The sequence below is a fragment of the Pseudomonas sp. 1152_12 genome (assembly GCF_052850675.1).
Genome location: NZ_VXCW01000002.1, coordinates 1 through 228,497, shown reverse-complemented (window position 1 = coordinate 228,497; position 228,497 = coordinate 1). Strand labels below are relative to the sequence as shown.

At 59.0% G+C, this 228,497-nt stretch carries 207 protein-coding genes, 5 tRNA genes, 1 other RNA gene, 6 pseudogenes and 1 riboswitch (1 of these 220 running past the window's edge); of the genes and pseudogenes, 80 read left to right on the top strand and 139 right to left on the bottom strand.

All coding sequences use genetic code 11. The features are described from left to right. The 6 genes from ccoG to hemN form a co-directional block, all read left to right on the top strand. Nucleotides 1-1,338, top strand: the 3' portion of a protein-coding gene (gene ccoG, locus FW764_RS03720) for a cytochrome c oxidase accessory protein CcoG (protein WP_446432805.1). It extends 78 nt beyond the left edge of the window; only the last 1,338 of its 1,416 coding nucleotides appear in the window; its start codon lies off the left edge, out of view; it ends in the stop codon at nt 1,336-1,338. A 16-nt stretch (nt 1,339-1,354) separates the two neighbouring features. Next, nucleotides 1,355-1,894, top strand: coding sequence for a FixH family protein (locus FW764_RS03715; RefSeq protein ID WP_446432804.1), 540 nt, complete (start codon nt 1,355-1,357; stop codon nt 1,892-1,894). 115 nt (nt 1,895-2,009) lie between these two features. Continuing rightward, a complete protein-coding gene (locus FW764_RS03710) occupies nt 2,010-4,460 on the top strand; it encodes a heavy metal translocating P-type ATPase (RefSeq protein WP_446432803.1) in 2,451 nt (816 codons plus the stop codon). A 22-nt stretch (nt 4,461-4,482) separates the two neighbouring features. Continuing rightward, complete coding sequence (gene ccoS, locus FW764_RS03705; protein ID WP_446432802.1) at nt 4,483-4,695, top strand: cbb3-type cytochrome oxidase assembly protein CcoS; 213 nt, start codon at nt 4,483-4,485, stop codon at nt 4,693-4,695. Next, nucleotides 4,688-5,371: a sulfite exporter TauE/SafE family protein gene (locus FW764_RS03700; protein WP_446432801.1), complete on the top strand. Its 684-nt coding sequence runs from the start codon at nt 4,688-4,690 to the stop codon at nt 5,369-5,371. The genes ccoS and FW764_RS03700 overlap by 8 nt, the downstream gene beginning before the upstream one ends. Nucleotides 5,372-5,478: 107 nt before the next feature. Next, entirely contained in the window at nt 5,479-6,861 is a 1,383-nt protein-coding gene (hemN, locus tag FW764_RS03695; protein ID WP_446432800.1) for an oxygen-independent coproporphyrinogen III oxidase, read from the top strand. A gap of 7 nt (nt 6,862-6,868) precedes the next feature. On the opposite strand, the gene FW764_RS03690 is transcribed toward hemN, so the two are convergent. Further along, nucleotides 6,869-7,363, bottom strand: coding sequence for a hypothetical protein (locus FW764_RS03690; protein ID WP_446432799.1), 495 nt, complete (start codon nt 7,361-7,363; stop codon nt 6,869-6,871). 156 nt (nt 7,364-7,519) lie between these two features. Here FW764_RS03690 and fnr point away from each other — a divergent pair, with 156 nt between their 5' ends. Then, nucleotides 7,520-8,254, top strand: coding sequence for a fumarate/nitrate reduction transcriptional regulator Fnr (fnr, locus tag FW764_RS03685; RefSeq protein ID WP_446432798.1), 735 nt, complete (start codon nt 7,520-7,522; stop codon nt 8,252-8,254). 81 nt (nt 8,255-8,335) lie between these two features. Then, nucleotides 8,336-8,884 carry an adenine phosphoribosyltransferase gene (locus tag FW764_RS03680; RefSeq protein WP_124363896.1) on the top strand — a complete coding sequence of 183 codons (549 nt, stop codon included), beginning with the start codon at nt 8,336-8,338 and terminating at the stop codon, nt 8,882-8,884. 21 nt (nt 8,885-8,905) lie between these two features. Here the strand turns inward: FW764_RS03680 and FW764_RS03675 are convergent, their stop codons facing one another. The 5 genes from FW764_RS03675 to dnaX all read right to left on the bottom strand — a co-directional run bounded on the left by FW764_RS03675 (nt 8,906) and on the right by dnaX (nt 14,511). Beyond that, nucleotides 8,906-10,054, bottom strand: coding sequence for an acyl-CoA dehydrogenase family protein (locus FW764_RS03675; RefSeq protein ID WP_446432797.1), 1,149 nt, complete (start codon nt 10,052-10,054; stop codon nt 8,906-8,908). Between the two features lie 132 nt (nt 10,055-10,186). Further along, nucleotides 10,187-10,789: a recombination mediator RecR gene (gene recR, locus FW764_RS03670; RefSeq protein WP_083357364.1), complete on the bottom strand. Its 603-nt coding sequence runs from the start codon at nt 10,787-10,789 to the stop codon at nt 10,187-10,189. Nucleotides 10,790-10,855: 66 nt separating this feature from the next. Next, entirely contained in the window at nt 10,856-11,890 is a 1,035-nt protein-coding gene (locus FW764_RS03665; RefSeq protein WP_446432796.1) for an NADP-dependent oxidoreductase, read from the bottom strand. A 181-nt stretch (nt 11,891-12,071) separates the two neighbouring features. Next, nucleotides 12,072-12,410, bottom strand: a complete 339-nt coding sequence (locus tag FW764_RS03660; protein ID WP_083357362.1) for a YbaB/EbfC family nucleoid-associated protein — start codon at nt 12,408-12,410, stop codon at nt 12,072-12,074. A gap of 46 nt (nt 12,411-12,456) precedes the next feature. Then, entirely contained in the window at nt 12,457-14,511 is a 2,055-nt protein-coding gene (gene dnaX / locus FW764_RS03655) for a DNA polymerase III subunit gamma/tau (protein ID WP_446432795.1), read from the bottom strand. 133 nt (nt 14,512-14,644) lie between these two features. On the opposite strand from dnaX, the gene FW764_RS03650 reads away from it, so the two are divergent. Then, entirely contained in the window at nt 14,645-15,412 is a 768-nt protein-coding gene (locus FW764_RS03650) for a substrate-binding periplasmic protein (protein ID WP_446432794.1), read from the top strand. 54 nt (nt 15,413-15,466) lie between these two features. After that, the gene (locus tag FW764_RS03645; protein WP_446432793.1) at nt 15,467-15,838 is read left to right on the top strand and encodes a VOC family protein; all 372 of its coding nucleotides are present in this window, start codon (nt 15,467-15,469) and stop codon (nt 15,836-15,838) included. Here the strand turns inward: FW764_RS03645 and FW764_RS03640 are convergent. Then, a pseudogene (locus tag FW764_RS03640) lies at nt 15,752-16,555 on the bottom strand (DMT family transporter); the annotation flags it as partial. The gene FW764_RS03645 and the pseudogene FW764_RS03640 sit on opposite strands and share 87 nt — an antisense overlap. 5 nt (nt 16,556-16,560) lie before the next feature. Here FW764_RS03640 and FW764_RS03635 point away from each other — a divergent pair. Together FW764_RS03635 and FW764_RS03630 are read left to right on the top strand one after the other, a co-directional pair. Beyond that, nucleotides 16,561-16,884: pseudogene (locus FW764_RS03635) on the top strand (LysR substrate-binding domain-containing protein); the annotation flags it as partial. Between the two features lie 60 nt (nt 16,885-16,944). Beyond that, a complete protein-coding gene (locus tag FW764_RS03630; RefSeq protein ID WP_446432792.1) occupies nt 16,945-17,847 on the top strand; it encodes a DUF2167 domain-containing protein in 903 nt (300 codons plus the stop codon). Nucleotides 17,848-17,932: 85 nt separating this feature from the next. Here the strand turns inward: FW764_RS03630 and FW764_RS03625 are convergent, their stop codons facing one another. From FW764_RS03625 to FW764_RS03610, 4 genes are all read right to left on the bottom strand, one after another. After that, on the bottom strand, nt 17,933-18,523 hold the full coding sequence (locus tag FW764_RS03625) for a hypothetical protein (protein ID WP_446432791.1): 591 nt from the start codon (nt 18,521-18,523) through the stop codon (nt 17,933-17,935). Between the two features lies 1 nt (nt 18,524). Then, nucleotides 18,525-19,571 carry an N-acetylmuramidase family protein gene (locus FW764_RS03620; RefSeq protein ID WP_446432790.1) on the bottom strand — a complete coding sequence of 349 codons (1,047 nt, stop codon included), beginning with the start codon at nt 19,569-19,571 and terminating at the stop codon, nt 18,525-18,527. A 146-nt stretch (nt 19,572-19,717) separates the two neighbouring features. Next, on the bottom strand, nt 19,718-20,725 hold the full coding sequence (locus FW764_RS03615) for an N-acetylmuramidase family protein (protein ID WP_446432789.1): 1,008 nt from the start codon (nt 20,723-20,725) through the stop codon (nt 19,718-19,720). Between the two features lie 168 nt (nt 20,726-20,893). Continuing rightward, the gene (locus tag FW764_RS03610; RefSeq protein ID WP_446432788.1) at nt 20,894-22,852 is read right to left on the bottom strand and encodes a hypothetical protein; all 1,959 of its coding nucleotides are present in this window, start codon (nt 22,850-22,852) and stop codon (nt 20,894-20,896) included. A 165-nt stretch (nt 22,853-23,017) separates the two neighbouring features. Here FW764_RS03610 and FW764_RS03605 point away from each other — a divergent pair, with 165 nt between their 5' ends. Then, on the top strand, nt 23,018-23,413 hold the full coding sequence (locus tag FW764_RS03605; protein WP_446432787.1) for a hypothetical protein: 396 nt from the start codon (nt 23,018-23,020) through the stop codon (nt 23,411-23,413). Between the two features lie 106 nt (nt 23,414-23,519). Here FW764_RS03605 and ffs read toward each other — a convergent pair. The 6 genes from ffs to FW764_RS03575 all read right to left on the bottom strand — a co-directional run bounded on the left by ffs (nt 23,520) and on the right by FW764_RS03575 (nt 32,756). Continuing rightward, nucleotides 23,520-23,616, bottom strand: an RNA gene (gene ffs, locus FW764_RS03600) — signal recognition particle sRNA small type. A gap of 115 nt (nt 23,617-23,731) precedes the next feature. Further along, the gene (locus FW764_RS03595) at nt 23,732-24,895 is read right to left on the bottom strand and encodes a zinc-binding metallopeptidase family protein (protein ID WP_446432786.1); all 1,164 of its coding nucleotides are present in this window, start codon (nt 24,893-24,895) and stop codon (nt 23,732-23,734) included. A 133-nt stretch (nt 24,896-25,028) separates the two neighbouring features. Then, nucleotides 25,029-27,395: an NAD-dependent DNA ligase LigA gene (ligA, locus tag FW764_RS03590; protein ID WP_446432785.1), complete on the bottom strand. Its 2,367-nt coding sequence runs from the start codon at nt 27,393-27,395 to the stop codon at nt 25,029-25,031. 87 nt (nt 27,396-27,482) lie between these two features. Beyond that, nucleotides 27,483-28,346, bottom strand: a complete 864-nt coding sequence (zipA, locus tag FW764_RS03585; protein ID WP_446432784.1) for a cell division protein ZipA — start codon at nt 28,344-28,346, stop codon at nt 27,483-27,485. Between the two features lie 259 nt (nt 28,347-28,605). Beyond that, a complete protein-coding gene (gene smc, locus FW764_RS03580; RefSeq protein WP_446432783.1) occupies nt 28,606-32,094 on the bottom strand; it encodes a chromosome segregation protein SMC in 3,489 nt (1,162 codons plus the stop codon). Between the two features lie 2 nt (nt 32,095-32,096). Next, nucleotides 32,097-32,756, bottom strand: a complete 660-nt coding sequence (locus FW764_RS03575) for a GntR family transcriptional regulator (RefSeq protein ID WP_446432782.1) — start codon at nt 32,754-32,756, stop codon at nt 32,097-32,099. A 280-nt stretch (nt 32,757-33,036) separates the two neighbouring features. On the opposite strand from FW764_RS03575, the gene xdhA reads away from it, so the two are divergent. The 4 genes from xdhA (at nt 33,037) to guaD (ending at nt 39,151) form a co-directional block, all read left to right on the top strand. Next, nucleotides 33,037-34,485, top strand: coding sequence for a xanthine dehydrogenase small subunit (xdhA, locus tag FW764_RS03570; protein WP_446432781.1), 1,449 nt, complete (start codon nt 33,037-33,039; stop codon nt 34,483-34,485). Beyond that, on the top strand, nt 34,478-36,877 hold the full coding sequence (gene xdhB, locus FW764_RS03565; RefSeq protein WP_446432780.1) for a xanthine dehydrogenase molybdopterin binding subunit: 2,400 nt from the start codon (nt 34,478-34,480) through the stop codon (nt 36,875-36,877). Before xdhA ends, xdhB begins: the two co-directional genes overlap by 8 nt. Before the next feature lie 115 nt (nt 36,878-36,992). Next, entirely contained in the window at nt 36,993-37,832 is an 840-nt protein-coding gene (gene xdhC, locus FW764_RS03560; RefSeq protein WP_446432779.1) for a xanthine dehydrogenase accessory protein XdhC, read from the top strand. 14 nt (nt 37,833-37,846) lie between these two features. Then, a complete protein-coding gene (guaD, locus tag FW764_RS03555) occupies nt 37,847-39,151 on the top strand; it encodes a guanine deaminase (RefSeq protein WP_446432778.1) in 1,305 nt (434 codons plus the stop codon). Nucleotides 39,152-39,277: 126 nt separating this feature from the next. Here the strand turns inward: guaD and FW764_RS03550 are convergent, their stop codons facing one another. After that, a complete protein-coding gene (locus FW764_RS03550; RefSeq protein ID WP_446432777.1) occupies nt 39,278-40,042 on the bottom strand; it encodes a GntR family transcriptional regulator in 765 nt (254 codons plus the stop codon). A 226-nt stretch (nt 40,043-40,268) separates the two neighbouring features. On the opposite strand from FW764_RS03550, the gene FW764_RS03545 reads away from it, so the two are divergent. Further along, entirely contained in the window at nt 40,269-41,459 is a 1,191-nt protein-coding gene (locus tag FW764_RS03545; protein WP_446432776.1) for a benzoate/H(+) symporter BenE family transporter, read from the top strand. 36 nt (nt 41,460-41,495) lie between these two features. On the opposite strand, the gene FW764_RS03540 is transcribed toward FW764_RS03545, so the two are convergent. Next, nucleotides 41,496-41,840, bottom strand: a complete 345-nt coding sequence (locus FW764_RS03540) for a YggL family protein (protein WP_122543826.1) — start codon at nt 41,838-41,840, stop codon at nt 41,496-41,498. A 236-nt stretch (nt 41,841-42,076) separates the two neighbouring features. Here FW764_RS03540 and dacB point away from each other — a divergent pair, with 236 nt between their 5' ends. Continuing rightward, nucleotides 42,077-43,537: a D-alanyl-D-alanine carboxypeptidase/D-alanyl-D-alanine endopeptidase gene (gene dacB, locus FW764_RS03535; RefSeq protein ID WP_446432775.1), complete on the top strand. Its 1,461-nt coding sequence runs from the start codon at nt 42,077-42,079 to the stop codon at nt 43,535-43,537. A 108-nt stretch (nt 43,538-43,645) separates the two neighbouring features. On the opposite strand, the gene FW764_RS03530 is transcribed toward dacB, so the two are convergent. Next, complete coding sequence (locus FW764_RS03530) at nt 43,646-46,039, bottom strand: sensor domain-containing diguanylate cyclase (RefSeq protein WP_446432774.1); 2,394 nt, start codon at nt 46,037-46,039, stop codon at nt 43,646-43,648. Nucleotides 46,040-46,188: 149 nt separating this feature from the next. Next, nucleotides 46,189-48,453 carry a bifunctional 23S rRNA (guanine(2069)-N(7))-methyltransferase RlmK/23S rRNA (guanine(2445)-N(2))-methyltransferase RlmL gene (rlmKL, locus tag FW764_RS03525; RefSeq protein ID WP_446432773.1) on the bottom strand — a complete coding sequence of 755 codons (2,265 nt, stop codon included), beginning with the start codon at nt 48,451-48,453 and terminating at the stop codon, nt 46,189-46,191. A 532-nt stretch (nt 48,454-48,985) separates the two neighbouring features. Here rlmKL and rmf point away from each other — a divergent pair. Beyond that, on the top strand, nt 48,986-49,201 hold the full coding sequence (gene rmf, locus FW764_RS03520) for a ribosome modulation factor (protein WP_002553055.1): 216 nt from the start codon (nt 48,986-48,988) through the stop codon (nt 49,199-49,201). Between the two features lie 119 nt (nt 49,202-49,320). Here rmf and FW764_RS03515 read toward each other — a convergent pair whose 3' ends face one another. From FW764_RS03515 to sctC, 4 genes are all read right to left on the bottom strand, one after another. After that, entirely contained in the window at nt 49,321-50,346 is a 1,026-nt protein-coding gene (locus tag FW764_RS03515; protein ID WP_446432772.1) for a quinone-dependent dihydroorotate dehydrogenase, read from the bottom strand. 86 nt (nt 50,347-50,432) lie between these two features. Then, entirely contained in the window at nt 50,433-50,888 is a 456-nt protein-coding gene (locus FW764_RS03510) for a transglycosylase SLT domain-containing protein (protein WP_446432771.1), read from the bottom strand. Continuing rightward, nucleotides 50,881-51,282, bottom strand: a complete 402-nt coding sequence (locus FW764_RS03505) for a winged helix-turn-helix domain-containing protein (RefSeq protein WP_446432770.1) — start codon at nt 51,280-51,282, stop codon at nt 50,881-50,883. Before FW764_RS03505 ends, FW764_RS03510 begins: the two co-directional genes overlap by 8 nt. Nucleotides 51,283-51,493: 211 nt before the next feature. Continuing rightward, on the bottom strand, nt 51,494-52,972 hold the full coding sequence (gene sctC / locus FW764_RS03500; RefSeq protein WP_446432769.1) for a type III secretion system outer membrane ring subunit SctC: 1,479 nt from the start codon (nt 52,970-52,972) through the stop codon (nt 51,494-51,496). A 307-nt stretch (nt 52,973-53,279) separates the two neighbouring features. On the opposite strand from sctC, the pseudogene FW764_RS03495 reads away from it, so the two are divergent. Next, nucleotides 53,280-53,605: pseudogene (locus FW764_RS03495) on the top strand (SAM-dependent methyltransferase); the annotation flags it as partial. Between the two features lie 60 nt (nt 53,606-53,665). Here FW764_RS03495 and FW764_RS03490 read toward each other — a convergent pair. The 8 genes from FW764_RS03490 to ppsA form a co-directional block, all read right to left on the bottom strand. Further along, the gene (locus tag FW764_RS03490) at nt 53,666-54,646 is read right to left on the bottom strand and encodes an OmpA family protein (protein ID WP_083357326.1); all 981 of its coding nucleotides are present in this window, start codon (nt 54,644-54,646) and stop codon (nt 53,666-53,668) included. Between the two features lie 107 nt (nt 54,647-54,753). Further along, on the bottom strand, nt 54,754-55,344 hold the full coding sequence (sigX, locus tag FW764_RS03485) for an RNA polymerase sigma factor SigX (protein ID WP_083357325.1): 591 nt from the start codon (nt 55,342-55,344) through the stop codon (nt 54,754-54,756). A gap of 87 nt (nt 55,345-55,431) precedes the next feature. Further along, nucleotides 55,432-56,256, bottom strand: a complete 825-nt coding sequence (locus FW764_RS03480; protein ID WP_003175519.1) for a mechanosensitive ion channel family protein — start codon at nt 56,254-56,256, stop codon at nt 55,432-55,434. A gap of 2 nt (nt 56,257-56,258) precedes the next feature. Further along, a complete protein-coding gene (locus tag FW764_RS03475) occupies nt 56,259-56,504 on the bottom strand; it encodes a CrfX protein (protein WP_411392141.1) in 246 nt (81 codons plus the stop codon). Between the two features lie 87 nt (nt 56,505-56,591). After that, nucleotides 56,592-57,587: a zinc transporter ZntB gene (locus tag FW764_RS03470; RefSeq protein WP_446432768.1), complete on the bottom strand. Its 996-nt coding sequence runs from the start codon at nt 57,585-57,587 to the stop codon at nt 56,592-56,594. Between the two features lie 25 nt (nt 57,588-57,612). Then, a complete protein-coding gene (gene rraA, locus FW764_RS03465) occupies nt 57,613-58,104 on the bottom strand; it encodes a ribonuclease E activity regulator RraA (RefSeq protein WP_446432767.1) in 492 nt (163 codons plus the stop codon). Between the two features lie 230 nt (nt 58,105-58,334). After that, nucleotides 58,335-59,324, bottom strand: coding sequence for an alpha/beta fold hydrolase (locus tag FW764_RS03460; RefSeq protein ID WP_446432766.1), 990 nt, complete (start codon nt 59,322-59,324; stop codon nt 58,335-58,337). 106 nt (nt 59,325-59,430) lie between these two features. Beyond that, the gene (gene ppsA / locus FW764_RS03455) at nt 59,431-61,806 is read right to left on the bottom strand and encodes a phosphoenolpyruvate synthase (RefSeq protein ID WP_446432765.1); all 2,376 of its coding nucleotides are present in this window, start codon (nt 61,804-61,806) and stop codon (nt 59,431-59,433) included. A 178-nt stretch (nt 61,807-61,984) separates the two neighbouring features. Between ppsA and ppsR the strand changes: the two genes are divergently transcribed. Next, the gene (gene ppsR / locus FW764_RS03450) at nt 61,985-62,803 is read left to right on the top strand and encodes a posphoenolpyruvate synthetase regulatory kinase/phosphorylase PpsR (protein WP_058412273.1); all 819 of its coding nucleotides are present in this window, start codon (nt 61,985-61,987) and stop codon (nt 62,801-62,803) included. Between the two features lie 58 nt (nt 62,804-62,861). Here ppsR and FW764_RS03445 read toward each other — a convergent pair whose 3' ends face one another. Then, complete coding sequence (locus FW764_RS03445; RefSeq protein WP_446432764.1) at nt 62,862-64,286, bottom strand: aminotransferase-like domain-containing protein; 1,425 nt, start codon at nt 64,284-64,286, stop codon at nt 62,862-62,864. Nucleotides 64,287-64,446: 160 nt separating this feature from the next. Between FW764_RS03445 and FW764_RS03440 the strand changes: the two genes are divergently transcribed. From FW764_RS03440 to FW764_RS03420, 5 genes are read left to right on the top strand one after another with little or no spacing between them, the layout of a single operon-like run. Next, on the top strand, nt 64,447-65,340 hold the full coding sequence (locus FW764_RS03440) for a DMT family transporter (protein WP_176462902.1): 894 nt from the start codon (nt 64,447-64,449) through the stop codon (nt 65,338-65,340). A gap of 35 nt (nt 65,341-65,375) precedes the next feature. Beyond that, nucleotides 65,376-67,256, top strand: coding sequence for a molybdopterin-synthase adenylyltransferase MoeB (moeB, locus tag FW764_RS03435; protein WP_446432763.1), 1,881 nt, complete (start codon nt 65,376-65,378; stop codon nt 67,254-67,256). 15 nt (nt 67,257-67,271) lie between these two features. Further along, nucleotides 67,272-68,186: a PLP-dependent cysteine synthase family protein gene (locus FW764_RS03430; RefSeq protein ID WP_446432762.1), complete on the top strand. Its 915-nt coding sequence runs from the start codon at nt 67,272-67,274 to the stop codon at nt 68,184-68,186. Between the two features lie 37 nt (nt 68,187-68,223). Beyond that, nucleotides 68,224-69,216 carry a serine O-acetyltransferase gene (locus FW764_RS03425; RefSeq protein ID WP_446432761.1) on the top strand — a complete coding sequence of 331 codons (993 nt, stop codon included), beginning with the start codon at nt 68,224-68,226 and terminating at the stop codon, nt 69,214-69,216. Between the two features lie 2 nt (nt 69,217-69,218). After that, the gene (locus FW764_RS03420) at nt 69,219-69,947 is read left to right on the top strand and encodes an alanyl-tRNA editing protein (protein WP_446432760.1); all 729 of its coding nucleotides are present in this window, start codon (nt 69,219-69,221) and stop codon (nt 69,945-69,947) included. Nucleotides 69,948-70,009: 62 nt separating this feature from the next. Here FW764_RS03420 and FW764_RS03415 read toward each other — a convergent pair whose 3' ends face one another. Next, complete coding sequence (locus FW764_RS03415) at nt 70,010-70,972, bottom strand: hypothetical protein (protein ID WP_446432759.1); 963 nt, start codon at nt 70,970-70,972, stop codon at nt 70,010-70,012. Nucleotides 70,973-71,389: 417 nt separating this feature from the next. Between FW764_RS03415 and FW764_RS03410 the strand changes: the two genes are divergently transcribed. Both FW764_RS03410 and FW764_RS03405 read left to right on the top strand, forming a co-directional pair. After that, a complete protein-coding gene (locus FW764_RS03410; RefSeq protein WP_446432758.1) occupies nt 71,390-73,135 on the top strand; it encodes an ABC transporter permease in 1,746 nt (581 codons plus the stop codon). A gap of 14 nt (nt 73,136-73,149) precedes the next feature. Next, nucleotides 73,150-74,469: an ABC transporter ATP-binding protein gene (locus tag FW764_RS03405; RefSeq protein WP_446432757.1), complete on the top strand. Its 1,320-nt coding sequence runs from the start codon at nt 73,150-73,152 to the stop codon at nt 74,467-74,469. Between the two features lie 149 nt (nt 74,470-74,618). Here FW764_RS03405 and prpD read toward each other — a convergent pair whose 3' ends face one another. The 6 genes from prpD to FW764_RS03375 form a co-directional block, all read right to left on the bottom strand. After that, nucleotides 74,619-76,103: a 2-methylcitrate dehydratase gene (gene prpD / locus FW764_RS03400; protein WP_446432756.1), complete on the bottom strand. Its 1,485-nt coding sequence runs from the start codon at nt 76,101-76,103 to the stop codon at nt 74,619-74,621. A 229-nt stretch (nt 76,104-76,332) separates the two neighbouring features. Continuing rightward, on the bottom strand, nt 76,333-77,523 hold the full coding sequence (gene prpF / locus FW764_RS03395) for a 2-methylaconitate cis-trans isomerase PrpF (RefSeq protein WP_446432755.1): 1,191 nt from the start codon (nt 77,521-77,523) through the stop codon (nt 76,333-76,335). A gap of 10 nt (nt 77,524-77,533) precedes the next feature. After that, complete coding sequence (gene acnD, locus FW764_RS03390) at nt 77,534-80,128, bottom strand: Fe/S-dependent 2-methylisocitrate dehydratase AcnD (RefSeq protein ID WP_446432754.1); 2,595 nt, start codon at nt 80,126-80,128, stop codon at nt 77,534-77,536. Nucleotides 80,129-80,330: 202 nt separating this feature from the next. Beyond that, a complete protein-coding gene (gene prpC / locus FW764_RS03385) occupies nt 80,331-81,458 on the bottom strand; it encodes a bifunctional 2-methylcitrate synthase/citrate synthase (RefSeq protein WP_446432753.1) in 1,128 nt (375 codons plus the stop codon). 42 nt (nt 81,459-81,500) lie between these two features. Then, nucleotides 81,501-82,394 carry a methylisocitrate lyase gene (gene prpB / locus FW764_RS03380; RefSeq protein ID WP_446432752.1) on the bottom strand — a complete coding sequence of 298 codons (894 nt, stop codon included), beginning with the start codon at nt 82,392-82,394 and terminating at the stop codon, nt 81,501-81,503. Next, nucleotides 82,391-83,113: a GntR family transcriptional regulator gene (locus tag FW764_RS03375; RefSeq protein WP_446432751.1), complete on the bottom strand. Its 723-nt coding sequence runs from the start codon at nt 83,111-83,113 to the stop codon at nt 82,391-82,393. The genes prpB and FW764_RS03375 overlap by 4 nt, the downstream gene beginning before the upstream one ends. A 272-nt stretch (nt 83,114-83,385) precedes the next feature. Here FW764_RS03375 and rloA point away from each other — a divergent pair, with 272 nt between their 5' ends. The 5 genes and pseudogenes from rloA to FW764_RS03350 all read left to right on the top strand — a co-directional run. Next, a complete protein-coding gene (gene rloA / locus FW764_RS03370; RefSeq protein WP_446432750.1) occupies nt 83,386-83,922 on the top strand; it encodes a retropepsin-like aspartic peptidase RloA in 537 nt (178 codons plus the stop codon). A gap of 5 nt (nt 83,923-83,927) precedes the next feature. After that, complete coding sequence (rloB, locus tag FW764_RS03365) at nt 83,928-85,460, top strand: osmotic stress tolerance membrane protein RloB (RefSeq protein ID WP_446432749.1); 1,533 nt, start codon at nt 83,928-83,930, stop codon at nt 85,458-85,460. Further along, nucleotides 85,460-86,446: an alpha-L-glutamate ligase-like protein gene (locus FW764_RS03360; RefSeq protein WP_446432748.1), complete on the top strand. Its 987-nt coding sequence runs from the start codon at nt 85,460-85,462 to the stop codon at nt 86,444-86,446. Before rloB ends, FW764_RS03360 begins: the two co-directional genes overlap by 1 nt. 109 nt (nt 86,447-86,555) lie before the next feature. After that, nucleotides 86,556-87,899: an aminodeoxychorismate synthase component I gene (gene pabB / locus FW764_RS03355; RefSeq protein WP_446432747.1), complete on the top strand. Its 1,344-nt coding sequence runs from the start codon at nt 86,556-86,558 to the stop codon at nt 87,897-87,899. Next, nucleotides 87,900-88,028, top strand: a pseudogene (locus tag FW764_RS03350) (type II toxin-antitoxin system HigB family toxin); the annotation flags it as partial. Between the two features lie 126 nt (nt 88,029-88,154). Here the strand turns inward: FW764_RS03350 and thrH are convergent. After that, nucleotides 88,155-88,772, bottom strand: coding sequence for a bifunctional phosphoserine phosphatase/homoserine phosphotransferase ThrH (gene thrH, locus FW764_RS03345; protein ID WP_446432746.1), 618 nt, complete (start codon nt 88,770-88,772; stop codon nt 88,155-88,157). Between the two features lie 151 nt (nt 88,773-88,923). Between thrH and FW764_RS03340 the strand changes: the two genes are divergently transcribed. After that, nucleotides 88,924-89,658 carry a phosphoadenylyl-sulfate reductase gene (locus FW764_RS03340; RefSeq protein ID WP_446432745.1) on the top strand — a complete coding sequence of 245 codons (735 nt, stop codon included), beginning with the start codon at nt 88,924-88,926 and terminating at the stop codon, nt 89,656-89,658. Between the two features lie 70 nt (nt 89,659-89,728). Here the strand turns inward: FW764_RS03340 and FW764_RS03335 are convergent, their stop codons facing one another. Further along, nucleotides 89,729-90,652, bottom strand: a complete 924-nt coding sequence (locus FW764_RS03335; RefSeq protein ID WP_446432744.1) for a LysR substrate-binding domain-containing protein — start codon at nt 90,650-90,652, stop codon at nt 89,729-89,731. A 106-nt stretch (nt 90,653-90,758) separates the two neighbouring features. Between FW764_RS03335 and FW764_RS03330 the strand changes: the two genes are divergently transcribed. Further along, nucleotides 90,759-91,505 (top strand): 3-oxoacyl-ACP reductase family protein, encoded by a 747-nt coding sequence (locus tag FW764_RS03330; RefSeq protein ID WP_446432743.1) that lies wholly within the window; start codon nt 90,759-90,761, stop codon nt 91,503-91,505. A gap of 126 nt (nt 91,506-91,631) precedes the next feature. Here FW764_RS03330 and FW764_RS03325 read toward each other — a convergent pair whose 3' ends face one another. Further along, nucleotides 91,632-92,324, bottom strand: a complete 693-nt coding sequence (locus tag FW764_RS03325; RefSeq protein ID WP_446432742.1) for an HAD-IA family hydrolase — start codon at nt 92,322-92,324, stop codon at nt 91,632-91,634. 325 nt (nt 92,325-92,649) lie between these two features. Between FW764_RS03325 and FW764_RS03320 the strand changes: the two genes are divergently transcribed. Then, nucleotides 92,650-92,976 carry a helix-turn-helix domain-containing protein gene (locus FW764_RS03320; RefSeq protein ID WP_446432741.1) on the top strand — a complete coding sequence of 109 codons (327 nt, stop codon included), beginning with the start codon at nt 92,650-92,652 and terminating at the stop codon, nt 92,974-92,976. Nucleotides 92,977-93,083: 107 nt separating this feature from the next. Next, a pseudogene (locus FW764_RS03315) lies at nt 93,084-93,200 on the top strand (DUF2784 domain-containing protein); the annotation flags it as partial. On the opposite strand, the gene FW764_RS03310 reads toward FW764_RS03315, so the two are convergent. Next, a complete protein-coding gene (locus tag FW764_RS03310) occupies nt 93,187-94,155 on the bottom strand; it encodes an NAD-dependent epimerase/dehydratase family protein (protein ID WP_446432740.1) in 969 nt (322 codons plus the stop codon). The pseudogene FW764_RS03315 and the gene FW764_RS03310 overlap by 14 nt on opposite strands. Before the next feature lie 92 nt (nt 94,156-94,247). On the opposite strand from FW764_RS03310, the gene FW764_RS03305 reads away from it, so the two are divergent. Both FW764_RS03305 and FW764_RS03300 read left to right on the top strand, forming a co-directional pair. Continuing rightward, on the top strand, nt 94,248-95,132 hold the full coding sequence (locus FW764_RS03305; RefSeq protein ID WP_446432739.1) for a LysR family transcriptional regulator: 885 nt from the start codon (nt 94,248-94,250) through the stop codon (nt 95,130-95,132). 54 nt (nt 95,133-95,186) lie between these two features. Then, nucleotides 95,187-95,765, top strand: coding sequence for a DUF4337 domain-containing protein (locus FW764_RS03300; protein ID WP_446432738.1), 579 nt, complete (start codon nt 95,187-95,189; stop codon nt 95,763-95,765). A 510-nt stretch (nt 95,766-96,275) separates the two neighbouring features. Here FW764_RS03300 and FW764_RS03295 read toward each other — a convergent pair. Then, a tRNA-Ser gene (locus tag FW764_RS03295) sits at nt 96,276-96,365 on the bottom strand. Nucleotides 96,366-96,701: 336 nt separating this feature from the next. Here FW764_RS03295 and FW764_RS03290 point away from each other — a divergent pair. From FW764_RS03290 to FW764_RS03280, 3 genes are all read left to right on the top strand, one after another. Further along, nucleotides 96,702-97,394: a crotonase/enoyl-CoA hydratase family protein gene (locus FW764_RS03290; RefSeq protein ID WP_446432737.1), complete on the top strand. Its 693-nt coding sequence runs from the start codon at nt 96,702-96,704 to the stop codon at nt 97,392-97,394. A gap of 213 nt (nt 97,395-97,607) precedes the next feature. Next, nucleotides 97,608-98,348 (top strand): lysophospholipid acyltransferase family protein, encoded by a 741-nt coding sequence (locus tag FW764_RS03285; RefSeq protein WP_446432736.1) that lies wholly within the window; start codon nt 97,608-97,610, stop codon nt 98,346-98,348. Between the two features lie 136 nt (nt 98,349-98,484). Beyond that, complete coding sequence (locus FW764_RS03280; protein ID WP_083357240.1) at nt 98,485-99,456, top strand: magnesium and cobalt transport protein CorA; 972 nt, start codon at nt 98,485-98,487, stop codon at nt 99,454-99,456. Here FW764_RS03280 and FW764_RS03275 read toward each other — a convergent pair. The 3 genes from FW764_RS03275 to FW764_RS03265 form a co-directional block, all read right to left on the bottom strand. Further along, a complete protein-coding gene (locus FW764_RS03275; RefSeq protein WP_446432735.1) occupies nt 99,453-100,178 on the bottom strand; it encodes an amidotransferase in 726 nt (241 codons plus the stop codon). The genes FW764_RS03280 and FW764_RS03275 overlap by 4 nt on opposite strands. A gap of 127 nt (nt 100,179-100,305) precedes the next feature. Further along, nucleotides 100,306-102,453 (bottom strand): 3-hydroxyacyl-CoA dehydrogenase NAD-binding domain-containing protein, encoded by a 2,148-nt coding sequence (locus FW764_RS03270; RefSeq protein WP_446432734.1) that lies wholly within the window; start codon nt 102,451-102,453, stop codon nt 100,306-100,308. Nucleotides 102,454-102,469: 16 nt separating this feature from the next. Then, nucleotides 102,470-103,675 carry an acetyl-CoA C-acetyltransferase gene (locus tag FW764_RS03265; RefSeq protein ID WP_446432733.1) on the bottom strand — a complete coding sequence of 402 codons (1,206 nt, stop codon included), beginning with the start codon at nt 103,673-103,675 and terminating at the stop codon, nt 102,470-102,472. A gap of 646 nt (nt 103,676-104,321) precedes the next feature. Here FW764_RS03265 and FW764_RS03260 point away from each other — a divergent pair. After that, nucleotides 104,322-105,128, top strand: coding sequence for a c-type cytochrome (locus tag FW764_RS03260; RefSeq protein WP_446432732.1), 807 nt, complete (start codon nt 104,322-104,324; stop codon nt 105,126-105,128). A gap of 89 nt (nt 105,129-105,217) precedes the next feature. Here the strand turns inward: FW764_RS03260 and FW764_RS03255 are convergent, their stop codons facing one another. From FW764_RS03255 to FW764_RS03190, 14 genes are all read right to left on the bottom strand, one after another. Beyond that, nucleotides 105,218-106,021, bottom strand: coding sequence for a transglutaminase family protein (locus FW764_RS03255; protein ID WP_446432731.1), 804 nt, complete (start codon nt 106,019-106,021; stop codon nt 105,218-105,220). Further along, nucleotides 106,018-106,968 (bottom strand): alpha-E domain-containing protein, encoded by a 951-nt coding sequence (locus FW764_RS03250; protein WP_446432730.1) that lies wholly within the window; start codon nt 106,966-106,968, stop codon nt 106,018-106,020. The genes FW764_RS03255 and FW764_RS03250 overlap by 4 nt, the downstream gene beginning before the upstream one ends. Before the next feature lie 4 nt (nt 106,969-106,972). Next, the gene (locus FW764_RS03245) at nt 106,973-108,382 is read right to left on the bottom strand and encodes a circularly permuted type 2 ATP-grasp protein (protein WP_446432729.1); all 1,410 of its coding nucleotides are present in this window, start codon (nt 108,380-108,382) and stop codon (nt 106,973-106,975) included. A 422-nt stretch (nt 108,383-108,804) separates the two neighbouring features. Beyond that, entirely contained in the window at nt 108,805-109,146 is a 342-nt protein-coding gene (locus tag FW764_RS03240) for a ribonuclease E inhibitor RraB (protein ID WP_003193463.1), read from the bottom strand. Nucleotides 109,147-109,359: 213 nt separating this feature from the next. Continuing rightward, entirely contained in the window at nt 109,360-109,596 is a 237-nt protein-coding gene (locus FW764_RS03235; protein ID WP_446432728.1) for a hypothetical protein, read from the bottom strand. A 103-nt stretch (nt 109,597-109,699) separates the two neighbouring features. After that, the gene (locus tag FW764_RS03230) at nt 109,700-110,305 is read right to left on the bottom strand and encodes an START domain-containing protein (protein ID WP_446432727.1); all 606 of its coding nucleotides are present in this window, start codon (nt 110,303-110,305) and stop codon (nt 109,700-109,702) included. Between the two features lie 54 nt (nt 110,306-110,359). Further along, nucleotides 110,360-110,614, bottom strand: coding sequence for a YkgJ family cysteine cluster protein (locus FW764_RS03225; RefSeq protein ID WP_446432726.1), 255 nt, complete (start codon nt 110,612-110,614; stop codon nt 110,360-110,362). Nucleotides 110,615-110,776: 162 nt separating this feature from the next. Continuing rightward, nucleotides 110,777-111,268: a translation initiation factor 2 gene (locus FW764_RS03220; RefSeq protein WP_446432725.1), complete on the bottom strand. Its 492-nt coding sequence runs from the start codon at nt 111,266-111,268 to the stop codon at nt 110,777-110,779. A 104-nt stretch (nt 111,269-111,372) separates the two neighbouring features. Then, entirely contained in the window at nt 111,373-112,812 is a 1,440-nt protein-coding gene (locus tag FW764_RS03215) for an aminotransferase-like domain-containing protein (protein ID WP_110622745.1), read from the bottom strand. 271 nt (nt 112,813-113,083) lie between these two features. Next, nucleotides 113,084-113,899: an OmpA family protein gene (locus tag FW764_RS03210; RefSeq protein ID WP_446432724.1), complete on the bottom strand. Its 816-nt coding sequence runs from the start codon at nt 113,897-113,899 to the stop codon at nt 113,084-113,086. Beyond that, a complete protein-coding gene (locus tag FW764_RS03205; protein WP_446432723.1) occupies nt 113,896-114,258 on the bottom strand; it encodes a DUF4398 domain-containing protein in 363 nt (120 codons plus the stop codon). The genes FW764_RS03210 and FW764_RS03205 overlap by 4 nt, the downstream gene beginning before the upstream one ends. A 9-nt stretch (nt 114,259-114,267) precedes the next feature. Beyond that, complete coding sequence (locus FW764_RS03200) at nt 114,268-115,077, bottom strand: substrate-binding periplasmic protein (protein ID WP_446432722.1); 810 nt, start codon at nt 115,075-115,077, stop codon at nt 114,268-114,270. A gap of 81 nt (nt 115,078-115,158) precedes the next feature. Then, on the bottom strand, nt 115,159-116,088 hold the full coding sequence (locus FW764_RS03195; RefSeq protein WP_446432721.1) for an electron transfer flavoprotein subunit alpha/FixB family protein: 930 nt from the start codon (nt 116,086-116,088) through the stop codon (nt 115,159-115,161). Between the two features lie 2 nt (nt 116,089-116,090). Beyond that, entirely contained in the window at nt 116,091-116,840 is a 750-nt protein-coding gene (locus FW764_RS03190; RefSeq protein ID WP_025857810.1) for an electron transfer flavoprotein subunit beta/FixA family protein, read from the bottom strand. A 521-nt stretch (nt 116,841-117,361) separates the two neighbouring features. Between FW764_RS03190 and FW764_RS03185 the strand changes: the two genes are divergently transcribed. Then, entirely contained in the window at nt 117,362-119,026 is a 1,665-nt protein-coding gene (locus tag FW764_RS03185; protein ID WP_446432720.1) for an electron transfer flavoprotein-ubiquinone oxidoreductase, read from the top strand. 206 nt (nt 119,027-119,232) lie between these two features. Here FW764_RS03185 and FW764_RS03180 read toward each other — a convergent pair whose 3' ends face one another. Continuing rightward, a complete protein-coding gene (locus FW764_RS03180; protein WP_446432719.1) occupies nt 119,233-120,123 on the bottom strand; it encodes an AraC family transcriptional regulator N-terminal domain-containing protein in 891 nt (296 codons plus the stop codon). Between the two features lie 182 nt (nt 120,124-120,305). Between FW764_RS03180 and FW764_RS03175 the strand changes: the two genes are divergently transcribed. Continuing rightward, nucleotides 120,306-121,358 (top strand): NAD(P)-dependent alcohol dehydrogenase, encoded by a 1,053-nt coding sequence (locus tag FW764_RS03175; RefSeq protein ID WP_307417785.1) that lies wholly within the window; start codon nt 120,306-120,308, stop codon nt 121,356-121,358. Here the strand turns inward: FW764_RS03175 and FW764_RS03170 are convergent, their stop codons facing one another. The 6 genes from FW764_RS03170 to FW764_RS03145 all read right to left on the bottom strand — a co-directional run bounded on the left by FW764_RS03170 (nt 121,359) and on the right by FW764_RS03145 (nt 127,326). Beyond that, a complete protein-coding gene (locus FW764_RS03170; protein WP_446432718.1) occupies nt 121,359-122,162 on the bottom strand; it encodes an IclR family transcriptional regulator in 804 nt (267 codons plus the stop codon). Nucleotides 122,163-122,295: 133 nt separating this feature from the next. Further along, a complete protein-coding gene (gene araH / locus FW764_RS03165; protein ID WP_446432717.1) occupies nt 122,296-123,261 on the bottom strand; it encodes an L-arabinose ABC transporter permease AraH in 966 nt (321 codons plus the stop codon). 17 nt (nt 123,262-123,278) lie between these two features. Continuing rightward, a complete protein-coding gene (gene araG / locus FW764_RS03160) occupies nt 123,279-124,778 on the bottom strand; it encodes an L-arabinose ABC transporter ATP-binding protein AraG (RefSeq protein WP_446432716.1) in 1,500 nt (499 codons plus the stop codon). Next, nucleotides 124,775-125,755 (bottom strand): substrate-binding domain-containing protein, encoded by a 981-nt coding sequence (locus tag FW764_RS03155; protein ID WP_446432715.1) that lies wholly within the window; start codon nt 125,753-125,755, stop codon nt 124,775-124,777. The genes araG and FW764_RS03155 overlap by 4 nt, the downstream gene beginning before the upstream one ends. Before the next feature lie 32 nt (nt 125,756-125,787). Then, nucleotides 125,788-126,609: an SDR family oxidoreductase gene (locus tag FW764_RS03150; RefSeq protein WP_446432714.1), complete on the bottom strand. Its 822-nt coding sequence runs from the start codon at nt 126,607-126,609 to the stop codon at nt 125,788-125,790. 237 nt (nt 126,610-126,846) lie between these two features. Next, complete coding sequence (locus FW764_RS03145; protein WP_446432713.1) at nt 126,847-127,326, bottom strand: N-acetyltransferase family protein; 480 nt, start codon at nt 127,324-127,326, stop codon at nt 126,847-126,849. Nucleotides 127,327-127,515: 189 nt separating this feature from the next. Between FW764_RS03145 and FW764_RS03140 the strand changes: the two genes are divergently transcribed. The 3 genes from FW764_RS03140 (at nt 127,516) to FW764_RS03130 (ending at nt 129,460) form a co-directional block, all read left to right on the top strand. Beyond that, complete coding sequence (locus FW764_RS03140) at nt 127,516-128,712, top strand: MFS transporter (RefSeq protein WP_446432712.1); 1,197 nt, start codon at nt 127,516-127,518, stop codon at nt 128,710-128,712. 85 nt (nt 128,713-128,797) lie between these two features. Then, nucleotides 128,798-129,142 (top strand): hypothetical protein, encoded by a 345-nt coding sequence (locus FW764_RS03135; protein ID WP_446432711.1) that lies wholly within the window; start codon nt 128,798-128,800, stop codon nt 129,140-129,142. A gap of 51 nt (nt 129,143-129,193) precedes the next feature. After that, complete coding sequence (locus FW764_RS03130; protein ID WP_446432710.1) at nt 129,194-129,460, top strand: hypothetical protein; 267 nt, start codon at nt 129,194-129,196, stop codon at nt 129,458-129,460. A gap of 136 nt (nt 129,461-129,596) precedes the next feature. Here FW764_RS03130 and FW764_RS03125 read toward each other — a convergent pair whose 3' ends face one another. The 21 genes from FW764_RS03125 to FW764_RS03025 all read right to left on the bottom strand — a co-directional run bounded on the left by FW764_RS03125 (nt 129,597) and on the right by FW764_RS03025 (nt 148,113). Then, nucleotides 129,597-130,325 carry a class I SAM-dependent methyltransferase gene (locus FW764_RS03125; RefSeq protein ID WP_446432709.1) on the bottom strand — a complete coding sequence of 243 codons (729 nt, stop codon included), beginning with the start codon at nt 130,323-130,325 and terminating at the stop codon, nt 129,597-129,599. Between the two features lie 25 nt (nt 130,326-130,350). Further along, the gene (locus FW764_RS03120) at nt 130,351-131,268 is read right to left on the bottom strand and encodes a PfkB family carbohydrate kinase (protein WP_446432708.1); all 918 of its coding nucleotides are present in this window, start codon (nt 131,266-131,268) and stop codon (nt 130,351-130,353) included. After that, on the bottom strand, nt 131,261-132,727 hold the full coding sequence (locus tag FW764_RS03115) for a purine-cytosine permease family protein (RefSeq protein WP_446432707.1): 1,467 nt from the start codon (nt 132,725-132,727) through the stop codon (nt 131,261-131,263). The genes FW764_RS03120 and FW764_RS03115 overlap by 8 nt, the downstream gene beginning before the upstream one ends. 132 nt (nt 132,728-132,859) lie before the next feature. Further along, a complete protein-coding gene (locus FW764_RS03110; protein WP_446432706.1) occupies nt 132,860-133,861 on the bottom strand; it encodes an ADP-ribosylglycohydrolase family protein in 1,002 nt (333 codons plus the stop codon). Further along, a complete protein-coding gene (locus FW764_RS03105; protein WP_446432705.1) occupies nt 133,858-134,571 on the bottom strand; it encodes a GntR family transcriptional regulator in 714 nt (237 codons plus the stop codon). The genes FW764_RS03110 and FW764_RS03105 overlap by 4 nt, the downstream gene beginning before the upstream one ends. Before the next feature lie 70 nt (nt 134,572-134,641). Further along, nucleotides 134,642-135,202, bottom strand: coding sequence for a DUF1285 domain-containing protein (locus FW764_RS03100; RefSeq protein ID WP_446432704.1), 561 nt, complete (start codon nt 135,200-135,202; stop codon nt 134,642-134,644). 17 nt (nt 135,203-135,219) lie between these two features. After that, nucleotides 135,220-135,825: a DUF4823 domain-containing protein gene (locus FW764_RS03095; RefSeq protein ID WP_446432703.1), complete on the bottom strand. Its 606-nt coding sequence runs from the start codon at nt 135,823-135,825 to the stop codon at nt 135,220-135,222. A gap of 205 nt (nt 135,826-136,030) precedes the next feature. Further along, nucleotides 136,031-136,999: a GTP 3',8-cyclase MoaA gene (locus tag FW764_RS03090; protein ID WP_083357206.1), complete on the bottom strand. Its 969-nt coding sequence runs from the start codon at nt 136,997-136,999 to the stop codon at nt 136,031-136,033. Between the two features lie 139 nt (nt 137,000-137,138). Beyond that, nucleotides 137,139-137,807: a TetR/AcrR family transcriptional regulator gene (locus tag FW764_RS03085; protein ID WP_446432702.1), complete on the bottom strand. Its 669-nt coding sequence runs from the start codon at nt 137,805-137,807 to the stop codon at nt 137,139-137,141. Between the two features lie 445 nt (nt 137,808-138,252). Next, complete coding sequence (locus FW764_RS03080) at nt 138,253-139,038, bottom strand: TatD family hydrolase (protein WP_446432701.1); 786 nt, start codon at nt 139,036-139,038, stop codon at nt 138,253-138,255. Between the two features lie 77 nt (nt 139,039-139,115). Continuing rightward, on the bottom strand, nt 139,116-140,105 hold the full coding sequence (locus FW764_RS03075; RefSeq protein ID WP_446432700.1) for a DNA polymerase III subunit delta': 990 nt from the start codon (nt 140,103-140,105) through the stop codon (nt 139,116-139,118). After that, complete coding sequence (tmk, locus tag FW764_RS03070) at nt 140,098-140,730, bottom strand: dTMP kinase (RefSeq protein WP_446432699.1); 633 nt, start codon at nt 140,728-140,730, stop codon at nt 140,098-140,100. Before tmk ends, FW764_RS03075 begins: the two co-directional genes overlap by 8 nt. 19 nt (nt 140,731-140,749) lie before the next feature. Next, the gene (gene mltG / locus FW764_RS03065) at nt 140,750-141,895 is read right to left on the bottom strand and encodes an endolytic transglycosylase MltG (protein ID WP_446432698.1); all 1,146 of its coding nucleotides are present in this window, start codon (nt 141,893-141,895) and stop codon (nt 140,750-140,752) included. 1 nt (nt 141,896) lies between these two features. Continuing rightward, nucleotides 141,897-142,712, bottom strand: a complete 816-nt coding sequence (pabC, locus tag FW764_RS03060; protein ID WP_446432697.1) for an aminodeoxychorismate lyase — start codon at nt 142,710-142,712, stop codon at nt 141,897-141,899. Further along, entirely contained in the window at nt 142,712-143,956 is a 1,245-nt protein-coding gene (gene fabF / locus FW764_RS03055) for a beta-ketoacyl-ACP synthase II (RefSeq protein WP_407019604.1), read from the bottom strand. Before fabF ends, pabC begins: the two co-directional genes overlap by 1 nt. 127 nt (nt 143,957-144,083) lie before the next feature. Next, on the bottom strand, nt 144,084-144,320 hold the full coding sequence (acpP, locus tag FW764_RS03050) for an acyl carrier protein (RefSeq protein WP_016973676.1): 237 nt from the start codon (nt 144,318-144,320) through the stop codon (nt 144,084-144,086). A 192-nt stretch (nt 144,321-144,512) separates the two neighbouring features. After that, nucleotides 144,513-145,256, bottom strand: coding sequence for a 3-oxoacyl-ACP reductase FabG (gene fabG, locus FW764_RS03045; RefSeq protein ID WP_010566560.1), 744 nt, complete (start codon nt 145,254-145,256; stop codon nt 144,513-144,515). Between the two features lie 32 nt (nt 145,257-145,288). After that, nucleotides 145,289-146,227: an ACP S-malonyltransferase gene (gene fabD / locus FW764_RS03040; protein WP_446432696.1), complete on the bottom strand. Its 939-nt coding sequence runs from the start codon at nt 146,225-146,227 to the stop codon at nt 145,289-145,291. A 144-nt stretch (nt 146,228-146,371) separates the two neighbouring features. Beyond that, on the bottom strand, nt 146,372-147,382 hold the full coding sequence (gene plsX / locus FW764_RS03035; protein ID WP_446432695.1) for a phosphate acyltransferase PlsX: 1,011 nt from the start codon (nt 147,380-147,382) through the stop codon (nt 146,372-146,374). 4 nt (nt 147,383-147,386) lie between these two features. Continuing rightward, on the bottom strand, nt 147,387-147,569 hold the full coding sequence (rpmF, locus tag FW764_RS03030; protein WP_008152339.1) for a 50S ribosomal protein L32: 183 nt from the start codon (nt 147,567-147,569) through the stop codon (nt 147,387-147,389). Nucleotides 147,570-147,582: 13 nt separating this feature from the next. Continuing rightward, nucleotides 147,583-148,113, bottom strand: a complete 531-nt coding sequence (locus FW764_RS03025) for a YceD family protein (protein WP_032886799.1) — start codon at nt 148,111-148,113, stop codon at nt 147,583-147,585. 105 nt (nt 148,114-148,218) lie between these two features. Here FW764_RS03025 and FW764_RS03020 point away from each other — a divergent pair, with 105 nt between their 5' ends. Beyond that, nucleotides 148,219-148,797, top strand: a complete 579-nt coding sequence (locus FW764_RS03020) for a Maf family protein (RefSeq protein ID WP_446432694.1) — start codon at nt 148,219-148,221, stop codon at nt 148,795-148,797. 131 nt (nt 148,798-148,928) lie between these two features. On the opposite strand, the gene FW764_RS03015 is transcribed toward FW764_RS03020, so the two are convergent. The 3 genes from FW764_RS03015 to rluC are packed head-to-tail and all read right to left on the bottom strand — an operon-like array spanning nt 148,929 to nt 151,542. Continuing rightward, nucleotides 148,929-149,912 carry a S49 family peptidase gene (locus FW764_RS03015; protein WP_446432693.1) on the bottom strand — a complete coding sequence of 328 codons (984 nt, stop codon included), beginning with the start codon at nt 149,910-149,912 and terminating at the stop codon, nt 148,929-148,931. 21 nt (nt 149,913-149,933) lie between these two features. Then, complete coding sequence (locus FW764_RS03010) at nt 149,934-150,596, bottom strand: HAD-IA family hydrolase (RefSeq protein ID WP_446432692.1); 663 nt, start codon at nt 150,594-150,596, stop codon at nt 149,934-149,936. Further along, nucleotides 150,583-151,542, bottom strand: coding sequence for a 23S rRNA pseudouridine(955/2504/2580) synthase RluC (rluC, locus tag FW764_RS03005; protein WP_446432691.1), 960 nt, complete (start codon nt 151,540-151,542; stop codon nt 150,583-150,585). Before rluC ends, FW764_RS03010 begins: the two co-directional genes overlap by 14 nt. Before the next feature lie 758 nt (nt 151,543-152,300). Here rluC and rne point away from each other — a divergent pair. Continuing rightward, complete coding sequence (rne, locus tag FW764_RS03000; RefSeq protein WP_446432690.1) at nt 152,301-155,516, top strand: ribonuclease E; 3,216 nt, start codon at nt 152,301-152,303, stop codon at nt 155,514-155,516. Between the two features lie 165 nt (nt 155,517-155,681). On the opposite strand, the gene FW764_RS02995 is transcribed toward rne, so the two are convergent. The 4 genes from FW764_RS02995 to FW764_RS02980 form a co-directional block, all read right to left on the bottom strand. After that, on the bottom strand, nt 155,682-156,122 hold the full coding sequence (locus FW764_RS02995; RefSeq protein ID WP_446432689.1) for a cupin domain-containing protein: 441 nt from the start codon (nt 156,120-156,122) through the stop codon (nt 155,682-155,684). A 204-nt stretch (nt 156,123-156,326) separates the two neighbouring features. Beyond that, nucleotides 156,327-156,914 carry a nucleotidyltransferase family protein gene (locus FW764_RS02990; protein WP_446432688.1) on the bottom strand — a complete coding sequence of 196 codons (588 nt, stop codon included), beginning with the start codon at nt 156,912-156,914 and terminating at the stop codon, nt 156,327-156,329. Further along, a complete protein-coding gene (locus FW764_RS02985) occupies nt 156,911-157,897 on the bottom strand; it encodes an XdhC family protein (protein ID WP_446432687.1) in 987 nt (328 codons plus the stop codon). The genes FW764_RS02990 and FW764_RS02985 overlap by 4 nt, the downstream gene beginning before the upstream one ends. 225 nt (nt 157,898-158,122) lie before the next feature. Continuing rightward, nucleotides 158,123-159,463 (bottom strand): dicarboxylate/amino acid:cation symporter, encoded by a 1,341-nt coding sequence (locus tag FW764_RS02980; RefSeq protein ID WP_446432686.1) that lies wholly within the window; start codon nt 159,461-159,463, stop codon nt 158,123-158,125. A gap of 339 nt (nt 159,464-159,802) precedes the next feature. Between FW764_RS02980 and FW764_RS02975 the strand changes: the two genes are divergently transcribed. After that, entirely contained in the window at nt 159,803-160,801 is a 999-nt protein-coding gene (locus tag FW764_RS02975) for an AraC family transcriptional regulator (protein WP_446432685.1), read from the top strand. Nucleotides 160,802-160,931: 130 nt separating this feature from the next. On the opposite strand, the gene FW764_RS02970 is transcribed toward FW764_RS02975, so the two are convergent. From FW764_RS02970 to FW764_RS02960, 3 genes are read right to left on the bottom strand one after another with little or no spacing between them, the layout of a single operon-like run. Beyond that, complete coding sequence (locus FW764_RS02970; RefSeq protein WP_446432684.1) at nt 160,932-162,278, bottom strand: ATP-binding protein; 1,347 nt, start codon at nt 162,276-162,278, stop codon at nt 160,932-160,934. Then, nucleotides 162,275-162,952, bottom strand: coding sequence for a response regulator (locus tag FW764_RS02965; RefSeq protein ID WP_017138377.1), 678 nt, complete (start codon nt 162,950-162,952; stop codon nt 162,275-162,277). Before FW764_RS02965 ends, FW764_RS02970 begins: the two co-directional genes overlap by 4 nt. 18 nt (nt 162,953-162,970) lie before the next feature. Beyond that, the gene (locus FW764_RS02960) at nt 162,971-163,279 is read right to left on the bottom strand and encodes a hypothetical protein (protein WP_446432683.1); all 309 of its coding nucleotides are present in this window, start codon (nt 163,277-163,279) and stop codon (nt 162,971-162,973) included. Nucleotides 163,280-163,416: 137 nt separating this feature from the next. Between FW764_RS02960 and FW764_RS02955 the strand changes: the two genes are divergently transcribed. Then, nucleotides 163,417-164,133: a 4'-phosphopantetheinyl transferase family protein gene (locus FW764_RS02955; protein WP_446432682.1), complete on the top strand. Its 717-nt coding sequence runs from the start codon at nt 163,417-163,419 to the stop codon at nt 164,131-164,133. A gap of 36 nt (nt 164,134-164,169) precedes the next feature. On the opposite strand, the gene FW764_RS02950 is transcribed toward FW764_RS02955, so the two are convergent. Both FW764_RS02950 and FW764_RS02945 read right to left on the bottom strand, forming a co-directional pair. Beyond that, nucleotides 164,170-165,780 (bottom strand): ATP-binding protein, encoded by a 1,611-nt coding sequence (locus tag FW764_RS02950; protein ID WP_446432681.1) that lies wholly within the window; start codon nt 165,778-165,780, stop codon nt 164,170-164,172. Next, entirely contained in the window at nt 165,777-166,502 is a 726-nt protein-coding gene (locus FW764_RS02945) for a response regulator (RefSeq protein ID WP_446432680.1), read from the bottom strand. The genes FW764_RS02950 and FW764_RS02945 overlap by 4 nt, the downstream gene beginning before the upstream one ends. Before the next feature lie 714 nt (nt 166,503-167,216). Between FW764_RS02945 and FW764_RS02940 the strand changes: the two genes are divergently transcribed. After that, nucleotides 167,217-170,111: a ribonucleoside-diphosphate reductase subunit alpha gene (locus FW764_RS02940; RefSeq protein WP_446432679.1), complete on the top strand. Its 2,895-nt coding sequence runs from the start codon at nt 167,217-167,219 to the stop codon at nt 170,109-170,111. An 88-nt stretch (nt 170,112-170,199) separates the two neighbouring features. Here the strand turns inward: FW764_RS02940 and FW764_RS02935 are convergent, their stop codons facing one another. The 5 genes from FW764_RS02935 to flgB all read right to left on the bottom strand — a co-directional run bounded on the left by FW764_RS02935 (nt 170,200) and on the right by flgB (nt 174,445). Continuing rightward, complete coding sequence (locus tag FW764_RS02935) at nt 170,200-171,285, bottom strand: hypothetical protein (protein WP_446432678.1); 1,086 nt, start codon at nt 171,283-171,285, stop codon at nt 170,200-170,202. Between the two features lie 212 nt (nt 171,286-171,497). Beyond that, nucleotides 171,498-172,808, bottom strand: coding sequence for a flagellar hook protein FlgE (gene flgE / locus FW764_RS02930; protein WP_446432677.1), 1,311 nt, complete (start codon nt 172,806-172,808; stop codon nt 171,498-171,500). A 31-nt stretch (nt 172,809-172,839) separates the two neighbouring features. After that, nucleotides 172,840-173,565: a flagellar hook assembly protein FlgD gene (gene flgD, locus FW764_RS02925; RefSeq protein ID WP_446432676.1), complete on the bottom strand. Its 726-nt coding sequence runs from the start codon at nt 173,563-173,565 to the stop codon at nt 172,840-172,842. 16 nt (nt 173,566-173,581) lie between these two features. Further along, nucleotides 173,582-174,034 carry a flagellar basal body rod protein FlgC gene (flgC, locus tag FW764_RS02920; protein ID WP_446432675.1) on the bottom strand — a complete coding sequence of 151 codons (453 nt, stop codon included), beginning with the start codon at nt 174,032-174,034 and terminating at the stop codon, nt 173,582-173,584. A 3-nt stretch (nt 174,035-174,037) separates the two neighbouring features. Further along, nucleotides 174,038-174,445 carry a flagellar basal body rod protein FlgB gene (gene flgB / locus FW764_RS02915; RefSeq protein ID WP_446432674.1) on the bottom strand — a complete coding sequence of 136 codons (408 nt, stop codon included), beginning with the start codon at nt 174,443-174,445 and terminating at the stop codon, nt 174,038-174,040. A gap of 328 nt (nt 174,446-174,773) precedes the next feature. Between flgB and FW764_RS02910 the strand changes: the two genes are divergently transcribed. Then, nucleotides 174,774-175,556 carry a hypothetical protein gene (locus FW764_RS02910; RefSeq protein WP_446432673.1) on the top strand — a complete coding sequence of 261 codons (783 nt, stop codon included), beginning with the start codon at nt 174,774-174,776 and terminating at the stop codon, nt 175,554-175,556. 90 nt (nt 175,557-175,646) lie between these two features. Here FW764_RS02910 and cheR read toward each other — a convergent pair whose 3' ends face one another. Both cheR and FW764_RS02900 read right to left on the bottom strand, forming a co-directional pair. Beyond that, entirely contained in the window at nt 175,647-176,474 is an 828-nt protein-coding gene (gene cheR, locus FW764_RS02905) for a protein-glutamate O-methyltransferase CheR (RefSeq protein WP_446432672.1), read from the bottom strand. 43 nt (nt 176,475-176,517) lie between these two features. Beyond that, nucleotides 176,518-177,450 carry a chemotaxis protein CheV gene (locus FW764_RS02900; RefSeq protein ID WP_446432671.1) on the bottom strand — a complete coding sequence of 311 codons (933 nt, stop codon included), beginning with the start codon at nt 177,448-177,450 and terminating at the stop codon, nt 176,518-176,520. 80 nt (nt 177,451-177,530) lie between these two features. Between FW764_RS02900 and flgA the strand changes: the two genes are divergently transcribed. The 4 genes from flgA (at nt 177,531) to FW764_RS02880 (ending at nt 180,123) form a co-directional block, all read left to right on the top strand. Then, nucleotides 177,531-178,289: a flagellar basal body P-ring formation chaperone FlgA gene (flgA, locus tag FW764_RS02895; protein ID WP_446432670.1), complete on the top strand. Its 759-nt coding sequence runs from the start codon at nt 177,531-177,533 to the stop codon at nt 178,287-178,289. 142 nt (nt 178,290-178,431) lie between these two features. Beyond that, nucleotides 178,432-178,758, top strand: coding sequence for a flagellar biosynthesis anti-sigma factor FlgM (gene flgM, locus FW764_RS02890; protein ID WP_446432669.1), 327 nt, complete (start codon nt 178,432-178,434; stop codon nt 178,756-178,758). Nucleotides 178,759-178,806: 48 nt separating this feature from the next. Then, nucleotides 178,807-179,277, top strand: coding sequence for a flagella synthesis protein FlgN (locus FW764_RS02885; protein ID WP_446432668.1), 471 nt, complete (start codon nt 178,807-178,809; stop codon nt 179,275-179,277). Between the two features lie 96 nt (nt 179,278-179,373). Continuing rightward, nucleotides 179,374-180,123, top strand: coding sequence for a flagellar brake protein (locus tag FW764_RS02880; RefSeq protein WP_446432667.1), 750 nt, complete (start codon nt 179,374-179,376; stop codon nt 180,121-180,123). 63 nt (nt 180,124-180,186) lie between these two features. Here the strand turns inward: FW764_RS02880 and FW764_RS02875 are convergent, their stop codons facing one another. Beyond that, nucleotides 180,187-181,566, bottom strand: coding sequence for an MFS transporter (locus tag FW764_RS02875; protein ID WP_446432666.1), 1,380 nt, complete (start codon nt 181,564-181,566; stop codon nt 180,187-180,189). A gap of 448 nt (nt 181,567-182,014) precedes the next feature. On the opposite strand from FW764_RS02875, the gene FW764_RS02870 reads away from it, so the two are divergent. Further along, entirely contained in the window at nt 182,015-183,226 is a 1,212-nt protein-coding gene (locus FW764_RS02870; RefSeq protein WP_446432665.1) for a phage integrase, read from the top strand. Here FW764_RS02870 and FW764_RS02865 read toward each other — a convergent pair. Further along, the gene (locus FW764_RS02865; RefSeq protein ID WP_446432664.1) at nt 183,223-183,795 is read right to left on the bottom strand and encodes a hypothetical protein; all 573 of its coding nucleotides are present in this window, start codon (nt 183,793-183,795) and stop codon (nt 183,223-183,225) included. The two genes, FW764_RS02870 and FW764_RS02865, sit on opposite strands and share 4 nt — an antisense overlap. Nucleotides 183,796-183,872: 77 nt before the next feature. Here FW764_RS02865 and FW764_RS02860 point away from each other — a divergent pair, with 77 nt between their 5' ends. From FW764_RS02860 to FW764_RS02835, 6 genes are all read left to right on the top strand, one after another. Beyond that, nucleotides 183,873-184,073 carry a helix-turn-helix domain-containing protein gene (locus FW764_RS02860; protein WP_446432663.1) on the top strand — a complete coding sequence of 67 codons (201 nt, stop codon included), beginning with the start codon at nt 183,873-183,875 and terminating at the stop codon, nt 184,071-184,073. Between the two features lie 252 nt (nt 184,074-184,325). After that, nucleotides 184,326-184,457: a hypothetical protein gene (locus FW764_RS02855; RefSeq protein ID WP_259741185.1), complete on the top strand. Its 132-nt coding sequence runs from the start codon at nt 184,326-184,328 to the stop codon at nt 184,455-184,457. Next, nucleotides 184,454-184,693, top strand: a complete 240-nt coding sequence (locus FW764_RS02850; RefSeq protein WP_446432662.1) for a hypothetical protein — start codon at nt 184,454-184,456, stop codon at nt 184,691-184,693. The genes FW764_RS02855 and FW764_RS02850 overlap by 4 nt, the downstream gene beginning before the upstream one ends. Nucleotides 184,694-185,082: 389 nt before the next feature. Beyond that, complete coding sequence (locus FW764_RS02845) at nt 185,083-185,367, top strand: hypothetical protein (RefSeq protein WP_446432661.1); 285 nt, start codon at nt 185,083-185,085, stop codon at nt 185,365-185,367. Nucleotides 185,368-185,389: 22 nt separating this feature from the next. Then, the gene (locus tag FW764_RS02840; protein ID WP_446432660.1) at nt 185,390-185,743 is read left to right on the top strand and encodes a virulence-associated protein E; all 354 of its coding nucleotides are present in this window, start codon (nt 185,390-185,392) and stop codon (nt 185,741-185,743) included. Beyond that, a complete protein-coding gene (locus tag FW764_RS02835) occupies nt 185,740-187,290 on the top strand; it encodes a DUF3631 domain-containing protein (RefSeq protein WP_446432659.1) in 1,551 nt (516 codons plus the stop codon). Before FW764_RS02840 ends, FW764_RS02835 begins: the two co-directional genes overlap by 4 nt. 157 nt (nt 187,291-187,447) lie before the next feature. On the opposite strand, the gene FW764_RS02830 is transcribed toward FW764_RS02835, so the two are convergent. Beyond that, entirely contained in the window at nt 187,448-187,702 is a 255-nt protein-coding gene (locus FW764_RS02830; RefSeq protein ID WP_446432658.1) for an ogr/Delta-like zinc finger family protein, read from the bottom strand. Between the two features lie 142 nt (nt 187,703-187,844). On the opposite strand from FW764_RS02830, the gene FW764_RS02825 reads away from it, so the two are divergent. The 4 genes from FW764_RS02825 (at nt 187,845) to FW764_RS02810 (ending at nt 190,184) form a co-directional block, all read left to right on the top strand. Beyond that, nucleotides 187,845-188,852: a phage major capsid protein, P2 family gene (locus FW764_RS02825; protein WP_446432657.1), complete on the top strand. Its 1,008-nt coding sequence runs from the start codon at nt 187,845-187,847 to the stop codon at nt 188,850-188,852. A gap of 55 nt (nt 188,853-188,907) precedes the next feature. Next, nucleotides 188,908-189,633 carry a hypothetical protein gene (locus FW764_RS02820; protein WP_446432656.1) on the top strand — a complete coding sequence of 242 codons (726 nt, stop codon included), beginning with the start codon at nt 188,908-188,910 and terminating at the stop codon, nt 189,631-189,633. Between the two features lie 80 nt (nt 189,634-189,713). Continuing rightward, nucleotides 189,714-189,896 (top strand): helix-turn-helix transcriptional regulator, encoded by a 183-nt coding sequence (locus tag FW764_RS02815; RefSeq protein WP_446433074.1) that lies wholly within the window; start codon nt 189,714-189,716, stop codon nt 189,894-189,896. Between the two features lie 75 nt (nt 189,897-189,971). Continuing rightward, entirely contained in the window at nt 189,972-190,184 is a 213-nt protein-coding gene (locus FW764_RS02810) for a DUF4224 domain-containing protein (RefSeq protein ID WP_057703305.1), read from the top strand. A gap of 69 nt (nt 190,185-190,253) precedes the next feature. On the opposite strand, the gene FW764_RS02805 is transcribed toward FW764_RS02810, so the two are convergent. Continuing rightward, on the bottom strand, nt 190,254-191,252 hold the full coding sequence (locus FW764_RS02805; RefSeq protein WP_446432655.1) for a DUF4238 domain-containing protein: 999 nt from the start codon (nt 191,250-191,252) through the stop codon (nt 190,254-190,256). Nucleotides 191,253-192,103: 851 nt separating this feature from the next. On the opposite strand from FW764_RS02805, the gene FW764_RS02800 reads away from it, so the two are divergent. Further along, on the top strand, nt 192,104-192,559 hold the full coding sequence (locus FW764_RS02800; protein ID WP_446432654.1) for a trypco2 family protein: 456 nt from the start codon (nt 192,104-192,106) through the stop codon (nt 192,557-192,559). A 141-nt stretch (nt 192,560-192,700) separates the two neighbouring features. After that, nucleotides 192,701-193,252, top strand: coding sequence for a hypothetical protein (locus tag FW764_RS02795; protein ID WP_446432653.1), 552 nt, complete (start codon nt 192,701-192,703; stop codon nt 193,250-193,252). Between the two features lie 208 nt (nt 193,253-193,460). Here FW764_RS02795 and FW764_RS02790 read toward each other — a convergent pair whose 3' ends face one another. Continuing rightward, the gene (locus tag FW764_RS02790) at nt 193,461-193,940 is read right to left on the bottom strand and encodes a hypothetical protein (RefSeq protein WP_446432652.1); all 480 of its coding nucleotides are present in this window, start codon (nt 193,938-193,940) and stop codon (nt 193,461-193,463) included. A gap of 238 nt (nt 193,941-194,178) precedes the next feature. Continuing rightward, a tRNA-Arg gene (locus FW764_RS02785) sits at nt 194,179-194,255 on the bottom strand. A gap of 322 nt (nt 194,256-194,577) precedes the next feature. Between FW764_RS02785 and FW764_RS02780 the strand changes: the two genes are divergently transcribed. The 3 genes from FW764_RS02780 to FW764_RS02770 all read left to right on the top strand — a co-directional run bounded on the left by FW764_RS02780 (nt 194,578) and on the right by FW764_RS02770 (nt 195,711). Then, entirely contained in the window at nt 194,578-194,802 is a 225-nt protein-coding gene (locus FW764_RS02780; RefSeq protein WP_446432651.1) for a hypothetical protein, read from the top strand. 10 nt (nt 194,803-194,812) lie between these two features. Then, nucleotides 194,813-194,992, top strand: a complete 180-nt coding sequence (locus FW764_RS02775) for a PA3371 family protein (RefSeq protein ID WP_446432650.1) — start codon at nt 194,813-194,815, stop codon at nt 194,990-194,992. A 392-nt stretch (nt 194,993-195,384) separates the two neighbouring features. Beyond that, nucleotides 195,385-195,711: an Arc family DNA-binding protein gene (locus FW764_RS02770; protein ID WP_446432649.1), complete on the top strand. Its 327-nt coding sequence runs from the start codon at nt 195,385-195,387 to the stop codon at nt 195,709-195,711. A 102-nt stretch (nt 195,712-195,813) separates the two neighbouring features. Here the strand turns inward: FW764_RS02770 and mgtE are convergent, their stop codons facing one another. The 8 genes from mgtE to ltaE all read right to left on the bottom strand — a co-directional run bounded on the left by mgtE (nt 195,814) and on the right by ltaE (nt 203,551). Beyond that, complete coding sequence (gene mgtE / locus FW764_RS02765) at nt 195,814-197,256, bottom strand: magnesium transporter (RefSeq protein ID WP_446432648.1); 1,443 nt, start codon at nt 197,254-197,256, stop codon at nt 195,814-195,816. Nucleotides 197,257-197,593: 337 nt separating this feature from the next. After that, a tRNA-Arg gene (locus FW764_RS02760) sits at nt 197,594-197,670 on the bottom strand. A gap of 72 nt (nt 197,671-197,742) precedes the next feature. Beyond that, nucleotides 197,743-197,819 (bottom strand) — tRNA-Arg (locus tag FW764_RS02755). Nucleotides 197,820-197,927: 108 nt separating this feature from the next. Continuing rightward, nucleotides 197,928-198,018 (bottom strand) — tRNA-Ser (locus FW764_RS02750). 62 nt (nt 198,019-198,080) lie between these two features. Next, on the bottom strand, nt 198,081-198,269 hold the full coding sequence (gene csrA / locus FW764_RS02745) for a carbon storage regulator CsrA (protein ID WP_003175645.1): 189 nt from the start codon (nt 198,267-198,269) through the stop codon (nt 198,081-198,083). Between the two features lie 173 nt (nt 198,270-198,442). Further along, a complete protein-coding gene (locus FW764_RS02740) occupies nt 198,443-199,684 on the bottom strand; it encodes an aspartate kinase (protein WP_083357158.1) in 1,242 nt (413 codons plus the stop codon). 97 nt (nt 199,685-199,781) lie between these two features. After that, nucleotides 199,782-202,400: an alanine--tRNA ligase gene (gene alaS / locus FW764_RS02735; RefSeq protein ID WP_446432647.1), complete on the bottom strand. Its 2,619-nt coding sequence runs from the start codon at nt 202,398-202,400 to the stop codon at nt 199,782-199,784. 146 nt (nt 202,401-202,546) lie between these two features. Next, a complete protein-coding gene (ltaE, locus tag FW764_RS02730) occupies nt 202,547-203,551 on the bottom strand; it encodes a low-specificity L-threonine aldolase (protein ID WP_446432646.1) in 1,005 nt (334 codons plus the stop codon). Nucleotides 203,552-203,741: 190 nt separating this feature from the next. Beyond that, nucleotides 203,742-203,911: riboswitch (FMN riboswitch) on the top strand. A 113-nt stretch (nt 203,912-204,024) separates the two neighbouring features. On the opposite strand from ltaE, the gene FW764_RS02725 reads away from it, so the two are divergent. The 3 genes from FW764_RS02725 to FW764_RS02715 all read left to right on the top strand — a co-directional run bounded on the left by FW764_RS02725 (nt 204,025) and on the right by FW764_RS02715 (nt 205,881). Further along, nucleotides 204,025-204,534 (top strand): 6,7-dimethyl-8-ribityllumazine synthase, encoded by a 510-nt coding sequence (locus FW764_RS02725; protein ID WP_446432645.1) that lies wholly within the window; start codon nt 204,025-204,027, stop codon nt 204,532-204,534. Nucleotides 204,535-204,685: 151 nt separating this feature from the next. Then, entirely contained in the window at nt 204,686-205,570 is an 885-nt protein-coding gene (locus FW764_RS02720) for a calcium-binding protein (protein ID WP_446432644.1), read from the top strand. A gap of 38 nt (nt 205,571-205,608) precedes the next feature. Continuing rightward, the gene (locus FW764_RS02715) at nt 205,609-205,881 is read left to right on the top strand and encodes a hypothetical protein (protein WP_446432643.1); all 273 of its coding nucleotides are present in this window, start codon (nt 205,609-205,611) and stop codon (nt 205,879-205,881) included. Here FW764_RS02715 and astE read toward each other — a convergent pair. The 8 genes and pseudogenes from astE to FW764_RS02675 all read right to left on the bottom strand — a co-directional run bounded on the left by astE (nt 205,878) and on the right by FW764_RS02675 (nt 213,719). Then, nucleotides 205,878-206,882 carry a succinylglutamate desuccinylase gene (gene astE, locus FW764_RS02710; RefSeq protein WP_446432642.1) on the bottom strand — a complete coding sequence of 335 codons (1,005 nt, stop codon included), beginning with the start codon at nt 206,880-206,882 and terminating at the stop codon, nt 205,878-205,880. The genes FW764_RS02715 and astE overlap by 4 nt on opposite strands. 11 nt (nt 206,883-206,893) lie before the next feature. Then, the gene (locus FW764_RS02705; RefSeq protein WP_003214319.1) at nt 206,894-207,184 is read right to left on the bottom strand and encodes a hypothetical protein; all 291 of its coding nucleotides are present in this window, start codon (nt 207,182-207,184) and stop codon (nt 206,894-206,896) included. A gap of 37 nt (nt 207,185-207,221) precedes the next feature. Then, nucleotides 207,222-208,568, bottom strand: a complete 1,347-nt coding sequence (gene astB, locus FW764_RS02700; RefSeq protein WP_446432641.1) for an N-succinylarginine dihydrolase — start codon at nt 208,566-208,568, stop codon at nt 207,222-207,224. A gap of 175 nt (nt 208,569-208,743) precedes the next feature. Continuing rightward, on the bottom strand, nt 208,744-210,213 hold the full coding sequence (gene astD / locus FW764_RS02695) for a succinylglutamate-semialdehyde dehydrogenase (protein ID WP_446433073.1): 1,470 nt from the start codon (nt 210,211-210,213) through the stop codon (nt 208,744-208,746). Further along, complete coding sequence (astA, locus tag FW764_RS02690; protein ID WP_446432640.1) at nt 210,210-211,235, bottom strand: arginine N-succinyltransferase; 1,026 nt, start codon at nt 211,233-211,235, stop codon at nt 210,210-210,212. Before astA ends, astD begins: the two co-directional genes overlap by 4 nt. 51 nt (nt 211,236-211,286) lie before the next feature. After that, nucleotides 211,287-212,306, bottom strand: coding sequence for an arginine/ornithine succinyltransferase subunit alpha (gene aruF, locus FW764_RS02685; protein ID WP_446432639.1), 1,020 nt, complete (start codon nt 212,304-212,306; stop codon nt 211,287-211,289). Between the two features lie 11 nt (nt 212,307-212,317). After that, nucleotides 212,318-212,491: pseudogene (locus FW764_RS02680) on the bottom strand (hypothetical protein); the annotation flags it as partial. A gap of 7 nt (nt 212,492-212,498) precedes the next feature. Continuing rightward, complete coding sequence (locus tag FW764_RS02675; RefSeq protein WP_446432638.1) at nt 212,499-213,719, bottom strand: aspartate aminotransferase family protein; 1,221 nt, start codon at nt 213,717-213,719, stop codon at nt 212,499-212,501. A gap of 425 nt (nt 213,720-214,144) precedes the next feature. Between FW764_RS02675 and FW764_RS02670 the strand changes: the two genes are divergently transcribed. After that, nucleotides 214,145-219,124, top strand: coding sequence for a dermonecrotic toxin domain-containing protein (locus FW764_RS02670; protein WP_446432637.1), 4,980 nt, complete (start codon nt 214,145-214,147; stop codon nt 219,122-219,124). Between the two features lie 6 nt (nt 219,125-219,130). Here FW764_RS02670 and FW764_RS02665 read toward each other — a convergent pair whose 3' ends face one another. From FW764_RS02665 to acs, 7 genes are all read right to left on the bottom strand, one after another. Further along, nucleotides 219,131-220,111, bottom strand: coding sequence for a GlxA family transcriptional regulator (locus FW764_RS02665; protein ID WP_057975155.1), 981 nt, complete (start codon nt 220,109-220,111; stop codon nt 219,131-219,133). 245 nt (nt 220,112-220,356) lie between these two features. Then, complete coding sequence (locus FW764_RS02660; RefSeq protein ID WP_005790637.1) at nt 220,357-221,121, bottom strand: ABC transporter ATP-binding protein; 765 nt, start codon at nt 221,119-221,121, stop codon at nt 220,357-220,359. Between the two features lie 27 nt (nt 221,122-221,148). Continuing rightward, nucleotides 221,149-222,261 carry a succinylglutamate desuccinylase/aspartoacylase family protein gene (locus FW764_RS02655; RefSeq protein WP_446432636.1) on the bottom strand — a complete coding sequence of 371 codons (1,113 nt, stop codon included), beginning with the start codon at nt 222,259-222,261 and terminating at the stop codon, nt 221,149-221,151. Nucleotide 222,262: 1 nt separating this feature from the next. Beyond that, a complete protein-coding gene (locus tag FW764_RS02650) occupies nt 222,263-222,961 on the bottom strand; it encodes an ABC transporter permease (protein ID WP_446432635.1) in 699 nt (232 codons plus the stop codon). Then, nucleotides 222,958-223,647, bottom strand: a complete 690-nt coding sequence (locus FW764_RS02645) for an ABC transporter permease (protein ID WP_053257623.1) — start codon at nt 223,645-223,647, stop codon at nt 222,958-222,960. The genes FW764_RS02650 and FW764_RS02645 overlap by 4 nt, the downstream gene beginning before the upstream one ends. Before the next feature lie 92 nt (nt 223,648-223,739). Further along, a complete protein-coding gene (locus tag FW764_RS02640) occupies nt 223,740-224,525 on the bottom strand; it encodes an ABC transporter substrate-binding protein (protein WP_446432634.1) in 786 nt (261 codons plus the stop codon). Nucleotides 224,526-225,219: 694 nt separating this feature from the next. Continuing rightward, nucleotides 225,220-227,175, bottom strand: coding sequence for an acetate--CoA ligase (gene acs, locus FW764_RS02635; RefSeq protein ID WP_446432633.1), 1,956 nt, complete (start codon nt 227,173-227,175; stop codon nt 225,220-225,222). Between the two features lie 399 nt (nt 227,176-227,574). Between acs and FW764_RS02630 the strand changes: the two genes are divergently transcribed. After that, nucleotides 227,575-227,844 (top strand): DUF2790 domain-containing protein, encoded by a 270-nt coding sequence (locus tag FW764_RS02630; RefSeq protein ID WP_446432632.1) that lies wholly within the window; start codon nt 227,575-227,577, stop codon nt 227,842-227,844. Nucleotides 227,845-228,497 lie beyond the last annotated feature (653 nt).

The window sequence follows — 228,497 nt, the reverse complement described above, 5'->3', positions numbered from 1 at the left end:
CGAGAGAAAATCTACACCCGCGCCTTCACCGGCCTGTTCCGCAATTTGCGTATGCTCGGTGGCGCCGGCTTGTTCCTGCTCTACTTCGGCACCGTGTGGCTGAACTGGGGTGGCCATCAGGCCGTGTGGTGGAACCTGCCAGAGCGTAAATTCTTCATTTTTGGCGCAACCTTCTGGCCTCAGGATTTCATCCTGCTCTCGGGCATTCTCATTGTGGCCGCCTTTGGCCTGTTCTTTATCACCGTGTACGCCGGGCGCATCTGGTGTGGCTATACCTGCCCGCAAAGCGTGTGGACATGGATCTTCATGTGGTGTGAGAAGGTCACCGAAGGCGACCGTAACCAGCGCATCAAGCTGGATAAAGCGCCAATGGGCGCCAACAAATTCCTGCGCAAATTCAGCAAGCACACGCTGTGGCTGTTGATCGGTTTTGTCACCGGCATGACCTTCGTCGGCTACTTCTCGCCGATCCGCGAACTGGTGTTCGATTTCTTTACCGGCCAGGCCGATGGCTGGTCGTATTTCTGGGTCGGATTCTTCACCCTTGCCACCTATGGCAATGCCGGCTGGCTGCGCGAACAGGTGTGCATCTACATGTGCCCGTACGCACGGTTCCAAAGCGTGATGTTCGACAAGGACACCTTGATCGTCTCCTACGACCCACGCCGTGGCGAAGTGCGTGGCCCGCGTAAAAAAGGTATCGACTATAAGGCCCAGGACCTGGGCGATTGCATCGATTGCACGATGTGTGTGCAGGTGTGCCCCACCGGTATCGACATCCGCGACGGCCTGCAAATCGAATGCATCGGCTGCGCCGCCTGTATCGACGCCTGCGACACCATCATGGACAAGATGGAATACCCGCGCGGTCTGATCAGCTACACCACCGAGCACAACCTTTCCGGGCAGAAAACCCATAAGCTGCGCCCTCGGCTGATCGGTTATGCATTAGTGTTGCTGGCGATGATCAGCCTATTGGCCGGTGCATTTTTCATGCGCTCGCTGGTCGGTTTTGACGTCAGCAAAGACCGCGTGCTGTTCCGCGAAAATGCCGAAGGCCGTATCGAAAACGTCTACAGCCTGAAGATCATGAACAAGGACCAGCGCGATCACACCTATGTGCTCGACGCCTCGGGCCTGCCGGACCTCAAGCTGCAGGGTCGGCGCGAGATCAAGGTGGCGGCGGGGGAAATCTTCAGCATGCCGGTGGAGCTGTCCAGCGCACCCGAGCAACTGCCGTCGAGCACCAACGAAGTGAAATTCATCCTCCGGGATGCCGATGACGACAGTGTCCACATTGAAGCCAAGAGCCGATTCATCGGCCCTCAAGTCCGTTAAAACAGAGAGCAAAACAATGCCCGTAGCCACTGCCGCAAGCCCTTGGTACAAGCACCTCTGGCCCTGGATCATCATTGGCATCCTGGCCTGTTCGGTGACCTTGACCTTGTCCATGGTGACCATTGCGGTGAAGAACCCGGACAACCTGGTCAACGACAACTATTACGAGGCTGGCAAAGGCATCAACCGCTCCCTTGACCGCGAACTGCTAGCCCAGACCCTGCAACTGCGTGCCAAGGTGCACCTCGATGAACTGACCGGTGAAGTCGAACTGCACCTCACCGGCAACAGCAACCCGACGACCCTGGAGCTGAACCTGATTTCCCCGACCCAGCCGGAGAAGGATCGCAAGATCAACCTGACTCGCAGCGACAGCGAACCCGGCCGCTACGTCGGCCAGGTCACCGACAAGGTCGAAGGCCGGCGCTTCGTGGAATTGCTCGGCGTAGAGGGCGACAGGACCTGGCGCCTGTTCGAGGAGGAACAGGTCAACCACGACAAGGACTTGCTGTTGGGTGATGAGCCGTTGCAGGGCGCTGAAGACCTGAAGAAGTAATAAGCCTGCGCTTCGTGCATCGCGGGCACGCCCGCTCCCACATTGGATCACGGTCCTCTGTGGGAGAAGGGCTTGCCCGCGATGAGGCCCTCCCAGCCGACTAAGATCTGACCCCATGAGCACCCCAACCCCCTGCTACCACTGCGCCCTGCCCGTTCCGCCCGGCAGCCGGTTTACCGCCGTGATCCTCGGCGAGCGCCGCGAGCTGTGCTGCCCCGGCTGCCAGGCGGTGGCCGAAGCCATTGTGGCCGGTGGGCTGGAAAGCTATTACCAGCACCGCAGCGAAGCCTCGGCCAACCCCGAGGCGCTGCCGGTGCAACTGGTCGACGAGCTGGCCCTGTACGACCGCGCCGACGTGCAAAAACCGTTTGTGCGCCACGACGGCGAACTCGCCGAAACCACCCTGATGATGGAAGGCATCAGTTGCGCCGCCTGTGGCTGGCTGATCGAAAAACACCTGCGCAGCCTGCCCGCCGTGGCCGAGGCGCGGCTGAACCTGTCGAACCACCGGCTGCACGTGCGCTGGTCCGACGGGCAATTGCCGTTGAGCCAACTGCTCAGCGAACTGCGCCACATCGGCTACGCCGCTCACCCTTATCAGGCGGATCGCGCCGCCGAACAACTGGCCGACGAGAACCGCCTGGCCCTGCGCCAATTAGGCGTGGCGGGCTTACTGTGGTTCCAGGCGATGATGGCGACAATGGCCACCTGGCCGGAATTCAACATGGACCTGAGTCCGGAGCTGCATGTGATCCTGCGCTGGGTGGCGATGTTTCTGACCACGCCCATCGTCTTTTACAGTTGCGCGCCGTTCTTCAAAGGCGCCTTGCGCGACCTGCGCACGCGGCACCTGACCATGGACGTGTCGGTTTCCCTGGCGATTGGCGGTGCGTATCTGGCGGGTATCTGGACCGCGATTACCGGCACAGGCGAACTTTACTTCGACGCGGTGGGCATGTTCGCGCTGTTCCTGCTGGCCGGTCGTTATCTGGAGCGCCGAGCCCGGGAACGCACAGCCGCCGCCACCGCACAGTTGGTCAACGTGTTGCCCGCCTCGTGCCTGCGCCTGAAAGCGGATGGCCAGAGTGAGCGTATCCTGCTCAGCGAGTTGGCCGTCGGTGAACGGGTACTGGTGCATCCCGGCGCGGTGCTGCCGGCGGACGGCGTGATCCTCGACGGTCAATCGAGCATTGATGAATCCCTGCTCACCGGCGAATACCTGCCGCAGCCTCGCAACGTGGGTGATGCGGTCACCGCCGGCACGCTCAATGTCGAAGGCGCGCTGACCGTCGAGGTGCGCGCCTTGGGCCACGACACGCGCCTGTCCGCCATCGTGCGCCTGCTGGAGCGCGCTCAGGCCGAGAAACCGCGCCTGGCGCAAATCGCCGACCGCGCCGCCCAATGGTTCCTATTGTGTTCACTGATCGCCGCCGCCTTGATCGGGCTGCTGTGGTGGGAGCTGGACCCGTCGCGGGCGTTCTGGATTGTGCTGGCGATGCTGGTGGCAACCTGCCCATGCGCACTGTCGCTCGCCACGCCGACCGCGCTCACTGCCGCCACCGGTACGCTGCATAAACTCGGCCTGTTGCTGACACGCGGGCATGTGCTGGAAGGTTTGAATCAGATCGACACAGTGATCTTCGACAAGACCGGTACACTGACCGAAGGCCGCCTGGCACTGCGTGCGATTCGCCCCTTGAGCACGCTGACCAGCGATGAATGCCTGAGCCTCGGCGCCGCCTTGGAAAACCGTTCCGAACACCCGATTGCACGGGCTTTTGGCCGTGCGCCGTTGGCCGCCGATGAAGTCCTCAGTTTTCCTGGCCTGGGCCTTGAAGGCCTCGTAGGCGAGCGCCAATTGCGCATCGGCCAGCCCGGTTTTGTTTGTGCACTGAGCGGCTGCCTGATCCCCGAATCTCCGAATGAGGCGGGTCAATGGCTGTTGCTCGGCGACCGTGACGGCGCCCTCGCTTGGTTCGTGCTGGATGACCGCCTGCGCAGCGACGCGCCGGGCTTGCTGGCCGCTTGCAGGGCGCGTGGTTGGCGCACGCTGTTGCTGTCGGGCGACAGCTCGCCGATGGTCGCCAGTGTCGCCTTTGAACTGGGGATCGACGAGGCCCACGGCGGCCTGCGCCCCGACGATAAACTGCAAGTGCTGCAACAACTGCACAAGGAAGGGCGCAAGGTGCTGATGCTCGGCGATGGCGTCAACGATGTGCCGGTGCTCGCCGCCGCCGATATCAGTGTGGCGATGGGCTCGGCCACGGACCTGGCGAAAACCAGTGCCGACGCGGTGCTGCTGTCCAACCGCCTCGACGCCTTGGTGCAGGCGTTTACCCTGGCACGGCGAACCCGTCGGGTAATCATCGAGAACCTACTATGGGCCGGGCTGTACAATAGCCTTATGCTGCCGTTTGCCGCCCTCGGCTGGATCACCCCAATCTGGGCAGCGATCGGCATGTCCCTCAGTTCGTTGACCGTGGTGCTCAATGCCTTACGCCTGACTCGCATGCCGAGCGCGCCAGCTAAAAGCGCCACCTCAGTAACCCGCCCGCTGCCGGCTTGAGCCGCGCGAGCATGGAGTGCAGATGCCAGCTCTATACGTGATGATTCCAGCGGCACTGCTGTTAGTCGGCGTCGCCATCTACATCTTCTTTTGGGCGGTGGACAGCGGCCAGTACGACGACCTCGACGGCCCCGCCCACAGCGTGCTGTTTGACGACCAGGACCCGAATCACTTGGCGGCTGTCGACGAAGCCAGCGGGCCAGAGCAACCGCCCAAAGACCCACCCCATGCTTGAACTCACGCCGCTGCTGGTCTCCGCGCTCATCCTCGGCCTGCTCGGTGGCGGCCATTGCCTGGGCATGTGCGGCGGGCTGATGGGCGCGCTGACCCTGGCGATCCCCAAGGAACAACGCAGCCGCCGCTTTCGTTTGCTGCTGGCGTACAACTTGGGGCGCATCCTCAGCTATGCCGCGGCCGGGTTATTGATCGGCCTGGCCGGCTGGGCGGTGGCCAACAGCCCGGCGGCGATGTTCATGCGCGTGCTCGCCGGCTTGCTGCTGATCAGCATGGGCCTGTACCTGGCGGGCTGGTGGAGCGGCCTCACCCGAATCGAAAGCCTCGGACGCGGTCTGTGGCGCTATATACAGCCCATCGCCAACCGTTTGCTGCCGGTGTCCAGCCTGCCCCGCGCGCTACTGCTGGGCGCGCTGTGGGGTTGGCTGCCATGCGGGCTGGTCTACAGCACCCTACTGTGGGCCGCGAGTCAGGGAAGCGCGGTCGACAGTGCGTTGCTGATGCTCGCGTTCGGGCTGGGTACCTGGCCGGTGTTGCTGGCTACCGGGCTGGCGGCTGAGCGAGTCACGGCTTTGCTGCGCAAACGCAGCGTGCGTGTAGCCGGTGGTTTGCTGGTGATTCTCTTTGGTCTATGGACGTTGCCCGGCCCGCACCGGCACTGGTTGATGGGCCATTAGCGCCTTACCTCTGTGGCATAGCGCCGCTCCCCGTTGATGCAAATCAAGATGCCATCCCAGCCCTGCCCCTAGACTCGGCCCACTAGCCAATCCCGGGGACCGCCCGCATGCTCGACGCCATTCGTTGGGACACCGATCTGATTCACCGCTACGACTTGGCGGGGCCGCGCTACACGTCCTACCCCACCGCCGTACAATTCGACAGCCAAGTCGGCACCTTCGACCTGCTCCACGCCCTGCGCGACAGCCGCAAAGCCGTACGGCCCTTGTCGCTGTATGTGCACGTGCCGTTCTGCGCGAACATTTGCTACTACTGCGCCTGCAACAAGGTCATCACCAAAGACCGTGGCCGCGCCCAGGCCTACCTGCAACGCCTGGAGCAGGAAATCCAACTGATGGCCTGCCACCTCGACCCCAAACAGCCGGTTGAGCAATTGCACTTCGGCGGCGGTACGCCGACCTTTCTCAGCCACGACGAACTGCGCCAGGTGATGGCATGCCTGCGTCAGCATTTCAATTTGCAGGGTGATGATTCCGGCGACTACGGTATCGAAATCGACCCGCGTGAAGCTGACTGGGCAACCATGGGCCTGCTGCGTGAATTGGGCTTCAACCGCGTGAGCATTGGCCTGCAAGACCTCGACCCCGAGGTGCAACGTGCGGTCAATCGCCTGCAAAGTCTTGAAGAAACCCGCGCAGTGATTGATGCGGCGCGCACCCTGCAGTTTCGCTCAATCAATATCGACCTGATCTACGGCTTGCCCAAGCAAACGCCGATCAACTTCGCGCGCACCGTGGAGGAAGTGATCAAGCTGCAACCCGATCGTTTGTCGGTGTTTAACTACGCGCACCTGCCGGAACGATTCATGCCGCAGCGGCGGATCAACACCGACGACCTGCCCTCCCCGGCGGAAAAACTGTTGATGCTGCAAACCACCATCGAGCAGTTAACCCGCGCAGGCTATCGTTACATCGGCATGGACCACTTTGCCCTGCCGGATGATGAGCTGGCGGTGGCCCAGGAAGAAGGCACGCTGCAACGCAACTTCCAGGGCTACACCACCCACGGGCATTGCGACTTGATTGGTTTGGGCGTGTCAGCGATCAGCCAGATCGGCGACCTGTATTGCCAGAATAGCAGCGACCTCAATCACTACCAGAACGCCTTGGCCGGTGCCCAGCTGGCTACCAGCCGTGGCTTGGTGTGCAGCACGGATGATCGGTTACGGCGTGAGGTCATTCAGCAGTTGATCTGCAATTTCAGCCTGAGATTCGAGCAGATCGAGCAGGCTTTCAACATCGATTTCCGCGGCTATTTCGACGAGCTATGGCCGCAGTTGGAGACGATGGCCGCCGACGGACTGATCGAGCTGGACGCGCAAGGCATTCGCGTACTGCCCGCCGGGCGCTTGTTGGTGCGCTCGGTATGCATGGTGTTCGATGCCTATCTGGAGCAACAGAACAGGCAACGATTCTCGCGGGTGATTTAAAGGCGAATCAAGCCATCGCCAGTGATGCCGCCTTAAGGGCGTCGTCGGAACTCAGGTTTTTCATAGCTTTAGCCAACGAGTTTTGCGCCGTTATCAAGCTCGCCTGCAAGGTGGCGATGGCGCCCTGCAAGTTGTTGGCCTTAACCCGAGCCTGTTCCGGAGTCAGGGACTTGTCCGCCATGACGGCAGCCAGCTCGGCCTGCTTTTCTGCAATTTGCTTCTTGATTTCTCGGATCATCTTGAGCGTCTGCTGGACGTCCTCCGGCAGGCCGCTCTCTTCGATATCGCTGTTGGATTTCTTGGTATTGCTGATAGCCAGCAATGCAGCGCCAGAAAAGGTCACTTTCACGCCTTCTTCCGGTTTGGTACTGAGCGGCGACGATGTAGCGTCTTTCAGATCCTTAGCGGCCGTGGCTGATTTGGCTTCAGCCACCAGGTCTTTCGGCTCTGGCAGGGAGCTCACGCCCGTACTGACTGCGGTGTTTGCACCGATGGAAATCATGATTCGAGCCTCCGAGCTCAAAGAATGGTGATCTTTGTATCGGCGCGGATACACAAAGCTTTATATCTTTGCTGCTTTTTTGTGCACGCTGGCCTCACAGCCCCCCGGTGCGTTACCCTTACGTCTTATGTGTGTTTCCCCACAAGGATTTAAGAAATGTCCGAGCCAGTCAAACTGCGCGCTCACAGCCAGGCCCATTGCAAGGATTGCAGCCTGGCCCCCCTCTGCCTGCCACTTTCGTTGAATTTGGAAGACATGGAAGCGCTGGACGAAATCGTTAAACGTGGTCGCCCCCTGAAAAAAGGCGAGTTTCTGTTTCGTCAGGGCGACAAATTCGATTCCGTTTATGCAGTGCGTTCGGGGGCGTTGAAGACGTTCAGCCTGAGCGACGGCGGCGAAGAGCAAATCACCGGTTTCCACCTGCCCAGCGAACTGGTCGGGTTGTCGGGCATGGACACTGAGATTCACCCGGTGTCGGCCCAGGCGCTGGAGACGACCTCGGTGTGCGAAATCCCCTTCGAGCGCCTGGATGAACTGGCCCTGCAATTGCCGCAATTGCGCCGCCAGTTGATGCGCGTGATGAGCCGCGAAATTCGCGACGACCAACAGATGATGCTGCTGTTATCGAAGAAAACTGCCGACGAGCGCATCGCCACGTTCCTGGTCAACCTGTCAGCACGTTTCCGTGCCCGTGGGTTCTCGGCCAACCAGTTCCGCCTGAGCATGTCACGCAATGAAATCGGTAATTACCTGGGCCTCGCGGTGGAAACCGTGTCCCGCGTGTTCACCCGCTTTCAGCAGAACGAGCTGATTGCCGCCGAAGGCAAAGAAGTGCATATCCTCGATCCGATCCAGCTGTGTGCATTAGCAGGCGGCTCCCTGGAAGGTTGATGCCAACACCTGCGGCCGCGCCAATCAGCGAGGCCGCAGGTATACTTCGAGTCCGTTTTCCGCTCCCAGGACTCTTCGACGATGACCTTCGATTCGTTCGACATCAAATCCCTGATCCGCCCCGTCATCGACTTCCCCAAGCCTGGGGTGATCTTTCGTGACATCACGCCCTTGTTCCAATCACCTCGGGCGCTGCGCCTGGTGGCCGACAGCTTTGCCCAACGTTATGTCGAAGCCGACTTCAGCCACATCGGCGCGATGGATGCGCGGGGCTTCCTGATCGGCTCGATCATCGCCTACCAACTGAACAAGCCGCTGATCCTGTTCCGCAAGCAGGGCAAGCTGCCGGCTGACGTGCTGGCCGAGGGCTACCAGACTGAATACGGCGAGGCCTTCCTGGAAGTGCACGCCGACAGCCTGTGCGAAGGCGACTCGGTGTTGATGTTCGATGACCTGATCGCCACCGGCGGTACCTTGATCGCTGCCGCCAACCTGGTGCGGCGTATGGGCGCGAAGATTTTTGAAGCGGCGGCAATCATTGATTTGCCGGAGCTGGGTGGCTCACAGCGCTTGGAAGACATGGGAATTCCGACGTTTTGTCTGACCCAGTTTGCGTTGACTGAACGTTAAAGGTCGTTTGGACTGACGCCATCAAAGCCCCATCTGCTTGCTGATGATTTCATTCATCACCTCGCGGGTGCCGCCACCGATGGACAGGATGCGGTTGTCACGGTATAGCCGCTCCACCAGGCTACCGCGCATGTAACCTTGGCCGCCGAGGATCTGCACCGCGTCGTAAGTAACGCGATCGGCGGTGTCGGTGGCCAGGTTCTTGGCCATGGAAATCTCCTTAATCACACTCATGCCCGCCGCCATTTTCGCCGCCTGGCGATAAGTGAATTCCCGAGACACTTCCACCGCAGTCGCCATCTCGGCAAGCCGATGCTTGAGCACCTGAAATTTGCCGATGGGCTTGCCAAAGGCTTCGCGTTGGGCAGCCCATTTGAGGCTTTCCTCCAGCGCCAGTTGCGCAGTCATATTGGCCATCAACGCCAGGGCCAGGCGCTCACGTTGGAAATTGCCCATGATGCAGGCAAAGCCCATGTTCTCGACGCCGATCAAGTTGCCCACAGGCACGTGGCAATCGTCAAAGAACAACTCAGCCGTGTCCGACGCCCACCAACCCATTTTCTTCAACGGCTGACCGACCGTGAAACCGGGGGTGTCTTTTTCGATGAGCACTAAGCTGATACCGCCAAAGCCCGGCCCGCCCGTACGGACGGCCACGGTGTAGAAGTCGGCGCGAATGCCACTGGTGATAAAGGTTTTGCTACCGCTCACGCGGTAATGCTCACCGTCACGGATGGCGCGGGTTTGCAGGTTGGCTACATCGGAGCCACCACCAGGCTCGGTGACGGCCAAGGCGATGATCTTCTCCCCGGCTAACACCAGGGGCGCGACGCGCTCACGCACCTCGGGCCGTGCCCATTTGACCACGGGCGGCAGGCCGATATCCAGCGAACCCAGGCCTGCCACGACCCCACCGGAACCACAGCGCATCAACTCTTCGCTGGCGGCAACCTTGGCGAACAGATCACCTTCGTGACTGCCGCCCAGGCTTTCGGGATAACCGATGCCCAGAATTCCCGCCGCGCCGGCCTTGAGGTACAGCTCACGAGGAAAGCTTTCGGCCTCCTCCCATTGCTCAATGCCCGGCAACATCTCACGCTCGACAAAACGGCGCACGCTGTCGCGGACCAATTGGTGGCTGGGGTCGAAGTAGTCCTGGAAGGCAGACATCGGCAAGCTCCACGGTGAGGTGAAGCGAAATTACCAAGCGCTTGCTTGGTTTTCAAGCCAAATGCATCTCCCGCCCAAAGCACACAACCAAACCGGGAGGGGCTTGCTCCCACATTTTGGGGGTATTGTTCTTTAAAGGGCGATCGGTTTGCGCCCTGCAAACGAATGCGCCAACGTCCCGCCGTCCACCAACTCCAGTTCACCACCCAACGGCACACCGTGGGCGATACGCGAGGTGATCAAGCCTTTATTGGTCAGCAGTTGGGCGATGTAATGCGCGGTTGCCTCACCTTCCACCGTCGGGTTGGTCGCCAGGATTACCTCGGTAAAGGTGCCCTGTTCTTCAATGCGCGCTACCAGTTGCGGAATGCCGATGGCTTCCGGCCCCAGCCCATCCAACGGCGAGAGGTGCCCTTTAAGCACAAAATAGCGGCCGCGATAACCGGTTTGCTCCACCGCGTATACATCCATCGGCCCTTCCACCACGCACAGCAGCGTGTCGTCTCGGCGTGGGTCGGCGCATTGTGGGCAGAGGTCTTCCTCGGTGAGGGTGCGGCACTGGCGGCAGTGGCCTACACCGGTCATGGCCTGGCTCAGGGCCTGGGCCAACCGGGTGCCGCCGCTGCGATCACGCTCCAGCAGTTGCAGCGCCATACGCTGGGCGGTTTTCTGACCTACACCCGGCAAGGTGCGCAGGGCGTCGATCAGTTGGCGAATCAGGGGGCTGAAGCTCATGAGCGAATGGTCCGACAAAACAACGAGACGCGGTTTATACCCGCGCCTCGGATTAGCGTCAAATGGTCAATCCTGCGCGACGCGCACCACCAACTTGCCGAAGTTGCGCCCCTCAAGCAAACCAATAAAGGCTTCGGGCGCCTGCTCCAGGCCCTCGACCACGTCTTCGCGGAACTTGATCTTGCCATCACGCACCCACGGCACCATGGCGCTGAGGAATTCAGGCTGGCGATCACCGTAGTCGTCGAACACGATAAAGCCCTGGATGCGCACGCGCTTGGTCAGCAAGGTGCGTTGCAGCGCCGGCAGACGATCGGGACCGGTTGGCGCTTCATGGGCGTTGTAGCCGGCGATCAAGCCGCACAAGGGAATCCGTGCTTTGGGGTTGAGCAACGGCAGCACCGCATCGAACACCTTGCCGCCGACGTTCTCAAAGTAGATGTCCACACCGTTGAAGCAGGCCTGGGCCAATTCACTGGCGAAATGGGCGCTCTTGTGGTCGATACAGGCGTCAAACCCCAACTCGTCCACCACGTAGCGGCACTTGTCCGCGCCACCGGCGATACCCACCACGCGCAAGCCCTTGAGCTTGGCCACCTGGCCCACCACCGAGCCGACCGCGCCGGACGCCGCCGCCACCACCAGGGTTTCCCCATCCTTGGGCTGACCGATATCCATCAGGCCCATGTACGCGGTCATGCCCGGCATGCCCAGCACACCCAGCGCCATCGACGGGCTCGCAAGCCCCTTGGGCACCGGGATCAGGTTACATCCGTCTGAAACGCTATGGCTTTGCCAGCCGGTGGAGCCGACTACCAGGTCACCCACTTCGAATTTCGGGTTACGCGATTGCTCAATACGGCTGACAGCGCCACCGGTCATAACCTCGTCGATTTCAACCGGAGCGGCGTAGGACGGTGCGTCACTCATGCGGCCACGCATATAGGGATCGAGGGATAGGTAGAGCGTTTTCAATAGCACCTCGCCCTCCGCCAACTCGGGCAAGTTCACGCGTTCCAGGCGGAAATTTTCCGGGGTCGGTGCGCCTTGAGGGCGCGAGACCAGCACGACGCGCTGGTTCAGAATCGTTTCTTCAGACATCAGGGAACTCCTTTATCGAATCCATCGGTATAGGGTGCAGACCCTGTCTGCCATGCCAGGGTTCATATTGAACGCAATGCGCCCGGGCGGCGTGAGGTTACTGCCCACCGGAACGATCACGGCACAAACAAAAATGCCAGGCTCGATGCCTGGCATTTTCATTCTAGCGAACGCTCACCGATCAGAACGGCATCTTCATGCCCGGCGGCAATTGCATGCCGGCCGTCACGCCGGACATTTTGTCCTGGCTGTTGGCTTCGATCTTGCGCACGGCGTCGTTGACGGCCGCAGCGAACAGCGCTTCAAGCATTTCCAGGTCATCTTCGCTGGTGCCTGGCAATACGCTTGGGTCGATGCTCACGCGCTTGATGTCGTGACGACCGGTCATCACTACGCTGACCATATCGCCACCGGCTTTACCGGTGACTTCGGCGTTGGCCAGTTCTTCCTGCATCTTGGCCATCTTTTCCTGCATCTGCTGCGCCTGTTTCATCAGGCCGGCCATGCCACCTTTCATCATGGGAATCACCTCAAAAGTACGTGGATCAATTAGTTAATGCCCAGTGTCATGACGCTTGGGGCACCGGGGCTTCGACAGGTTCAATAGTATCGTGACGCACGACCGCGCCGAACTGTTGCATCATTTGCTGGATAAGCGGATCGCCCTGGATCGACTCTTCGGCCTCGCGCTGACGGTTCATACGTCGACGGGTTGCAGCCTGGGCTGGCGTTTCCTGCTCGGGCTTAATCAACTCGATGGTAATGGTCAGCGTGCGCTCATGATACTGGTTCAGCGCATCGTTAAGCCGGCGCTGCTGGGTCGCGTTGAACAAGGCGCTGTGGGCCGGGTCCAGGTGCAACACCCAGTGGTCACCCTCGACGGCGATCAAGGTGCAGTTGGCGGCGATGCTGCCGGTCATGCCGGAGATCGGCAACTTCGGAAACAATTCCAGCCATTGCAACGCCAGGCCGGTGGCCGGGGCGGCAGCGGGTTCCGCTTCGGGCTCGGGAGCAGGCTCGGCGGTGTGTTCGCTGGCCAGGTCATCCAGGTAGCTGTAGGCCGAATCCATGTCCGGCTCGATGTAATCTTCGTCCAGTGGCGGCTCGTCGTCGAGGTCGATGCCCGGGGTGGCGGCCTCGACTTGCGCAACGGTCGGCTCTGGAACAGGGGCTGAAACCCACTCGGGCGCTGCCTGCACCACGCTGTCAGGCGTCGACGCAGGCATTGGCGTCAGTTCCGGCTGCTCGCCGCTGGTTTCCAGTACAGGCTCCACGGCAGGCTGCAGTTCAACTTCAGGCTCGACGTCTACCGGGTCGTTCCAGGGCAGATCGACCACTGGGACCGGCTCAGGCTCGATCACCGGCGTAGGCTCAACCACAGGCGCGGCGACCACAGGTTCAGGCGCCGGAGCAACCGGTGCAGGCGCAGCAACGACTGGCGCGACCCTTGCTGCGCCAGCCACTGGTTTGGCGGAATCAACTGTGGCCTGGCTGATCCCCACTGGCTTTAGCGGCTGTCTCGGTGCGTCTGCCGTATCAGCCGGCCGGAACGCCAGCATGCGCAGCAGGACCATTTCAAAGCCACCGCGCGGGTCCGGTGCCAGGGGCAAGTCGCGTCGACCAATCAGGCCCATCTGGTAATAGAACTGCACGTCTTCGGCCGGCAATGCCTGGGCCAGGGCTAATACGCGGTCGCGGTCCCCATGGCCATTGTCGACACCTTCAGGCAAGGCCTGGGCGATGGCGACGCGGTGTAATACGTTAAGGATTTCCGAGAGCACGCCGTTCCAGTCCGGGCCCTGCTCCGATAAATGGCGCACGGCCTCGAGCAACGCCTTGGCGTCACCTTCGATCAGGGCGTGCAGCACATCGAACACCTGACCGTGGTCGAGGGTGCCGAGCATGGCGCGCACGTCAGCGGCCATGACCTTGCCTTCACCGAAGGCAATAGCCTGGTCGGTGAGGCTCATGGCATCGCGCATCGAACCATCGGCAGCGCGCCCGAGCAGCCACAGAGCGTCGTCTTCGAACGGCACGTTCTCGACACCCAATACGTGGGTCAAATGCTCGACCACCCGCTCAGGGGTCATATTTTTCAGCGAGAACTGCAGGCACCGCGACAGAATAGTTGCAGGAAGCTTCTGCGGGTCGGTGGTAGCCAGAATAAATTTGACGTAGGGGGGCGGCTCTTCCAGGGTCTTCAACAAGGCGTTGAAGGAATGGCTGGACAGCATGTGCACTTCGTCGATCAGGTAGACCTTGAAGCGGCCACGGCTCGGTGCGTACTGCACGTTATCGAGCAGCTCGCGGGTGTCTTCAACCTTGGTGCGGCTCGCGGCGTCGATCTCGATCAAGTCGACGAAACGCCCTTCGTCGATCTCCCGGCATACCGAGCAGGTGCCGCAGGGGGTCGATGTGATACCTGTTTCACAGTTCAGGCATTTGGCGATGATCCGCGCAATGGTGGTCTTGCCCACCCCCCGCGTACCGGTGAACAGGTAGGCGTGGTGCAGCCGTTGGCTGTCCAAGGCATTGATCAGAGCCTTGAGCACATGGGTCTGGCCGACCATTTCGCGGAACGAGCGCGGGCGCCATTTACGTGCAAGAACCTGATAACTCATCGAAAACCGTCGCAACTGGGAAGCGGAAGCCGGTAATGCTAGCGGAGCAAGGGGGAAATTGCATCCGGCACGCTCGTCTAATCTGACTAAGCTCTCCTGAATGGCCCCGCAAAGGCCTGAACCTGGAGAGTGTATGCGCGTAGTCCTGGGCGCCTTATGGATGATTTCCGTTGCCAGCCTCGCGGCACCCACGCCCTTGCGCTTCTCGGTGTCCGACAGCTGGGCGATGCCCATGGTCCAGCTGGAAAACAACCGGCCGACCCAGGGCATTTTGTATGACTTGATGTTAAGCCTGGCCACCCAGGTCGGGCGCCCCGCCGAGTTCCACGTACTGGCCCGGGGGCGCATCGCCAATGCCATGAAGCACGGCCGCATTGATGTGCGCTGTTATGTCACCCAGGCCTGGGTGGACAACCTGTCCGGCGACTACGTTTGGAGCGTGCCGCTGATGGTGCAGCGCAATGTGATGGTCAGCAGCCACACTGCGCGGCCACCCGTGCAACTGGACAAACTGGCACCACAGCCGATCGGCACAGTACTCAACTACCGCTACGCGGCACTCGACCCGCTGTTTGCCAACGGCCAACTGACTCGTGACGATTCGCGCAGCGAAGAACTGGTGCTGCATAAACTGGTGGCCGGTCGTTTCGACTACGCGGTGATCAACGAATGGACTTTGGACCGCTTCAACCTGAATCTGCCGCCGAAGCAGCGCTTGCACAAGGTTGCGATCATTGATGAGCAACGCCTGGGCTGCATCGTGCGTAACGATCCGAACGTGCCGGTGCGACAGATTTTACGCGCGCTGCTGCAGATGAAGATGTCGGGAGAGATCGACGCCACCATCAAGCTTTACACCGGTGAGAATGCGCAGCCCCTGCACGCTCCTGACAAGATCTGACAGCACCGCCTTATAGACTGGGCTCACGTAACCGCCCGTTCTCAAGGAGCCAACATGACCCCCGTCGCCCATTATTTCCTGCTCTACGTCGACAGCCCGGCCACCAGCGCCAACTTCTATAGCCGCCTGCTGGACAAGCCCCCGGTGGAACTGAACCCGACCTTTGCCCTGTTCATTCTCGACAACGGCGTGAAGCTGGGGTTGTGGTCGCGACACACCGTGGAGCCGGCAGCGCACATTACCGGCGGTGGTGGCGAGGTCGGATTTTCGTTGCCCGACCAGGCTGCCGTGGAGGTCCTGCACGATCAATGGGTTGCGCGCGGCGCGACGATCATCCAGTCACCGACCACCGTGGATTTCGGCTACACCTTTGTCGCCGAGGACCTCGATGGTCACCGGCTGCGCGCGTTCAGCCTGAGCGACTGACCGAAAGCGGCCCTCCAGGCTGATGGCCGCCACACTGGCCAGCACCATCACACCGCCCAGCATCACCTGGCGGGCAATGTGCTCGCCCAGCAGGGTCGCGGCCATCACCATGGCCACGGGCGGAATCAGGTACATCGCCACCGACGCGCGGCTAACCTCGACGTGTTTCAACACGTAGGCCCAGGCGAGATACGCCAAGGCGCTGGGAAAAATGCCGAGTATCAGCACTGCCAGGTTTTCTGGCAGCGGTGCCTGCCCCACGGTATCGGCCAGGCCGGGCAGGTTCACGCACAGCATCAGGGTGCCCGTCCACACCATGTAGCACGCCATGGTCAGCGGGCTATAACGATGGGCGTAGTGTTTCTGAATGGCGAAGTACAGGCTCCACGAGACCGCCGCCAACAGGATCAGCAAACCACGCGGGTCAATGTCGCTCAAGCCCTGATCGCCCCAGATCACCACCAACACCCCGAGCAAACCCAGCAATACACAACTCCAACGCCAGGCACTGACCCGCTCCTTCAAACAGAAGAACGCAATCAACACACTGAACAGCGGCGCCGACTGCTGCCCGTAATTGAGACTGGTGTGGTGCAGGAACACCCCGAAAAAACCCAACACCAACAGCCAAGGCAGATCACGTAAACGCGGTCGCCCAATGCCGACCACCCACGCCACACCGCCCATGAATACCGATGCAATCAAAAACCGCAACAGGCCAGCTGGCCGGGCGCACGTTGCTGGTGTGGCCATCCGGCTGCCCGTATCGCGCGGCGCTGGAAAACTGGGTCAAGCCCCACGACTTCATGCCAAGCATCGCCAGCTATACCAGCTGGGGCACGATCATCGGCTGCGTCAGCGCCGGGATTGGCGTGGCGTTGGCGCCGGAAGGCATCCTGGCCCGCTATGAGCAGGCGAATCAGTTGGCGTCTTATCGATTTGAGGAACTGCAGGCCGTGGATAACCTGCTGTTCTGGCACAAGGACACCCAGCGGCACTTGGCACGGGATGCGTTTGCCGGGCTGCTGCGCGAGACGTTTGGCTAACCAAAACAGCAAATTTCAGATACTCTCCCGCGAAATTAATTCAAAATGTAAGGGACTACCATGAATTTCTTCCGCGCGTTGATCGCGGCGGCCGCCTTGAGCCTGTCTGCCATACCCGCCTTTGCTGCCCCAGCGCCTGCGCCCGACGAAGCCAGCACACCCACGGAAACGGCCGAACACTTCCTGGCCTCACTCAAGCAGAAGACCGGCACGGTCACCCTGCCCAGTGGCATTGCAACGCTCAAGCTCAACGATGAGTTCTACTACCTCGACCCCACCGACACCGAGCGTTTGCTGACCGATGGCTGGGGCAACCCACCCGGCTTCAAGACCTTGGGCATGATCGTGCCAAAAGCAGTCAGCCCGTTGTCGGAACGCGGCTGGGGTGTGATCGTCAGTTACAAGGCTGATGGGCATGTTTCCGACGAGGACGCGGCGAAAATCGACTACGCCGAACTGCTCAAGCAAATGCAGGAAGAAGACGAGGAAGACAACAAAGAGCGCCAGAAACAAGGCTACGCGGGCCTGCACCTGCTCGGCTGGGCCGAACCGCCGCACTACGACGACACCACTCACAAAATGTATTGGGCACGCGAGCTGAAGGCCGACGACGCCCAGCAGACCACCCTCAACTACAGCATCCGCGTGCTGGGCCGTGAAGGCGTGTTGGAACTCAACGCCGTCGCCGCCATGGCCGACCTGGCCACCATCAAACAGGAAATGCCCAAAATCCTGGCGTTTACCAACTTTACCGATGGCAACCTGTACACCGACTTCAACCCTAAGACCGACAAGCTGGCCACTTATGGCCTGGCTGCATTGGTTGCTGGCGGGATAGCGGCCAAGGCTGGGTTGTTCGCCAAGATCGGCATATTCCTGCTGGCGGCGAAGAAGTTTCTGGTGATCGGTGTAGTGGCGCTGCTCGCTGTGATCCGCAGGCTGTTCAACCGCAACAAGGCCTGAACCCCGGATATAAAAACGCCGCAACGGGCATGGCACGTTGCGGCGTAAAGCGTTGGCTCAGTTCTGCGCAGCTCTGGCTGCTGGCTCAGCTTTTGGGTGCAGACAGGCGACTGTATTGGTCCTGGCTGATCCAGCCGGTAAAGGTATGGTCCTTGGCATTGGTGAACTCCACCTGGGCCCAGCCGTCCTTGAACGCCAGCACGCCAACCACATCATTTTTGACAATGTACGGGTGCTTGCCGGCCGTGTCGCCAGGGGTTTTCAGCAGGGGCGCCTTGTCGGCAGTCACCGTCACCAGGCCTATCCATGGGTTGCTGGCGGTCTGGGTCAGGTCCAGCCCGGTGGCGATTTCCGGCATCAGCACGCTCATGCAGCCCGGATGCTGACGGCCCTGTTCCACGGTCAGCGTCACGCCGTCGGAGGAGGCCGCCACGCTGCCAGGGTAGGCCTCATCGAGCCAGGTGGTGAGCGCTTCGGGCTTGCCTTGCAAGTAGAACGCGCAGCTGCGTGTCACGCCTTCGCCCAATTCTTCCGCGTAGTAGCCTTCGACCTGATGCTCTGGCGTGACCGCCAGCATCAGCCCCTCGTACTTACCCGAGTGCAATTCGGCGGCCCCGGCCAATGCGGGCGTCACGGCACATAACGACAACACGCCCACTGCTAGAAATCGGATCATCTTATTTCTTCCCCTCAAGTGCTTCGTAGGCATGCTTGATACGGCGGTCATAATCGCCGTAATCCTTGCCGTTATAGTTACGCGCCATGGCGACGTAGTCTTTGTCTTTCATGGCTTTGATCAACGCCGGGCTTTTGCTGCAAAAACCGAGGAACGCCTTTAGTTGATGACCGGCATTAATCTTTAATGCCGCCGCGAATTCAAACACGGTCTTGTAACCGCAAGAGGTGTAGTTGAACCCCATGATCTGAAACATGCCCCACGACGCTGACATCAACGCGGCTTCCTGGTCCAGCGCAAACGCGGTGGCCATGGTTCCCCAAGCCTTGGTCTGGTCCTTGTTATTGGCCTGCCACTGCGGCCCGGCCTTTTTCACATAGGGGTACGACAGCAGCGGGTGTGCCTGGTCGTAGATGTGCTTGGTGTACTTGCGAAATAGGTGCCCTTCAAAAGCGATCACCGGTAACTTGGCTGGCCCAAAACCTGAGCGGCCGCCGGACTCGACGGTAGCGAAGGCCTTGATGATATTCACCGAGATACCGCTGCCCAAGTGCGTGGCGGCGCTCTGAAAGTCGGTCTCGGTGAGCGTCATGCCGCCATCGCACGTGGCCTGGAGCATCAATTGCCGGTTGCGCCGCTCGGCCTCGACCATCGCGCGCATGCGGTCCAGGTACACATTGACCGTGGCCTGCACGGCGTCGCCGTTGTTATTGCCGAACACATTGAGAAAGCTCGGAATACGCATCGTCGGGAAGGCTTTCACCGGCACCTTCACCGCTTCTTCGATCAGGCTATTAAAGGTTCGCCCGGTAGGGTCGATCACACCATCAGGGTGCGCGTACTTGAGATGGCGAAACTGATACTGGCTAATGCACTGCACCAGTTGGCCGTCGCACTTGCCGTTTTCGGCCAGCGGAAAGCCCATCTTGGGAATGATTAAATTGAATAAATACTGGACGCACTGAACATCGGCGGGCAAGTTGCGCGCTTTACCGGGCGCGCCTACCGAAGCGCTGATAAGACCGGGCAACCCTTGCAGGCTCTTCATCACAGACATCCTTGTTAGTTAAAGAAGCGATAGCACTTCAATATCAAGCCGACACACTCGTCACACTTTGAAACAAGTGGCCGGCGGAAACTAACAAGATGGTTTTGGGTTGTCCAGTAGGCGCTATGGACATTGTGAAATAGCCGTCATGCGCGGCTACTTTTCTTTTCCAGTGCCTCAAAAGCTTTTTGGATGCGCCTGTCGTAATCGCCATAGTCGCTGCCGTTGTAGTTGCGAGCCATGCCAGCATAATCCTTATTCTTCATGGCCTTGAACAGGGCCGGGTTCTTGCGGCAAAAAGCGACGAACGCCAGCAATTGCTGGCCGGCATTGAGCTTCATCGCGCTGACAAAATCGAACACGCTCTTGTAGCCACAGGCGGCGAAGTTGAAGCCCATGATTTGAAACATTCCGTAGGACGCCGACATCAGCGCCGCTTTCTGGTCCAAATTGAACGCATCGGACAAGGTCCGCCAGGCCGTCGCCTGATCCTTGTTATTGGCTCGCCATTGCTGGTCGGCTTTGGCCAGGTAAGGGGCAGACAAATAGGGATGGCTCTTGTCGTATTTTCTCTGGGTGTACTTGTGGAAGATGTGCCGCTCATAGGCAATTATCGGCATTTTTGCTGGCCCGAACCCGGAGAGCCCACCGGACTCAACAGCGGCGAAAGCCTTGATGATATTAATCGAGACAGCGCCACCTAAGTGAGTGGCAGCGTTCTGAAAGTCAGCCTCGGTCAGGGTTACGCCACCATCGCATGTGGCCGTCGTTACCAACTGGCGCTTGTCCGACAGAGGCTGGATCGGAGCCGGGGCGGGCACAGAGATCTGTTGAACCTTGGCAGTAACAACATTGGCCTGAGGGACGGTATTTGCAATGCGCGCATCCTCAACCAAGCTGTTGAACGTTCGACCGGCCGGGTCAATCACCCCGTCGGGCTTGGCAACATGGAGACGGTTCAACTGATAGTCGATGATGCGCTGGACCAACAGCGGTCCACAAATGCCGTCCACGCTCAACGGTTTATCAGATTTGAGCGCAATCAGATTGAACAGACGCTGAATAGTTTCAACATCAGCGCGCACATTTCTGGCACTGCCTGAGGTGCCTACAGAGGCACTGATAAGACGGGGTAACTCTTGAATGCTGGTCATGGCAATCATCCTTGCTAAGGAAATGAGTGCCATCACTTCTTCACTACTCCAGCACCACAGTCATGTTTTAAAAAACGCGTTTATGACGTTAGCACGCGGCGTAGAGTTGTCCAGCAGACTCCCGCAATTGCTTGGTAAAAACATAGTCAGTAAGACCTGTGCAGCGCCTCAAAAACCGGGGGTTTCACGGTATTGATGACCGTGATACTCGATCCACTCGACCACATCGTAAGGAAGATAAAGCTGCTGCTTGGCGCGCGAGATTGCGATATATACAGCACAGATCCGCTCGTCCAGCTCATACGCATTCCTGAATCTCACGTTGGTGAGCAGTTCGGTCGTCAGCAGAACCCGATCAAACTCCATGCCCCCGGCCTCCTCTGCCATCATCAGCAGGCAGCTTTTGCCGGGCAACCCGATCATCCGGTTCAATCGGGTCAAATCGGCGACTTTGAAGCCATTTTCCAACTCGGCCTCAACCCAAAGAAACGCTTCGTCAAATTGATTAGCCTCACGCACCTGTTTCCAGTCAGGCAGGTCGCTGAAATACGGGTGCACGCCCTTTGTGCTCTGACCGGGTGTGTAGAAGTCCGACTTGAACAATTCGATGGCAGTGGTCATGAAATAGACGAGATCGCGCTGCGCCTTGGCCTGGGCAAAACTGAATGCACAGTTGGCATCGTGCAGTTGCATGGCCCACTTCATCATGTCCCATTTGGACGCAGTCAACACCACACAGCCTTGCGGTGGCACAAAGCCCATCGGGTAAAACTCAATACCGACGTCAGCATCCCGGGCGCCCTCGAAAAGCACCTTGCTCTTGTTCGAGTGCCGGTAGATCAGCGGATTAACCAATTGCTCGACATTACGGCCTGATCGAACGGAATAGCTGATATGACTGTGTCGAACATCGCGCCCTCGTGTGACCATAACCCCACGGGTCTGCTGATACTCATCCCCAAGAGTAATCAGCACTTGACCGCCCCGCTCGATAATTTGCATCAACGATTCGGGAATATCCTGGCTCTCGTCAATGAACACGTGCGTGTAACGAGGCGGCACCACACAACCCGCCAAGCTTGCACGCTTGATCATCAACAACGCATCAAAGCCAGTCTGGCTGGCCCATAGCGGGTTCGTCTCAAGGTAGCGCCACACGCGGCTCGAATACTCCAGGAGCACCCTGATGTCCACGCTGGCCAGAGGCTGCTTGAAAAAAGGCAGGTGCCGCTCCGACAGGCTGTAATCCCGGGAGCGGCAATAGCATTCGAGCACCTTGAAGCACACCTCCAGGGCAGCGGGCGCATCGAGGTGACGAAAGCCGAGGATATTCAATTCCTGCGCCAGTGCTTCCCGGCTCGGCCCTCTCAGCGGCGTACGCACCGGCTGGGCCCTTGGGCCGTACAACAAGGTGCTCGCAAAGCCCTGGAAGGTCTGGCCTGCTCGTTTCTCTGACTGTGTCACCATGCGTCGACGCAGTGTTTCCAACTTGTCATCGGTGCGCGCCAGCAGCAGTGTTTTTCCCGGCTGCAGGTGTTCGATCAAGGCAACCAGCATGTGGCTCTTGCCTATCCCGGCATAGCCTTGCACATGCAGGTTCTCGTCCAAATTGGCACGAAAGGTTTTGATCAGTTTGTCTTGCTCGGCGCTCAACCAACGCTCCCGATGCCTGGGCGTGACCATCTGCTGACTGAACGGGTTGTTGCCTTGAAGGTGACGCTGCTTGTACCCCGCATCCCACTGGCCATCAGGTAACAGATACGCCTGCGCCAGGACTTCATCGGCCAGCAGAAAACGCAGCTTCAACTTTTTCACGACTTCCAGGCCGAAGTACAGCTTACGCGGGTCGAACAGACGCTGTGCTTCCGACTGTAACCCCCCAACCGCTTCATGCCTCGCGTCGACAGCCCAGCCAATCAGCTTGGCTAGAACTTTCTCGGCATTCTCAGCGGTGAGATCCTTTTCAGCCATTTGCGCCAGGTTCTGTATGACCAGCAACGCGGCCAATTCGGGGTTGGTCAGGGTGACAAGTGCCTTTACGTCAGCGGCTTCCAACACGCCCTTGGCGGTTTCAAAGGTGATCGGCAAGAAAACGGGGCTGGATAAATCAAAATGTTCGGGGTGCATACATCCTCAGAGCCAGTGAAGATTCGTCACGGCTATCATCATCTGACGCGCAGGTCGTTTCAGCGGGCAAACGCGAAGTATGCCACCCTTCAGCGCAGGTGATGGTTCTTCTGGGCTACTGTGACGGGCGCCAACGCCCACCGATTAAAACATTCAAGGATTGAAATGAAACCTACGCTGCTGATCATGTCGGTCTTTGCCCTTCTCTGCGCTTGCACCTCGCCCCCTGGGGCCGTAGCACCTGATCTGTCGCGCCCTTCAATTGCGCAAACCCATTCGGTGATATTCGACGGCAAAACGTTTGTACTGAAATTCCAGAAAAATGGCCTGCGGGAGTACTTCCCAGAGAAAGAAAGCGTCGATGCCTGGAATGAAATGGTGGACTTCACCGTGGTCCCTGCCGAGCTGAGCCGCTTCACCCCCCTCGAACTGGGCACACGCACCGTCCAGCTGCACCAGAAGGAAAACCCGCAGATGCCGGCCGAGCTTTCACAAAGCGTCACGACTATCGGGCAGGAAATAGTGCCGGTGATAAAGGCATTTCCCCTTTACCGCCCGTAATGCTGTCGAGCGCACAGCAAAAATCCGTTCGCAGGCAGTGAATGCCAGCAAAACACATAAAAGATTGGAATTTGAGGGTGATACAAGGAGAGCGTTATGGAGGCAACCCCACCAGCCACACCCCGGCACACAATGTTCCCGCTGTGGCTGCTGCCTTCCGGCTCTGACCAGGTTCACGGGTAATCGTTGCGGGGGGACCGATGGGGTCACCATAACGACGCTGGCCTCTCGGCAAGCGGGGCCATTGTACCGATCTGATCGGAACTTACAACCGTTGATGCCGGATTAAAATATGAAGCGACTCAAGCACTTGTGCCACTACCGAATCACGGACTCATCGGCCCTGCCACCCTCCTCCTGGATCACTAGGTGAATGAAGTGCAGCTTGGCGATCACCGCCGGTGGCAACACGAAGGGATAGAAATCCGGCTGCCCCATGCTGCGTGACAGCTCATTGAGCATGCCAGCCAGCTCGATCCACGCATTGACGAATGACAGGAACGCCGCACCACCGGGGTGTTCGGGGTCGTAGAGCGTGCTCAGAGGGAACGGCTGATAATCCAGGTCCATCTCGCGGGCGCTCATGCCAAAGCCCAGGGCCGTGTCGACGGCGTCCATCATATGCAGGTAGTGAGCCCAGGTTTCGGCCCAATCTTCCCAGGGGTGCATCGTGGCGTAGGCGCTGACGCAGGTGTGCGCCCAGTCCGGACGCGGACCGTGCTGGTAATGGCTGTCGAGGGCCTCGGCATAGCTGGCACGTTCGTCGCCGAACAGGGTGCGAAACGCTTCGAGCCAATGGCTGTGGGCGATCAATCGGTCCCAGTAGTAATGCCCGACTTCATGGCGAAAATGGCCGAGCAGCGTGCGATAGGGCTCGCGCATCTGTACGCGGAGCTTTTCGCGATGGGCGTCGTCGGCTTCCTTGATGTCCAGGGTGATCAAGCCGTTGGCATGGCCCGTGGTGGGCGCGTTGCCCTCCAGATCAATGCCAACGAAATCAAAGGCCAGGCCGGCGTCTTCATCGACGCTTTTAGGCACCACCTGCAAGCCCAGGCTGATCAATTGCGCGACCAGTCGGCGCTTGGCGGTTTCTACTTTGCCCCAGCGTTCGGGGTTTTCCGGCACGGACAAGTCGGGAATGGTGCGATTGAGGCTGCAGGCCACGCACAACGATGCGGTGCTATGGGCAGGAATCAGCCAGTTGCAAGCCGCCGGGGTGTCGAGGTTGGCACAGCGGCGGAAGGCGCCGGCCGCCAGGTTGTCGTCCGCCAGCCACGTGCCGGCGACCGGGCCCGCTTGCAGCGATGACAGACGGCTCTGCTGCGGCTGATAGCCCAGCAGCGCCTGGCAAGCCAGGCACTGGCTGTTGCGAAAGAACAGGGACTGGCCGCAACGGCATTGCCACACCTTGCTGTTGCGCGAGGTGTCGGCCATGAACGGTGCAGCAATGCGCGAACTGAGTTGCTCGAAGTAGCGGAACATGGCGATCTCTCCCTGGTGACCAAGACTAGATCATATTCCGCCTGCAATCGTTCAACGTGGGTTGGGGGCTGCTGCGCAGCCCAGCGCGGGGCAAGCCCGCTCGCCACAATAAGCTCACTGCCCACACACGCCGTCAGACGGTGATGTTGTGTTTGGCCAAGAAGGCCACAAACGCTTCTTCGTCGAGCACCTTGAGCCCCAGCTCGGTGGCCTTGGCCAGTTTCGAGCCGGCACCTGGCCCTGCGACCACGCAATGGGTTTTGGCCGATACCGAACCCGCGACCTTGGCGCCCAGGCTTTCGAGTTTGTCCTTGGCCACATCGCGACTCATCAACTCCAGGGAGCCGGTCAGCACCCAGGTATGCCCGGCTTCCGGCAAGCCTTCGACGACCTTCTTCTCGCTCTGCCAGTGCATGCCGAAGTCCTTGAGCTGCTGCTCAATGGCCAAGGCATGGTTGGCGTTGTCTGCGTTATCGAAGAAGTCGCGCACGGCTTTGGCCTGCTTCTCGGGCAGCGCCTGGCGCATATCCAGCCAGTCGGCCTTGATCACACCTTCCAGAGAGCCGAATTTATCCGCCAGTTTCTGCGCAGCGCCAGGCCCGACGCTGGGCACGTGCAGCTTGTCGAGCAAGCCGCCCAATGTAGTGCTGGCGGCGAACTCGGCGCTCAGGTCGCCCTGTTCCTGCAATTGCAGCGCGCATTCATCCGGCGACAACAGCGCGCCAATCACCTCTTGGTTATGGCCGTCTTCGAAGAAGCTGTGAATCTCGTGTGCCACTTCAAGACCCACATCCGGCAAGTACGTCAGCACTTGCGGCAAGGCTTTCTGCACGCGCTCCAGGGACGCCAGCGAGCGCGCCAGCACCTTGGCGGTCTCCTCGCCGACATCAGGAATGCCCAGGGCGTAGATAAAGCGCGCCAGGGTCGGCGTCTTGCTGTTTTCGATAGCGCTAATCAGCTTCTTGCTGGAAATATCGGCAAAGCCTTCCAGGTCGATGATCTGCTCATACTTCAATTTGTAGAGATCAGCTGGCGAACCGATGAGCTTCTCATCCACCAGTTGTTCGATGGTCTTGTCGCCCAGGCCGTCAATGTCCATGGCACGGCGTGAGACGAAATGGATAATCGCCTGCTTGAGCTGCGCGCCACAGGCCAGGCGCCCGACGCAGCGGTACACCGCGCCTTCGCTGACGGTTTCCTTGCCCTTGCTGCGCTTGACCAGTTGCGTGCGCTCCACGTGGGAGCCGCACACCGGGCAACGCTCGGGGATCTGCACCGCACGCGCGTTTTCCGGACGGCGCTCAGTGACCACCGACACGACCTGCGGAATCACATCCCCGGCGCGGCGGATGATCACGGTATCGCCGATCATCAGACCCAGACGCGCGACTTCATCCATGTTGTGCAAGGTGGCGTTGGACACGGTCACTCCCGCGACCTTGACCGGCTTGAGGCGCGCCACCGGCGTCACCGCACCAGTGCGGCCCACTTGGAATTCCACATCGAGCAGTTCGGTCAGCTCTTCCATGGCCGGGAATTTATGCGCAATGGCCCAACGCGGTTCACGGGCGCGAAAGCCCAGCTCACGTTGCGAAGCAATGCTGTTGACCTTGAACACCACGCCGTCGATTTCATACGGCAGGCTGTCACGCCGCTCGCCGATATCGCGATAGTAGTCCAGGCACTCCTGGATACCCTTGGCCAGCTTCAGCTCGTGGCTGATTGGCATGCCCCACTTCTGCAATTGCTGCAAGTTGCCGATGTGGGTGTCGCTGATATCCGCCGTCACTTGGCCGATGCCATAGCAGCAGAACTCCAGCGGGCGGCTGGCGGTAATCTTCGAGTCCAGCTGGCGCAAGCTACCGGCAGCGGCGTTACGGGGATTGGCAAAGGTCTTGCCGCCGACTTCCAGCTGCGAGGCGTTCAGCCGCTCGAAACCGGCCTTGGACATAAACACTTCGCCACGCACTTCAAGCGTCGCCGGCCAGCCGTTGCCGTGCAGCTTCAGCGGAATATTGCGCACAGTGCGCACATTCACGCTGATGTCTTCGCCGGTAGTACCGTCGCCACGGGTGGCACCGCGTACCAACTCGCCGTTTTGATACAAGAGGCTGACCGCCAGGCCGTCGAGCTTCGGCTCGCAACTGTATTGCACCGCTGCGCCACCGCCGAACAGATCGCCCACCGGCAAGTCCAGACCTTCGGTGACCCGGCGGTCAAACTCGAGCATGGTGGTTTCATCAAAGGCGTTACCGAGGCTGAGCATCGGGATTTCGTGCTTCACCTGCGTGAACGCCGACAACGCCGCACTGCCGACCCGCTGCGTCGGTGAATCACGCGTCACCCGCTCCGGATGCTCAGCTTCCAGGGCCTTGAGCTCGTTAAACAACCGATCGTACTCAGCGTCCGGAATGCTCGGCTCGTCGAGGACGTGATAGCGGTAGTTATGCTGATCCAGTTCAGCGCGCAGTTGGAGGATGCGGGTATGGGCGGCGGTCATGGGTGTTCTCTCAGAAAGCAAAAGAGCAGCCGAAGCTGCTCAATATGTTAGTGCGCTTATTCTACCGACAACGCTGAAGACCAATCCTCAGCGTTTCTGTGTCAGGGCGCGACGCTCGAACTCAACGATGCGCTGACGGTAGTGTTCGATGGTCTGGGCAGTCAGAACGCTGCGTTGGTCGTCCTTGAGCTCGCCATTGAGTTCCTGCGACAGCTTGCGTGCGGCGGCCACCATCACGTCAAATGCTTGTTTCGGGTGACGCGGGCCTGGCAGGCCGAGGAAAAAACTCACAGCCGGCGTGCTGAACAGGTCGATATCGTCCAGATCGAAGGTGCCCGGCTTGACCGCGTTGGCCATGGAGAACAGCACTTCGCCGTTACCCGCCATGCTTTCGTGGCGGTGGAAAATGTCCATCTCGCCAAACCGCAGGCCGCTTTCCAGGATGTTCTGCAACAGCGCCGGGCCTTTGAAACCAGCAGCGTCGCGGCAGATCACGCTGATCACCAAAACTTCTTCGGCGGCCGGCTGATCGTTGACCGATTGGCGCGACGCGCCCTTGGTTGGGGTCTCGTCCGGGAAGTCGTCATCGCGGCTGCTGAAGCTCGGGCCGTCATCGACATCCAGGTTCAGGTCGCCCTGATGCGGCTCGGCAACCGCTGCACTGCCGCGCTTGCCACGCTTGGAAGACGGTTCACGGCCTTCACGGACCGGCGCGCTCATCGACGGCAAGTCGTGTTCGTCCAATTGCGGCTCTTTATGCGTATCCAGCACACGCGGCGGCCCCAGCAACTCGGCGCTGCCGTCGTCGTCGGGCAGGTTGGACAGGTTGCGGTCCAGGCGAAATTTGAGCTTGCCCTTGCCGCCGCGCATGCGGCGCCAGCCATCAAAAAGAATACCGGCAATGACAATAATGCCGATGACGATCAGCCACTCGCGCAGACCGATTTCCATGTAATCCCGTGCCTCTAATAAAAAATGCTGAAAAATAAGGGGTTTAGCACCGTGCAAACCGCTTTAAAACGTGGCGCCAACTCTATGTTCTGACTGACGTTTTACCCACGCATACGAAAAATTGACATTAAACTAGCACGACCAAAGATAACTTTACACCGTCTGTCAAAATGGCTTGAAAAAATATGTCTATTTGCCACTTTCGTCAGACCGGTAAACCCTCTTACAGCCCGCTACAAAAATCCTTTCCCGACGCGGTTCAGGATTCCACCATCGCCATTGCTTCTTCGACATCCACCGCTACCAATCGCGAACAGCCCGGTTCGTGCATCGTCACACCCATCAACTGATCCGCCATTTCCATGGCGATCTTGTTGTGGGTGATATAGATGAACTGCACGGTCTGAGACATCTCTTTAACCAACCGAGCGTAGCGTCCAACGTTAGCGTCATCCAGCGGCGCGTCAACTTCATCGAGCATGCAAAACGGCGCCGGGTTCAACTTGAAGATCGCAAATACCAAGGCCAATGCAGTCAAGGCCTTCTCGCCACCGGACAACAAATGGATGGTGCTGTTCTTCTTGCCCGGAGGCCGCGCCATGATCGTCACCCCTGTATCGAGTAGATCTTCGCCCGTCAGTTCCAAGTAGGCACTGCCGCCACCGAAAACTTTCGGGAATAACGCCTGTAAACCGCCATTAATCTGATCAAAGGTATCTTTGAAGCGATTACGGGTTTCCTTGTCGATCTTGCGGATCACGTTTTCCAGGGTGTCGAGGGCTTCCACCAAGTCGGCGTCCTGGGCATCCAGATAACGTTTGCGCTCGGATTGCTGCTGGTACTCGTCGATGGCCGCGAGGTTGATCGCGCCGAGTCGCTGAATACGCGCAGCAATCCGTTCAAGTTCTTCTTCGGCCTCTTTCTCGTTGGCCTGGGCGGTCAACGTATTAAGCACGCCGTGCAAGTCGTAGCCGTCTTCCAGCAACTGGTCTTGCAGGGTTTTGCGGCGCACGGTCAGGGCTTGCCATTCCATGCGCTGCTGTTCGAGCTGGCCGCGAATCAGCTGTGATTGCTGCTCGGCCTGGGTCCGGCGTTTTTCTGCGTCGCGCAGTTCGCGGTCAGCGTCTTCCAGCGCGATCTGCGCGGTCTTGAGTTCTTCGTCGACGCTCATGCGTTTATCGAGCAGCTCTTCCAGCTTGAGCCGCAGCTCTTCCAGCGGTGCCTCGCCCTCTTCCAGGTTGAGGCTCAGTTGCTCGCGTTTTTCGGTGAGGCGTTCCGATTGCATCTCGAGGCGCTCAAGGGCCTGGCGCGTGGACGTGTGCTGAGCCTGCAGCGAGCCGAGGCGCACCGCCAACTGGTGGGCGTGATCCTTGTGCTGGCGCGCCTCCTGACGCACACGGTCGAGGCGTTCGCGCAGGCTGTCGCGTTGGGCCAGCAACAGTTCGCGCTGCTCGGTGTCCAGCGCCATGCTGTCGAGGGCTTCCTGCAATTGCAGGCGCGCTTCGCCGATTTGTTCGTGTTCCAGAACACGCTGCTCGCCCATCTCGGCCACTTCTTCGTCGAGGCGAGTGCGGCGCAAGGTCAGTTGTTCGGCCTTGGCTTTGCTCGCCGACAGTTGGGCTTTGAGTTCGCCTTGCTGGCGCGCCTCATCCTGCAACAGACGGCGCAGGTGCTCACGGCCGGTCTCTTGCTGGCGCTGAGTGGCGCGTAGGGTTTGCAGTTCGGTTTCCAGGCTTTCCAGGGTGGCTTCACGCTCTTCGCGTTCGGCGCTCAGGTTGACGATTTCCTGGCCGCGGGCCAATACGCCGCTTTCCGCTTCACTGGCACGGCGCACGCGCAGGAAGTGGCGGCCCACCCAGTAGCCATCGCGGCTGATCAGGCTTTCGCCAGCCGCCAGTTGACCGCGCTGGGCCAGGGCTTGCTCCAGCGAGTCCACGGGCTTGACCTGCCCCAGCCATGGCGACAGGTCAATCGCCGCTTCAACTTTGTCGAGCAGACTGCCTGGCACGCGGGCGCCATCGGCAGCCGGGCTGAGCAAACGCAGATCACCTTGGGAGAAACCGGCCAGGTCGAAGCCGCCAAAATCATCGACTAATACAGCCTGCAGGTCGGCACCGAGCACGGTTTCCACCGCGAGCTCCCAACCCGCCTCAACCTTTAAGCCTTCGGCCAGGCGCGGGCGTTCGGCCAGGTGTTGGTCGCGCAGCCACTCGGCCGTGCCGGTGCCTGGGTCCAGTGCGGCTTGCTGCAAGGCTTCGAGGGACGCCAAGCGCCCATTCAAACGCTGCAAATCACCCTGAGCCTGCTGCTGTGCTTGGGTCGCCTGTTGCAGTTGCTGACGCAATTGCTCCAGGCGCTCTACTTGCTGCTCTTCGCTGGCTTCAAGCTCCTCGAGGGTCATTTCGCTTTCGGCGAGCTGCTCGCTCAGCGCCATGATCGCCGCGTCTTCCGGGTCGGCGGCGAGCAACACGCGCTCTTCCTGCAGACGACGTTGACGCTCGGCCAGGCGCTCCATACTGGTTTCCAGTTGTTGAATACGCGACTGCTGCACCTCGGCCTGACGGCGCGGCTCGGCGGATTGCAGGTTGAAAGCGTCCCACTGCTCTTGCCAGCCGTGCATGGTGGTTTCGGACTCTTCCAACGCAGCGGCGGCCTCTTCGGCGGCAGCACTGGTGATTTCCTGCTCCGGGGTGAGCATGTCCAGCTCTTCGCCTAGGGTCAGCAGTAAGGTGCGGTCGTGGCCCAAGTGCGATTCGGTTTCGAGGCGCGCGCGCTCAGCTTCCTTCAAGTCGTCCTGCAACTGGCGCAGACGCTGCTGGCCATGCTGGATGCTCTGCTCGACCCGGGCAATATCGCCGCCTACCGAATAGAAGCGCCCCTGCACCAGGTTGAAGCGCTCGGACAGGTCATGGTGCCCGTCGCGCAGGCGCTCAATGCTGGCGTCGGCATTACGTTGCTCGGCCACCAGCGCTTCAAAGCTGATTTCCTGGGTGCCAATGATGGCTTCGCGCTGGCCGACCTGATCATTCAGCGCCTGCCAGCGCAATGCCGACAGTTGTGCCTTGAGCTGACGCTCTTCGCCCTTGTATTCCTGGTACTTCTCGGCGGCCTGGGCCTGACGGTGCAGGCGTTCCAACTGGCGCTCCAGTTCTTCGCGCAAGTCGGTCAGGCGAGCGAGGTTTTCATGGGTACGGCGGATGCGGTTTTCAGTCTCGCGACGGCGCTCTTTGTATTTGGAGATGCCGGCCGCTTCTTCGATAAAGTTACGCAGGTCTTCGGGCTTGGCTTCGATCAGCTTGGAGATCATGCCCTGTTCGATGATCGAGTAGCTGCGCGGGCCTAAACCAGTGCCGAGGAAGATATCGGTGATGTCGCGACGACGGCACTTGGTGCCGTTGAGGAAATAGCTGTTCTGGCTGTCGCGCGTCACTTTGCGGCGGATGGAGATTTCCGCGTAGGCCGCGTATTCGCCGACCAGCGTGCCGTCGGAGTTGTCGAACACCAGCTCGATACTGGCCTGGCTCACCGGTTTGCGGCTGGTGGAGCCGTTGAAGATGACGTCGGTCATCGACTCGCCGCGCAGGTTTTTTGCCGAGCTCTCGCCCATCACCCAGCGTACGGCGTCGATGATGTTCGACTTGCCGCAGCCATTGGGCCCGACCACTGCCGCCATGTTACTGGGGAAGTTCACCGTGGTCGGGTCGACGAAGGATTTGAACCCCGCCAATTTGATGCACTTGAGCCGCACGCTTAGGCGTCCGCCAATGCAGCGATCACCAGCGAGCAACTGCGCTGGCCGTAGGCCGACAGTACCTGGCGAATCTGCACCAGGTCACGCGCCAGTACGGCGGCGAGCAGTTGCTCGAACAGCGCCAGGTACTCGCTCATCGATGCCTTGCGCTGATCCAGCGCCAGGTAATAGGCGCGGTTCATTGCCGGCTGCAGGTTTTCGACGGTTTCCTGCAAATACGGGTTGTTGGCAAAAGGGTAAGCGGCGCGCATCACGTTGAAACTTTCTTCGACGAAGGCACGGATGTCCTGGCGCTCAAAACTGCCCACCAGACGCTGCTGGATTTGCAGGAACGGCGCCATGTCGGCCTGCACCTGCCAGCCCAGGGCCACCGCATTACCGAGCAGGGTGTACAACTCGCCCATCAGCGTGCACAGGCTCTGCACCTTATGCGCGGTGAGCTCGGTGACGTGGGCGCCACGGCGCGGCAGGATCGCGATCAGGTGGCGGCGTTCAAGGATCAATAAAGCTTCACGCACGGAACCACGGCTGACATTGAGCGCCAGCGTGACTTTCTGTTCCTGGATCCGCTCCCCAGGCTTGAGATCGCCGCGAATGATACGTTCGGCGAGGTGGTGAGCGATTTGCTCGGCGAGACTGTCCGGCGCCTTGAACGTCATGTTTTCCCTTCAGAATCTTCTATCTGTACAAGCGCGGCAGTGTAGCGCATTGGCCCGCTGATGGCGCTACGCCCACCTTGGCGAATTTGGCATGAAATAAGCAGCTTTGAAAACCCAAAAGCCGCCCAAAACGCCGGTTTCAGAAGACTGGACCATAATTGAACGTGTTGCGATCGCACTTTCTTGACCTTCCGGTCAGAAAATCGTTGACCGAAAAGTCAGACATGACTAGATTCGGGGCAAAGCGGTTAACAACAATAATGAATCTGCGAGGCCTTCCGTGATCCAGTTTTTACTTAACCAGGAACTCCGTAGTGAGCACGCCCTGGACCCCAACCTGACCGTGCTCAACTATTTGCGTGAGCACCTGGGCAAATCCGGCACCAAGGAAGGCTGCGCCAGCGGCGACTGCGGTGCATGCACCGTGGTGGTCGGCGAGTTGCACACTGACGCGCAAGGCGCGCAGCAGATTCGTTATCGCAGCCTCAATTCGTGCCTGACCTTTGTGTCGTCGTTGCACGGCAAACAATTGATCAGCGTCGAAGACCTCAAGCACCAAGGCCAACTGCACAGCGTGCAACAGGCCATGGTCGAGTGCCACGGCTCGCAATGCGGCTTTTGCACCCCCGGTTTTGTGATGTCGCTGTTTGCCCTGCAAAAGAACAGCGACGCGCCCGACAGCCAAAAAGCCCATGAAGCCCTGGCCGGCAACCTGTGCCGTTGCACCGGCTACCGCCCGATTCTTGCCGCCGCCGAACAAGCCTGCTGCGACAAACCAATCGACCAGTTCGACAGCCGCCAAGCCGAGACCATCGCCCGCCTCAAAGCCATTGCACCAACGCAAACCGGCGAGCTCAACAGTGGCGACAAACGCTGCCTGGTGCCGCTGACCGTCGCCGATCTGGCCGACCTCTATGACGCTTACCCACAAGCCCGGCTGCTGGCCGGCGGCACCGACCTGGCGCTGGAAGTCACGCAGTTCCACCGCACGCTGCCGGTGATGATCTACGTCGGCAATATCGACGAGATGAAGCGCATCGAAAACTTCGACGACCGTCTGGAAATCGGCGCCGCCACCGCCCTTTCCGACTGCTATGGTGCGTTGCATCACGAATACCCGGACTTCGGCGATTTGCTGCACCGCTTCGCCTCCCTGCAAATCCGCAACCAGGGCACTTTGGGCGGCAACATCGGCAACGCCTCGCCGATTGGTGACTCACCGCCGCTGCTGATCGCCCTCGGCGCGCAAATCGTACTGTGCAAGGGCAATGTGCGCCGCACCTTGGCGCTGGAAGACTACTTCATCGACTACCGCGTCACCGCGCGCCAGGACAGCGAGTTCATTGAGAAAATCATCGTGCCTAAAGGCCACTCGCTATTTCGCGCCTACAAGGTTTCCAAACGCCTGGACGATGACATTTCCGCTGTGTGCGCCGCCTTCAACCTGAAGATCGACAACGGTGTCATCAGCGAAGCACGGGTGGCCTTCGGTGGCATGGCCGCCACCCCAAAACGTGCAAAAAGCTGCGAAGCCGTGCTGGTCGGCGCCCCCTGGAGCGCCGCAAGCGTAGAGAAAGCCTGCGCCGCCCTCGCCGAGGATTTCACCCCGCTGTCGGACTTCCGCGCCAGCAAGGAATACCGCCTGCTCAGCGCGCAGAACTTGCTGCGTAAATACTTTATCGAACTGCAAACACCGCACATCGAGACTCGGGTGACTGCTTATGTCTAACCATCACGGCGTCGTTAAAACCCAGGCCGAACTTGCCGAGCTATTTACCCAAGACCTGACCTCCGGAGTCGGGCGCAGCGTCAAGCACGACAGCGCCGCCAAGCACGTCAGCGGCGAAGCGCAGTACATCGATGACCGCCTGGAATTCCCCAACCAATTGCACCTGTATGCGCGCATGTCCGACCGCGCCCACGCCCGCATCATCAGCATCGACACTGCGCCTTGCTACGCCTTTGACGGCGTGCGCATCGCTATCACCCACGAAGACGTGCCGGGCCTGAAAGACATCGGCCCGCTGATGCCCGGCGACCCGCTACTGGCCATCGACACCGTGCAGTTTGTCGGCCAAGTGGTGCTGGCCGTGGCCGCCCGCGACCTCGAAACCGCGCGCAAAGCCGCCATGGCTGCGGTGATCGAATACGAAGACCTGGAGCCGGTGCTGGACGTGGTCGAGGCCTTGCGTAACAAGCACTTTGTGCTCGACAGCCACACCCACCAGCGCGGTGATTCGGTGGGCGCGCTGGCGACGGCAAAAAACCGTCTGCAGGGCACCCTGCACATCGGCGGTCAGGAACACTTCTACCTGGAGACCCAGATCTCCTCGGTAATGCCCACCGAAGACGGCGGCATGATCATCTACTGCTCCACGCAAAACCCCACCGAAGTGCAGAAGCTGGTGGCCGAAGTACTCGACGTGTCGATGAACAAGATCGTGGTCGACATGCGCCGCATGGGTGGTGGTTTCGGCGGCAAGGAAACCCAGGCCGCAAGCCCCGCATGCCTGTGCGCGGTGGTCGCGCGCCTTACCGGCCAGCCGACCAAGATGCGCCTGCCGCGCGTCGAAGACATGCTGATGACCGGCAAGCGTCACCCCTTCTATATCGAATACGACGTGGGCTTTGACGACAGCGGCCGCCTGCACGGCATTAACCTGGAACTGGCGGGTAACTGCGGCTGCTCGCCCGACCTGTCCAACTCGATTGTCGACCGCGCGATGTTCCACGCCGACAACGCGTATTACCTGGGTGACGCCACGGTCAACGGCCATCGCTGCAAGACCAACACCGCCTCCAACACCGCCTATCGCGGCTTCGGCGGCCCCCAAGGCATGGTCGCCATCGAGGACGTCATGGACGCCATCGCCCGCCACTTGGCGCTGGATCCGCTGGCGGTGCGCAAGGCCAACTACTACGGCAAGACCGAGCGCAACGTCACCCACTACTACCAGACCGTTGAGCACAACATGCTCGAAGAAATGACCGCCGAGCTTGAGGCCAGCAGCCAATACGCCGAACGTCGCGAAGCCATTCGCCTGTACAACGCCCACAGCCCGATCCTGAAAAAAGGCCTGGCGCTGACGCCGGTGAAGTTCGGCATTTCCTTTACCGCCAGCTTCCTCAACCAGGCGGGTGCGCTGATCCACATCTACACCGATGGCAGCATCCACCTGAACCACGGCGGCACCGAGATGGGCCAGGGCTTGAACACCAAGGTTGCGCAGGTGGTGGCCGAAGTGTTCCAGGTTGAAATCGACCGCGTGCAGATCACCGCCACCAATACCGACAAGGTGCCCAACACCTCGCCGACGGCGGCTTCCAGCGGTGCGGACTTGAACGGTAAGGCGGCGCAGAATGCCGCCGAAACCATCAAGCAACGCTTGGTGGAATTTGCCGCGCGCAAGTACGACGTGAGCGAGGCGGACGTGGAATTCCACAACGGCCATGTGCGCGTGCGCGATCAGATCCTGACCTTTGAAAGTTTGATCCAGCAGGCGTATTTCGCCCAGGTCTCGCTGTCGAGCACCGGCTTCTACAAGACCCCGAAAATCTTCTACGACCGCAGCCAGGCGCGCGGTCGGCCGTTCTACTACTTCGCGTTCGGCGCGGCCTGCTGCGAGGTGATCGTCGACACCCTCACCGGCGAATACAAGATGCTGCGCACCGACATCCTTCACGACGTGGGCGCCTCGCTGAACCCGGCCATCGACATCGGCCAGGTGGAAGGCGGCTTTATCCAGGGCATGGGCTGGCTGACCATGGAAGAGCTGGTGTGGAACAACAAAGGCAAGCTGATGACCAACGGCCCGGCCAGCTACAAGATCCCGGCCGTGGCGGATATGCCGCTGGACCTGCGCGTGAAGCTGGTGGAAAACCGCAAGAACCCGGAAGACACGGTGTTCCATTCCAAGGCCGTGGGCGAGCCACCTTTCATGCTCGGGATTGCCTCATGGTGCGCGATCAAGGATGCCGTGGCGAGTTTGGGTGACTATCGCCATCAGCCCAAGATTGATGCGCCGGCGACGCCGGAAAGGGTGTTGTGGGGGTGTGAGCAGATGCGCCAACTGACCGCTGCCAAAGCCATTGAAACCGAGACCGAGTTGGCTTCGCTCTAGACCGAGGCGCTGCCTTCGGGGGCAAGCCCGCTCCCACATTTGAATGTGTTCACAAATCAAATGTGGGAGCGGGCTTGCCCCGATAGCGGCCTCACAGACACCACAAGAGGTGACTATGAACAACTGGATCAGCGCCCTCGCCGACCTGCAGAACCAGGGTGAACCCTGCGTGCTGGTGACTATCATCGAAGAGCTCGGCTCCACGCCGCGCAATGCCGGCTCAAAGATGGTGATCAGCGCCGCGCAGACCTTCGACACCATCGGTGGCGGGCACTTGGAATACAAGGCGATGCAGATCGCCCGCGACATGCTCGTGCGCGGCCAGCAAAACACCCACCTGGAGCGCTTCAGCCTCGGCGCCAGCCTGGGCCAGTGCTGCGGCGGCGTGACCGTGCTGCTGTTCGAACCCATGGGCCAGGTACAAGCGCAGATCGCCGTATTTGGCGCTGGCCATGTCGGCCGTGCCTTGGTGCCGTTATTGGCCAGCCTGCCGTGTCGGGTGCGCTGGATCGATTCCCGCGACCAGGAGTTTCCTCAGCATATCCCTCAGGGCGTGCGTAAAATCGTCAGCGAAGAGCCGGTCGATGAAATCGCCGACTTGCCCGTGGGCAGTTACTGCATCGTCATGACCCACAATCACGCGCTGGACCTGGAACTGACCGCCGCCCTGCTCAAGCGTAATGACTTCGCCTACTTCGGCCTGATCGGCTCGAAAACCAAACGGGTCAAGTTCGAACACCGCCTGCGTGATCGCGGCTTCGACACCGCGCACCTGCAACGCATGCGCTGCCCCATGGGCCTCACCGAGGTGAAGGGCAAATTACCGGTGGAGATCGCCATCTCCATCGCCGGTGAAATCATCGCCACCTATAACGCGAACTTCGGCCAGCACACCGCGAGCGCCGAACCCATTGCCAAACTGCTGCCGGCCTCGCGCCGCAGCCAAGCTATCTAACAATTGAGATCACCATGCCTTTGACTCGCAAAGCCTACCGTGCCGCCATCTTGCACAGCATCGCCGACCCTGCTGAAGTGGGGATTGAAGCGTCCTATGAATACTTCGAAGACGGCCTGCTGGTGGTCGACAACGGTCAGATCAGCGCCTTGGGCCAAGCCCGCGATTTGCTGCCAACGCTGCCCGCTGATATCGACGTCACTCATTATCAGGATGCACTGATCACGCCGGGCCTGATCGACACGCATATCCACCTGCCGCAAACCGGCATGGTCGGCGCCTATGGCGAGCAACTGCTGGATTGGCTCAACACTTACACGTTCCCGTGCGAAAGCCAGTTTGCCGACAAGGCCCACGCCGAGGAAGTCGCGGATATCTTCATCAAGGAACTGCTGCGCAACGGCACCACCACCGCATTGGTGTTCGGCAGCGTGCACCCGCAGTCAGTCAATTCGTTTTTTGAAGCGGCCGAGAAACTCGACCTGCGCATGATCGCCGGCAAGGTGATGATGGACCGCAACGCGCCGGACTACCTGACCGACACCGCCGAATCCGGCTACCAGGAAAGCAAGGCGCTGATCGAGCGCTGGCACGGCAAGGGCCGTTTGCACTATGCGGTCACGCCACGTTTCGCGCCGACCAGCACGCCTGAACAACTGACGCTGGCCGGGAAACTGCTTGGCGAATACCCAGACCTATACATGCAGACGCACATCAGTGAAAACCTGCAGGAAGTCGAGTGGGTGAAAGAGCTGTTCCCGGAGCGCAAAGGCTATCTGGATGTATACGACCACTACAAACTGCTCGGCGAGCGCTCGGTGTTTGCCCACGGCGTGCACCTGTGTGACGACGAGTGCGCGCGGCTGGCGCAGACCGGTTCGGCTGTGGCGTTCTGCCCGACCTCGAACTTCTTCCTCGGCAGCGGCCTGTTCAATTTGCCGATGGCCGAGAAGCACAAGTTGAATGTAGGCCTGGGCACCGACGTGGGTGGCGGCACCAGCTTCTCGCTGCTGCAAACCCTGAACGAAGCCTACAAGGTCATGCAGTTGCAAGGCGCGCGGCTGAGCCCGTTCAAGTCGCTGTACCTGGCGACCTTAGGCGGCGCGCGGGCACTGCGACTGGAAGACAAGATCGGCACGTTGCAGCCAGGCACTGATGCGGACTTTTTGGTGCTGGACTACAACGCCACGCCACTGCTCAGCTATCGCTTGAAGCAGGCCAATAACATTGCCGAGACGTTGTTTGTGTTGATGACGCTGGGGGATGATCGGGCAGTGCTGCAGACGTATGCGGCGGGCGCTCTGGTGCACCAACGCTGACCCCAACCACAGCACAGAATAAATGCCGGAGGGGGCTTGCTCCCGATAGCGGTGGAACAGTCAACTGATTCAGTGACTGACACCCTGCCATCGGGAGCAAGCCCCCTCCCACATCTTTAATTGGGTTTACAGCTTTATTGAGGAACGCCCCGGCTTCTTGGTCTGCAGCAAATGCGAAAACACCGCATGCAAATCATCCGACGCACTTTCCTCATCGAGGTTGAGCTTGCTGTCAATGTGATCCATGTGGTGCATCATCAAATTCACCGCCAGCGCCGTGTCGCGCGCTTCGATCGCGTCGATCAGTTGGGTGTGCTCATCGTAGGAGCAGTGCGAGCGGTTGCCGCTTTCGTACTGGGCGATGATCAACGAAGTCTGGGACACCAAACTGCGCTGGAAGCTGATCAGTGGCGCATTCTTCGCCGCTTCGGCCAGCTTAAGGTGGAACTCACCGGAGAGGCGGATACCGGCACCACGGTCGCCGCGCGAGAAGCTGTCGCGCTCGTCGTTGACCATCTGGCGCAACTCGGCCAGTTGTTCAGCCGTGGCGTGCTGCACCGCTAACTCAGTGATCGCCCGTTCAACCAGGCGCCGGGCCAGGAACACTTGGCGTGCTTCTTCGACACTTGGGCTCGCCACCACCGCACCACGATTGGGCCGCAGCAACACCACGCCTTCATGGGCCAGGCGCGACAGCGCGCGGCGAATGATGGTGCGGCTGACGCCGAAGATTTCGCCCAGTGCCTCTTCACTCAACTTGGTTCCGGGCGCCAGGCGTTGTTCAAGGATGGCCTCGAAGATATGCGCGTAGACGATATCGTCCTGGGTTCCGCTGCGACCGGCCTTGCCGGCTCGCGGTTGTTTCTTGAGAGGTTGCAACTGTTCGTTCATGGGCACTCGGGTTTGGAGAACGGCGGCGAATTAACGGTAATACGGCAAGCGCGTGTCGCTGGCAAGTATCACCTAAAAACACGGCACATTGTACACAACCCACTGCGCCAACACACTGTACGGCTGTTTGCGGCGTCGGCTGTATTGCAATGAGTGGTTACGTTTGAGTTTAGGCTTGAATACGCGCCTTCACCGGCAAACACCCAGGTAAAAGGAACACCTCTGCATGACCGACGCCACCCAAGCGCCCTTGCGCCCTCTGGCCGACACTTCTGCGTCGGCCGTAGTCGCCGGCTTCATCGCCATGATGACCGGTTACACCAGCTCACTGGTCCTGATGTTCCAGGCCGGCCAAGCGGCCGGTTTGACCACGGCGCAGATTTCCTCATGGATCTGGGCCATCTCCATCGGCATGGCGGTGTGCAGCATCGGTCTGTCCTTGCGTTACCGCACGCCGATTACCATTGCCTGGTCGACCCCGGGCGCGGCACTGTTGATCACCAGCCTGGGCGGCGTCAGTTACGGCGAGGCCATCGGCGCCTATATCACCTGCGCGGTGCTGGTGACGCTGTGCGGCCTGACTGGCAGTTTCGAAAAACTGGTCAAACGCATCCCGTCGTCACTGGCGGCGGCCCTGCTGGCGGGAATACTGTTCAAGATCGGCAGCGAAATTTTCGTCGCGGTGCAGCATCGCACTGGCCTCGTGCTCGGGATGTTTTTCACTTACCTGATCATCAAGCGCCTGTCGCCACGCTACGCGGTACTCGCTGCGCTGCTGCTGGGCACCGTGCTGTCGGGGCTGATGGGGCTGCTGGATTTCAGCGGGTTTCACCTGGAAGTGGCGACACCGGTATGGACCACGCCGCACTTCTCACTGGCGGCGACCATCAGCATAGGCATCCCGCTGTTCGTCGTGGCGATGACCTCGCAGAACATGCCCGGCGTCGCCGTGCTGCGCGCCGACGGCTACAACGTGCCCGCCTCACCTTTGATCACAGCAACGGGGTTGGCGTCTCTGGTGCTGGCACCGTTCGGCTCCCATGGCATCAACCTGGCGGCGATCAGTGCGGCGATTTGCACCGGGCCGCATGCCCATGAAGACCGCAACAAGCGCTACACCGCCGCCGTATGGTGCGGTGTGTTCTACGCAATTGCCGGGGTATTTGGCGCGACATTGGCAGCACTGTTCGCAGCGTTGCCAAAAGAACTGGTGCTGTCGATTGCGGCGTTGGCACTGTTTGGCTCGATCATCAATGGCTTGAGCATCGCCATGAATGAGCCGAAGGAGCGAGAAGCGGCACTGATCACCTTTATGGTCACCGCGTCAGGTTTGACGCTGTTTTCCATCGGTTCGGCGTTCTGGGGGATTGTGGCGGGGGTGTTGACACTGCTGATTCTGAACGGGCGCAAGGCATAAAAAAACGGCGACCCTCAGGTCGCCGTTTTTTCAGTATCACTTAGCCGCGTTGATCGGCTTTTCCGGATACCACACGTCCAGCAACGGGCTGACTTCAGCCTTGGTCAGCTCGGAACGGGTTTTCAGCCAGGCTTCAACAGCAGCGCGCTGCTCTTCGGAGACCGAGCCACGCTTCTGCAGGCAAACCAGACCGAAGTCATCGCCGCCGACATAGCCCAGACCGTTGGCTTCCATGGCTTCTTTGATGAATGCTTCGAGGAAAGCGTCGATAGCCTCTTCACTCAGGCCTTCTTTGAAGTCCAGGTTCAGTTCGAAACCCAGCTCTTGAAATTCATCAACGCACAGTTTTTTGCGCAGACGCTGGGAACGGTTAGTCGCCATTGGAACAATCCTCATAAGTAATAACGGGCGGCACTTTAGCAGTTTAAGACAGCAATTGCCCGACTCTCTGGGACAGCCGGCCATTTCTCTGCAAAAAAACGCGCAATACCCGCTAACGTTCAGCTACAACTGCATCTACCTTGGGGCATAATGCCGACACTTTCGTGACCAATGAGGGATTTTCTTCCGTACCCCTCGCCTTTTTCACCCTCCTCAGCAGTAGGGTTTTATTCTTTATGATCAAATCTTTTCGCTCAGCACTACTGGCCGGCTTTTTTCTACCTCTGGCCCTTTCCGTCTCTGCTGCCCCGATCAACAACACCCTGCCGCCCAGCGTTGCGCAGGCGCTGCAGAAAGCCAAACTGCAAAATACCGCGCTGTCTCTGGTGATGCTGCCCCTCACCGGCCCCGGCACGCCGACCGTATTCAACGCCGACGTGTCGGTGAACCCGGCCTCCACCATGAAGCTGGTCACCACCTACGCGGCCCTGGAAATGCTCGGCCCCAACCACCAGTGGAAAACCGAGTTCTACACCGACGGCACCCTCAGCGCTGGCGTGTTGCGCGGCAACCTCTACCTCAAGGGCGGCGGCGACCCCAAGCTGAACATGGAAAAACTCTGGCTGCTGATGCGTGATCTGCGTGCCAATGGCGTGCGGCAAGTCACCGGCGACCTGGTGCTCGACCGCAGCTTCTTCAACCCGCCGCAGTTGCCCGAATTCAATGACGACGGCAATGACGAAAACAAGCCGTTCCTGGTCAAGCCCGACGCCCTGCTGGTCAACCTCAAGGCGCTGCGCTTCGTGACCCGCAACGACTCGGGCCGAGTGATCGTGTCGGTCGAGCCGCCGATTGCCAGCGTCCGTATCGACAACCAGGTCAAAGTCACCAGCGCCAAGCAGTGCACTGGCGACGTGCGCTACAGCCCGGTCACCGCCGCCGATGGCAGTGTCACCGTGACGGTCAGCGGCCAGTTGGGCGATGGCTGCAGTTCGCAGACTTACCTGTCGCTGCTCGACCACGCCACCTACACCGCCGGCGCCGTGCGCGCGATCTGGCAGGAATTGGGCGGCACCATCCAGGGTCGAGATATCCAGGCGCCAGTGCCCAAGGACGCCAAGGTACTCGCCCGCGCCTTTTCGCCGGATCTGGCGGAAATCATCCGCGACATCAACAAATACAGTAACAACACCATGGCCCAGCAGTTGTTCCTGAGCCTGGGTGCGCAGTTTCGCAACGACGCCGACGGCGACGACGCCAAGGCGGCGCAACGCGTGATTCGACAGTGGCTGGCGAAAAAAGGCATCACCGCGCCGCACCTGGTGATGGAAAACGGCTCCGGCCTGTCCCGCGCCGAACGCGTCAGCGCTCGCGAGATGGCAGCCATGCTGCAAGCCGCCTGGAAAGGCCCTTACGCGGCGGAATACATCAGCTCGCTGCCGATCGCCGGCACCGACGGCACCATGCGCAAACGCCTGAAAACTACCGCCATGCGCGGCGAAGCCCACGTCAAAACCGGCACCCTGAACACCGTGCGCGCGATTGCCGGGTTCAGCCGCGACAACAACGGCAATACCTGGGTGGTGGTGGCGATCCTCAACGATTCGAAACCGTGGGGGGCGTCCTCGGTGCTGGACCAGGTGCTGCTGGACCTGTATCGCCAGCCGAAGCTGGCGACGGCGGCACCGGTACTCTAAGAAGCACCGCAGTAAAAATGTGGGAGGGGGCTTGCTCCCGATAGCGGTGGATCAGTCACAACACAGTGGACTGAGACTCCGTGATCGGGAGCAAGCCCCCTCCCATTTTTACTGCGTTCCGGCGCGCAACCACTGCGCCTCCACCCGGTCCCTGCCCGCCTGTTTGGCCACATACACCGCCGAATCCGCGCGCAGCAACAGCCCATCAATGCCTTCGTCGACTCGCCAGCTGGCCACACCGAAGCTGGCCGTCACGGTGCCCACTGCTCCCATCGGCGCACTGCGTAGCGTCTGCCACAACTCCATCGCCAGGCTGTACGCCTGATCGCCATCGGTGTGCGGGCAAAGCACCCCGAACTCTTCGCCGCCCAAGCGGCAGAACACATCCGTACGCCGCAGGCGCTGGCCGATGCGACTGCACACCTCTTGCAACACCCCATCCCCCACCGCGTGCCCGTGTTGGTCGTTGATGCGTTTAAAGTGGTCGATGTCGAGCATGATCAACGACAGCGCCCCAGAGGTGCGGTTAAGCCTGAGCATCTCGGCCTTTAGGCGGTCCTGGAAATAGCGCCGGTTATGGATGCCCGTCAGCGAATCCGTGATGGACAGCGCGCGCAACTCTTCCTCCACCCGTTTGAGATCGGAGATATCCGACACGTAGCCGTGCCACAGCGTACCGCCACCGGGTAACTCTTCCGGCGTAGCTTCACCACGAATCCAGCGCAGTCCGCGTTGCGGCAACAGCACGCGGTACTCTTCGCGCCAGTGGCTCAACTGCAGCGCCGACAAACGAATCGACAGTTGCACCCGCTCTACATCCTGAGGATGGATGCGCTCGAAGACCTTGCCCGCGTCTTGCTGGAGCAACCCGGGTTCGATTTCATAGATATCGCGCATGCCATCGCTGGCATAGATGAAACGCCCGTTGTTCTTGTGTTCCAGGACGAACTGGAAGATCCCGCCGGGCACATGGGCACTGAGTTTTTTCAGCAGCCGATCGCGCGCCGCCAGCGCCTCGAAGGCGCGTTTCTGCTCGGTGACATCCAGGTAAATCGCCAAGTGCCCGACCCACAAGCCATGGTCATCGAGCAATACAGTGCCGAGCATATTCACCGTCAACCGGCTGCCATTTTCGCGCAACAGCGTCCACTCCCTGGCCTCGTGCAGGTTGTCCGGGCTCTCCACCAGCATCGCCTGGCTCGGCGCAATACGTTTGCCCATGGTCACACTTAAACTAGCGGCGCGCGCATCAAGTTCAGCGCCCAGGTGCAGGCTTTCCAGGGTCATCCGCCCGAGTACCTGCTCGGCCTGATACCCCAGCATCTGCTCCGCGCCAGCATTAAAAGTGTTGATCACACCACGTAAGTCGGTGGCAATGATCGCGACCTGGGTGGCCGCATTCAACACGCTGCGCAATTGCCCATGGGCGCCGCGCAACTCCTGCTCACGCAGGCGCAATTGCTCGGTGCGCTGCTCTACTAATTTAAGTGCGCGTTGGCGTTGACTGACCAACACATACAGCAAGGCACTGAGCAGCAGGCTGAGTAACCCGCCCATGGTCAGGATCGTGCTCATCGAGGAGCGGTTGGCCTGGTCGAAAGCCCGGCTGGCTTGCACCGTCAGGGCATACACGTGGTCGCCGAGGGTTAGACGCCGTGCGGCGCTGAGGTCGCTGGCGCCGACCGCATTGCTCGACGCATACAGCACGCGCTGTTGGGTGTCGGAGGTATCGACGATCTGCATCACCAGGTTGTCGCGGTTCGGCTTGGGCAAACCATCGGCCACCAATTGGCGCATGCTGATCACCGCCATCACAAAGCCGCGGGGTTCAGCATCGGATAGCTTGCTCACGGGCGCCACCAGCAAGACGCCAGCCGCATAGGCCGGTTCCACACCCACCAGTTGCATGGGCTGGGACACCGCAGGCTTGCCGCTTTTTTGCGCGCGCTCAAGGGCCGAGCGCCGTAGCGGCTGAGCCAGCAGATCAAAGCCCAGCGGCGAGCCCAGCAGGCTTTGGGTCTGGCTGTACAGCACCGGCACGTATTCATCGCGCTCGGGGGCCGGCGCCAATTCACCTGACGCGTTCAATTCACGGATGGCGAACGAGGCACCGCGCTGGCGGGAAATCTCTTGTTCAAACGCACGACGTTGATCGCGCAATATCCGCGGCGCCCAGGCATAAGCGTGGGCGCGCAGCAGCAAGGGTTGGGCAAACCCATCAAACTCTGCACGGGACACGTCACTGGAGTTGACGAAGAAGCGCTGCAGACTGGCCAGGCGTTGTTCCTGGTCTTCGAAGCGTTCCTGAATACGGGTGTAGCGCTCGTTGACCAGCAACTGGAAGCGCTGACGAACCTGTTGCTGATAGAGGTCGGTGGCGGCCCAGCCAACGACGAGCGTCAGCGCGCCACCTGCCAGTAACACCACCAATGCCACCAGCCAAGCCGACGCCTGCTCACTGATAAAACCAAGGACTTTCGGGCGTACGGCATGCATCGGCATAGGCAACACTCACAACGCCAGCGTGCGGGGCTGTCACTTTGGCTAGGCCTTAAGTTATAGCCATGAGACCACTGTTTGACCAGTGCAAAAAAGCCGCGAGCCCGGAATACTCCGGGCTCGCGGCTTTTTGTTCCAACTTAGTGCAGCGATCAGCGTGCGGTGATCTTCCAGGCCCGGTGGATCTTCGCGTTACGCGCGAAATCCGGGTCCAGGGTCTTGTCGCTGATTTCCTCGACCGCATAGCGTTCGCTGAGGTTGTCCTCCAACACAAACTTGCGGAAGTTGTTCGAGAAGTACAGCACGCCGCCCGGAGCCAGGCGCGCCATGGCCAGGTCGAGCAACTGCACATGGTCACGCTGTACGTCGAAAATGCCTTCCATACGCTTGGAGTTGGAGAAGGTCGGCGGGTCGATAAAGATCAGGTCGAACTCATCGCGACTAGCCTCCAGCCACGCCATCACATCACCCTGCTCCAGGCGATTTTTGTCGGAGAAACCGTTAAGCGAGAAGTTGCGGCGCGCCCAATCCAGGTAGGTCTTGGACAAATCCACGCTGGTGGTGCTGCGCGCGCCACCCTTGGCGGCGTGCACACTGGCGGTGGCGGTGTAGCAATACAGGTTGAGGAAACGCTTGCCCGCCGCTTCTTTCTGGATGCGCATGCGCATCGGGCGGTGATCCAGGAACAGGCCGGTGTCCAGGTAGTCGGTGAGGTTGACCAGCAGCTTCACGCCGCCTTCGCTGACCTCGGTGAACTTACCTTGGGCGCTCTGGCGCTCGTACTGCTTGGTGCCGCTCTGACGCTCGCGACGCTTGACCACCACGCGACTCTTGTCGACATTAAGCGCCTGGGGAATGGCCGCCAGAGCATCGAACATACGTGCAGAGGCTTTTTCCGGGTCGATGGATTTCGGCGCGGCGTATTCCTGCACATGCACCCAATCGTGGTACAGGTCGATGGCCATGGAGTATTCCGGCATGTCGGCGTCATACACACGGTAGCAGTCCACGCCTTCGCGCTTGGCCCATTTGCCCAGCAGTTTGAGGTTCTTCTGCAAGCGGTTGGCAAACATCTGCCCGCCTTCGCTCAGGCGCGCTTGCTCGACCACTGGAGCCGGTGCTGGCTTGATCGGGTTACCGTTCTTGTTGTACTGGCGCTCTTGTGGCTCGGTCGGGGCTTGATCGTAAGCGGCTTGCTCGCGCTCAGCCTGACGCTGCTCCGGGGTACGACGCTCGCCAGTGACGAACTGGTCGGGGTTGACCTTGATCAGCAGCAATTTGCACGGCAACGCGCCGTTCCAGAACGAATACTGCTTATGGCTGCGAATGCCCATGCGCTTGCCCAGGTCCGGCGCGCCGGTAAACACCGCTGCTTCCCAGCCCATGCACGCCTGGCGCAGACGCTCGCCGAGGTTCTGGTAGAGATACAACAGGCTGGCCTCGTCACCCAGGCGCTCGCCGTAGGGCGGGTTGCAGATCACCAGGCCCTTCTGGTTCTGGTCCGGGCGCGGCTCGAAGGTGCCGACTTCGCCCTGATACACCTTGATCCAGTGGCTTAGGCCGGCGCGCTCAATGTTATTGCGCGCGGGTTGAATCAAGCGTGGGTCGGCTTCGTAGCCTCGAACCCACAACGGCGGCTTGTTCATGCCGATGGCAGCACGCTCGGTGGCTTCGGTGTGCAGCTTTTTCCACAGCGCCGGGACGTGGCCAAGCCAGGTGGTGAAGCCCCACAGTTCGCGGTTGAGGTTGGGGGCCATGTCGGCGGCGATCATCGCGCCTTCGACCAGGAAGGTACCAACACCGCACATCGGGTCTGTCAGCGCGCCGCCTTCGGCAGCAATACGCGGCCAGCCGGCGCGAATCAAAATCGCCGCCGCGAGGTTTTCCTTCAACGGTGCCGCGCCCTGCTGCAGGCGATAACCGCGCTGGTGCAAGCTGTGGCCGGACAGGTCGAGGGACAGGATCGCTTCGCCACGGTCCAGACGCAGATGGATGCGCAGGTCCGGGTTGATCTTGTCAATGGAGGGGCGTTCACCGGCTGGGGTGCGCAGCTTGTCGACAATCGCATCCTTGACCTTCAGCGCGCCGAAGTGAGTGTTGTCGATGCCCGAACCGTGGCCGCTGAATTCCACCGCCAGGGTGCCGTCCGCAACCATGTGGTCGGCCCATTCGATATCCAGCACGCCGTGATAGAGGTCTTCGGCGTCCTTCATCGGGAAGCGCTTGAGCACCAGCAGTACGCGATTCGCCAGGCGCGACCAGAGGCACAAGCGGTAGGCGGTTTCCATGTCGGCCATGCCGCGCACGGCCGAGGTGTGCTCGCGGGCTTCCTCAAGGCCTAGCCCGACGGCTTCCTCGATCAGCAGGCCTTCGAGGCCCTTGGGGCAGGTGAGGAAGAGTTCAAAACGGTCCGACATGGGGCATTCCAGGCTTTTCAGCAATAAATGAACGGGCGACGCATCGCCGGTTCGGTTTTCAATCAAGCACTTTTCTTGAAGAGTGCTCGCGTGGCACGAATGTGCCGTTCCACCCCGGCTGCCAGGCCTTTGCGCCAAAATTTCCAGGGCAGATAAACAAATGATTGCAACAAAAAGAAATATTCATACCCTTCGTCGAATAATAACCGACTGCAACAGACGGATATTCTCACTAAAGGATTAAACCCATCCTCTTTGCAAGGCACATCATAGCTGGGTTTGCCCAATAAAAGGGGCGAAAAGCCATCCCAGCTTATGGCTATAGCATCGTTATCGTTACGTGCTTATGACAAAACGATCATTGAATCCATGTGACCTATTGGTTAGAACTCAATACAGGTTGGCGCCGTAACGACGCCGACACATGGCTCGCCACGCCGGCAGCGAGCCCACCAACGGGCAGAAAAACCCTGCCCGGCCTCGGACGAGGCCGAAGGACATCTAGACAGTCAACAAGTGAGGGAAACACCCTATGAGAAGACTTAAGCGTGATCCGTTGGAAAGAGCATTTTTACGCGGATATCAATATGGCGTTCATGGCAAATCCCGTGAGCTTTGCCCATTTACTCTACCGTCGGTACGCCAAGCCTGGATCAACGGCTGGCGAGAAGGACGCGGCGACAACTGGGACGGTATGACTGGCACTGCGGGAATCCACAGACTCAACGAACTTCACGCCGTCGGCTAACACAGGGCACTTAATCCGACACACCACCATGAAGATTATGTAACGACTTAACCACGCACGCCCCATCAGGGCGGCGGGCTTCGGCCCAAGGGCTCCTTTAGGGAGCCCTTTTTATTGCCTCAGGCTTTAGGCAACGCCGCAATTGCATCCACCGACTCGCGGATCAACGCGGGCCCTTTATAGATGAAGCCGGAGTACAACTGCACCAGGCTCGCGCCGGCGGCAATTTTCTCGGCCGCGTGCTTGCCTTCGGTGATACCGCCCACAGCGATGATCGGCAAGCGCCCCGCCAACTCGGCTGCCAGCACCTTGACGATGTGAGTGCTCTTGTCGCGCACCGGTGCACCCGATAGGCCACCTGCTTCATCGCCATGCGCCAGCCCTTCAACGCCGACGCGGCTGAGGGTGGTGTTGGTGGCGATCACCGCATCCATACCCGAATCCACCAGGGCCTGGGCAACCAGCACGGTTTCTTCATCGCTCATGTCCGGGGCGATCTTGATCGCCAGCGGTACGCGCTTGCCATGGCGTACGGCGAGGTCTTCCTGGCGCAGGCGCAAGGCTTCGAGCAATTGCTTGAGGGAGTCGCCGAACTGCAGGCTGCGCAGGCCCGGGGTATTGGGGGAGCTGACGTTGACGGTGACGTAGCTGGCGTGGGCATAGACCTTGTCCAGGCAAATCAGGTAATCATCGACGGCACGCTCTACCGGTGTGTCGAAGTTCTTGCCGATGTTGATGCCGAGAATGCCCTTGTATTTCGCGGCTTGAACCCGCGACAGCAAGTGATCAACGCCCAGGTTGTTGAAGCCCATGCGGTTGATGATCGCCTCGGCTTCCGGCAAGCGAAAGATCCGTGGTTTCGGGTTGCCTGGCTGCGGCCGTGGCGTCACGGTGCCGATCTCGACAAAACCGAAACCCAGTTGCGCGAAGCCATCGATGGCCGCGCCGTTCTTGTCCAGGCCTGCAGCCAACCCGACCGGGTTAGGAAAGTCGAGCCCCATCACCGACACCGGCATCTTCGCGGGCGCTTTGCATACCAGGCCATTAAGCCCCAGGCGACCACCGGCACCGATCAGGTCCAGGGACAGATCGTGGGAAGTTTCCGGGGAGAGTTTGAATAACAGCTGGCGGGCCAGGGTATACATGGGCGGGCTAGACTCGGATGGCGACGAAAGGTGGCGCCGATTATAGCCGGGGTGACGCGCCTGGTGCGAGGTACGCCGTCCAATCGTCAGTGCCGCTGTGCAACCAACGCCTCATACTGCGCCCAGATTTTTTCCGCATAACGCAGGCGCAACGCCTCGCGCTCAGGCGCCCCACCGGCATTGTAGGAACCTACGGCAGTCCAGTTGTAACCAAAACGCTGGATGAACTCAGCCAGGATCGAGGCGCCCACTTCGACCGACAAACACGGTTCAGTCAGCAACCTTTCCTCGGTAATCCCCTGCTTGGCCAGACGAGGCAAGTGCATGCTGTTGATCTGCATCAGGCCAATGTCTCGAGAACCATCGCTATTGCCAGGGTTCAATGCCTGCGCACGGTAACCCGACTCCACCACAGCGATGGCCTGCAACAGCTCCGGCTCGATGTCGTAACGGCTGGCAACCTCCTCCCAACAACTGGCCCAGGCGTAATGGCTGCCCATCATTACGCTCAACAATACCCCTTTGCACAGTCGCTTAATCATGTGTCACCTGGCCACAGGCCGAACAGACGTACTGTGCACGCCCTCGCCCAGCGCGGCGCGACTCGTGATGCTCAACTGTCACGACGCAGGTAAAGCGATAGCCTCTGCCGTAGATCGTCTTGATAAACCCTTTGTCTTTCTTCAGGTGCTTGCGCAACGCGTAGATACAGCGAGTGAGCGACTCCTCTGCAACCTCGCCCCCGGGCCAGGCCAATTCAAGCAATTGATCCTTGGTCATCAGTGCGCCATCGGACGCCAACAGCAGCCGCAGCACATGCCACTCCTTGGGCGGCAACTGAATATCCACGCCGTCACCGGTCAGTTGGCCATCGCCATACAAGGTCCATCCGGCAAAAACCCGTGAGGCCGTCGGCCCATCATTCACGATGGTCATACACACCTCTGCATCCGACTACTGACATTGAATTCCTTGCTTCCAAGAACGGCCGATTCGGCAACATCACGACTATAAAAACCTGAGCCGTGAACGACGTTAGGAAAAGGCTCATGTAAGCCAGGCTTTCGGCACGTACCTCGTAGGACTTTTCGCCAGCACGCACAGCACACGTTCAGGCAATCGCTCAGACACGTGTCTAGTGGCCCGTTCATTCACGCGCGTCACGGTTTTCACGTACAAACGCGCGTTGCACCTGCTCATACTGGCTTTGCGTTAATGGCGGCGGCCCGACGGCACCGGCGAGCATCTTGATCTCATGGCCAACCGCTCGCGCCTGGATGACAAACATCCGGACCTCTGCTCGTCGACTGCGGCCTAGCCCTTGGCCCTCACGTCGAAAACCGCCCAACCAAAGACGCCTGCCCGGAGGCACACGCACCACCGTGCTGATGCCTACTCGCCCCACGGCCCCTGCCGAACCACGCTTGAGCGTGTTATCCATCTGACGATCGTCCTCAATGGTCAGTTGCATTTCGATCTGATTCGACTCGACAAAGCGCGGTAGCACACTGGCTTCGGTGCCATACCGCACGGGCTGCCACTCACGGCTGTCGCCACCGGAACCGGGCAGGTAGAACGTATGGTTATCCTGGAAAACTGCCGGAACATTCTCTTGGGTAAGGATCACTGGAAACGCAACGATCCTGGCTTTGCGCCGGCGCTCCAACACACCGAGCTGTGCCATCAGGCGGTTATCGTCCAAAGGCTCCAGCACGCGCGTCATGAAAGCCTCAGTGTGTGTTTCCTGAGCCCAGGCCGCGCCCATCTTCTCGAATTCGCTACGCTCCATGTCGACCTGCCATAGCGATACCTCAATCGGCCGCTTGGGCTTATCAAGCTCCGCCACCAGTTCCTCGATCACCTTCACCTGCGCCGGCTTGCCCTTGATCAGCAAGCTGTTGGAGTCCGGATAAGCAATCACCACCAGGCTCTTGTCGGCCAGCAAACTCACGGGGCGCTGCGTGCCGTTCTTCTGCTCGCTGGCCAACACGGCTTCGATCATCGAGGCCATGCCCGCCACGTTGACCTTGTCGCCGCCGATGACGTACTGACGATCGGCCACGTCGGTGTTGAACACCTGCACCACGCCGAAGGTCTGGGTGCCCACGCGCACCTCGGTGCGCTGCCTGTCCATCAGTTGGGCCAGGTGCAACACTTGGTCCACGTAGTTAGGCGGCCCGGACACATAGAATGTCCGCTCCCCGCTTTCCCTGAGCGGATAGCGTGATTCATCAAGTCCCGAACGGCGCATGAACCCACGCAGCCTGTCGACCGAAATATGCCGCAACGCCACCGCCGAGCTTTTTGCCTCACCAGCGGCATAGAGGTAAAGCACCTGCCCGTCGCTGTACCAGATCAGGCCATGCTGCTCGGCGACCACCTCCAGGGTTTGCTGCGCCGCCCCCAAGTCGAATGCCCCAGAAAGGGTCCTGCGCGCGACCTCGCGGCTGACCACGACGGGCACGCCCAACGGCACCGACAGTGCGGTAAAAAAGGTGTGCAAGCTTTCATCCCGCGCCTGGTAGCGCTCACCCAAGGCGGGAGCGATTGCCAGCAACAGTGCAAAGCACAGCAGCCAGCGATGCAGCCCTCGGCGGCTGATCATGGCTGGGGAATTGATAGTCACCGTAGGTGTTCCTGCCTATCTGGCGCGAAGAGGCGGCCATACTGAAAGGCTGGCGAGTTTCAATCTTGATGAAAAGCTGACGATGGCCGAGCCTGTTTGCCCGTGGCATGTGCTTTGTTAACGACTCTGCATGAGAGCCGCTCCAACGTCGGAGCAGGCTTACGGACAAAGGCGTCGTTACCCTCAATGGCTTGTATTGCCATGCGAGGGAGCGGCGCTTTTTTTTGAAAGAAAAGGTAGGTGTTGATGAACGATTCGGCCGGCAACAACCCGGTGAATAATGCGCTGGCCTGGACAAACGGCAGTGCGCGGTGGTTGCCGGTCAACACCCCAGGATTTCATCCACCATTTGATCCGGCGTTATGCACGACTAGGCAAGTGCGTGGTGCGGCTTAAAGGCGGCGACCCGTGTATTTTCTGCCGGGGCGGCGAAGAGGCGCTGTGGCAGCGGATATGCCGGTTGCGATGATCGAAAATGCATCGCTGCCCCAGCAGCGCGAATGCCGCAGCGCACTGGCACACACGCATACGGATGCGCAGGCGTTTGCGTTGAAGAGCCCGGCGATTCTGGTGATCGGCCGTGTTGCCGCCACTGATCAGGCGGCCCGGGTTGCGGTGTCAGCCAGCACTTGAGACAAATTGCAGACGAAAAAAAGCCCGGCCTAAGCCGGGCTTTTTTCTACCACTCAGTAATTACTGAGCTTGAGCTTCAACCGACGCTTCTACGCGACGGTTAACAGCGCGACCAGCTTCAGTTGCGTTATCAGCAACTGGGCGGGATTCGCCGTAACCTACCGCGGTGATGCGGCTAGGCTGAACGCCGTCTTTAACCAGGACTTGCTTAACAGCGTCAGCACGACGCTGGGACAGCTTCTGGTTGTAAGCGTCTGGACCGATGGAGTCAGTGTGACCAGCAACTTCTACGTTGGTAGCTGGGTACTGAGCCATGAAGTCGGCCAGGTTTTTCACGTCGCCGTAGCTGTTAGGCTTAACAACCGACTTGTCGAAGTCGAACTTAACGTCCAGCTCAACACGAACAACCTGAGCAACCGGAGCTTCTGGCTCTGGAACTGGCTCTGGAGCTGGTGCTGGGGTAGGAGCTGGAGCTACTGCGCCAGCGTTACCGCCGAAGTTTACGCCCAGGCCAACCAGTGCGGAGTAATCCCACTTGCCGTTGTCCAGGTTGTAGTCAGACTCAACACCGGCACGTGCGAACAGGTTGTTGGTGAAGTAGTACTTCACACCAGCGCCAGCGATAGCCAGAGTCGACTGGTCGCGACCGCTGTGGCCGTCGGCTTTAACGTTGGTACGGCTCTGGTGACCGAAACCACCTTCTACGTATGGACGCAGGGAGTCAACACCGGCCTGACCGAAGTGGTACTGAGCAGTCACGCTGCCAGTGTCACCTTTGATCTTCTGGTTACCAGTACCGTCGTTCGAACGGGTGTGGTTGGTGGTGTCGTAGTTCAGGTTAACCGACACGTCGTCGGTAATGAAGTAACCGATGCTGGCGCCAGGGTTGTAGCCGTCTTCGATGTGCTTGACGCTATCGTTGAACTGCTTTTTGTAGAACAGCTGGCCTTCAACTGCGCCTTGGCCTTGTGCCAGTGCGCCGAAAGAAGTAGCGGCAATAAGAGTACCAATGGCCAAGCCCAAGGTGTTTTTCAGTTTCATCCGTTAAATCCCCATCTGGTGATTGTAAAGCAGTCCCACAAACCGGGGGACAACTCGGCGGCAAGTCTAACAGAACTTGCCTACACGTAAGAGATATTTGCCACGCACTAAGTTTCAGTCTCGCCCGCAAATTTCTCACGTAATTTATCAAGAGCACGTTTGTAACGCATTTTTGTAGCACTCAAACCCATGTGCATGATGTCAGCAATTTCCTGAAACTCGAGCTCTGCGACAAATCGTAGCACCAGAATTTCACGGTCAATTGGATTCACATGCACCAACCAGCGATCGAGTCCGCCCTTCTCCTCGGGTGTCGGCGCCTTTTCTTCAGACGCTTCCTCAAGGGGGTCCAGACTCAAAGCGTCCATCAAGCGACGCTTGCGCCGTTCCTTCCGATACTGCGTGATGCACTCGTTGTACGTGATGCTGTATAGCCACGTTTTGAACTTCGATTTGCCCTCAAAGTTCTTCAGACCGTACAGCACCTTTAGCATCACTTCCTGACAGACATCATCCGCATCTCTATCGTTCCCTAAATACCTTGAACAAACGTTGAACAGAGTGCGTTGATATCTGCGCATCAACTCTTCGTACGCGCGTGTTACGTGAAACAGCTCCGTGTGCGCGCGCGCGACCAACTCCTCATCAGAGAGCTCACGGGGGTCATAGCGCGTGGACAGCGTTTGGGCTTTATTCAAAACAAGTCGTGCCGACAGTCAGGTCAATGTCCGCTACAACCCGGTCAGCCGGGTTTGCGGCGGCGTACATTAGCAGGGTTTGCCGGGTTAGCGGCTACTGACCTGCTGCTCGAGGAGAATCCGGTTGGACAGCGACACCAGGTCACCGTCATCGGTCAGCACCGTCGTTTTCACGGTTCCGATCTCCTCGATTTGCCCTTCGACCTCGCCCACACGCACCTGTTGCCCAACCTGATACAACTCACGCACATAGATTCCCGCAAGAATCTGACCGGCAATTTCCCGGCTTCCCAAGCCCATGGCCAGCGCAACGGCCAGACCAACGGTAATCAAAACAATCACGATCACGTGGTTGAGCAGGTCAGTTTTGACCTCCAACTGGCTGATCGCGACCGAAATACTGATGATAATTACCAGGCCCTGGGCGATTCGTCCCAGGCCCGCAGCATAATCCAGCCCCACACCTTCAGCGGCCCCGCGCACCAGCCCATTGGCCAGCTGCGCCAGTAAAACGCCTACCAGCAGCACCAACGCGCCGCCGAAAACTTTCGGCAAGTACAGTGCCAGCATGTCGAGCGTAGCTGAAACTCGCTCAAGTCCAAGGGATTGAGCTGCAGAAACAAGAAAAATAAGTAGAACGAACCAGTAGACGATCTTCCCGATCAAGGTCGAGATCGGCACTTGCAACCCGGCGCGGCCCAGTAGCTTGGTCAGGCCGGTGCCTGCCATCAAGCGGTCCAGGCCGAGTTTTGCGAGTAATTTGGACAGCAAGGTGTCGAGCAATTTTGCCACGACAAAACCCAGCAGCACCAAGACCAGGGCACCAAACAGGTTTGGAATGAAGTTCGCCACCTTGGTCCACAATGCGGTCATCGCAGTGACCAGGCTCTGGGTCCAGAGATCAAGTTCCATATTCAATCAGCCTTATCAGCAGTGCGAGCAAGAGATTTACGACGGGACACCGGCGATACGTGGGCCGAACCATTGTTCAGGGCCATCATCAACGCCGGCAACCAACGACCGAGCAGACCGAACAGGTCACCCGCTCCTACCTGACGGTTGGCGGTTTTCAACACGCGACCAAGGCAAGCATCGTCGTCACGGTTGGACGGCGAAGCATTGAGCATGTCACGTAAAGACTGTTCGAACGGATCGTGCATAAAAGACCTCTCGCTAGTGTTTTAAAAGACGAGGGTTAAATTCTTGGGGTCACATGAACCCCGTCGTACGTTCAGCTCATATTCAGGTCAAACCCAGCGCAATCGTCGAAACAGCCACCATTGCCCCAGTGCGACAGCGACCATCATCAGGCACGCAATCACGAACCCATAAGGGCTGGCGGAGAACGGAATTCCGCCCACATTTATACCCAGCAAACCGGTGAGAAAGCTCATCGGAAGGAAGATCCCGGTGATGATCCCGAAACGGTACATGGTGCGATTCATACGCACGCTCAAGCGTCGGTCTTCAGCCTCAAGCACAAGCCCCACGCGCTCCCTGGCCAGTTCGAGCTCTTCCAGATAGCGCGTCAGGCTGTTGTGTAATTCATTCCAATAGTCGGCGTCGTCGTCACAGAACCACGGCAGTTTGATCCGTGTGAGCTGGGCAAAAATATCCCGCTGGGGGGCCAGAAAACGTTTGAGCCCTGCCGCTCGCCGACGGATCTGCAAAACGCTGCCATGCTCCGGAGTATACCGTTCGTCGGTATCAAGTTTTTCTTCTTCAACGTCGACGATTTCGGACAGATCGGTGACCAGATCCTGCACTTTGTTGGTCAGGTACTGAGCCATATAGAGAATGAGTTCGGACGCGGATTTTGGCCCTTTGCCGTCTGCCAATTGCACCAGCAGCTCATCGGTCGCGCGCAGCGGTCGCAGGCGCAGGGAAATCACACGGCTGGCCGCAGCAAAGATGCGCACCGACACCATGTCTTCCGGCTCCGCGCCTGGGTTGAGGTTGACCCCCCGCAGGAATAGCAGCAATTCGCCATCCGTCAGCGGCAACAGCCGCGGACGGGTGTTTTCCTCCAGCAGCAAGTCACAGGCGAACTCGCTCAAGCCGCTGGACTTGCGCAACCAGGTCTGGGTTTGCGGATGGCTGCGATCCCAATGCAGCCACAGGCTTTCCTGGGGTTGTAGCTGCAAGTCGTCGAGCTCAGTCCGGGCAATCGAACGCGCGCCGCCTTTACCGTCCAGCACCAGGGCATGCACAAGCCCCCACTGCGCGTTTTCTTCCTCGAACATCCTCACCCCTATCGGTTACCGCGGTTTATTCAGGCATTTTTAGCGGGCTTGGCGAGACGATCACGCCATTATTGTCCGCATAGATGTATTCACCCGGGCGGAACGTCACGCCGGCGAAGGTCACTACCACATTCAGGTCGCCAATACCGCGCTTGTCGGTTTTCATCGGGTGCGAAGCGAGCGCCTGTACGCCGAGGTCCGTTTGGGCGATGACATCGACATCACGGATGCAGCCGTAAATCATCAGTCCCTCCCAACCATTTTTTGCGGCCTTCTCGGCGATCATGTCGCCCAGCAATGCGCGCCGCAGGGAACCACCGCCGTCGACCACTAACACCTTGCCGGCGCCTGGCTGGTCGGCCTGTTCCTTGACCAGGGAGTTGTCTTCAAAACATTTGATGGTGACGATTTCACCGCCAAAGGAGTCTCGGCCGCCGAAATTACTGAACATCGGCTCAACCACCTGCACCAGGTCCGGGTAGGCGTCGCACAGGTCGGGCGTCACGTAATGGTTCATCGAGAAACTCCTGTCGTTAAGAAAGAGGTCGAACATCCCACGGTGTACATCAGAAAAACGCATCGCAATAGGCATTCTTTAAGTGCTTGCCCATCGACGGCGGTCATGATCAGACCCATCTCATCGAAACGCAACAACCACTGCGCGACTGAATATGACCAGATGCGTTTAACGCGTCATATCTTAGCCGCAACCACACACGAGTGAAACGCCCTTGGTAGAGCGCTTAGTCAAACCGCCTCAAGGACCTGAGGCTGCGCCCCGGCTAGAGGTGTCAGCGGATCTTTCAACCAGCGCTCTACCAAAGGCCACACTTGCGCCTGGGCCGCTTTGCTGACCAGCATCTCGACATGCCCGAAATCTCCGCTAAAGCCCTGCTGGCGCCCCAGGCACAGGTACTGGCGATGCTCGGAGCCGACTTGCTCAAACAGCTTGCGGCACGCCCATGCGGGATCCTGCTGGTCTCCGGCCGCGCTCACCGCCAGCAACGGCACATCGACCTCTGCGAGACCTTTCCACCAGTCCTGCTTGCCATCGCCGAACCGACCGAACAGGCCGTTCCAACGCAGGGCTTCGATCATTACGCCTGCAGGCTCGTCCTCAGGACCACGTTTGAGCCGTACGCCCGACACCTCGCCGAAGCGTTTCAAGAGTAAACGGCCGGTCCACTCCACCGGTGGGATTTTCAACGGCCAGTGGGTACGGCTGACCTGACAGCCAAACAGCGCCACCGAGGCCACTGCCGGCGAACCAAGGTGCTGACCGCCCAATGCCGCGGCCAGCGCGGTGCCTCCCAGCGAATGACCAATCCAGTGTGGAATTTGTGCACTTTGCTCACGCACAAACGCGCCGATGGCCGGTAAGTCGTAACGCGCGTAGTCGGCGACGCGATTCCTCGCGTAGTCCTTATTGCGCTTGGACAAACCATGCCCGCGCATTTCCGGGATCCACACATCAAATCCTCGGCGCGCCAGGTAAGCCCCAAGGCCAATGCCTTTGGGCGAGTACCAGAAGCGCCGGTTGGAAAAACTACCGTGCAACAAAATAACCGGCGTGCCCCGGCTTTCCGGGACATCAGCCAGGCCCAAACGCGTCACGGCCAGCTCGACGGTGCCGTCAGGGCTGTTGCCGGGTTTGAGGCGGTACACATCTTCACTCAGATCGCCGCGACGTTCAGCACTGATCAGGGCGACGGGAAATAGGTTGCTGCTGCTTTGCATAATGCTCTTGCACAAAAAAGGGCGGCGTCCGGAAGGAGTTCCGCCCTGCACAGATAAGAATGCCGGTCACCCTTGACGAGTGACCGGCACTTTTGACGTATCGACCTTAGGCGGACGCCTGGCCTTCTGCCAGGAAGAACCAGGTTTCCAGCACGGAGTCAGGGTTCAGCGAGACGCTTTCGATGCCCTGTTCCATCAGCCATTTGGCCAGGTCCGGGTGGTCGGAAGGGCCTTGGCCGCAGATGCCGATGTACTTGCCGGCCTTGTTACAGGCTTGGATGGCGTTGGCCAGCAGCTTCTTCACCGCAGGATTACGCTCGTCGAACAGATGCGCGATGATCCCCGAGTCACGGTCCAGGCCCAGAGTCAGCTGGGTCAGGTCGTTGGAACCGATGGAGAAACCGTCGAAGAACTCCAGAAACTCGTCGGCCAGGATGGCGTTGGACGGCAATTCGCACATCATGATGACGCGCAAGCCGTTTTCACCGCGGCTCAGGCCATTTTCGGCCAGCAAGTCGACGACCTGACTCGCCTCACCCAAAGTGCGGACGAACGGCACCATGATTTCGACGTTAGTCAGACCCATTTCGTTGCGCACGCGCTTGAGGGCGCGGCACTCGAGTTCGAAGCAGTCACGGAACGCTTCGCTGATGTAACGCGAGGCGCCACGGAAACCCAGCATCGGGTTTTCTTCTTCTGGTTCGTAGAGTTTGCCGCCGATCAGGTTGGCGTATTCGTTGGACTTGAAGTCCGACAGGCGCACAATGACCTTTTTCGGGTAAAAGGCCGCCGCCAGGGTGCTGATACCTTCCACCAGCTTCTCGACGTAGAAACCCACCGGGTCGCTGTACCCGGCGATACGCTTGTCGACGCTTTCCTTGATCTCCGACGGCAGACCGTCGTAGTTCAGCAGGGCTTTGGGGTGCACGCCGATCATGCGGTTGATGATGAACTCCAGGCGGGCCAGACCCACACCGGCGTTAGGCAACTGTGCAAAATCGAAGGCGCGATCCGGGTTGCCGACGTTCATCATGATTTTGAACGGTAGGTCGGGCATGGCGTCGATGGAGTTTTGCTTGATGTCGAAGCCCAGTTCACCTTCAAAGATAAAACCGGTGTCGCCTTCAGCACAGGAAACCGTCACGCCTTGGCCGTCTTTCAACAGTTGGGTGGCGTTGCCGCAACCGACAACTGCAGGAATCCCCAGTTCACGGGCGATGATCGCCGCGTGACAGGTTCGCCCGCCACGGTTGGTGACGATGGCGCTGGCGCGTTTCATCACGGGTTCCCAGTCTGGGTCGGTCATGTCGGAGACCAGCACGTCGCCGGGCTGGACTTTGTCCATCTCGGACACGTCCTTGATGATCCGCACCTTACCCGCGCCGATGCGCTGGCCAATGGCGCGACCTTCCACCAGCACGGTGCCGGTTTCCTTGAGCAGGTAGCGTTCCATGACATTGGCCGAGGTGCGGCTCTTCACGGTTTCGGGGCGCGCCTGCACGATATACAGCTTGCCGTCGTCACCGTCCTTGGCCCATTCGATGTCCATCGGGCACTTGTAGTGCTTTTCGATGATCATCGCCTGTTTGGCCAGTTCGCTGACTTCAGCGTCGGTCAGGCAGAAACGCGCACGCTCGGCCTTGTCGACTTCAACGGTTTTTACCGAGCGACCGGCCTTGGCCTCGTCGCCGTAGATCATCTTGATCGCCTTGCTGCCCAGATTGCGGCGCAGGATCGCCGGGCGGCCAGCCTCAAGCGTGTGCTTGTGTACATAGAATTCGTCCGGGTTGACCGCGCCTTGTACGACGGTTTCACCCAGGCCGTAGGCGCCGGTGATAAACACCACGTCACGGAAACCCGATTCGGTGTCCAGGGTGAACATCACGCCGGCAGTGCCGGTTTCCGAACGCACCATACGCTGTACACCGGCAGACAAAGCCACCAGCTTATGGTCAAACCCCTGGTGTACACGGTAGGAAATAGCGCGATCGTTGAACAGCGAGGCGAACACTTCCTTGGCGGCGCGGATGACGTTTTCAACGCCGCGGATATTCAGGAAGGTTTCCTGCTGGCCGGCAAAGGAAGCGTCCGGCAAGTCTTCGGCGGTGGCCGAGGAGCGCACGGCGACGGCCATGTCGGGGTTACCCGTCGACAGCGTGGCGAAGGCGGTGCGGATTTCTTCGTTGAGCTTCTCGGGGAACTCGGCTTCCATGATCCACTTACGGATCTGGGCACCGGTCTTGGCCAGGGCATTCACGTCATCGACGTCCAAGGCGTCCAGCGCGGCGTGGATCTGAGCATTGAGGCCGCTCAGTTCGAGGAAATCGCGGTATGCCTGGGCCGTGGTGGCGAAACCACCAGGCACCGAGACACCAGCGCCTGCAAGATTACTGATCATCTCGCCGAGGGATGCGTTCTTGCCCCCCACATGCTCTACATCATGGACGCCGAGCTTATCGAGGGAAACTACGTACTCTACCAAGGTGATCTCTCCACTTTCTGTGTTGGAAAAGCTCAGGACGCTGGCAGCTCAGTAAGAGCAAACGCCAGCGCTTGTGGCCTGGACCTGGAAAATAAGTGAGAATGCGGCCCACTGCGGGACGGCAAAATCGCGCCTATCATATCCAAGATTCGCCATCAGCTTAAGGCCCAGGGCTCAAATGAAACGATCTGCTTTCTTTATCTCCGACGGCACCGGCATCACAGCCGAAACATTGGGCCAGAGCCTGCTCGCGCAGTTCGAAAACATTACCTTCGCCAAATTTACGCGGCCTTATATAGACAGCGTGGATAAAGCGCGGGCCATGGTACAACAAATCAATCTGGCGGCTGAAAAAGACGGTTTTCGGCCGATCATTTTCGACACCATCGTCAATCAAGACATCCGTGAGATCCTTGCAACCTCCAATGGTTTCATGATCGATATTTTCTCCACGTTCCTGGCACCACTGGAACAAGAGTTGAGTGAGCACTCCTCCTATTCCGTAGGAAAGTCCCATTCCATTGGGCACAACTCCAACTATATGGAGCGTATCGAGGCGGTGAACTTCGCACTCGACAACGATGATGGCGCCCGGACTCACTATTACGACAAAGCCGATTTGATCCTGGTGGGCGTATCCCGCTGTGGCAAGACGCCGACGTGCCTGTATATGGCCATGCAATTCGGCATCCGCGCGGCCAACTATCCGCTGACCGAGGACGACATGGAACACCTGACGCTGCCAGCCGCCCTGCGCGCGCACCAGCACAAGCTGTTCGGCCTGACCATCGACCCGGACCGCCTCACCGCCATCCGTAACGAGCGCAAGCCCAACAGCCGCTATTCGAGCTACGCCCAGTGCGAGTTCGAAGTGCGCGAGGTAGAAAATCTGTTCCGTCGCGAGAATATTGCGCATATCAATTCCACGCATTTTTCGGTGGAAGAGATTTCGGCGAAGATTCTGGTGGAGAAAGGCGTCGAGCGACGTTTTAAATAACCTCGAACTATGTGCTTTATTGGCGAGGACGCTTGCTCCCTCGCCAATAAAGACCGATCTACAGGTGAAACCTGCCCCCACCCTGCCCCAACGCCGTTGCCAGCGCATCAAATCCCTCACGCAACAACTGATCATCCCCCGACGTATTACAGATACTCGCCCGAATGAACTGCGGCACCGCCGTCTGCCCTACGGCAAACGCTTCGGCGGTGGCGATCAGGTAATTGTTCTGCTTGAGCTCGGCCTCGATTTCCGACGCGCGCCATGGCTCAGGGACTTCAATCCAGAAATGCGGGCTATTCAGGTGGGTGCGGTACTCAAGTCCAGCCAGCAGGTCGCGCACCAGGGCTTTGCGACGGCTGATCTCATTGATCTGCTGCCGTAGCAGATATTCCGCCGTGCCATTTTCGATCCATTGGGTCGCCAGTTCCAGGGTCACTGGCGTGGCCATCCAGCAGGTCGAGCGCAAGGCCGCTGAAATACGGCTGACCAGCGCCGGTGGCGCATGCACATAGCCCACGCGCAGCCCGGCGGACACCGCCTTGCTCAAGCTGCTGATCAAAATCGTACGCTCAGGCGCGAAATGGCTGAGGGGCGGCGGCCGATCTTCCACCAAGACGCCGTGGGCTTCGTCTTCAAGAATCAGCAGGTTGTGCTCGCGGCACACTTTAACCAGGGCTTCCCGGCGTGCGACCGACAATACTGCTGTTGTCGGATTCTGGATGGTCGGCGTGCAGTACAACGCCGACACCCGATGATTACGACAAACTTCATCCAGCGCGCCTGGCAGCACGCCCTCTTCATCCATCTCCAGGCCGATCAGGCGAACACCCAGCATGCGCGCAGCCGTGATCAGCCCAGGATAGGTAAGTTGTTCGGTGACCACCGTATCGCCCGCCCGCAATAGCGCCATCATCGCGCAGAGCAGGCCATGCTGGCCGCCATTCACGCAGATGACCTGCTCGGGAATGGGGTGAAAATCACGCTGCACCAGCCACTGCGCACCGGCTTCACGGTAGCGCGGCAAACCGGCATCCGGGGTGTAGGCGCTGATGTCCTGCAGGAACTTGGCGTTGGTCGACAAGGTTTGGAAGCTCTGGGCCAGAAACACGGTCTCTTGCCCAGGAATATGCATGTTGCGGCTCATGTCGAAGTGATGGCGTGGCTCCTCGCTGACATTGCGAAAGCCTTCATCACGCTGGCGCTCCATCCCACGCTTGCGCACGAACGTGCCGTCACCCACACGCGCCACAACTAACCCCAGGCGCTCCAACTCGCCGTAGGCTCGGCTGATGGTGCCGATGGTCACACCCAGATTGTCGGAAAGCACCCGATGGGGCGGCAGTTTTCGTCCGGGTTCAATCAAGCCTTCAAGGATGCCCCGCTCCATCACATCGGACAGGCGCTTGTACTTCACGCCCTGACCGCTGGACAACCCCTCACGCATAATTGACACCATGTCAATATTTGTTTTGACAGCCATCATTCGCCCTAATAGTGTGCTTTTACGGGTTCAATCACCGAATGAAACAACTTAATACACAGTCAATATAGAGTTCAATTCCGGCTCAGGGAAGCAATAAACGATGCCAATGTCCGCCGTTCTTGAAAACACAACAAAAACAAAAACTCAGAAACAGTGGTTGGCTGGCCTGGTCACCAGCATGATGTTTCTTATCGTGTGCCTGAGTTGGGGCACCACGTGGCTGGGGATCAAGATCGCCGTCGAAAGCGTGCCACCGCTGACATCGGCGGGCCTGCGCTTCTTGATCGCCTTCCCGCTGTTTCTGTGTTTTGCCCTGGTACGGCGCGAACCGATCCTGTTCCCGCGAGAAAGCCGCTGGTTCTTTGTATTCGTGACCCTGTCCTACTTCAGCGTTCCGTACTACCTGCTCAATTACGGCGAGATGCATGTATCCTCCGGCCTCACCGCACTGCTGTTCAGCTGCATGCCGGTGTTTATCCTGATCTTCTCCGCGCTGTTTCTGCGCGAACGCATCTATTTTTCCCAGGTGGTCGGCATCGGCATCGGTTTCGGCAGCCTCTACATGATCATCAAGAGCCAGGGCCTGCACCTGGACCACGCCGAGTTCTTCGGGGTACTGGCGATTCTGACCGCCGCAATCATGCATGCCTTGTGCTACGTCATTACCAAGCAAAAAGGCAGCGCCATCAGTGTGATCACCTACAACACGCTGCCCATTGGCATTGCCGGGCTGATGCTGTTTGTGGCCGGCCTATGGTTTGAAACACCCACCTTCGAAAACATCACCCTGCGTTCCTGGAGCGCGCTGTTTTACCTCGGGCTGGTGGCATCCGTGGGCGGGTTCATCGTGTACTTCATGCTGCTCAAGCGCTTGAGTCCGATCATCCTGTCATTCGTGTTCATCATCTTCCCGGTGTTCGCAGTGATCATCGGCGCCTGGTACGAAGGCGTGGAAATTTCCCGCGACTTGATGCTGTACTCAGCCATTCTGCTGGCCGGTTTTGCGATCACCAAGTTGCCGGTTGAAAAACTCCTGGCCAAGAAAAATTGACCCTCCCACCCCTCACCCAGCAACGCGAGAGAAACATGGACGTCCTCCGCCCGACCGCCCTGGAACAGATCTACGCCCACGCCACCCGCAGCTACCCCGAAGAGTGCTGTGGTTTTGTCTTCGCCGACGGCAGCGTGTACCTGGGCAGCAACATCCAGAATGAGTTGCACCGCAAGAACCCCGAGATGTACCCGCGCAGCGCGGCCAACGGCTACACCTTTTCCGTAGCCGACACCCTGCTGTTGAACAAGGCGCTTCGCAGCGATAACCCGGTGGTGGTGATCTATCACTCGCACCCGGATGTCGGTGCCTATTTCAGTGACGAAGACCAGGACAAGGCGCTGTTCCTGGGTGAGCCGATCTACCCCGTCAGCTACTTGGTGGTGGACGTTCGCCAGGGCCAGTCCCTCGGCTCAAAGCTGTTTGCCTGGGATGGCAAGCATTTCGCTCTTCAACCTTTCAACGACCTGCACACGGAGTTGTCCATGAACGCTGTCTCTTTCCCCGACATTCTGGTTCGCGTGGCCAAGCTGCCGGAATCGACCCTCAAGGGCACCGGATCGACATTGCGCGAAGTCATTGAAAACCTATGCAGCAGCCACCCACAGTTACGTGCCCATCTGTTTCACGAGAAGAACAACCAGCTCAAGGAACACTTCCTGTTCACTGCCGAGGAAGAACTGATCGGCGCCGACGAGCCCTTGCCGGAAAAGGCCAAAATCGAAGTGCTGCTCGCCACCTCCGGCGGCATGGACGTCGAGGGCTTAAGCAATGAAACCGCCCTGAGCAACGAAGAGGTACAACGCTACGTACGCCACATCACCCTGCCAGGTGTTGGCCGCGAAGGTCAGTTGAACCTGAAAAAAGCCAAGGTATTGATCATCGGCACCGGTGGCTTGGGCTCGCCCATCAGCCTGTACCTGGCGGCGGCCGGCATCGGCACCCTGGGCCTGGTGGATTTCGATGTGGTAGAAAGCAGCAACCTGCAACGCCAGGTTGTCCACGGCAACAGCACACTGGGCATGCCCAAGGTCGAGTCAGCCAAGCAACGCCTGCAGGACCTCAACCGATATATCCAGATCAACACGCACAACACCGCAATCAACGCCGACAACGCACTGGAGCTAGTGGGCGCCTACGACCTGGTGATCGACGGCACCGACAATTTCGATACGCGTTACCTGGTCAACGACGCCTGCGTGCAGCTCGGTAAACCGTTGGTGTATGGCGCCATCTACCGCTTCGACGGGCAGATCAGCGTGCTCAACTATAAAGGTGGCCCGTGCTACCGCTGCCTGTTTCCTTCAGCACCGCCTGCCGAATTGGCGCCCAACTGCAGCGCCGGTGGGGTGATCGGAGTGCTGCCGGGAGTGGTCGGGATGATTCAAGCCACTGAGGCCATCAAGTTGCTGATCGGCATTGGCGAGCCATTGTCCGGCCGGCTGATGCGCTTCGATGCACTGGCGATGAAATTCAGTGAAATCCGCTTCAAGCGCCGCGCCGACTGCCCATGCTGCTCGGAATTGCGCCACAGCGAAACCGTGGCTCCGGCGGTTTGCGCCGATGCAGTCCCAAGCCAACCTTCTCTCGCCGAGGAACGCTACATCAAGCCGCAAGTACTCAAGCAAGTGCTTGAACACCACCGCAGCGCCGATGTGCTGCTGGACGTGCGCGATGCCAGTGAGCTTGAAGTGTGCAAATTGCCGGGCGTAGTGCATATCCCCCTGGCCGAACTGGATGGGCAACTCGACAGCCTCAGCCGCGACAATACCCACTACCTGATCTGCTACGCAGGAACCCGCGCCGAGCAAGCGGCCAGCACCTTGCTGGCCGCCGGTTTCGCCAACACCAAAGTCCTGCAGGGCGGCATGAAACATTGGGTGCGTGACGTCGAACCCGATATGCCTTTGTACTGATTCGGGGACTGACCGATGTTGCACAACTCCATTCTCGACGTGATCGGCCGTACGCCGATTGTACGTCTGGCGCAGTTTTCCGAAGACCTCGGCATCGAGGTCTACGCCAAGCTCGAATCCCTCAACCCCGGCGGCAGCCACAAGGCGCGCATCGCCTTGGGCATGATCCTCGACGCAGAGCGCCGGGGCGTGCTGATGCGTGATTCCGGGCAGACCATCATTGAGCCCAGCGGCGGCAACACCGGCATCGGCCTGGTAATGGCCGGTAACGTACTGGGCTACAAAGTGGTGCTGGTGATTCCCGATAACTACAGCCCCGAAAAGCAGAAACTGCTGCGCCTGTACGGCGCCAAGGTGGTGCTGTCGGACAGCCGCCTGGGGAACAACTCCCACGGCGAAAAATGCATGGAACTGCAACTGGAAAACCCCAGTTACGTGATGCTCAACCAACAGCGTAACGGCGCCAACCCGCAAACTCACCGCGATACCACCGCGCCGGAAATCCTTTGCGCCTTCGGTGAGCGACGCGTGGACTACTTCGTCAGCGGCATCGGCACCGGCGGCCACATCACCGGCATCGGCGAAACCCTCAAGGCTGCCTGGCCGGCAATGCGCGTGATGGGTGTGGAGCCGGAAGAATGCGACCTGCTGAAAAACCAGCACGCGCCGCACCATATCCAGGGCCTGTCGATTGGCTTGATCCCAAGCATTCTCAACGTGAATGTGCTGGACGGAATGCTGAAAGTGTCTCGCCAGGCGTGCATCGACATGATGAAACGCATCATGCGTACCGACGCCATCAGCCTGGGCTTGTCCTCGGCCGCCAACATGGTTGCCATCGCGCAGCTCGCCCCCGAACTGCCGCCCGAAACGGTGGTGTTGACCATGGTCTACGACAATGCTGACAGCTATCTGCCCAGTTTCGAATAACCGGTTTCCCAACTATCCAGAATGCGGGGGTGCCTCCATGGGGGGCTTTATCGACATGCAACAGCTGCACGATGAGCTGCTCACGCACCTTATCCAGACCTTGACGCCTGCGCAGATGAAGCAGTTGGAGCCACACCTGGCGCCGTTGATCCAGAACGCCGCGCAAGCGGTAGCCGAAGACTTGATCGCCTACGCCTATCGCGACCCGGCGTCACGCGGGCGCGGCGAGTTGATCCTGGAGTCCTATGCTTCGTTCAAGGCCGTGTTGTTTTACCGCCTTGCGCACCTGGTGTGGAATTTTCCCGATCAAACCAACGGCTTGTTTTCGCGCATCGCCCTCAAGCTCAGCAACCAGGGCAAAATCCATTCCGGTGCCGAGATTCACCCCGCAGCGCGTATCGGTCGACGCTTTGTGCTGGACCACGGCTACGGCACGGTGATCGGCGAAACCTGCGAGATCGGCAACGATTGCTACATCCTTTGCGGCGTCACCCTGGGCGCCCGAGGTATCGCCAACAACCCGGATGGCAAGCGCCACCCACGCCTGGGCAATAATGTCGAGGTGGGTTCCGGTGCCCGCGTGCTGGGCTATGTAGTGATCGGCGACAACGTGTTTATCAGCCCCTCCTGCGTCATCACCCAGGACGTGCCGGCTGGCACCAAGGTCAAAGTGGTCAACCAGGTTCAATTGCAAAAAAATGCCGAGTCGGATCACAGCAATTATCTGGGCGCCTTCGCCATGGATGAGCGTTTGCACGTGGTTGGCGAAGTCAGCGCCAGCCACAAGGTCACGGTGCTGGATGCCGACTTTCACCCCTTGCAGGGGCTGATGCTGGAACCCACGGTGAAAGAACGCCATCACCTGCAATTTCGCCTGCGCCGCCTTGACGTCGGCGACCAGTTGCCGCGCCTGCCGCTGAACCTGAAAGTCAGCGGGCCGGAATTTGAAATTACCCTGCTTTCCCCCCCTGGCTTGAGTGCAATGGTGCGTCACCTGTTGCAAGCCAGCCCACTGATTGTCGGAGGTTGAACATGTCTGTGCACACCATGGAAACTCTCGCGCTGTTCGACAGCGCGCCCTACCAGAACGCCTTCAGCGCCCGGGTGATTGCCGTCAGCGAACACGGCGTCGCGCTGGAGCACACGCTGTTCTACCCCACCGGCGGCGGGCAACCGGGAGACACCGGCCACCTGACACTGGCCGATGGCACGCGGGTCGACGTGATCGGCACCGTACGCGACCCGGTGCTGCGTTCCATCATCTGGCATCAGGTGGAACATTGCCCCGAGCAGCTGGCCGCCGGGGTGCAGGTGGACGCTGGCCTGGACTGGGAACGGCGCTACCAGCACATGAAGATGCACACCTGCCTGCACTTGCTGTGCTCGATCATCGATGCACCCGTCACCGGTTGCAGCATCAGCGCCGATAAAGGCCGCCTGGATTTTGATCTGCCGGAAATGACCCTCGACAAAGACAGCATCACCCGCGACCTCAACGCACTGATCCAACAGGCACACGCGGTGAAAACCCTGTCGATGCCCGCTACGGAGTATTCAACCCTGCTGCAGATCACCCGCACCCAGGCGGTTGCACCGCCAGTGATTCAGGGATCAGTGCGGGTGATTGAAATCGCCGGGATCGATATCCAGCCATGCGGAGGCACCCATGTGATCAACACCGAGGAAATCGGTCGGGTGTTCTGCGAGAAGATCGAGAAGAAGAGCAAGCACAACCGTCGGGTGATCCTGCGGTTTGAATAGAAGATCGATGCTGACGCGGATGAGTGTGAGGTCGCCCCACACTCACCGAAGCGTATAGAGCCCTAGCGCTTTTGCGAAACTCTCTGAGTCAAGGATTCAACCTGTCGTTGGAGTCCTGCAATGGTCTCCTCGAACATGCTATCCATCTGTTCAAGCTGGGCTTCAAGCCTGGCGTTTTCCCACTTGAGTCCTTCCACATCGTCGTTCACCGGCGCGGTTTGCGCATCCATCGGGGCCGAGCGTTCGTTTAGTGAAGAGGCCGGAGTTTCAGGCTGTGCGATGTCTGGCGAAGCCGACTCGGCGCCGTCCGCCGGCTCAGAAAGCGCCTGATTTTGAGGGGGGGTCATAGTGTCGATTCGCGTCATCAAATTATTAATTGCCTGAGTCAAACCTTCGATGATCGTTTTGAACTTCTCGAGTACGTCGTCAAGTGTTTTGCTGAACGCAGCAGTCGCCTGGGTCAGTTCATCAAGCCCCGCAGGCTGGCGTGGCTGAGTGACTGGCGCATCCGGTGTAGTCGGAGCAGTTGCTGGCGGCTGTACGTCCTCAGATTGCCATGTGCTTACGGCATCCTGATCAGGGGAAGTTTCAGGCGGCGCAACGTTTTGACTATCACTACCACGGCCCTGAACCTGAGGATTTGAAATATCGTTAGTGGCTTCGCCTGAATCCGCAAGTTGTGAAGTCAGGTCCACTATTTTTTCGTAGAGCTGTTTGATAAGCGGTTCGAACTTCTCAGTCAACGCCTTGAGTTTGGCGTGAAGCGCGTTATTTTTTTCAGTCAGCTCTGCGAGCGGGTCCGGTGCACGCGCGCCCTGCGCCTGATTCGGATTAACTATGCCGCGATGACTCGAAAAGCCACCACGCTGTTCAGGCGTCATTTGCCTGTTGGGCGGCGCAGAATTGGCCTGATCAGCGTTTTCTTGAACAGCTTCCGCGCTGTCTTCGTAGTTGATCGGCGACGATTTCTGAGGCTGTTCATAGCCAACGGTGTAGGGCGCTGGCCGAGTGTTTACGCTAGTCATAGGTACCTTCCCAGATTCAGGTATTAAATTCGCAATTGCTGATTATCAGAGGGCTTGAATGTGCAACCCGTCCGGTTACCTGATTGGCATTTATCTGGAAGAGGGTTCCGACGTTGCAGGGCGTGTAAGTAGCTATTTGTATCAAAGGTAAAAACAGCCATGTCCTGCGGTGTGCGTTACGGGCCAGCGGCTGAGGGGCCCAACGCCTAGCCGCCGTTCGTACAGGAAACTGACAGCAAATTTATGCGCTTGTAACATTTAGAAACGTACAATCCCGCCAGCAACGTCCCGTTGCCCCTGACTCACGAAAACAGCGCCCGTCCCTCTCGGAGGGCCACTCTTGCAGCAGCTAAGCTCACGCCCATCACGCCCCTGAACCTGAACGCTGCAGAACTGACAGCCTATGAGCCACGGCCTATGAGAAAAGTATTCCGTCACTACATACCGGCATCCACGCTGCGCTTGCTGCCCAACCGCTGGGACTTAGTCGCCCTGCCGCTGGTGATCGGCTTTCTACTGTTTTTTTCCATCACCGCCCGCGAGACCTGGGCGCCTATCGCCACCTTGCAAAGTGAAGTCATTTCCCTCGACCCGGCCAACCTGCCGGAGTACGCGATGCGCACCACCCTGCGCATGCTCGCGGCGATGGTCGCAGCGCTGATTTTCACGCTGTTGTACGGCACCCTGGCGGCCAAAAGCCGACGCGCCGAGAAACTGCTGGTGCCAGTGCTCGATATCCTGCAATCGGTGCCAGTGCTGGGTTACATCTCTTTTACCGTGACGTTTTTCCTGCTGCTGCTTCCCGGCCGCGTACTGGGTGCCGAGTTTGCGGCAATTTTTGCGATCTTCACCAGCCAAGCCTGGAACATGACGTTCAGCTTTTACCAGTCACTGCGCATGCTGCCCCATGACTTGGTGGAGGTATCGACCAACCTGCGGCTCTCCGGCTGGCAGAAGTTCTGGAAGCTCGACGTACCCTTCGCCATGCCGGGGCTGGTGTGGAACATGATGATGAGCATGTCCGGCGGCTGGTTTTTCGTGGTTGCCTCCGAGGCCATCACCGTCGGCGACAAGACCATCACCCTGCCGGGCGTGGGCTCGTACCTGGCGCTGGCCATTGCCCAAAAAGACCTGCACGCCGTCGGCTATGTGATCCTAGCGATGGTCGCGGTGATCATGATCTACGACCAGTTTCTGTTTCGCCCACTGGTAGCCTGGGCCGACAAATTCCGCATGGAAAGCACCGCCTCCCAGAGCGCCGCGCCGCAATCCTGGGTGCTCAACCTGATCCAGCGTACCCGCGTGGTCCAGCGCATCCTGCGCCCGATCACCCGCGCCATCAGCCGTCTCGGCAACAAACGCTTCAGCCTGGCAGGCAGTGCGTTCAAAGCATTGCCGGTGGAAACACCTGGCACCTCAAAGATTATCGATTGGGCATGGGGCACGCTTATCTCCCTGATGGCGGCGTATGCGCTGTATCACATCGTGTTGTACGTCGGCACCGAGGTGACCGTCGCCGAGGTCGGCCATGTGTTTGTACTGGGCTTAATCACGCTGCTGCGGGTCACCGGCCTGATCCTGATCGCCTCGCTGATCTGGGTGCCTTTGGGGGTGATGATCGGCTTGCGCCCCAGCCTTGCGGAAAAAATCCAACCGCTGGCGCAGTTCCTTGCCGCGTTCCCGGCGAATCTGCTGTTCCCGGTGTTCGTGATCGTGATCGTGCATTACCACCTCAACCCGGACATCTGGTTGAGCCCGCTGATCGTACTGGGCACCCAGTGGTACATCCTGTTCAACGTGATCGCTGGCGCCAGTGCGTTTCCCAACGACTTCAAGGAAGCCGCCGCCAACTTCCGTATCCGCGGCTGGCTGTGGTGGCGCAAGGTGATGCTGCCGGGGATCTTCCCGTACTACGTCACCGGCGCCATCACTGCGTCGGGCGGCGCGTGGAACGCCAGTATCGTTTCCGAGTACGTGTCCTGGGGTCAGGACAAGGTGGTCGCGCACGGGCTGGGCGCCTACATCGCACAGACCACCGCCGCCGGCGACTTCCCAAAGATCGCGCTGGGCGTGGTGGTGATGTCGATCTTCGTCGTGGCCTTCAACCGCGCGGTCTGGCGGCCGATGTACGCCTTGGCTGAAAACAAACTTCGTCTGAATTGATGGAATTCGCTGTGATGAATACCTCTACCGAAAACGCAGCTGATACGCCGAAAATCTACTCGCTGAAAAACGTCAACCGCGTCTTCGGCAAAGGCAAAGACGAGTTGCAGGTGCTCTGCGGCGTGGACCTGAGCCTGCATGAAGGCGAGATTGTCGGCATGCTCGGCCGCTCCGGCTCAGGCAAGTCTACGCTGCTGCGTATCATCGCCGGGCTGATTCAGCCATCGTCGGGCGACGTCCTGTATAACGGCGCGCCGCTGAACGGCCCGGCTGAAGGGGTGGCGATGGTGTTCCAGACCTTTGCGCTATTCCCTTGGCTGACTGTGCTGGAAAACGTGGAAGCCGGCCTGCAAGCCTTGCAAGTCGAGCGCAAGGAAAGCCGCAAGCGCGCCCTGGCCGCTATCGACCTGATCGGCCTGGACGGCTTTGAAAACGCTTACCCGCGCGAATTGTCCGGCGGCATGCGCCAGCGTGTGGGCTTTGCTCGCGGCCTCGTCGTCAACCCGACCTTGCTGCTGATGGACGAACCCTTCTCGGCCCTGGACGTACTCACCGCCGAAACCCTGCGTACCGACCTGCTGGATTTGTGGAGCGGCAAACAGCTGCCGATCAAGTCGATCCTGATCGTGACCCACAACATCGAAGAAGCGGTGCTGATGTGCGACCGCATCCTGGTGTTGTCGTCCAACCCCGGCCGTGTGGTCGCCGAGATCAAAGTGCCGTTCGCGCACCCGCGCAACCGCCTGGACCCGACCTTCCGGCAAATGGTCGACGACATCTACGCGCTGATGACCGACCGGCGCAGCGCCGATATTAAAGGCATTCCCGAGCTAAAAATGGGCAGCCTGCTGCCGCAAGTGTCCACCAACCTGATGGCCGGCCTGATCGAAACCCTGGCCGCCGCGCCCTACAACGGCCACGCTGGCTTACCTACCGTGGCGGAACGGCGCCTGCTGGAAGTCGACGATTTGTTCCCGGTGGCCGAAATGCTTGAGCACTTGGGTTTCGCCGAACTCAAGGGCGCCGACATTACCCTCACCGACGCCGGCAAGCTGTTCGCCGACTACGGCACCCAAGAGCGTAAAACCCTGTTCGCCGAACATTTGATCCGGCACGTGCCGTTGGCCGCGCGCATTCATCAGGTATTGCTTGAACGCAGCGGGCATCGTGCGCCACGGGTGCGCTTCGAGCAGGAGCTGGAAGACTCGATGACCGAAGCCTTTGTAGAAAAAACCCTGGAAAGCGTGGTGGCGTGGGGACGGTATGCGGAGATTTTCTCGTATGACGACCATACCGAGACGTTCAGCCTGGATGATGTGGAAGGCAGCATGTAATTACCTGAGGCCGCCCCCCATCCAAATGAGGGAACAGGCTTGTGTGGGAGCGGGCTTGCTCGCGAATGCGGTGTGTCAGTGACAGATGAATTGCCTGACACTCCGCTTTCGCGAGCAAGCCCGCTCGCACATTAGTTTTGTAGTGTCGTCTAAATAACGAACAGGTCCACAAATCGGTTTACCGGCGTAGCCTCAAGCCGCGCCTGATCCTTGCACACTGCAAAAATCTCCCCACTGCGTTGCGCGGTAAACCGCGTGGCCAGGTTGGCTTTGAACTTGTCTTCCAGCAATGGAATGCCATCCACCCGACGCCGGCGGTGCCCAATCGGGTATTGCACCACCACCTGCTCGGTGCTCGAACCGTCCGTGAAAAATACCTGCACCGCGTTGGCGATGGAGCGCTTGTCCGCCTCCAGGTATTCGCGACTGTAGCGTGGCTCTTCGACGATCACCATCTTCTGGCGCAGTTCATCAATGATCGGATGGGCCGCGTGAAACTCATCCTCGTACTGCTCGGCCACCAAGTTGCCGAAGGCCAGCGGCACAGCGGTCATGTATTGCAGGCAGTGGTCGCGGTCGGCGGCGTTGGCCAGTGGGCCGACCTTGGAAATAATGCGAATCGCCGACTCGTGGGTGGTAATCACGATACGCTCGATTTCATGCAGCCGATCTTTGACCTGCGGGTGTAATGTCACTGCGGCTTCGCAGGCGGTTTGCGCATGGAATTCAGCCGGAAAGCTGATTTTGAACAGTACGTTTTCCATCACATAAGTGCCGTAGGGCTGCGAGAGGCTGAACGCGCGTTTATCCTCAGGCTTCAATGCCAAGTCTTTGTTGGTGTGGCTGAACAACACGTCATAGAACCCCCACTGCGGCGCACTCAACACACCGGGAATACCCATCTCGCCGCGCAGGGCGATATCGGCCAGGCGCACGCCACGGCTCGAGGCATCGCCCGCCGCCCAGGATTTGCGCGAACCGGCGTTCGGCGCATGCCGATAAGTACGCAGTGCCTGGCCATCGACAAACGCGTGGGACAGCGCAGCCAGCAACTGCTCGCGGTTGGCGCCCATCAGCTTGGCAGTGACCGCGGTGGAGGCGACTTTCACCAGCAGCACATGGTCGAGGCCGACGCGGTTGAAGGCGTTTTCCAGGGCAATCACACCTTGGATTTCGTGGGCCATGATCATCGCGTCCAGCACCGCGCGCACGGTCAGCGGTGCATCGCCATTGGCCACGCGCTTTTGCGAAAGATGGTCGGCCACGGCGAGGATACCGCCGAGGTTATCCGAAGGGTGACCCCATTCGGCGGCGAGCCAGGTGTCGTTGTAGTCAAGCCAGCGCACCATGCAACCGATGTCCCAGGCGGCTTTAACCGGGTCCAGCCGAAAGGACGTGCCCGGCACGCGCGCGCCGAACGGCACCACCGTGCCCTCCACGATCGGCCCCAGGTGCTTGGCGCACTCGGGGAAGCGCAAGGCCAAAAGGCCACAACCGAGGGTGTCCATCAGGCAGTTGCGGGCGGTGTCCAAGGCGTCCCGTGAATCGATCCGGTAATTGAGGACGTAATCGGCGATGTCCTGCAGGACCTGGTCGTAGTCGGGACGGTTGTTCTGGTCGACGTTGGCGCTCATGACAGTTCTCCAAAGTGGGTTAGGGTTGTTTCATCCTCAGGGTCAGGGTTGATCATGTGTGGCAGGTCTGATTGCCTGCTAATGGAGTGCGGATTGCGTTGAACCCCTGTGGGAGCGGGCTTGCTCGCGAAGGCGGCGTGTCAGCTACACATAAGTTGACGGGACCACCGCATTCGCGAGCAAGCCCGCTCCCACATAAGCCCGCCCCACCAGGTGACGGTGTAGGGTTTTAAAAAGCGTCGCCGGGAACGCGTACGAAGCCTTCCATCAGGACTCGCGCGCTGCGGCTCATGATGGCTTTTTTTACCACCCATTCACCGTTCACCTGGCGGGCTTCGGCGCCGACGCGCAAGGTGCCGGACGGATGCCCGAAGCGCACGGCGTTACGTTCAACACCACCGGCGGCGAGGTTAACCAACGTCCCGGAAATTGCCGCCGCCGTGCCGATCGCCACCGCCGCCGTGCCCATCATTGCGTGGTGCAGCTTACCCATGGACAGCGCACGCACCAGCAAGTCGACATCACCGGCCTTGATCGCCTTGCCACTGGACGCCACGTAGTCCGCAGGCTTGGCCACAAACGCGACCTTCGGCGTGTGCTGGCGCTGGGCGGCTTCGTCCAGATGCTTGATCAAGCCCATGCGCAACGCGCCATAGGCCCGCACGGTCTCGAACATCGCCAAGGCGTTGGGGTCGCTGTTGATCGCGCCTTGCAGCTCGGTACCGGTGTAGCCGAGGTCTTCAGCGTTGATGAAAATCGTCGGGATACCCGCGTTGATCAGCGTCGCCTTGAAGGTACCGACACCGGGCACCTCCAAGTCGTCAATGAGATTGCCGGTGGGAAACATCGAGCCACCGCCGCCCTCTTCCTCCGCTGCAGGGTCCATGAACTCCAACTGCACTTCGGCGGCCGGGAAGGTCACGCCGTCAAGCTCGAAATCGCCGGTTTCCTGCACCGCACCGTCGGTGATCGGCACATGGGCGATGATGGTCTTGCCGATATTCGACTGCCATACCCGCACCACCGCCACACCGTTTTGCGGCACGCGGGCAGGGTCAACCAGCCCGGCGCTGATGGCGAACGAGCCTACCGCTGCGGACAGGTTGCCGCAGTTGCCACTCCAGTCGACAAAAGGCTTGTCGATAGACACCTGGCCAAACAAGTAGTCCACGTCATGCTCGGCGCGGGTGCTTTTGGCGAGGATCACGGTTTTGCTGGTGCTCGAGGTGGCGCCGCCCATACCATCGATTTGCTTATCGTAGGGATCGGGGCTGCCGATCACCCGCAACAGCAAAGCGTCGCGCGCGGCACCCGGCACCTGCGCCGCTGCGGGCAGGTCCTTGAGGCTGAAAAACACGCCCTTGCTGGTGCCGCCGCGCATGTAGGTGGCGGGGATTTTGATTTGCGCTGCATGTGCCATGGTTAACCTCTCAGGCGGTCGCCGCCGATTCCAGGAAGTCCTGGGCAAAACGCTGCAACACGCCGCCCGCCTCGTAGATCGACACTTCCTCGGCGGTGTCCAAGCGGCACGTCACCGGCACCTCGACACGTTCGCCATTTTTGCGGGTGATCACCAGCGTGAGCTGCGCACGCGGCGTGCGTTGACCGACTACGTCATAGGTTTCACTGCCGTCGATCTGCAAGGTGTGACGGTCGGTGCCCGGCAGGAACTCCAGCGGCAACACGCCCATGCCCACCAGGTTGGTGCGGTGGATACGCTCGAAGCCTTCAGCGGCAATCGCCTCCACACCGGCCAGGCGCACGCCTTTGGCCGCCCAGTCGCGGGACGAACCCTGGCCGTAGTCGGCACCGGCAATGATGATCAGCGGTTGCTTGCGTTCCATGTAAGTTTCGATGGCTTCCCACATCCGCGTGACCTGGCCTTCCGGCTCGATCCGCGCCAGGGAGCCCTGCTTGACCTTGCCGTTCTCCTGCACCATTTCGTTGAACAGTTTCGGGTTGGCGAACGTCGCGCGCTGCGCGGTCAGGTGGTCGCCACGGTGAGTGGCGTAGGAGTTGAAGTCGACCTCCGGCAGGCCCATTTTCGCCAGGTATTCGCCGGCGGCGCTGTCAAGCATGATCGCGTTGGACGGCGACAGGTGATCGGTGGTGATGTTGTCCGGCAGCACCGCCAGCGGGCGCATGCCCTTGAGCGGCCGCGCACCGGCCAGCGCGCCTTCCCAGTACGGCGGGCGGCGGATGTAGGTGCTTTGCGGACGCCAGTCATACAGCGGCGCGACTTTGGGGCCGGTGTCTTCGTGGATCGCGAACATAGGAATGTAGACCGCACGGAACTGCTCCGGCTTGACCGCGGCCTTGACCACCGCGTCGATCTCTTCGTCGCTCGGCCAGATGTCTTGCAGGCGGATTTCCCTGCCGTTGGCGTCGAGGCCAAGCACGTCTTTTTCGATGTCGAAACGGATGGTGCCGGCAATCGCATAGGCCACCACCAATGGCGGCGAAGCCAGGAACGCTTGTTTAGCGTACGGGTGAATTCGCCCGTCGAAGTTGCGGTTACCCGACAACACGGCGGTGGCGTACAGATCGCGATCAATGATTTCCTGTTGGATCACCGGATCGAGTGCGCCGGACATGCCGTTGCAGGTGGTGCACGCGAACGCCACGACACCAAAACCCAGTTGCTCCAGCTCGTGGGTCAAGCCCGCTTCGTCGAGGTACATCGCCACGGTTTTCGAACCCGGCGCCAGCGAGGATTTAACCCACGGCTTGCGCGTCAGCCCAAGCTTGTTGGCGTTACGCGCCAGCAGGCCAGCGGCGATCACGTTGCGCGGGTTACTGGTGTTGGTGCAACTGGTGATGGCGGCGATAATCACCGCGCCGTCCGGCATTCGCCCCGGCACTTCGTCCCAGTGGCCGCTGATGCCCTTGGCCGCCAGGTCGCTGGTGGCGACACGCGCGTGCGGATTGCTCGGGCCAGCCATGTTACGCACGACGCTGGACAGGTCGAAGGTCAGGCCGCGCTCGTACTGGGCGGTCTTGAGGTCATCCGCCCACAGGCCGGTGTGGCGTGCGTATTGCTCCACCAAGGTGACTTGCTCGTCTTCACGGCCGGTGAGTTTAAGGTAGGCGATGGTCTGCGGGTCGATGTAGAACATTGCCGCCGTGGCGCCGTATTCCGGGGCCATGTTGGAGATGGTCGCGCGGTCGCCCAGGGTCAGTTTGGAGGCGCCTTCGCCGAAGAACTCCAGCCACGCGCCGACCACTTTCTGTTTACGCAGGAACTCGGTCAGCGCCAGCACCATATCGGTGGCGGTGATGCCAGGCAGCAGCTTGCCGGTGAGCTCCACGCCGATGATTTCCGGCAGGCGCATCCACGAGGCGCGACCGAGCATCACGCTCTCGGCTTCCAGGCCGCCGACGCCGATAGCGATCACGCCCAGGGCATCCACGTGCGGCGTGTGGCTGTCGGTGCCGACGCAGGTGTCGGGGAAAGCCACACCGTCACGCACTTGAATCACCGGGGACATTTTCTCCAGGTTGATCTGGTGCATGATGCCGTTGCCCGGGGGGATCACGTCGACATTCTTGAAGGCCTTTTTGGTCCACTCGATAAAGTGGAAACGGTCTTCGTTGCGACGGTCTTCGATGGCGCGGTTTTTCTCGAACGCGTCCGGGTCGAAACCACCGGCTTCAACGGCCAGGGAGTGGTCGACAATCAGTTGGGTCGGCACCACCGGGTTGACCTGGGCCGGGTCACCGCCTTGCAGGGCGATGGCATCGCGCAGGCCAGCGAGGTCGACCAGCGCGGTCTGCCCAAGAATATCGTGGCACACCACTCGCGCCGGGAACCATGGGAAATCGAGGTCGCGCTTGCGGTCGATCAGTTGGCTCAGGGACGCGTTGAGCGTGGCCGGGTCGCAACGGCGCACCAGGTTCTCGGCGAGCACGCGCGAGGTGTAAGGCAAAGTGGCGTAGGCGCCAGGCGTGATTGCCTCGACAGCCGCGCGGGCGTCGAAGAAATCCAAGCGGCTGCCGGGCAGCGATTTGCGAAATTCAGTGTTCATCGTCAGGACTCGGTCACGGTAGTTACAAAAGAAGAGCCGAGGCAGATCCCGAATTGGAATGAGGTCAAAATGTGGGAGCGGGCTTGCTCGCGAAGGCGGTGTAACAGTCGCCCTATGTGTTGAATGACACACCGTATTCGCGAGCAAGCCCGCTCCCACATTTTTGATTCGGTTACCACTTCAGGATCGCCGGTCACTTCACTCAGCGACGTTCGATTGGCACGAACTTGCGCTGCTCAACGCCGATGTATTCGGCGCTCGGACGGATAATGCGGTTGTTGGCGCGCTGCTCGAACACGTGCGCGGCCCAGCCGGTAAGGCGCGAGCACACAAAGATCGGTGTGAACAGCTTGGTCGGTATCCCCATGAAGTGGTACGCCGAGGCATGGTAGAAGTCGGCGTTGGGGAACAACTTCTTCTGCTCCCACATGGTCTTGTCGATGGCTTCCGAAACCGGGAACAACACTTTGTCGCCCACTTCGTCAGCGAGTTTTTTCGACCAGCCCTTGATCACTTCATTGCGCGGGTCGCTGTCTTTGTAGATCGCGTGGCCGAAGCCCATGATCTTGTCTTTGCGCGCCAGCATGCCGAGGGTGCCTTCGACGGCGTCTTCGGCCGAGCCGAAACGCTCGATCATTTCCATCGCCGCTTCGTTGGCACCGCCATGCAGCGGGCCGCGCAGGGAGCCGATGGCGGCGGTGACGCACGAATACAGGTCGGACAAGGTCGAGGCACACACGCGGGCGGTGAAGGTCGACGCGTTGAATTCGTGCTCGGCGTAGAGGATCAGCGACACGTTCATGACTTTCTCATGCAGCGCGCTCGGCTTCTTGCCGTGCAGCAGGTGCAGGAAGTGGCCGCCGATGCTCGGCTCGTCGGTCACGCAGTCGATGCGCTTGCCGTCGTGACTGAAGCGATACCAGTAGCACATGATCGCCGGGAAGGCGGCGAGCAGGCGGTCGGTGACATCGCGTTGCACGCTGAAGTCTTTTTCGGGCTCGATATTGCCCAGGAACGAGCAACCGGTGCGCATCACGTCCATCGGATGGGCGTCGGCGGGGATGCGTTCCAGCACTTCTTTCAGCGCCTGGGGCAGGTCGCGCAGCGTGCTCAGCTTGTTGCTGTAGGCGGCCAGTTCGGCTTTGGTCGGCAACTCGCCGTAGAGCAGCAGGTAGGCGACTTCTTCAAATTGCGCATCGGCCGCGAGTTCACGCACGTCGTAGCCGCGATAGGTCAGCCCAGCACCGGCCTGGCCTACGGTGGACAGTGCGGTCTGCCCGGCTACCTGGCCACGCAGGCCGGCGCCACTGAGTACTTTTGCTTCAGCCATGGTTCTTCTCCAATTTTGTAGTTATTCAGGGAGGCGCGTTCGTTACTTTTTCGCGGCGAACAGCGCGTCGAGCTTCTGCTCGAAGGTGTGGTAGTCGATGCGATCGTAAAGCTCCATGCGAGTTTGCATGGTGTCGATCACATTCTGTTGGGTGCCGTCGCGACGGATCGCGGTGTAGACGTTCTCGGCAGCCTTGTTCATGGCACGAAAGGCCGAGAGCGGGTACAGCACGATGGAAACATCGGCAGATTTCAACTGTTCGGTGGTGTACAGCGGGGTCGCGCCGAACTCGGTAATGTTAGCCAGGATCGGCGCTTTTACCCGGGAGGCGAACAGCTTGTACATCTCAAGCTCGGTGATGGCCTCCGGGAACACCATGTCGGCACCGGCTTCGATGCAGGCCGCGGCGCGCTCCAAGGCGGACTCCAACCCTTCGACGGCGAGCGCATCGGTGCGCGCCATGATCACAAAACTGTCATCGGTGCGCGCGTCCACGGCGGCCTTGATGCGGTCGACCATTTCCTGCTGGGACACGATCTCTTTGTTCGGGCGATGACCGCAGCGCTTGGCGCCGACCTGATCTTCGATATGGATAGCGGCGGCGCCGAACTTGATCATCGACTTCACCGTGCGTGCCACGTTAAAAGCCGAGGAGCCGAAGCCGGTGTCCACGTCCACCAGCAGCGGCAGGTCGCATACATCAGTGATGCGGCACACGTCGGTCAGCACGTCATCCAGGCCGGTGATGCCCAAATCCGGCACGCCGAGGGAACCGGCAGCGACACCGCCACCAGAGAGGTAGATGGCCTTGAAACCGGCGCGTTTAGCCAGCAGCGCGTGGTTGGCGTTGATTGCGCCCACCACTTGCAATGGATGTTCGCTGGCGACTGCATCACGGAACCGCTGGCCTGGAGTAGTTTTATTGTTGGAACTCATGACTCACCTCGCTGAGTGGCTGTCTGGGGGGCGCCGTCGGGGAAGTGACGGGCAATATTGCGTTTGGAAGCGCCGATATGGCGGCGCATCAACAATTCGGCCAGTTCACCGTCGCGATCGGCAATCGCGTCAAGAATGCGGTGATGCTCGGTAAAAGCCTGGCGTGGACGATTGGGGGTGGCGGAGAACTGGATACGGTACATGCGCACCAATTGGTACAGCTCGCCGCAGAGCATTTGGGTGAGGGTGCGGTTGCCAGCGCCTTGAATTATCCGGTAATGAAAATCGAAGTCGCCTTCCTGCTGGTAGTAGCCGACACCAGCCTGGAACGCTTCGTCGCGCTCATGGGTGTGCAGCACTTGGCGCAGCTCTTCGATTTCCACGTCGGTCATGCGCTCGGCGGCCAGGCGGCAGGCCATGCCTTCCAGGGATTCGCGAATTTCGTAGAGTTCGATCAGTTCGGCGTGGCTCAAGGACACCACTCGCGCGCCAACGTGAGGCACGCGTACCAGCAGGCGCTGGCCCTCCAGACGGTGGATTGCTTCGCGCAATGGGCCACGGCTGATGCCGTAGGTGCGCGCCAATTCCGGCTCGGAAATCTTGCTGCCGGGGGCGATCTCACCCTTGACGATGGCGGCCTGGATACGCCGGAAGACGTTCTCCGACATTGTCTGGGAATCGTCTGACAGCACCACGGAAATTTCCGTCTGATCGAGCATATTGTCGACACCTTCAAAAGCAATGCCGCAAAAACTAGCCAATCACCCTGTAATAGTCAAAGAATAAATCAATATTGTCGACAATCGTCTAATAGCCCCGTCAGCACTTTATCGGAGCATGGCCGCCTGCCAGCGCTGGCGCCAGAAAAGCATCATGTTAGAATGCCCACCGCTTTTGCCTGACATCATTTGATGAAACGGCGCACGAGGGAGCTTGCGCAGCAATGCCAGTCGCCTTGAATTAAACATCGCACTGCACCGCCTCAGGATCTATGAGACTCAAGCCCTTCCTTTTAGTGTTTTGCCTAGTGTGCATACCGAGCCTTGGCGTCGCCGCCGAGAAGACCGTGTATGGCCTCAATGAATACGCGAAACTTGCCGGCATTGACCTGGAAGTGGCGGCCAAACTCGACACCGGCGCCAAGACCGCCTCCTTGAGTGCCCGCGATATCAAGCGCTTCAAGCGTAACGGTGAGTCCTGGGTCCGCTTCTACCTGGCCATCGACACCGCCCATTCCCACCCCATCGAACGCCCCCTGGCCCGCGTCAGCAAGATCAAGCGCCGCGCCGGTGACTACGACCCCGATGAGGACAAGAACTACACCGCCCGACCAGTGATTGCGCTGGATATCTGCATGGGCACCGCTTTACGCAGCATCGAAGTGAACTTGACTGACCGCAGCGCTTTCCAATACCCGCTGCTGATCGGCTCCGAAGCGTTGAAACGCTTTGATGCGCTGGTCGACCCCAGTCTTAAATACGCAGCGGGCAAACCTGCCTGCGCCGCTGACGCTCATACCGCCGAGTAAACCGAATGCGCTCTCTGACCCTGCACCTGAAAATCCTGATCACCCTCCTGGTGGTGTTGGGCATTTCGGTCACCGCCTACCAGATTTTCGTGCAGGGAATTCCTGTCACCGAGGACGCCACCGACGACCTGTGGAACATCGACGCGAAAGTCGAGTTCGTCGCCAACCCCAAGGACCCCGTGAAGATCTCGATGTTTGTGCCGCCCCTGAGCCGCGACTTCGTCAGTCTCAACGAAAGTTTTATCTCGAATAACTACGGCGTGAGCGTCAACCGCACCGACGGCAACCGCAAGGTCACCTGGTCGGCACGCCGTGCCAAGGGCAACCAGACGCTGTATTACCGCCTGGTGCTGACCAAGCGTTACAGCGGCGAAAAGGTCAAGGTCAAAGGCCCGACTTTCCGCGACAGCATTGCCGTGGAAGGCCCGGAAAAAATCGCCGCCGAAGCGTTGCTGGCGCCGATCCGCCAGCACTCGGCCGACGTCGAAACCTTTATTACCGAAGCGATCAAACGCACCAACAACCTCAGCGACGACAATGTGAAGCTGCTGCTCGCCGGCGACGCGTCGACCCCGCATAAAGCCAAAATTGTCGAGTTGCTGCTGTCCATCGCCCACGTACCGGTGGAAAAAGTCCACACCATCCGCCTGGTGGCCAGCCAACCTCAAACCCCGGAACTATGGTTGCGCAGCTTCAACGGCAATGACTGGTTGTACTTCAACCCGGAAACCGGTGAACAGGGCCTGCCGGCTGACCGCCTGCAGTGGTGGACCGGCGATGAAAACCTGATCACCGTCGATGGCGGCAAGAAGGCCGTGGTGACGTTCAGCCTGAACAACAGCGAAATGAACGCGATTCGCCTGGCCAAGCTGACCGACGAAAACACTGACGCCAACTTCCTCGAATACTCGCTGTACGGCTTGCCGCTGCAAACCCAGCAGACCTTCATGATCATGGTGATGATCCCGATTGGCGTGCTGGTGATCCTGATCCTGCGCAACCTGATCGGCCTGCAGACCCTCGGCACCTTTACCCCGGTGCTGATCGCCCTGGCATTTCGCGAGACGCAGTTGGGCTTCGGCATTGTGCTGTTCACCATTATTACCGCGCTGGGCTTATCGCTCAGGTCGTACCTGGAACACTTGAAATTGCAGATGCTGCCGAGGCTGTCGGTGGTGCTGACCTTCGTGGTGGTGCTGATTGCGGCTATTAGCCTGTTCAGCCACAAGTTGGGCCTTGAGCGTGGGCTGTCGGTGGCGCTGTTCCCGATGGTGATTTTGACCATGACCATCGAACGCCTATCGATCACCTGGGAAGAGCGCGGTGCCAACCACGCGCTGAAAGTGGCGATTGGTACGCTGTTCGCCGCCTCGCTGGCGCACATCATCATGAGCGTGCCGGAACTGATCTACTTTGTATTCACCTTCCCGGCGATCCTGTTGATCCTGGTGGGCTTCATGCTGGCCATGGGCCGTTATCGCGGCTACCGCCTGACCGAGCTGGTGCGTTTCAAGGCCTTCCTCAAGGCTGACTCGTAATGTTCGGCCTCTGGAAGACCTGGAAGGCCCTCGAAGCGCGGGGGATCATGGGCATCAACCGGCGTAACGCCGACTATGTACTCAAGTACAACAAGCGCAGCCTGTACCCGATTGTGGATGACAAGATCATCACCAAGGAGCGGGCAATAGCGGCCGGTATTCACGTGCCGCAGATGTACGGAATCATTTCCACCGAGAAAGAAATCGACAAGCTCGATGAGATCATCGGTGGGCGCAGCGACTTCGTGATCAAGCCGGCCCAGGGCGCCGGCGGCGATGGCATCCTGGTGGTGGCCGACCGTTTTGAGGGGCGCTATCGCACGGTGTCCGGCAAAATCATCAGCCATGAAGAAATCGAGCACCAGATCTCCAGCATCCTCACCGGCCTATATTCCCTGGGCGGCCACCGCGACCGCGCGCTGATCGAATACCGCGTGGTACCCGACCAGATCTTCAAGAGCATCAGCTACGAGGGCGTGCCAGACATCCGCATTATTGTGTTGATGGGCTACCCGGTGATGGCTATGTTGCGCTTGCCAACACGCCAGTCGGGCGGCAAAGCCAACCTGCACCAAGGAGCAATCGGCGTGGGGGTCGACCTGGCCACGGGCCTGACGCTACGCGGCACCTGGCTGAACAACATCATCACCAAACACCCCGACACCACCAACGCCGTGGATGGCGTGCAGCTGCCCAATTGGGACGGTTTCATGACGCTTGCGGCCAGTTGTTATGAGCTGTGCGGGCTGGGTTACATCGGTGTGGACATGGTGCTGGACCAGGAAAAAGGCCCGCTGATCCTCGAGCTGAATGCGCGGCCGGGGCTGAATATCCAGATTGCCAACGACTGCGGGCTGACGTTGCGTACCCATGCGGTGGAAGCGCGGCTGGAAGCGTTGAAGGCTGCGGGGGTGACGGAAACGCCGGAAGAGCGCATGAAGTTCGTGCAGGCGATGTTTGGGCATATTCCTGCCGTGGAAGGCTGAAGGCCTCATCGCAGGCCCTCAATCTGCCTATCGTCGACATCCCCTCTAGGACCAAGGCCTACGGGAGACTACAATCGCCTCCTCCAAGCCAACGGCTGATCCACCCCGCATGTCGACCTGTTATGTACACCCGCTGCCCTACCGGGCCAACCCCGCCGAGTACTTTACGGCGATTCGCCACGCCCCCGGCGCGGTGCTGCTCGACAGCGGCCGCCCGACTGCCGAGCGTGGCCGTTATGACCTGCTCAGCGCCTGGCCAGTGGAAACGCTAACGGTTCGGCCTGATGAAAACGGCAGTGATTTCCTGCAACGCTTACGCGAAAACCTCACGCAGTTGGGTGAAGCGGGGTTGCCTGCTGGTTATGAGTTGCCGTTTGCCGGTGGCTTGATCGGCTACTTGAGCTACGACTTCGGCCGCCACCTGGAACAGATGCCGCACTTGGCAGTGGACGACTTGCACCTGCCGGATGCACGCTTCGGGTTATATGCGTGGGCGCTGATCAGCGACCACCAGGCGCAAACCAGCCAGTTGGTGTTTCACCCCTCGCTTGCTGACAGCGAGCGACAACGCCTGATTGCGCTGTTCAATGCTGAAGCTGCCAACATCCCGGCGAACTTCAAACTGCACGGCCCCATGGTTCCGGAACTGACCGCCGAAGCTTACCGGCAGGCCATCGTGCGCATCCAGGATTACATCCAGGCCGGCGACTGCTACCAGGTCAACTTTGCCCAGCGCTTTCGCGCGCCATGCGTCGGCGATCCGTGGGCGGCTTACTGCGCCTTGCGTGAGGCGTGCCCTACCCCGTTTTCCGGGTTCCAGAGCCTGCCGGACGACGGCGCAGTGCTGAGCCTGTCGCCGGAGCGCTTTGTACACATCAGCGAGCGCCGCGTCGAAACCCGCCCCATCAAAGGCACCCGCCCGCGCGGTTTGACGCCCGCAGAAGACGCGGCCAACGCCGCCGAACTGTTGGCCAGCCCCAAAGACCGCGCCGAAAACCTGATGATCGTCGACCTGCTGCGCAACGACCTTGGCCGAACCTGCCGCACTGGCTCGGTAAAAGTGCCGGAGTTGTTCAGCCTGGAAAGCTACCCCAACGTGCACCACTTGGTGAGCAGCGTCACCGGCACCCTGGCCGACGACAAAGACGCCCTCGACCTGATCGCCGGCAGCTTCCCCGGCGGCTCTATCACCGGCGCGCCTAAGATTCGCGCCATGCAGATCATCGACGAGCTGGAGCCGACCCGACGCGGTTTGTACTGCGGCTCGTTGGTGTACCTGGACGTGCGCGGCGAGATGGACAGCTCCATCGCGATTCGCAGCCTGCTGATCAAGGATGGGCAGGTGTGCTGCTGGGGCGGCGGCGGAATCGTGGCGGACTCGCAGTGGGAGGCGGAGTATCAGGAGTCGCTGACGAAGGTGCGGGTGTTGTTACAAACGTTGGAAGGCTTGTAGCACCCAGCTTATGGCGATGCCAAAACGCCGATGGTCGAGCTGTATCGTCATATGGAGAAAACCACTTACCAGACACCACAAGCCCTTAAGGCAGAGCTCAGAACCGCGAGTATTCTCAAAGGTGGCAGGGGTTTAGGCGGCGCCTGAGCTGGCACCATCGCAGGCAAGCCAGCGCCCACATTTTGAACTGCGTGAACACGATCATAAAGTGGGAGCTGGCTTGCCTGCGATAGGGCCATCAGTAGCACTGATGCTCTATAGGCTCAACGCCCGATTCGACGCCTTGATGAACTCTTTCTTCAAGTCCTCAAACGTATGCACCGCCGGGAACTGCGGGAACTCGCGAATCACATTCTCTGGCGCGTGGAACAGAATCCCACGGTCAGCTTCGCCCAGCATAGTGGTGTCGTTGTAGGAGTCGCCGGCGGCGATCACGCGGTAGTAGAGGGTTTTGAACGCCAGCACCGACTGGCGCTTGGGATCTTTCTGGCGCAACTGGTAACTCACCACCCGGTCGTTTTCATCGGTAATCAGGCGGTGACACAGCAAGGTTGGAAAGCCCAGCTGGCGCATCAGCGGTTGGGAGAATTCGTAGAAGGTATCGGACAGGATCACCACTTGGAAGCGCTCGCGCAGCCAGTTGACGAACTCGATGGCACCGTCCAGCGGCTTGAGGGTGGCGATCACTTCCTGGATGTCGGCGAGCTTGAGCCCATGTTCGTCGAGGATGCGCAGGCGTTGCTTCATCAGCACGTCGTAGTCGGGAATGTCGCGGGTGGTGGCCCGCAGGGATTCAATACCGGTTTTTTCGGCGAAGGCGATCCAGATTTCCGGAACCAGCACCCCTTCCAGGTCGAGACAGGCAATTTCCACAAGACACTCCCATTAGATGTTATTAGTTGAGCGAGCAAAAGGACTGCCGAACTCTAGCGATTCAAGCTGGCCACCGCAACGCAGGGCGGATTTTGATACCATCACTCCCCTATAGAGCGCTAAGCGCCACTGACCTGTAGGAACCGTCCTGATGAACCACGCCTTCGACGTCGCTGAACTCGCCGCGACTTATGCCAACAAATCCGCCCAAGACATTCTCAAGCTGGCGTTCAGTCAGTTCGGCGATGACCTGTGGATTTCCTTCAGCGGTGCCGAGGACGTGGTGCTGGTAGACATGGCTTGGAAGCTGAACAAGAACGTCAAGGTGTTCAGCCTCGACACGGGCCGCCTGCACCCGCAGACCTACCGGTTCATCGAGCAGGTGCGTGAGTTCTACAAGATCGACATCGAGCTGATTTCGCCGGACCAGAGCAAGCTGGAACCCTTCGTCAAGGAAAAGGGCCTGTTCAGTTTCTACAAGGACGGCCATGGCGAATGCTGTGGCGTGCGCAAGATCGAACCGCTGCGGCGCAAACTGTCTGGCGTGAGCGCCTGGGCCACCGGCCAACGCCGTGACCAGAGCCCCGGCACCCGCAGCCAGGTGGCAGCCTTGGAAATCGATACGGCGTTCTCCACACCCGAGCGCACCCTGTACAAATTCAACCCGCTGGCGCAAATGACCAGCGAGGAAGTCTGGGGTTACATCCGCATGCTCGAGCTGCCATACAACAGCCTGCATGAACGCGGGTTTATCAGCATCGGCTGCGAGCCGTGCACCCGTCCGGTATTGCCAAACCAGCATGAGCGCGAAGGCCGCTGGTGGTGGGAAGAAGCTACGCAGAAGGAATGCGGGCTGCATGCCGGGAATATCATCAGCAAGACCTGAGGGCTAGCGCAGTAAAAAATGTGGGCGCCGGGCCTGCCCGCGATGGCCGCGACTCGGCCGGCAGCCGTGATCAAATCGCGCTGAACCGTTGCCCCAGTTTCTGCTCGGCAAACTGCTCGATGATGAACTCCACAAACGCGCGGGTCTTGCCGGGCAGCAGTTTGTGTTCGGCGTAGTAGATCGAGATATTGCCGTCGTCGACGTACCAGTCGGGCAGCACCCGCACCACCGCGCCGCTGTCGAGGAACGGCACGGCCATCGGCATGCTCACCAGCGCGATGCCCAGGCCTTGGGCGCTGGCGCAGCAAGCGGCTTCGGAGTCGCTCATGGTCATGCGCGGCTTGAGCACCAGCGGGCGCTGTTCACGTTCCGGGCCGGTGAGCTGCCAGGTACGCACGCGGCCGGTTTGCGGAGAACGGATCAGGATGCCCAGGCAGCGCGACAGATCTTCGGGCGCGCGCACCGGCTGGCGTCGTGCCAGATAATCCGGGGAAGCCACCAGCACCCGGTGCGCAGGGGACAGCTTGCGCGCTACGACGCCCAGGGGCAGTTCAAAACCACCGCCGATGGCGGCATCGAAGCCTTGGCCGATCAGGTCGACCTGGCGGTTATCGAAGTGCCAGTCGGGGCTGATATCCGGAAAGCGCCGCATAAACTCCGTCAGCAACGGCACCACATAACGATTGCCGAACACAGTGCCCATACTGACCTTGAGCGTGCCCACCGGCCGCCCTTCGGCACTGGCCAGGTTAGCCATGGCATTCTGGATGGTAATGAGACTGCCGCTGACCTCTTCAAGGAACAGCTTGCCGGCTTCGGTCAAGGTCAGCCGGCGCGTGCTGCGCTGAAACAGCCGCACACCCAGGCGCACTTCCAGCTTAGCGACGCTTTTACCCACCGCCGCCGGGGTCAGGCTCAGGTGCCGGGCGGCTTCGGCAAAGCTGCCGCCTTCAGCACTGCGCACGAAACATTCGATACTCCCAAAGCTTTCCATATCGGCCCATTCTAAACTTTTGGTTTACACAGACTATAGCAATCATGGTCTACCGGGTGGGTTGGGTGAAGTCGATACTCGACCCATCAACTACTTGGAGATCGACATGACCACACACAACCTCACTGGCAAAGTCGCCTTGATTCAAGGCGGTTCCCGCGGCATCGGCGCGGCTATCGTCAAGCGTCTTGCCGCACAAGGTGCAGCCATCGCCTTTACTTATGTCAGCTCGGCGGCAAAAGCCGAAGAGCTGCAGAACAGCGTGATCAGCGCAGGCGGCAAAGCCTTGGCCATTCAGGCCGACAGCGCCGATGCCACGGCGATTCGCAATGCCGTGAACGCCACCGTCGAAGCCTTTGGACGCCTGGATATCCTGGTGAACAACGCCGGTGTACTGGCCATCGCACCGCTTGAGGATTTCAAGCTGGAAGACTTCGACCAGACCCTGGCGATCAACGTGCGCAGCGTGTTTATTGCCACTCAGGAAGCGGCCAAGCACATGGGTGAAGGCGGCCGCGTGATTAACATTGGCAGCACCAATGCCGAGCGCATGCCGTTTGGTGGTGGCGGGCCGTATGCGATGAGCAAGGCGGCGCTGGTGGGGTTGACCAAGGGCCTGGCACGGGACTTGGGGCCGCGTGGCATCACCATTAACAATGTGCAGCCTGGGCCGGTGGACACGGATATGAACCCGGCAAACGGGGAGTTTGCCGAGACGCTGATCGGGTTAATGGCGGTGGGGCGTTATGGGCAGGTAGAAGAGATTGCCAGTTTTGTGGCGTACCTGGCGGGGCCTGAGGCGGGGTATATCACTGGGGCCAGTTTGACCATTGATGGTGGTTTCAGCGCCTAAGTATTCTGGGGCGCTGTAAGCTCAATGTGGGCGCGAGTTTGCTCGCGAGGCAGAGTGTCAGCCGGGAATACATCGACGGATACACCGCTTTCGCAGGCAAGCCAGCCCCCACATTTTTTATCGTGTTTATTCAGGGAAAGGTGGGAGGCCGTAGGCGGCCAGGTCGAAGTCTGCGAGTTTGCGGATGATCTGGTCGGCGTGGTGGTATTTGCTGTCGGCCATGGCTTCATCCGGCACGGCGATGGCGGTCATGTTGGCGGCCTTGGCGGCGGTGACACCGAACGGCGAATCTTCGAACACCAGGCAGTCTTCTGGCGCAACGCCCAGGCGGCGTGCGGCGGTCAGGAAGATGTCCGGCGCAGGCTTTGCAGCACCGACTTGCGGGTCGTCAGCGGTGACGATGGTGCCGAACAGGCCAAACCATTCGCGGTGCAATGTGGTCTTGTGGCCAAACGAGTTGCGCGACGAACTGGTGCCCACCGCAATCGGAATGTTATGCGCCTTCAAGTGCCGCACCAACGCTTCGGCGCCGGGCATGCCCAAGGCCTTGGGGAAACGCTCGCTCATTAGCGGTTCGCGGATTTCCAGAAATTCAGCCGGCGTAATCGGCAAGTCCAGCGCCTTGACTACGTAGTCGGCCAAGTCTTGAGCTCCACGCCCAATGATGTGCTGCTTGATGCCCCAGTCATAGGTACGGCCGTAACGTTCGGCGATGATCTGCGTGACTTCGGTGTAAATGCCTTCGGTATCCAGCAACAACCCGTCCATATCAAAAATCACGGCCTTAATGGGACCGACTGCGGTACGCGGTGCATTCATCACAACAGAACCTTGGGGAGGGACTAAAAGGTTTCAGCACAATAACGGCCGAGGTTGCCTGCAAGCAACCTTTGCGGCTCGGCATTGATAACCACACTGATCAACTGCGCCAAAGCAGCGGTGGGCAAAGGCTAGCGCAAAAGGCGCGTGCCGAAGACATTCACGCAGTCAGGCTTACATGCAGCAACAGCTTCGATCAACTGGCCTCGGGAGACAGACTAACGTTGCAAGGCACCCGGGTTAGTGTATTTGCAAAAAAGGCCCTAAAAACGTGTTAAAGCCTTATCAAAAAATAAGTCTTTAATAAGGCTTAAGCAGGAAAAACATGATCAGTGCGTCCCCCCACATACAAGTCATCAACGATCTGGAAGGCAAGCCTGCGTTTGTGGTAATCCCTTATGGGCAATACCTCGCACAGCAGGGCCGAAACCACCTTATTCCCTATCAAGTCGTCAACCTGATTATCGACGGGTTTACCCCCATCCGCGCCTGGCGCGAACACCTCAACTTGACCCAGGAGGACGTCGCCACACTCCTGGGTATTTCTCAATCGGCTTTCGCCCAACAAGAGGCGGTGAACAAACCTCGCCGGGCAACGCGGGAAAAGATCGCCAAGGCGTTTGGCATCAACGCCACTCAACTGGAGCTATAGCGTTACTCAAGCACATCCGCGCCGTCATTATCGCTGCCCACGCGTTAAAATCAGCGGGAACTACTTGTTGGCGCCTGACGCCTGCCAACCTTAAAAGCGAACCCACACATGCTTTATCGCTGATCTACCCGGCCGGGCTGACCCCGAACAGCCAATTAGTGCTTGGGGCACTGGTGTTGCTGATCAACATCGCGGTGTATGTGCGCTTGATCAGGCGGTCGTAGGCAGGCAGCCCAGGTCGACCAATGTAGCTTCCACCGCCTGATCCAGCGGCGTGTGGGGCTCGCGGCCCAAGGTATCCACCAGGCTCTGGTTGTCCAGGCGCAGCGGGGTTTGCCACAGGTAGCGCATTTCCTGCATCTCGCGGACGGTGACGACAAAGGGCGCTATCAATTTCATCAACCACCACGGGAAGCGACCTACGCGGGGCTGACGGCCAGACCTACGCAACACCACCCGCTGGATCGCCTGAACCATCTGCGTGCCATCCACGTCCTCATGCCCCGCCATGTGAAAGCGCGCAAACGCCTCAAGGGTTGCCCGACGCGCAATCAACTCGACCATCGTGCGCGCTACGTCCGGCAGGTATGCCCATTGATGCAACACACCGGGCGTGCCCGGGTAGCTGATGGCGTGCACGGGTTTGCCGGGTTTGACCAAGCCTTGGGCAAACCAGTTGTTGGCCACCCTGGCGCCGAAAAAGTCCCCGGCCCGTACGATCAACACCCGCGCGCCCTGCCGGGAAGCCTGTTCTAAACGCTGCTCCAGTTGCACCCGGATCGCGCCCTTACTGGTCTGAGGGTGTTGCGGCGAGTGCTCGTGCAACACGGGAAATGCATCCGGCCCGAAGTTGTAGACCGTGCCGGGCAACACGATGGTTGCGCCTTCGGCGATGGCCGCCGCAATCGTGTTGTCGATCATCGGCATCACCAGTTCGGCCCAATTGCGATAGCCCGGCGGGTTGACGGCATGCACGATCACCGCACAGCCACGGGCGGCGGCGAGCACTTCCTGCCGATTGAGCGCATCGCCCTTGATCCAGGCAAACGCCGCGTTCTCACGGCGAACCTTGTCCACATCCCGGGTCAACGCACACACCTCCCAGCCCGCCGCACGCAACTGCCGGGCCACTTCACCGCCAATCCCGCCGGTTGCACCCAATACCAAAACCTTGCTCATGACCGTCTCCCACGTTGTTAGTGAGGCCATTTTGTGTGCGGCGCCGCTATAGATAAATTGCCGAAGAGCATCCAGCCGCTATACATTTATGCATGGCAACGAACATTGGTTGGGAGCTTTACCGGTCGTTCCTCGGCGTACTCAAGGAAGGATCGTTGTCGGGGGCCGCACGCCTGCTCGGCATCACACAGCCTACGGTCGGCCGGCACATCGCTGCGCTGGAAACGGCGCTGGGCGTGGTGCTGTTCACCCGTTCGCCGCAAGGCTTGCTGCCCACCGCCGTCGCCCACACTTTGCGCGCCCACGCCGAAACCATGGAGCGCACCGCCGCTGCCCTGGAGCGCGCCGCTTCCGCCCAAGGCGATGAAGTGCGCGGTGTAGTGCGGGTCTCCGCCAGTGAAGTGGTCGGTGTGGAAGTGCTGCCGCCGATCATCACCGCACTGCGCCGCCAACACCCGCACCTACGGGTTGAACTGATCCTGACCAACCGCCTGATCGACCTGCTGCAACTGGAAGCCGACATCGCCGTGCGCATGCTCCGACCCAGCCAGGAGCAACTGCTGGCGCGGCGTGTCGGCTTGATTGAAGTGGGCCTGCACGCCCGCGATGATTACCTGCAACAGCATGGCATGCCGCTTCAGATGCAGGACCTGGTGAACCACTCGGTGATCGGCTTCGACCAGGAAAGCGCCTTCATCCGCAGCCTGGCCATCAAGGGCTTCGAGCGCAGCGCCTTCGCCATCAGCAGTGACAGCGACCTGGCGCAACTGGCGCTGATCCGCGCCGGTGCCGGTATCGGTGGCTGCCAGGTGCAACTGGCCAAGCAGAACCCCCGCCTGCACCGGGTATTGCCGGACGGTTTTGCGTTCAAGATGGACACCTGGGTCACCATGCACGAAGACCTGCGCAACAGCCCCCGTTGCCGGGTGACCTTTGATGCATTAGTGGCGGGTTTGCAGCGTTACGTACAGGCTTGAGACAGCTTCGTTGGTGAAGAATCAGACTCCCTCAGCCCCTTCATAGACGCCCCCATGTCCGAAGCCTTCGAAGTCCCCAGCCCCCACGAAAAACACATCGAACATACCACCGAACATGCGCATGGGCGCGGCGACAATTTCGCCAGCCGTATCGCTGTAATGACTGCCCTGATGGCCACCCTCGGCGCCATGCTCAGCTACCAGGCCGGTTCTACCGAAAGCGAAGCGGCGATGGACAAGAACAACGCCGCCATCAGCAAGACCGAAGCCGCCAACCAGTGGAACTACTACCAAGCCAAATCCAGCCGCCAGAACCTGGCCGAACTGGCCACCCATATTCCCGGCGTGGATGCCGCGCATTACAAGGATGAAATCGAGCGTTACAAGGGCCAGAAGGAAGAAGTGCGCAAACAGGCCGAGAAACTTGAGGCCACCTCCAAGGAATGGGATCAGAAATCCGAGGAAGCCCTGCACCAGCACCACCGCTGGGCCCAGGCGATGACCGCGATTCAGATCGCGATTTCGTTGGCCGCGATTACGCTGCTCACGCGCAAGGAATGGCTCAAACGCATGTCCTACAGCGCAGGCACCGTCGCCGTGGTCCTGGGCAGCCTGGCCTGGCTGCACCTCTAACTGACCGAATGCGGTCAAAAAACGCGACATCGAAAAGCGGATACCGTGGAGATTGTTGAGCGGGACAACAAGACCGTGCGCCGGCACACGCTGACGATTTTGTCGTGCATGACCGTTTTTCAAAGCTCATCTACTCGCTGCCGGCGTTCGCTACCGTGGGCCAGGTCAATGCCGACACACATACGCCCGTCAGTTGCTGCCCCCTGGTATTGGCTCAATCGATTGGATTGCCGAGCAGATGGGGCACACCAACGGCAATATCATCCGCCAGCACTGTGGGACCTGGATCAATGAGAACGGGCCAGAGTTCCCTCGGTGGCAAGAAAGCCTGTAAGCCTGCGCAGTCACGGGATTTGTATCTGGCTACCGGCGTAAGACACTGAGGACATTCTTTTGCACCAAAACAGCGCGCCAGTCCCATGGTGGTCCCATGGGGCTATTTTTCAGACGCCAAAAACCACAAACCCCCGACTTTCTCTAGGAAAATCGGGGGTTTGTGTTTACTTAATTTGGCGGTGAAGGAGAGATTCGAACTCTCGATACAATTTCTTGTATACACACTTTCCAGGCGTGCTCCTTAAGCCACTCGGACACTTCACCGTATCTCGTCAAACCAGTTCAGTCTGTCGAGGCGCGCTAATGTAGTCGAAAGCCTTTCTGATGGCAAAGGTTTTTTTCAGAATTTTCATGCGCTTAGACGGCTGTGCCATTACCCGCCCGGCAAGGGGCGGTGAATCTGCCATTCTCGGGCATCGGCGGTAAGCGTTTGAGGCGGCAGTTGCGCCCTGCCTCAGGCTGTCTGCCCTTGGGGATGCGGCAAAAGCCTGACTGGGTAGTCAGTCACGGCGCTTTACCGGGGCGGGTGTGGTGGGTAACGTCTGCGCATGTGCTGCTATAAACAGCCTATCTATAACAAGTCCTACAAGGAACCGCGTCATGAGTGAGTTGATTGCCTACCACCTAGAAGACGGTATCGCGACCCTGACCTTGAGCAACGGCAAAGTGAATGCCATTTCTCCGGCGGTGGTCAGTGAGTTTAATGCGGCGCTGGATCAGGCCGAGAAGGATCGGGCGGTGGTGATCATCACCGGAACGCCGGGGATTCTGTCGGGTGGCTATGATTTGAAGGTGATGACGGCCGGCCCTAGAGAGGCGATCAGCCTGGTAACGTCGGGCTCGACGTTGGCGCGTCGCTTGTTGTCGCACCCGTTCCCGGTGATTGTGGCGTGCCCTGGGCATGCGGTGGCCAAGGGTGCGTTTATGCTGTTGTCGGCCGATTATCGGATTGGCGTGGAAGGCCCGTTCAGCATTGGCCTGAATGAAGTGGCAATCGGCATGACCATGCACCACGCCGGTATCGAGTTGGCGCGGGATCGTCTGCGTAAGTCGGCGTTTCATCGTTCGGTGATCAATGCCGAGATGTTTGACCCGCAGGGCGCGTTGCAAGCGGGATTCCTGGATAAGGTGGTCGCCCCGCAAGAGCTGCACGCTGCGGCCCTGGAAGCGGCGCGTCAGTTGAAGAAAATCAACATGAACGCCCACAAGCACACCAAGTTGAAGGTGCGTAAGGCACTGCTCGAAGCCTTGGATGATGCAATCATTCAGGATCAGGGCCACAACCTTAGCTGATGCCTCAATGCTGCTGTGCCGGAGCCCGACCTGGAGTCGGGCTTTTTCTTACCAAAAAAACGGAAACCTCTTTAACCGCTCTAGACGGGCTTTACCGGCACACGTTGAAACATGTGCTTAAACATCGTCTATCTCCTACGTCTGTAGGGGCAATTGCCGAATACAGTGCACATCCGTACACTGCGCCACCTTTTGTCCCGATGGGCCGTGTCGATGCTTTTTCTGTTACGTATGTTGTTGATGGGCCTGCACTTTATGGTCGCGGGAGTGCTGGGCGTATGGCTAGGTATCTGTCGGCCGTTCAACCCGGATAACAGTCGCCTGTGTGCTCGACTCTACGGGCTGCCTGCGATGTGGATATTGCGGCTGAACGTAAAGGCGGATGTCGACTCGCTGCGTAACAAGCCGGGCACCTGCGTGATCATTGCTAACCACCAGTCCAACTACGATCTGTTTGTGTTGGGTACTGTGGTGCCGCATCGCACCGTGTGTATCGCCAAGAAAAGCCTGAAATGGGTGCCGCTGTTCGGCCAGTTGTTCTGGCTGGCGGGTAATGTGCTTATCGACCGTGGCAATGCGCACAAGGCGCGCCGCGCGATGCTCACCACCACGCATACCTTGCAGCACGAAGACACTTCGATCTGGGTGTTCCCGGAGGGCACGCGCAACTTGGGCAAAGGGCTATTGCCGTTCAAGAAAGGCGCGTTTCATATGGCGATTGCGGCCGGTGTGCCGATCGTGCAGGTGTGTGTCAGCAATTACGTTACGCATATGCAGCTTAATCAGTGGAACAGTGGTGATGTACTCATACGTTCGTTACCGCCGATTCCTACCGTGGGGCTGACTCCGGATGATATCCCGGCGTTGATGCAGAGGTGTCAGGCGCAGATGGATGAATGCATTGCACAGATGGATCGGCAACTGCAAACCGCTTGGACACCCGCGCCGTTGTGATTTTTTGGGGCCTTTGTACCCCAGCGCCAGCAAGCTTGCTCGCCACATGAAGCGCGCACCTGCAAGAGCAACAATGGAACGTCATTCGAGCTAAGCTGCCCAACACCTGTCCTCCTAATAAGAAGTGATCAGCACCATGGGTAGAGTTGTTGCGGCGGCCGTTTACAGCGCCGGGAAGAAAGTCACTGATATCACCCTCGACGAAGGCGCCGCCTGGGCCGCCAAACCCGACCACTTTGTGTGGATCGGCCTGGAAGAGCCCAACGCCCAGGAGCTGGCCAACCTGCAACGCCAGTTCAACTTGCATGAACTGGCGATCGAAGACGCTCTGGAGAAACACAGCCGCCCCAAGCTTGAAACGTTCGGCGATGCGCTGTTTATCGTCACCTACTCACCCGTACGCGAGAACGGCAAGCTGGAGTTTATCGAAACCCATATCTTTGCCGGCAACGGCTACATCATCACCGCACGCAACGGTCACTCGGCGTCCTACGGCTTTGTGCGCCAGCGTTGTGAGGCTCGGCCGTTGTTGTTGGAGCATGGGGAAGATTTCGTACTCTATGCGCTGCTGGATTTCGTCACCGAGAACTACCAGCCGGTGAGCGAAGCCATCCACGCCGAGATTGATGAGCTGGAGCGCAACGTGCTGTGCAGTTCGCTGAGCGAACGCGATATTCAGAACCTTCACGGCCTGCGCCGCGACGTGTTGCGGCTCAAGCGTTACGTGGCACCGATGGTGGAGATCAGCCAGGAACTGCAGAAGCTGAGCTTCCCGTTTATCGACAAGAATATGCGCCCGTATTTCCGTGACGTGCAGATCCACGTGACGCGGCAAATGGAAGACCTCACCACCCTGCGCGATATCGCCAGCCAGACGATTGAGATCGGTGTGTTACTGGAGGCGTCGCGCCAGAGCGTGGTGCAGCGCAAGTTCGCCGCGTGGGCGGCGATCCTGGCGTTCCCCACGGCGGTGGCGGGGATTTACGGGATGAACTTCCAGAACATGCCCGAGCTGCAATGGCACTACGGCTATTTTGCGGTGCTGGGGTTTATCGCGGTGGGCTGCAGCAGTTTGTGGGCCAGCTTCAAGCGTTCGGGATGGCTTTAAGCCGCCGCTTCAGGCTTGTGCGCGACAAAGCGCATCATCCATTCCGCTACGGTGACACCGTGGTGGTCGCGCGCCAAGCTGGCGACGCCGTTGGTATAGACCTTTTCCCCGAGAGTTGTCTGAAGGATCTCCAGCAGCTCGCGGGAATAATCGTGGATAAATTCCGGGTGGCCCTGGAAGCACAACACTTGGTCGCCGATGTGGTACGCAGCGAACGGGCAAAACGCGCTTGAGGCGATAACCGTGGCGTTTTCCGGCAAGGTGGTCACCTGGTCCTGGTGGCTGATCAATAGCGTCAACTCTTCCACTTCCGGGCTCATCCACGGCGCCTTGGCGTCGAGTTTGTAGTCGTGAATGCCCATGCCCCAGCCTTGGCCAGCGCGCTCGGCCTTGCCGCCCAGCAGCAGTGCCAACAGTTGGTGGCCGAAACAGATACCAAGCAACTTGTCGCCGTGCGTATAACGCTCAAGCAGGTAGGTCTTGAGGGTCTGGATCCACGGGTCGGTGCCGAAGGAATCGGCCTTGCTGCCAGTGACCAGGTAGGCGTCAAACACTTCATCACCCAACGGATATTCGCCCTGCACCACGTTGTAGACGACGAATTCGGCGGCAATCGGTTGCTTGGAGAACAGGCGCTTGAACATCTGCCCGTACCCTTGATACTGATCGATCAAACCTGGACGCAGGATATCGGTTTCCAGGATACAGACGCGTAGTGACATAAAAAATACCTGACACGGTGATGGGAATAATGCACATCCCAGAGCCTGCCTTGAAATGTACCTGCAAAGCAAGTCCCACCGGATGCTCTCTAAAAGTGGGAGAGGGCTTGCCCCTCCCACTTTTAGATCACCGAAAGTCGTCACCCTGTGCCGCCTTCTCCAGCAACAACGACGGCGGCGAGAACCTGTCCCCATATTGCTCCGCCAGATAGCGTGCCCGAGCAATGAAGTCGTTCAAGCCATACTGGTTGATAAACTGCAGCGCGCCACCACTCCACGCGGCAAAGCCGATGCCGAAGATCGAACCCACATTAGCGTCAGCCGTGGACATCAACACGCCCTCCTCCACACAGCGCACGGTTTCGATGGCCTGGATAAACAGCAGGCGGTCGCGCACGTCCTGTGGCGAAATCTGTTTGCCGGGCTGTTCAAACCGCGTTTTCAACTCGGGCCACAGGTGTTTCTGCCCGTTTGCGGGGTAGTCATAAAAACCACCTCCCGCCGCCTTGCCCGTGCGTTTGTATTCATTCACCAACAGGTCGATCACCGCTGTGGCCGGATGCGTCGGCAGCGCCTTGCCTTCGGCCTGTAGATCCTTCGCCGTTTGCTTTCGGATGTGGCTCATTAAGCTGAGCGACACTTCATCCGACACCGCCAACGGTCCGACCGGCATGCCGGCCTTGCGCGCTTCGGTTTCGATCATCGGCGCGGCCACGCCTTCGCCAAGCATGGCGATACCTTCGTTGGTGAAGGTGCCGAACACCCGCGAGGTGAAGAAGCCGCGGCTGTCGTTGACCACGATCGGGGTTTTCTTGATTTGCAGTACGAAATCAAACCCTCGCGCTAAGGTTTCGTCGCGGGTGTGGGTGCCCTTGATGATTTCCACCAGGGGCATCTTGTCGACCGGGCTGAAGAAATGCAGGCCGATGAATGCGCCTGGATCAGGCACGGCGGTGGCCAGGCCGCTGATGGGCAATGTTGACGTATTGGAGGCAATCACCGCGTCTGCACCGACAACGCTTTGTGCGGCAGCTGTCACCCTGGCTTTGAGTTCGCGGTCTTCATACACGGCCTCGATGATCAGATCGCAACCTGCCAGATCGGCATCAGAGGCCGTAGTATGAATCCGCGTCAGGGTGGTTTCCCGCTGTTCGGCGGTCAATTGCCCACGGCTGACCTTCTTGTCCAGCAGCGCGGCTGAGTGTGCCTTGCCCTTCTCTGCCGCCGCCAGGTTGATGTCTTTGAGCACCACGTCAATGCCCGCACTGGCGCTGACATAAGCGATGCCCGCGCCCATCATGCCCGCCCCAAGCACACCGACTTTGCGGGTGACGTACGGCGCAAAACCTTGAGGCCGTGAGCTGCCGGCGTTGATTTCATTGAGCTGGAACCAGAAGGTGCCGATCATGTTTTTTGCCACTTGCCCGGTAACCAGCTCGGTGAAGTAGCGGGTTTCAATCAGATGCGCGGTGTCGAAATCCACTTGGGCACCTTCCACGGCGGCGCAGAGGATTTTCTCCGGGGCCGGGAAGCAACCATTGGTCTTGCTGCGCAAAATCGACGGTGCAATCGCCAGCATCTGCGCCACTTTTGGGTTTGAGGGCGTGCCTCCAGGGATCTGATAAGCCTTGTTGTCCCAGGGTTGCTTGGCGTCAGGATTGGCCAGAATCCAGGCGCGGGATTTGGCCAGCAGATCATCACGATCCGTCGCCAGCTCATGGATCAACCCGGCTTGTAACGCCTGCTGCGGCCGCACTTTTTTACCTTCCAGCAAATACGGCAAGGCCTTTTCCAGCCCCAGCATGCGCACCATCCGCACGACCCCGCCACCGCCCGGCAACAGCCCTAGGGTGACCTCCGGCAAGCCAAGCTGTGTCGACTTGTCGTCCAACGCGACGCGGTAATGGCAGGCCAGGCAAATTTCCCAGCCGCCACCCAGCGCCGCGCCATTGATCGCGGCCACCACCGGTTTTCCCAGGGTTTCCAGGCGGCGCAATTGCGCTTTCAGCACTAACACGCTGTCGTAGAAATGTTTTGCGTGGGCCTTGTCGACTTTGATCAATTCATTGAGATCGCCCCCAGCAAAAAAGGTCTTCTTCGCCGAGGTGATCACCACACCGGCGATGTCATCCTTTTCCGCCTCCAGGCGTGCCACAGTGGCAGCCATGGCCTCGCGGTACACACCGTTCATGGTGTTGGCGCTCTGGCCGGGCATGTCGAGGGTCAGCACCACGATCTGGTCCTGGCCTTTTTCGTAACGAATGGCTTCGGTCATGACAGGTTCCTTGGGCTCAGAGGCGTTCGATGATGGTGGCGATGCCCATGCCACCACCGACACACAGGGTGGCCAGGCCATAGCGCTGCTGGCGCACTTCCAGTTCGTCAAGCAGAGTGCCGAGGATCGCGCAGCCCGTGGCGCCGAGCGGATGGCCCATGGCAATGGAGCCGCCGTTGACGTTGACCCGTACGGCGTCGATGCCCATGTCCTTGATGAATTTGAGGACCACAGACGCAAACGCTTCGTTGACTTCAAACAGGTCGATGTCTTCCACACGCAAGCCGGCCTTGGCCAGGGCCTTGCGCGTGGCCGGCGCCGGGCCGGTGAGCATGATGGTCGGGTCGGTGCTGGTGACCGCTGTGGCGACGATGCGCGCGCGCGGCTGCAGGCCCAGCTCGCGGCCTTTGGCGTCGGAGCCGATCAGCATCAACGCAGCACCGTCGACGATGCCGGAGCTGTTGCCCGGCGTGTGCACGTGGTTGATACGTTCCACATGGCTGTAGACCCGCAACGCCGTAGCGTCGAACCCCATCAGCCCCATCATCTCGAAGCTTGGCTTGAGTTTGCCGAGGCCTTCGAGGGTGGAGTCGCCACGGATAAATTCGTCCTGGTCGAGCAGCAGGATGCCGTTCTGGTCCTGCACCGGGATCAGCGACTTGTTGAAGGAACCGTCTGCGCGAGCCCTGGCCGCTTTCTGCTGAGACTGCAGGGCGAAGGTATCGACGTCCTGGCGGCTGAAGCCTTCCAGGGTGGCGATCAAATCCGCACCTATGCCTTGGGGTGTGAAGTGGCTGTGCATATTGGTGTGCGGGTCGAGCACCCAGGCGCCGCCGTCGCTGCCCATGGGCACCCGCGACATGGATTCGACGCCGCCGACCACCACCAGGTCTTCAAAGCCGGAACGCACTTTCATCGCGCCGAGGTTCACCGCTTCCAAGCCTGAGGCGCAGAAACGGTTGACCTGCACGCCAGCGACGCTGACGTCCCAATCGGCCACCAGCGCGGCGGTCTTGGCAATGTTGGCGCCCTGGTCGCCCACCGGGGTGACGCAACCGAGGACGATGTCATCCACCTGGCGTGTATCAAGGTCGCTGCGCTGTGCCAGCGCGGTGAGCAAGCCTGCCACAAGGTTTACCGGTTTAACGCTGTGCAGGGCGCCGTCGGCCTTGCCTTTGCCCCGGGGCGTGCGTATCGCATCAAAGATCAAAGCTTGGGTCATGACATCCTCGAACGCTGTGCATGTGTGCCCCTACCTTAGGCCCGATTGACACGGGTTCAATGACGGATGCGCTCATTGCTTTTGACCCTCACGCTCGGACGAACGGTAGGCTGCTATGGGAAACCTCGGCTTAATCGTTTTAGCTGTCTAGCCAAGGCATTGGCGCCAAGATGGCGATATGCCTCATGCCTTTTTAAGTAGAAATGCTGATTAGCTGATATGAAATGGATCTAAGCCAAGCAGAACGAGGGCTCTAAGGTTCACTCAGTACAGAGGTTGCTGCCGGGTTTTGCTGGAGCATCTGTAGGAAAAGCGCCACGTCACATTGCGATACTAAAAATTACCACGCATTTGACGCTCAGGAATAACAACAAAAGGCAGTCAGCCATGTTCAAACATTCGAAAGTACGTCAGGCGGGACTTATTCTCTTCGCCACCACACTGATTCTGATCTTGCCCAATTTAACCAAGGTTATTGGGTGACGACTCAAGCCTCACATTCAGTGCACTCATTGCACCAGGACTGCAGCTTTTGGCAGCACCTGCTGGGACATTGCGTATAGCGGTCCTGTTGCAGGGGCTGTCTTTTTGCGTGCAGTTTTCCGGTATCGTGGGTCGCACCGCACCCCACCTCCAGGCTCTCTTTTTGAAATCAATCCTTGCCGTCCTCGCCCTGCTGTTCGCCTTGCCCGCCTCGGCTGCGCAATTGACTATCGAGTTGGATCACGCCAGCAAGACTTGGCAGACCGCTGATCTACTCAAGCACCCGGATGCACAGACAGTGCAGGTCGTTGATGACGTTTCCTACAAGCGCAACATGACGTATCGCGCGGTGCCGCTGGCGTCTCTCTTGCCCGGTCTCAAGCCTGAAAATCATCTGCAAGCCGTAGCCCTTGATGGATTCGCCGCTGAGCTGACGGCTGCGCCATTGCTGCACAAACACGGTGCCCGTGCCTGGCTGGCGGTGGAAGACCCGGCTCATCCGTGGCCCGCGTTGGCAGAGGGTAAGCCGAGTGCCGGGCCGTTTTATCTGGTGTGGACCGACCCGCAAGCGGGGAACATCAGCCCTGAGCAGTGGCCATTCCAAATGTCCGGGATCAAGCAGTTGAAGACGGTGGCCGAGCGTTTTCCAGCCTTGTTACCTGATCCGAAACTGGCCGCTAATGACCGGGTCAATCAGGGTTTTGCGTTGTTCCAGAAAAACTGCCTGGCCTGCCACCGCCTTAATGGCGCAGGCGATGCGCAGGTGGGGCCAGACCTGAATATTCCCTATAACCCGACTGAGTATTTCAGCGGGGATTTCCTCAAGCGTTATATCCGCGACCCGCAAAGCATGCGGCATTGGCCACAGGCGAAGATGCCGGCGTTTGCTGCCAGTGTGTTGCCGGATAGCGAGCTGGACCTGCTGGTGGGGTATTTGAAGCATATGGCGGGGCGTAAACAGCAGCCGTGAGCCTTGCAAACGTTCTGAAAACACCACCGCTCACTGTGGGAGCTGACTTGCCGGCTCCCACCCTTGATCTACTTCGCCGGTAAAGACGGTTATTGCTGCTGCACCGAAAGCACCGGCGTCGGCGCGACGGACACCTTGGCATGCATCTGCTCATGCCCGCCGCCACGGCGCATGCCGCGCACGGGGCAAGCGTCGAGGTAATCCAAGCCCACGGCCAATTTCAAATGCCGCTCTGGCCGGGCCAATGTGTTAGTCACATCAAAGCTGTACCACGCGTCATCCAGCCAGGCTTCGGCCCAGGCGTGGCTGGCGAGGTGGGTGCTGTCCTCAGTGTACAAATAGCCCGACACATACCGCGCGGGAATGCCCAGGCTGCGCGCGCAGGCCAGGAACGCGTGGGTGTGGTCCTGGCACACGCCCGCGCGCCCTGCGAAGGCCTGGGCCGCGCAGGTGTCGACTTCGGTGGCGCCGGGCGTGTAAACCATCGACTGGTTAAGCGCGTGCATCAGGTCGATCAACGCGGTGCGGTCGCGGCGTTGACGGCAATACTGGTCAGCAAACAGGCGCAAGGCCTCATCGGGCTCGGTCAGGCGCGTACTGCGCAGAAATGGGAACGCCGACTGGCGCTCGTGTTCGGCCTCGCGCAGCTCGTCGATGTCTACCTGGCCACGGGCGCCGATGATGATGGCGTCATGAGGTTCGTCCAAGGTCAATACGTGCAGGATATTGCCGAACGGGTCGACCTGCGCACGCACCGGGCGTGGCAAATCCAGTTGCCAACTGAGCACGTGCTGGCGTTCGCTGTCGTGGGGGGTGAGGCGCAGGTACTGGATGCTAGCGCGCACTTGGTCTTCGTAGCGGTAGGTGGTTTCGTGGCTGATGGAGAGTCTCATGCGGCCTCCAAGTAGGAACTGTAGATGGCGTCGCCCAGTTGGCGCACCAAGGGGATAAAGTCGGTCAGCCAGGCGTGCAGGCCTTCCTCGAGAATTTCATCGATCGCGGTAAAGCGCAGGCGTGCATCCATCTCGGCGGCCAGGCGCTGGGCCGGGCGACCGTTGAGGCCGGGCAGGCTGGCGAGGATCTGGTCGATCTCTTCACTGCATGCCCGTAGTGAGCGCGGCACGTCGGCGCGCAACAGCAGCAGCTCTGCCACTTGCCGGGCACCCGGCGCGTCGCGGTAGATCTCGGTGTAGGCCTCAAACGACGACAGCGCGCGCAGCAAGGCACTCCACTGATAGTAGGCGTGGGCCGTGCCGTCGCTGACGGCGGCGGCTTGGTCGCCGGCCATTTCGTAGCGCGCATCCAGCAGGCGCAGGGTGTTGTCGGCACGCTCGATGAAGGTGCCCAAGCGAATAAAACGAAAGGCGTCGTTACGCATGATGGTGCCGTAAGTGGCGCCACGGAACAGGTGCGAACGTTCCTTGACCCACTCACAGAACCGGCTCATGCCATAGCGGCTGAGCCCTTGCTGGGCGATATCGCGAATATCCAGCCACGTGGCGTTGATGTTTTCCCACATGTCGGCGGTAATTCGCCCACGCACCGCATGGGCGCTGGCCCGCGCGGCGCCGAGGCAACTGTAGATGCTCGCCGGGTTGGCCGCGTCCAGCGCAAAGAAGTGCAGCAGACGCTCGGCGTGCAGTTCGCCGTGACGCGCATGGTAATCCTCAAGGGTGCCGGTGATCAGCAACGGCATGGCCAACTCGTGCAGGCCATCACCGCGCCCATCCTGGGGCATCAGCGACAGCGAATAGCTGACATCAAGCATGCGCGCGAGGTTTTCCGCGCGTTCCAGGTAGCGCGACATCCAGTACAGATCCGAGGCAGTTCGACTCAACATGGCATCAATCCTCCACCACCCAAGTGTCTTTGGTGCCGCCCCCCTGGGACGAATTGACCACCAGCGAACCTTCGCGCAGGGCCACGCGGGTCAAACCGCCGGGGACTACGCGGGTTTCTTTGCCGGACAACACGAACGGCCGCAGGTCGATATGACGCGGTGCGATGCCGTTTTCGACGAACGTCGGGCAAGTGGATAAACACAGGGTCGGCTGGGCGATATAGGCATGGGGCTTGGCCTTGATACGGGCGCGAAAGGCTTCGATCTCCGCGTGGGTGGACGCTGGACCGACCAGCATGCCGTAGCCGCCGGAACCTTGGGTTTCCTTGACCACCAGGTCTGGCAGGTTGGCCAGCACATGGGACAGTTCATCGGGCTTGCGGCATTGGAACGTGGGCACGTTCTGCAGGATCGGCGCTTCATCCAAGTAAAAACGGATCATTTCGGTGACGAAGGGGTACACCGATTTGTCATCCGCCACCCCGGTGCCAATCGCGTTGGCCAGCACCACATTACCCGAGCGATACGCCGCCAGCAGGCCAGGCACGCCGAGCATGGAGTCCGGGTTGAAGGCCAGCGGGTCGAGGAACGCGTCGTCGAGGCGACGGTAGATCACATCGACCGCCTTGGGCCCGTCGGTGGTGCGCATGAACACGCGATCATCACGCACGAACAGGTCGGCGCCTTCCACCAGTTCCACGCCCATCTCCCTGGCCAGAAAGGCATGCTCGAAAAATGCGCTGTTAAAGCGCCCCGGCGTCAGCACCACCACGCTGGGGTTATCGAGCGGGCTTGCGCTTTTGAGAGTGTCGAGCAGCAGGTTGGGGTAGTGGTCGATTGGCGCTATGCGCTGGGCAGCGAACAGTTCGGGGAACATGCGCATCATCATCTTGCGGTCTTCGAGCATATAGCTGACGCCGCTGGGCGTGCGCAAGTTGTCTTCGAGCACGTAGTAGGTGCCGTCCCCATCGCGTACGAGGTCGACTCCGGAGATGTGGGAATACAGATCACGGTGCAGGTTCAGGCCCTGCATGGCCAGTTGGTATTGTTCGTTGGCCAGCACCTGTTCGGCGGGAATGATCCCGGCCTTGATGATGCGTTGCTCGTGGTACAGGTCGGCGAGAAACATGTTCAGCGCCTTGACCCGTTGGATGCAGCCGCGCTCCACAATCCGCCACTCGCTCGCCGGAATGCTGCGCGGGATGGTGTCGAACGGAATCAGGCGTTCGGTGCCCTGCTCGTCCCCGTAAAGGGTAAAAGTGATCCCGGCGCGGTGGAACAGCAAATCGGCTTCGCGCCGGCGCTGAGCCAGCAGTTCGGCCGGGGTTTCGGCCAACCAGCGGGCGAACTCGCGGTAATGGGGGCGGATCTGCCCTGCCCCGTCGTACATTTCATCGTAATAAGTGCGGGTCATGCCGTACTCCTTGTCACCCGGGCACTTGAACTGTCGCAAAGCCCGTGCCATCGGCATAAAAACTTAAAAATCAGTGAGTTGAATTACCATCCTGATCTATACGCACCGTCCTGGTGCGCATAATGCCCGCCGCCGTGTGCCGCGCTTCATCACAATGCGGGCTCTGACTATCAACAGCATAGTCAGAGTTGATTTCACTGCCTGGCCACGCCTGAGGATAATCACCCCCATCGGCTGAACAGGACACTTCCTACATCTTCAGCGAACCGCTCTTCCCTTTAGGCCACCCTCTTTGGGTGGCTTTTTTTGGGTGCGAGAAAACACGCTGCAAGCTCCGAGCGTTTTCCTGGCGCACAAACAAAATCGGCCGACCCAAAGGTCAGCCGATACGCTGCGTTTCTCATTCTGCTCTGTGCAGTGAATTACATCGGTAACCCACGCACCTCCTGCTTGACGCCCCATCCCTCGATGATCCCACCCAAAGGCTCGACCACCGCTTCAAAGTCTTGCTCGAAGTCTCCTATGCCGTCGTAGGTTGCGAACATGATTTTGCTCAGTTCCAGGTACCAGGCGCCGTCATCGCGCGCGCTGACCTGGGCATTCAGGGATTCCCCACGAAATCGACCCGCAGCCCTGCGCGCCCGTTCCTCATCCGGGAATATGGCGTAGAACTCAATGGGGTGAAAACGTGAAAAGTCAAAGCCGCCCTCTTTCATGCGGCGCAGTACGTTGGTGCTGATGTCTTCTTGATAGGCTGTGCTCATGAAACGTCCTCCTCAAACCGATGGATAGACTTTCCGTGCTTCCCGAAGACCGCGCCTTGCTGGCGCCGGTGCTACGGCATTAACGACACCGTGGGAAAACAAGCATGTAGCTGACAAGACCAGACCTTAGCGATTCATTCGCTGATCTCACTTGCAGAGTAGCGCGAAGCTATCACCTCCACCAGAGGCGCTTGAAGGGCATACCAGGAATGTTCAGGCGGCAGGCGATATGTCGAGGATTTGAATGCTGTTCTGGTCTTTCAGAATTTTGACCGTAGGCTCGGGTTTGCGGCCTTCCAGGTCATTGAGGTCAAGTTCGGCCGCCACGGGCACCAGCTTGTTGCGAATCATGTGCGCCGCATCTTCGAGGCTGGGCTTCTGGTCGCAGCTGAACTGCTCGGCGGACTTTACGCCGTGATCATCAACGAAGGTAATCTGCCACTTTTGCATCGGTGCCTCCTCGATAAAACCCGTGTGTGGGCTTACAACTATCTGGACCTTGAGGGCTCGGCAAACGTTCCACTCATGTCCGGAGGCACCGGATCAACTGCGCTTATTTTTCAGCGTGTTCTTTCAAGGCTTTCAAGGTGTTGAACGGCGCGTCCACCACAAACTTGTTGGCCAGCCACGATGGCACGCTGCCGCCTGGCTCGGTGTGCACCTGGTAGGTCACTTCGGTCTGGTTGTCGCCTTTGGGCACCAGTTTCCAATAACCGTCTACCTGGGCCACTCGCACGTAACCTTTGACTTCCGGCTGGTAGGTCGGCACTTCCAGCAGTTTGCGCGTCACGCTGCCATCGGCGGCCTTGGAGGTGGTGATTTCGAGGATCGAATCACGGTCGCTCACCGGGAACGGAGCCTTGAACTGGGTGTAGGTCCAGCTCTTGTCGCCTTCGGTCTTGAGCAATTTTTGCGATTTGCATTCGTGGATCCAGGAGCAGGCACCGGCCACGTCTTCCTGCAGAGCCAGGATCTTGGCAACCGGCGCCTTGATCAAGGTGACACCGCGATACGCCTTGTATTTGGAATTGGCAATTTCGCTCAGGGACACCTTGATACCGTCCTCGTCCTTGGCGACTTGCCAATCCTCAGCCTGGGCAGTGGCAGCAAACAACACCGTAAAACCGCACAGCACAGCCATTCGTTTCAGCGAACCCATTGTTGTATTCCTTGTTGTCGAAGTTCTGAAAGTAAGTTTCGATAATAAAGCCCATCAAGCCGCCGTCATCTGCTCCCACCAGCCGATCAACCGGATCGCGTCGGCCTGGTCGTTGCCACAGACATCCAGATCTGCCTTGAAATCACTGCACACCGCTGGGCGTTCCGGTTGACCAAACAGCTGGCATAGCTGTTCGACCGACAGGTGCAGGCAGCGTTCGCCCGCCGGTTTGCCATGGGGCATGCCCGGCAACGGCGAACTGATGGAGGGGGCAATGCAGCATGCGCCACAGCCTTCACGGCATTTCATGACCAGCAGGTCCTCGACGGCTCAATAGGGACGGCCGGGCTAGAGTACGCCCTTAAACAGCCGTTTTAAAATGGTCCAACAGGGGTTTTTCGCACAAAACGAAAGTGACTGACCAGTCTGCGACAGATGGTCGGCGGGCGACGTCACCTTTGCGGTGAAAAATTATTGCTTGAATTCGAAATCCAGCGCGGCGCCTTCGATATCGCGCCGCTCTTCGTTGCGCAGCTGCAGCTTCATCTCGTTGCTGAGCAAGCGCCCGTTGATCTGGAACGCGCTGTTGTCGGAGGGCTTTTCATCAAACATAGGCGGCAGCAGCGGCACACTCTTGGGTTGAGGCATAGTACCGATAGGCTGCAAGTGCCTGACCATGTCCGACGGTAGGGACAGATCCAACTTTGCCGGTGGCAGCTTGGTTTGTGCCACGTCATGAGCCGATTTGGACTTGCTCGCAATGGGGGCGCGTTTTTTAACCGCAGCGGCTTTCTTCTTGGCTGCCGGGGCTTTCTTAGCGGGTGTGTGTTTTTTTGCAGGTGTTTTCTGTTCGGCACTGGCAGCGGGCTTGGCTTGCGTCAGGGGCTGAGCCGCCAGCACGGTGCCGACGCTACACAGGCTTAACAGTCCAATCACTACAGCAGTACGAAAAGTAGAAGTCATATCGCCAACAGCTTTAACGGCAGAGGGCCATATGCTCGCTTGTTGTGCGCGGCAAGACAAGCCTGATGATCAGCCCGCTATCGTTACTGTCCCCTTTGCCCACTTCAAAATCCGGCGGCGGTTTCCTGGCACAACTGGCTCGCCAGCATCCCCAACGTCATCAGTGCCCGCTCTGCCTCGCGGTTCCACGGCGTGCCGCAGTTGAGGCGAATACAGTGGTTGAACTGTTCCGTGTTACTGAAGATTACCCCCGGTGCAATGCTGATGCCCTGCTGGAGTGCGCGCACGTGCAGTTCCTGGGTATTGACCCGCCCAGGCAAGCTGACCCACAAAATAAAGCCGCCGGTCGGGCGCGTCATCTGTGTGCCTTCCGGAAAGTACTGCTGCACGGCCAACTGGAACGCACTGAGGTTCTTGCGGTATTCCTGGCGGATGTAACGCAGGTGCCGGTCGTAACCACCGTTCTCCAAGTACGCCGCGACGCCCATCTGGGTGACGCTGCAGGCCGAGTGGGTGCTGAACATCTGTAGCCGCTGGATTTCCTGCTGATACTTGCCAGCGATCATCCAACCGATGCGCACGCCGGGGGATAACGTTTTGGAAAAACTTGAGCAGTAGATCACCCGGTCCAGTCGGTCATAGGCTTTCAACGCCTTGGTGCGGCCCAGTTCGAACATCAGCTCGCCGTAGATATCGTCTTCGACGATCTGGATATCGAAATCCGAGGCCAGGCGCAGCAACTGTTTCTGCCGCTCCTCGGGCATGGTCGCGCCCAGGGGATTGCTCAGGCGCGTGGTCAGTACCAACGCCTTGATCGACCATTGGTTGGCTGCCAGTTGCAGGGCCTCAAGGCTCATGCCGGTGGACGGGTCGCTGGGGATCTCGATAACTTTGAGACCGAGCAAGTCGGCCAACTGCAGCAAGCCGTAATAGGTGGGGGATTCGGCGGCGATCAAGTCGCCCGGGCGGGTCAGCACGCGCAACGACATCTGCAACGCATCGACACAGCCGTGAGTGATCACCACTTCAGACGGGTCCACCACAACGCCGGCATCGCGCATGCGAATCGCCACTTGGCGCCGCAGCGGCTCAAAACCGGGGCTGAACATGTAACTGAATGCCCGTGGGCTCTGGAAGCGCGTGACCTTGGCCAACTGCTGGTGCAGTGCGCGTACCGGCAAGTAATCGACACTCGGCACGGCTGCGCCTAACGGGAACACGCCTTCGCGGCGCGATTCGACCAAGACTTGCTGGATGATACTGCTGCGGGTGACCAACCCAGGGCGTTCGACCCGTGCGATGTCCGGCGTCGGCGCCGTCAACGCAGGCGTCTGGTGCACGTAATAGCCCGACTGCGGCCGCGCTCGGATCAGCCCCTGGTCTTCCAGGTTGGCGTAGGCCTGCAACACCGTGGCGTGGCTGACGTTGAGCTGAGAGCTCATTTTGCGCACCGAGGGTACGCGCTCACCGGGTTGATAGACACCCCGGCGGATGTCTTCAGCCAGTTGCTGGGCGATACGTTGGTAGAGCAACAGATTGGTCATGACGCAGCACTCGATTTCACGGGTATTTTATTTTTGTGTGAAACATACCGGCACAGTTTAGAAGTGTACGGGGACAGTTGCCACAATAGTCGAGCGCGGGCGGCAGTGATAGAAAAAACTGTAGGGGTTGCAGAACAGAATTGCGGGCGTACAGCGAATGAAATGCGGGAGGGGGCTTGCTCCCGATAGTGGCGAATCAGTCACCCACTCATTGACTGACACACTGCTGTCGGGAGCAAGCCCCCTCCCACAACTGGATCGGCAGCAGGCTTTAGCGCGCGGCGCCTAGCTGGCCCTTCTCATCGGAAAACACAATTTCCACCCGACGGTTCTGCGCGCGGCCACGTTCGGAGGCGTTGGCTTCGACCGGGTACTGGTCGCCATAGCCCTCGACCTGAATACGTTTTTCGTCGATGCCCAGGTCCATCAGTACGTCGGCCACCGATTGCGCGCGGTCGCGGGACAGTTTTAGGTTTTCCTGCTCGCCACCGGTGTTGTCGGCGTAGCCCTCGATACGCACCACGCGCTTGGGGTTCAACTGCAAGAACTGCACGATCTTCAGCACGGTGCGGTTGGCCGAGTTTTCCAGCTCTGCCTCACCGGTGTCGAACAGCACGTCGCCCAAGGTCATCACCAGGCCGCGATTGGTCTGGGTGGTGGTCAGGCTGGCGATTTGCTCTTCGAGCCATTTGCCCTGCTGCTGCACACTGGCGAGTTTGTTTTCACGCAGGGCCAGTTGCAGGCGTTGACGCTCCAGTTCGAGCTTGGCGGCGCGCTCGGCATTGAGCCCCTGCTCGGTATGTTCGCGGGCAATCGCACTGTAACGCTGGCTGAGGTAGGCATAGTGCACCACGTCGGCACCGCTGCCCCAGTAGCTGGACAAGCGATCGGCGCGGGCCAGGGATTCACCGGCGCGAATCACATCCTTGGGCGCGAAGCGCAACACGTTGGCGTCTTCCTTGACCGCCTGGAAGTCATTGCCGGCCTGTTGCAACGCCTGCTCACTATTGGCCTGGCTGGCGCAACCACCCAGTGCGGCGCTACTGAGCAGCAACACACAGCTCACACCACGGATCATCGGGCTCATTGGGCTTCTCCCAACTGCAATTGCTTGCGCAGGCGGGTGATACGGGTGTTGAGCACGTTCAGTTGCTCCTGGCTTTTTTGCGTCAGGACCTTGGCTTCAGCGAGGCGCGCGTCCAGCTCCGCCTGTTCGGCGCGCATGCGCGCATGCTTGTAGGACTCGTCGGCCATGTCGCCCTTGGCCCTGGCGAACGTGTCTTCGGCCAGTTTCAGTTCAGGCGAATCGTCGGTGCTGGCACCCACGGCGCGGGCTTGTTCCAGCGCTTGCTGGGTGAGGCGTATTTGTTCATTCGGCGCAGGATCGGCTGCACATCCCGCCAAAGCGACCACGGCGAGGGCCGCGAAAAGAGGTCGAATAGTCACTGTAGATCCTTACTTTGCTGGGGTGCCGACAGGTTGCTGCAATTGCGCTTTCCAGCGCTCGAGGTTGCGCTGCGTCGCTGCTTGCATCACGCCGGACGCGGGCAATTCTGTCATCTTTTTGGCTAGCTGTCCGCGCAGCCACGGATCATTGCAGGCGGAGTTGTGGGAAATCGCCAGGTACAGACCCGGCTGATCGACGGGGTCTTCGCGCGCGACCAGGTCATTGCTCATGCCCAAGGTCTGGGCCATGGCCATGCCGGAATAACGCCCGGCGAGCACATAGTCCACTTCCCCCAGCAACAGTTTCTGGAAGGCGGGTGTGAGGCTGGGCAGGCGTTGCAGGCTCAGTTGCTGGCCGGCGAACGCTGCGAAGTCGGCACTCAAGCGTGCACGTTCCGAGACCGCGCCCTTGTAGCCGTGCAGGTCGGCGGCCACGGTAAAGACCAGCGCCGAATCCTTGCGTGTCCAGACCAGATAGTCGAGTTGCACCAGCGCCGGGTGGATGTAGTCGAGGGTTTCCAGTTCGCCCAGGTTCAGCGGCGTATCGGCGAGGATGTCCATGCGCCCGCTGCGCACTTCATCCAGGGCCTGGGAGCGTTTGCCGCCGTAGAGCAGGTCGATTTTCAGCCCCAGGTCCTTGCCCACTTGTTGTAACACATCAGCAGTGGCGCCGATCAGGTGCGTCGGGTCTTGAGGGTCGCGCCATAGCAAGGGCGGTGCGTCCGGGCTGCCAGTGATCACCAGGCGCTCACATTTGCCAGCGGCCAGTACCAGGCTCGGCAGCAGCGATACAACCAACAATAGAGGACGCAGATCCATGGCGGTTTCTCCAGGTAAAAAAGCGCGCAAAAAAAAAGCCCGGTCATTAAGACCGGGCTCTTTATAAGTGAAGCCGCTGGATTAGACCAGCTTCTCCAGCTCAGGTACGGCTTCGAACAAGTCCGCAACCAGGCCGTAATCAGCCACCTGGAAGATCGGTGCTTCTTCGTCCTTGTTGATCGCAACGATCACTTTGGAGTCTTTCATACCAGCCAAGTGCTGGATGGCGCCGGAGATACCGACGGCGATGTACAGCTGTGGCGCAACGATTTTGCCGGTCTGGCCGACCTGCATGTCGTTGGGCACGAAACCTGCGTCGACGGCCGCGCGGGAAGCGCCGACCGCCGCGCCCAGCTTGTCGGCCAGGGCGTACAGGTGCTTGAAGTTGTCACCGTTCTGCATGCCACGACCGCCGGAAACGACGATCTTGGCAGCGGTCAGCTCAGGACGGTCCGACTTGGCCAGCTCTTCGCCAACAAAGCTGGAAGTGCCAGCGTCGTGGGCAGCGGAAACAGCCTCAACGGCAGCCGAACCACCTTCGGCGGCTACTGGGTCGAAACCGGTGGCGCGTACGGTGATGACTTTGACCGAAGCGTTCGACTGTACGGTGGCGATGGCGTTACCGGCGTAGATCGGGCGCTTGAAGGTGTCGGCGCTTTCAACCGAGATGATCTCGGAGATCTGGTCAACGTCCAGCTGCGCGGCAACGCGTGGCAGGATGTTTTTGCCGTTGGACGTGGCGGCAGCCAGGATGTGGCTGTAGCCAGCGCCCAGCTCTGCAACCAGAGGGGCAACGTTTTCCGGCAGTTGGTGAGCGTAAGCGGCGTTGTCGGCCAGCAGTACTTTGCTCACGCCCGCGATTTTCGCAGCGGCTTCAGCCACGGCGCCAGCGCCCTGGCCGGCTACCAGCAGGTGAATATCGCCACCGATTTTCGTAGCGGCAGCCACGGTGTTCAGGGTGGCCGGGGCCAGCACTTTGTTGTCGTGTTCTGCGATTACCAAGATAGTCATTTTTAGATTACCTTCGCTTCGTTTTTCAGTTTCTCGACCAGTTCAGCCACCGACTTGACCTTGATGCCCGCGCTACGTGCAGCCGGTGCTTCAACCTTGACGGTCTTGTTGGTAGAGGCGGTAGAAACGCCCAAAGCTTCTGGAGTAACCGACTCAAGCGGCTTCTTCTTGGCTTTCATGATGTTTGGCAGGGACGCGTAGCGCGGCTCGTTCAAACGCAGATCGGTGGTCACGATGGCCGGCAGTTTCAGCGAAACTGTTTGTGCGCCGCCGTCGATTTCACGGGTAACAGCTACGCTGTCGCCGCTCACTTCGACTTTGGAGGCGAAGGTGCCCTGGCCGTAACCGGTCAGCGCAGCCAGCATTTGGCCAGTTTGGTTGTTGTCGCTGTCGATCGCTTGTTTGCCGAGGATCACCAGTTGAGGCTGTTCCTTGTCGACAACGGCTTTAAGCAACTTGGCAACGGCCAGAGAGGTCAGCTCTTCAGCCGACTCAACCAGGATGGCGCGGTCGGCGCCCAGTGCCAGGGCAGTACGCAGCTGCTCTTGAGCAGTGGCAGGACCGATGGAAACCACGACGATTTCAGTCGCCACGCCTTTCTCTTTCAGGCGTACAGCTTCTTCCACAGCGATTTCGCAGAAAGGGTTCATCGACATCTTGACGTTAGCGAGGTCGACGCCGGAATTGTCCGCTTTGACGCGAACTTTCACGTTGTAATCGACAACGCGTTTGACAGCTACAAGAACCTTCATGGATTCCTCGTTACTCTCCGGTGAAAAGAAAGTCGCCTAGGCGAACCTGGCGGTTGATGCTCATCGGCACACAAGGGCACCTCCAAAAACCTCGGCGGATGACACAGCGATGGGAAAATGATGACCGTTCGTCAGGGGTGACTGAGAGGTCATTCTTTATCGCAGCGTGTAAACTGCGCGCCATCGCTTGGGTGCGCGTCACCTGTCTTGCTTTTGGACGTGCTCTTGAAACCTGCGGTATGCCTACGGTATGCGCAAAACCGACCGTATATTGACCGGAACGCCTATTCTGGTCAATACGCCAAAATAGCCAGTCATAAGCCGTGTCTCTTTGATTTACCTAGCCTGCGGGCAATTCAAACAAACGTTTGTATTGGACGCTGGCAGTGGTGTAGATATAATGCGCCACCTAGAGAGAAAGGTGGGTCACCTCTGCCGCGAATGCAGCGATGATTAACACGACACCGAACCTCCACCCATTAGAAAAAAAAGCCTGTTGAGCCTTGAGTAGGAGATAGCCTGTGGAACGCGAATACATGGAATTCGACGTGGTCATCGTCGGCGCTGGCCCGGCAGGCCTGTCTGCCGCCTGCCGACTGAAGCAGAAGGCCGCCGAAGCCGGTAAAGAAATCAGCGTCTGCGTGGTCGAGAAAGGCTCCGAAGTCGGTGCGCACATTCTCTCCGGTGCCGTGTTTGAACCACGCGCCCTGAACGAACTGTTCCCGGACTGGAAAGCACTCGGCGCCCCGCTCAACACCCCCGTGGTGCGCGATGACATCTATGTACTGCGCAGCGCCGACACCTCCACCAAGGTTCCCGACTTCTTTGTGCCCAAGACCATGCACAATGAAGGCAACTACATCATCTCCCTCGGCAACCTGTGCCGCTGGCTGGCCCAACAGGCCGAAAACCTGGGCGTGGAAGTCTACCCAGGCTTCGCCGCCCAGGAAGCGCTGTTCGACGAAAACGGCGTGGTCCGAGGGATCATCACCGGTGACCTCGGCGTCGACCGCGAAGGCAATCCGAAAGAAGGCGTCTACACCCCAGGCATGGAGCTGCGTGGCAAGTACACACTGTTCGCCGAAGGGTGCCGTGGCCACATCGGCAAGCAACTGATCCAGCGCTTCAACCTGGACAGCGACGCCGACGCCCAGCACTACGGCATCGGCCTGAAGGAAATCTGGGAAATCGACCCGGCCAAGCATCAGCCAGGTCTGGTGGTACACACCGCCGGTTGGCCGCTGGACATCATGAGCAACGAGAACACCGGCGGTTCTTTCCTGTATCACCTGGAAAACAACCAAGTGGTCGTAGGCCTGATCGTCGACCTGTCCTACAGCAACACCTTCCTGTCGCCGTTCGATGAATTCCAGCGCCTCAAGCATCACCCGGTTCTGGCTCAATACCTGGAAGGCGGCAAGCGCATCAGCTACGGCGCCCGTGCCCTGGCCAAAGGCGGCATCAACTCGTTGCCGAAGATGGTATTCAAGGGCGGTGCATTGATTGGCTGTGACCTGGGCACCATGAACGTGGCCAAGATCAAAGGCAGCCACACGGCCATGAAGTCCGGCATGCTCGCGGCAGATGCCGTGGCCGAGCGCCTGTTTGCCGAATCCGAAGGCGGCGACGAGTTGACCAACTACGTCGACGGTTTCAAAGCCAGCTGGCTCTACGAAGAGCTGTTCGCCAGCCGTAACTTCGGCCCGGCGATGCACAAGTTCGGCCCGATCATCGGCGCCGGCTTCAACTGGTTCGACCAGAACATCCTCGGCGGCAAAATGCCGTTCACCCTGCACGACACCAAGCCGGACTACGCGTGCCTGAAGCTCGCCAAGGACAGCACGAAGATCGACTACCCCAAGCCCGACGGCAAGCTGAGCTTCGACAAGCTGAGCTCGGTGTTCATCTCCGGTACCAACCATGAAGAAGAACAGCCGTGCCACTTGAAGTTGAAAGACCCAAGCATCCCGATCGGCACCAACCTGCCGCTCTACGACGAACCGGCGCAGCGCTACTGCCCGGCCGGCGTGTATGAAGTGATCACCAAGGAAGACGGCGAGAAGCGCTTCCAGATCAACGCCCAGAACTGCGTGCACTGCAAGACCTGCGACATCAAGGACCCTTCGCAGAACATCACCTGGGTAACGCCGGAAGGCGCGGGTGGGCCGACTTATCCGAATATGTAAGTCGATTGCTTGACCTGAAAGGCTCCCAGACGGGGGCCTTTTTTGTGGCCGGCATAAATCGAAGGTGGGACCTGCTTTCTGTGGGAGCCGGGCTTGCCCGCGCTGCAGGCGACTCGGTCTGTCAGTAAAACTCAGCTGATGCCATCGCAGCGGTGCGGCGATCCGACAAGCCAGCTCCCACATTGACCGAGTTGTATCAACAGAACCTAGGCCGCACGCTCCTCACCCGGATTACGCAGGAAGTAGCGCTTATATTCCCGACTGAACTGCGACGTACTCTGATACCCCACGCTGTGCGCCGCCTGCGCCACGCTCAGGCCGTCCACCAGCAGTAACTGCTGAGCCTTGAGCAAGCGCAGACGCTTCAGGTACTGCACCGGCGACAACAACGTGCAGCGCTTGAAGTGCTCATGAAAGGTCGAGGCACTCATGTGCGCATAACCCGCCAGCGTCTCGATGTTCAGCGGCTCGGCGTAATGGGCATGCAGGTGATTCAACGACGTGGCGATCCGTGAAAACTGCCCCTGCTGCTCCACCAATGCGCGCAGCACATCGGCCTGCGGCCCACGCAAGGCGGTGAACAATAACTCGCGCACCCGCGCCGGGCCCATGATCCGGCTTTCCAGCGGATCGTGCAGGCACTGCAACAGCCGCTCGACGCAACCGCGCATGGCGTCATCCAACACCACCGAACTCATCGACGCCAGGGTCTGCGCGGTAGGCGGCGGCCCTGCCTGAATGCCCATGGCCATGACCAATTCGCCCAGCACCACGCGGTCGATGCCTACCGTCACGCCATACAGCGGCGCATTCGGCAAGGCAAAGGTCTCACACTCGAACGGCACCGGCATCGCCTGGATCAAGTAATGCCCAGCGCCATACTCCAGCGTACGTGGGCCCAGGTACGCGACTTTGCTGCCCTGAGCGACGATCATCAGGCTCGGCTCATAGATCTGCGGCCCACGCGCCACGTCGCAACTGGCGCGCAAGACCTTCACACCCGGCAGGTGGGTCGGGGAAAAACCGTCGCGTGGCGTAAGCCCTTTTATCAAGGCCACCAGCGTGGCGTTGGCGTCGAGATGGCGGGTCAACAACATGGCAAAAAACTTCGCGAAAAAGGGATGAGAGCATCATCGCAGGTCTTGGGGCAGATGAATCCAATCCAGGGGCACCGCCGGACGAATAGGCATGAGGTTCGGAGCAATCGCCATGGCCGAGGCAGGGGGTGGCGCGGAGAATGGCCCGCCTTACCTGTCACTGCTTTTGCGAGGTTTTCACCATGTACACCGCCATCGGTTATGCCGCCCAGTCGGCGACCACTCCCCTCGCCCCCATGTCCTTCGAACGCCGCAGCCCGCGTGCCGATGACGTGGCCATCGAGATTCTCTACTGCGGCGTGTGCCACTCCGACATCCACCAGGCGCGCAACGAATGGGGCATTGCCGTGTACCCGTTGATGCCGGGCCACGAGATCGTCGGCAAAGTCACCGCCGTCGGCGCCAGCGTTACCGCCCACAAAGTCGGCGACCTGGTCGGCGTAGGCTGCATGGTTGATTCGTGCCGTCATTGCGACGCCTGCCATGCGGACCTGGAGCAATACTGCCTCGAAGGCCCGACCATGACCTATGCCACCCCGGACCGGGTCGATGGCAGCAACACCATGGGCGGCTACTCCGACAGCATCGTGGTCAGCGAACATTTCGTGGTGAAGATCCCAGCCAAACTCGACCTGGCCAGCGCCGCGCCGATCCTGTGTGCAGGCATCACCACCTACTCGCCGCTCAAGCACTACGGCGTGAAAGCGGGCGATAAGGTCGGCGTGCTGGGCATGGGCGGCCTGGGCCACATGGGCATCAAGTTCGCCAAGGCGATGGGCGCGCAAGTAACGTTGTTCACCCGCTCTGCGAGCAAAGCAGAAGAAGGCCGTCGCCAGGGTGCCGATCACGTAATCGTGTCCACCGACGCCGAGCAGATGAAAGCTGCCGCTGGCAGCTTCGACTTCCTGCTGGACACCATTCCGGTGCAGCACGATCTGAACCCCTACCTCGACGTGCTGCGCTTTGACGGCGTGCACATCCTGGTCGGCCTGATCGAGCCGGTCGATCCGCCGGTCAACGCCGCCAAGCTGGTATTGGGGCGTAAAGTGCTGGCCGGCTCGTTGATCGGCGGCATTGCCGAAACCCAGGAAGTCCTGGATTTCTGCGCCGAGCATGGCATCACCTGCGACATCGAAATGCTCGACATCCGCCAGATCAACGAGGCCTACACCCGTATGATCGCCGGTGATGTGAAGTACCGCTTTGTCATCGACATGGCGACCTTGAAGGCCTGATCAGGCTTTCGCGCCCAACTCCGCTGACAGCCGAGCCGCGACCTGTTTGACCACAGGAATCAGCTCGGCCATCTTCGTAAGCGGCATGTAGGGCACGGTACTGGCGATGCTGATGCCGGCGACGATTCGCTGGCTCGCATCGCGCACCGGTGCCGCTACACAACGGATCGACGGTTCATTGTCTTCCAGATCGAACGCATAACCGCCCACTACGTATTCGCGCATGCGCTGCTCGAACTGTGCCCAGGATTGCTCCGGGTGCTGCGGCCACTGCTGGCTCTTGCCACCGGCCGGCAGGCTGGCTTCATACAAGCGCTGCCACTCTTGCACCGAGTCATCCAGCAACATTGCCTTGCCCACACCCGTGCGCGCCAGCGGCATGCGATGGCCAACCCGAGAACGCATTTCCGGGCCGTTGCGGCCGGGGTTCTTGTGCAGATAAAGCACATCGTCGTATTCGCGAATCGCCAAATGGATGGTGTCACCGGTCAGCGCCGACAGCTCATCCAGATACGGCACCGCGAGGCTCACCAGGGGCAGTTCTTCGCGTGCCTGAAAGCCCAGTTCAATCAGCTTCGGCCCCAGCAGGTAACCGACTTGCGGCACCACGCGCAGATAACGCTCTTCCACCAGGCAACTGGCCAGGCGGTGGGTGGTGCTGCGGGTCGTGCCGATGCGCTTGGCGATCTCTTTCAAGTCGCGCGCACCGGCCGCCACTGCGTGCACCACGCCCAGACCACGCAGCAGGGTCTGGGTGCCGGTGGGCGCGGCGTCTTTGACGGGAGTGTGGGCGTTTTCCTGCATATCGGGCCTATTGGGAAGTACGAAAACGGCGCCATTATGGCAAATGCTGAACCTCAATACAGTGGAGATCCAAATGTGGGAGCGGGCTTGCTCGCTCCCACATTGGATTTTCAGTGTTGTTGAGACCGGGCTTCTAGCGTTGCTTCATACGGTCGATAATCACCGCCAGCAACAGGATCGAACCGCGGATCACGTACTGATAAAAGGTGTCGATGTTCTTCAGGTTCATCGCGTTCTCAATAATCGCCAAAATCAACACTCCGGCAATCACATGGCGGATCATGCCGATGCCGCCGCTCAGCGAGACACCGCCCAACACACAGGCAGAAATTACCGTCAGCTCGAAACCTTGCCCAATCATCGGCTGGCCGGAGGTCATGCGCGAGGCGAGGATCACCCCGGCCAACGCGCCGATCAAACCATGTACGGCAAAGATGATGATCTTGGTGCGATCAACATTCACCCCGGCCAGCAACGCCGCTTCCTGGTTACCGCCGATGGCCATGGTGTTGCGCCCGTAGGTGGTGTAGTTGAGCAGCCAGCCGAAGAACACGAAACACAGCACGGTGATGATGATCGGCACCGGCACGCCCAGCAGTTGGCCGTTACCGAACACGAAGAAGCGCTCGTCCATCACGCCGACGGCCTTGCCGTTGGAGAAGATATAGGCCAGGCCACGCACGATCTGCATGGTCGCCAAGGTGGCAATCAACGCATTGATGCGCAGTTTGGCGATGACAATACCGTTGATCAGCCCCACCACCAGCCCCATGGCCAAGGCCGCCGACACGCCGAGCACCACGCTGTCGGTGTCACGAATCACAATCCCCGCCACCACGCCGGCACAGGCAATCACCGAGCCCACCGACAAGTCGAAGTGCCCCGACGCCAGGCAGAACAACATGGTGCACGCGGCAATGCCGACCGTGGAAATCGCCAGGCCGAGGCCACGCATGTTCAGCGGCGAAAGGAAGTTGTCGATAAACAGCGCGCTGAGCACAAAGATGCTCAACGCGGCGAGCAGCATCACCCAATCATCCAGAAACTTGCGTTGGTTGAAACCCGGCCAGAAGCTTTTTGCAGTTTTTATTTGCGACATCATTCACCTCGAATTCTTCAAGCCCGCGTACGCGGAAGTGCCAGTTGCAATAGCTGTGCTTCATCCGCTTGATCGCGGTTCAACTCGCCGGTCAGCACGCCTTCGCTCATCACCATGATCCGGTCGGAGATGCCCATCACTTCCATCAGGTCGCTGGACACTACGATCACCGCAATGCCACTGGCCGCCAGGTTGTGGATGATCTGGTAGATCTCCGACTTGGCGCCGATGTCGATGCCACGGGTCGGTTCATCGAGCAGCAGCACCTTCATTGGCATCGACAGCCAGCGGCCGAGAATGGCTTTCTGTTGGTTGCCGCCGGACAGGTACATGATTTTCTGCTCGGCGTTCGGCGTTTTGACTTTCATTGCCTTGATTTGCTGGTCGGCGTTGCCCTTCTCCCAGCCTTCACGCAAGAGCCAGCCAAAGGTGGAATGGGCACCACGTGCACTGATATTAATGTTCTCAGCCACGCTGGACAGCGGGATGATGCCTTCCTTTTTGCGGTCTTCCGGGCACAGCAGCAGGCCCGCATCGATGGCGTCACGCGGCGAGCGCAGCTGCAGGCTTTCACCAAAAAGCTGCAACTGCCCGGCCGTGGAGCGGGTCAATCCGCTCAGCAGCCGAAACAACTCAGTACGACCTGCGCCAACCAACCCGAACACACCGAGAATCTCGCCCTTGTGCACCTCAAGGCTGACCGCTTCGCGCAAGCCCGGGCCAAGCAAGCCCTCGACTTTGAGCGCCACCTCGCCACGTTCACGCGGGCGATAGTCGTAGATGTCCTGAATGTCGCGGCCGACCATGCAGGTCACCAACTGGTCGTGAGTCAGCGTGGCCATGTCGTCAAAGGTGCGTACGAAGCGGCCATCCTTGAACACCGTCACTGCATCGCAAATACGGAACACCTCTTCCATGCGATGCGACACGTACAGCACCACTTTGCCCTCGTCACGCAGGCGCGTGATGATCGCCATCAAGCGGTCGATTTCCCGTGCCGACAAACTGCTGGTGGGCTCGTCGAAGGCAATCACATGGGCGCCACGGGACAGCGCCTTGGCGATTTCCACCAGTTGACGCTGGCCCAGCGACAGCCGGCCGAGTTTCTCCTGCGGGTCGATTTCATCCGCCAGACCTTTAAGACACGCCAGCGCCTGCTTGCGCAGCAGGCCGCCGTTCACCACGCCGAAACGCGACGGCAAATGCCCGAGGAACAGGTTCTCGGCCACGGTCATTTCCGGCACCAGGTGCAGCTCCTGGTGAATCACCGCGACGCCGTTGGCAATACTGTCGGCGGCAGACTTGAAGTCCATGGTCTGCTCACCGATCTGCACTGTGCCGCTGCTCGGAATGTAGGCGCCGCCGAGAATTTTCAGCAGGGTCGATTTGCCCGCGCCGTTCTCGCCCATCAGCGCATGTACCGAATGCGGCCGCGCTTCAAAGCTGATCTGAGCCAAGGCTTTGACCCCGGGAAATTCCTTGCCGATGCCGTTGAAACGCAAGGCCGCGCCGGTCATTTCCACAGACCGATTTTGCTCAACTCTTCCTTGAAGTTGGCGCGGGTGATCAGGGTTACGTTATCCAGGGCGGTGAACTTGGCCGGCTCAGTGCCTTTAGTTACCCACTCAAACATCGCCGTAGCGGTTTTGTAGCCGGAGGCATCCGGGCTGAGCAGCATCGAACCGTAGAAACCGGTGTCTGATCTCTTAAGCTCTTCGATAGCATCGGTGCCGTTGATGCCGACGCCGATCACGTTGGCCGCCTTGAACCCGGCGCTTTCGGTGGCGCGTACGCCGCCCAACACGGTGCTGTCGTTCATGCCGCCGATGATCAGGTTTTTCGCGGTGCCCGGCAGTTTTACCAGCGCCGAGTTGGTGGAGTCCATGCTGCCCGGCACGTCGAGGGTTTTCTGTGCGCTGAACAGGATGTGGTCGGCGGGCAAGCCCGCGGCCTTGAGGCCTTCTACCGAACCGTCGGTGCGCTTCTTGCCAGTTTCCAGCTCGTCAAAGGTGTTGATGACGGCGTAGGTTTCCTTCCAGTCCCAATTACGCTGCTTGGCTTCGGCGGCCATGGCTTCGCCTTGTTTCTGGCCGATCTTGTAGGCGTCCAGGCCGACATAAGGCACGTCCTCCATGGGCTTGCCCTTGGCATCGACAAAACGGTCATCGACTGCCAGCACTTTCAAACCATTGCGCTTGGCCTTGGCCATAATAGCCGGGCCAAGGGACACATCCGGCGGGCAGATCACAAAGCCTTTGGCGCCGCTGGCAGCGAGGGTGTCGATAGCGGTCAAGGTTTTCTCACCATCCGGCACGGCAATCTTGATCACGGTGAAGCCCTGGTCCTTGCCAGCTTTTTCGGCGAAGGCCCATTCGGTCTGGAACCACGGTTCTTCAGCCTGTTTGACCAGGAAGCCGATCTTCACTTCTTCGGCGCAGACGAACCCGCTGAAGGCCATCGTGAGCGCCAGGGCGCCGAGTGTTTTCTTGAACATGAACCACCTCCTTCTTGTTATTGGAAACGTTTTTAGTCGTGGTACATCACAGAACGCCCGCCATCGATCATCAGGCAGGTTGCATTGATAAAAGGCGCCTCGTCGGTCGCCAGGAACAGCGCTGACATCGCCACCTCGACCGGCTGGCCGATACGCTTGGGCGGGTGCAGGTCAAACGCACGCTGACGCTCGGCGTGAGGGTCAGGGAAACCGTTCCAGTAATCGACGTTGAGCTGAGTTTCGATATAGCCCGGCGCGATGGCATTCACACGGATACCCTTGGGCGCGTACTCGATGCCCAGGGCGCGGGTCAGGCCGAGCAGGCCGTGCTTGGCGACGGGATAGGGAAAGCAGCCGGGGATGATGTGGCTGGAATGGGTGGAAGCGATGTTGATGATGTTGCCGATGCCCTGTTCGATCATATGCGGCAGCACCGTACGGCAACCGAACCAGGCACCGTCGAGGTCGATGGCGAAGCAGCGGCGCCAGTCTTCGTCAGTCATTTCCAGCGGGTCACGGAACACATTGACCCCGGCGCAGTTGACCAATACATCCACGCGGCCAAAGCGCTCGATGGCGAGGTTGACCAGCGTCTTCCATTGCTCTTGGGAGGTTATATCGACGGCTTGCGCGATGATCTCGGCGCCGCGTTCACGCCAGTGGGCGGCGACTTTTTCGACCTTTTCACCCTGGATATCCGCGACCACCAGACGTGCCTGCTGGGCCTGGAAGCAGGCGACGATCGCCTCGCCTATGCCTTGGGCGGCGCCGGTGATGATCACCACTTTGTTCTTCAGCCGCTCGCCGTAGGTGGGCTCGGGCACGGCGGGTAATGACAACGGTTGGGGCTGCATCGCTTCACCTGTTTTATTTTTGGTAGTGAGTGCTGATGCTGGCGACTATAAACCCATCATTTGAAACATCTCAATATATAAATTTGCATCCCATATAGTGAAACAAAATCAAAAAAATGTGAGCGCGTGCTTGCCTGCGATGACGGTGGATCAGTCGGCACATGTGCTACTGACAGACCGCATTCGCGAGTAAGCCCGCTCTCACATTTGATCTTCGGTGTTCTTGGAAGGGTGGATTCAGCCCTGGGCAAAATCGCGCAGCGCATCACCTTCCATGCGGTAACGCACCCATTCTTCCTGCGGTTGCGCGCCAATGGACTTGTAGAAAGCAATCGCCGGTTCGTTCCAGTCCAGCACGCTCCACTCGAAACGCCCGCAGCCGTTGTCGCAGGCGATCTTCGCCAGGTGGCGCAGCAATTTCTTGCCCGCCCCGCCACCACGTTGCTCGGGGTGGATGTACAAGTCTTCGAGGTACAGGCAATTGCTGCCCAGCCACGTCGAGTAGCTGAAAAAGAACACCGCAAAGCCAATCGGCAAACCATCCCGCGAACAGATCAGGCCATGGGCGGTGGCGCCCTCGCTGAACAGGCTGCGCTCGATGTCCACCACACTGGCGATCACTTCATGCCGGGCCTTTTCGTACTCGGCAAGCTCAGTGATGAAGGTCAGGATCTGCACAGCATCGCTGGGCACGGCGGGGCGAATCTCGATGGTCATGGGCGAGCCTTGGGCAATTTCAAAGGCCACATACTAAGGCGCTTTGATGACTGCTTGCAGTGCAATTTCGTGGACAGCAGCGCGTTTTACTCCGTCGAACAGTAATCCGAGCACCACCAACCACAGAACAATTCGCTTGGCCTCGCGTGGTAAACAGAGGGCACAAATCCAACAATTCGAGACTTGCTCATGCACTCCCCGTCTACGGTGGGCGCGAAGACCTTCGCCCTGTTCTGCCTCGCCAGCTTCCTGCTATCACTGTCCTACGGCTCGACGTTCCTGCTGTCGCTGCTGATTCATTCGCGCGGCGGCAATGAGCACGACGCTGGCAGTGTGATTTCCATGGCGATGCTCAGCACCTTCGTGGCAGTGGTGTTCTCCGGGCATTTGGCCGATGCATTGGGCGCGGCGCGAGCCATTGCGGGGATGGGCGTGTTGCTGGTGGTGGCCTCCCTGGGTTTTGCAATTGTGCCGGGGTTTGGCCAAGGCTTAATGCTGTTCGGGCTGGCCCTGGGGTTGGGCTGGGGCGTGTTCTATACCTTGGGCCCAATCATCGTGAGCCTGTTGGTGGAGCCCCAGCAGCGTGCCAAGTACTTTGCCCTGCTGTCTGGCAGCATGTTGAGCGGGATCGGTTCCGGCCCGCTGCTGGGGCGTGCTGCCACTGCGCTGGACCTGCCCCTGACGACGGCGTTCTACCTCGCCGGGTTCGCCAGCCTGGCGGGTGTGGGGCTGTTCTGGCGCATGGGCGCTCAACTCAAGCAGGACGCGAATGTACCGGCCTCAAGGATTTCCTGGGCCGCCAGCCGTCAAGTGCTGTCCTCTAAGGCGGGGTTTGCAATCTTGATGGTCGGCCTGGGAGGGTGTGTGTTTGGCGGGCTTTCATCGTTTCAGACCAGTTACGCGGCCGCGCACGGGTTGGACTATTCGCTGTTCTTCGCGGGGTTCCTGAGTGCGGCGATCACCAGCCGCCTGTTGATCGCAGGCTTGGTCGTCAAGCGTGATGCCTACCGGGCTGCCTGTGTGTTGTCCGGGATCATGCTCGGGGCCATCGCACTGTTTGCGTTTGGCGTGAGCGGTAATCTCAGCTACTTGCTGGCCGCTGCCACGCTGGGGGTTGGATACGGCCTCACGTATTCGGTGATCAATGGGTTGGTAGCCAACGAAGCGCCAGCCGGAACCACGTCACAAGCGCTGCTGCTGTTCAGCCTGGCGTACTTTGTCGGCGTGTTCGGGTTTCCCTGGCTGGCGGGCAAGATCATCGTCGATTTCGGCATGCCCGTGCTAATGCTCAGCCTATTAGTCATCGCCGCGTTGAACTGGATGATCACCGTAGCCCGCCTAATCAGGCGCCACTTTTCAGCACATAAAACTTTACAGGCGACCTAATACCGTTCGTCGCCGTTCAGGCACAAACACGCAAGCCGGGCGGACCAATGCAGGGTAAGGACATTAATCATATGGAGACACCCTCATGAAGAATTCCACGTTTGCCGCCCTCGCCCTCACCGGCCTGTTGTCTGCCGCTTCGCTGAGCGCATTCGCGGCCACCTCGTCTACTGGCAAGACCGATCCGGTCGGCAGTCCGCCAAGCCCTGCGACTCAAGAATCGCAAGACTCCATGGGCACCGGCCTCGACACCAATGGTGGCGCGATCGTCCAACCCGGGGCTGACCCTCGCACCCAGGGCAATGACACCCAACGCCAGGCGCCCGCTGCGGTCGGCAACGGCAAAATGGGGCCGAGTGTCAACCAGCCAAAAATCAACACCGGTGACGACTCCAACCTCCCTGGCTCGCCAAAACAAACTACGCCTTGATCCAACGAATGCAAGACAAACACCCGATCATTTCCCAGTGAAGAGGTACGCATGAACGTCGATAGAAACCTTGAGAAAGAAGTCCTCACCCGCCTGCTGCACGCCCACCCTAACGGCCTGGGCAAGGAGGTGCTGGATAACTACCGCGGCGAGAAGGAGGTGGCCAGTGTCTTGGCGTTCCTGCAGGACCGTGGTTTTATCAAGGATGGGCATGTGACCACCGACGACGCCGGTGAATATTCGTTGAATCTACCGATCAAGCTAACCGCCTCGGGTGTTGACGAGGCGCGCAAGCTGGAAGGTGAACGCTCTCAGTGATCCGTTTTGTCTGGCCTGGCCCGTTGATTGAAGCGCTGCGCAAAGCGGGCTAACTCCGATCTTCCAGCCACTACAAAACTAATGTGGGAGCGGGCTTGCTCGCTCCCACAGTTTGATTTGTGCTGCACACCTTAAATCAACGCTGAGCCGACACCAGCAGCATCATGGGGCGCTCTTGCTCTTCCGCCAGCTCGGGCCGCGCAATCAGGTCCGCCTCGCTTGGCCCCCACTCTTGCACGTGGCTCAGCGTAAACCCCGTTTGAATCAACAGATTCAGCAACGTGCCCATCGTACGATGCTGCTTGATCACACCATCGGCCAGCCAGTTAGTCACCCGTGGCCCTTCCAACTGATAGCCATCCACCGGCCAACTTTTGCGGCCTTGATCATCCACCCGCCAACCTGGGTTGCGCGGCGCCATGAAGATCGGGTGTTCGATGGAAAACACCAGCCGCCCACCGGGCACCAGCGCCTGGTGTATGCGCTCGAACAGGCCTTTGAGGTCGACGATGTAATGGAAGGCCAGGGCGCTATAGGCCAGGTCGAATGCGCCGGCAGGCAGGTTGAGCTGTTCCAGGTCGGCGATTGCATAAGTGATGGTTGGCGCAGAGGTCATCTCTTTGGCCCGCGCCAGCATCTTGTGCGACACGTCCAGCCCGAGCACCTGCGCAACGCCCTGTTCCTCGGCCCAGCGGCTGAACCAGCCGTAGCCACAGCCGAGGTCCACTACCTTCAGGCCGCGCATCGGCGGCAGCAGTGCCTGCAAGGCAGGCCACTCCGGCGCACCGGCCAGGCCTTCGACCGAACGGCCCATCTTGCTGTAGCCCTCGAAGAAGGCCTGGGTGTCGTAGATATTCTGGGTCATGGGCTCATTCCGTGCTGAGAGGGCCCTATTCTGCCAATAACGCATCCACTTCGTCAGTACCCGGTGACGTCGCCGGCCCCCAGCGTGTCACCGCCAAGGCCGCGGCTGCATTCGCGCGACGCGCTGCTTGCGAAGGTTGCAACCCCTCGGCCAACCCCGCAAGAAACACACCGGCATGGGCATCGCCCGCACCGTTGCTGTCCACCGCTGTCATCTTGAAACCCGGCACATGCTCGGCCTTGCCCTGGCGGCTGACCCAGCACCCATTCGGCCCGTCGCGCACCACCAACAGTGCCTCAACTGGCAGGTGTCGATTAAGTTCGAGCAGCGCATCGGCCAACGTACTTGCCCCAGTAAACGCCAGGGCTTCGGGGCCATTGCTGGTCCAGATGTCGATGCGCGGCAGCAAGGCAATCATCAATGCCGAATCCGGAGCCTTGACCAGCGGCCCCGGGTCGAACACCACCGTGATTTCGCGCGGCAACGCTAGCAACCAATCGAGCAATGCCTGGGCCTTGCCCTCGAGCAACAGGCTGTAGCCGCTGACGTACACATAGTCGTCCGCGCGCGGCACCACGCGGGCCAAATCCTCGGCGCTCAAATCCCCTTCAGCGCCGATATGCGAAATGAACGTGCGCTCGGTGGTGGCTTCGGTCAGCGACACACACAAACCGGTGTCTTTGCCGTCGCTGGCTGCCTGCACCACTTCCACGCCTTCCGCCCGCATCGCTGCGCGCGCCAGGTCGCCAAAGCGGCCGTTGCCATGCCGGCCGAGGTAAACCACCGGTAGACCATTACGCCGGGCAGCGGCCATTACGTTGAAACCACCGCCAGCTTCGAAACTGGCGGATTGCGCCAGTACGTCGCCGCCCGTCGCAGGCAGTGTGTCGAGGGCCATGACCAGGTCGACGATGACCTGGCCGGTATGCAGCAATCTAGACATTAGGGCTCTCGACTGATGCTGTACGACGGTCAGCGGCGCCGCCCAGTACTGCATAAATCCCACCGGCCACCAGCAAGGTGACAATCCAGCCCAGGCCGTTATGGCCCAGCCACGAGTCGGACAACGGCCCGGCGAACCAGATGTTTTCGGCGGTGGTGCCGATGGTGGTGAAGCAAAAACCCAGCACAATCGCTATCGCCCAGGCGCCGAATGCACGCCATTCCACACCGCCGCGATACCAGTAGGCGCTGCTGGGGCTCACGTCCAGCAGGTCTTTGGCGCTGTAGTAGTGACGGTGAATCAAGTCGACCACGAAGATGCCGACCCACGCGGTGATCGGCACAGCCAGCAGCGAGATGAAGGTGATGAACGGACCGTAGAAGCTGTCGGCGATCAGCATGAAGTAAATCGAGCCAGCAAAGATCGCCACGATGTCGACGATCACCGCGTGCACACGCTTGACCTTCAAACCGAGGGTCAAGGTGGTGAGACCGGCCGAGTACACCGAGAGGTTGTTGGAAAGCAGCAGCCCGCCAAACGCGGTGATCAGATACGGCACGGCCATCCAGGTCGGCAGCATGTCGCGGATTGCGATGATCGGGTCAGTCGCCGAGGCCAGGTCGTTGTTACCCACCGACAGCAGGCCACCGAGAGTGATCAGCAGCACCAACGGAATGCCTGCACCAAACGCGGCGGAAGCCACCAGGCGCACGGCCTTCACGCTGCGGTGCTGATAGCGCGACATGTCAGCACCGGCGTTGGCCCAGCCGATGCCCGTGCCGGCGGCCATGGTACCGACGCCGATGATCATCGCGCTCAGCGGCGCCGGCGTCGCATTGAACACTGCGCTCCAGTCGATGGTGGCGCAGAGGAAGCCGCCCACCAAGATGTTAAGCGCGCCGAACACGTAGGTGGCCCATTTCTGGATGACCAACAGGGTGGCGTGGCCGAGACCGGAAACGGACAGGGTCAGCAGCACGAAAATGGCGATGAAGATCAGCGTCAGAACGGGTGCGCTTTTTGCCTCGACCGGCGAGCCGAACAGGATCGAACACAACGACAGCAGCACAAACGCGGCGGTGGTGGTGTTGACGGTTTCCCAGCCCAGGCGCGACATCAGCGACACAAGGGTCGGGCCGATATTGCCACGCACACCGAAGATCGCGCGCGACAGCGTCAGGCTCGGTGCACGCCCGCGACGGCCAGCAATCGAGATGATGCCCACCACGGCGAAAGAACCGGCGGCGCCGAGGATCGCGACGATAATGGCCTGCCAGATCGCCAGGCCACGAAAGGCCACGAGGGTCGCACCGAGCGGCAGACCGAGGATGCTGATATTGGCCGCGAACCACACCCAGAACAGCTGCAGCGGATGGCCGTTGCACTCGCCTTCAGGGACCGGTTCGATACCGCGTGTTTCCAATTGCCCGGCGCTTTGGCCGCTAGACGGCGTGCTCATGAAGGGGTGCTCCTGATGCCTGTATTGTTGTGGTTGTGGCAGATAGTCAAAGTGAATCAACGCTCGGTCTTCCTGACTCAGCGAGTTCAATGTGCGAGCAAGCCCGCTCTCACATTTTTTTGCCCTGCGGCGTTACCTCAATGCGAGCAGCCCCTGCACCAGTGGCTGCAAGTCCAGGCCATTCACTTGCTTGACCTGTTCAATCATCGCTTGCGGCCAGCACTGCAAGCCCAGGCACGCGCCCAACATCGCGCCGAGGATCGCGGCGATGGTGTCGGTGTCGCCGCCAAGGCTGGCGGCCAGGCACACGGCCTCAAAGGCATTCATCGCACCCACCGCCACTTGCTGCGCGAGGGCAAACGAGACCACCACCGATTCCTGGGAGGCGACGGAGGTGCCGATCAGTTCGTAGAGCAGGTCGGCAAACAGGGCTTTGTCACCACAGCCGACGCTCAAGGTCCGTGCCCAACTGATGCGCGTGGAAATGCGTCCACCGGCAACCCAATGGCCGTGGCGTTCGGCCTGCTGGGCAACCTGGGTGCCAATATTGAGTGCTTCGCCCAGGTCCACGCCATGGATGCCGGCCGAGACCACCGCGGCCACTGCCGCCGCACTGGAGATGCCCAGCGTGGTGTTATGGGTGACCTGGCAGGCCTGAATCACCGCCTGGATAAACTGGGCCGGGTCGCGCACGTCGGCGGCGATTCCCACGGGCGTGATGCGCATCGCGGCGCCATTGGTGGTGCCGTAGCGCCCGGATTCTTCAGGGGTGTGGCCAGCGAGGATCATGTCGATGGCGCGTTTGGTCGATGGCCCGAGCAAATCCTGGGAGCCTTTGGCGCGCATCACCGCTTCCCAGTCAATCAGGCGTTGGGCGAGGACGGTCGGTTCGATCCTGCCCTTGCCTTCCACCAGCAACTCGCCGACCAGGATCGCTTGTTCGGTGTCATCGGTGATGGCGCCGGCTGGCATGTTTGGCGCGATAGGCTGATCGGCATCGGCGGCTTCCAGGCCAGTGATCGCACCGAATCGCTTTTGCACCTGCTCGCGACTCAAAGACTGGGTGGGCATACCTAACGCATCGCCCAAGGCCAGGCCGTAGAAGGCACCAAGGGCGCGATTTTCCGCGGTCATTTGGACGCTCCAAACTGCAAGTGCAGGCGAAAGTGCAGAGGGTCGAGCAGGCTTTCGACGTACTCCATGAAACGCTCGCGACGGTCGTAGGTGGTGCGTGAGGCTTTGAGAAACACCGTGCCGGCCGGGCGGCCGAGCAACTCGGCGTCTTCATCGCTCAGGGGCTCGGCGCCGATCCACTGGTCACCTTCGGCGCCGACATAGCCGTAGGCGGCCAGGGTGATGGTCAGGGAGTCGTCGATCAGACCAACGCGGGGCAGGCTTTCCAGGCCACCGGTCGCCGGCATTAACGAGCGCTCGAGGGACACTGCTGTGCCATCCGTGGTGCGCCGACGGCGGTCGAGCGCGATGAATTGGTCGCTGCCGAAGCGGCTGAGCAGGTCTGGACGGGTCACAGCTTCGAGCCGCAGGATGTCGGTGGAGACCCGCGCGCCAGTATCGGCCAGGGCCTGGGCCCAGCCGCTACGTTGGTCGAGCACCATGCCGTCAAAGGTGACGATAGAGCCGACACCGCTCTGGGTGGCGATGTAGTTACGCCGTTTGAGCTCTGCCAACGCTTCGCGCAAGGTGCCACGGCTGACCGCGAATTCTTCAGCCAACTGATGCTCGCCCGGCAGCAGGAAACCGTCAGCCATCACCCCGCCCTCGATACGGCGGATGAGCTCGTCGACGACGCGTTTTTTCTTATCAAATCGGACATGTCTAATCATGTACAAATTGATAACCGAAAGCGTTCGATGACAGCAAGCGAATTATTTCATAACGATGAAAAAGACGGCCTCACGGCTCCAGGCCAATGCGGAAAAATTCCCCGCCACTCCAGACGCCCAACCAACTTTTACCGTTGATCGGACGGCTGACGGCCAGCTCGACCAATTGGTAGAACACGTTGCGATGCACAAGGGCTTCAAGGTTGGTGCGCACGCGCAGATACGGCGCGGGCTCCTCGGTGACGGGGTCGATTACGACGCGCAATGGATGTTCGAGGCCGGCTTCAATTGGCTCGTCGACGTTGGTGATGAAGCGCAGCACTTGATCTTCGCCCTGCCCTTCGACTTCAAGGGTTACCGCGACAAACGGCGCATCATCGACGGTGATGCCGACCTTTTCCACCGGAGTGACCAGGAAATAATCATCGCCATCGCGGCGAATGATGTTAGAGAACAATTTGACCATAGGCTGACGCCCGATCGGCGTACCTTGGTAAAACCAGGTGCCATCACGGGCGATGCGCATGTCGATATTGCCGCAGAAATCCGGGTTCCACAGGTGCACCGGTGCCGGCCCCTTGCCCTTGGGCAGTTGGGCCAATAGATCATTGGCCTTGGCGGAATCGGTCATGAAGCTCTCCTTGAGTTTTACTGATCTCCCATGCCTAGCAGGCGGCGGGCGTACTGTGCCAAGGGGCGGGCAATCAGATCTTCTGGCTTATTGTCGTGGAACGTCAGTAAACCGCCACGACTGCGAATACGTGCAGTATCAATCAAATACTGGGTGCTGGTCTCGATCAACATGATCTGGATGACGCCGCTGTCCAGGCCGACGCGGTCGAGGGCTTGTTGATCGGTCCACTCATCGGCATTGCCAATACGGTCATCGGCGGCCGCAAAGCGGCAATACAGCAAGTAATGAGCACCCGCCGCACGGGCTTCAGACATCGCTTGCTCGAGCCCCTCTGGCTTACGGGCGCGGCGTACCATGGGAAAGTACTCGACGAAGCCATTGAAGGCTTCTTCGGCAACCACGTTAGGTCGTGGGTAGGCGCTGCCCGGTGGCACAAAGGCGCCCTGGGCGATAAAGACAAAAGAGTCCGGCTGTATGCGAATCGACGCGGTGCGGCGCGTATCACTGTGGTCCAGCAACCCGGCGTCGCTCATCTGATAGCGGGTGCCTTCGGCCATATCGCTGACGGTCATGCAACCACTCAACGTCAATGACGCCAGCAACAAAACCAGACTTCGCATCCTAATCCTCCAGAAGCCGGTGACGGAAAACCGGCGAATGGGCACGTAATGCAGAATCCGCGCCATTTGGAGACGACACCGCTCAAATGTCACAGGGCCATGCTCCCGAAGACAGTCTGTCAGCCACTGCACCGGGTGACTGATGCAGCGCTATCGGGAGCAAGCCCCCTCGCACATTGATGGGTGTGAAGCTTCAGTAGCGACGTCAGCCGCCGATGATCTTCATAATAGTGGCACCGCCCGAGAAGGCTACTTCCTGTTTATCGCCGAGGGCCTTCATCAGCAGGCCTTGCAAGGCCGGTAGTGCCTGGTGGCGCGGCTGGTCGAGCAGGTCACCGACATAGTGACGGTTGCTCGACGATAAACAGCCATGCAGCCAGCCGGTCGATGACAAGCGCAGCCGCGAACACGTGCGGCAGAACGGCACGCTTTCGTTGGCAATTACGCCGAAGAAGCCCTTGCCCGGCACTTCGTAGCGCACCGCGGTGGCGTCCACAGGTGCGTTGGCTTGCAGGTATTCGTGATGCTCGCCGATCAGGCTGAGCAGTTGTTGCAGGCTGACGAATTGCTGCAGGAACGCGTTGGAATCCTTGGCCAAGTGGCCCATGCGCATCAGTTCAATGAAGCGCAGCTCGTAGCCACGTTCCAGACAGTAATCAAGCAGCGGCATCACCTGATCCAGGTTCTGACCCCGCAACGGCACCATGTTGACCTTGATCTTGATCCCGGCGGCCCGTGCCTGGTCCATGCCATCGAGCACGGTGGCCAGGTCGCCGCCACGGGCGATGGTGCGGAAGGCATCGGCGTCGAGGGTATCGAGGGACACGTTGATCCGGCGAATACCGGCATCCACCAGCAGCGGCAGTTTGCGCGCCAGCAATTGGCCGTTGGTGGTCAGGCTGATATCACTGAGGCCCATACCGCCCACTGCGCCCATGAAGGCTTCCAGCTTGGGGCTCACCAGCGGCTCGCCGCCCGTGATGCGCAGGCGCTCGATACCCGCCGCTTCAATCAGATAAGCCACGCCACGAGCCATGGCCTCGGCCGAGAGTTCGTCCTGGGCAGCCACCAACCGCTTACCGTTAGGCACGCAGTAGGTACACGCGTAATTGCAGGCTGAGGTCAGGCTGATTCGCAAATTGCGAAACCGCCTGCCTTGACGATCAACGATCATGGATCACTCCGGCAGAAGATGATTCGGGCGCGCTAAAAGCTGACTTATAAATCAGTTTTTAGCAAGGTCCTTGCCTGAGTATATTCCTGGGGTACTGCAACTGGCAGTAAATCATTGCGCCATCACTGTCGGGAATAGCTTAAGTCGCAGGGGTCTCGCCGCTCTTCGGCTCAGCACTCGGCAGTTCGCTGCTGTGCTTGCGCTTGTTGCCCATGCGCACGCCGATGTCCATCAGGAACTGGAAGAAACCTTCCTGATCTTCCAGCACATTGCTCCAGAACGGCGAGTGGTACAACGCCACGGCGCCGTGCACCAACGCCCAAGCGGCGCAGTAGTGAAAATAGGGCGGCACATCTTCAAGCTTGCCTTCACTGATACGGCCCTTGATCAGCAGGGTCAAGCGTTCGAAGTTCGAGGCGCGGATCTTGTGCAACTCCTCAACCATCTCCGGCACCTGATGGCCCTTGACCACCTTCTCTTCCAGGCGGTCGAACAAGCGGTAGCGCTGCGGGTCGCGCATGCGGAACTCGAAGTAGGCGCGGGACAAAGCTTCCTTGTCTTTGTCGACATCGGCCGAATGCAGCAGCTCGTTCAAGTCGCGCTCGTAGTCGAGCATCAGGCGCAGGTAGATCTCGGCCTTGGACTTGAAGTGCTTGTAGATCGTGCCTTTGCCGATACCCACGGCATCCGCAATCATCTCGACGGTGACGCTGTCTTCACCCTGTTCGAGGAACAGCTTGAGTGCGGTGTCGAGAATTTCCTGCTCACGGCGGCGAAACTCACGGACCTTACGGGGTTCTTTTTGCATGAGGGAGAGGTCTGCAGAGGTCAATGTGGGAGGGATTGCGCAGGGCCATTGATACGTGGCGATACGATTTACCCAGTGCGAGGGATTATCCCGACTGAACGGTCGTTGGGCAACGCCTATGTGAACCCGCCAAGCAGTTTACTCTCAGCACGCCAACGATTTACTGGGTCTCAGTCAGAAATAATACACAACAACTACGACCGAACACCTGCTCAATGAGAACTCAAGCGAAGCGCGCGTATTCCAAATCTGTTTAAAAAACGATCAGATGCGACTGGACTGAATGGGATAGTGATCAATACTTGAAGTGTCGACGTGGCATCTCCCCCAAGTGACGCGTCGACCTGGGTACCGACGGACTGCGTACCCTTGTTTTACTCCTAATGGTCTTAGCCCGGATTCACCCCCCAGAACCCGGGTTTTTTTTGCCTGCGATTTGTCCATGTCAGCCGGCAACATGCGCGAGCGGGAACAGGCGCTTGAAGTTCTCGGTGGTCTGTTCGGCAAAGCACTCGTACGACTCACCCCGCAACATCGCCAGGTAATCCGCCACATCGCGCACATATTCGGGCAGGTTTGGCTTGCCGCGATGAGGGATGGGCGCCAGGTACGGCGAATCGGTTTCCACCAGCAGGCGATCGGCCGGTACCTGGCGCGCCACGTCGCGAAGGGCATCGGCGTTGCGGAAGGTGACGATACCTGACAGGGAAATGTAGAAACCCAGGTCCAGGGCGGCCCTGGCCATGTCCCAGTCTTCGGTAAAGCAGTGCAGCACGCCGGCCTGGGGCAACGCAGCTTCACGCAACAGGGTCAGGGTGTCGGCACGCGCACCACGGGTGTGGACGATCACCGGCTTGCCGGTTTGCTGCGCGGCCTGCAGGTGCAGGCGGAAAGACGCTTGCTGCAATTGAGCGGCTTCGGGTTCGTAGTGGTAATCCAGGCCGGTTTCGCCAATTGCCACCACGCGCGGGTGATTGAGCTCGCCCAATAACCAGTCGAGGGCCGGCGCCTCACCGGGCTTGAGATCCAGCGGGTGGATGCCCACCGAACAATCGACATCGGCATAACGATCAGCCAGCGCTTTGACGTCGGCGGCGTTCTCGGCGCTGATGCCGATACACAGGAAATGCCCTACTCCGCGCTGACGCGCAGCTTCCAGGGCGGCGTCGAGGGAGCCACCGTGCTGGGTAAGGTCGAGGCGATCAAGGTGGCAATGGGAGTCTACGAGCATAAGGAATGACCACTTTGTCCGGTAAAGATGAGCTACGGAAAATGTCTGGCCAACACTACACCCGTCGGCCACGGAAATTAACGCCGGCCGAGCAAGCCGACCCATTGCACCAGTAAGGCTTCGAGTAACAGCACGCGGTTCAGGTTAGCTTTGCCGAGGACTTTCTGACGTTGGGCCAGAATCCAATCCTGAATATTCAGCACCTTGTCCTGCGCACTCTTCTGCGCGAGGTACTGCACAACTTTGCGCATATCCGGCAGACCGAGGCCATTTTCATCCTGTGTCAACTGGTAGCGCAGGATCAGGCTCGACCAATCACAGAACCAGTCGAACAGCAGCAGCAACGGAATGTCCTTCCAGGCGCTCTCGGCCAGCTGCGTGGCAGACTGCTCTTGCTTGAGCAGCTTCTTGACGCCATCGACCACCAAAGCACGTTGCTCGCGCACGCCTTGAGCCTGCAGCTTCACAGCCGCCAAGGGGGAACCGGCCGCCAGGGTCAGCAACTCAACCCGTTCGTCCGCGGAACACTCCGCCAGCGCCTGCTCCAGCCACTGCAAGCTCATGGCCTCGCTCGGTAACGGGCAGGCCTGCTGCACGCAGCGGCTGCGAATGGTCGGCAATAAGCGGCTGGACTGGTGGCTCACCAGCAGCAGCACCGTATCGCCCGAGGGTTCTTCCAGGCTTTTGAGCAAGGCGTTGGCAGCGTTGATATTCATCGCCTCCACTGGCTCAATCAAAACCACCTTGCGCCCGCCCATCTGCGCGGTCTGCACCACGAAGCTGACAAGGTCACGCACTTGGTCGACCTTGATCGCCTTGTCAGCTTCCTCGGGCTCCAGCAGGTAGTTGTCAGGGTGGCTGCCGGCCTTGAGCAGCAGGCAAGACTTGCACTCACCGCAAGCTTCAAGCTTGACCGGTCGCTGACACAGCAGGCTCGCCATGAGCCGTTCGGCCAACGCCCGCTTGCCGATACCCGACGGCCCATGCAGCAAATAGGCATGGGCATGCTGGGCACGTCCCGCCAATTGCTGCCAGAGACTCTCCTGCCACGGGTACGCTTCAGCCACGGGCGCGCTCCAGCAGATTGGGCAGCAGGGCATCAATGGCCTGCTGTACCTGTGCCAGCGGCTGGGCCGCGTCCAACAGGTGATAACGCGCAGGCTCGGCCTTGGCACGGGCGAGGAACGCACTGCGCACGGCGTCGAAGAAGGCCCGGCCTTCAAGTTCGAAACGATCAAGGCGGCCGCGAGCGCTCGCGCGAGCCATGCCCACTTCCACCGGCAGATCGAATAACAGCGTCAGGTCAGGGCGCACATCGCCTTGGACGAACGTTTCCAGAGTAGCAATGCGCTCGAGCGACAAGCCGCGACCACCGCCTTGGTAGGCGTAGGTCGAATCGGTAAAACGGTCGCAAATCACTACGGCGCCACGTGCCAGGGCCGGGCGAATCACTTCGGCCAGGTGCTGGGCGCGGGCAGCAAACACCAGCAGCAGCTCGGTGTCCGGGTTCATCTGTTCTTCGCCTGGGGCCAGCAGCACTTCACGGATTCGCTCGGCCAGCGGCGTGCCACCGGGCTCACGGGTCAACACCACCTCGATACCCTCAACACGCAAGCGCTCAGCCAGGTAATCGCGATTGGTACTTTTTCCAGCGCCTTCCGGGCCTTCCAGGGTAATAAACAAGCCAGTCACAGGCAGTCCTTAGTCAGAGTCATTGCGGGCTTTGCGGCGCGGCGCTATCCGGCGCACGCTCGGCGGGCGTTTCAACCGGCGCGTCAGTCGGGGCCACGGCAGGCGGAGCCGCGTCGTCCTGCGGTTTCACAGCCGGCGCCGGGCTAGAGCGGTAGTCAGCTCGACGCTTGAGCTGAAACTCGCGTACAGCGGCATTATGCGCATCGAGGTCATCGGAAAAAATATGGCTGCCATCGCCGCGGGCGACGAAATACAGGCTGCTGCCCGGCACCGGGTTCAACGCGGCATGGATCGCCTCGCGGCCGACCATGGCGATCGGCGTCGGCGGCAGGCCGGCAATCAGGTAGGTGTTGTACGGGTTGGCTTCCTTGAGATGCGCACGGGTCAACTTGCCGTTGTAACGTTCGCCTAACCCGTAGATCACCGTCGGGTCGGTCTGCAGCAGCATGCCGATCTTCATGCGCCGCACGAACACGCCGGCAATCTGCCCACGCTCCTGCGGTACGCCGGTCTCTTTCTCCACCAGCGAGGCCATGATCAGCGCCTGGTAAGGATCGGTGTAGGGCGCATCGGCGGCGCGTTTGCTCCACTCCTGGGCGAGCACGTCATCCAAACGGTTGTAGGCTTTTTTCAGGAATTCGACGTCGGTCATGCCGCGCACGAAGCGGTAAGTGTCAGGGAAAAACCGCCCTTCAGGGAACACGCCAGGGTGACCGAGCTTGTCCATCACTTCACTGTCGCTCAAACCCGACAAGGTCTGCGCAATCTTTTCATGCTTGGCCAGGGCCGAGCGCACTTGGCGGAAGTTCCAGCCTTCGACCAGGGTCAGACTGTACTGCACCACTTCGCCGCGCTGCCACAGGCCGATCAAACCTTCGGCGGTAAGGCCAGGCGTCATGCGGTATTCGCCGCTCTGCAACGGCTGGCCGTCGAGATTGAAACGCCAGTAAAGGCGCAGCCAGAAGGCATCATTGAGCACGCCTTCAGTTTCGAGGCGATTGAAGGTGCCCGTTGGGGTCGACCCGGCAGGCACATCGAGCAATTGTTCCTGGGTCAGATTCAGGGGCTGCTTCAAGGCAGAATCCAGCTTCCAGGCCGAGAACCCCAGCAGCAAGCCTGCCGAGACCAAGCCGATCTGCAGCAGTAAAATCAGTTTTCGTATCAACTCAAATATCCAATAGCGCGCGAACAATGGCCTGCAGTTTACGGGTGAGCGGCCCAACCGACCAGCTCATCGCAGCACAGCCACGCACCGGCCAAATGCCATAGACGCTGTTGCAGACAAAAACCTCGTCGGCCTGCTGCAACTGCTCAAGGCTGATGTCGGCCACGGCCTGCGGGATGCCCAGTGCTTGCGCCTGGGCCAGAATCTCCGCGCGCATGACCCCCGCAACCCCGCAACGATTCAGATCAGCGGTAAGTAACAAGCCGTTGCGCACCAAAAAAAGGTTGCTGAACACGCCCTCAATGACACGGCCGGACATATCCAGCATAAGCCCTTCGGCATGCTCGGCATCCTGCCACTCAGCACGGGCCATCACTTGTTCCAAGCGATTAAGGTGCTTGAGACCGGCAAGCAAAGGCTGCTCGGCCAAGCGGGTGGCGCACGGAAACAGGCGTATGCCGTCGGCTCCATGCGCGGGAGGATAAGTAGCGGGCGGATTGCCCTGCAAGATACGGCGCGCCGGGGCGCCGGGGTTGATGCCGTAACCGCGCAGGCTGTCGCCACGGGTGAGGATCAACTTGAGGACACCGTCGCCAAGGGCGCTGGCGTAAGCCAGCACTTCGTCGCGGATCAGTGTCTGGTCCGCAACCAAGGCAACGCGCCTGCAACCCTCATCAAGGCGTTGCAGGTGACGCTCGAGCAGCACAGGCTGCCCAGCCTTGACGGCGAGGGTTTCAAACAGCCCATCGCCATACGCCAGGCCGCGATCTTTCAGGGGCACGCTGCCCGCTGGCTGACCGTCGACCCAGCTGTGCATCACTGCGCAAACCGGCGGAACACCAGAGAACCGTTGGTGCCACCAAAACCGAACGAGTTGGAGATCACTACGTCGATCGGCATCGGCTGCGCTTCGTGAGGCACGAAGTTCAGGTCGCAGCCTTCGTCCGGCTCATCGAGGTTGATGGTCGGCGGAGCGACCTGATCCTTGATGGCCATCACACTGAAGATCGCCTCGACCGCGCCCGCCGCCCCCAACAAGTGGCCCGTCATGGACTTGGTGGAGCTGACCGCCAGCTTGTAGGCGTGCTCGCCGAACACCGACTTGATGGCTTCGGCTTCCGCCAAGTCGCCGGTCGGGGTCGAGGTGCCGTGGGCATTGATGTACTGCACTTGGTCGGCGTTGACCTTCGCATCACGCAAGGCGTTGGTGATGCAACGTGCAGCACCGGCGCCGTCGGACGGTGGCGAAGTCATGTGGTAGGCGTCACCACTCATGCCAAAGCCGATCAGCTCGGCGTAGATAGTGGCACCACGCGCTTTAGCGTGCTCCAACTCTTCCAACACCAGGGCGCCAGCACCGTCGGCCAGCACAAAACCGTCACGGCCTTTGTCCCACGGACGACTGGCACGGGTCGGTTCGTCATTGCGGGTCGACAGCGCACGGGACGCGCCGAAGCCGCCCATGCCCAGGCCGCAGGCGGCCATCTCAGCGCCACCGGCGATCATCACGTCAGCCTCGTCATAGGCGATATTGCGCGCCGCCATGCCGATGCAGTGAGTGCCTGTGGTGCATGCCGTCGCAATGGCGTAGTTAGGCCCCTGTGCACCCAAGTGGATGGACAGGAAACCCGAAATCATATTGATGATCGAGCCCGGTACGAAGAACGGTGAAATTCGACGGGGGCCGGAATCGTGCAGCGTGCGGCTGGTTTCTTCAATATTGGTCAAACCGCCAATACCCGAACCCATCGCCACGCCGATGCGCTCACGGTTGGCGTCGGTGACTTCCAGGCCGGCATTACGCACTGCCTGAAAACCCGCTGCCAGGCCGTATTGAATGAACAGGTCGAGTTTGCGGGACTCTTTGATCGAGAGATATTCCTCGACATTGAACCCCTTTACCGAGCCGCCAAAACGGGTGGAATAGGCAGAAAGGTCCGTGTGTTCGATCAGACCAATACCACTGTGGCCAGCCAGAATGCCCTGCCAACTGCTCGGCACATCCGTGCCCAGTGGCGACAACATACCCATACCGGTGACTACGACGCGTCTACGCGACACAGCACTCTCCTTTTTCTAATGACGACACTTCGCTTGAGCGCTCAATTTTCATCTGAGCTAAAGAAAAAACCGCACGCCGTTACAGCAGTGCGGTTTTTCCCTAACAGCAAGCGACGACTACAAACTATTACGCCTGGTGGGCAGTAACGTAGTCGATAGCAGCTTGAACAGTAGTGATTTTTTCAGCTTCTTCGTCCGGGATTTCGGTCTCGAATTCCTCTTCCAGAGCCATCACCAGCTCAACGGTGTCAAGGGAGTCGGCACCCAGGTCTTCAACGAAGGAAGCGGAGTTGGTCACTTCTTCTTCTTTAACGCCCAGTTGCTCGGCAACGATTTTCTTGACGCGCTCTTCGATGGTGCTCATACCTTGTTTTCACTCCTAATGGACAAATTCAGGCAGCTGGCCAGTGGGTAAGTGTATAGAAAGCCATTTCAGCTTTTCAACTGAAAGCTTCACCCTGTACCCCGTCGGCCACCTGCCTATAAATTAAGTTGCAGCTTTATAACGGATTTTAGACAGCTCGTATGACATTTTTTTGAAGCGATCCGTCACAATTTAACTCATGTACATCCCGCCGTTCACCGGGATTGTAGCCCCAGTCACGTATGCCGCACCGTCGGATGCCAGGAAAGTGACCACATTTGCGATCTCTTGAGCCTGACCCAGACGGCCCAGCGGAATCTGCGTCAGCAAAGCTTCACGCTGCGCTTCGGGCAGCTCACGGGTCATATCGGTGTCGATGAACCCTGGGGCCACCGAGTTGACCGTAATCGACCGCGAGCCGACCTCACGGGCCAATGCACGACTGAAACCTTCCAGACCGGCTTTGGCCGCGGCGTAGTTTACTTGGCCTGCGTTGCCCATGGCACCCACTACGGAGCCAATATTGATAATTCGCCCCCAACGCGCCTTGGTCATGCCGCGCAAAACGCCTTTGGACAGGCGAAACAGACTGTTCAAGTTGGTATCGACCACGTCGTACCACTCGTCGTCTTTCATGCGCATCATCAGGTTGTCGCGGGTGATACCGGCGTTGTTTACCAGAATAGCTGGCGCGCCAAATTGTGCAGTGATCTGGGCCAATACAGCAGCAACCGACTCGTCACTGGTCACGTTCAGCTCAAGGCCGGTGCCCTGCACGCCGTTTTCCTTCAAGGTCGCGGCGATACGCTCAGCGCCTGAGGCAGACGTGGCGGTACCAATGACAACGGCGCCCTGACGGCCCAATTCCAGGGCGATCGCCTGGCCAATGCCACGGCTGGCGCCGGTAACCAGTGCAACTTTACCTTGCAGACTCATGCAGGCTTCTCCTAAGTTCGGGGATCAGGGATTCAGGCCAGTGCCGCACGAGCGGCAGCGAAGGCATCCGGGGTATTGAGGTTGGCAGTCGACACACCGTCGGCGCAGCGCTTGTTCAGGCCGGCCAGGACTTTGCCTGGGCCGCACTCAACCAGCTCGGTGGCGCCATTGGCGGCCAGGGTCTGCACAGACTCAACCCAGCGCACAGGCTTGTAGAGTTGCTCCAGCAGATCGCGCTTGAGGGTGTCGAGGTCGGCGGCAACGGCTGCGCTGACGTTCTGCACCAGCGGGATCTGCGGCGCCTGCCAGTTGATAGCCGCGATAGACTCGGCAAACCGCTCAGCGGCCGGGCGCATCAGCTCACAATGGGACGGCACGCTGACCGGCAATGGCAAGGCGCGCTTGGCACCACGGGCCTTGCAGCCTTCGATGGCGCGCTCAACCGCCACCTTGGTACCAGCGATCACCACCTGGCCAGGGGAGTTGAAGTTCACTGCGCTGACCACGTCGCCCTGAGCCGCTTCGGCGCAGGCTTCGATCACAACGGCATCGTCCAGGCCCAGAATAGCGGCCATGCCGCCCTGCCCGGCCGGAACGGCCTCTTGCATCAGTTGACCACGACGCTCGACCAGTTTGACCGCTTCACCGAGGGTCAGGCTGCCAGCCGCTACCAAAGCACTGTATTCGCCCAGGCTATGACCGGCCACGTAAGCCGGCCGCGCGCCGCCTTCCGCCAGCCACAAGCGCCACAGGGCGATCGAAGCGGTCAGGATGGCTGGCTGGGTTTTATCGGTTTGATTGAGTTGCTCTTCCGGACCCTGCTGAGTCAGCGCCCACAGGTCGTAACCCAGGGCGTCGGAAGCCTCCTTGAAGGTTTCCAGGATCAGCGGATGTTGCGCGCCCAGCTCGGCCAACATGCCGAGGGTCTGCGAACCCTGCCCTGGAAAGACGAATGCGAGGGATGTAGACATGTAACAAGCCCCTAATGATCTGGTCGTCAAAAATGTGCGCCCCCGATTTTGAGATGAATCCAAGGGTGGGAACGCACGAAACTGACAGATTGGATGGTCGATTGAACTGGCCGGTCACATTTAAGCACTCCCGAGCCGATTCGCCTAAGGCAACAGGTCTTCAAGACGTCCGCGCAAGCGTTGCGGCAGGTTTTCCTGAATCTCGATCAACGCCCGTGCAATCGCACTTTGAAAGCCTTGCACGCCCGCCGAACCGTGGCTTTTGACGACAATGCCCTGCAACCCCAAAAAGCTCGCCCCGTTATGCCGCGCCGGCGCCAGGTCGGCCTGCAAGCGGCGCATCAACGGCAACGCCAGGGCGCCGACAAAGCGTGACACCAGGCTCTGCTTGAACAAGGCCTCGATACGCATGGCGATCATGGTTGCCAGGCCTTCGCTGGACTTGAGCAGGATATTGCCGACAAACCCGTCGCACACCACCACATCAGCTTCGCCGCGATACAAGCCATCACCTTCGACAAAGCCGATGTAGTTCAAGCCCCGCGCACTTTGCAACAAGGTGGCGGCGAGCTTGACCTGCTGATTGCCCTTGATGTCTTCGGTGCCGATATTGAGCAACGCGACCCGCGGCCGGGTCACGCCCAACGCCTCAGCGGCGACTGAGCCCATCACAGCGAACTGGAACAAGTGTTCAGCAGTGCAATCGACGTTCGCGCCCAAGTCCAACAGCTGGCAATAGCCTTTCTGCGTGGGGATCGCCGCGACCATCGCCGGCCGGTCAATCCCGGGCAGCGTCTTGAGCACATGCCGCGACAACGCCATCAACGCGCCAGTATTGCCTGCACTGACACAGGCTTGCACTTTGCCATCACGCAATAGCTCAAGGGCCACGCGCATTGACGAGTCGGGCTTGCCGCGCAGGGCTGTCGCCGGCTTGTCATCCATACTGATGGTTTCGCTGGCCGCTGTAACCGTCAGGCGCGCGCGATCGACCGCCGGATGGCTGGCAATCAGTTCTTCAAGAAGGGAAGGTTGACCGACGAGGGTCAGGTGCAGCGAGGGCGTTGCAGACAGGCTGGCAATGCAAGCCTGAACAATGCTGCGGGGACCGAAGTCCCCGCCCATTGCGTCAATCGCGATGACTTGAGCAGACAAGTGATTACTCGTCAGCGCCCTTGTCGATCACTTTACGGCCACGGTATACGCCTTCTGGCGATACGTGGTGACGCAGGTGAATTTCACCAGTGGTTTTTTCTACAGACAGAGTGCTTGCCGTCAGGGCATCGTGCGAACGACGCATGTCACGGGCAGAGCGGGATTTTTTGTTCTGCTGAACAGCCATAATTGATTAACTCCTAAACGTTTGGGTCACGCTTTAACTGCGCCAATACACTGAACGGGTTGGACCGCGTTACCTCGTCCTCGCTCGGCTCGGCCTCGTCATCGAGACCCTCCGGCTGCTGGCATTCTTCCGGATGATGAGCAGGCACAATGGGCAAGGCGAGCAGAAGCTCCTCCTCGATCAGTGCATGCAGATCCAAAGGATCTTCGCCCAGTTCCAGCACGTCATAACCTTTCGGCAACGACTGGGTATTCGCACCCTCCTTCACCACAGCGTAACTGCATTCGCTGTGAATCGGCAGGGTGACCAGCTCAAGACAACGCTGGCAAACCATTTTGACTTCGGTGTCGATAAAGCTGTGGATTACCACAGACTTACGTTCATCTCGTTCAAAAACGAATTTGGCCTGCACCGTACCGACAGTGTCGGAAAGCGGGTCGCAGAGTCTCTCCAAATCGGCCAGCAGCAATTCACCTTGAAGGGAAGTGCCACGATCTGCCAATTTGCGCGGGTCAACGTGAGGTGGAATCGGGTCATTCAACATAGGCGCAGCATTATAGGGATGCACCCAGCCATGTCAAAGGAAATTCAGCCCTGTGCGTCAGCTGGTCGCCTCGCTAGAATCTCCAACTGCCTTAAGGAGACGCCCATGCTGCCTTTATTACTCGCATCCAGCTCGGTTTACCGTCGGGAATTGCTGAGCCGCCTGCACCTGCCGTTCATCTACAGCTCGCCGGACATCGACGAAAGCCACCGCGAAAATGAGCCCGCCATCGCGCTGGTCAAACGCCTGGCCGAAGAGAAAGCCCGCGCCCTCGCCGGCAGCCATCCCGGGCATTTGATTATCGGCTCCGACCAGGTTGCCGCGCTCGAAGGCAGGATCATCGGCAAGCCCCACACGTTCGAAAACGCTCGCGAACAACTGCTTGCCGCCAGCGGCAAGCGCGTAAGCTTCCTGACAGGCCTCGCACTGCTTAACAGCGAGACCGGGCACTGCCAGGTCGACTGCGTGCCATTTAGCGTGCACATGCGTGTGCTGGACGCCGAGCGCATCGAGCGCTACTTGCGCATTGAGCAGCCCTACGACTGTGCCGGCAGCTTCAAGGCTGAAGGGCTGGGCGTGAGCCTGTTTCAAAGCACCGAAGGCCCGGACGCGACCAGCCTTGTCGGCTTACCGCTGATTCGCCTGGTGGATATGCTGCTGGCCGAGGGCGTGCAAACCCCTTAAAACCAGCGCAAAACCAAATGTGGGAGGGGGTTTGCTCCCGATGGCGGCGGGTCAGCCACAGATAAGCTGGCTGATCCACTGCTATCGGGAGCAAGCCCCCTCCCACCTTTATCGACACAGACCTTGAGATCTCAGCGCAGCGTCGGGCCCTGAAAGCCCATGTACAAAGCCAATTTCTCCGCCACGCTAGCGCCGAGCTTCTTGGAGAAGCGATCAAACGGCGATTCCTCAACCGTGAAATCCACCAATTCTTTCTCGCCAATCACATCCCGCGCCACCGAACTGGCACTGCCCAGGCCATCGATCAAGCCCAGCGGCAACGCCTGCTCACCCGACCACACCAGCCCTGAGAACAACTCCGGATGGTCTTTGTCCTTCAGACGATCACCACGCCCCTGCTTAACACTGGCAATGAACTGACGGTGGGTGGTATCGAGTACACCCTGCCAGAACTGGGTTTCATCAGCCTTTTGCGGCTGGAACGGATCCAGGAACGACTTGTGCTCGCCCGAGGTGTAGGTGCGACGCTCCACGCCGAGCTTTTCCATGGCGCCGACAAAACCGTAACCTGCCGCCGTCACACCAATGGAACCAACCAGGCTAGCCTTGTCGGCGTAGATCTGGTCAGCGGCGCTGGCAATGTAATAAGCACCCGAGGCGCCGAGATCAGAGATCACCGCGTACAACTTGGTATCAGGGTGCAGTGCGCGCAAGCGACGAATCTCGTCATACACGTAACCCGACTGAACAGGGCTGCCGCCGGGGCTATTGATGCGCAGGATCACACCCTTGACCTTCGGGTCTTCAAACGCAGCACGCAAGCTGCTGACAATGTTGTCGGCGCTGGCGGATTCCTTGTCAGCAATTACCCCACGCACCTCGATCAAGGCGGTGTAATTACTGCCGCGGGTGGCACTTTTTTCCATATCCATCAGCGGGCTGAACAGCGCCAGCATGCCGAGCAGGTAAACAAAGGTCAGCAGCTTGAAAAAAATCCCCCAACGCCGCGAACGGCGCTGCTCCTGAACGCTGGCCAGAAGGGTCTTCTCCAGCAACTTCCAGCTTCTATCATCGCCGCTCTCGGCCTTTTCGGGCGCTTTCCACTCGTCACTCATGCCATTAACCCCAGCAAAGACTTATTGGGCCCGACTGAGCCAGGCCCGCAGTTCAGAAAAATGATCAATCGTCAGCCTCGGCTCGTATTGCTGCAAGGCCTCGGCAGCCTGCGCACCGTAGCTGACTGCCACGCTGTCCATACCGGCGTTGCGCGCCATCATCAGGTCGAAGGACGCATCACCCACCATCAAGGCCTGGCGCGGCGCGACGCCGCAATGCGCGAGGATCTGCTCCAGCATCAGAGGATGGGGTTTGCTGGCGGTTTCATCCGCTGCACGAGTGATGTCGAAATAATCTTCAAACCCATGCGCCTTGAGCACCCGGTCCAGACCGCGACGGGCCTTGCCGGTGGCCACAGCCAAGTGATAACCCTCGGCGCGGAACGCATCGAGCGACTGCACCACACCGTCGAACAACGGCGAAGGCGTGGCCTCCAGCGCAATATAATGATCAGCGTAATGGTCACGAAAGGTGACCAGTTCAGCATCGCTGATCTGGGGGTACAAGGTACGGATCGCCTCAGGCAAGCCCAGACCGATAATGCCTTTTACCGCCAGATCAGTGCACAACGCAAAGCCCGAGCGGGTCGAGGCTGCGTGCATTGAATCGACGATCCGACCAATGGAATTACAGAGGGTGCCGTCCCAGTCGAAAATTAGCAGCTTGTAATCAAGGTGCGACACTCAAACGCTCCACGGTCTTGGCCCACATCTCATCGACCGGCGCCTGCAACTTCAGCTCACCGCCATCTGGCAGCGGAACCGTCAGCATGTAGGCATGCAGGAAAAGGCGCTTACCGCCCAGGTCGCGGATTTCCTTGGAAAAATCCTCATCACCGTATTTGGTGTCGCCAGCAATGCAGTGGCCTGCGTGCAAGGTGTGCACACGAATCTGATGGGTACGGCCGGTCACCGGTTTGGCCTCGACCAGGGTGGCGAAATCGCCGAAGCGGCGCAGCACCTTGAACAAAGTCAGGGCCTCTTTGCCCTCCTCGTCCACTTCAACCATGCGTTCGCCGGAGCGCAAGTTACTCTTCTGCAACGGCGCACGAACGCTCTTGATCGAACTGGCCCAGTTGCCTCGCACCAGCGCCATATAGCGCTTGTCCACACCGTCACCACGCAAGGCCGTGTGCAGGTGGCGCAACATGCTGCGCTTTTTGGCAATCATCAGCAGGCCGGAGGTGTCGCGATCGAGGCGATGGACCAGCTCCAGTTCCTTGGCATCCGGGCGTAACTGGCGGAAGGCTTCGATCACGCCGAAGGTCAGGCCGCTGCCGCCGTGAACGGCAATGCCGCACGGCTTGTTGATCACGATCAGCTTGCTGTCTTCAAAGACAATCGAGGCTTCAAGGCGCTGCAAAAGGCCCTGGGCCAGCGGTACGGGCTCGTCACGTTCAGGCACGCGCACGGGCGGCACACGGACGATATCGCCCGCCTGCAACTTGTACTCGGGCTTGATGCGCCCCTTGTTAACGCGCACTTCGCCTTTACGCAAGATGCGGTAAATCAAGGTTTTGGGCACGCCTTTGAGCCTGGCCAATAGAAAATTGTCGATGCGTTGGCCGGCATATTCCGGCGAGACCTCAAGCAGCTGGACGCTGGGGGTCTGGGGGGCGGTAGTCGTCATGGCGACGATGATAACAATTTTTTATGGAATTGAAGCACTTAATCATTGCTGCTATAGTCGCGAACGCCGCCAAAAGCGGCCTGGACAGAGGACTTGCGGCAAACTGCCGGCCCTGACCATCGCAATTCATCAGGACGCGAGGCCGTCCTACGGGGCTTTCGCCATCGTGAAAGGTTCGAGATTGTAACAAGTGCAGGTGACATGAGGCCTGAAGCGAGTGCAGAAAGCAGAGTGAATACTCGCGTTCTGCGCCGATATTTACGGCCAGTTCACAAAGTGCAGTCAGTCTTGAGCCAGACCATGGCGAATGCTTCGGAAACAACGCCTGTTAAGAGCTGAGTGAGAGCGCAATCGCCCACACCTAGTCTTGTTTAGCCATGAGCGTGGACTCCCCATTGGAGAACACGGTAAATGCCAACCCGCTGCGGATTCTGCGCGCGGCAGCACCCGAATTATCAGGGATACGTGTAGGGTGGAGATGCACAACCGTCGGACCGTGTAGCACTAGGCTTATATTTAGACGCTTCATCTCGTCCACAGTCGCCGGTTGATTCCTCCTCCTGACCTTAGCTTTTGTTGAAGTGGTGCCTTTGTACCACCGCTAACAAGCAGGACGCGTCCGTCGCGATACCGGCCCACATTGGCGGGTTTTGCTGGACACTGGAGTGGCCAACCACTCTTGACGCACCTGACACCGACCGTGAGAAGTCGTGTGTGCCGAACGCCGTTTCCGGCAGCCCGGAAACCGACGGTACAACATGAAAAGAATGCTGATTAACGCAACTCAACCCGAAGAGTTGCGTGTTGCACTGGTAGATGGCCAACGCCTCTACGACCTGGATATCGAATCCGGTGCACGCGAGCAAAAGAAGGCCAACATCTATAAAGGCCGTATTACTCGCATCGAACCAAGCCTTGAGGCTGCCTTTGTCGATTTCGGCTCCGAGCGCCATGGCTTCCTGCCCCTCAAAGAAATCTCCCGCGAATACTTCAAGAAAGCCCCTGAAGGCCGCGTGAACATCAAGGACGTCCTGAGCGAAGGCCAGGAAGTCATCGTTCAGGTCGAAAAAGAAGAACGTGGCAACAAGGGTGCGGCCCTGACCACCTTCATCAGCCTGGCTGGCCGTTACCTGGTCCTGATGCCGAACAACCCACGTGCCGGCGGCATTTCCCGTCGCATCGAAGGCGAAGAGCGCAACGAACTGCGTGAAGCGCTGAACGGCTTGATCGCACCGGCCGACATGGGCCTGATCGTTCGCACTGCAGGCTTAGGCCGCAGCAGCGAAGAAATGCAATGGGACCTCGACTACCTGCTGCAATTGTGGACCGCTATCAAAGAAGCGTCCCTGGATCGTTCCGCGCCATTCCTGATCTACCAGGAAAGCAATGTGATCATCCGCGCCATCCGCGATTACCTGCGCCAGGACATCGGCGAAGTGCTGATCGACAGCGTTGAAGCCCAGGACGAAGCCCTGACCTTCATCCGCCAGGTGATGCCGCAGTACGCCAGCAAGATCAAGCTGTACGAAGACAGCGTTCCGCTGTTCAACCGCTTCCAGATCGAAAGCCAGATCGAGACCGCCTTCCAGCGCGTGGTCGAACTGCCTTCCGGCGGCTCCATTGTGATCGACCCGACCGAAGCCCTGGTGTCCATCGACATCAACTCGGCGCGTGCGACCAAAGGCAGCGACATCGAAGAAACCGCCCTGCAGACCAACCTGGAAGCGGCTGAAGAAATCGCCCGTCAGCTGCGCCTGCGTGACATCGGCGGCCTGATCGTGATCGACTTCATCGACATGACCCCGGCCAAGAACCAGCGCGCCGTGGAAGAAAAAGTCCGCGAATGCCTGGAAGCTGACCGTGCCCGTGTACAGGTCGGCCGTATCTCACGCTTCGGCCTGCTGGAAATGTCCCGTCAGCGCCTGCGCCCATCCCTGGGCGAGAGCAGCGGCATTGTCTGCCCGCGTTGCAACGGCACCGGCATCATCCGTGACGTCGAATCGCTGTCCCTGGCGATCCTGCGCCTGATCGAAGAAGAAGCCCTGAAAGACCGCACCGCCGAAGTCCGCGCGCAAGTGCCAATCCCGGTTGCCGCCTTCCTGCTCAACGAAAAACGCAACTCGATCACCAAGATCGAACTGCGCACCCGTGCCCGCATCGTGATCCTGCCGAACGATCACCTCGAGACGCCGCACTTCGAAGTGCAGCGCCTGCGTGATGACAGCCCGGAAGCGCACAGCGGCCAGTCCAGCTACGAAATCGCTGCTGCAGCGGCCGAAGTCGAAGAAGTCCAGCCAGCTGCCGCGACCCGCACCCTGGTTCGCCAGGAAGCCGCCGTGAAGACTGCTCCGGCGCGTGCCAATGCACCGGTTCCAGTTGAAGCGGCTGCACCGGTCGCCGCACCGGCCGCACTGCCTGAACCAAGCCTGTTCAAAGGCCTGGTAAAGTCGCTGGTCAGCCTGTTCGCGACCAAAGAAGAGCCTGCGGCCCCGGTTGTGATTGAAAAACCCGTCACCGAACGCCCGGCACGCAACGAGGAGCGTCGCAACGGCCGTCAGCAAAGCCGTAACCGCAACGGTCGCCGTGACGAAGAGCGCAAGCCTCGCGAAGAACGTGCACCGCGTGAAGAACGTGCACCGCGTGAAGAGCGTGCGCCACGTGAAGAGCGTGCACCTCGCGAAGCCCGTGAAGAAACCCCAACCGTAGCCCGTGAAGAACGTGCACCGCGTGAAGAGCGCGCACCACGTACCCCACGCGCGCCCCGTGAAGATCGCAAGCCACGTGGCGAGCGTGAAGAACGTGTGCGTGAACTGCGCGAGCCACTGGACGCTGCCCCGGCTGTTGCTGCCGAAGTTGCCAGCGAAGAACGCCCGGCTCGCCAGCCGCGTGAAGAGCGCGCCCCACGTGAAGAGCGCCAGCCGCGCCCACCGCGTGAAGAGCGTCAACCACGCACCGAGCAAACCGCTGCTGCCAGCGAAGAAGAAGTGCTGACCGGCGAAGAGCAACTGCAGGACGATGGCCAGGACAACGCCGAAGGCGATCGTCCACGCCGCCGCTCCCGTGGCCAGCGTCGCCGCAGCAACCGTCGTGAGCGTCAACGTGATGCCAACGGCAATGTAATCGAAGGCTCGGAAGAGACCGGCGAGAACGCAGAAGCCGCCACCACCGAGCCGACGGGCGCCGAACTGGCTGCTGGCCTGGCGGTGACAGCTGCCGTTGCAAGCACCGTGATCAGCGCACCGGCTGAAGCCCAGGCGCACGAGCAAGCTGAACGTGCCACCGCTGCCGTTGAAGAAACCGTGGGTGTAGAAGCACCAGAAGCACCGGTTGCTGAAACGCCCGTGGTAGAAGCACCAGCAGTAGAAGCGCCGGTTGTTGAAGCAACTACCCCAATCGAAGCCCCAGTGGTTCCAGAAGTGGAAGTTGCACCGGTTCGCGAAGCTCAACCCGAAGTGGAAGTGGTCACTGTCGACCCTGCACCGGTGGTTGAGTCTCAGCCAGTGGTTGAAGCCGTCATTGAAGCACCGGTTGTCGAAGAGGCCACCCCGGCCGTGCGTGAAGTTCGCGAAGAACAGACCGCCTTCCAGTGGACCGCCGAGCCAGCCGCTACGGTTGAAGCGCCAGCCACTGCCCCCGTGGTAGAGGAAGCGCCAGCTCCGGTTGCCGAAGTGGTTGCCGAACCAGCGCCAGTGGTTGAGCCTCAGCCGGTGGTTGAAACGGCGGTGGTTGCCGAGATCGCCGCTCCGGTGGTTGAAGCCGCTCCTGCCAGCGCCCTGACCGAAAACGGCCGCGCGCCGAACGACCCACGTGAAGTGCGTCGCCGCCGCAAGGAAGCTGAGGCAGCCGCTGCCGCTGCCGCTGCCGCACCGGCCGCCGTTGAAGGGGGCGAGGCGCAAGCCCTGCCTGCTGAAACAGTGGTTGAGCACGCTCCAAAGGCTTTGGAAGCAGAACACGAGCCTAAACCCCTCGCCTGATTCCATCAGCCACTAAAAAGCCCCGCCTGAGTGATCAGGCGGGGCTTTTTTATGGCGCCGAACACACGCCGATATTGATTCGAAATGCATTCAACGGTGGGAGCTGGCTTGCCTGGACGCCCTTCACCGTCGCATGCATTTACCCATTAACGCGCACAAGACGCCTTAATTAGCAACTGGCTTGGGTACCAGGTCAAAGCGATCGTCCTGGTATTGAAACAGCAAGCAATCCGGCCCAGGCCTGCACCCACTGAAGTGCTCACGCTTGGCTGGCAACCTATAGTAAGAACCAGGAGGATAGTCGACCGTCTTGCCATCGATTGTCGCGTAGAACGTCCCTTCCAGTACGACCGTCGGCAGCACGTGCGTGTGGATATGGTAAGGATTATCCCTTCCGCCGGGAAACCTGACAAAAGCCTCATAAGGCCCAACGCCCGTGAGACTGCCTTCCACATTAGCAAACTTGATTCCACCACTCCCCGCAAGCTCTTGCCATGAAAGCTGGGAGACGGGCAGCGAAATAAGACCGGGAGGGGGTGGAATATAGGCCCATGCAGCGGCTGAAACGCAGAGGGCAAACACCGAAACCACTTGCAACTTTCTCATAAAGGCACTCACTGTAAATTGATTTTTACACGTCAGCCTAGAAAGAAAATAATGCCACTTCGGGGCGTGAAACAGCAGGCAAAAACAGCATTCCACCTTTGAACTGATACCACGTAGCAAGGCTAATAGCAGTCAGCTTGGATACATCACGCCTTAGCCACATACAGCAGTCTAGAAGAGAAAAACTGAAAAGCCATCGCGCTGTCAGTTGCCGTAGTGCAGCAACCCCGGCACATCCACATCCCACAAAACCCCGGGGTCATCGACTGTGACTTCCCGCACACAGGCTTTGGCAAACAGCGGCTTGGCACCGCGATCGCCGCTCAACGCCATCAGGGCAGGGCCGAGCGAACGACCAAATGCGACGGGGTGCCCGTACTGCCCGTCATGCAACGGTACGCTGATGCGATCGTCCCCCAGCGCGGCAACGACTTGCACCATACTCGAAGGCAAAATAAACGGCATATCGCCCAATACCACGAGCCACCCTTCAGCTGAGCCAGCGGCGGCGACGACCGCCGCAATACTGTCGCCCATGCCAGCCGACTGCAACACCAACACTTCGCAGCCGTAGGCCCGCGCCAGGCGGACCACTTCAGGCCGGTCCGGTGAGGTCACTATCCAGCGCGCAGTCACACATGCAGGCAAATTCAACAACACCTGCTCGATCACCGGTCGTGTAACACCATCGCGCCCTACGCAATCGGCCAACAACTTATCGTTATCAGGCCCCGCCTCAGCCCGAAAACGACTGCCCTGCCCGGCCGCCAACACAATTGCCGTCACCGTCATTCGGCCGCCACCGGCAATGGCTTCTTTTGCACCGGCGCCACACCATTTTTGATCGCGACAATTTCTGCTAGCAACGACAACGCAATCTCCGATGGGGTATGACTGCCGATATGCAACCCGATCGGCCCGTGCAAACGTGCAATTGCCTCGGCAGACAGACCCAGCGCCGCCAGGTTCTCTCGGCGCTTCTGGCTGTTGACCCGCGACCCCAGAGCACCAATGTAGAACGCGGTAGAGTTCAACGCCGTCAGCAGCGCCATATCATCCAGGCGTGGGTCGTGGGTCAGGCACACAATGGCGGTGCGTTCGTCGGTCTGGATATTCAACACCGCCTCATCTGGCATGCCCGGTACAAAGCGGCCGTGCTGCTCTTCCCAGCCATAGACGAACTCTTCACGCGGGTCACAGATCAGCACTTCGAAATCCATCAAACGCGCCATCTCAGCCACGTAACGCGACAGCTGCCCGGCGCCGATCAACAGCAGGCGCCAACGTGGCCCATAGATCGCGCGCAGGCGCTCGCCATCAAAAGTCACGACGTCGGTTTTACTCGCCACGCTCAAGTTCACAGCGCCAGTGGCCAGGTCCAGTTCGCGGGCGACGATTTCATGGGCCTCGCACCGCGCCAGCAATTCGGCGACCCAGTCCCAGCGGTCCACGCGCTCCTCGGTCAGGCGTAATGTCCCGCCGCAAGGCAGGCCAAAACGCGCCGCCTCATCGCGGGTGACGCCGTAGGTCACCAGTTGCACCGGCGGCCCATCTGCCGCCAAGCGGCCGTCCTGCAAGCGCGCAATCAAGTCATCCTCAATGCAGCCGCCGGACACCGACCCGATCACCACGCCATCGCCACGCAAGGCCAACATAGCCCCAGGCGGACGCGGCGCACTGCCCCAGGTCTGAACCACACTGTAGAGCACCACGCGGTGCCCGGCGCGGCGCCAGTCGAGCACGCTGCGCAAGACATTCAGATCCACACTGTCCATCAAGACTCCTGCACACGATGCGGCGTAAATAACCGACTGAATAATGAGTTATAGAACGGGTAAGCCAACGCGAGTTTCATCTGCGCAGGTCACCCAGGGCGACTGATGAAGTGGTGACTGACTGTAAATCAAAAAATACCAAAAGTGACCCGCCAGAAATGCAAACGCCCCGAACAAGTCGGGGCGATTGCAGAGCTTTAGGGGTTTATCACGCCCTGAGCATTGTTACTTCACGGCAGGGGCCGGGCCTTCAGCCACACCCAAGTCATCTTCTTCACGGGTGTCGGAGATACCGCGACCACCGGAAGCCAATTCTACCTGCAGCTTGTCTTCATCCAGCTCCTTGACCCACTTGGCCACAACCAAGGTGGCAACAGCGTTGCCCACCAAGTTGGTGAGTGCACGCGCTTCAGACATGAAGCGGTCGATACCCAGGATCAGCGCCAGGCCGGCAACCGGCAGGTGGCCAACGGCCGACAGGGTTGCAGCCAGAACGATGAAGCCTGAGCCGGTCACGCCTGCAGCGCCTTTGGAGGACAGCAGCAGCACCAGCAACAGGGTGATCTGGTGGGTGATGTCCATGTGTGTGTCAGTCGCTTGGGCGATGAACACGGCAGCCATGGTCAGGTAGATCGAAGTACCGTCGAGGTTGAACGAGTAGCCGGTTGGGATCACCAGGCCTACGACGGATTTCTTCGCGCCCAGACGCTCCATCTTGATCAGCATGCGTGGCAATGCGGACTCGGAGGAGGAAGTACCCAGTACGATCAGCAGCTCCTCACGGATGTAGCGGATCAGTTTCAGGACGCTGAAACCGTGAGCGCGGCAGATGGCACCCAGCACGACCACCACGAACAGGACGCACGTGATGTAGAAGCAGATCATCAGCTGACCCAACTGCACCAGAGAACCTACGCCGTAGGCACCGATGGTGAACGCCATGGCGCCCAGGGCACCCAATGGCGCGAGCTTCATGATCATGTTGATGATGTTGAACATCACGTGAGCGAAGCGATCGATGAAGTCCAGCAACGGCTTGCCGTAGGCACCCAGGCGATGCAGGGCGAAACCGAAGATCACCGAGAACATCAGCACTTGCAGGATGTCGCCGTTGGCGAAGGCGCCGACGATGGTGTTAGGGATGACGTTGAGGATAAAGGCAACGATGCTCTGGTCTTTACCGGCAGTGACGTAGCCTTGGATTGACGCAAGTTTCGAAGGCTCCAGGGTCGTTACGTCGATGTGCATGCCGGCACCCGGCTGCACAACGTTGACCACGACCAGGCCGATCAGCAGAGCGATGGTGGAAACCACTTCGAAGTACAGCAGCGCGTAGCCGCCGGTTTTGCCGACCGATTTCATGCTTTGCATGCCCGCGATGCCGCTGACAACGGTGCAGAAGATGATCGGGGCGATGACCATTTTGATCAGCTTGATAAAGCCGTCACCCAGTGGCTTGAGGGCCACGCCGGTCTGCGGGTAGAAGTGACCGAGCAAAATACCGATAACGATTGCAACGATCACCTGGAAATACAGGGATTTGTACAGTGGCTGACGAGTCGTCATTGCAAAGTTCCTCAATCGCACCGTGTGGCAAAGATCCGCCAAAGCCCACGACACTTGAATTGCGAACCCTCCTGCACTGGAGGGATTTGTTGTTTGCGAGGACTGTAGGAACATTCCAGCGCTGCAACCTCTATCGCAAACGCCGTGCCATTTTTCTCAAAAACCTTGAAGGCCTCTAGACATAAGGGCTGTGGGATTTGACTGAGGCCATCGGCAGACGCACGAGGTGGCGGAAATCCGCCCACGCACCCGGTCTCGTCCTACAATTTGGCGGATATCCGCCTTGTCGCTTTTCTCGGTCATGGCTAACATCCGCCACTCCATGGACGAGGCCCTCACATGCGTGAACGTACGATCGCCAGTCACTACGCCCGAGCCGCCCTCGGCGGTGCGCGCCGGGCGGGCTACGATTACTCGCCCCTGCTGCTGCAGGTGGGCATCACGCCAGAGTTGCTGGCCGAACCCCGTGCCCGTATCGCCCCCGAGCAATTTACCCGGTTGTTGCAAATGCTCTGGCTGGGGCTGGATGACGAATACCTGGGGTTTGCCGAAGGCCCAAGCAAACGCGGCACCTTCGCCATGATGTGCCACGCGCTGATTCACTGCCGCACCCTGGAGAAGGCTCTTGAGCGCGGCTTATTATTTTACAGCCTATTCCCACAGGGTCCGCGGTGGCAGCTGACAAGAGAAGGCGACATGGCCCGCCTGAGCCTGGACGATTCGCAGCTGTGGGACCCGGATCACTTTCTCAGTGAATGCCTGTTGGTGATCTGGCATCGCCTGGGCAGTTGGTTGATCGGCCAGCGTATTCGGCTGCAACAGGCAACGTTCAGCTACCCGATGCCCGCGCATGCCGGCGAATATGACTTGCTCTTCCCCTGCCCTCAGGTATTCGGTGCTGCACATAGCAGCCTGGTGTTTCCCGCGCGCTACCTGAGCCTGCCGTTGTTGCAGGACGAACGGACGCTCAAGCACTTTCTCGAACGTTCTCCCGCCGACCTGCTGTCGCGGCCGGACGAAGGCGATAGCCTGAGCAGCCAGCTGCGCCGCCTGTTGAGTCGCGACCGCACGCCCTGGCCAGACTTGGAAGCCGTCGCCCAGCACCTGCACATCAGCCCGCAAACCCTGCGCCGGCATTTGCGTGAGGAAGGCACCAGCTTTCAGGCGCTCAAGGATGAGTTGCGGCGCGACATCGCCATCTACCACCTGGGGCGAGCGGATTTGTCATTGCAGGAGATCGCCGAGCAGTTGGGGTTTTCCGAACCGTCGGCATTTCATCGGGCGTTCAAGAAGTGGACAGGGTTGACGCCGGGGGCTTACCGGGCGCAGGAGAGTTAGCGGTGTGTTGCCATTGCCGGCCCCTTCGCGAGCAAGCCCGCTCCCACATTCGACCGTATTCCTACAGGATAAACCCGGTTAAATGTGGGAGCGGGCTTGCTCGCGAAGGGGCCAGTGGAGTCAACAGAGATCACAAGGCCGGAAAGTGAATTTTGAACGCCGCACCGCCCAGCGGTGAATCCCCAAGGGTCAGCCGCGCGCTGTAACTTTCAATAATGTCCTTGACCACCGCCAGGCCGATGCCCTGCCCCGGGTGCTGACGGTCCAGCCGCTCACCCCTTTGCAGAATCCGCGCACGCTGATCGGGCGGCACACCTGGGCCGTCATCCTCAATGCACAGCTCGGTGCCTTCGAGGTTTTCGCTCAGGCTGATACGCACTTCACTCAGGCATAGCCGATAAGCATTTTCCAGCAAGTTACCGAGCATTTCGAGCAAGGCACCTTTCTCGATCGGCACATCGCACTCGAGCGGCAACTCGAAGGTCACCGTCACGCGCTTGTCGCGATAAACCTTGTCCAGCGTGTCACACAGGCTTTGCAGCACCGGCTCCAGGCGCACCTGGTGGCGCACCAACCCGCTTTTGCGCAGGCTGGCACGCTGCAATTGGTAGCCGATCTGCTGGCTCATGCGCTCGATCTGCGATTGCAACACCCAGGCCTGGCCGCGATCCTCGGGGCGCTGGGCCATGTCTTCGCTCACGCCCTGCAACACCGCCAGCGGGGTTTTCAGGCTGTGGGCCAAGTCGTCGAGGGAGTCGCGGTAACGCGCCCGTTGTTCGCGCTCGCTGTGCAGCAAACGGTTGAGTGAGCCGGTGAGACGCAGCAGTTCGCGGGGGTGTTCTTCAGAAAGGCTTTCGCGGGTGCCGCCTTCGATCTGGTCAAGTTCCTGACTCAAGCGCCGCAGGGCTTGCAAGCCCCAGGTCAGGCCCAACCACAATAGGGTCAGCAACACCAGCAACGCCGCGCCGAATCCAAGGTAAAGGTTTTCCTGCAGACCTTCGAGGGTCAGCTGATATTCGCGCACCGGTTGCAGGGCGACGATACTGAACGCTGCGCTCTTGCCGCCCAGCAGCCTGACCTCGACGTCATACACGAAAAACTCCTGGCCATTGGCCTCGCGGATACGTGCAAACTCGTTACCGCGCCCGTCGTAGCGCGGCTTGTAGTTGATGTTTTCTTCCCGGGTCGCCCGTGAGCGCCATACCAGGTGGCCTTCACGGTCGTAGATATAGCCGAGCAAGCGGCTGTCGGTGAGGTTAAAACGTTCATCCGGCAACTGCGCTGGCATCAACAAACGGTTGTTCTCAACCCGTGCGGCGGAAATCAGCGTGGTCACGTCCGAGGCCAGGCGCTGCTCGATAGAATCCTGCAGCGCCAGACTGAACGCGCCTTGCATGGCGGGCAATAAGCCCAGCATAAACAGCACGGCCAGGGTGGTGGCCGCGAGCATCAAGCGCACACGTAACGAGCGAATCAACGGCAGCGCTCATTGAACAGGTAACCCAAGCCGCGCACGGTGTCGATCGGCTTGAACCCGGCCGGACCTTCGAGCTTGCGGCGCAGGCGCCCGACCAGCACTTCGATCACATTCGGATCACGCTCGTCGTCATCGGGGTAGAGCTGTTCCATCAAGCGGTCCTTGGCGACCACTTGCTGATGGTGACGCATCAAATATTCAAGAATCCGATATTCGTAAGCGGTCAGCGCCAACGGCTGCTCATCCAGGGACGCTTGCTTGCGATTGAGGTCCAGCAGCAAAGGCCCGGCAACGATGGTCGACTGAGTGAAACCGCTGGAGCGGCGCAGCAAGGCGTTCATGCGCGCCTCCAGTTCTTCGAACTGGAAAGGTTTGACCACGTAGTCGTCAGCGCCGGCGGCCAGGCCTTCGACCTTGTCCTGCCAGTTGCCGCGCGCGGTGAGGATCAGGATTGGGAAAGTCTTGGCCTGGCTGCGCAATTGGCGGATCAGGTCCAGGCCGCCCATGCCGGGCAGGCCCAGGTCGATAATGGCCAGGTCATGGTTGAATTGGCCGGTCTGGTACAGGGCTTCCTCGGCATTGGCCACGGCTTCGACCACGTGGCCGCTGTCGGTCAGGCGGGTGAACAGGTGATGACGCAACAGCGCCTCATCTTCCACGACCAGCAATTTCATATGGCTCTCCAAAGCGATTCAACTGTCCGACAGGGGAATATCATAGCGGCCCTGCACGTCTTGCGGGCGCAGTTTAATGCCATTGTACTGGCCCGTCAGGTGTTCGTAGCCGGTGCGGTAGGCCGGTTGTGGATTTGCCTGGCCCAAGGACCGGCCCCACGGCGCGGCTTGGCTGCCCGCGTCTTCGAAGCTGACACGATGGATCAGGTTGCTGGGCTTCTTGGTTTTCTCGCCACCAAATGCCGCAAAAGCGCCGTCCGAAGCCTGGGCCCCGGCAGCGGCACTGAGCATAGTTAACGCCAACATCAGCTGTTTGATCGCAGTCATGGTGCTTACCTCTACGCGTTTGGCTGTTGAAGCCAGACTACGCAAGCGCCCCTGAACTCCCCCTGAACGGGCTCTGAACCTGGCCTGAACCGTCTCGGACTATCCACTGGCGCGCCAACTGAAGCAAAATACCGCGCATGACGCCCCTACCCGCTTGCTGCACCCCACTCGATGCCCACTGGCCACTGCCCGTTCCGTTGCCAGGCACGGTGTTTCTGAGCACACGATTCGACCCGGCCTTATTAGTCGCCGGTGATTTCCAGCGCAGCGCCGTGCCGCCACCGGCCAGCATCCAGCGCTCAGTGGCCAAGCGCCAGGCCGAGTTCCTCGCCGGCCGCCTGTGCGCCCGCGCAGCACTGCAACAGCTCGACCACCTGGATTGCGTGCCGGCCATCGGCGAAGACCGTGCGCCGGTGTGGCCCGGGCACATCAGCGGTTCCATCACCCACAGCACCGGGCATGCGGCGGCGATTGTCGGGCACAAGGCGCAATGGCGCGGGCTGGGGATGGACCTGGAGAATGTGCTGACGCTTGAACGGGCGCAGCGCCTGGCCGGGGAAATTCTCACGGCGCAGGAATTGCAACGCATGGCCGCCTTGCCGCGCGAACAGATCGCCTTGGTGGTGACGCTGACGTTTTCGGTCAAGGAGAGTTTGTTCAAGGCGCTTTATCCGATTGTGCAGAAGCGCTTTTATTTTGAGCATGCCGAGGTAGTGGAGTGGTCAGAGGCCGGGCATGTGCGGTTGCGGTTGCTGACCGACCTGTCGGCTGAGTGGTGCCATGGCAAAGAGTTGGAGGGGCAGTTCGGGGTGGATGGGGAGCAGTTGTTGAGCCTGGTGGCCATCAGCGCCTGAACCATCGCTATCGCAGGCAAGCCAGCGATGGCAATATCAGGGATTCTCCTGATCCCTGGGCCAACTCAGGCTAAAGCATGCGCCGCCCAGGTTGTTGCTCTTGCTGATCAACGCCCGCCCGCCGTGCCAATAGATAATCCGCCGCACAATCGACAAACCCAGGCCGTGCCCGCCCGAGGCGCGGGTGCGGCTGTCGTCCAGGCGCAGGAACGGCGTAAAAATGCGCTCCCAGGCGCTTTCCGGCACGCCGGGCCCGTCGTCTTCCACATCTATGCGGCAACGCACCTGACCCACCTGATAACTGATCAACACCTGGCCCTGAGCATGGCGCATCGCATTGCTCACCAGGTTTTGCAGGGCTCGGTGCAGGTAGCGCGGCTCGGCATCGACCCAGGCGTCGTCCCAATGTGCCGACGACAGACAAACGCCTCGAGCCACGCTGACCTGTGCACGCAGTGGCGATAATTCGCCGATCACCTGATCGAGCAACGCGCTGAGATCGACTCGCTGGAAATTCAGCGCCGGCGCACCCTGCTCCAGGCGTGCGTAGGTGAGCATTTCGTCGACCAAACCATCGAGGTCCTGGATGTCGCTGTCCATGCCGTCCATATATTTACGCCGCGCCTCAGCAGTGGCGGCGTCGCCAATCATCTCTAAGCCAAAGCGCAGACGCGCTACCGGCGTACGTAACTCATGGGAGACCGCGCGCACCAGTTCCCGCTGGATCGCCAACAATTGCTGCAAGTGCTCGGCCATGCCGTTAAAAGCTGCCGCCAAACGCCCTACCGAGTCGGCACCACGCGCCGGCACGCGTACTTCCAGGTTACCTTTGGCAATGCGCGTGGCCGCCGCTTCCAGGCCCTTGAGACGCCGCTCAAGCTGACGCACGAGTAAATACACGATCAAGCCGATCAGGGTCAGGCTGATCAGCGCGATCAGGATCAACCATTGCGGCGGATAAGGGTTCATTTGATACAGCGGGCCGATCTCCAGCACCCACGGCGTTCCGACCATGCCGGCAAATACGCGGATTGAATCGCCCCCCTTGCCCAGGGCCATCACGGTATCGCCTTCCGAGACCCGACGACGTTGGTCGTCATCCATGTCGGCCTCCTTCAGGGTCAACAGGTGCATGTCAAAACCAAAGCCCTTGGTCTGCTTAATGTCGGCGAGTTTTTGCGGCTGCTCGGCGACCGGAAAGCGCACCAGTTCGTCAGCCAGCAGGTAAATAGTCGCGCGGGCCAATTGCTCGCTGATCTGCTGCACTTCGCCCGTGAGCACCAGTTGTTCCTGTTCGCTGACCAGGCGCAGCACCCGCGCCGCATGTGGCCCGGTCTGCTCGACCAGCACCTGGCCACGTTGCAAGCGGTTGCGTTGGCTCAGGTCCAGTTGAGCGTCGGTCAACGTGCGCAATTCCAGAGGGATGCCCAACAACCGCTCCCACACCGCCAGAGTGCGCCGGCGCTCGATGGCGCTCATGGGTTGCAGGTTATCGCCCATCAACGCAAAGGTGCCGTGGGCCAGGCGCTCACGGTACTGGTCGCTACGCACCTCATTGAGCAAATGCAGGGCTAGCACGCCGAGCAACGCGACCAGGATCAGCGCTGCGCACATGCCGCCGTAGATGCGCAGGAAGATCGAATTCACAGCGGCATATCGATGGCGGCTTCGGGGACGAACAGATAGCCCTTGCTGCGGATGGTCTTGATCAGACGCGGATGGATCGGGTCGTCGCCGATCTTCGGGCGAATGCGTGAGATGCGTACATCAATGGAGCGGTCCTGACCGTCATAACCGATGCCACGCAGGGCGATGAAGATTTCTTCGCGTGACAGGATGCGGCCGGCGTTTGCCACCAGCAGCCACAGCAAGTCGAATTCGGCACTGGTCAGTTCGATACCCCCTTCGTGCAACCAGGCTTCGCGCAGGGCGTTGTCGATTACCAGCGGGCCGAATTGCAGGCGGCGCTGGTTTTCCGCGCCAGCAACAGGTGCGGGTTCGCTGCGCCGCAGCAGGGCCTGGATACGCGCCAGCAACAGGCGCGGGCGCACGGGTTTGCACACGTAGTCGTCGGCCCCCATGTCCAGGCCCTGCACTTGGTCCATGTCGTCCGTGCGCGCCGTGAGCATCAGGATCACACCGTCATAGCGCTCGCGCACTGTGCGGCAGATGCTCAGGCCGTCTTCGCCGGGCAGCATCAGGTCGAGGATCACCAGGTCAGGCTGTTCGGCGATGATGCGTGCCGCCGCCAGGGCACCATCGCTCTCTACCGACACGCGCAAGCCATTGCTCTGCAGGTAATCACGGGTCAACTCGGCCAATCGCTCGTCGTCCTCGACAATCAATATTTGCCAGGTTTCTTGCTCCATGCACTACCTCGGTTCTAATTATTGTCACGTACGGGAAGCACACTATTGCCTCTATTGAAGGTCGATTGTAGCCACGGGCCAGCCCTCTAGCACAAGCTGGGAAATCCATTCGGTGATCGCGTTTTTTTGTGATAGGGTTCGCGCCCTCAAAAATCCAACAGGCGGTTTTTGTCTTGGAATATTCGGTGACAAACGGCGTAATCCAGCAGTACTGCGGCCTACACGGGAATTCCACGTTTCATACACATTTTACCCACAGCGTTATCCACAGGTAGTGCGTTGCTAAGCCCCCAAAAACGCATTATCTTGTAGCTCGGCGCTAAAAAAACCCTACATGTAGGGTTTCAAGCGAAAAGCCAAACACAGATCAGACAAGAAACTCAAGCGCTTTCTTGCTCCCGTTTGGTTGAACCAAAGCATTTTTTCAAAGCCCAAACCGCGCACGCGGATGGCCGCCGTTTTCCAGCCTCAACGGCACAAAACGGTACGGGTGTTGCAGTGTTCGACGCGAGCAACTGTCACTCAGCAGGAATACGGCGAAGGGTGCTTCACGGCCCGAACCAAAGACTTCGGTATGGAAGCGGCGCGATGAGCTCCCTTCCTCCTGTCCCGAAGTTGTTATGCCAGGCCCAGGCCTGTTGTAAGTGCTTCAGGACGGAACGGTGGGCACCGTGATGGTGCCCAAATAAATATAGAATGTGGAGACAACCCCCCATGCAAACCGACACAACTCGCGAGAACCCGCAAGGCTCCGTGCCGCAGGCCGCTGATTCGAATATGGATCTGTCCGCCACTGCACCTGGCCAACTGCGTGTGATCAAGCGTAACGGCACTGTCGTCCCCTACACCGATGACAAAATCACCGTCGCCATCACCAAAGCGTTTCTTGCAGTTGAAGGTGGCACCGCCGCTGCCTCGTCGCGCATCCACGACACCGTTGCCCGTCTGACCGAACAAGTCACCGCGACCTTCAAGCGTCGCATGCCTTCGGGCGGCACCATCCACATCGAAGAAATCCAGGACCAGGTTGAACTGGCCCTGATGCGTGCCGGCGAGCAGAAAGTAGCGCGCGACTACGTGATCTACCGTGACGCCCGTTCCAAGGAACGCGCTGTACGTACCCCGGCTGAAGAAGCTGCCGTACAAGCTCACCCGTCGATCCGCATCACCCTGGCCGACGGTTCGTTTGCCCCCCTGGATCTGGGCCGCCTGAGCACCATCATCACCGAGGCCTGCGAAGGCCTGGAAGAAGTCGACGGTGACCTGATCCAACGCGAAACCCTGAAGAACCTGTACGACGGCGTGGCCCTGACCGACGTCAACACCGCCCTGGTGATGACCGCCCGTACCCTGGTTGAACGTGAGCCGAACTACTCGTTCGTGACCGCGCGCCTGCTGATGGACACCCTGCGCGCCGAAGGCCTGGGCTTCCTCGGCGTCGCCGACAGCGCCACTCACCACGAGATGGCCGACCTGTACGCCAAGGCCCTGCCGGCCTACATCGCCAAGGGTATCGAATTTGAATTGCTGAACCCGATCCTGGCCACCTTTGACCTGGAAAAACTCGGCAAGGCGATCAACCACGAGCGCGACCAGCAGTTCACTTACCTGGGCCTGCAAACCCTGTACGACCGTTACTTCATCCACAAGGACGGCATCCGTTTCGAACTGCCACAAGTGTTCTTCATGCGCGTGGCCATGGGCCTGGCGATCGAAGAGAAGCACAAAGAAGACCGCGCCATCGAGTTCTACAACCTGTTGTCGTCTTTCGACTACATGTCGTCGACCCCGACGCTGTTCAACGCCGGCACCTTGCGTCCACAGCTGTCGAGCTGCTACCTGACCACCGTGCCGGACGACCTGTCGGGCATCTATCACGCGATCCACGACAATGCCATGTTGTCCAAATTCGCGGGCGGCCTGGGTAACGACTGGACGCCGGTGCGTGCACTGGGTTCGTACATCAAGGGCACCAACGGCAAGTCCCAAGGCGTTGTACCGTTCCTCAAAGTAGTGAACGACACCGCTGTAGCCGTGAACCAGGGTGGCAAGCGCAAAGGCGCTGTGTGTGCCTACCTGGAAACCTGGCACATGGACATCGAAGAGTTCATCGAGCTGCGCAAGAACACTGGTGATGATCGTCGTCGTACCCACGACATGAACACCGCTAACTGGATCCCTGACCTGTTCATGAAGCGCGTCTTCGATGACGGCCCGTGGACCCTGTTCTCGCCATCCGAAGTGCCGGACCTGCACGACCTGACCGGTAAAGCGTTCGAAGAGCGTTACGAGTACTACGAAGCGCTGTCCCAGTACCCGGGCAAGATCAAGCTGTTCAAGACCATCCAGGCCAAAGACCTGTGGCGTAAAATGCTGTCCATGCTGTTTGAAACCGGCCACCCATGGCTGACCTTCAAGGACCCGTGCAACCTGCGCAGCCCGCAGCAGCACGTGGGCGTGGTCCACAGCTCGAACCTGTGCACCGAGATCACCTTGAACACCAACAAGGACGAGATCGCCGTTTGCAACCTGGGCTCGATCAACCTGCCGAACCACATCGTCAACGGCAAGCTGGACACCGTAAAGCTTGCACGCACCGTGAACACCGCCGTTCGCATGCTCGATAACGTTATCGACATCAACTACTACTCGGTACCACAGGCGCAGAACTCCAACTTCAAGCACCGCCCTGTCGGCCTTGGCATCATGGGCTTCCAGGACGCGCTGTACCTGCAGCACATTCCTTACGGTTCGGACGCTGCGGTCGAGTTCGCCGACAAGTCGATGGAAGCGGTCAGCTACTACGCGATCCAGGCTTCCTGCGACCTGGCCGACGAGCGCGGTGCCTACGAGACGTTCCAGGGTTCGCTGTGGTCCAAAGGCATCCTGCCACTGGATTCGCAACAGATCCTGATCGAGCAACGTGGCCAGAAGTACATCGACGTTGACCTGAACGAATCCCTGGACTGGGCGCCAGTACGTGCCCGTGTGCAGAAAGGCATTCGTAACTCCAACATCATGGCCATTGCACCGACCGCGACCATCGCCAACATCACTGGCGTATCGCAGTCGATCGAACCGACCTACCAGAACCTGTATGTGAAGTCGAACCTGTCGGGCGAATTCACCGTGATCAACCCGTACCTGGTTCGCGACCTGAAAGCCCGCGGCCTGTGGGACTCGGTCATGATCAACGACCTGAAGTACTACGACGGTTCGGTGCAACAGATCGAGCGCATCCCGCAAGAACTCAAAGAGCTCTACGCGACTGCCTTCGAAGTGGACACCAAGTGGATCGTTGACGCCGCCAGCCGTCGTCAGAAGTGGATCGACCAGGCTCAGTCGCTGAACCTGTACATCGCCGGCGCTTCGGGCAAAAAGCTCGACGTGACCTACCGCATGGCGTGGTACCGTGGCCTGAAAACCACTTACTACCTCCGTGCCCTGGCCGCGACCAGCACCGAGAAGTCGACCATCAACACCGGTAAGCTGAACGCTGTTTCCAGCGGCAACCACGGTGATGATTCGGTACTCGCAGCACCTGCCGGCCCAGCTCCGGTGCCAAAGGCTTGCGCGATTGACGAGCCGGATTGCGAAGCTTGCCAATAAGCTGAGCGGTTGCTGAAAAGCCCGTTAACCTTCCGGTTAACGGGCTTTTTTGCTTTAGTGCAGCGCCTATTCCTGCCCGCCTATCACACTATATAAATGCGTACGCCTCCCCGTTATCCTCCTTACCAGGCCGTCCACCTCGGCCTCCCCAAAGCTCTATACTCCCACCAATCACCGCCATTGAATGATGACCGTAGTTCACAACACCTAACGCGCCGCTGGCGAGCTCATCGCTCGTAGTCTGCCTGTACAGACCGCTGAGCCCTAAACGATCCAGCCCTTCGTGATCATGTTCGCCGTCGTTCAAGCTTAACAATGCATCTTGAAAGCTATTTTGGGCTTTATGATCATTTTCACCCCGGTCCCCTCTATTATTGCCATCCGTTTGAGCCCGCTTGGCACTGACGGCGTACATGAAGTTAGCCTCGGTAATCATTGCTGGGTCATCCCCCGCGAACCGGGCCTGCTCTGCCGCCTCGTTCAACTCACCTCGACTCAAATGATAGGTTTTCCCATCTCGCATTTGAACGTTCCACCCATCACCTGCCGTTCTAACGTCACGGAAAACATCGGTGGCTTTTTGACCGAACTTCATCATTGCGGCTTTTATCGCCGAAACAGTGACGCAATTACCATCAGACGCCTGCTTGAAACCACTCCAGATGTTGCCCGCCTCTCTACCCGTGCCAGGTTTTTTTCCGGGATTGCTCTTGTCAGGCTTGTAGTCAGTGTAACGAGCCCCCGCAGTAAAAGGCTTGTTACTCATGGACTCCCTTGAGCCAAAATCACTCGGTTTAACCCTACCGCCGCCGCCGCCCCCACCACCGCCACCCGGCGATGGCCGTGGAGAGGGAGCGGGGGATGGCTCACTCGCAAACAGCTCCGGAAACAGTGCCTTCAACAGCATGAGTATATTTTGAGCAGCGTCCTTCCATAGCTGCTCCAGGATCGCCTTGAACTTTTCGTCTCCCAGCTCCGCTCTCTTTTCATTCAACTTGTTACGCAGGTGCTGCACAGTCTGGTTCTTGGAGGTTTTCCGAGCTTCATCAAGTGCTTTGAGAAGCGCGCTGACTGCCTCCTTGCTGCTATCGACGTTATCCACTTTGTTTTCTGAACGATCGGCTCCCCAAGCCGCACCCACCTCACGCACACCCTCGGCCGCGTTACCGGCCATCGACGAATTCCACATACCGACTTCACCTTGTAGTAATTAGGCCCAACACCGTTTGCTAGCTATGTGGAAGGAACGGCGTAGTCGGTTCCAACACAGGCATGTCGTCTCCTGATGGGGCGGGCGGTGGGAAGACTCCGAGATGCCAAATTGCACGCAAAAAAAACCCCTCGATCGAGGGGCTTTCGTTGCGCTTGCGCGTCAGGCTAACTGCATCAGGTCATCTGAATGATGGTCTGCATGATGGTGCTCTGGGTGGAAATAGTCTTGGCGTTCGCCTGATAGTTGCTTTGGGCCTTGATCAGGTCGACCAGCTCGTTAGTCAGGTTGACGTTGGAGTTCTCCAAGGAGTTGGCCACGATCGAACCCAAGGTGCCGGCTTGCGGGGTGTCAAAGCCCGGCTGGCCCGAAGCGAAGGTTTCTTTCCAGGTAGTGCCGCCAGCGGGTTGCAGGCCCTGTTCGTTGTTGAAGCTGGCCAGGGAGATCTGGCCAATAGCCTTACTTTGCTGGTTGCTGAACGTTGCGAACAGAACACCGCTGCCATCGATTTTCAGGCCGGTGATCTGGCCCGTGGCATAACCGTCGGTGGTCGGCGGGTTGCGGTAGGTGGCCGAGTTGTACTGGGTGATGCTGGCCATATTGATGGCGATACCCCCAGGGTTGGCATCCGCACCGTTTTTCGTCCATACACCGTTAGTCACTGTACCTGGAACCCAACCGGCAATGGTCAGGGTGGTACCGGACACCGCAGGGCCGACGATACTCGTGAGCTTACCTGCACCATCAAAGGTCAAGGTGGACGGCAAAGGCGCAACAGCGCCGGCACCAGTAGGCGGGGTGCCATCCGGATTACGACCATCAATCAGGGTATAGGCGTTCCACTTGTTACCGTCGGTTTTAACCAGGTACTGCACCATCGGGTGCGCGTTGCCTTGGGAGTCGTACAAGGTGGTGCTGTATTGCGTGGTGAAGGTATCGGTCTTGGTTGGATCAAACGGCTTGGCCACCTGGTCGATCACCGGCTCCGAGGAGTTCAGGTTACTGGTGGAGTCCACCTTGGTGGAGGCCTTCGGTGGCAGGTTCGACAGGTTCAGTTGCAGATCGGTCAGGCCGCCCTTGTTGATCTTACCGTTTTCGTCCGCGGCGTAGCCTTGCAGGCGCGAGGTGCCGGTATTGTTGGTGATGTAGCCGTCCTTGTCGGCACGGAAGGCACCGCTTCGGGTGTACTCCAGCGAACCATCGTTGCCCTTCTGAACGAAGAAGCCACCGCCCTGGATCGCCATGTCCAGGATGCCACCGCTGTTGTTTACGTCACCCTGGGTGAACTGCTGGGATACCGCCGCCAGGTTCACACCGTTGCCGATGCTGTTCTGGCCGGTGCCCAACTTGGACGCCGCGTAGATATCCGTGAATTCGGCACGCGACGATTTGAAGCCCGTGGTTGCGACGTTGGCGATGTTGTTGCCGGTCACGTCCAGTTGTTTGTTGGCCGCATAGAGGCCGCTAAGGCCGATGTTAAAAGACATGTTTCTCTCCTTCTGCCGTATTTAGCCGGCTCTATGTACCGATAGTCTGAATTTGCGACAGCTTGACGCTGCCCATGCCGCCTGCAAGGTTGAGCAGCATTTCGCCGCCGGTCTTGCTCAAGGTCACGCTGGTGACCGTTGCCGGCAGCGACGTGACCAGGGCAACCGAGTCACCCTTGTCATTCTTGGTGGTGGCCTTAAAGGTGTAAGTCCCGGCAGGCGCGACTTCGCCCTTGTCGTTCTTACCATCCCAGATAAAGCTGGAATTACCGGCGCTCTGGGCGCCCATGTCGAGGGTTCGCACGACATTGCCGTCTTTGTCGGTGATTTTCACCGAGACGTTGCCCGTCGCCGCCGTCACCGCCACCGAACCGGTCATGCTCTTGCTGGTGTCCACGGCCGCCTTGTCGGTCTGGGTGATGATCGAGCGCCCCACCAGCGACGACGCTTGCAGCGCTTGCGACGAACTGAAGTTGCTGGAGATCGCATTCACCGAGTCGTTCAGGGTGTTGATGCCTTCCAGGCTGCTGAACTGCGCCAGTTGCGCCACGAACGCACCGTTGTCCTGAGGCGACAGCGGGTTCTGGTTTTTGAGCTGGGTCACCAGCAGTTGCAGGAACGCATCCTTGCCCAGCGACTGATTACCCGTCGCCGCTTTGGAGGCATTATTGATGCTGCTGTTATCCGTCGCTGTCTTGACCTTGGAATTAAAAAGGTCCTGGACTGCCGTGTTGTTTTTGGTATCAACGATGGCCATTATTTGGCGCCCCTTATCACTGACCCAGGGTCAGGACCTTTTGCATCATGGTTTTAGCGGTGTTCATCATTTCCGCGTTGGTCTGGAACGAGCGGCTGGCGGAAATCATGTCGGCCATTTCCTCGACCACGTTGACGTTGGGGTAGTAGACATAACCCTTTTCGTTCGCGGCGGGATGGTTAGGCTCGTAGCGCGCTTCCAGATTGCTCTGGTCCTCGACTACGCCGAGCACTTGCACGCCTTGGCCTGCGGCATCCTGGTTCTGGAACAGCGAACCTGCGCTGCCGCTCTGGCCAGCCTGGCCGCCCTGGAACATGGTGGCGAACACCGGATGACGGGCGCGGTAGGTCTGGTCAATGCTCGACGATACGGTCTCGGCGTTGGCGATGTTACTGGCGACGGTGTTCAGGCGCGTGGTCTGCGCGCTCATGCCACTGCCGGCAATATTGAAAACACTGGCTAAGGACATGGCTTACTCTCCACGCAAGGCTGACATCAGCCCTTTGAATTTGCTGTTGAGCAGGGTGAAGCTGGCCTGAAAGTTCACTGAGTTCTCGGCGTAAGCCGATTGCTCCAGTTGGGCATCGACGGTGTTCTGGTCGATCGATGGCTGCATCGGCGTGCGATACAGCAGCGACTCGTCACCATTGCCCAGGCCTTGCGCTTCGATATGACGGCTGTTGGTCATGTTCAAGGCGAAGGAGCCGTTTTTGGTCTTGTCTTGCTGTGCGGCGAGCACGGCGGAGAAGTCCAGATCCCGAGCCTTGTAGTTCGGGGTGTCGGCGTTAGCAATGTTGTTAGCCAAGACTTCGGCACGCTGGGCGCGGAAGCCCAGGGCTTGTTCATGGATACCGAGCGCTTTATCGAAGCTGATGCTCATGGCGGAAACCTTTAGGCTGACCTGCTTTTCGTATCTGGGTTATAGCAAGGCGCATGCCAATTCGTTGAAGCCCCGTAATTCAAGGGCTTGCGGGGGGTTTGCCGCTGGCGATGCCAGAAAAGCGGCAACGGTCTTCCGCATGGCGCCAGTAAAGCGGCAATGGCGGTTGCCGCTTTTCCACAGGCGGCAAGGGGAGGAAAAGGACGCAGAGGCGGTTGAGTGTGTTTGGCCGTCTGTCTGCACTGTCAATTCTGACAGTTGTTAAGTCTGTCGAGGCGAATATCTTATTGGGTAGACATCCCCCCATGCGTCAAGCAGAGGCTTAAAAATGTTGACTCTTCCGCTTCCAAGATTTAACGAACAAGACTCCGCAACCCCCATCCCGAATCTGAACACCCTCCGTGTTGTCGGCGACACCGCCAAGTTGACGCTCGACTTCCCCGTCGAGGCCGACGATATGATCTACCTGACATTGAGTAGCACCGTTATCGGCGGCGAGTACAACCAAAGCTTTATGGTTGCCCAAAACGCCCCCAGCCGCGAGGTCCTGATACCTAAAACCTTTATTGAAGCCAGCGCTGGCACAGTTGTAAGTTTGCTGATGCGGTTAAGACGCGCGCGGGAATTTACCGCCGCGCAGACCGCCAGGGTACGTATCAACTCACTCCCCATCATCGTGCCAGCCCCCACCACAGTATGGAATTTCAGCGACGGCACTTTCCAAGGCTGGGTAGCTCAGGGGCCTTATGTGGGCGGGGTCCTGCACGTTATTAACTCAAGCGTGGTCGTTGACATATCCAACAGTCGGGCGACCAGTGCCCACATCATTACCCGCCCCGTACCTGTGATCGCAGGGCGCACATACGATTGCAGCTTTGACGTCATTGGTCGTGCAGCCATCAGCGATGGCTCGACGCTATACATGACAATGAATAGCACCCGGATCGGCCCCAATCTACAAAATATCACTCAAGCCCAGACGCAAACCGGGACCGGCACCTTCACTGCCACTACGACAGGCGATGTTCGGCTCGGTATTTTCAACGCGGCAGTACCCCACGGGGATCACCGCCTATCGCTGGGCAATATCCGCATGACACCCCGGCCCTGAGAACGACCGACGCGGCGCCGTCGAAACGTCACACGCATAAAAAACGGGAGGCCTTTACAGGGCCTCCCGTTTTTTATGCTCAAGCGTCAATCACTTGGCCTGGTAAATGATGCCCGGGCTGCATTGCACCATCTGGTAATGATCCGGCAGGCCGTTCAATGCTTCGGAAGCACCGAGGAACAGGTAGCCACCACGCTTGAGCGTGCCGTGGATACGCAGCAGGATGTCTTTCTTCACTTCAGCCGAGAAGTAAATCAGCACGTTGCGGCAAAACACCATGTCGAACTTGCCCAGGCTGGCATAACTGTCGAGCAAGTTGAACGAGCGAAACTCGACTCGGCTCTTGATCGGCGCCTTGACTGCCCAACGCCCGGCCCCTTTCGGATCGAAGAAACGCTGCAGGCGTTCCGGGGACAAGCCACGACCCAGGGCCAGGCTGTCGTACTCGCCAGTCTTGCAGTTAGTGAGCATGGTGCCAGACAAGTCCGTGGCGACAATTTGCGCCCCAGCCTTCAACTGGCCCATGTTCGTGCGCTCGAACTCGTCGATGGACATCGAGATCGAGTACGGTTCCTGCCCCGAAGAACAGGCAGCCGACCAGATACGCAGGCGCTGTCCAGGGCTGGCCTTGATGGCCTCCGGCAGCACTTTGCTCTTGAGCACCTCAAAGGGGTAGGTGTCGCGAAACCACAAGGTTTCGTTGGTGGTCATGGCATCGACCACCATTTCCTTTAGTCCGCTGCGCGGCTGGCTCTGGATTCGCTGCACCAACTCACCCAGGGACTTGATACCCTGCTGCTCCATCATTTTGTTGAGACGGCTGGATACCAAGTACTGCTTGTTTTCACCGAGCAATATGCCACAGGCCTTTTCCAGGAAGACCCGGAACTGTTCAAAATCCAAATTACCTGTAGACACTGATACCGCCTCTTAAATCGTAAGTCCGCCAGGGAAAAAGCCCCTAGCCGTGATCTGCTGCCTTGATCCGGTCGACTACCCGGGATGCCAGGTCATCAGGGCGGAATTTGGCCAAAAAGTCATCGGCACCGACTTTCTTGACCATTGCCTGATTGAATACACCCGACAACGAAGTATGCAGGATGATATGCAATTTTTGCATACGTGGATCGTTGCGTATCTCGGCCGTGAGCGTGTAGCCGTCCATTTCCGGCATTTCAATGTCGGAGATCATCATCAAAAACTCGTCTTCAGGCTTCTTGCCCTCATCGACCAGCTTGCGCAGATAGTCCAAGGCCTGGCGGCCATCATTGAGGGCCACCACTTCCACGCCGACGGTTTGCAGGCAACGACTCACCTGCTTACGCGCCACCGATGAGTCGTCCACGGTCAGCACACGCAGAGAGATCGCCTTGTGCGCCGTTTCGGCGTCCACCACACCCACAGAGATCGATTCCGAAGTCGGCGCCACCTCGGCGAGGATTTTCTCCACGTCGATGATCTCCACCAACTGGTTATCGACCCGCGTCACCGCCGTTAGGTAATGATCGCGCCCGGTGCCCTTGGGCGGCGGATGGATCTCTTCCCAGTTCATATTGACGATACGTTCCACCGAGCGCACCAGGAACCCCTGGGTCTTGGTGTTGTACTCAGTGATGATCACAAATGGGTTCTGGCGATCCTGCAAACCCGCGGAACTGGTGGCCAGGGCCAAATCAAGAATCGGAATGGTCGCGCCACGGATGTTGGCCACGCCGCAAACCACGGGGCTGGACTTGGGCATGATGGTCAGTTTGGGACACTGCAGCACCTCCCGTACTTTAAATACATTGATGCCGTACAGCTGCTTGCCGTCCAGACGAAAAAGCAACAACTCCAGGCGATTCTGCCCTACCAGCTGTGTGCGCTGGTTTACTGAATCCATTACTCCTGCCATGCCCAGACTCCTACGCTAAAACCTAGAGGTACGAAGCGTACCCAACACTAAACGGCACGAGCTTTGCTATTTATTGGTTTATGAACCTTAAAACGACAGTTTCCCGACACCTTCCACGGCACCGCAGATTACTCTGCGTCTGGATGGCATTGCTTGCCTTCGGCTCGGGCGTCACGGCCCGTGCAGATAATGTCACCTTGCCTGATCTCCTTATCGGCGTCACCCAAGGCTTTCTTGAGTTCACTGTAGAAGATTATCTGGCAAATACTCAGACGCCTGGGCGTTATGAAATTCAGGTGAGCCAGTTGGACCCGCGTTTGCGCATGCCAATGTGCGACAAGGAATTGACAGCCACCCTGGAAAGCCCTGCCCAGCCGATCGGCCGCGTGACGGTAAAAGTGCGCTGCGAAGGCGCTTCGCCCTGGACCGTATTCGTACCGGCGCAGGTCAAACTGTTCCGCGATGTGGTGGTGGTGACGCGACCGTTAAAACGCACCGGCATCATCGGTTATGACGACGTGGCCATGCGTGAGCGGGATATAAGCCAGATCAATCAGGGCTACCTCACCTCGCTCGACCAGGCCCTGGGGCAGAGACTTACCCGACCAATGGTCACTGATCAAGTCATCACACTGGTCCATCTGGAGCAGGCTGAGGTGATTCGCAAAGGCGATCAGGTGGTCATTTCCGCCAGCAGTGGCGGGTTGAGCGTAAAAATGCCGGGCGAAGCGCTGTCCAACGGCGGCATGAGCGAACAGATCAGAGTCAAAAACCTGAACTCCAACCGTGTGATCAAGGCGCAAGTGACGGCGCCGGGTCAAGTTGAGGTTGCTTTATAGTTCACTGGCATAGGACGCCTGCTTTTCCTACACTGTGCGCTAGACGTCCGCTCGTGCAGGTTTATTGTCAATCGAGCCTAAAGTTTGTCCGGGTATCGCCGAAAACATGGCAAGCGTCCAAATACCCAGAGGTTTTTTTAACATGGTCATCGATTTCAGTCGTTTGAATAACCCCCCAACGTTGCCCGGCAATACACGTACCAGCGGTACCAAGGACAGTGTAGAAGCCAAGGCCCAACCAGCCCCTGCCGCGAAGACAGAGCAGGCTGGCGCCAGCCAAAGTGGGGAATCCGTACACCTGAGCAATGAGGCTCAACAGTTGCAGAAGGTCACTGACTCGCTGCGCGACCAACCGGTTGTCAACAAAGCCCGCGTGGCCGAGTTGAAACAGGCTATCGCCGATGGCAGCTATAAAGTCGACAGCAACCGTGTAGCCAGCAAGCTGCTTAACTTCGAAGCCGAGCGCTAGGCAAAGGCCTGCGCAGGGCTTTTGGACGCTTAAAACCCAAGGCCAGCCATGCACCACGACGAACATTTGCTTCAACTGATCATTGATGATCTGGCGCCGACGCAACAATTGCTCGAGCTGCTCAAAGAAGAGTCCCTGGCCCTATACGGCCGGGACATGCGCCTGCTGGAAGAAATCCTGGCGCGTAAACAGTCGCTGATCGTGCTGCTGGAACAGCATGGCAAGAAGCGCAGCGAGATCCTCATCAGCCTGGGCCTGCCAGCTGATCACGACGGCCTCGCGCAGTTGGCCAGCCACTCTTCAGTGGGTGATCAATTGCTGTCGCAGAGCACCGCCCTCAATCAATTGCTCACCCAGTGCCAGGAAGCCAACCAGCTCAACGGTCAGTCAATCCAGCTGCAGCAAGCTACGACCGCCAACCAGTTGCGCATACTTCACGGCGGAGAGCCTCCGGCACTGTACAACGCCCAAGGCTCCACCTCACGCCTGGTCAAGCCAAGCACCCGCAGCCAAGCCTGACGCCGGTTTACAGCGCGCCCTATCCAAGGTGCGCTACATGCTGGCAAAATGCCGGTTCTTGCGTGTAGTCGTATTTTGTCTGGAGATGGAAGAACCGTGTTCAAAGCCCTTAATGCGGAAGATGCTCCGCAGCCACCCAAGGTGCTCACCACGCCTCTGGAAATCGCCAGCACGTTGCGCATGCTGCAAGAAAGCCATGATCCGCTGATCATCACGTTCCACGAGCGCAGCCAGCGCTTCCAAAGCTACTTGGTAGATGTTGACCGGGACAGCAAGACACTGGCCTTGGACGAAATGATCCCGCGTGACGGTGAACGCTACCTCGAGAATGGCGAAGCCTTCCGCATCGAAGGCTTTCACGATGGTGTGCGGGTCGCCTGGGAAAGCAACGGCACGCTGACCATCAGCGAAAAAGGTGGCCACCGCATCTACACCGGCAGCATGCCTGACGAGGTGGTCTACCATCAGCGCCGCAATGCCTTTCGCGCTGCGTTGAAGCTGGCACAACTGGTCAATATCGAGCTGGGCGGCGAAAAGCTCAAGGCACCTATCAGCGGCAAACTGCTGGACATCTCCGCCACCGGCTGCAAGCTTCGCTTTGAAGGCGACATCTCCGAGCGCCTGCAACTGGGCCAGGTCTACGACCGCTTTATCGCCGCCCTGCCCTTCGGCAGCATGACCACCTCTGTCGAACTGCGTTACCTGCACTTCGAAGACAAGATCAACACCACGTTCGCCGGCGTACGCTTCCACAACATGAGCGGCTTGGTGCAGCGTCAAGTGGAACGATTTGTGTACCAACTGCAGCGTGAAGCGCGACGCTTTGACAAAGACGACGATTTTTAAGCATTAAAAGTCGCGTCAAAAAAACGGGCAGATCCTGATGGGATCTGCCCGTTTTTTTTGCGTTCAGGGGCGCGCCCTGCTCAAGTCGTGCGGATGCTCGTCAGGCCCCAGAGGCTCCGGCGGCCCCTCGAAAGCCGGCTCATCCTCCGGTGGTTGCGGATCGACTTCAGGTTCCAGCACAACGGTCTGCATTTGCTCCTGCACCACGGCCTCGTCCACTCGCGGATCCAGGCACGCCACCAACGGCGAGCTGGACATGCTGTCGGGCATCGCCACGTGATGCAGCGGCGCATCTTCCACCTGATGCAGGTTGGTCACGGCCTTCGGCCGAATACGCCACACCAGAATCACTGCACACAGGCTGAAAAATGCATACAGCATATGGCTGCCGAACAACTTCATCGCCACACCCGCCAACAGCGGCCCGGCACTCGCGCCAATACCGTAAGTCACCAGCAACATGGCCGTCAGGGACACACGACGATCACCTTCCACATGGTCGTTGGAAAACGCCACGGCCAATGGGTACAGGCAGAACTGCACCAACGAACACAGAAACCCTGCGACAAAAAGCACTTCCAACGGTACCCGCGTCATGATCGCCAGCGGCAATGCCGCCACCGCCAGGCACCCGGCGAAACAACGAATCAGCAATGCCCGATCATAACGATCCGACAACCAGCCCAACGGCCACTGCACCAGCAGGCCGGCGAAAATGCAGCAACCCATAAACAAACCGACCTGCTCAGTCGTCAGGCCTTGCTGGGAGGCGTAAAGCGGTGCCAGACCGTAGAACGAACCTACGATTACGCCAGCGCCCAAGACGGTACTTAACGACTGCGGCACACGCTTGATGAAAAAACGCGGCTCCATCGGTGCAGGGTGCAGGGGCGCCGGGTGAATGCGTCGCGTCATGGCCACCGGCACCAGGCACAGGGCAAAGCACAGTGCGACCAGCATCAACAGTTCAAGGCCAAGCTGGGGATGCATCACCAGAATCAGTTGACCCAACACCAGCCCAAGGTAGGACGCGATCATATAGCCGCTGAACACTACGCCACGCTGCTTGGCGTCCGCCTGTTCATTGAGCCAGCTTTCAATGACCATGTACTGGCACATCATCCCCAAGCCTACGATCACCCGTAGCACAATCCAGGCCGGCAGCCAATCGATCAGGCCATGACCCAATACCGCCGCACCGACAATCCCGGCACAGGTGGCATACGCTCGGATATGCCCGACCCGGGCGATCAGGCGGTGGCCGATCTTGCCGCCCAGCACAAGACCGAAGTAGTTGGCCGCCATCAGCGCACCCACCCACAGGCTGTCGACATGGTCGGCAGCCAGGCGCAAGGCAAGGTAAGTACTGAGCAGGCCGGAGCCGATCAGCATCATCAAGGAGGCGAAATAAAGGGCTCGAAAAGATTTCCAGATCTGGCGCATCGGCGTTCCGAGCGGCTCCTTGCAGTGGGTGACAGGGCTATCGGCATGATAGTCCGGGGTTGCCGGGTCCGGACAGGCGATAAGTCGGTATCCGGGGAATATTTTGCTTAATAGCTCAGACGCTGCCTGGCCGCGTGCAAGGTACACACATGGCGATAAATACATCGCGCACCTGCTGTGAACACCGATCGTCGGCAAGGTTCGACCGGTGTTTGACGAGCACCCACAAAAAAACCCCGCCAGAGCAATCTGTGCGGGGCTTTTCAGCATTGAATATGGTGTCCCAGGGCCGGTTCGAACGGCCAACCTTCCCCTTAGGAGGGCTAATAACCACATCGCAACCATAGGGTTTTCCCCTTGGTATCAGTTGGTTAGAGTCTGGTTGAGTCCCACAAAACGCTCCCGTATAGTGGTTTTTGCTGTCACGCTGCTGTCACGGATCAAATCAATGAAAAGTAAGATTACCCAAAGACTCATCAATAGCCTGGCAGCTCAGCCGAAGGCTTACCGCGTACATGACACGGTTCAGCCCGGTTTTTTTATCCGGGTGCTTACTAGCGGGCACAAGTCTTACATGGTCACCTGGGGACGCAACAAGAACGCCACCCTTGGTAGAGTTGGCGTTCTGACCCTAGACCAAGCACGAACTGAAGCTGCCCAATATCTTGCCGATGCTCACGCCCATGGTGAGCCCCTAGCTGTCACCCAAGGACGCAGGGGTGCTGGACTGCCATCCTTACGCGATTTTATAGACGACACCTACATGCCGTGGTTTAAAGCGCACTACAAGGGCCACGAAAAGACTCTACACACCCTGGACAACAACTTTGACGCGATCATGTCTCAACGCATCGATGCAATATCTGGCCGTGACCTGGAGCAAATCCGCACTGCCTGGATGCAGGCTGGTAACAAGCCATCGACGGTAAATCGAAAGATAGGCTCGATCAGCGGTGTCTTCAGTCGAGCTGTGGAGTGGGAGTATATCGGCACGCATCCACTGGCGAAGCTGAAGCAGCTCAAGGTCGACTCACTAGGCTTAGTCCGCTACCTAGACAGCGATGAGGCGAAACGCCTGCGCGAAGCATTGGACACTCGACAGGAGGAGATGCGATCTGAACGTGAAAGCGCGAACCAGTGGCGGGCGGATCGTGGCAAGCAACCAATGCAAAGTCTGCTGCAGGTGCCATTCACCGATCACCTCAAACCAATGGTGCTGCTGTCACTGAACACAGGTATGAGGCGCGGAGAGCTATTTGATCTGAAATGGTCTGCAGTCAACTTCAGTACAAACACGATCACTGCCGCTGGCGATACAACCAAAACGAGCGACACACGGCACATCCCAATGAATAAGGAAACCGTGGGAGTTCTGGAGCATTGGAAAAAGCAGGCTGGAAAATCTCGCTATGTATTTCCGAGCCAAGACGGCGGGCGTCTAGAGGACGTGAAAAGCTCCTGGCTCAGACTACTAGATCGGGCCAAGATCGAGAATTTTCGCTGGCACGATATGCGACATGATTTCGCCTCCCGCTTAGTTATGGCAGGCGTGCCCTTGAACACTGTAAGGGATCTACTAGGACACTCAGATATAAAGATGACGCTCAGATACGCGCATCTGGCACCAGGTACCAAGGCCGCAGCGGTTGAGCTTATCTAGTCACCATAGCCTTTCATTTTTTTATAATAGTCATAGGGCAGATCGACCAGGTCATTGACTCTCATGAATGCCGCGTAGTCCTCTATGTAACGCCATTCCTTTCTGACCAACGCCAGATCCACGAACCGCTTTTCAACCTCCCCACCCCATATGGCTGTGTAGCCGTTCAGGTCGCCGAAGAGATCGTATTCACCCTTGAAGTAATCTGAGCTGATCACTACCTGAGCCTGGCGAGCCAGTGTTTCGCCACAAAATTCAGCGCCGATGGTGCCCGCTCTCAGCTTGAAAAGTACCTCATCCTCATCCCATACCGCGTCAAAAATCTCCATAAAATTTATTTGGGAATTTGAGGGTATTAACCCTCCCCAGAATGGATTTTTTTCTACAAAAATCCCGTTCAACCCCTCCTCTACAAAATCCTCCAAGACCTTGACGATCTTCTCGTCCAGCTTGCTGGCGGCGATGTCCAAGGCTGCCTTGAGCCTAGGCTCGATCCGCGCCGAAATCACAACCTTCTTAGACCTGTTTACCATCCGCCCCCCAAAACTTACAAATAAAACAGCTTGCATAAAATGTTACTTACAAATAATCTGCTTACGTCCTAACCAGTATCGTACAGTCCCAACGGACACTCAAGGAGAAACAAATGACCCAAGCTGAAACCGTCAACTCACTGTCCGTAAGCGTTGAGGAAGCAGCACGCCTTACGAGCCATTCGAGGTCAGGTATTTACGAAGTGATTGCCTCGGGTGACCTCAAAGCTTTCAAGATTGGGCGCAGACGTCTGATCTTGATGACGGAGCTGAAAGCATGGATTGAGCGAGTAGCGAAGGCTGGCAGCAGATGATAGCGGCAACATCCTGGACGGATGTAAAGGAGAGGATTCAAGACACACTGCCAGCTGGCAAGAGCTGGACTGAAAGAAAAAGTGCCGAGTCAGTGTTTCGACCACTGACCCGACCCACCGCACAGAACTCTTAGGAAAAACCATGCGACCACTGAATTCTACTCTGCTGTTGAATGCCGATGCCAGCCCTGTGCCGGTTGAGATGAAACAATCGTTTGCATATCGCCCCGTTGCGGCTCAGGGAGTATCGGCATGATCACCATTTGCCTTTTTGATCGTGCCGGCCAATCGTTGGGGCAGCTCACACTGTCGTCGACCACCTTCCTGATCGATCTCGAAGCTCTCCGCACCATCGGTGCTTGGCGCGTGGGTGTGAACAAATGAATCGCCCGTACAGTCTGTCCGAAGATGAGTTTCACAAACTTGAGCGCGCGCAGGAGTCCATCACGTTGATGAGCATTTTGTTTGGTGAGGTGCAGCGATCCACTACCTACACACCCCAGATGATTGCCTCGTTTTTGGATGCACTTGGAGAAGATATTTCGGTGGTAATTCAGTCCATGATTTATGAGGTAAAGAATGACCGCTTCGAATCACGGGGAGCAAACCATGTCCAGTGATTTGGAAAGTGATCTGGTGAATCTCACCCGCTTGATCCGAGAGCTAGTTCAGCAGCTGCAACGGCCTGCAGTTACAACTGAAGATCAGCTGTGGACATCACAGGACATCGCCACTTACCTGAAGTTGTCCGCCTACACAGTTGAACGTCGGGTCGTAACTCAACCTAGCTTCCCCAAGAGTGTGCAGCCCTGCTCCACTGGAGTAAAAGCTGCCAAAAGGTGGTTTGCAGCGGAGGTAATCGCCTGGTTGCGACTACATCGCGCCAGACAGCCCGTAGCAAGGCGATCAAGAAAATAGAATGACGATTGGCTACTGCTGATCTGAGCCATTCAGTGCGGGCAGCAGGCGTGTAAGCCCTGTAACCCTCCCAGCTTTACCGGAACTAGCGATGAATAACTTTCAAAAACGCAGCAATGCGTTGACGGGATCGGCTTGCCCGAAAAACGTCCGGAATGTACTCGAAGCACCGCCAACAAAAGTTTTGACGGTGATGGATGCCCCGTCATTGCCAGTGGACGCCACTCGATTCACGCACAAAGGCACGCATGGATTTGTGCGTGCAACGGTAGTTCGAGGGGAGTGGTTAATTGCCAGAAAAGAAAATGAATGCCGACCACTCACGTCATTTTCCCGCATGTGCAATAGCGCAGCATCTCTCCTCCTGAAGGCATGAAATGACTCCCGTAGAGAACGTTTTGAATCGTCTGGACAAAGTTAAGAGCAATGGCAGTGATCGCTGGAAAGCCTGCTGCCCCGCACACGACGACAAGTCACCAAGTTTGAGTATCACCGAAACATCAGACGGTACCGTACTGCTTAAGTGCTGGGTTGGGTGCGATGCCTTGGAAATTACTCATGCCATCGGCTTGGAGCTACGAGACTTGTTCCCTGGAGAAAAGCGTGAACGAAGCGGGCCCAGCCCTGCCGCCGTGCGGCATGAACGGGCGATCTACCTGATTGGCAAAAATATGATTGACCAAGGAAACGATATGAATGCCGTTGACGTCGAGCGTTTTAATCTCGCCAAACAGCGCCTGGGGGTCGAATGACTACTCCAGATCGTTACGCCGATCAGTGGGCTACCACTGACAAAGTGGGAGACGCCGTCAAGAAACTCGGCGTCGACGCCGGGGCGCTGTATGAGCCAGGGATTCTGCCCCTTCTGCAAAAGATTCGTAAAAAGGAGCCATCGATCTTTGCCCGCCTCCGCGCCAAGGTGAAGGAAACCAAGCAGGTCAGCATGGCAGAGTTCGACCGCCTGACAGCGGTAGCCGAGGATGAAGAAGACGCGGCACAAAATGACATTTTCGGCGAAGTCGAACCCTGGCCAAACCCAGTCAGTGGCGAAGAGCTTCTCGATGACATTGCGAACACAATGAAAAGGTATGTCGCGGCAGACAAGGAAACTATCCGTGCGGCTGCTCTTTGGGTGACCTTCACTTGGCTGATCGACGTGGTGCAAGTAGCTCCGATTGCCAACATCACGGCACCAGAGAAACGCTGCGGGAAATCCATCCTGTTAACAGTCCTCGGGAGGCTCGCTTATCGTCCGTTGCAAGTCGCGAACATCGCTCCAGCGGCGTTGTATCGGGCAATTGAGTTGTGGGCTCCAACCTTGCTCATCGACGAAGTCGATGCCTTCTTGGCGGCGCACGATGACGCTAGGGGCATCCTCAACGCCGGGTTCACTCGAGACAGCGCGTCGGTCATTCGATGCGTAGGCGACGACCACATGCCGACCCGTTTTAACGTGTGGGGTGCTAAAGCGTTGTGCGGCATCGGCAAAATCGCTGACACCTTGGCCGACCGTAGCATTCCATTGCGCCTGCGCCGGCGGGTTGCTGGCGAGACAGTGGAGCGTCTACGCCATTCAGACCCAACCATCTGGATGAAACTCCAAGCGAAGCTGGCCCGTTTCACCGCCGATAGCGCCTCAGTTATCGACGAGGCCCGTCCAGATCCTATCCAAGGTCTTAACGACCGTGCGAACGACTGCTGGGAGCCATTGCTGGCTATTGCCGATGTCGCCGGTGGTCACTGGCCCAAGTTCGCACGACATGCAGCGACTGTTCTGCATGGTCTGGAAGGTGATACCCCAAGCATTGGTATCGAATTGCTCCAGGACGTGAAAGCCATGTTCGATGACAAACGCGCCAGCAAAATTTTCAGTTCAGAACTACTAGAGACATTGATTTCTGATGATGAAGCACCTTGGGCAACATGGAACCGTGGCAAGCCGATTTCGGCACGTCAGCTGTCGGCAAAACTGGCGGAGTTCGAAATCAAATCCAAGGACGTCCGGATGGGGGATGTCGTCAAAAAAGGATATGAGAAAGGGTTCTTCAAAGAGGCATGGACTCGCTACCTTCCCGCCGAACCTCCCTTTGTATCCGCTACAACGCTACAACCCACAGGCAACGGGGCATACAGCGATTTCTCATCCGCAACAAAAGAAGTGAATGTTGCGGATAGAAAAACGCTGCAGCCCGGTGACGGCATGAGTTGTAGCGTTGTAGCGGATAACACGCTCCCCCTTGGCGGGGACAGAGGAGACAAGGGCAAAACAAACACCTGTTTGCATGTGGGGAGGCCGTAATGAGTTCCAACCAGAGCTACCTGCAAGAACAATACTTCATCGCTTGGTTAGCCACTGACGCCAGGCCTCTGGAAGACACGCACTTTGGTTTAAACGCGTTAGTTTTATGCGCGGCGGTATGCCCGTCACTCTGATGAGAGATTCGGACAACATCGAATCACTTCAAACTCTCTAAATGTTCAAACATTTGAAGTTGCTGAGCATTAGAGAGCCCACGAAATCGTTCAAATAGAGACTCATCAATTTTCTTTGCGGACGGCTTAAGAGTATGCGAAAAACTTAGTTCCATGACGAAAGAATGACCACACCTGGCATTCAAACACAAACAATAAAGCTTCTTGGTACCAGGGGACGTTTCGTCGACTTCTGATATCAGTGCCTTCCCATGACAACAATTACAATTAACCCTCATCAAACTCACTCACTTAACCAGACGGAAAGTTGCACTATGTAATAAAAAATGCGCACACACAAAATAACACATCACTCACTTCAATCCGAGCATAAGCGAAGCTACTAGCTCGATAATTCATTCACAACAATAGGAAACACTCATGAGCAACAACGAAGGAAACATCAAGTACGCAATTTTGAAACAGGCACTCACCAAAGTCTACAAAGTGCCTAACGGTGCTAGTTCTTTTGCTATCGAGCCCAGCACCGCGCAGTCGCTTAATGAAAAAATCACCGCAAAATCTGACTTCCTTGAACGTATCAACATTGTTCCCGTGAGTGAAATTAAAGGCGAAAAAATCATGCTCGGGGTAACGGGCCCTGTAACCGGTCGAACCAACATCAAAACTACAGATCGCGAGCCGAGAGATTTTTCCAGCCTAGACAACAACACTTACGAACTGTCACCTACCGAATCGGATGTGGGCCTACCATTCACCAAACTTGATGCTTGGGCAAAGTTCCCGGACTTCCACAAGCGTTACTCCGACGCAGTGCAGAAGCAGATAGCCTTAGATCGCATGATGGTTGGGTTTCGTGGCACTCATAGCGCTGCACAGACTGACATTGAAGCGTTCCCCATGCTCGAAGATGTCAACAAAGGCTGGCTGCAACAGGCCCGTGAACAGGTGCCAGGCCAAGTGCTCAGCCAGGGCCTGGAGGCTGGCAAGATTCGCCTCGGTGAAGGCGGTGACTATGCCAACCTGGACGCGCTCGTGTATGGCGTAACGCGAACGATTGAAGACAACTTTCGCGATGGCGGCGACTTGATCGCGATCATCGGCTCTGACCTGCTGGCTCACGACAAAGCAGTGTTGTACGCCAAGCAGGCGGGCACACCCACGGAGAAAGAACGCATTGAAAGCGTGCAGGTCGTGAGCACCTACGGCGGAGTACCAAGCTTCAGCGTGCCGTTCTTCCCGGTTAACGCCGTGCTGGTCACCAGTTGGGACAACTTGTCGATCTACTTCCAAGATTCTAGCTGGCGAGTGCTCATGCTGGAAAACCCGAAGCGTAACCGTGTCGAAGATTACAACAGCCGGAACGAAGGTTATGTAGTAGAGCAATTTGAAAAACTCGCCATGGCTGAAAACGTAGAGCTGGCGTGATAAACCCAGCACCAAAGAGCAAGCAACACAACTTAACTAACAAAGGAACATTGAAATGCAACTTTCCACAATTGATCGAGACAACCTGAACCCTGCACTACAGGAACGTCTTGCTTGTTTCGAGATTAACCGAGACGCGTATATTACTCTGCAAAACCAGTACACAGAAGTTTTACAAGAAAACCAACGACTCACACAGAAAGCCGCCGAACTTGAAGGCCAGGCCAACCGCACCGACGCATCCTGGAATGCTCAAGGCAAGTCAGGCACCATCGACCAGGTTAAAATCAACGAAGAAATTGAACGTAGTGCTCAACTCAGGAAGGACGCCCAGGCATTACGCCTAACCGCCGAAGCACGAACCGGAATCGAAAATAACTTGGTTATCCAAGTAGCAGAAGCACGCTTGAAGCTGGTGGGCACCCCGGATTCGATCAACAAAGATCTTCAACAGATTCTTTTGGATAAGGCGTTAAAGCAGGAAGGCACATTCGATATTCTGTTGGAGTTGTTTGCCTTATCCAGCGCTGTATTCCTCAAAAGTCTTGATGAGCATGAGGTTGTGCTCTCTCGCTGCAACACCACGCAAGAACGACAAGCGAAAATCCACGAACTCACCTGGATTACTCTCGGCAAAAAACTTGAAAAGCTATTTGATGGAGCCGAGAAAGACACACTGGCACCAACATTGGCAACTATGCCTCCTGCCGTACAGAAAGAAGCAGTAGTAAATACTACCGCCGCCCTTCTGAAACTTAAGCGGACAAAGGTCGCGCCCTGAGATTCATCAGCCAGTCGGTCTAGGAGTCTCGCAAAGGCTCTGATCGTAGGGAGCCAAACGTGAGTAAGCTGGATCGTTTCATGCGGGAAAAGGACGTGCTCGATGCCACCTCCCTTTCCCGAACCACCCTCTGGCGAGTTATAAAAAGCGGACAGTTCCCAAGACCTGTCCGTATCTCACCAGGTCGCGTTGGATGGCGTGAGTCAGCAATCATTGCTTGGCAGGAAAATCCTGGCAAGTGGTGCTCCACAGATGCCCTGTGACTCATCCTTCCAGATAACTTCGCCCCAGCCGCAGCGCTAGGCTGCCTGGGGCGCTTCACATACGAGGTATACGCTATGAGTTCCCACGTGGACAACGTCTTGGTATTTGCAGACCTCCAACGTATTACCGGCTACCAGCGCCGCTATGATGTCGAGAAGACACTTGCCGAACAGGGCATCCGATTCTTCCGAGGTCGCTGTGGGCCATGGACAACGATTGATCTCATTAACTACGCTGGCGGCATCACAGCGACCAACAGCGAACGCTACAACGCCGATATTTTATGAGGCATCAAGGGAAACCATCCTATGCGAGTAACGCAGCCTCCCCCCGATCAGGGAAAAGCGTGCGGTCGGTCAGACCGTAACACGCCCCTCAAAAGTTCTCCGGTACCGCCTCCCGATGTGCGTTTGGAAGGGACGAATGGCCTTCTCGGTATCACCGATAATATGCACCATCGATTGAGCTGCCACCTTGGCATTGAGCTCCACCACGGTGTCTTCATCAACCCAATTCTTGCCCGATGTGAACCGTTCGGAATCGCAAATTATGTAGGCGATTCGCGGAGAGATCGGATAGTAAAAATCAGCATGTTCAGGTGCGACGAACTCTGTCTCTGAGACACACGGGTGCACGTTGACGACAGGATGGTCTGACGTAATGAAAGGCACATTGGTGTCGTTTACCAATAACGCATGCCTATCATTCTGGCGACTCGCGTACAGGTTGAATCCGATACTCATCCCAAACATGTAGCTTAGAAACCACCAGGCGTGCGCCATCGCGTCGGCCACTTCAATCTCTAGAGCGTTGCGTCGGGGTTGAGCCTGGATCACGCCATCTCGGAAAGGCTTCGTGCGGGAGATCTGGTGTCCAAAGAACATCATGAACTCAATCATGTGCTGGTCATCTTGCAGTACATCAAGTTGCTCATCAGCAAGCGCGGACAACACAGTGAGTGCCCCTTTTTCGTGGGATGCGTGAAGATTCTCCAGCAGGTTGCACTTCATGGCATGAAGATGCAGCTCGGCTTCTTGATTCTGCACACCAGACTCACGATAGATGGCCTCAGCGTGCTGCATCCTCAGGAAGTCATTGAGGTATGACACATGCTGCTGATGAAGACGGTCAGGGCTTTTTCTGGAGAAGCCTTTAATCACTTCCACATGCATGTTGGTAAGCGCAGTGGTCTTGTAGAAATAGTCGTCAGCAGCTATGGCTCGCACGCTGTCGTGGGCAATCTTGCCAGTCTTCGTGGTGTAGAAAACTTTATTCGTGCCGCTTCCCCAGCGGGTCAAATATTTCGCCCAAACGTAATGGTGACGCTTCTTGGCTTCGAGGTCTTTGCGCGACATGGGCGTCCGTTCCATAGGGTGTTGGCTCGCAAGCTCTCAGCCTACGAAGCTCCCGTCAAGCCATTCGTTGTACCTACCTGGGGATGACAGCTCGCCTGCTGACTGGCCAACTTAGCGTCGGTGTCAGGCCGCTCTCGGCTAGTCATTACTACCGCGTGTTCTCGTTAAGGAGATGCAAAGGGTTGACGCCACGAATGCAATTGACTGGTCAGTGAAAACGCAAATATGCAATCACGTCCATGCAATGACGCAAACGCCCCCGCAAGCACTTGCATGTCGAGAAGTGAAAATGAAATAACCAGCCAGACCAGGCTGGAAGCTTTGCACCATAAGGCCTGCACGCTTTCCGTTAGCTCCCACCTCATAAGCATGAACCCCAAGAAAACAAGCCGTTCACTTTGAGAAAACTCCGCCGCCCCCCTATTGCCATTGGGTTTGGTGACTTGAAACGCCGTCAAGAATGGGACGCTGTCTGTGCAATTGGTTGTCATTTTCTTTCAAAACTTTGCACAAAATGAAATTGACGATTGCCTGGGAGGCCCCGCGGCCCGCCTGGGCTGGAGGATGGTTTGCACTACAACTGTGTTTGCAAAAAAAACGCACATGGAGCGCGTCGGCGGGAGGGGGATAAGTGCTTTTTCGAACGTTTTTTTTTCGAGCCGATATTTTCCAAACCCATTCTCGCAACTGGGGTCGGTGAGGAGGGCCTAGGCGCGAGTCGCGACGAATAGCCCCCCTGAGTACGCTCGGATGAACGAGGAGCTTGTGGTTCCGGGAGAAGAGTCTCGTGTACGACGGACAGGGTGTGGCGAGTCTTGGGCTATCATCTTTCTTTTTCAGGAATTAAGAAGATGAAGGGGAAGATCAGCCTCGTTGATTTCATCAAGGAAGTGAAAAACGAGCTCCGCGCCGCTGTTGATAATGATGACCCATTTTTCGAAATGGGAGATGTTGAGCTGGAAGTCACTTTCGCGCTGGATATCTCCGGAAAGGCTGGGGTGAAGCTGGTGGTTGCGGAGTTAGGGGGCGAAACAAAGGCCACACAGACTCATAAAGTAAAGATAACTCTTCACCCTTTCGTCGAGTCGGAAGACTCACAATCAACGGGCGAAACAGTCAAGGGAATGACAAAACCGGTGCGTTACAATGGCAAAAAAATCCAGGTCAATACTGTAGTGACGCGCCCCCACACGGCTCCTCAAGCGAAGCTGACCCAGCGCCCACTCGCTTCTAAATCAGTACCAAAAAAACCAACGGCGTCAAAGCCATCACCTACGACGATCAAGTCTCGTCCCAAAGCGGGATGAAAAGCTCCACAAGCGTGTAAAAGAATTGCTTACGGCCGGCTTGGGCATCAGGGCAGTTGCGAGACACGCCAACTGCTCCACAACTACCGTCCTCAAAATCCGCGACAAACTTACAGAGCAAAGTGACCGGTCGAGGAGAGTATGAAATATCAACCCTATATGACTGTGTTTGCACACAGCACCAACATAAGAGTTCTGTTGGCGATGATGCACAACCTCAAAGCTCATGACGACTCTCCAAAGCATATGGTACCTCCAGCGGTATTTATGGCTTTCACCATCGAGGGGTTCCTAAACACGCTAGGTTCAGAGCGCATTCCCGGATGGGAAGAACTGGAACGAATGCCTTGGAAAACGAAAATCTCGCTATTGCATTCCTTCGTTGGAGCTTCGCCCGATTGGAGTCGGCCTCCCCTTCAGTTCGCAAAAAGCATATTTAAGATTCGCGACCATTTAGCGCACGGCAAGCCGGAAACAACCAGAGGACCACGGTTCGATGAGAGGCACGATGCAATCGAATACGCGCACGGGCATACGTTTGAGCCGAAATGGTATTCAGAGCTCTCCAAAGCTTGGGTAAACGAGGCTTATCGCAATCTAACTCATCTGCTCGGCTACCTATCCGAGCTTCACGGGTTCCATTACGAATATCATTTGATGAGCGCAATCGGTGGAATTGATGACATAGAGTGAAAATTGGGCCACCTTGCAACCTCGGGGTACGAGAGCGGTAAATTTCATGAACACATTAGAAAATTGCTCGCCGTAGGTTTTGGTATTCATGCAACAGCTCGTCACGCTAACTGTTATAGCATCGGTGGCCCACCCACGAATTCGCGACACGGTAGATTTGCTGCCTACCTCATACAGAAGTAGGCAACGTATGAAGGCAGCGAGCCGGTCAAAAAAGCGATTGGAGAAGCTTTGCGAAGCTGTCTTCGTTGAAGTTTTCTCTTTCCGGGCCTTTGATAGCCTGATATTCCTTTTTAACGAGCTGCCATTTTGCGTCACCCGTTTCAGCAGTTCTGGTCAAATACACCCGCTCCCATTCCTTGAAGCCCTCAAGATCGACTCTCCCGTGAGACCCAATGCAGAAACGTGCAATCGGAACCACATCAATCACCTTATTGGCGATTCTCAGGGTCAATTGTCGCGCTGCATACGTTCTCGAAATTTCGGTATTTGGCTCCTCCCGGACAGAGATATCTGATCGAGTAATCTCAATCATCCCTTCATGCCGGAGAGGCTCCACCCATTGCTCAATAGCACTGGCCAGAGCAAGGAGCTCCTCCTGCCAAAGCTGAATAACTCGATCAATAGTTTCGCCACTGCGCACATCGCTTTCTTGCTTCTGCCGCGCCAGCTCTACCAGCTTGCTCATTTCACTCATTTTTTTCATCACGCCGAAGTAGGGACACCTCACAGGTATGGTGGCTGAGTGACATCTTTTCAAGTGGGGCGGGTTAATTGAAGTTTGAGGCTCCAAACGCATAGCGATCGGCACAAAAAAGCCCCGTCCGAGCATTGCCCGGCGGGGCTTTTTTTAACCTGCTGCTGCCACCCTGCTGTCACGATGCAATCGAACTGTCAGGAGAATGGCTTGTGAGGCCCGGAATATATGGTGTCCCAGGGCAGGTTCGAACTGCCAACCTTCCCCTTAGGAGGGGGATGCTCTATCCAATTGAGCTACTGGGACAAATGACAGCCATCGGGCCAAAAGCGCAGCGACGGACGGCGTGCATGTTAACGGCCGAGGTCGGTTTTGTCATGTCGTCCGTTGGCTTTTTGAGTGTAGGCCGATCCTTGTACAGACGATTGCGGTTTCGCCCCGTAAACCCGGGCACTTGGCGTCATCGTGCAAATTGCACGCCCTCAAAATAGCCGCATTGCAAATTGCAATGCGTAGCGACCTCAAAATGCCTGTAACTCATTGTTTTTATTGAAATAAAAGGTTGGCACGGGACCTGCAATACTTATCCCATAGACCATTCGCCCCAGCCACTGCGGAGAACAAGAACATGAACAGCGCCCTACTGTTAAGCCTCAACGCCGTGGCCCTGGCTGCACTGGCCATGCTCCACTTTCAATCAACCCAACATGATGTCGCACAAATCAGCCAGCCGGTACCGCACCACCTGCAACAGCGCCCTCAGTTGGCGGTGATGAGCCCGACTGTGCAGTCTCCGATTCGGGTGACCCAAGACGCCCAGGCAGCCCCTGCATCTGAACATTGGGTTTTCTGAGGACACTTTCATGACGAAGACTGCCTGGTTACTCCTGTGCCTGACCCTGGCAAGCGGCCTGTTCGGCATTAGAACAGCTTCGGCAGATGGCCAAACCACAGCTCTCATCGCCACCGGCGTTTTCGCCGGCTTGCTGGTTCTGAAGCTGATCGTGGGGCGCCGCATCAAATTCGATCCTGTGCTGCGCTAAGCCCCCTCCTCGTATCCCTCCCCTACCTTATGTCGCCCTGCCCTAGTAAATCGGCAAATTGCCACTAGTCTTAAACACGAGGGCAAAAGGCCATATTGCTATAGGATGTGCGGCCTCAAACCCTTTCGCGGCTTGGACTTACGAGAAGTTCCCTCGCGGAATCACTCGTTGAAAAGTTTTCAAACCAGTCCGCAAAAATGCAAATGAGTGCTGGCATAAAGCCTTTAGGCAGTTCAATATTTGTCACAGAATTGACGCCAAGGAACTGTCAAATCTGAGGCATGATGCGGCCTCTTTGTAATTCGGGTTGAACTTTGGTCGTGAGCCTTGTCTTAACACTCATCTTGCGGCCAATTCCAAAAACCGCTCCCCTGAACTAACCGGTTAAATATATGCGCCCATTGAAACAGGCAATTTATTCCAGCCGTACGGCTGACAAGTTCGTCGTACGTCTGCCAGACGGAATGCGGGAACGCATTGCCGAAGTGGCTCGCAATCATCACCGCAGCATGAACTCTGAAATCATCGCGCGCATGGAACAGAGCCTCATGCAGGAAGGTGCGTTGGGCGAAGAGTTGAGCATGCGCCTGGATAGCCCAGAGCTGTCACTGCACGAACGCGAACTGCTGCAGCGTTTTCGTCAGCTCTCCCACCGCCAGCAGAATGCTCTCGTCTCGCTTATTGCGCACGACGTTGAGGCGGCCGCAGAAGCCAATTGATCTGCAAATGAAAGCCGAAGCCAGCCACGTGCTGGCTTTTTTTTGCCTGGAATTTGAGTAGAAAAAGCAATGCGGGAGCAGATTTGCTCCCGCGCGTAGGAATCAGAGCAGGAAGATCGTCGCCAGGCCCAGGAAGATAAAGAAGCCACCACTGTCGGTCATGGCGGTGATCATCACACTGGCGCCCATTGCCGGGTCACGCCCAAGACGCGCCAAGGTCATGGGGATCAGCACCCCCATCAGCGCCGCCAATAGCAGGTTGAGAGTCATGGCGGCCGTCATCACGACGCCTAGCGACCAACTGCCATACAGCAAGTACGCCACCACACCGATCACGCCACCCCACACCAAACCGTTGATCAAACCCACGACCAATTCTTTGCGCAGCAGGCGCGAGGAGTTAGCGGTACTCACCTGATCCAGCGCCATTGCGCGCACGATCATGGTGATGGTTTGATTACCGGAGTTACCACCGATACCCGCCACAATCGGCATCAGCGCCGCAAGGGCTACCAGTTTCTCGATAGAGCCCTCAAACAGCCCGATCACACGCGAAGCGATAAAGGCGGTGATCAGGTTGATCGCCAGCCAAGCCCAACGGTTATGCAGGGAACGCCAGACCGAGGCAAAAATATCCTCCTCTTCACGCAAACCTGCCATGTTGAGGACTTCGGTTTCACTCTCTTCACGAATCAGGTCGACCATTTCGTCAATGGTCAAACGGCCGATGAGCTTACCGTTCTTGTCGACCACCGGGGCCGAGATCAAGTCGTAACGCTCAAACGCCTGCGCAGCCTCATAGGCGTCTTCATCCGGGTGAAAACTCACGGTATCGCTGGCCATCAGATCCGCAACTTTCTTGTCCGGATCATTCACCAGCAGGCGCTTGATCGGCAGCACGCCCTTAAGAATGCCTTCGTAGTCGACCACGAACAATTTGTCGGTATGGCCGGGCAATTCTTTGAGGCGGCGCAGGTAACGCAATACCACTTCCAGGCTGACGTCTTCGCGGATGGTGACCATCTCGAAGTCCATCAACGCACCGACCTGATCCTCGTCGTAGGACAACGCCGAGCGCACGCGCTCACGTTGCTGGCTGTCGAGAGCTTCCATCAGCTCATGGACAACATCACGGGGCAGCTCGGGGGCAAGGTCAGCCAGCTCGTCGGCGTCCATCTCCTTGGCCGCAGCCAGAAGTTCGTGATCGTCCATGTCGGCGATCAGGGTTTCACGGACCGAGTCGGATACTTCGAGAAGAATATCGCCGTCGCGATCAGCCTTGACCAACTGCCAAAGGGTCAGTCGATCGTCCAGCGGCAAGGCTTCAAGGATATAGGCGACGTCGGCGGAGTGCAGGTCGTCGAGCTTGCGCTGCAACTCGACGAGGTTTTGCCGGTGAACCAGGTTTTCAACACGGTCGTGGTGCGGACCTTCCTGGCGGTGCGTGAGGTCTTCGACCACGCGCTGACGCTGCAGCAGCTCGATAACCTGAGCCAAACGATCCTGCAGGCTGTCTTGTGTTTTCTTTACTTCTACTTCGGTCATAGGCGAACTCCACTCCCAGCAGCGGGGCACGCCGGAAGGATCAATCAGTCAATTCATGATTGGAAAAACGGGGTACTGAGCAACTACTGGGTAAGTCCATGGAGGTATTCCACAAGCCCCGGCGGGGCTGACGGGCGCAATGATACACCTTACGTCCGTTTTAAACGTTAAAAAACTGGAAAGAACAAGCGCTTGCGAGCCAAATGTAAGCATTGGCTGCACCTAGAAGTGCGACGACGCAGACTGAAGAGAAAACACATGCAGCAGGGGAAAAGATGAAACCCTAGCCAAATCCCAGACGGCAAAAAGCCCGCACTAGGCGGGCTTTTTGTTTGTATGGTGCACTCGACAGGATTCGAACCTGTGACCGCTCGGTTCGTAGCCGAGTACTCTATCCAGCTGAGCTACGAGTGCAGATTGTGTTTTTATACCAGGTCACAACTGGTTGACGCCGAGTCACCTGCATCACTGCAACTGACTCTTAAATGGTGCACTCGACAGGATTCGAACCTGTGACCGCTCGGTTCGTAGCCGAGTACTCTATCCAGCTGAGCTACGAGTGCATTTGTTGCCGCGCATTATAGGCCGCTCAATCTCTATGTAAAGCTATTTTTTCGAGTAATTTCAACAACTTACCGAAAAAACCAGATTGCAACGTACTAAGCAAATAATGGCGGAGAACGGGGGATTCGAACCCCCGACACCCTTTTGAGGTGTACTCCCTTAGCAGGGGAGCGCCTTCGGCCACTCGGCCAGCTCTCCGCAACACGGGGCGTATATTAACCACGTTCATCCCCGTTTGCAAACATAAAAAACGATAAAAATTAAAGGCTTGGTTCTTCGTCCTTCTCTTTCTTGATCCGCAGGTAGATTTCCTCGCGGTGAACCGCTACCTCTTTCGGAGCGTTAACCCCGATACGTACTTGATTGCCTTTGACGCCGAGCACGGTCACGGTGATTTCGCCATCACCGATAATCAGGCTTTCTGCGCAACGACGAGTCAGAATCAGCATACCTTTCTCCTCACGCATTTCAGTTCAGGAACAACAGTCTGCAAAAAAAGGCCTTCGACCTAGAACCCAAAGGTCATAGCCCTACCCGCCTAAGTATTGTCGAACGCACCAAAAAGACATGCACTCGACAAAAAAATGAAAGGCGCGGTAAGCCGCGCCCTCCTGGCATTGCATCACTCGCCCGGTCGGGCCGGAGCGTCCAGCTCAAAAGCGGTATGCAGTGAGCGTACAGCCAGTTCCAGGTACTTCTCTTCGATGACCACCGAGACTTTGATTTCCGAAGTGGAGATCATCTGGATGTTGATGCTTTCCTTGGCCAAGGCACCGAACATACGGCTGGCAACACCCGCATGGGAACGCATGCCCACCCCCACGATCGACACCTTGGCAATCTTGATATCGCCGATCACTTCACGGGCGCCAATCTGGCTCGCGGTGTTCTCCAGGATCTTGTGAGCCGCATCGTACTCGTTGCGGTGCACGGTGAAGGTGAAATCGGTGGTGTTATCGTGCGAAACGTTCTGCACGATCATGTCGACTTCAACATTCGCGTCGCTGATAGGCCCGAGAATCTTGAAGGCCACGCCCGGAGTATCCGGCACACCACGGATCGTCAGCTTGGCTTCATCGCGGTTGAAAGCGATGCCGGAAATGATCGGCTGTTCCATGGATTCCTCTTCATCAATAGTAATGAGGGTGCCCGGCCCCTCTTTGAAGCTGTGCAATACGCGCAGCGGAACGTTGTACTTGCCGGCGAACTCCACCGCACGGATCTGCAATACCTTGGAACCGAGGCTGGCCATTTCCAGCATCTCTTCAAAGGTGATCTTGTCCAGGCGCTGGGCCACGGACACCACACGCGGGTCGGTGGTGTACACGCCGTCCACATCGGTATAGATCTGGCATTCATCAGCCTTCAGAGCTGCCGCCAGCGCTACGCCAGTGGTGTCCGACCCCCCACGCCCGAGCGTGGTGATGTTGCCGTGCTCGTCCACCCCCTGGAAGCCCGCTACAACTACCACGCGGCCTGCTTTCAGATCAGTACGAATTTTCTGATCATCAATCTGCAGGATGCGCGCTTTGGTATGTGCGCTGTCGGTCAGAATGCGCACCTGACTGCCAGTGTAGGACACTGCCGGCACACCACGTTTATTCAACGCCATGGCCAACAAAGCGATGGTCACCTGCTCGCCGGTGGACACAATCACATCCAGTTCACGCGGCAGCGGCTGCTGGTCACCACTGATTGCCTTGGCCAGATCGATCAGGCGATTGGTCTCGCCGCTCATGGCCGACAGCACCACCACCAGGTCGTCCCCGGCATCGCGGAATTTCTTAACCTTGTCGGCGACCTGCTCGATTCTTTCGACAGAGCCGACCGAGGTGCCTCCGAATTTCTGTACGATCAAAGCCATTTCTAAGCCGCCTCAGCCCGTAAAGGGGCGCCCAATAAACAAATCTTCAAGCAGCCGAGCGAGCCCATGACTATTCCATAGGCTCAACACCAGCGCCTTAAATGCCGGCTTCGACAAACGGCACGGTCAAGGCCAGGGCCGCGTCCAGGCTGCCGGCGTCTACACCACCGCCTTGCGCCATGTCCGGACGACCTCCGCCCTTCCCGCCCACTGCCGCAGCGGCTTGCTTCATCAAATCACCGGCCTTGAGTTGGCCAGTCAGGTCTTTGGTTACGCCGGCAACCAGAACGACCTTTTCCTCATGGACACCGCCGAGCAGGATCACTGCGCGGCCGAGCTTGTTCTTCAACTGATCGACCAAGGCCAACAGCGCCTTGCCGTCCTGACCGTCCAGGCGTACCGCGAGGACTTTCACGCCCTTGACGTCCAGTGCTTGAGCCGACAAATCGTCGCCTGCCGCGCTGGCGGCCTTGGCTTGCAACTGCTCCAGCTGTTTCTCCAGCGCACGGTTGCGCTCCAGTACGGCGGACAGTTTGTCGATCAGATTGTCGCGGCTGCCCTTGACCAGGCCGGCCGCTTCCTTGAGTTGTTCTTCAGCCGCATTGAGGTAGGCCAGGGCCGCCGCACCGGTGACCGCTTCAATGCGACGCACACCGGAGGCCACACCGCCTTCGCTGATGATTTTCAGCAGGCCAATGTCGCCGGTACGATTGGCGTGGATACCACCACACAGCTCCACCGAGAAGCTGCCGCCCATGCTCAGTACACGCACTTCGTCGCCGTACTTCTCGCCGAACAGCGCCATGGCGCCTTTCTTCTTGGCGGTTTCAATATCGGTTTCTTCGGTTTCCACCGGGGAGTTCTTGCGAATCTGAGCGTTGACGATGTCTTCCAGCGCTTTGATCTGCTCAGGCTTGATCGCTTCAAAGTGGCTGAAGTCAAAACGCAGGCGCTGGCTGTCGACCAACGAACCCTTCTGCTGCACGTGCTCACCCAATACCTGACGCAACGCGGCGTGCAGCAAGTGAGTGGCCGAATGGTTCAAAGCGGTTGCATGCCGTACGTCGGCATCGACCTGAGTGTCTACCGGCGCGCCGACGGTTAAGTTGCCCAATACCAACACGCCGTGGTGCAGGAACGCACCGCCGGTCTTGGTGGTGTCGCGCACCTCAAAGCGACCGGACGTCGAGCTCAAGAAGCCACAGTCACCCACCTGGCCACCCGATTCGGCGTAGAACGGCGTCTGGTCCAGAACCACTACCGCCTCTTCGCCTTCGTTCAATACGTCGACCGATTTGCCGTCTTTATAGATGGCAATAATTTTAGCCGAGCCAACGGTGGCCTGATAGCCAGTGAACTGTGTGGCCACATCCACCTTGACCAAGGTGTTGTAGTCCAGGCCAAAGGAGCTGGCGGAGCGGGCGCGCACACGCTGGGCTTCCATCTCACGTTCAAAACCTGCTTCATCGACGGTCAGCTCGCGCTCGCGGGCGATGTCGGCGGTCAAGTCCATCGGAAAACCGTAGGTGTCATACAGCTTGAACACCACGTCGCCCGGCACCACGGTGCCTTTGAGCTCGGCCAAGTCCTGCTCGAGGATCTTCAAGCCGTGTTCCAGGGTCTTGGAGAACTGCTCTTCTTCAGCCTTGAGCACGCGCTCGATGTTGGCCTGCTGCTGCTTGAGTTCCGGGAAGGCATCGCCCATCTCGGCCACCAGCGCAGCAACAATCTTGTAGAAGAAGCTACCCGTGGCGCCCAGCTTATTACCGTGACGGCAGGCGCGACGGATAATACGGCGCAACACATAGCCGCGACCTTCGTTCGACGGCAATACACCGTCAGCGATCAAAAAGCCGCACGAACGGATGTGGTCCGACACAACCTTGAGCGAAGACTGGTTGTCGTTGGCGCAACCAATGGCGGCGGCCGAAGCGCTGAGCAGGTTGGTGAACAGGTCGATCTCGTAGTTGGAATGAACGTGCTGCATCACCGCGCTGATCCGCTCCAGGCCCATGCCGGTGTCGACCGACGGTGCTGGCAATGGATGCAACACGCCGTCGGCGGTGCGGTTGAACTGCATGAACACGTTGTTCCAGATTTCGATGTAACGGTCGCCGTCTTCTTCCGGCGAACCGGGTGGGCCGCCCCAGATATCGGCGCCGTGATCGTAGAAAATCTCGGTGCACGGGCCGCACGGGCCGGTATCGCCCATGGTCCAGAAGTTATCGGACGCGTAAGGCGCACCCTTGTTGTCGCCGATGCGAATCATGCGTTCGACGGGCACGCCGATTTCTTTGGTCCAGATGTCATACGCTTCGTCATCCGTCGCATAAACAGTCACCCAGAGCTTTTCCTTGGGCAGCTTCAATACGCCGGTCAGGAAGGTCCAGGCGAAGGTAATCGCATCTTTCTTAAAATAGTCGCCGAAGCTGAAGTTACCCAGCATTTCGAAGAATGTGTGATGGCGAGCGGTGTAACCGACGTTTTCCAGGTCACTGTTCTTGCCGCCGGCGCGTACACACTTCTGGCTGCTGGTGGCGCGGGTGTAGGCGCGCTTTTCCTGGCCCAGGAAGCAGTCCTTGAACTGGTTCATCCCCGCGTTAGTGAACAGCAGGGTTGGGTCATTGCCTGGGATCAAGGAGCTGGAGGCGACACGGGTGTGACCTTGCTCTTCGAAGAAGCGAAGGAAGGCTTCACGGATTTCTGCGCTTTTCATTAGGTTCTTCCACGGAGGCTGCGGCCAAAGGCCAGTGCTAAACGTCATCAGACGGAGCGACGGCAAAGGGCCGCATTATATCGGCCCTTTGCCCGTGGTACAGCGTGTTTATGTGATAGAAACAGTCAATTAGACGGTCTGCACTGTCATTTTCGGGAAAACTCGACGAATGTCGCCAGCACTTGCTCGATCTGTGCCCGGCTGACGTCCAAGTGAGTGACCATGCGCAAGCGTGAGGCCGCACTCAACGTGATCCCGCGCTCGGCGGCAAACGCCTTCAAGGCCTGCGCCCGATCCCCCATGCCCACGTAGACCATGTTGGTCTGTACCGGCTCTACCGCGTAACCGGCTTTGCGCAGCTCATCGCCCAGCCACTGGGCGTTGGCGTGGTCATCGGCGAGGCGCTGTACCTGGTGATCCAAGGCATACAGCCCTGCTGCCGCCAGCGAACCGGCCTGGCGCATGCCGCCACCGACCATCTTGCGCAGGCGGCGCGCCTTGGCGATCAATGCCGTGGCGCCGCACAACACCGAGCCAATCGGCGCGCCCAGTCCTTTGGACAGGCACACCGATACGGAATCGAAATGCTGGGCAATTTCCCGTGCATCCACGCCTAGCTTGACCGCCGCGTTATAAATACGCGCGCCATCCAGATGCAACGCCAGGCCATGTTCACGCGTAAACGCACGCGCCTTCGCCAAGTACGCCAGCGGTAGCACTTTGCCCTGCATGGTGTTTTCCAACGCCAACAGGCGGGTGCGGGCGAAGTGGAAGTCATCGGGTTTGATCGCCGCCAACACGTGGTCCAAGTCAAGGGAACCGTCATCCTGCACTTCCAGCGGTTGCGGCTGGATCGAACCGAGCACGGCCGCGCCACCGCCTTCATATTTGTAAGTGTGAGCCTGCTGCCCGACGATGTATTCCTCTCCACGCTCGCAGTGGGCCATCAACGCCAGCAGATTGCTCATGGTGCCGGTGGGTACGAACAGTGCAGCGTCGAACCCCAGGCGCTCGGCCAACTCGGCCTCCAGGCGATTAACGCTTGGATCTTCGCCGTAGACATCGTCGCCGCTGACGGCACTGGCCATCGCGTCAAGCATGCCGGGGGTGGGTTGGGTCACGGTGTCGCTACGCAGGTCGATCACAGACATGAAACGTGCCTCTAACGGGTTAGGTAAGTGCCTTTATGGATGATTACTGCGGGCGACGCCACGCAATATCAAGGCCCACGTAGCGTCAATCGAATACCAACCAAACAAACCGATATAGGTTATCGATACGACGCTCGTGCAGTTTTTGAAAAACCATGTTAAAAACTCTGCGCCGCCAGGGTTCTGGCGGCAACGTTCTCAGGGCGGGGTGCAATTCCCCACCGGCGGTAATTGCACGCAATGTGCATAGCCCGCGAGCGCTTGGCGCCTCGAACTGCTCACGCAGGATGGCGACAAGGTCAGCAGACCCGGTGTGATCCCGGGGCCGACGGTCATAGTCCGGATGAAGAGAGAACGGGATTGGCACCTAAGGGCCGCGCGCTGGGTTCATGCTTGCATGACGCAGTGGTTCGTACCCTTAAATCCCATTCGATTCATAACGCCCTGTTTTTTTCTTAAACAGGAGTCAGAACATGCAACCCACCGCAATCGACAGCAAAAGCAAAAACCACCACGGCGAGCGTATCGCGTTTATCCAGGCCTGCTGGCACAAGGATATTGTCGACCAATCGCGTAAAGGCTTCCTCGCCGAAATCATTGCCCAGGGCTACCAGGAATCGGACATCGATTTCTTCGAAGTCGGCGGCGCTTTTGAAATGCCCCTGCACGCCAAGCTGCTGGCCAAGACCGGCCGTTACGCCGGTATCGTTGCTGCGGCATTGGTGGTGGACGGTGGCATCTACCGCCACGAATTCGTCGCCCAATCGGTGGTCAGCGGCCTGATGCAGGTGCAGCTGGAAACCGAAGTGCCGGTGTTCTCGGTATCCCTGACCCCGCATCACTTCCATGCCGGCAGCGAGCACCACACGTTCTTCTATGAGCACTTCGTGCACAAAGGCCAGGAAGCTGCGCGCACCTGCGCCGATACGCTGCACAAGGTGCGCGCTTTCAAGCGCAACGAGCAGCACAAACTCGCTGTCTGAGTCGCGCGCCATAACGCGAAGCCCCGGCCCGCAAAGGTACGGGGCTTTTTTTCGACACTATTTAATTACCGCCACCTCTCATGAGCTTTCCGGTTTAGTAAGCCTGGCGCGCCGTACTACCGCCATCACTTACTGAATAGGGAGAATGCTCATGACCGCAGTAGACCAACACACACTGGAAATACGCCAGATAGCCGCTCAAGGGTTCCATGTCATCAAGGGTGTGGACACGGGACCGGCCAACACTTCCCCTGGTGACCAGCCCGACGCAGAAGCGGGCACCCAAGTATTGCTTCACTCAAGCGACCAACTGACGATCGGACGCAGAGTGACCCCAGATGCGGATCAATTGATTTTCACCACTCAGAACAACGATGACGTGATTACTCTGCAAAAGTACGCGGCAAAATCGCTGGGAACTCACGTGCTAATCAATGGAAAGTCTCGCACGACTCTTCCATCCACAACCCTCCTGATTGAGATCAACGATGAAAAGTTCTGCATCATCCCTGCTTCTCAGGATCAGATTCTGGTAATTATCACGCGAGGTGGCTCCGATTTTGTGCAAATCGATGACGGCATCGAGTCGCCCATCGTCGTGGATACCGGTGAAGGGAACGACTACATTGTTAGCGCTGCATCCACCGCCAACTTTTCCACCGGGCCTGGCGATGACAGCGTGACCGTCTTCCAAGGGTCGAGCCATATCGAAACCGGCCCCGGTGACGATATGATCCTGGCGAAATTTTGCGCAGATATTACAGCCTACGGCGGCCCTGGGAACGATGAAATAGTGGCCGGCGGGACCTCTTTCATTGACGGGGGAGAGGGGAACGATTCTATCGTCGGCGGCAAAGGCCATAGCATTCTCATTGGTGGCCCCGGCGACGATAGCATCGAAGCAGGCACCTCAAGTAACGTCATCTTTGCCGGTGAAGGAAGCAATGACGTCACCCAGCTCAAACCCAATGACACGACTTATCACAACGCCACGACCGAACTGAGCATGAAGTTACCGGCTTCACCTGGAAAGTGAGATAAGGTGAACGCGTTTGCCGATGACCAAGTGGTTTCATGCAGCTCTTTCAGATCGACCCTGCAAACATCCAAGAGAGCGGCATAACGGTCAGAGGCAGCGCACATTTTATCGAGCGGGCCAAGGATGACCTGCGGCTATTGCTCACCTCGCCCATGGGTCAAAAACGCTTGTCGACACTGGTAAGCCGTAGCGCCGCACCGCTTGATTTCGATGCTGACCCTACGACATCGCCTAGCACCGCAAACCCTGAAGCCTTCAGTGAAAATGGTTTGCGCAAGGAGTTAGGACTATCCCCGCCCCCTTACTAAGCTAGGTGCTCCTCGCCGCACGGCACAATAAGGATCCCCGCCCGAAGACCATTCTTCACCTTCGGGTTCGGGAAGATGATGCGGGCGCCCTCCTCCTCGATCACCCAACGGGTCTTGGCCACGTCTTCGGCCAGCAGATACCCCTTCGCCAACGGCGAAAAGTTTTCCACATCCGCCGGTAAGTGCAGCAGGAACGCATCGCTGTGCTTGATGACTTCACGGGACACGGCAAACAGCTGCAAGCCATCCAGGCTCTCGGTCTCAGGCTCTGCGCCCTCGATGATCTGCTTGAGCCGGGCTTCCAGGCGGGACACATCCACCCCCTGGTTCTGCCCGAACGGCCGTGCCTTGCCCAACTCCAACGTGAAGGCTTCGGCCTCCAACTGCTCGTAGGTAAACGCGGTGAAGGTGATCGAGGTTTTATTCTGCAACAGCACGGCTTGCATGCCAGCGGCGCACAGGCGGGCCAGTTCGTGGCGTGAATGCTGACGGCCTTCCTTCCACGGGTACAGCGCGAACTGCTCGATCTTCGAACCCCGAATAGCAGTGTGCAGGTCGTAATGCAGACGCGAACGGCCAGGCAGGCTGAAGAAGCTGCGGGCCAGTTGCTCAAGCTCAGCGGCGCGCATGGCCTCTGGGCCGATATTTTGTTCATGGCGGCCGTTGAACAGCCGGTTGACGTCCAGTTCCAGGTAACGCTCACCGCGGCGCATGGCCTCGGGGTTGCCGAACAGGAACAGAATCCGAGTGCGGGGCTTGATCTCCCCACGGGCAATGCCGTGCAAAAGGCGGTCGAGCAGTTCGATGGGCGCGGTTTCGTTGCCATGGATGCCGGACGACAGCAGCAGGTCGCTGCCGTTGTCCTGGGCCTGCGGCGGGCGCACTTCAAGTGCGCCCTCGCTGAGCCAGCGCATCTGCACGCCATCGACAGTCAGTTGAATTTTTTGCGCCGGTTCGCGACCGGCGAGAGTCAGTTCAAGCAGTTTGCCGAGGGCGAGCATAAGCAGCTTCCTTAGTGGTTGCAGCCAGGGCCGTGGACGTGATCGTCGTCATCACCTTCAACGTCGGCCGGTTCCATTTCCAGTTGCAGGCTCATCAGGTTGGTGGCCAATGGGCGCATCAGCAGATTGGCATATTCGGCGTCGCCCTCTTCCACGTCCACGCCGATCAGCAGTTGGCCACGGCCGTCGTGCTGGATCCAGATTTCTTTGCCCTGCCACACCACGGCAACGCGGGTGCAGGAGGTTTCCAGCTGGGTGCCGTCGGTGTCTTCAAGGATCAGTTTCAGGGTGTCGGTGGTCATAAATAGTTCTCAGCCATAGGGTGTAAATGAGGTGGCGTTAATTGATCTGGAAAGGATAGACCGAGCCCAGTTTAAGGATTTGCGTCAGTTCATCCAATGCCGTCCGGCACTCAAGCAGCAATTGCGGGTCAGCCAGGTCGGTTTCACGCAGGCTGTCGCGGTAGTGCTTGTCGACCCATTGGGTCAGCGTTTCGTACAACGGCGCAGTCATGATAACGCCTGGGTTCACCGCCGCCAGCTCGGTTTCGTTCAAGGCCACGCGCAAGCGCAGGCACGCTGGGCCACCACCGTTCTGCATGCTTTGCTTAAGGTCGAAGACTTTCACTTCGCGGATCAACCCACCGGAGGCCGTCAAGCCTTGCAGGTAGTGCCAGACGCGCTCGTTGGCGCGGCACTCTTCCGGCACGATCAGCAGCATTGAGCCGTCAACGCGGGTCAGCAACTGGCTGTTGAACAGGTAGGAACGCACGGCGTCCTCAACACTGAGCTGGGCGCGTGGTACGCACACCGACTGGAAGTTGCCGCCCAACTTGCCCAACTTGCCTTGCAGCTCGCCCAGCATCTGCTCGGTATTAAGGAACGCGTCCTCGTGATAGAACAGCACCTCGCCGTTGCCCACGGCGATCACGTCGTTGTGGAACACGCCAGCATCGATCACCGACGGGTTCTGCTGGGCGTAGACCACGCCGTCATCCTTCAAGCCGTGCAAGCGCGCGACGGCTTGGGAGGCTTCAAGGGTCTGGCGCGCCGGGTATTTCTGCGGGGCTGGGTAACGGATGTCGAACGCACTGCGGCCGAACACGAAGAACTCGACGCCCGCCTCGCCATAGTCACGACAGAAACGCGTGTGGTTGGCCGCGCCTTCGTCGCCGAACTGCGCCACCGCTGGCAACGCGGCGTGGTGGGCAAAGTGCTTCTGGTCGGCAAACATCGCCCCCAGCACGCGGCTGGTGGTTGGGTGTTCGATGCTACGGTGGTATTTGCAGTTGAGGTTGGCCGCGGTGAAATGCACGCGGCCATCCGCCGTGTCGGCGCTCGGGCTGACGGTGGCGGCGTTGGCCACCCACATGCTCGACGCCGAGCAGTTGGCAACCAACAGCGGCATGGCGTGCTTGGCCGCTTGCTGAATGACCTGGGCGTCGGTGCCGCTGAAACCGAGGTTACGCAAGGCGGCGACATCAGGTCGTTCCTGCGGCGCCAGCACCCCTTGCACAAAGCCCATGTCCATCAGCGCTTTCATTTTCTGCAGGCCCTGCAACGCCGCTTCTTTCGGGTTCGAAGACTGCTGGCTGTTGCTCTGGGACGCGACGTTGCCGTACGACAAACCGCCGTAGTTATGGGTCGGCCCCACTAGACCGTCAAAATTGACTTCATAGGATTTCATCGGCGAGGCTCCACGAACATCTGTTTTTATAGGCATCTGGTGCAGATCTCTATCTGTAACCCGATCAAGTGTGGGAGCTGGCGTGCCTGCGATTGCAGACGACTCGGTCTTTCAGCTGGACCGAGGTGATGCCATCGCAGGCAAGCCAGCTCCCACATTTAGATCAGTGTCAGCTTCACTTCAGCGTTACACCTGGGGTCAGCGTGGCTGGAACCACCAGGCTCGGGGTCTCAAGCGAGGCCACCGGGTACGCGCAATAATCCGCCGCGTAATAAGCACTGGCGCGATGGTTGCCCGAGGCCCCTACCCCACCGAACGGCGCGGTACTGGCGGCGCCGGTCAGTTGTTTGTTCCAGTTGACGATGCCGGCGCGGCTTTCCAACCAGAACTGCTGGTAGCGCGCTTCGGAATCCGACAACAACCCTGCGGCCAAGCCGTACTGGGTGTTGTTGGCCTCGGTGATCGCTGCGGCAAAATCAGCGTAGCGGATCACCTGCAACAGTGGACCGAACAGCTCTTCATCTTCGCGCTCGGTCACACCGGTCACATCGATAATGCCTGGTGTCAGCAACGCGGCCTGATCCTGCGGCTGGGTCATTTCCAACAGCGCCACGGCGCCATTGGCCAACATCAATTCCTGAGCGTCCATCAAGGCCTTGGCCGCGCCAAGGGAAATCACCGAGCCCATGAACGGCGCCGGTTGTTGGTCGAACGCGCCGACCGCAATCGTCGCGCTTACCGCCACCAGACGCGCCAGCAACGCATCGCCCCAGGCGCCTTCCGGCACCAGCAAGCGCCGTGCACAGGTGCACCGCTGGCCAGCAGAAATGAACGCTGACTGGATGATGGTGTAGACCGCCGCATCCGCGTCGGCCACTTCATCCACCACCAGCGGGTTGTTGCCGCCCATTTCCAGGGCCAGGATCTTGTCCGGGCGCCCGGAGAACTGCTGGTGCAAGTGATTGCCGGTGCGGCTCGAGCCAGTGAAAAACAACCCGTCGATACCCGGGTTGGCTGCCAGCGCAATCCCGGTTTCCCGTGCGCCTTGCAGCAGGTTCAGCACACCCGCCGGCAAGCCGGCTTCAATCCAGCACTGCACGGTCAGCTCGGCGACTTTAGGGGTCAGCTCGCTCGGCTTGAACAGCACGGTATTGCCCGCCAGCAACGCTGGGACGATATGCCCGTTCGGCAAGTGGCCTGGGAAGTTGTAAGGGCCAAACACTGCCACCACACCGTGGGGTTTGTGGCGCAATACAGCCGTGGCGTCGCCCAGCGGGCCGCTCTTCTCGCCGGTACGTTCACGGTAGCTTTGCACCGAAATAGCGATCTTGTTGGCCATGCTGATGACTTCGGTGGCCGACTCCCACAGCGGCTTGCCGGTTTCTTCACCGATGCAGCGGGAGATGTCATCAGCGCGGCTTTTCAAGGTGGCGGCGAAGGTTTCCAGCACGCTGATGCGCTCCTCCAGCGGGCGCCGGGCCCAGCCGGGGAACGCCTGGCGTGCCGCCTGCACGGCGGACTCGACTTGCTCGGCGCTGGCGCCATTGCCAGCCCACAGCACCTGCTGGGTCACCGGGTTGCGCGATTCAAACAGTTCACCCTGGCCTGCCAGCCAGCTACCTGCGATATACAGCGAATTCATTATTTCGACTCCCGAGCAGCAGACAACGCAACAGCACGCACTTGATCACCCACCACCAGTTGCAGGCGTTTGGCGGTCTGCGGATCGACCACCAACGTGCCTGCCGCCAGCCGGGCCGGAGCAGCCGTGATGCGGCACTCCTCGCGCTTGCGGTTATGAATCAGGAACGGCGTGGCGTCGTCCCCCGGCGTGCCGATGGCGAGCACCAGCGACTGGCTGTCGCGCACCGCACGGATTTTGCTGGTTTCACATTCCACCGCCGGACCGGCGTCGAAAATATCGACATAGCCCTGGTAGCTGAACCCTTCGCTCTTGAGCATGCTCAGCGCCGGTTCGGTATCCGGATGGACTTTGCCGATCACATTGCGCGCGTCTTCAGACAGGAAGCAACTGTACAGCGGAAACTTGGGCATCAGCTCGGCGATAAACGCCTTGTTGCCTACACCAGTGAGGTAGTCGGCCTGGCTGAACTCCATCTTGAAGAAGTGCCGGCCCAGGCTTTCCCAGAACGGCGAGCGCCCGGCCTCGTTGGACACGCCGCGCATCTCGGCAATGATCTTGTTGCCGAACAGCTGCGGGAATTCAGCGATAAACAGCATGCGCGCCTTGGCCAGCATGCGACCGTTGAGGCCATTGCGGTAATCGGCATGCAGGAACAACGAGCACAATTCGGAATTGCCGGTCAGGTCGTTGGCCAAAAACAGCGTCGGAATCTCGCGGTAGATATTCAGTTCCTGGGAGGCGCTGACGGTCAGGCCGACCCGGAAGTTATACCAAGGCTCGCGCAGGCCGACGGCACCGGCGATGGCAGAAATGCCCACCACACGGCCTTCGTCGTTTTCCAGCACGAACAGATAGTCGGCATCCCCACGCCCGGCTTCGCCGCGAAAGGTTTTTTCCGCCCAACCAACCCGGTGGTTCAGACGCTCTTCGTTGGCCGGCAAAGTGGTGAGGCCGGTGCCGGTGCTGCGCGCCAGATCAATCAGGGCCGGTAAATCGCTGCTGCGTACGGGACGAACGATCATGCTATCTCCTCAGACGGGCCGCCTGCTCCAGGCCACCCGCAAAACTCTGCTTTAAACTGCGACCAGGCGCACGCTGGCACCTTCGCCAACACCCAGGGCTTCGGCGGTTTCCAGGTCCAGGATCACCGGTTTTCCGGGCGCGTAGTCCAGGTCCAGCATCACTGCGCGGTAATCCTGCAACTGCGCGTTGCTTACCAGGTACTGGCGGCCCGCACCCTTGACCATCTCGCCGACCTTCACCGGCACCACGCGGCTCTGGGCGATCGAGCGAATGCCCGAGACCCGCGCATGCAGCGTTGGGCCGCCGTCAAAGATGTCGATGTAATGGTCAGTCTCAAAGCCTTCACGCATCAGGATGTCGAAGGTGATCTGCGCACGCGGGTGCACCTGGCCCATGGCCTCCTGAGCTGCGTCCGGCAGCAGCGGCACGTAGATCGGGTAATGCGGCATCAGTTCGGCGAGGAACGTGCGGCTCTTGAGCCCGCACAGGCGCTCGGCGGCGGCGTAGTTGAGGTCGAAGAAGTTGCGGCCGATGGCGTCCCAGAATGGCGAGTCACCGTTCTCGTCGCTGTAGCCGACGATCTCGGTCACCACCGAGTCGGCAAAGCGCTCGGGGTGGCTGGCGACGAACAACAGGCGGCCACGGGAGTTGAGTTCCGACCACGGTGAACCGATCAGCTCAGGCACCACATAGAAGCTGGTGAGCAGGCTGTTGCCGGTGAGGTCGTGGCACTGGGAAAGCACGTGGATCTTGTTGTGGATCTTCAGCTCGCGGGAGGCGTGCACGAAGGTTTCGTTACGAAAGCTGTAGAACGGCTCCGAGTAACCGGCCGAGGCGACAATGGCCGAGCAGCCGGCGAGCTTGCCGGTCTCGGTGTCTTCGAGCACGAAGAAATAGCTTTCTTCACCGTTGAAACTCACCTCGGCCGCGAAAGACGCTTCGCTGGCGGCGATCTTGTCGCTCAGGCGTTCCACATCATCCGGCAAAGAGGTGACACCAATCGGGCTGTCCGCAGCCAGACGCTGTACCTCGCCCAGATCAGCCATTTGCGCGGGGCGCATCACCAGCATGGTGTCACTCCTTAACTCGAAAAATCATAGGAAAAAATACCGGACATATCTGGAACAACACATATCCCAATGTGGGAGGGGGCTTGCCCCCGATGGCGGTGGTTCAGTACCAGTTGCAGCAACTGACCGTCCGCTATCGGGAGCAAGCCCCCTCCCACATTTGACCCGGCCCAACCAACAAATGTGTATCCATCACGCTTGGGTAAGCGTCTTCACCGCACGTTCAAAACGATCCAGGCCTTCCTGGATATCCGACTCTTCCACCACCAGGCTCGGGGCGAAACGCACCACGTCGGGACCGGCTTGCAGGATCATCAGGTTTTCTTTCTCGGCCGCGTTGAACACGTCCTTGGCCTTGCCTTTGAACGCATCGCTGAGCACGCAACCGATCAGCAGGCCCATGCCGCGCACTTCGGTAAAGATGCCGTACTTCTCGCCGATCTGTTCCAGGCGCGCCTTGAACAGGTCGTGCTTGGCGTTCACGCCAGCCAACACTTCAGGGGTGTTGATCACGTCAATGACAGCTTCGGCCACCGCGCACGCCAGTGGGTTACCGCCGTAGGTGGTGCCGTGGGTGCCGACCACCAAGTGCTTGGCCAGGTCTTCACGGGTGAGCATGGCGGCAATCGGGAAACCGCCGCCCAGGCTCTTGGCGCTGGTGAGGATGTCCGGCACCACGCCGTAGTGTTGGTAGGCAAACAGATGGCCGCTGCGGCCCATGCCGGTTTGCACTTCGTCGAACACCAGCAGCGCGTTGTTGGCGTCGCACAGCTCGCGGGCACCTTGCAGATAAGCCAGTTCGGCCGGCAGCACGCCGCCTTCGCCCTGGATCGGTTCCAGCACCACGGCGCAAGTCTTGTCCGACACGGCGGCTTTCAGCGCCTCCAGGTCGTTATAAGGCACGTGGGTGATGCCGGTGATTTTCGGCCCGAAACCGTCGGAGTACTTCGACTGGCCACCGACGTTAACGGTGAACAGGGTGCGGCCGTGGAAGCTGTTCAGCGCGGCGATGATCTCGTACTTCTCAGTCCCAAAGCGGTCGAACGCCACACGGCGGGCCAGCTTGAACGCGGCCTCGTTGGCTTCGGCGCCGGAGTTGCAGAAGAACACGCGCTCGGCAAAGGTGGCGTCGATCAGCTTATGCGCCAGGCGCAGGGCCGGCTCATTGGTGAACACGTTGGAAACGTGCCACAGCTTGTTGGCCTGCTCGGTCAGTGCACCGACCAGCGCGGGGTGGGCGTGGCCCAGTACGTTAACCGCGATGCCGCCGGCAAAGTCGATCAGCTCGCGGCCAGCCTGGTCCCATACGCGCGAACCTGCGCCGCGCACGGGGATAAAGGCGGCAGGTGCATAGTTGGGAACCATGACCTGGTCGAAATCGGCACGTTGCACCGGGGCTTGCTCAACGGACATCGGAGTCTCCTGAAGAGGAACGCCTGCCTGGAACTGGCGGGCGATGCAGGGATTGTAAGGACAGTTTTCAGCGCCACCTTGTCGCCAAGCGACAACTTCTTATAGCGCCAACCCCGGTTTTACGCGGGTTTACGGCAATGCGACATATTGCATCGCAATGGCGCAGTGTAAACGGTGCGCCACTTGAGAGGCAGAGGCGCCGCCTGCTGATTTTCCTTCCCTCCATAACTATCTGTGGCCTTTGCGCCCCTCAAGCTTGCTGTGATGGCGATGACGCCACTCACTGAAGGATCAGCCACGTGCACACAGAGACATTAGCCCCTATCAACCTAGGCCTTACAGATGCCGCAAGTAGAGTGCCAGCCGGCGCCTACACTCACCTTCCGAAATGGCTTGCAAACGCCTCATGCGACAAGCGCCTAGCCTTGAAAAGCACCTCGCTTGAATTCGCCGCTTGGTATGGCGAGGCCGATCGCTTGCAACACTCGCCCCTCAAAAGTGCAGTGCAGACCAGTTGGGAGGCGCAAAACCAGGTCGATGCGGCCCTGGCAACACTCCAATCGCCGCAAGCATTTGCGGCCCCGTTACTGCAACAAGCGCTCAAAAAGCAGTTTGACGTTGAGTCCGATGTCAGCACCACCTATCTGCGCCTGTATAGCCTTAGGAACCTGCCCCTGCTCCCCATCGAGACGGGAGCCGACGCTTGGACCGTGTCATTGGTGGAGGCGGCACTGCACAACTTCGACGCGGATGAACGCAAAACAACGGCGTATACCGCAGAGTCGACCTTCATGATCCAATCGCCCGCCACAGGGCCGTTCGACACTCAGCCCCAGGAAAGCCAAACAACGGCATGTACCGCAAAGTCAACCGCCACTGTCCAACCACCCGCCACAATGAAGTTCGACACACTGCCCCAGTTGCGCGACCAAATCAGCATCGCGCAGTTCATCGGGCTGTGCCGCAAGCTCGATATCGGCAAGCAATACCAACGCTACCTGAAGCATTTTTTCGGTTTCAAAAACCCGGTTCTCAAGGCGCAGTTGCGTAACAAAGTCATCAAGAGCCTGAAAGCCGAGGCGCAAGCCAGCCTGCAGCTGGCCCTGTTGAAAAAGGATGTGACGCGCTCGGACGGTTATACACTTAGCCACTTTCTAAAGAGCTTAACCGGTGAGCTCGACGGCAAGACGCTACTCAGCCACGACCTGAGCCTGATGAACGCACCACTGACCGGTATCGTGCTGTTCGCCCCCGACCTGGAGCTACACCGCAGCGCGGTGCCGATGGTGGCCTACATTCCTGGCGACCCGCAGTCCCCCCTCAAGCATTACGCCAACGGCATAGCGTTCATGCAGGACCTGGCCAACAAGCTACGCAGCACCGACTATCAGGCGTTTTTCAGCCGTTTCGTCAGCCATGAACATCGAGGCTACTTTTTCGCCGACCTCAACAACCGCTTGTCAGAGGTGGTGTGGCACGAGCAGGTTGCCGGCGACCCACGCCCCACCTGGCGCGATGAACCGGTGAGCAACCCCAACCTGCAATTTTACGCGACAAAAATCACCGGCGACCTCTACGAGCATCTGTATGAGAACAAGCTCAACAAACTGCTCAATGATGGGCGGGTGACAGCCGTACCCACCGCCGACGCCGATAGCAAGGCACGCTGGCGACGCTGGGATATTGCGCAAAAAATCGGTGAAACCATTCTTGAAATCGCCGCGTTCATCGCCGCCCCCTTCATTCCACCGTTGGGGTTGGCGATGCTCGGCTACACCGCCTATCAACTGCTCGATGACGTTTTCGAAGGCATCATCGACTGGGCCGAAGGGCTCAAAAAGCAGGCATTCGGGCACCTGATGTCCATCCTTGAACAAGCCGTGCAACTGGGCATGTTTGTGGTTGGCGTACCGCTTGTAGAAAACCTGCTGCGACAGGCGCTACCGAAAGAGCTATGGGACTTTATTGACTCGCTCTTGCCGGTCACCGCCACTGGCAAACCCCGCCTGTGGAAGCCAAATCTGGCGCCCTACGCCCATGACATTCAACTCGGCGCCGGGTCACGCCCCAACCCGCAGGGATTGCATGCCCATGAAGACAAACAGATCCTGCTACTCGATGGGCAGCATTTTTGCGTCGAACAACAGTCGGGGAACACCTACCTTGCGCATCCCACCCGTGCGCACGCCTACCGTCCGCAGATAGTCGGAAATGGCAAGGGCACCTGGCTGACGCCAATGGATCGCCCGCTGACGTGGGATCGCACCACCCTGCTGCGCCGCCTCGGCCCGCCGGCCGACAGCATCAGTCAGGCGGGCCTTGAACACGCCCAGCGCATCAGCGCGACGGACGATGGCGCCCTGCGTAAAATGTACATGGACCACCAGCCGCCGCCGCCCCTACTGGTCGACACACTCAAGCGCATCAAGATCGATGAGCAGTTACAAGACTTCATCGACCAGATGAACAGTGATGATCCCCTGGTTTATCAAAAAGCCGACCCCCAGACCCAACTGTGGCTGCTGAGCCAGACCGGGCTATGGCCCAAGTCCAAGACCTTGCGGTTTCTCAACGCAAAGGGGGAAACCGTCTGGGAGCATGGTGGCCAGGAAAACGCGGCCGTGGCGCAAATACACGAAGCCCAGATGAATAATGGTGACCTGCTGAAAACCCTGCTGGAAACCTTGGATGAATCAGAGCGCAAAACCTTGCTCGAAGAAGAACTCGGCGGCCCCCTCCCGCCCATGCAGGTGCGCACCGCCAGACTGCGCAAACGCTTGGCACGCCAAGCCCAAGACAAACGTGCCGCAATGTTTGACTCGCGCTATCGAAAAATTGAAATAACCGAGAGTGCGCGCCTGCAGAAAATCATCGACACCACCCCTGGCCTGCCAACCAGCGTTGCCGAAGAAGTATTACGCAGCGCCACCGGTCAAGAGCTGCTGGACATTGATCAAGGTAGCGTGCCCACACCGGTGATTGACCGCGCACGCTGGGCCGCTTATGAAGTGCGAATCAGCCGGGCCCATGAAGGGCTGTACATGGACGCCTTGGAAAGCAGTGACACCCATCGGCTCGCCCTGCATTCGCTGGAAAACCTGCCGGGATGGTCGCCGCAGGTGCGCCTGGTCGTCACCGACTTCAGCCGTACCGGCAAGGTCCGAGATGCTATCGGCAACCCCCAAGCACCGACCCTACGCACTATCGTGCGGACTGCCGAGGGCGATTACATCCCCGAAGACGACAAGGGCGCCCTGCTTGCAGAAACCGACTTCTACACGGCCATCCTCCAGGCACTGCCTGATGCGCAGCGCGACGCACTGGGCATTCATATCGGCCAAGGCCCGCTGCTGAGGCAAACCTTGCGTCAACACACACTGACACGTGAAGCGCTTGGCACTTTGCTGGCCGAGCATCCTGTGCGCAAACCCTTTTACGACCCGAACCTGATGCGCTTGCCCGGTGGCATGGAGGGCTACGGCGCCGCCCCGGCCCTACCAGGCAACAGCCTGGAGGCCGATTTACTACATGACCTCTATCCCCGCCTGAACCCGGCACAAGTGAGCGATATACTGAACTTCATGCGCACTCAGTCCGGCACGCCCCTGCGCACGCTTCAGTCCCTAAAGAACGAGTTTTTACAGTTCGAAAACGACCTATCGACCTGGCGCCTCAACCCCCCGCGCACCCTTCTTGGCACCCAAATACCACTCCCTCCCGCGAGCCTTGCCGACGAGCAACTCAACCGCTGGATGTGGACACACCAACTGATCCGCGCCTGGCGTCATGAAACCCCAATGGACCCTGGCTTCAGCGAAGGCCGCCTATTGCAGCTCGACCCCATCTACGGCGAGCTCCCGACACTGAGCACGCGCTTCATTCACATCTCCAACCTGAAACTGACGGGCTACCGCACCACCCGAGGCACAGCCGACTTTCTGACTCACTTCCCCAACCTGCGTACGTTGGAAATCAGCGATATTGCCCTCAACACAATCCCCGCCGAGGTGATAGGACTCACCCATCTCAACAGCCTGACGATGCGCAATTGCAACCTGAACCTGACCGCTCGAAACCGTGCAAGCCTTGCCACCTTGACCGAGCTTCGAAACCTGGACCTCTCTAATAACACTCAACTGTCGCTCTCCCCCGACCTGAGACGCATGGCCAACATGCAGACACTGAACTTGAGCCGAACCCAGATTTCTCTCTTCCCCGAAGGCTTGGTCAATCGCCGCCCGTTGACGAGTGCCAACCTCAGCCACAACTACTTGAGCAGGCTACCCGCCGACCTCTTCAACCTGCCCGGAGAAGCCGCCAGAGTCTTTGATTTGTCAGGTAACCCACTCTCACGCGCCACGCTGGAGCAAATCAAAAGCTATTGCCAGAGAACCGGCGAACACTTTGGCGCAGACGCTCATCCCGCTGAGCGTCAACTGGTTCAGGCGCTCTACCCCACCTACACCCTCAATAAGGCCAATAACTTTATTTTCAGGCTACCCGGTGGCCTGGATGACTCAATGGCAATACTCGTACGTTTAAAAACAGACTACGAGAGCCTGCAAGCAGACTTGGGAGAATGGGCAGTAAACGCACCCGAACAGCACCCATTGACGGGCGCGCCGATGGACCTGGAGGCACAAGCGCACCAACAAGACCTTCGTGACCAAATGAAGGCAAAGCTGGAGGAAGGCTGGCGACGGGAAACCAGCCTGGATTTGGCACAGGTGCCACTGCAAAACTTCCACGCAATGAAATTAACAGTGCCGCTGCTCGGCGATCTGCCGGTACTGAGGGTTGATTTCGAGCCTATTTCGAGGCTGGAACTGATAGGCGCGGACACCACATCGATCCCCGAGGGATTTCTCGAGCACTTTCCCAACCTGGAAAGCCTGTTTATCCACCGGTATACGTTGCAAGACATTCCCGCCGGCGTATTCAAGCTACCGAAGCTCAAAGCGCTCAACCTGACGCAAAGCACTCTCCGGTTGACGCAAAAAAGCGCCGCTGCATTGAGCGACCTGTACACGCTTGAATCACTGGACCTGAGTCACAATACTGAGCTGGGAATTTCCCCGGACGTCAGCAAAATGTCCAGGTTAGAGACCTTGATGATCGAAAACGCCGGACTTACCGAACTCCCCAGGGGAGTGTTCAACCTGCCACGGCTCGATGTACTGAACTTGAGCAACAACCGACTGACCGAGCTTCCTGACGACCTGTTTGAATTAGACGCTGACATGGCTGACGGCTTCAATTTCAGCGGCAACCACTTCTCGCCGGAGACGATAGCCAAGCTGCGCCATTATTACCGCCGTACGGCCGTGGACTTTGGTGTACCCGAAGCTCGACAGCCCCTGCCAACATTCGACGACACTGCGTCCGAAGAAGAGGGGGAAGAGTGAACAGGCTCAGCCGCGCTCGGAAGGCACCGAGGACAGTTCAAACGGGCTGCTGCTGCGCCGCTGGTTACGGTCTTCACGCGGGGTCGCGCCAAAGAAGTTGCGGTAGGCGCTGGAGAAGTGCGGCCCCGAGGAGAACCCACACGACAAACCGATCTGGATGATCGACTTGCTGGTTTGCATGAGCATCTGGCGGGCCTTGTTCAGGCGTAGCTCAAGGTAATACTGGCTGGGGACGCGATTGAGGTATTGCTTGAATATTCGTTCAAGCTGTCGTCGCGACACGCACACGTGCTGGGCGATTTCGTCGGTGGTCAACGGCTCTTCAATGTTGGCTTCCATCAACAAAACTGCCTGGGTCAGCTTGGGATGGCTGGAACCCAGGCGGTTTTGCAGCGGAATACGCTGGCGCTCGCCGCCTTCGCGGATGCGCTCCACCACCAGTTCTTCGGAGACTGCACCAGCCAGTTCAGCGCCGTGATCGCGCGCCAATACCGCCAGCAGCAGGTCGAGTACCGACATGCCACCGCAAGCAGTCAGGCGATCACGGTCCCAGTCAAACAGATGGCTGGTGGCGATAACCTTGGGGAAACGCTCGGCAAAATCATCCTGCCAGCGCCAGTGCACGGCGGCGCGATAGCCATCGAGCAGGCCCAATTGAGCCAGTGGGTACACACCGGCCGACAAACCGCCGATCACACACCCTGCGCGCACCAACTGCTTGAGCGCGGTGCTCAATTGGGAGGCGATCACCGTGGGCGGCTCATCCGCGAGCAGAAACAGTTTCTGGAAACCCTCGAGCTTGCCGGCCCATGGCTCGCCCGGCAATTGCCAGGCACCGTCGGTGGCAGGCTCCGCGAGCAGAAACGACAACTCGTAGACCACGTCCGGATGCACCCGCTGAGCAACGCGCAAGGCCTCCTCAGCCAGCGCAAGCGTCAGGGCTTTTGTGCTGGGCCAAATCAGGAAACCAATTTTATGGGCGGTCATGGAATGCTATCCGAAGCGAAGAACGGTAATGAAGACAAAGGCCAATGCTAGCCCGGAAACCAACACAAATCTCAAAACATATGGAGATCCAATGTGGGAGCGGGCTTGCTCGCGAATGCGGTGGGCCAGCTACACATCTGCTGACTGATCCACCGCTTTCGCGAGCAAGCCCGCTCCCACAGGGGATTGAGCCGATCTCAAGACTGGCAAGCATGCACTAACTCGGTGCACAAAAGCAGTCTTGATTATTTCAAGCTGCCCGAAAGGAACTGCTGCAAACGCTCGGACTGCGGGTTCACCAGCACTTCGCGCGGGTTGCCACGTTCTTCGACGATGCCTTTGTGCAAGAACACCAGCTGGTTGGACACTTCACGAGCAAAGCCCATTTCGTGGGTGACCACCACCATGGTGCGGCCTTCCTGGGCCAGGTCCTGCATCACTTTGAGCACTTCGCCGACCAGTTCAGGGTCGAGCGCCGAGGTCGGTTCGTCGAACAGCATGACCTCAGGCTCCATCGCCAGGGCGCGGGCAATCGCCACGCGCTGCTGCTCGCCACCGGACATATGACCGGGGAATGCATCCTTACGATGGCCCACGCCGACTTTGGCCAGGTAATGTTCAGCCTTCTCACGCGCCTCTTTCTTGGACATACCCAGCACGTGCACCGGCGCTTCCATCACGTTTTCCAGCGCGGTCATGTGTGACCACAGGTTGAAATGCTGGAACACCATCGACAGGCGCGAACGCATGCGTTGCAACTGCTTGGGGTCGGCGGCCTTCATGGCGCCGTCCTTGTTGGCCACCAGTTTCAGCTCTTCGTTATTGAGCAGAATTTTGCCGGCGTGGGGTTGCTCGAGCAGGTTGATGCAGCGCAAAAAAGTACTTTTGCCCGAACCACTGGAACCGATGATGCTGATCACATCACCGGCCGCGGCGGCCAGGGACACACCTTTGAGCACTTCATGACTGCCATAGCGTTTATGCAGGTCTTGGACTTCAAGTTTGTACATGCGGTCGGTTCTCACAAAAACAGGTGGTCAGTCGTTGAGCAAGCGCCCGTGACGCAGCGCTTCGCGCCCCGCCACCTTGGCCAGCCAGAAACCCGCTTGGGCATAACGTAGCCGTTCAACGGCAAACAACACCCCCGAGGTGCCCGCGCGAATGATACTGACGCGGTCTTCCAGAGGATCAATCACTTCAAAAATCGGCTCGCCGGCCTCCACCCAGTCACCGGCTCTACGCAGGTAACTGATCACACCGGCATGGGGCGCAAACAATAATTCAGTGCCTTCGAAGGGCAAGCCTTCGCAGGGTTCGTACTGCGGCGCGGGCCATTCGCCTTTGATCAACCCTTGCTCGGCCAGGAACGCAAGGATGCCTTCAGCGTGGAAGATCGCTTCATCACGGCCGGTGTCGGCCTGCCCCCCCAGTTCCAGGGTCGTCGCCAGGCACGCCAGCGGAATCTGCGCCTCAGGGAACGCCCGGGACAGACGCAGCCACGGCAGCGAACAGGCCTCGTCAAACGAGCTGCCACCGGAGTCTTCCGCCAGCAGGCCGACTTTTACATTCAAATGCGCCGACAGCGAGCGCCACTGCGGCCAGTGCTGCGGCAACGCATACATATGCAGCGCGGCTTCGGCGTCGCAATGCAGGTCGAGGACGATATCCGCGCTGCACGCATGGCTCAGCAGTATGCGTTGCATGCCTTGCAACTGGCTGCTTGGCTCGGGCAACGCGGCGAGTGCATCGGTCATTGCCTGGCGAATCATGCGCACATTGGCATGCGGATCATCACCCAGCGTGTCTAGGAGCAGCGCTGCTACCGGCGCGCTCAACTCGACGAAGTCGCGGTTGAAGTTTTTGCCGCTGCCAACTTCGAAACGGCCTTGGTGACTGCCTTGCAGCAACTGGCCAAGGCCCATCGGGTTAGCGACCGGCACCAACTCGATCACGCCATTGAGCGCACCTTGCTGTTCCAACTCGGTGAGACGCTTTTTCAGCTCCCAGGCCGCGCGCATGCCGGGTAATTCATCAGCGTGCAGACTGGCCTGGATGTAGGCCTTGCGCTCGCCGCTGCCGAAACGAAATACGCTCAGTTGGCGCTCGCAGCCCAGGTGCCCCCAGGGCAAACGGTGATCGATACGTTCCATATCAGTGCTTCCGTGGCGCCAAGTAGCTCAGCCAGCGGCGCTCGGCCAACTTGAACAGGCGTACCAGGATAAAGGTCAGGCACAGGTAGAACACGCCGGCGGTGATATAGGCTTCGAACGGCAGGTAAAACTGGGCGTTCACCGTGCGCGCAGCACCGGTGATGTCGATCAGGGTGACGATGGACGCCAGACTGGTGGTCTGCAACATCATGATCACTTCATTGCTGTATTGCGGCAGCGCACGGCGCAGGGCGGACGGCAACAGGATGCGGCGGTACAGCTTGTAACGCGACATGCCCATGGCCTTCGCTGCTTCGATCTCACCGTTTGGCGTGGCCTTGAGACTACCGGCAATGATCTCGGCGGTGTAGGCGCTGGTGTTGATCGCAAAGGCCAGGCACGCGCAGAACGTGGCGCTGGACAGCAGTGGCCAGAGGAAGCTTTCGCGCACGGCTTCGAATTGGGCCAGGCCGTAGTAGATCAAAAACAGCTGCACCAGCATCGGCGTGCCGCGAATCACATAGGTGTAGAGCCAGGCCACGCCATTGACGACCGGCTGCTTGGACACCCGCATCAAGCCCAGGGGCAAGGCGGCGAGCAGGCCGAAAAACAGCGAGATGGCGAGCAATTTCAAGGTGGTTGCCAACCCGCCGAGGTACAGCGGCATAGCGTCCCAGATGACGTTATAGTCGAAGATCATAGATCAGCCGCCCTTACGCCTACCGAGTAGCGCTTCTCAAGATAGCGCAGGGCCAGCAACGACACGCTGGTGATCACCAGGTACATCGCCGCCACTGCGAGGAAAAAGGTAAAAGGCTCGCGGGTGGCATCTGCCGCCTGCTTGGCCTTGAACATCATGTCTTGCAGGCCCACCACCGAAATCAGCGCGGTGGCCTTGGTCAGTACCAGCCAGTTGTTGGTAAACCCAGGGATCGCCAGCCGAATCATCTGCGGCACCATCACCCGGAAAAACACCTGAAAACTGCTCATGCCATACGCAAGGCCGGCCTCGGCCTGGCCCTTGGGAATGGCCATGAAGGCGCCACGGAAGGTTTCCGAGAGGTAAGCGCCAAAGATGAAACCCAGGGTGCCGATACCGGCGGCCAAGGGGTTCAAATCGATATAGTCGTCATAGCCGAGCAGCGGCGCGACGCGGTTCAGCAAGTCCTGACCGCCGTAGAAAATCAGCAGAATCAGCACCAGATCGGGGATCCCGCGGATCACCGTGGAGTACAAGTCACCCAGCCAGGCCAACCAGCGCACCGGCGACAGGCGTAACGCGACCCCGATCAGACCCAGAACAATGGCCAAGGCCATGGACGACAAGGCGAGCTGAAGCGTCAACCATGCGCCATCGAGGATGACGGCCCCGTAGCCTTTCAACATGATTCAGGTCCTCGAAAAGGGGGGATGAAAAAATGGCGCAAACCGCAGGAATTCTGTTGCTTGCGCCATTCTGGACAGACAGCTAGGACGAGTTACTTAGGGTCAGCGCCGTAAATATCGAAGTCGAAGTATTTGTCTTGGATCTTCTTGTATTCGCCATTGGCACGGATCGCGGCAATAGCAGCGTTGATCTTGTCCAGGTTGGCCTTGTCGCCTTTGCGTACAGCGATGCCGATGCCGTCGCCGAAATATTTGGCGTCGGTGAACTGTGGGCCCACGAACGCGTAGCCTTTACCGGCCGGGGTTTTCAGGAAGCCGTCTTGCAGCAGGGTGGCGTCAGCCACGGTGCCATCGAGGCGACCGGCTTCCACGTCCAGGTAGATTTCGTTCTGCGAGCTGTAAGGCACAACCGTGGCGCCTTTAGGAGCCAGGACTTCCTTGGCGAAACGGTCGTGGATCGAACCGCGCTGCACGCCGATCTTCTTGCCTTTCAATTCATCCAGGCTGTCGCTGACCGTGGTGCCTTCCTTCATCACCAGCTGCGCTGGGCTCAGGTAGTAGCGGGTGGTGAAGTCCACGGATTTCTTGCGATCTTCGGTGATCGACATGGACGACAGGATCGCGTCGATCTTGCGCACTTTAAGCGCTGGGATCAGGCCATCAAACTCTTGCTCGACCCAGGTGCACTTGACCTTCATCTCTGCACACAGGGCGTTGCCGATGTCATAGTCAAAACCGACGATGCTGCCATCCGGCGCCTTCGAGGCAAACGGAGGGTAAGCCGCTTCGATGCCGATCTTCAGGGGCTTCTCATCAGCGAAAGCCTGCATGGACAGCACGGACAGCGCCAGGGCGCCCAACAGCACAAGTTTCTTCATCTTGGGACTCCATCGGTATAGGGCAAAAAGCAGTATGAGCCGTGGCCCACGATGCGACTTCAGTGAAACCGAATAGCGGTGCTGCGTCCTACTCCGAATTAATACTGGAGACGACGAGCGAGTGATCGGCATTCTAACGATAGGCCGGAAGTCGATATTTCCTCAATGCGACAACAATTTACAGAAGCACCGAGAAAGCGGTTTCAGCACATTGACAGCCTTTGCTTTTTATGCAAGGACAAAAGACATTAAACCTATTGATGTTGCAAATTGCGGGCCTATTATTCGCAAACCCTTCTAGCACGGCAAGTCTGGCGTTTAATCTTATGCCCGAGGGTGTCTAAAACGGGGCTTTTAGGGGCTCGAACGTAGCACTTTGCCTCAGGCTTGGGTGTGGGGTTACACATTTAGCTTTCTCGGTAACATTCAGAAACCTCCTACGAGAGAAGTCGATATTTATTGGCTTCGTGTTTGCGCGACCCCGTCAGACACCACCGTCACCCGCCCTGAAATACATTCAAAATGTGGGAGCGGGCTTGCTCGCGAATGCGGTGGATCAGTGAGCAGATATGTAGCTGACCCACCGCATTCGCGAGCAAGCCCGCTCCCACAGGGGATTTTCATCGGTTTCGAGCCCCACAAAAAAGCCCCACCCAGCTCACGCCGAATGGGGCTCTGTCCCACCTACCTCGCCTTACGCGACGTTCATGGTCTTGTGCGTTTCAATCAAGTGCGCCACCACCCCAGGATCGGCCAGCGTGGAGATATCCCCCAACCCGTCATACTCAGCCGTGGCAATCTTGCGCAGAATACGGCGCATGATTTTCCCCGAGCGCGTCTTCGGCAAGCCCGGTGCCCACTGGATCACATCCGGCGAAGCAATCGGCCCGATCTCTTTGCGCACCCAGTTTTTCAGCTCCAGGCGCAGCGCTTCATTTGGCTCCTCGCCATTCTTGAGCGTGACATACACATAGATGCCCTGGCCCTTGATGTCATGCGGCACACCCACCACCGCCGCTTCGGCGACTTTAGGGTGAGCAACCATGGCGCTTTCAATCTCGGCGGTGCCCATGCGGTGGCCGGACACGTTCAGCACGTCATCCACTCGGCCGGTGATCCACCAGTAGCCATCTTCATCGCGACGCGCGCCGTCACCGGTGAAGTACATGCCACGGAAGGTCTTGAAGTAGGTATCGACGAAACGGTCATGGTCGCCGTACAGCGTACGCGCCTGGCCTGGCCATGAATCAAGGATCACCAGGTTGCCCTCGGCAGCGCCCTCGATGATGTTGCCCAGGTTATCCACCAGCGCCGGCACCACGCCGAAGAAGGGGCGCGCAGCCGAACCCGGCTTGAGCGCGTGAGCGCCCGGCAATGGACTCATCAGGGTGGCGCCGGTTTCGGTCTGCCACCAGGTGTCGACGATCGGGCAACGGGATTGGCCGACGTTCTTGTAGTACCAGTCCCACGCTTCCGGGTTAATCGGCTCACCCACCGAACCGAGCAAGCGCAAGCTGCTGCCATCCACGCCCTCGCACGCAGCGGTGCCCGAAGCCATCATCGCGCGGATCGCAGTGGGCGCGGTGTAGAGGATATTGACCTTGTGTTTGTCGACGATCTTGCCGACACGGGTAATGTCCGGGTAGTTCGGTACACCTTCGAACAGCAGCGTGGTCGCGCCATTCGCCAGCGGGCCGTAGACAATATAGGTGTGACCGGTAACCCAGCCAACGTCGGCGGTGCACCAGTAGACTTCGCCCGGGCGGTAGTCGAACACGCGCTCGTGGGTCAGGGCTGCGTAGAGCAGGTAGCCGCCGGTGGTGTGTTGCACACCTTTAGGCTTGCCGGTGGAACCGGAGGTGTAGAGGATGAACAGCGCCTCTTCGGCGCCCATCTCTTTGGGCGCACACACGGTGCCCGCCACTTTCATCAGGTCTTCGTACCAGATGTCCCGGTGCTGGTTCCACTTGATGCTGCCATTGGTGCGCTTGCACACAATGACCTTCTGGATGCTGCTGGTTTCCGGGTTGGTCAGCGCGTCATCGACGTTGGCCTTCAGCGGAATTTTCTTACCCGCGCGGATACCTTCGTCAGCGGTGATAACCACCTTCGACTTACAGTCAATAATGCGACCGGCCAGAGCCTCAGGCGAGAAACCGCCGAACACCACGGAGTGAATCGCACCGATGCGGGTGCAGGCCAACATGGCGACCACGGCTTCGGGGATCATCGGCATATAGATAGTCACCACGTCGCCGCGGTGCACATCCTGGCCGCGCAGGGCATTGGCGAACTTGCAGACTTCTTCATGCAGCTCGCGGTAGGTGATGGTGCGGCTTTCGGAAGGGTCGTCGCCTTCCCAGATGATCGCCGCCTGATCGCCACGCTCGGCGAGGTGACGGTCCAGGCAGTTGTAGGAAACGTTCAGGGTGCCATCGGCGAACCATTTGATGTCGACATGGTGGTCGTCGAAAGAGGTCTGCTTGACCGCGGTGAAAGGCTTGACCCAGTCAAGGCGCTTGGCTTGCTCACGCCAGAAACCATCGGGGTTGACCACCGACTGCTGGTACATGGCCTTGTAGGTCGCCTCGTCGGTCAGCGTGTTGGCTGCTACTTCGGGGCGAACGGGGTACAGGGAAGCCGCACTCATCTTTCTTACCTCGGTGACATAGTTGTTGTTGTATGGCCCCTGTTGTAGCCGGGGCAGCCCCATAGAACCATTCGACGATGGTAGTAACAAGCCCCTACACATTGCCCTGCTATGCCCGTATGCGGCTCTGGCCCGCGCCCTGCGTGGCTTTCACGTCCGATGAAAAAACCTTTACCACGGGATTATTACAAAAACCGCCAATAGTGTTTATCAAAAGCACGGGTATATGAATATAACTCGCGAGCCTAGAATCAACTCCGCCAACCAAGGCAACGTGATTAACAACGTAACAGCCCCCACGAAGGCAACGTTAATCCGAACTTCCCAACTCTTAAGTTACACACGCGGCCTCATAAGGGCCCCGTGACCCCTTTCGCCCTGAAGAAGGTAAGTAAAGAAATGAAAGCTCTCGTAGTTATGGCCCTCAGCAGCGTGTGCGCCACCGTCGCCCTGGCCGACGAAGCCCCGACCGAGCTGGCCGGCCAGAACGCCCCGATTGTTGAAGATTACACTTACAGCACACACTTGGATGTCGCCAAAGTACTCTCCATGAGCAACATCCCCAATGTCTGCCAAGTCGTGCCGGTCACAATGGAATATGAAGACTCACAAGGCCAACGCCATATTCTTAATTACCAAGTGATGGGCAATGGTTGCTCTAACGGATAATAACTTCTTATCAGGACGTTAAATCCTGATCTTACTCGCCGCAAGAAATCGTTCTTGCGGCAAAGAGCCAGCTGACACACCTGGGGCCAAATGTGGGAGCGGGCTTGCTCGCGAAATCGATACCCGCCACACCAACACCTCAAAACCTTGCACCCTTCCCAGCATTTTTACTCCCCAGAAGCCCAGTTCCCCCGCCCTACAAAAAACATCCCGCCGCCCGTCAAAAAAATCCCAGCCTGGCAAAGCCTTGCAAACACACGCCTTGGCCGAAAACCACACCATTTTGGCCCTCCATCGTGACCATCCGCCGCAACACAAAGCCGATTTTTTCCCTATAATGCGCGGGTAAATCGGGCCTGCAATATCCCTTTACACTGGGATGAAGAGCCAGACCTGAGGCCTTCGCGCAAGCACGCGCCTGTCGCTGCGCACCTCAAGCCTCAAGCAGAACCCGTGACCCTAATTCCGTTTATTTGCCTGCGCGAGCTGTTGCAACAAACGATTCCTTAAGATCCACCGCGGCCTCTGGGCCGTGTGAACACCCAACCATCCGGTTTCACACGGGCACCTTTGAGCCCTCACGCAGGAGACGACACGTCATGCTGAGCTGGGACGAATTCGACAAAGAAGAAGAAGGCGAAGTAGCCGCTAAA

What these genes read in the sequence shown, in the direction of transcription:
- FW764_RS03715 (WP_446432804.1), top strand. Translation starts at nt 1,355, where the DNA reads ATGCCCGTAGCCACTGCCGCAAGCCCTTGGTACAAGCACCTCTGGCCC.
- FW764_RS03710 (WP_446432803.1), top strand. Translation starts at nt 2,010, where the DNA reads ATGAGCACCCCAACCCCCTGCTACCACTGCGCCCTGCCCGTTCCGCCC.
- ccoS (WP_446432802.1), top strand. Translation starts at nt 4,483, where the DNA reads ATGCCAGCTCTATACGTGATGATTCCAGCGGCACTGCTGTTAGTCGGC.
- FW764_RS03700 (WP_446432801.1), top strand. Translation starts at nt 4,688, where the DNA reads ATGCTTGAACTCACGCCGCTGCTGGTCTCCGCGCTCATCCTCGGCCTG.
- hemN (WP_446432800.1), top strand. Translation starts at nt 5,479, where the DNA reads ATGCTCGACGCCATTCGTTGGGACACCGATCTGATTCACCGCTACGAC.
- FW764_RS03690 (WP_446432799.1), bottom strand. Translation starts at nt 7,363, where the DNA reads ATGATTTCCATCGGTGCAAACACCGCAGTCAGTACGGGCGTGAGCTCC.
- fnr (WP_446432798.1), top strand. Translation starts at nt 7,520, where the DNA reads ATGTCCGAGCCAGTCAAACTGCGCGCTCACAGCCAGGCCCATTGCAAG.
- FW764_RS03680 (WP_124363896.1), top strand. Translation starts at nt 8,336, where the DNA reads ATGACCTTCGATTCGTTCGACATCAAATCCCTGATCCGCCCCGTCATC.
- FW764_RS03675 (WP_446432797.1), bottom strand. Translation starts at nt 10,054, where the DNA reads ATGTCTGCCTTCCAGGACTACTTCGACCCCAGCCACCAATTGGTCCGC.
- recR (WP_083357364.1), bottom strand. Translation starts at nt 10,789, where the DNA reads ATGAGCTTCAGCCCCCTGATTCGCCAACTGATCGACGCCCTGCGCACC.
- FW764_RS03665 (WP_446432796.1), bottom strand. Translation starts at nt 11,890, where the DNA reads ATGTCTGAAGAAACGATTCTGAACCAGCGCGTCGTGCTGGTCTCGCGC.
- FW764_RS03660 (WP_083357362.1), bottom strand. Translation starts at nt 12,410, where the DNA reads ATGATGAAAGGTGGCATGGCCGGCCTGATGAAACAGGCGCAGCAGATG.
- dnaX (WP_446432795.1), bottom strand. Translation starts at nt 14,511, where the DNA reads ATGAGTTATCAGGTTCTTGCACGTAAATGGCGCCCGCGCTCGTTCCGC.
- FW764_RS03650 (WP_446432794.1), top strand. Translation starts at nt 14,645, where the DNA reads ATGCGCGTAGTCCTGGGCGCCTTATGGATGATTTCCGTTGCCAGCCTC.
- FW764_RS03645 (WP_446432793.1), top strand. Translation starts at nt 15,467, where the DNA reads ATGACCCCCGTCGCCCATTATTTCCTGCTCTACGTCGACAGCCCGGCC.
- FW764_RS03630 (WP_446432792.1), top strand. Translation starts at nt 16,945, where the DNA reads ATGAATTTCTTCCGCGCGTTGATCGCGGCGGCCGCCTTGAGCCTGTCT.
- FW764_RS03625 (WP_446432791.1), bottom strand. Translation starts at nt 18,523, where the DNA reads ATGATCCGATTTCTAGCAGTGGGCGTGTTGTCGTTATGTGCCGTGACG.
- FW764_RS03620 (WP_446432790.1), bottom strand. Translation starts at nt 19,571, where the DNA reads ATGAAGAGCCTGCAAGGGTTGCCCGGTCTTATCAGCGCTTCGGTAGGC.
- FW764_RS03615 (WP_446432789.1), bottom strand. Translation starts at nt 20,725, where the DNA reads ATGACCAGCATTCAAGAGTTACCCCGTCTTATCAGTGCCTCTGTAGGC.
- FW764_RS03610 (WP_446432788.1), bottom strand. Translation starts at nt 22,852, where the DNA reads ATGCACCCCGAACATTTTGATTTATCCAGCCCCGTTTTCTTGCCGATC.
- FW764_RS03605 (WP_446432787.1), top strand. Translation starts at nt 23,018, where the DNA reads ATGAAACCTACGCTGCTGATCATGTCGGTCTTTGCCCTTCTCTGCGCT.
- FW764_RS03595 (WP_446432786.1), bottom strand. Translation starts at nt 24,895, where the DNA reads ATGTTCCGCTACTTCGAGCAACTCAGTTCGCGCATTGCTGCACCGTTC.
- ligA (WP_446432785.1), bottom strand. Translation starts at nt 27,395, where the DNA reads ATGACCGCCGCCCATACCCGCATCCTCCAACTGCGCGCTGAACTGGAT.
- zipA (WP_446432784.1), bottom strand. Translation starts at nt 28,346, where the DNA reads ATGGAAATCGGTCTGCGCGAGTGGCTGATCGTCATCGGCATTATTGTC.
- FW764_RS03575 (WP_446432782.1), bottom strand. Translation starts at nt 32,756, where the DNA reads ATGACGTTCAAGGCGCCGGACAGTCTCGCCGAGCAAATCGCTCACCAC.
- xdhB (WP_446432780.1), top strand. Translation starts at nt 34,478, where the DNA reads ATGTCTAACCATCACGGCGTCGTTAAAACCCAGGCCGAACTTGCCGAG.
- xdhC (WP_446432779.1), top strand. Translation starts at nt 36,993, where the DNA reads ATGAACAACTGGATCAGCGCCCTCGCCGACCTGCAGAACCAGGGTGAA.
- guaD (WP_446432778.1), top strand. Translation starts at nt 37,847, where the DNA reads ATGCCTTTGACTCGCAAAGCCTACCGTGCCGCCATCTTGCACAGCATC.
- FW764_RS03550 (WP_446432777.1), bottom strand. Translation starts at nt 40,042, where the DNA reads ATGAACGAACAGTTGCAACCTCTCAAGAAACAACCGCGAGCCGGCAAG.
- FW764_RS03545 (WP_446432776.1), top strand. Translation starts at nt 40,269, where the DNA reads ATGACCGACGCCACCCAAGCGCCCTTGCGCCCTCTGGCCGACACTTCT.
- FW764_RS03540 (WP_122543826.1), bottom strand. Translation starts at nt 41,840, where the DNA reads ATGGCGACTAACCGTTCCCAGCGTCTGCGCAAAAAACTGTGCGTTGAT.
- dacB (WP_446432775.1), top strand. Translation starts at nt 42,077, where the DNA reads ATGATCAAATCTTTTCGCTCAGCACTACTGGCCGGCTTTTTTCTACCT.
- FW764_RS03530 (WP_446432774.1), bottom strand. Translation starts at nt 46,039, where the DNA reads ATGCCGATGCATGCCGTACGCCCGAAAGTCCTTGGTTTTATCAGTGAG.
- rlmKL (WP_446432773.1), bottom strand. Translation starts at nt 48,453, where the DNA reads ATGTCGGACCGTTTTGAACTCTTCCTCACCTGCCCCAAGGGCCTCGAA.
- rmf (WP_002553055.1), top strand. Translation starts at nt 48,986, where the DNA reads ATGAGAAGACTTAAGCGTGATCCGTTGGAAAGAGCATTTTTACGCGGA.
- FW764_RS03515 (WP_446432772.1), bottom strand. Translation starts at nt 50,346, where the DNA reads ATGTATACCCTGGCCCGCCAGCTGTTATTCAAACTCTCCCCGGAAACT.
- FW764_RS03510 (WP_446432771.1), bottom strand. Translation starts at nt 50,888, where the DNA reads ATGATTAAGCGACTGTGCAAAGGGGTATTGTTGAGCGTAATGATGGGC.
- FW764_RS03505 (WP_446432770.1), bottom strand. Translation starts at nt 51,282, where the DNA reads ATGACCATCGTGAATGATGGGCCGACGGCCTCACGGGTTTTTGCCGGA.
- FW764_RS03490 (WP_083357326.1), bottom strand. Translation starts at nt 54,646, where the DNA reads ATGAAACTGAAAAACACCTTGGGCTTGGCCATTGGTACTCTTATTGCC.
- FW764_RS03480 (WP_003175519.1), bottom strand. Translation starts at nt 56,256, where the DNA reads ATGGAACTTGATCTCTGGACCCAGAGCCTGGTCACTGCGATGACCGCA.
- FW764_RS03475 (WP_411392141.1), bottom strand. Translation starts at nt 56,504, where the DNA reads ATGCACGATCCGTTCGAACAGTCTTTACGTGACATGCTCAATGCTTCG.
- FW764_RS03470 (WP_446432768.1), bottom strand. Translation starts at nt 57,587, where the DNA reads ATGTTCGAGGAAGAAAACGCGCAGTGGGGGCTTGTGCATGCCCTGGTG.
- rraA (WP_446432767.1), bottom strand. Translation starts at nt 58,104, where the DNA reads ATGAACCATTACGTGACGCCCGACCTGTGCGACGCCTACCCGGACCTG.
- FW764_RS03460 (WP_446432766.1), bottom strand. Translation starts at nt 59,324, where the DNA reads ATGCAAAGCAGCAGCAACCTATTTCCCGTCGCCCTGATCAGTGCTGAA.
- ppsR (WP_058412273.1), top strand. Translation starts at nt 61,985, where the DNA reads ATGAAACGATCTGCTTTCTTTATCTCCGACGGCACCGGCATCACAGCC.
- FW764_RS03445 (WP_446432764.1), bottom strand. Translation starts at nt 64,286, where the DNA reads ATGGCTGTCAAAACAAATATTGACATGGTGTCAATTATGCGTGAGGGG.
- moeB (WP_446432763.1), top strand. Translation starts at nt 65,376, where the DNA reads ATGGACGTCCTCCGCCCGACCGCCCTGGAACAGATCTACGCCCACGCC.
- FW764_RS03430 (WP_446432762.1), top strand. Translation starts at nt 67,272, where the DNA reads ATGTTGCACAACTCCATTCTCGACGTGATCGGCCGTACGCCGATTGTA.
- FW764_RS03425 (WP_446432761.1), top strand. Translation starts at nt 68,224, where the DNA reads ATGGGGGGCTTTATCGACATGCAACAGCTGCACGATGAGCTGCTCACG.
- FW764_RS03420 (WP_446432760.1), top strand. Translation starts at nt 69,219, where the DNA reads ATGTCTGTGCACACCATGGAAACTCTCGCGCTGTTCGACAGCGCGCCC.
- FW764_RS03415 (WP_446432759.1), bottom strand. Translation starts at nt 70,972, where the DNA reads ATGACTAGCGTAAACACTCGGCCAGCGCCCTACACCGTTGGCTATGAA.
- FW764_RS03410 (WP_446432758.1), top strand. Translation starts at nt 71,390, where the DNA reads ATGAGAAAAGTATTCCGTCACTACATACCGGCATCCACGCTGCGCTTG.
- FW764_RS03405 (WP_446432757.1), top strand. Translation starts at nt 73,150, where the DNA reads ATGAATACCTCTACCGAAAACGCAGCTGATACGCCGAAAATCTACTCG.
- prpD (WP_446432756.1), bottom strand. Translation starts at nt 76,103, where the DNA reads ATGAGCGCCAACGTCGACCAGAACAACCGTCCCGACTACGACCAGGTC.
- prpF (WP_446432755.1), bottom strand. Translation starts at nt 77,523, where the DNA reads ATGGCACATGCAGCGCAAATCAAAATCCCCGCCACCTACATGCGCGGC.
- acnD (WP_446432754.1), bottom strand. Translation starts at nt 80,128, where the DNA reads ATGAACACTGAATTTCGCAAATCGCTGCCCGGCAGCCGCTTGGATTTC.
- prpC (WP_446432753.1), bottom strand. Translation starts at nt 81,458, where the DNA reads ATGGCTGAAGCAAAAGTACTCAGTGGCGCCGGCCTGCGTGGCCAGGTA.
- prpB (WP_446432752.1), bottom strand. Translation starts at nt 82,394, where the DNA reads ATGAGTTCCAACAATAAAACTACTCCAGGCCAGCGGTTCCGTGATGCA.
- FW764_RS03375 (WP_446432751.1), bottom strand. Translation starts at nt 83,113, where the DNA reads ATGCTCGATCAGACGGAAATTTCCGTGGTGCTGTCAGACGATTCCCAG.
- rloA (WP_446432750.1), top strand. Translation starts at nt 83,386, where the DNA reads ATGAGACTCAAGCCCTTCCTTTTAGTGTTTTGCCTAGTGTGCATACCG.
- rloB (WP_446432749.1), top strand. Translation starts at nt 83,928, where the DNA reads ATGCGCTCTCTGACCCTGCACCTGAAAATCCTGATCACCCTCCTGGTG.
- FW764_RS03360 (WP_446432748.1), top strand. Translation starts at nt 85,460, where the DNA reads ATGTTCGGCCTCTGGAAGACCTGGAAGGCCCTCGAAGCGCGGGGGATC.
- pabB (WP_446432747.1), top strand. Translation starts at nt 86,556, where the DNA reads ATGTCGACCTGTTATGTACACCCGCTGCCCTACCGGGCCAACCCCGCC.
- FW764_RS03340 (WP_446432745.1), top strand. Translation starts at nt 88,924, where the DNA reads ATGAACCACGCCTTCGACGTCGCTGAACTCGCCGCGACTTATGCCAAC.
- FW764_RS03335 (WP_446432744.1), bottom strand. Translation starts at nt 90,652, where the DNA reads ATGGAAAGCTTTGGGAGTATCGAATGTTTCGTGCGCAGTGCTGAAGGC.
- FW764_RS03330 (WP_446432743.1), top strand. Translation starts at nt 90,759, where the DNA reads ATGACCACACACAACCTCACTGGCAAAGTCGCCTTGATTCAAGGCGGT.
- FW764_RS03325 (WP_446432742.1), bottom strand. Translation starts at nt 92,324, where the DNA reads ATGAATGCACCGCGTACCGCAGTCGGTCCCATTAAGGCCGTGATTTTT.
- FW764_RS03320 (WP_446432741.1), top strand. Translation starts at nt 92,650, where the DNA reads ATGATCAGTGCGTCCCCCCACATACAAGTCATCAACGATCTGGAAGGC.
- FW764_RS03310 (WP_446432740.1), bottom strand. Translation starts at nt 94,155, where the DNA reads ATGAGCAAGGTTTTGGTATTGGGTGCAACCGGCGGGATTGGCGGTGAA.
- FW764_RS03305 (WP_446432739.1), top strand. Translation starts at nt 94,248, where the DNA reads ATGGCAACGAACATTGGTTGGGAGCTTTACCGGTCGTTCCTCGGCGTA.
- FW764_RS03300 (WP_446432738.1), top strand. Translation starts at nt 95,187, where the DNA reads ATGTCCGAAGCCTTCGAAGTCCCCAGCCCCCACGAAAAACACATCGAA.
- FW764_RS03290 (WP_446432737.1), top strand. Translation starts at nt 96,702, where the DNA reads ATGAGTGAGTTGATTGCCTACCACCTAGAAGACGGTATCGCGACCCTG.
- FW764_RS03285 (WP_446432736.1), top strand. Translation starts at nt 97,608, where the DNA reads ATGCTTTTTCTGTTACGTATGTTGTTGATGGGCCTGCACTTTATGGTC.
- FW764_RS03280 (WP_083357240.1), top strand. Translation starts at nt 98,485, where the DNA reads ATGGGTAGAGTTGTTGCGGCGGCCGTTTACAGCGCCGGGAAGAAAGTC.
- FW764_RS03275 (WP_446432735.1), bottom strand. Translation starts at nt 100,178, where the DNA reads ATGTCACTACGCGTCTGTATCCTGGAAACCGATATCCTGCGTCCAGGT.
- FW764_RS03270 (WP_446432734.1), bottom strand. Translation starts at nt 102,453, where the DNA reads ATGACCGAAGCCATTCGTTACGAAAAAGGCCAGGACCAGATCGTGGTG.
- FW764_RS03265 (WP_446432733.1), bottom strand. Translation starts at nt 103,675, where the DNA reads ATGACCCAAGCTTTGATCTTTGATGCGATACGCACGCCCCGGGGCAAA.
- FW764_RS03255 (WP_446432731.1), bottom strand. Translation starts at nt 106,021, where the DNA reads ATGAGACTCTCCATCAGCCACGAAACCACCTACCGCTACGAAGACCAA.
- FW764_RS03250 (WP_446432730.1), bottom strand. Translation starts at nt 106,968, where the DNA reads ATGTTGAGTCGAACTGCCTCGGATCTGTACTGGATGTCGCGCTACCTG.
- FW764_RS03245 (WP_446432729.1), bottom strand. Translation starts at nt 108,382, where the DNA reads ATGACCCGCACTTATTACGATGAAATGTACGACGGGGCAGGGCAGATC.
- FW764_RS03240 (WP_003193463.1), bottom strand. Translation starts at nt 109,146, where the DNA reads ATGAGCACAGCCTATCAAGAAGACATCAGCACCAACGTACTGCGCCGC.
- FW764_RS03235 (WP_446432728.1), bottom strand. Translation starts at nt 109,596, where the DNA reads ATGCAAAAGTGGCAGATTACCTTCGTTGATGATCACGGCGTAAAGTCC.
- FW764_RS03230 (WP_446432727.1), bottom strand. Translation starts at nt 110,305, where the DNA reads ATGGGTTCGCTGAAACGAATGGCTGTGCTGTGCGGTTTTACGGTGTTG.
- FW764_RS03225 (WP_446432726.1), bottom strand. Translation starts at nt 110,614, where the DNA reads ATGAAATGCCGTGAAGGCTGTGGCGCATGCTGCATTGCCCCCTCCATC.
- FW764_RS03220 (WP_446432725.1), bottom strand. Translation starts at nt 111,268, where the DNA reads ATGACTTCTACTTTTCGTACTGCTGTAGTGATTGGACTGTTAAGCCTG.
- FW764_RS03215 (WP_110622745.1), bottom strand. Translation starts at nt 112,812, where the DNA reads ATGACCAATCTGTTGCTCTACCAACGTATCGCCCAGCAACTGGCTGAA.
- FW764_RS03210 (WP_446432724.1), bottom strand. Translation starts at nt 113,899, where the DNA reads ATGAGCCCGATGATCCGTGGTGTGAGCTGTGTGTTGCTGCTCAGTAGC.
- FW764_RS03200 (WP_446432722.1), bottom strand. Translation starts at nt 115,077, where the DNA reads ATGGATCTGCGTCCTCTATTGTTGGTTGTATCGCTGCTGCCGAGCCTG.
- FW764_RS03195 (WP_446432721.1), bottom strand. Translation starts at nt 116,088, where the DNA reads ATGACTATCTTGGTAATCGCAGAACACGACAACAAAGTGCTGGCCCCG.
- FW764_RS03190 (WP_025857810.1), bottom strand. Translation starts at nt 116,840, where the DNA reads ATGAAGGTTCTTGTAGCTGTCAAACGCGTTGTCGATTACAACGTGAAA.
- FW764_RS03180 (WP_446432719.1), bottom strand. Translation starts at nt 120,123, where the DNA reads ATGTTGTTGACCCGCCATCTCGACGCCAACGCCACGCTGGTGGCCTTG.
- FW764_RS03175 (WP_307417785.1), top strand. Translation starts at nt 120,306, where the DNA reads ATGTACACCGCCATCGGTTATGCCGCCCAGTCGGCGACCACTCCCCTC.
- FW764_RS03170 (WP_446432718.1), bottom strand. Translation starts at nt 122,162, where the DNA reads ATGCAGGAAAACGCCCACACTCCCGTCAAAGACGCCGCGCCCACCGGC.
- araH (WP_446432717.1), bottom strand. Translation starts at nt 123,261, where the DNA reads ATGTCGCAAATAAAAACTGCAAAAAGCTTCTGGCCGGGTTTCAACCAA.
- araG (WP_446432716.1), bottom strand. Translation starts at nt 124,778, where the DNA reads ATGACCGGCGCGGCCTTGCGTTTCAACGGCATCGGCAAGGAATTTCCC.
- FW764_RS03155 (WP_446432715.1), bottom strand. Translation starts at nt 125,755, where the DNA reads ATGTTCAAGAAAACACTCGGCGCCCTGGCGCTCACGATGGCCTTCAGC.
- FW764_RS03150 (WP_446432714.1), bottom strand. Translation starts at nt 126,609, where the DNA reads ATGCAGCCCCAACCGTTGTCATTACCCGCCGTGCCCGAGCCCACCTAC.
- FW764_RS03145 (WP_446432713.1), bottom strand. Translation starts at nt 127,326, where the DNA reads ATGACCATCGAGATTCGCCCCGCCGTGCCCAGCGATGCTGTGCAGATC.
- FW764_RS03140 (WP_446432712.1), top strand. Translation starts at nt 127,516, where the DNA reads ATGCACTCCCCGTCTACGGTGGGCGCGAAGACCTTCGCCCTGTTCTGC.
- FW764_RS03135 (WP_446432711.1), top strand. Translation starts at nt 128,798, where the DNA reads ATGAAGAATTCCACGTTTGCCGCCCTCGCCCTCACCGGCCTGTTGTCT.
- FW764_RS03130 (WP_446432710.1), top strand. Translation starts at nt 129,194, where the DNA reads ATGAACGTCGATAGAAACCTTGAGAAAGAAGTCCTCACCCGCCTGCTG.
- FW764_RS03125 (WP_446432709.1), bottom strand. Translation starts at nt 130,325, where the DNA reads ATGACCCAGAATATCTACGACACCCAGGCCTTCTTCGAGGGCTACAGC.
- FW764_RS03120 (WP_446432708.1), bottom strand. Translation starts at nt 131,268, where the DNA reads ATGTCTAGATTGCTGCATACCGGCCAGGTCATCGTCGACCTGGTCATG.
- FW764_RS03115 (WP_446432707.1), bottom strand. Translation starts at nt 132,727, where the DNA reads ATGAGCACGCCGTCTAGCGGCCAAAGCGCCGGGCAATTGGAAACACGC.
- FW764_RS03110 (WP_446432706.1), bottom strand. Translation starts at nt 133,861, where the DNA reads ATGACCGCGGAAAATCGCGCCCTTGGTGCCTTCTACGGCCTGGCCTTG.
- FW764_RS03105 (WP_446432705.1), bottom strand. Translation starts at nt 134,571, where the DNA reads ATGATTAGACATGTCCGATTTGATAAGAAAAAACGCGTCGTCGACGAG.
- FW764_RS03100 (WP_446432704.1), bottom strand. Translation starts at nt 135,202, where the DNA reads ATGACCGATTCCGCCAAGGCCAATGATCTATTGGCCCAACTGCCCAAG.
- FW764_RS03095 (WP_446432703.1), bottom strand. Translation starts at nt 135,825, where the DNA reads ATGCGAAGTCTGGTTTTGTTGCTGGCGTCATTGACGTTGAGTGGTTGC.
- FW764_RS03090 (WP_083357206.1), bottom strand. Translation starts at nt 136,999, where the DNA reads ATGATCGTTGATCGTCAAGGCAGGCGGTTTCGCAATTTGCGAATCAGC.
- FW764_RS03085 (WP_446432702.1), bottom strand. Translation starts at nt 137,807, where the DNA reads ATGCAAAAAGAACCCCGTAAGGTCCGTGAGTTTCGCCGCCGTGAGCAG.
- FW764_RS03080 (WP_446432701.1), bottom strand. Translation starts at nt 139,038, where the DNA reads ATGCTCGTAGACTCCCATTGCCACCTTGATCGCCTCGACCTTACCCAG.
- pabC (WP_446432697.1), bottom strand. Translation starts at nt 142,712, where the DNA reads ATGCACAGCTGGGTCGACGGTCAGCCAGCGGGCAGCGTGCCCCTGAAA.
- acpP (WP_016973676.1), bottom strand. Translation starts at nt 144,320, where the DNA reads ATGAGCACCATCGAAGAGCGCGTCAAGAAAATCGTTGCCGAGCAACTG.
- fabG (WP_010566560.1), bottom strand. Translation starts at nt 145,256, where the DNA reads ATGAGTCTGCAAGGTAAAGTTGCACTGGTTACCGGCGCCAGCCGTGGC.
- fabD (WP_446432696.1), bottom strand. Translation starts at nt 146,227, where the DNA reads ATGTCTACATCCCTCGCATTCGTCTTTCCAGGGCAGGGTTCGCAGACC.
- rpmF (WP_008152339.1), bottom strand. Translation starts at nt 147,569, where the DNA reads ATGGCTGTTCAGCAGAACAAAAAATCCCGCTCTGCCCGTGACATGCGT.
- FW764_RS03025 (WP_032886799.1), bottom strand. Translation starts at nt 148,113, where the DNA reads ATGTTGAATGACCCGATTCCACCTCACGTTGACCCGCGCAAATTGGCA.
- FW764_RS03020 (WP_446432694.1), top strand. Translation starts at nt 148,219, where the DNA reads ATGCTGCCTTTATTACTCGCATCCAGCTCGGTTTACCGTCGGGAATTG.
- FW764_RS03015 (WP_446432693.1), bottom strand. Translation starts at nt 149,912, where the DNA reads ATGAGTGACGAGTGGAAAGCGCCCGAAAAGGCCGAGAGCGGCGATGAT.
- rluC (WP_446432691.1), bottom strand. Translation starts at nt 151,542, where the DNA reads ATGACGACTACCGCCCCCCAGACCCCCAGCGTCCAGCTGCTTGAGGTC.
- rne (WP_446432690.1), top strand. Translation starts at nt 152,301, where the DNA reads ATGAAAAGAATGCTGATTAACGCAACTCAACCCGAAGAGTTGCGTGTT.
- FW764_RS02995 (WP_446432689.1), bottom strand. Translation starts at nt 156,122, where the DNA reads ATGAGAAAGTTGCAAGTGGTTTCGGTGTTTGCCCTCTGCGTTTCAGCC.
- FW764_RS02990 (WP_446432688.1), bottom strand. Translation starts at nt 156,914, where the DNA reads ATGACGGTGACGGCAATTGTGTTGGCGGCCGGGCAGGGCAGTCGTTTT.
- FW764_RS02985 (WP_446432687.1), bottom strand. Translation starts at nt 157,897, where the DNA reads ATGGACAGTGTGGATCTGAATGTCTTGCGCAGCGTGCTCGACTGGCGC.
- FW764_RS02980 (WP_446432686.1), bottom strand. Translation starts at nt 159,463, where the DNA reads ATGACGACTCGTCAGCCACTGTACAAATCCCTGTATTTCCAGGTGATC.
- FW764_RS02975 (WP_446432685.1), top strand. Translation starts at nt 159,803, where the DNA reads ATGCGTGAACGTACGATCGCCAGTCACTACGCCCGAGCCGCCCTCGGC.
- FW764_RS02965 (WP_017138377.1), bottom strand. Translation starts at nt 162,952, where the DNA reads ATGAAATTGCTGGTCGTGGAAGATGAGGCGCTGTTGCGTCATCACCTG.
- FW764_RS02960 (WP_446432683.1), bottom strand. Translation starts at nt 163,279, where the DNA reads ATGACTGCGATCAAACAGCTGATGTTGGCGTTAACTATGCTCAGTGCC.
- FW764_RS02955 (WP_446432682.1), top strand. Translation starts at nt 163,417, where the DNA reads ATGACGCCCCTACCCGCTTGCTGCACCCCACTCGATGCCCACTGGCCA.
- FW764_RS02945 (WP_446432680.1), bottom strand. Translation starts at nt 166,502, where the DNA reads ATGGAGCAAGAAACCTGGCAAATATTGATTGTCGAGGACGACGAGCGA.
- FW764_RS02940 (WP_446432679.1), top strand. Translation starts at nt 167,217, where the DNA reads ATGCAAACCGACACAACTCGCGAGAACCCGCAAGGCTCCGTGCCGCAG.
- FW764_RS02935 (WP_446432678.1), bottom strand. Translation starts at nt 171,285, where the DNA reads ATGGCCGGTAACGCGGCCGAGGGTGTGCGTGAGGTGGGTGCGGCTTGG.
- flgE (WP_446432677.1), bottom strand. Translation starts at nt 172,808, where the DNA reads ATGTCTTTTAACATCGGCCTTAGCGGCCTCTATGCGGCCAACAAACAA.
- flgD (WP_446432676.1), bottom strand. Translation starts at nt 173,565, where the DNA reads ATGGCCATCGTTGATACCAAAAACAACACGGCAGTCCAGGACCTTTTT.
- flgC (WP_446432675.1), bottom strand. Translation starts at nt 174,034, where the DNA reads ATGTCCTTAGCCAGTGTTTTCAATATTGCCGGCAGTGGCATGAGCGCG.
- flgB (WP_446432674.1), bottom strand. Translation starts at nt 174,445, where the DNA reads ATGAGCATCAGCTTCGATAAAGCGCTCGGTATCCATGAACAAGCCCTG.
- FW764_RS02910 (WP_446432673.1), top strand. Translation starts at nt 174,774, where the DNA reads ATGTTGACTCTTCCGCTTCCAAGATTTAACGAACAAGACTCCGCAACC.
- FW764_RS02900 (WP_446432671.1), bottom strand. Translation starts at nt 177,450, where the DNA reads ATGGCAGGAGTAATGGATTCAGTAAACCAGCGCACACAGCTGGTAGGG.
- flgA (WP_446432670.1), top strand. Translation starts at nt 177,531, where the DNA reads ATGAACCTTAAAACGACAGTTTCCCGACACCTTCCACGGCACCGCAGA.
- flgM (WP_446432669.1), top strand. Translation starts at nt 178,432, where the DNA reads ATGGTCATCGATTTCAGTCGTTTGAATAACCCCCCAACGTTGCCCGGC.
- FW764_RS02885 (WP_446432668.1), top strand. Translation starts at nt 178,807, where the DNA reads ATGCACCACGACGAACATTTGCTTCAACTGATCATTGATGATCTGGCG.
- FW764_RS02875 (WP_446432666.1), bottom strand. Translation starts at nt 181,566, where the DNA reads ATGCGCCAGATCTGGAAATCTTTTCGAGCCCTTTATTTCGCCTCCTTG.
- FW764_RS02870 (WP_446432665.1), top strand. Translation starts at nt 182,015, where the DNA reads ATGAAAAGTAAGATTACCCAAAGACTCATCAATAGCCTGGCAGCTCAG.
- FW764_RS02865 (WP_446432664.1), bottom strand. Translation starts at nt 183,795, where the DNA reads ATGCAAGCTGTTTTATTTGTAAGTTTTGGGGGGCGGATGGTAAACAGG.
- FW764_RS02860 (WP_446432663.1), top strand. Translation starts at nt 183,873, where the DNA reads ATGACCCAAGCTGAAACCGTCAACTCACTGTCCGTAAGCGTTGAGGAA.
- FW764_RS02855 (WP_259741185.1), top strand. Translation starts at nt 184,326, where the DNA reads ATGATCACCATTTGCCTTTTTGATCGTGCCGGCCAATCGTTGGGGCAG.
- FW764_RS02850 (WP_446432662.1), top strand. Translation starts at nt 184,454, where the DNA reads ATGAATCGCCCGTACAGTCTGTCCGAAGATGAGTTTCACAAACTTGAG.
- FW764_RS02845 (WP_446432661.1), top strand. Translation starts at nt 185,083, where the DNA reads ATGAATAACTTTCAAAAACGCAGCAATGCGTTGACGGGATCGGCTTGC.
- FW764_RS02835 (WP_446432659.1), top strand. Translation starts at nt 185,740, where the DNA reads ATGACTACTCCAGATCGTTACGCCGATCAGTGGGCTACCACTGACAAA.
- FW764_RS02830 (WP_446432658.1), bottom strand. Translation starts at nt 187,702, where the DNA reads ATGAGGGTTAATTGTAATTGTTGTCATGGGAAGGCACTGATATCAGAA.
- FW764_RS02825 (WP_446432657.1), top strand. Translation starts at nt 187,845, where the DNA reads ATGAGCAACAACGAAGGAAACATCAAGTACGCAATTTTGAAACAGGCA.
- FW764_RS02820 (WP_446432656.1), top strand. Translation starts at nt 188,908, where the DNA reads ATGCAACTTTCCACAATTGATCGAGACAACCTGAACCCTGCACTACAG.
- FW764_RS02815 (WP_446433074.1), top strand. Translation starts at nt 189,714, where the DNA reads ATGCGGGAAAAGGACGTGCTCGATGCCACCTCCCTTTCCCGAACCACC.
- FW764_RS02810 (WP_057703305.1), top strand. Translation starts at nt 189,972, where the DNA reads ATGAGTTCCCACGTGGACAACGTCTTGGTATTTGCAGACCTCCAACGT.
- FW764_RS02805 (WP_446432655.1), bottom strand. Translation starts at nt 191,252, where the DNA reads ATGTCGCGCAAAGACCTCGAAGCCAAGAAGCGTCACCATTACGTTTGG.
- FW764_RS02800 (WP_446432654.1), top strand. Translation starts at nt 192,104, where the DNA reads ATGAAGGGGAAGATCAGCCTCGTTGATTTCATCAAGGAAGTGAAAAAC.
- FW764_RS02795 (WP_446432653.1), top strand. Translation starts at nt 192,701, where the DNA reads ATGAAATATCAACCCTATATGACTGTGTTTGCACACAGCACCAACATA.
- FW764_RS02790 (WP_446432652.1), bottom strand. Translation starts at nt 193,940, where the DNA reads ATGAGCAAGCTGGTAGAGCTGGCGCGGCAGAAGCAAGAAAGCGATGTG.
- FW764_RS02780 (WP_446432651.1), top strand. Translation starts at nt 194,578, where the DNA reads ATGAACAGCGCCCTACTGTTAAGCCTCAACGCCGTGGCCCTGGCTGCA.
- FW764_RS02775 (WP_446432650.1), top strand. Translation starts at nt 194,813, where the DNA reads ATGACGAAGACTGCCTGGTTACTCCTGTGCCTGACCCTGGCAAGCGGC.
- FW764_RS02770 (WP_446432649.1), top strand. Translation starts at nt 195,385, where the DNA reads ATGCGCCCATTGAAACAGGCAATTTATTCCAGCCGTACGGCTGACAAG.
- mgtE (WP_446432648.1), bottom strand. Translation starts at nt 197,256, where the DNA reads ATGACCGAAGTAGAAGTAAAGAAAACACAAGACAGCCTGCAGGATCGT.
- csrA (WP_003175645.1), bottom strand. Translation starts at nt 198,269, where the DNA reads ATGCTGATTCTGACTCGTCGTTGCGCAGAAAGCCTGATTATCGGTGAT.
- FW764_RS02740 (WP_083357158.1), bottom strand. Translation starts at nt 199,684, where the DNA reads ATGGCTTTGATCGTACAGAAATTCGGAGGCACCTCGGTCGGCTCTGTC.
- alaS (WP_446432647.1), bottom strand. Translation starts at nt 202,400, where the DNA reads ATGAAAAGCGCAGAAATCCGTGAAGCCTTCCTTCGCTTCTTCGAAGAG.
- ltaE (WP_446432646.1), bottom strand. Translation starts at nt 203,551, where the DNA reads ATGTCTGTGATCGACCTGCGTAGCGACACCGTGACCCAACCCACCCCC.
- FW764_RS02725 (WP_446432645.1), top strand. Translation starts at nt 204,025, where the DNA reads ATGCAACCCACCGCAATCGACAGCAAAAGCAAAAACCACCACGGCGAG.
- FW764_RS02720 (WP_446432644.1), top strand. Translation starts at nt 204,686, where the DNA reads ATGACCGCAGTAGACCAACACACACTGGAAATACGCCAGATAGCCGCT.
- FW764_RS02715 (WP_446432643.1), top strand. Translation starts at nt 205,609, where the DNA reads ATGCAGCTCTTTCAGATCGACCCTGCAAACATCCAAGAGAGCGGCATA.
- astE (WP_446432642.1), bottom strand. Translation starts at nt 206,882, where the DNA reads ATGCTCGCCCTCGGCAAACTGCTTGAACTGACTCTCGCCGGTCGCGAA.
- FW764_RS02705 (WP_003214319.1), bottom strand. Translation starts at nt 207,184, where the DNA reads ATGACCACCGACACCCTGAAACTGATCCTTGAAGACACCGACGGCACC.
- astB (WP_446432641.1), bottom strand. Translation starts at nt 208,568, where the DNA reads ATGAAATCCTATGAAGTCAATTTTGACGGTCTAGTGGGGCCGACCCAT.
- astA (WP_446432640.1), bottom strand. Translation starts at nt 211,235, where the DNA reads ATGATCGTTCGTCCCGTACGCAGCAGCGATTTACCGGCCCTGATTGAT.
- aruF (WP_446432639.1), bottom strand. Translation starts at nt 212,306, where the DNA reads ATGCTGGTGATGCGCCCCGCGCAAATGGCTGATCTGGGCGAGGTACAG.
- FW764_RS02675 (WP_446432638.1), bottom strand. Translation starts at nt 213,719, where the DNA reads ATGTCCGTTGAGCAAGCCCCGGTGCAACGTGCCGATTTCGACCAGGTC.
- FW764_RS02665 (WP_057975155.1), bottom strand. Translation starts at nt 220,111, where the DNA reads ATGACCGCCCATAAAATTGGTTTCCTGATTTGGCCCAGCACAAAAGCC.
- FW764_RS02660 (WP_005790637.1), bottom strand. Translation starts at nt 221,121, where the DNA reads ATGTACAAACTTGAAGTCCAAGACCTGCATAAACGCTATGGCAGTCAT.
- FW764_RS02655 (WP_446432636.1), bottom strand. Translation starts at nt 222,261, where the DNA reads ATGGAACGTATCGATCACCGTTTGCCCTGGGGGCACCTGGGCTGCGAG.
- FW764_RS02650 (WP_446432635.1), bottom strand. Translation starts at nt 222,961, where the DNA reads ATGATCTTCGACTATAACGTCATCTGGGACGCTATGCCGCTGTACCTC.
- FW764_RS02645 (WP_053257623.1), bottom strand. Translation starts at nt 223,647, where the DNA reads ATGTTGAAAGGCTACGGGGCCGTCATCCTCGATGGCGCATGGTTGACG.
- FW764_RS02640 (WP_446432634.1), bottom strand. Translation starts at nt 224,525, where the DNA reads ATGAAGAAACTTGTGCTGTTGGGCGCCCTGGCGCTGTCCGTGCTGTCC.
- acs (WP_446432633.1), bottom strand. Translation starts at nt 227,175, where the DNA reads ATGAGTGCGGCTTCCCTGTACCCCGTTCGCCCCGAAGTAGCAGCCAAC.
- FW764_RS02630 (WP_446432632.1), top strand. Translation starts at nt 227,575, where the DNA reads ATGAAAGCTCTCGTAGTTATGGCCCTCAGCAGCGTGTGCGCCACCGTC.